Source organism: Streptomyces xanthochromogenes (assembly GCF_014650455.1).
Classification (GTDB): Bacteria; Actinomycetota; Actinomycetes; order Streptomycetales; family Streptomycetaceae; genus Streptomyces; species Streptomyces xanthochromogenes.
This window is the reverse complement of record NZ_BMUZ01000002.1, coordinates 532595-760343: the sequence shown is the minus strand read 5'-3', so window position 1 is coordinate 760343 and position 227749 is coordinate 532595. Positions and strand designations below refer to the sequence as shown.

At 71.5% G+C, this 227749-nt stretch carries 201 protein-coding genes, 1 tRNA gene, 2 pseudogenes and 1 riboswitch (1 of these 205 only partly in view); of the genes and pseudogenes, 95 read left to right on the top strand and 109 right to left on the bottom strand.

Features of this window, described 5'->3' with window-relative positions; translation table 11 throughout:
* A protein-coding gene (locus tag IE267_RS07260; protein WP_189762462.1) for a sterol desaturase family protein crosses the window boundary here: on the bottom strand, positions 1 to 721 show its 5' portion. The gene continues 191 nt to the left of window position 1, outside the view; the window shows 721 of its 912 coding nt (coding positions 1-721); its start codon is at positions 719 to 721; its stop codon lies off the left edge, out of view.
* A 169-nt stretch (positions 722 to 890) separates the two neighbouring features.
* On the opposite strand from IE267_RS07260, the gene IE267_RS07255 reads away from it, so the two are divergent.
* Positions 891 to 1067: a hypothetical protein gene (locus IE267_RS07255; protein WP_189762461.1), complete on the top strand. Its 177-nt coding sequence runs from the start codon at positions 891 to 893 to the stop codon at positions 1065 to 1067.
* A 373-nt stretch (positions 1068 to 1440) separates the two neighbouring features.
* On the opposite strand, the gene IE267_RS07250 is transcribed toward IE267_RS07255, so the two are convergent.
* Genes IE267_RS07250 through IE267_RS07230 form a run of 5 tightly spaced genes read right to left on the bottom strand, consistent with a single transcriptional unit; the run spans position 1441 to position 6504 of the window.
* Positions 1441 to 2154 carry a VIT1/CCC1 transporter family protein gene (locus tag IE267_RS07250; protein ID WP_189762460.1) on the bottom strand — a complete coding sequence of 238 codons (714 nt, stop codon included), beginning with the start codon at positions 2152 to 2154 and terminating at the stop codon, positions 1441 to 1443.
* Positions 2155 to 2179: 25 nt separating this feature from the next.
* Positions 2180 to 3406 (bottom strand): amidohydrolase family protein, encoded by a 1227-nt coding sequence (locus tag IE267_RS07245; RefSeq protein ID WP_189762459.1) that lies wholly within the window; start codon positions 3404 to 3406, stop codon positions 2180 to 2182.
* Positions 3403 to 4806: an amidohydrolase family protein gene (locus IE267_RS07240; RefSeq protein ID WP_229860794.1), complete on the bottom strand. Its 1404-nt coding sequence runs from the start codon at positions 4804 to 4806 to the stop codon at positions 3403 to 3405. The genes IE267_RS07245 and IE267_RS07240 overlap by 4 nt, the downstream gene beginning before the upstream one ends.
* Before the next feature lie 13 nt (positions 4807 to 4819).
* A complete protein-coding gene (locus IE267_RS07235; protein ID WP_161250475.1) occupies positions 4820 to 5704 on the bottom strand; it encodes an SDR family NAD(P)-dependent oxidoreductase in 885 nt (294 codons plus the stop codon).
* Positions 5705 to 5706: 2 nt separating this feature from the next.
* Positions 5707 to 6504 (bottom strand): acetoacetate decarboxylase family protein, encoded by a 798-nt coding sequence (locus IE267_RS07230; protein WP_161250473.1) that lies wholly within the window; start codon positions 6502 to 6504, stop codon positions 5707 to 5709.
* A gap of 111 nt (positions 6505 to 6615) precedes the next feature.
* On the opposite strand from IE267_RS07230, the gene IE267_RS07225 reads away from it, so the two are divergent.
* From IE267_RS07225 to IE267_RS07200, 6 genes are all read left to right on the top strand, one after another.
* Positions 6616 to 7284: a TetR/AcrR family transcriptional regulator gene (locus IE267_RS07225; protein ID WP_189762458.1), complete on the top strand. Its 669-nt coding sequence runs from the start codon at positions 6616 to 6618 to the stop codon at positions 7282 to 7284.
* 284 nt (positions 7285 to 7568) lie between these two features.
* Positions 7569 to 8549 (top strand): DEDDh family exonuclease, encoded by a 981-nt coding sequence (locus IE267_RS07220; protein ID WP_189762457.1) that lies wholly within the window; start codon positions 7569 to 7571, stop codon positions 8547 to 8549.
* A 54-nt stretch (positions 8550 to 8603) separates the two neighbouring features.
* Entirely contained in the window at positions 8604 to 8837 is a 234-nt protein-coding gene (locus IE267_RS07215; RefSeq protein WP_114036065.1) for a metallothionein, read from the top strand.
* A gap of 118 nt (positions 8838 to 8955) precedes the next feature.
* Positions 8956 to 9750 (top strand): SURF1 family cytochrome oxidase biogenesis protein, encoded by a 795-nt coding sequence (locus IE267_RS07210; protein ID WP_189762456.1) that lies wholly within the window; start codon positions 8956 to 8958, stop codon positions 9748 to 9750.
* A 111-nt stretch (positions 9751 to 9861) separates the two neighbouring features.
* Positions 9862 to 11670, top strand: coding sequence for a glycoside hydrolase family 15 protein (locus tag IE267_RS07205; protein WP_189762455.1), 1809 nt, complete (start codon positions 9862 to 9864; stop codon positions 11668 to 11670).
* 5 nt (positions 11671 to 11675) lie between these two features.
* Entirely contained in the window at positions 11676 to 12431 is a 756-nt protein-coding gene (locus IE267_RS07200; protein WP_189762454.1) for an SDR family oxidoreductase, read from the top strand.
* A gap of 297 nt (positions 12432 to 12728) precedes the next feature.
* Here the strand turns inward: IE267_RS07200 and amaP are convergent, their stop codons facing one another.
* From amaP to IE267_RS07175, 5 genes are all read right to left on the bottom strand, one after another.
* Complete coding sequence (gene amaP, locus IE267_RS07195; protein WP_189762453.1) at positions 12729 to 13307, bottom strand: alkaline shock response membrane anchor protein AmaP; 579 nt, start codon at positions 13305 to 13307, stop codon at positions 12729 to 12731.
* A 3-nt stretch (positions 13308 to 13310) separates the two neighbouring features.
* Entirely contained in the window at positions 13311 to 14003 is a 693-nt protein-coding gene (locus IE267_RS07190) for a DUF6286 domain-containing protein (RefSeq protein ID WP_167154171.1), read from the bottom strand.
* On the bottom strand, positions 14000 to 14344 hold the full coding sequence (locus IE267_RS07185) for an iron-sulfur cluster assembly protein (protein ID WP_161250457.1): 345 nt from the start codon (positions 14342 to 14344) through the stop codon (positions 14000 to 14002). The genes IE267_RS07190 and IE267_RS07185 overlap by 4 nt, the downstream gene beginning before the upstream one ends.
* 3 nt (positions 14345 to 14347) lie before the next feature.
* Positions 14348 to 14539: a hypothetical protein gene (locus IE267_RS07180; protein WP_100574682.1), complete on the bottom strand. Its 192-nt coding sequence runs from the start codon at positions 14537 to 14539 to the stop codon at positions 14348 to 14350.
* Positions 14540 to 14767: 228 nt separating this feature from the next.
* On the bottom strand, positions 14768 to 15265 hold the full coding sequence (locus tag IE267_RS07175; protein ID WP_161250455.1) for an Asp23/Gls24 family envelope stress response protein: 498 nt from the start codon (positions 15263 to 15265) through the stop codon (positions 14768 to 14770).
* 88 nt (positions 15266 to 15353) lie between these two features.
* Here IE267_RS07175 and IE267_RS07170 point away from each other — a divergent pair, with 88 nt between their 5' ends.
* Positions 15354 to 16019, top strand: a complete 666-nt coding sequence (locus IE267_RS07170) for a hypothetical protein (RefSeq protein WP_167154169.1) — start codon at positions 15354 to 15356, stop codon at positions 16017 to 16019.
* 119 nt (positions 16020 to 16138) lie between these two features.
* Here IE267_RS07170 and IE267_RS07165 read toward each other — a convergent pair whose 3' ends face one another.
* The 4 genes from IE267_RS07165 to IE267_RS07150 all read right to left on the bottom strand — a co-directional run bounded on the left by IE267_RS07165 (position 16139) and on the right by IE267_RS07150 (position 20140).
* On the bottom strand, positions 16139 to 16939 hold the full coding sequence (locus IE267_RS07165) for an enoyl-CoA hydratase/isomerase family protein (protein ID WP_167154167.1): 801 nt from the start codon (positions 16937 to 16939) through the stop codon (positions 16139 to 16141).
* Positions 16940 to 17087: 148 nt separating this feature from the next.
* Entirely contained in the window at positions 17088 to 17309 is a 222-nt protein-coding gene (locus IE267_RS07160; protein WP_030163146.1) for a helix-turn-helix domain-containing protein, read from the bottom strand.
* Between the two features lie 387 nt (positions 17310 to 17696).
* Positions 17697 to 19295, bottom strand: coding sequence for an ABC-F family ATP-binding cassette domain-containing protein (locus IE267_RS07155; RefSeq protein ID WP_100574354.1), 1599 nt, complete (start codon positions 19293 to 19295; stop codon positions 17697 to 17699).
* A 146-nt stretch (positions 19296 to 19441) separates the two neighbouring features.
* Positions 19442 to 20140: a hypothetical protein gene (locus tag IE267_RS07150; RefSeq protein WP_167154165.1), complete on the bottom strand. Its 699-nt coding sequence runs from the start codon at positions 20138 to 20140 to the stop codon at positions 19442 to 19444.
* Between the two features lie 145 nt (positions 20141 to 20285).
* Here IE267_RS07150 and ypfJ point away from each other — a divergent pair, with 145 nt between their 5' ends.
* Positions 20286 to 21182: a KPN_02809 family neutral zinc metallopeptidase gene (ypfJ, locus tag IE267_RS07145; RefSeq protein WP_167154163.1), complete on the top strand. Its 897-nt coding sequence runs from the start codon at positions 20286 to 20288 to the stop codon at positions 21180 to 21182.
* Positions 21183 to 21317: 135 nt separating this feature from the next.
* Entirely contained in the window at positions 21318 to 21707 is a 390-nt protein-coding gene (locus tag IE267_RS07140) for a VOC family protein (RefSeq protein WP_167154161.1), read from the top strand.
* Positions 21708 to 21809: 102 nt separating this feature from the next.
* Here IE267_RS07140 and IE267_RS07135 read toward each other — a convergent pair whose 3' ends face one another.
* The 3 genes from IE267_RS07135 to IE267_RS07125 all read right to left on the bottom strand — a co-directional run bounded on the left by IE267_RS07135 (position 21810) and on the right by IE267_RS07125 (position 25387).
* Complete coding sequence (locus IE267_RS07135) at positions 21810 to 23153, bottom strand: hypothetical protein (RefSeq protein ID WP_167154159.1); 1344 nt, start codon at positions 23151 to 23153, stop codon at positions 21810 to 21812.
* 354 nt (positions 23154 to 23507) lie between these two features.
* A complete protein-coding gene (locus IE267_RS07130) occupies positions 23508 to 24635 on the bottom strand; it encodes an alpha/beta hydrolase (RefSeq protein WP_189762452.1) in 1128 nt (375 codons plus the stop codon).
* 98 nt (positions 24636 to 24733) lie between these two features.
* Positions 24734 to 25387 carry a class II aldolase/adducin family protein gene (locus IE267_RS07125; RefSeq protein WP_167154155.1) on the bottom strand — a complete coding sequence of 218 codons (654 nt, stop codon included), beginning with the start codon at positions 25385 to 25387 and terminating at the stop codon, positions 24734 to 24736.
* A gap of 105 nt (positions 25388 to 25492) precedes the next feature.
* Between IE267_RS07125 and IE267_RS07120 the strand changes: the two genes are divergently transcribed.
* The 8 genes from IE267_RS07120 (at position 25493) to IE267_RS07085 (ending at position 34876) form a co-directional block, all read left to right on the top strand.
* The gene (locus IE267_RS07120; protein WP_167154153.1) at positions 25493 to 26281 is read left to right on the top strand and encodes a GH25 family lysozyme; all 789 of its coding nucleotides are present in this window, start codon (positions 25493 to 25495) and stop codon (positions 26279 to 26281) included.
* Positions 26282 to 26411: 130 nt separating this feature from the next.
* Entirely contained in the window at positions 26412 to 27680 is a 1269-nt protein-coding gene (locus tag IE267_RS07115) for an inorganic phosphate transporter (protein WP_189762451.1), read from the top strand.
* Positions 27681 to 27712: 32 nt separating this feature from the next.
* Positions 27713 to 27937 carry a hypothetical protein gene (locus IE267_RS07110; RefSeq protein WP_100574363.1) on the top strand — a complete coding sequence of 75 codons (225 nt, stop codon included), beginning with the start codon at positions 27713 to 27715 and terminating at the stop codon, positions 27935 to 27937.
* Positions 27938 to 28060: 123 nt separating this feature from the next.
* Positions 28061 to 28200: riboswitch (cobalamin riboswitch) on the top strand.
* A 96-nt stretch (positions 28201 to 28296) separates the two neighbouring features.
* Positions 28297 to 29253, top strand: coding sequence for a cobalamin biosynthesis protein (locus IE267_RS07105; protein WP_189762517.1), 957 nt, complete (start codon positions 28297 to 28299; stop codon positions 29251 to 29253).
* Positions 29235 to 30779, top strand: a complete 1545-nt coding sequence (locus tag IE267_RS07100) for a cobyric acid synthase (protein WP_189762450.1) — start codon at positions 29235 to 29237, stop codon at positions 30777 to 30779. The genes IE267_RS07105 and IE267_RS07100 overlap by 19 nt, the downstream gene beginning before the upstream one ends.
* Positions 30780 to 30867: 88 nt before the next feature.
* On the top strand, positions 30868 to 32910 hold the full coding sequence (locus IE267_RS07095; protein ID WP_189762449.1) for a putative cobaltochelatase: 2043 nt from the start codon (positions 30868 to 30870) through the stop codon (positions 32908 to 32910).
* Positions 32910 to 33518, top strand: a complete 609-nt coding sequence (gene cobO / locus IE267_RS07090; protein ID WP_100574366.1) for a cob(I)yrinic acid a,c-diamide adenosyltransferase — start codon at positions 32910 to 32912, stop codon at positions 33516 to 33518. The genes IE267_RS07095 and cobO overlap by 1 nt, the downstream gene beginning before the upstream one ends.
* The gene (locus tag IE267_RS07085; RefSeq protein WP_167154143.1) at positions 33512 to 34876 is read left to right on the top strand and encodes a cobyrinic acid a,c-diamide synthase CobB; all 1365 of its coding nucleotides are present in this window, start codon (positions 33512 to 33514) and stop codon (positions 34874 to 34876) included. Before cobO ends, IE267_RS07085 begins: the two co-directional genes overlap by 7 nt.
* Before the next feature lie 5 nt (positions 34877 to 34881).
* On the opposite strand, the gene IE267_RS07080 is transcribed toward IE267_RS07085, so the two are convergent.
* Entirely contained in the window at positions 34882 to 35604 is a 723-nt protein-coding gene (locus tag IE267_RS07080; RefSeq protein ID WP_189762448.1) for a ZIP family metal transporter, read from the bottom strand.
* Between the two features lie 88 nt (positions 35605 to 35692).
* Between IE267_RS07080 and cobC the strand changes: the two genes are divergently transcribed.
* On the top strand, positions 35693 to 37228 hold the full coding sequence (gene cobC / locus IE267_RS07075) for an Rv2231c family histidinol phosphate aminotransferase CobC (protein WP_189762447.1): 1536 nt from the start codon (positions 35693 to 35695) through the stop codon (positions 37226 to 37228).
* Between the two features lie 267 nt (positions 37229 to 37495).
* Here the strand turns inward: cobC and IE267_RS07070 are convergent, their stop codons facing one another.
* The gene (locus IE267_RS07070; RefSeq protein ID WP_189762446.1) at positions 37496 to 38455 is read right to left on the bottom strand and encodes an SCO1860 family LAETG-anchored protein; all 960 of its coding nucleotides are present in this window, start codon (positions 38453 to 38455) and stop codon (positions 37496 to 37498) included.
* 371 nt (positions 38456 to 38826) lie between these two features.
* A complete protein-coding gene (locus IE267_RS07065; protein ID WP_189762445.1) occupies positions 38827 to 39912 on the bottom strand; it encodes an amidohydrolase family protein in 1086 nt (361 codons plus the stop codon).
* A 116-nt stretch (positions 39913 to 40028) separates the two neighbouring features.
* On the opposite strand from IE267_RS07065, the gene IE267_RS07060 reads away from it, so the two are divergent.
* From IE267_RS07060 to IE267_RS07035, 6 genes are all read left to right on the top strand, one after another.
* Entirely contained in the window at positions 40029 to 41126 is a 1098-nt protein-coding gene (locus tag IE267_RS07060) for a pyridoxal-phosphate-dependent aminotransferase family protein (protein WP_167154133.1), read from the top strand.
* A gap of 322 nt (positions 41127 to 41448) precedes the next feature.
* Positions 41449 to 41970 carry a diaminobutyrate acetyltransferase gene (gene ectA / locus IE267_RS07055; RefSeq protein ID WP_161247033.1) on the top strand — a complete coding sequence of 174 codons (522 nt, stop codon included), beginning with the start codon at positions 41449 to 41451 and terminating at the stop codon, positions 41968 to 41970.
* Positions 41967 to 43238 (top strand): diaminobutyrate--2-oxoglutarate transaminase, encoded by a 1272-nt coding sequence (ectB, locus tag IE267_RS07050; protein WP_167154131.1) that lies wholly within the window; start codon positions 41967 to 41969, stop codon positions 43236 to 43238. Before ectA ends, ectB begins: the two co-directional genes overlap by 4 nt.
* 69 nt (positions 43239 to 43307) lie before the next feature.
* Entirely contained in the window at positions 43308 to 43712 is a 405-nt protein-coding gene (locus tag IE267_RS07045) for an ectoine synthase (RefSeq protein ID WP_100574374.1), read from the top strand.
* A 2-nt stretch (positions 43713 to 43714) separates the two neighbouring features.
* Positions 43715 to 44575, top strand: coding sequence for an ectoine hydroxylase (thpD, locus tag IE267_RS07040; RefSeq protein WP_167154129.1), 861 nt, complete (start codon positions 43715 to 43717; stop codon positions 44573 to 44575).
* 195 nt (positions 44576 to 44770) lie between these two features.
* On the top strand, positions 44771 to 45439 hold the full coding sequence (locus IE267_RS07035) for a hypothetical protein (protein WP_189762444.1): 669 nt from the start codon (positions 44771 to 44773) through the stop codon (positions 45437 to 45439).
* Here the strand turns inward: IE267_RS07035 and IE267_RS07030 are convergent.
* Positions 45414 to 46121: a hypothetical protein gene (locus IE267_RS07030; protein ID WP_189762443.1), complete on the bottom strand. Its 708-nt coding sequence runs from the start codon at positions 46119 to 46121 to the stop codon at positions 45414 to 45416. The two genes, IE267_RS07035 and IE267_RS07030, sit on opposite strands and share 26 nt — an antisense overlap.
* A 43-nt stretch (positions 46122 to 46164) precedes the next feature.
* Positions 46165 to 47256, bottom strand: coding sequence for an alkene reductase (locus tag IE267_RS07025; RefSeq protein WP_189762442.1), 1092 nt, complete (start codon positions 47254 to 47256; stop codon positions 46165 to 46167).
* Positions 47257 to 47379: 123 nt separating this feature from the next.
* Here IE267_RS07025 and IE267_RS07020 point away from each other — a divergent pair, with 123 nt between their 5' ends.
* Entirely contained in the window at positions 47380 to 47916 is a 537-nt protein-coding gene (locus IE267_RS07020; RefSeq protein ID WP_167154123.1) for a MarR family winged helix-turn-helix transcriptional regulator, read from the top strand.
* Between the two features lie 110 nt (positions 47917 to 48026).
* Here the strand turns inward: IE267_RS07020 and IE267_RS07015 are convergent, their stop codons facing one another.
* The 3 genes from IE267_RS07015 to IE267_RS07005 all read right to left on the bottom strand — a co-directional run bounded on the left by IE267_RS07015 (position 48027) and on the right by IE267_RS07005 (position 50944).
* Complete coding sequence (locus IE267_RS07015; RefSeq protein ID WP_189762441.1) at positions 48027 to 49076, bottom strand: aminotransferase class V-fold PLP-dependent enzyme; 1050 nt, start codon at positions 49074 to 49076, stop codon at positions 48027 to 48029.
* Positions 49077 to 49183: 107 nt separating this feature from the next.
* On the bottom strand, positions 49184 to 49897 hold the full coding sequence (locus IE267_RS07010; RefSeq protein WP_189762440.1) for a DsbA family oxidoreductase: 714 nt from the start codon (positions 49895 to 49897) through the stop codon (positions 49184 to 49186).
* Positions 49898 to 49984: 87 nt separating this feature from the next.
* Positions 49985 to 50944: a GlxA family transcriptional regulator gene (locus IE267_RS07005; RefSeq protein WP_189762439.1), complete on the bottom strand. Its 960-nt coding sequence runs from the start codon at positions 50942 to 50944 to the stop codon at positions 49985 to 49987.
* Positions 50945 to 51014: 70 nt separating this feature from the next.
* Between IE267_RS07005 and IE267_RS07000 the strand changes: the two genes are divergently transcribed.
* Complete coding sequence (locus IE267_RS07000) at positions 51015 to 52406, top strand: MFS transporter (RefSeq protein WP_229860792.1); 1392 nt, start codon at positions 51015 to 51017, stop codon at positions 52404 to 52406.
* Between the two features lie 244 nt (positions 52407 to 52650).
* Here IE267_RS07000 and IE267_RS06995 read toward each other — a convergent pair whose 3' ends face one another.
* Both IE267_RS06995 and IE267_RS06990 read right to left on the bottom strand, forming a co-directional pair.
* Positions 52651 to 53262, bottom strand: a complete 612-nt coding sequence (locus IE267_RS06995; protein ID WP_167154113.1) for a DUF1349 domain-containing protein — start codon at positions 53260 to 53262, stop codon at positions 52651 to 52653.
* Entirely contained in the window at positions 53259 to 54788 is a 1530-nt protein-coding gene (locus IE267_RS06990; protein ID WP_189762437.1) for an aldehyde dehydrogenase (NADP(+)), read from the bottom strand. The genes IE267_RS06995 and IE267_RS06990 overlap by 4 nt, the downstream gene beginning before the upstream one ends.
* 167 nt (positions 54789 to 54955) lie before the next feature.
* Between IE267_RS06990 and IE267_RS06985 the strand changes: the two genes are divergently transcribed.
* The 5 genes from IE267_RS06985 to IE267_RS06965 all read left to right on the top strand — a co-directional run bounded on the left by IE267_RS06985 (position 54956) and on the right by IE267_RS06965 (position 60355).
* Positions 54956 to 55726 (top strand): IclR family transcriptional regulator, encoded by a 771-nt coding sequence (locus IE267_RS06985; protein ID WP_161244169.1) that lies wholly within the window; start codon positions 54956 to 54958, stop codon positions 55724 to 55726.
* Between the two features lie 205 nt (positions 55727 to 55931).
* Positions 55932 to 56894 carry a hypothetical protein gene (locus tag IE267_RS06980; RefSeq protein ID WP_189762436.1) on the top strand — a complete coding sequence of 321 codons (963 nt, stop codon included), beginning with the start codon at positions 55932 to 55934 and terminating at the stop codon, positions 56892 to 56894.
* Positions 56894 to 58129 carry a sensor histidine kinase gene (locus IE267_RS06975; RefSeq protein WP_189762516.1) on the top strand — a complete coding sequence of 412 codons (1236 nt, stop codon included), beginning with the start codon at positions 56894 to 56896 and terminating at the stop codon, positions 58127 to 58129. Before IE267_RS06980 ends, IE267_RS06975 begins: the two co-directional genes overlap by 1 nt.
* Complete coding sequence (locus IE267_RS06970) at positions 58126 to 58782, top strand: response regulator transcription factor (RefSeq protein ID WP_161244171.1); 657 nt, start codon at positions 58126 to 58128, stop codon at positions 58780 to 58782. Before IE267_RS06975 ends, IE267_RS06970 begins: the two co-directional genes overlap by 4 nt.
* A gap of 112 nt (positions 58783 to 58894) precedes the next feature.
* Positions 58895 to 60355, top strand: coding sequence for a peptidoglycan D,D-transpeptidase FtsI family protein (locus tag IE267_RS06965; protein ID WP_167154105.1), 1461 nt, complete (start codon positions 58895 to 58897; stop codon positions 60353 to 60355).
* 70 nt (positions 60356 to 60425) lie between these two features.
* On the opposite strand, the gene IE267_RS06960 is transcribed toward IE267_RS06965, so the two are convergent.
* The 3 genes from IE267_RS06960 to IE267_RS06950 form a co-directional block, all read right to left on the bottom strand.
* Positions 60426 to 61214, bottom strand: coding sequence for an HAD family acid phosphatase (locus IE267_RS06960; protein ID WP_189762435.1), 789 nt, complete (start codon positions 61212 to 61214; stop codon positions 60426 to 60428).
* A gap of 222 nt (positions 61215 to 61436) precedes the next feature.
* Positions 61437 to 62585, bottom strand: coding sequence for a hypothetical protein (locus IE267_RS06955; RefSeq protein ID WP_189762434.1), 1149 nt, complete (start codon positions 62583 to 62585; stop codon positions 61437 to 61439).
* Positions 62582 to 63583 (bottom strand): 5-dehydro-4-deoxyglucarate dehydratase, encoded by a 1002-nt coding sequence (locus tag IE267_RS06950; protein WP_189762433.1) that lies wholly within the window; start codon positions 63581 to 63583, stop codon positions 62582 to 62584. Before IE267_RS06950 ends, IE267_RS06955 begins: the two co-directional genes overlap by 4 nt.
* A 360-nt stretch (positions 63584 to 63943) precedes the next feature.
* On the opposite strand from IE267_RS06950, the gene IE267_RS06945 reads away from it, so the two are divergent.
* The 4 genes from IE267_RS06945 (at position 63944) to IE267_RS06930 (ending at position 68205) form a co-directional block, all read left to right on the top strand.
* Positions 63944 to 64753, top strand: a complete 810-nt coding sequence (locus IE267_RS06945) for an NAD-dependent epimerase/dehydratase family protein (RefSeq protein WP_189762432.1) — start codon at positions 63944 to 63946, stop codon at positions 64751 to 64753.
* Between the two features lie 202 nt (positions 64754 to 64955).
* Positions 64956 to 66161 carry a TerD family protein gene (locus IE267_RS06940; RefSeq protein ID WP_189762431.1) on the top strand — a complete coding sequence of 402 codons (1206 nt, stop codon included), beginning with the start codon at positions 64956 to 64958 and terminating at the stop codon, positions 66159 to 66161.
* A gap of 88 nt (positions 66162 to 66249) precedes the next feature.
* On the top strand, positions 66250 to 66795 hold the full coding sequence (locus tag IE267_RS06935) for a flavoprotein (RefSeq protein WP_189762430.1): 546 nt from the start codon (positions 66250 to 66252) through the stop codon (positions 66793 to 66795).
* Between the two features lie 192 nt (positions 66796 to 66987).
* The gene (locus tag IE267_RS06930; RefSeq protein WP_189762429.1) at positions 66988 to 68205 is read left to right on the top strand and encodes a beta-ketoacyl-[acyl-carrier-protein] synthase family protein; all 1218 of its coding nucleotides are present in this window, start codon (positions 66988 to 66990) and stop codon (positions 68203 to 68205) included.
* 177 nt (positions 68206 to 68382) lie between these two features.
* Here IE267_RS06930 and IE267_RS06925 read toward each other — a convergent pair whose 3' ends face one another.
* On the bottom strand, positions 68383 to 69840 hold the full coding sequence (locus IE267_RS06925) for a hypothetical protein (protein WP_189762428.1): 1458 nt from the start codon (positions 69838 to 69840) through the stop codon (positions 68383 to 68385).
* A 310-nt stretch (positions 69841 to 70150) separates the two neighbouring features.
* On the opposite strand from IE267_RS06925, the gene IE267_RS06920 reads away from it, so the two are divergent.
* Together IE267_RS06920 and IE267_RS06915 are read left to right on the top strand one after the other, a co-directional pair.
* Complete coding sequence (locus tag IE267_RS06920; protein ID WP_189762427.1) at positions 70151 to 71986, top strand: DUF8508 domain-containing protein; 1836 nt, start codon at positions 70151 to 70153, stop codon at positions 71984 to 71986.
* Between the two features lie 108 nt (positions 71987 to 72094).
* A complete protein-coding gene (locus IE267_RS06915; protein WP_167154088.1) occupies positions 72095 to 72508 on the top strand; it encodes a PPOX class F420-dependent oxidoreductase in 414 nt (137 codons plus the stop codon).
* 19 nt (positions 72509 to 72527) lie between these two features.
* On the opposite strand, the gene IE267_RS06910 is transcribed toward IE267_RS06915, so the two are convergent.
* A complete protein-coding gene (locus IE267_RS06910; protein WP_189762426.1) occupies positions 72528 to 73262 on the bottom strand; it encodes an SDR family NAD(P)-dependent oxidoreductase in 735 nt (244 codons plus the stop codon).
* Positions 73263 to 73396: 134 nt separating this feature from the next.
* Here IE267_RS06910 and IE267_RS06905 point away from each other — a divergent pair, with 134 nt between their 5' ends.
* Positions 73397 to 74941, top strand: coding sequence for a N,N-dimethylformamidase beta subunit family domain-containing protein (locus IE267_RS06905; protein WP_229860789.1), 1545 nt, complete (start codon positions 73397 to 73399; stop codon positions 74939 to 74941).
* A 75-nt stretch (positions 74942 to 75016) separates the two neighbouring features.
* Positions 75017 to 75907, top strand: coding sequence for a 4-hydroxy-tetrahydrodipicolinate synthase (gene dapA / locus IE267_RS06900; RefSeq protein WP_189762424.1), 891 nt, complete (start codon positions 75017 to 75019; stop codon positions 75905 to 75907).
* A gap of 245 nt (positions 75908 to 76152) precedes the next feature.
* On the opposite strand, the gene dapD is transcribed toward dapA, so the two are convergent.
* Together dapD and IE267_RS06890 are read right to left on the bottom strand one after the other, a co-directional pair.
* Complete coding sequence (gene dapD / locus IE267_RS06895; protein WP_189762423.1) at positions 76153 to 77148, bottom strand: 2,3,4,5-tetrahydropyridine-2,6-dicarboxylate N-succinyltransferase; 996 nt, start codon at positions 77146 to 77148, stop codon at positions 76153 to 76155.
* 10 nt (positions 77149 to 77158) lie between these two features.
* Positions 77159 to 78394: an MFS transporter gene (locus tag IE267_RS06890; protein ID WP_189762422.1), complete on the bottom strand. Its 1236-nt coding sequence runs from the start codon at positions 78392 to 78394 to the stop codon at positions 77159 to 77161.
* Between the two features lie 203 nt (positions 78395 to 78597).
* Between IE267_RS06890 and IE267_RS06885 the strand changes: the two genes are divergently transcribed.
* The gene (locus IE267_RS06885; RefSeq protein ID WP_189762421.1) at positions 78598 to 79479 is read left to right on the top strand and encodes a winged helix-turn-helix transcriptional regulator; all 882 of its coding nucleotides are present in this window, start codon (positions 78598 to 78600) and stop codon (positions 79477 to 79479) included.
* Positions 79480 to 79614: 135 nt separating this feature from the next.
* Here the strand turns inward: IE267_RS06885 and IE267_RS06880 are convergent, their stop codons facing one another.
* The 12 genes from IE267_RS06880 to IE267_RS06825 all read right to left on the bottom strand — a co-directional run bounded on the left by IE267_RS06880 (position 79615) and on the right by IE267_RS06825 (position 89347).
* A complete protein-coding gene (locus IE267_RS06880) occupies positions 79615 to 79938 on the bottom strand; it encodes a DMT family transporter (protein WP_161247507.1) in 324 nt (107 codons plus the stop codon).
* Between the two features lie 130 nt (positions 79939 to 80068).
* Positions 80069 to 80605: a TetR/AcrR family transcriptional regulator gene (locus IE267_RS06875; RefSeq protein ID WP_189762420.1), complete on the bottom strand. Its 537-nt coding sequence runs from the start codon at positions 80603 to 80605 to the stop codon at positions 80069 to 80071.
* 112 nt (positions 80606 to 80717) lie between these two features.
* Positions 80718 to 82073: a DUF3616 domain-containing protein gene (locus tag IE267_RS06870; RefSeq protein ID WP_189762419.1), complete on the bottom strand. Its 1356-nt coding sequence runs from the start codon at positions 82071 to 82073 to the stop codon at positions 80718 to 80720.
* Positions 82074 to 82203: 130 nt separating this feature from the next.
* Positions 82204 to 82569, bottom strand: coding sequence for a VOC family protein (locus IE267_RS06865; RefSeq protein WP_189762418.1), 366 nt, complete (start codon positions 82567 to 82569; stop codon positions 82204 to 82206).
* Positions 82570 to 82764: 195 nt separating this feature from the next.
* The gene (locus IE267_RS06860; protein WP_114035888.1) at positions 82765 to 83103 is read right to left on the bottom strand and encodes a metal-sulfur cluster assembly factor; all 339 of its coding nucleotides are present in this window, start codon (positions 83101 to 83103) and stop codon (positions 82765 to 82767) included.
* A complete protein-coding gene (gene sufU, locus IE267_RS06855) occupies positions 83100 to 83564 on the bottom strand; it encodes a Fe-S cluster assembly sulfur transfer protein SufU (RefSeq protein ID WP_167154069.1) in 465 nt (154 codons plus the stop codon). The genes IE267_RS06860 and sufU overlap by 4 nt, the downstream gene beginning before the upstream one ends.
* Positions 83565 to 83575: 11 nt before the next feature.
* Positions 83576 to 84847 (bottom strand): cysteine desulfurase, encoded by a 1272-nt coding sequence (locus tag IE267_RS06850; RefSeq protein WP_161247499.1) that lies wholly within the window; start codon positions 84845 to 84847, stop codon positions 83576 to 83578.
* Positions 84844 to 85608 (bottom strand): Fe-S cluster assembly ATPase SufC, encoded by a 765-nt coding sequence (sufC, locus tag IE267_RS06845; protein ID WP_161247497.1) that lies wholly within the window; start codon positions 85606 to 85608, stop codon positions 84844 to 84846. Before sufC ends, IE267_RS06850 begins: the two co-directional genes overlap by 4 nt.
* Positions 85609 to 85615: 7 nt before the next feature.
* On the bottom strand, positions 85616 to 85933 hold the full coding sequence (locus IE267_RS06840; protein WP_100574415.1) for a bifunctional 3-phenylpropionate/cinnamic acid dioxygenase ferredoxin subunit: 318 nt from the start codon (positions 85931 to 85933) through the stop codon (positions 85616 to 85618).
* On the bottom strand, positions 85933 to 87114 hold the full coding sequence (sufD, locus tag IE267_RS06835) for a Fe-S cluster assembly protein SufD (protein WP_189762417.1): 1182 nt from the start codon (positions 87112 to 87114) through the stop codon (positions 85933 to 85935). The genes IE267_RS06840 and sufD overlap by 1 nt, the downstream gene beginning before the upstream one ends.
* 62 nt (positions 87115 to 87176) lie before the next feature.
* Positions 87177 to 88598, bottom strand: a complete 1422-nt coding sequence (sufB, locus tag IE267_RS06830) for a Fe-S cluster assembly protein SufB (protein WP_161247493.1) — start codon at positions 88596 to 88598, stop codon at positions 87177 to 87179.
* The gene (locus tag IE267_RS06825; protein ID WP_161247491.1) at positions 88595 to 89347 is read right to left on the bottom strand and encodes a helix-turn-helix transcriptional regulator; all 753 of its coding nucleotides are present in this window, start codon (positions 89345 to 89347) and stop codon (positions 88595 to 88597) included. Before IE267_RS06825 ends, sufB begins: the two co-directional genes overlap by 4 nt.
* Positions 89348 to 89529: 182 nt before the next feature.
* Between IE267_RS06825 and IE267_RS06820 the strand changes: the two genes are divergently transcribed.
* Positions 89530 to 90339 carry an AAC(3) family N-acetyltransferase gene (locus IE267_RS06820; RefSeq protein WP_189762416.1) on the top strand — a complete coding sequence of 270 codons (810 nt, stop codon included), beginning with the start codon at positions 89530 to 89532 and terminating at the stop codon, positions 90337 to 90339.
* A 101-nt stretch (positions 90340 to 90440) separates the two neighbouring features.
* On the opposite strand, the gene IE267_RS06815 is transcribed toward IE267_RS06820, so the two are convergent.
* Entirely contained in the window at positions 90441 to 91211 is a 771-nt protein-coding gene (locus IE267_RS06815) for a formate/nitrite transporter family protein (RefSeq protein WP_189762415.1), read from the bottom strand.
* A gap of 111 nt (positions 91212 to 91322) precedes the next feature.
* On the opposite strand from IE267_RS06815, the gene IE267_RS06810 reads away from it, so the two are divergent.
* The 3 genes from IE267_RS06810 (at position 91323) to IE267_RS06800 (ending at position 94354) form a co-directional block, all read left to right on the top strand.
* Positions 91323 to 92303, top strand: a complete 981-nt coding sequence (locus IE267_RS06810) for an ABC transporter ATP-binding protein (RefSeq protein ID WP_189762414.1) — start codon at positions 91323 to 91325, stop codon at positions 92301 to 92303.
* Between the two features lie 192 nt (positions 92304 to 92495).
* Positions 92496 to 93263, top strand: a complete 768-nt coding sequence (locus IE267_RS06805) for an ABC transporter permease (protein ID WP_189762413.1) — start codon at positions 92496 to 92498, stop codon at positions 93261 to 93263.
* Between the two features lie 95 nt (positions 93264 to 93358).
* Entirely contained in the window at positions 93359 to 94354 is a 996-nt protein-coding gene (locus tag IE267_RS06800) for a COX15/CtaA family protein (protein ID WP_373304478.1), read from the top strand.
* Here IE267_RS06800 and IE267_RS06795 read toward each other — a convergent pair.
* The 3 genes from IE267_RS06795 to IE267_RS06785 form a co-directional block, all read right to left on the bottom strand.
* Entirely contained in the window at positions 94340 to 95422 is a 1083-nt protein-coding gene (locus IE267_RS06795; protein WP_189762412.1) for an amidohydrolase family protein, read from the bottom strand. The two genes, IE267_RS06800 and IE267_RS06795, sit on opposite strands and share 15 nt — an antisense overlap.
* A 76-nt stretch (positions 95423 to 95498) precedes the next feature.
* On the bottom strand, positions 95499 to 95858 hold the full coding sequence (locus tag IE267_RS06790) for a hypothetical protein (RefSeq protein ID WP_189762411.1): 360 nt from the start codon (positions 95856 to 95858) through the stop codon (positions 95499 to 95501).
* Between the two features lie 89 nt (positions 95859 to 95947).
* The gene (locus IE267_RS06785) at positions 95948 to 96901 is read right to left on the bottom strand and encodes a heme o synthase (RefSeq protein ID WP_161247480.1); all 954 of its coding nucleotides are present in this window, start codon (positions 96899 to 96901) and stop codon (positions 95948 to 95950) included.
* Positions 96902 to 97211: 310 nt separating this feature from the next.
* Between IE267_RS06785 and tkt the strand changes: the two genes are divergently transcribed.
* Genes tkt through pgl form a run of 5 tightly spaced genes read left to right on the top strand, consistent with a single transcriptional unit; the run spans position 97212 to position 103814 of the window.
* Complete coding sequence (tkt, locus tag IE267_RS06780; RefSeq protein ID WP_189762409.1) at positions 97212 to 99314, top strand: transketolase; 2103 nt, start codon at positions 97212 to 97214, stop codon at positions 99312 to 99314.
* Positions 99315 to 99349: 35 nt separating this feature from the next.
* Positions 99350 to 100468, top strand: coding sequence for a transaldolase (tal, locus tag IE267_RS06775; protein WP_161247476.1), 1119 nt, complete (start codon positions 99350 to 99352; stop codon positions 100466 to 100468).
* Between the two features lie 3 nt (positions 100469 to 100471).
* The gene (gene zwf, locus IE267_RS06770) at positions 100472 to 101995 is read left to right on the top strand and encodes a glucose-6-phosphate dehydrogenase (RefSeq protein ID WP_161247474.1); all 1524 of its coding nucleotides are present in this window, start codon (positions 100472 to 100474) and stop codon (positions 101993 to 101995) included.
* Positions 101992 to 103035 carry a glucose-6-phosphate dehydrogenase assembly protein OpcA gene (gene opcA, locus IE267_RS06765; protein ID WP_161247472.1) on the top strand — a complete coding sequence of 348 codons (1044 nt, stop codon included), beginning with the start codon at positions 101992 to 101994 and terminating at the stop codon, positions 103033 to 103035. Before zwf ends, opcA begins: the two co-directional genes overlap by 4 nt.
* Positions 103032 to 103814: a 6-phosphogluconolactonase gene (pgl, locus tag IE267_RS06760; protein ID WP_167154052.1), complete on the top strand. Its 783-nt coding sequence runs from the start codon at positions 103032 to 103034 to the stop codon at positions 103812 to 103814. The genes opcA and pgl overlap by 4 nt, the downstream gene beginning before the upstream one ends.
* Positions 103815 to 103937: 123 nt before the next feature.
* Here pgl and pgi read toward each other — a convergent pair whose 3' ends face one another.
* The 13 genes from pgi to IE267_RS06695 form a co-directional block, all read right to left on the bottom strand.
* On the bottom strand, positions 103938 to 105590 hold the full coding sequence (gene pgi / locus IE267_RS06755) for a glucose-6-phosphate isomerase (protein WP_189762514.1): 1653 nt from the start codon (positions 105588 to 105590) through the stop codon (positions 103938 to 103940).
* A 355-nt stretch (positions 105591 to 105945) separates the two neighbouring features.
* Complete coding sequence (locus IE267_RS06750; protein ID WP_003976875.1) at positions 105946 to 106281, bottom strand: RNA polymerase-binding protein RbpA; 336 nt, start codon at positions 106279 to 106281, stop codon at positions 105946 to 105948.
* A 113-nt stretch (positions 106282 to 106394) separates the two neighbouring features.
* Positions 106395 to 106628 carry a preprotein translocase subunit SecG gene (gene secG, locus IE267_RS06745; protein WP_161247466.1) on the bottom strand — a complete coding sequence of 78 codons (234 nt, stop codon included), beginning with the start codon at positions 106626 to 106628 and terminating at the stop codon, positions 106395 to 106397.
* 108 nt (positions 106629 to 106736) lie between these two features.
* The gene (gene tpiA / locus IE267_RS06740; RefSeq protein WP_167154050.1) at positions 106737 to 107513 is read right to left on the bottom strand and encodes a triose-phosphate isomerase; all 777 of its coding nucleotides are present in this window, start codon (positions 107511 to 107513) and stop codon (positions 106737 to 106739) included.
* Positions 107514 to 107519: 6 nt separating this feature from the next.
* Entirely contained in the window at positions 107520 to 108731 is a 1212-nt protein-coding gene (locus tag IE267_RS06735; protein WP_167154048.1) for a phosphoglycerate kinase, read from the bottom strand.
* A 121-nt stretch (positions 108732 to 108852) separates the two neighbouring features.
* Positions 108853 to 109863, bottom strand: a complete 1011-nt coding sequence (gap, locus tag IE267_RS06730; RefSeq protein WP_100574434.1) for a type I glyceraldehyde-3-phosphate dehydrogenase — start codon at positions 109861 to 109863, stop codon at positions 108853 to 108855.
* 211 nt (positions 109864 to 110074) lie between these two features.
* Positions 110075 to 113023, bottom strand: a complete 2949-nt coding sequence (locus tag IE267_RS06725) for a M14 family metallopeptidase (protein WP_189762408.1) — start codon at positions 113021 to 113023, stop codon at positions 110075 to 110077.
* 174 nt (positions 113024 to 113197) lie between these two features.
* Positions 113198 to 114187, bottom strand: coding sequence for a DNA-binding protein WhiA (gene whiA, locus IE267_RS06720; protein WP_161247460.1), 990 nt, complete (start codon positions 114185 to 114187; stop codon positions 113198 to 113200).
* Positions 114178 to 115200, bottom strand: coding sequence for a gluconeogenesis factor YvcK family protein (locus IE267_RS06715; RefSeq protein ID WP_161247458.1), 1023 nt, complete (start codon positions 115198 to 115200; stop codon positions 114178 to 114180). The genes whiA and IE267_RS06715 overlap by 10 nt, the downstream gene beginning before the upstream one ends.
* Entirely contained in the window at positions 115197 to 116141 is a 945-nt protein-coding gene (gene rapZ, locus IE267_RS06710; RefSeq protein WP_189762407.1) for an RNase adapter RapZ, read from the bottom strand. Before rapZ ends, IE267_RS06715 begins: the two co-directional genes overlap by 4 nt.
* Positions 116138 to 118225: an excinuclease ABC subunit UvrC gene (gene uvrC, locus IE267_RS06705; RefSeq protein ID WP_167154043.1), complete on the bottom strand. Its 2088-nt coding sequence runs from the start codon at positions 118223 to 118225 to the stop codon at positions 116138 to 116140. The genes rapZ and uvrC overlap by 4 nt, the downstream gene beginning before the upstream one ends.
* A gap of 229 nt (positions 118226 to 118454) precedes the next feature.
* A complete protein-coding gene (locus IE267_RS06700; RefSeq protein ID WP_373304487.1) occupies positions 118455 to 119330 on the bottom strand; it encodes a hypothetical protein in 876 nt (291 codons plus the stop codon).
* 5 nt (positions 119331 to 119335) lie between these two features.
* The gene (locus IE267_RS06695; protein WP_161244426.1) at positions 119336 to 119944 is read right to left on the bottom strand and encodes a papain-like cysteine protease family protein; all 609 of its coding nucleotides are present in this window, start codon (positions 119942 to 119944) and stop codon (positions 119336 to 119338) included.
* Between the two features lie 238 nt (positions 119945 to 120182).
* Here IE267_RS06695 and IE267_RS06690 point away from each other — a divergent pair, with 238 nt between their 5' ends.
* Positions 120183 to 121106 carry a hypothetical protein gene (locus IE267_RS06690; RefSeq protein WP_161244425.1) on the top strand — a complete coding sequence of 308 codons (924 nt, stop codon included), beginning with the start codon at positions 120183 to 120185 and terminating at the stop codon, positions 121104 to 121106.
* A 21-nt stretch (positions 121107 to 121127) separates the two neighbouring features.
* Here the strand turns inward: IE267_RS06690 and IE267_RS06685 are convergent, their stop codons facing one another.
* On the bottom strand, positions 121128 to 121556 hold the full coding sequence (locus tag IE267_RS06685; RefSeq protein WP_161244424.1) for a Rieske (2Fe-2S) protein: 429 nt from the start codon (positions 121554 to 121556) through the stop codon (positions 121128 to 121130).
* 180 nt (positions 121557 to 121736) lie between these two features.
* Here IE267_RS06685 and IE267_RS06680 point away from each other — a divergent pair, with 180 nt between their 5' ends.
* Positions 121737 to 122630, top strand: a complete 894-nt coding sequence (locus tag IE267_RS06680; RefSeq protein WP_189762406.1) for a carbohydrate kinase family protein — start codon at positions 121737 to 121739, stop codon at positions 122628 to 122630.
* A gap of 552 nt (positions 122631 to 123182) precedes the next feature.
* On the opposite strand, the gene uvrA is transcribed toward IE267_RS06680, so the two are convergent.
* Positions 123183 to 126197, bottom strand: a complete 3015-nt coding sequence (gene uvrA, locus IE267_RS06675) for an excinuclease ABC subunit UvrA (RefSeq protein ID WP_167154039.1) — start codon at positions 126195 to 126197, stop codon at positions 123183 to 123185.
* A 216-nt stretch (positions 126198 to 126413) separates the two neighbouring features.
* Here uvrA and IE267_RS06670 point away from each other — a divergent pair, with 216 nt between their 5' ends.
* The 3 genes from IE267_RS06670 (at position 126414) to IE267_RS06660 (ending at position 129302) form a co-directional block, all read left to right on the top strand.
* Positions 126414 to 127103: a maleylpyruvate isomerase family mycothiol-dependent enzyme gene (locus tag IE267_RS06670; protein WP_189762405.1), complete on the top strand. Its 690-nt coding sequence runs from the start codon at positions 126414 to 126416 to the stop codon at positions 127101 to 127103.
* Between the two features lie 21 nt (positions 127104 to 127124).
* Positions 127125 to 127781, top strand: a complete 657-nt coding sequence (locus IE267_RS06665; protein WP_161244845.1) for an MBL fold metallo-hydrolase — start codon at positions 127125 to 127127, stop codon at positions 127779 to 127781.
* Positions 127782 to 128015: 234 nt separating this feature from the next.
* Positions 128016 to 129302: an MFS transporter gene (locus IE267_RS06660; protein WP_167156347.1), complete on the top strand. Its 1287-nt coding sequence runs from the start codon at positions 128016 to 128018 to the stop codon at positions 129300 to 129302.
* A gap of 20 nt (positions 129303 to 129322) precedes the next feature.
* Here IE267_RS06660 and IE267_RS06655 read toward each other — a convergent pair whose 3' ends face one another.
* The 5 genes from IE267_RS06655 to IE267_RS06635 all read right to left on the bottom strand — a co-directional run bounded on the left by IE267_RS06655 (position 129323) and on the right by IE267_RS06635 (position 136440).
* Complete coding sequence (locus IE267_RS06655; protein WP_161244846.1) at positions 129323 to 130303, bottom strand: TerC family protein; 981 nt, start codon at positions 130301 to 130303, stop codon at positions 129323 to 129325.
* Between the two features lie 279 nt (positions 130304 to 130582).
* On the bottom strand, positions 130583 to 132502 hold the full coding sequence (locus IE267_RS06650; RefSeq protein WP_189762404.1) for a TerD family protein: 1920 nt from the start codon (positions 132500 to 132502) through the stop codon (positions 130583 to 130585).
* Positions 132503 to 132657: 155 nt separating this feature from the next.
* Positions 132658 to 133236, bottom strand: a complete 579-nt coding sequence (locus IE267_RS06645) for a TerD family protein (RefSeq protein WP_100574447.1) — start codon at positions 133234 to 133236, stop codon at positions 132658 to 132660.
* 153 nt (positions 133237 to 133389) lie between these two features.
* Positions 133390 to 135522 carry an excinuclease ABC subunit UvrB gene (gene uvrB / locus IE267_RS06640; RefSeq protein WP_167154030.1) on the bottom strand — a complete coding sequence of 711 codons (2133 nt, stop codon included), beginning with the start codon at positions 135520 to 135522 and terminating at the stop codon, positions 133390 to 133392.
* A gap of 51 nt (positions 135523 to 135573) precedes the next feature.
* On the bottom strand, positions 135574 to 136440 hold the full coding sequence (locus IE267_RS06635; protein ID WP_167154028.1) for an MHYT domain-containing protein: 867 nt from the start codon (positions 136438 to 136440) through the stop codon (positions 135574 to 135576).
* A gap of 237 nt (positions 136441 to 136677) precedes the next feature.
* Here IE267_RS06635 and IE267_RS06630 point away from each other — a divergent pair, with 237 nt between their 5' ends.
* Both IE267_RS06630 and IE267_RS06625 read left to right on the top strand, forming a co-directional pair.
* The gene (locus IE267_RS06630; RefSeq protein ID WP_189762403.1) at positions 136678 to 137229 is read left to right on the top strand and encodes a methylated-DNA--[protein]-cysteine S-methyltransferase; all 552 of its coding nucleotides are present in this window, start codon (positions 136678 to 136680) and stop codon (positions 137227 to 137229) included.
* Between the two features lie 166 nt (positions 137230 to 137395).
* Positions 137396 to 138598: an MFS transporter gene (locus IE267_RS06625; protein ID WP_373304485.1), complete on the top strand. Its 1203-nt coding sequence runs from the start codon at positions 137396 to 137398 to the stop codon at positions 138596 to 138598.
* A 174-nt stretch (positions 138599 to 138772) separates the two neighbouring features.
* Here the strand turns inward: IE267_RS06625 and IE267_RS06620 are convergent, their stop codons facing one another.
* Positions 138773 to 139186, bottom strand: a complete 414-nt coding sequence (locus IE267_RS06620; RefSeq protein WP_167154024.1) for a cupin domain-containing protein — start codon at positions 139184 to 139186, stop codon at positions 138773 to 138775.
* A 216-nt stretch (positions 139187 to 139402) separates the two neighbouring features.
* On the opposite strand from IE267_RS06620, the gene IE267_RS06615 reads away from it, so the two are divergent.
* A complete protein-coding gene (locus IE267_RS06615; protein ID WP_189762401.1) occupies positions 139403 to 140317 on the top strand; it encodes a pseudouridine-5'-phosphate glycosidase in 915 nt (304 codons plus the stop codon).
* Positions 140318 to 140355: 38 nt separating this feature from the next.
* Positions 140356 to 141270 (top strand): carbohydrate kinase family protein, encoded by a 915-nt coding sequence (locus IE267_RS06610; protein WP_189762400.1) that lies wholly within the window; start codon positions 140356 to 140358, stop codon positions 141268 to 141270.
* A gap of 126 nt (positions 141271 to 141396) precedes the next feature.
* Here the strand turns inward: IE267_RS06610 and IE267_RS06605 are convergent, their stop codons facing one another.
* Both IE267_RS06605 and IE267_RS06600 read right to left on the bottom strand, forming a co-directional pair.
* Positions 141397 to 142032 (bottom strand): nucleoside/nucleotide kinase family protein, encoded by a 636-nt coding sequence (locus IE267_RS06605; protein WP_189762399.1) that lies wholly within the window; start codon positions 142030 to 142032, stop codon positions 141397 to 141399.
* 562 nt (positions 142033 to 142594) lie between these two features.
* Positions 142595 to 143326, bottom strand: a complete 732-nt coding sequence (locus IE267_RS06600; RefSeq protein ID WP_167154018.1) for a DUF7873 family protein — start codon at positions 143324 to 143326, stop codon at positions 142595 to 142597.
* Between the two features lie 106 nt (positions 143327 to 143432).
* On the opposite strand from IE267_RS06600, the pseudogene IE267_RS06595 reads away from it, so the two are divergent.
* From IE267_RS06595 to IE267_RS06580, 4 genes and pseudogenes are all read left to right on the top strand, one after another.
* Positions 143433 to 144071, top strand: a pseudogene (locus IE267_RS06595) (DUF2293 domain-containing protein); the annotation flags it as partial.
* A 356-nt stretch (positions 144072 to 144427) separates the two neighbouring features.
* The gene (locus tag IE267_RS06590; protein WP_167154013.1) at positions 144428 to 145774 is read left to right on the top strand and encodes an MFS transporter; all 1347 of its coding nucleotides are present in this window, start codon (positions 144428 to 144430) and stop codon (positions 145772 to 145774) included.
* 208 nt (positions 145775 to 145982) lie between these two features.
* Entirely contained in the window at positions 145983 to 146525 is a 543-nt protein-coding gene (locus IE267_RS06585) for a hypothetical protein (protein WP_167154011.1), read from the top strand.
* A gap of 188 nt (positions 146526 to 146713) precedes the next feature.
* Positions 146714 to 148825 carry a TerD family protein gene (locus IE267_RS06580; protein WP_373304477.1) on the top strand — a complete coding sequence of 704 codons (2112 nt, stop codon included), beginning with the start codon at positions 146714 to 146716 and terminating at the stop codon, positions 148823 to 148825.
* 43 nt (positions 148826 to 148868) lie between these two features.
* On the opposite strand, the gene IE267_RS06575 is transcribed toward IE267_RS06580, so the two are convergent.
* The 5 genes from IE267_RS06575 to IE267_RS06555 all read right to left on the bottom strand — a co-directional run bounded on the left by IE267_RS06575 (position 148869) and on the right by IE267_RS06555 (position 157087).
* On the bottom strand, positions 148869 to 150113 hold the full coding sequence (locus IE267_RS06575) for an SWIM zinc finger family protein (RefSeq protein WP_189762397.1): 1245 nt from the start codon (positions 150111 to 150113) through the stop codon (positions 148869 to 148871).
* The gene (locus tag IE267_RS06570; protein WP_189762511.1) at positions 150110 to 153124 is read right to left on the bottom strand and encodes an SCO1167/SCO6262 family helicase; all 3015 of its coding nucleotides are present in this window, start codon (positions 153122 to 153124) and stop codon (positions 150110 to 150112) included. Before IE267_RS06570 ends, IE267_RS06575 begins: the two co-directional genes overlap by 4 nt.
* A gap of 117 nt (positions 153125 to 153241) precedes the next feature.
* Complete coding sequence (locus tag IE267_RS06565) at positions 153242 to 154696, bottom strand: carboxylesterase/lipase family protein (RefSeq protein WP_189762396.1); 1455 nt, start codon at positions 154694 to 154696, stop codon at positions 153242 to 153244.
* A complete protein-coding gene (locus IE267_RS06560) occupies positions 154696 to 155751 on the bottom strand; it encodes an alpha/beta fold hydrolase (RefSeq protein ID WP_189762395.1) in 1056 nt (351 codons plus the stop codon). Before IE267_RS06560 ends, IE267_RS06565 begins: the two co-directional genes overlap by 1 nt.
* Positions 155752 to 155761: 10 nt before the next feature.
* Complete coding sequence (locus IE267_RS06555; RefSeq protein WP_205380385.1) at positions 155762 to 157087, bottom strand: esterase/lipase family protein; 1326 nt, start codon at positions 157085 to 157087, stop codon at positions 155762 to 155764.
* Between the two features lie 275 nt (positions 157088 to 157362).
* Between IE267_RS06555 and IE267_RS06550 the strand changes: the two genes are divergently transcribed.
* On the top strand, positions 157363 to 157734 hold the full coding sequence (locus tag IE267_RS06550; protein WP_167154005.1) for a hypothetical protein: 372 nt from the start codon (positions 157363 to 157365) through the stop codon (positions 157732 to 157734).
* 65 nt (positions 157735 to 157799) lie between these two features.
* On the opposite strand, the gene IE267_RS06545 is transcribed toward IE267_RS06550, so the two are convergent.
* From IE267_RS06545 to rpsA, 7 genes are all read right to left on the bottom strand, one after another.
* A complete protein-coding gene (locus IE267_RS06545; protein ID WP_189762394.1) occupies positions 157800 to 158699 on the bottom strand; it encodes an acyltransferase domain-containing protein in 900 nt (299 codons plus the stop codon).
* A 203-nt stretch (positions 158700 to 158902) separates the two neighbouring features.
* A complete protein-coding gene (locus IE267_RS06540) occupies positions 158903 to 159172 on the bottom strand; it encodes a DUF6343 family protein (RefSeq protein ID WP_161246423.1) in 270 nt (89 codons plus the stop codon).
* Positions 159173 to 159271: 99 nt separating this feature from the next.
* The gene (locus IE267_RS06535; RefSeq protein WP_161246421.1) at positions 159272 to 159697 is read right to left on the bottom strand and encodes a tetratricopeptide repeat protein; all 426 of its coding nucleotides are present in this window, start codon (positions 159695 to 159697) and stop codon (positions 159272 to 159274) included.
* A gap of 185 nt (positions 159698 to 159882) precedes the next feature.
* Positions 159883 to 160269: a DUF3592 domain-containing protein gene (locus tag IE267_RS06530; protein WP_161246419.1), complete on the bottom strand. Its 387-nt coding sequence runs from the start codon at positions 160267 to 160269 to the stop codon at positions 159883 to 159885.
* A 140-nt stretch (positions 160270 to 160409) separates the two neighbouring features.
* The gene (coaE, locus tag IE267_RS06525; RefSeq protein ID WP_189762393.1) at positions 160410 to 161009 is read right to left on the bottom strand and encodes a dephospho-CoA kinase; all 600 of its coding nucleotides are present in this window, start codon (positions 161007 to 161009) and stop codon (positions 160410 to 160412) included.
* A gap of 84 nt (positions 161010 to 161093) precedes the next feature.
* Positions 161094 to 162032: a PAC2 family protein gene (locus IE267_RS06520; RefSeq protein ID WP_161246415.1), complete on the bottom strand. Its 939-nt coding sequence runs from the start codon at positions 162030 to 162032 to the stop codon at positions 161094 to 161096.
* 259 nt (positions 162033 to 162291) lie between these two features.
* On the bottom strand, positions 162292 to 163791 hold the full coding sequence (rpsA, locus tag IE267_RS06515) for a 30S ribosomal protein S1 (protein WP_100574468.1): 1500 nt from the start codon (positions 163789 to 163791) through the stop codon (positions 162292 to 162294).
* Positions 163792 to 164164: 373 nt separating this feature from the next.
* On the opposite strand from rpsA, the gene IE267_RS06510 reads away from it, so the two are divergent.
* Together IE267_RS06510 and hrpB are read left to right on the top strand one after the other, a co-directional pair.
* Complete coding sequence (locus tag IE267_RS06510; protein ID WP_189762392.1) at positions 164165 to 165004, top strand: class I SAM-dependent methyltransferase; 840 nt, start codon at positions 164165 to 164167, stop codon at positions 165002 to 165004.
* A 299-nt stretch (positions 165005 to 165303) separates the two neighbouring features.
* On the top strand, positions 165304 to 167796 hold the full coding sequence (gene hrpB, locus IE267_RS06505; RefSeq protein WP_189762391.1) for an ATP-dependent helicase HrpB: 2493 nt from the start codon (positions 165304 to 165306) through the stop codon (positions 167794 to 167796).
* Positions 167797 to 167898: 102 nt separating this feature from the next.
* On the opposite strand, the gene pgfA is transcribed toward hrpB, so the two are convergent.
* The 4 genes from pgfA to polA form a co-directional block, all read right to left on the bottom strand.
* Positions 167899 to 168894, bottom strand: coding sequence for a cell envelope lipid trafficking protein PgfA (gene pgfA / locus IE267_RS06500; RefSeq protein WP_189762390.1), 996 nt, complete (start codon positions 168892 to 168894; stop codon positions 167899 to 167901).
* A gap of 146 nt (positions 168895 to 169040) precedes the next feature.
* Positions 169041 to 169196 (bottom strand): SPW_0924 family protein, encoded by a 156-nt coding sequence (locus IE267_RS06495; RefSeq protein WP_107488360.1) that lies wholly within the window; start codon positions 169194 to 169196, stop codon positions 169041 to 169043.
* A gap of 136 nt (positions 169197 to 169332) precedes the next feature.
* Positions 169333 to 171048 carry a lytic transglycosylase domain-containing protein gene (locus tag IE267_RS06490; protein ID WP_189762389.1) on the bottom strand — a complete coding sequence of 572 codons (1716 nt, stop codon included), beginning with the start codon at positions 171046 to 171048 and terminating at the stop codon, positions 169333 to 169335.
* A gap of 402 nt (positions 171049 to 171450) precedes the next feature.
* Complete coding sequence (gene polA, locus IE267_RS06485; RefSeq protein WP_167153990.1) at positions 171451 to 174165, bottom strand: DNA polymerase I; 2715 nt, start codon at positions 174163 to 174165, stop codon at positions 171451 to 171453.
* Between the two features lie 245 nt (positions 174166 to 174410).
* Here polA and IE267_RS06480 point away from each other — a divergent pair, with 245 nt between their 5' ends.
* The 8 genes from IE267_RS06480 (at position 174411) to IE267_RS06445 (ending at position 183895) form a co-directional block, all read left to right on the top strand.
* A complete protein-coding gene (locus IE267_RS06480) occupies positions 174411 to 176702 on the top strand; it encodes an FdhF/YdeP family oxidoreductase (protein ID WP_167153988.1) in 2292 nt (763 codons plus the stop codon).
* 100 nt (positions 176703 to 176802) lie between these two features.
* Positions 176803 to 177270: a PaaI family thioesterase gene (locus tag IE267_RS06475; RefSeq protein WP_189762388.1), complete on the top strand. Its 468-nt coding sequence runs from the start codon at positions 176803 to 176805 to the stop codon at positions 177268 to 177270.
* Between the two features lie 128 nt (positions 177271 to 177398).
* Positions 177399 to 177860 (top strand): hypothetical protein, encoded by a 462-nt coding sequence (locus tag IE267_RS06470; RefSeq protein WP_189762387.1) that lies wholly within the window; start codon positions 177399 to 177401, stop codon positions 177858 to 177860.
* Between the two features lie 411 nt (positions 177861 to 178271).
* Positions 178272 to 179489 (top strand): branched-chain amino acid ABC transporter substrate-binding protein, encoded by a 1218-nt coding sequence (locus IE267_RS06465; protein WP_189762510.1) that lies wholly within the window; start codon positions 178272 to 178274, stop codon positions 179487 to 179489.
* A gap of 98 nt (positions 179490 to 179587) precedes the next feature.
* Positions 179588 to 180517 carry a branched-chain amino acid ABC transporter permease gene (locus tag IE267_RS06460; RefSeq protein ID WP_167153982.1) on the top strand — a complete coding sequence of 310 codons (930 nt, stop codon included), beginning with the start codon at positions 179588 to 179590 and terminating at the stop codon, positions 180515 to 180517.
* A gap of 5 nt (positions 180518 to 180522) precedes the next feature.
* The gene (locus tag IE267_RS06455) at positions 180523 to 182316 is read left to right on the top strand and encodes a branched-chain amino acid ABC transporter permease (protein WP_189762386.1); all 1794 of its coding nucleotides are present in this window, start codon (positions 180523 to 180525) and stop codon (positions 182314 to 182316) included.
* Complete coding sequence (locus tag IE267_RS06450; RefSeq protein WP_100574478.1) at positions 182313 to 183182, top strand: ABC transporter ATP-binding protein; 870 nt, start codon at positions 182313 to 182315, stop codon at positions 183180 to 183182. Before IE267_RS06455 ends, IE267_RS06450 begins: the two co-directional genes overlap by 4 nt.
* On the top strand, positions 183179 to 183895 hold the full coding sequence (locus tag IE267_RS06445; protein ID WP_189762385.1) for an ABC transporter ATP-binding protein: 717 nt from the start codon (positions 183179 to 183181) through the stop codon (positions 183893 to 183895). The genes IE267_RS06450 and IE267_RS06445 overlap by 4 nt, the downstream gene beginning before the upstream one ends.
* A 90-nt stretch (positions 183896 to 183985) precedes the next feature.
* On the opposite strand, the gene IE267_RS06440 is transcribed toward IE267_RS06445, so the two are convergent.
* Positions 183986 to 184639 (bottom strand): ANTAR domain-containing response regulator, encoded by a 654-nt coding sequence (locus tag IE267_RS06440; protein ID WP_189762384.1) that lies wholly within the window; start codon positions 184637 to 184639, stop codon positions 183986 to 183988.
* Positions 184640 to 184738: 99 nt separating this feature from the next.
* On the opposite strand from IE267_RS06440, the gene IE267_RS06435 reads away from it, so the two are divergent.
* A tRNA-Leu gene (locus IE267_RS06435) sits at positions 184739 to 184813 on the top strand.
* Positions 184814 to 184923: 110 nt separating this feature from the next.
* On the top strand, positions 184924 to 185709 hold the full coding sequence (locus IE267_RS06430) for a transcriptional regulator (RefSeq protein ID WP_189762509.1): 786 nt from the start codon (positions 184924 to 184926) through the stop codon (positions 185707 to 185709).
* Between the two features lie 69 nt (positions 185710 to 185778).
* Here IE267_RS06430 and pyk read toward each other — a convergent pair whose 3' ends face one another.
* Positions 185779 to 187215, bottom strand: a complete 1437-nt coding sequence (gene pyk / locus IE267_RS06425) for a pyruvate kinase (RefSeq protein WP_189762383.1) — start codon at positions 187213 to 187215, stop codon at positions 185779 to 185781.
* Positions 187216 to 187369: 154 nt separating this feature from the next.
* A complete protein-coding gene (locus tag IE267_RS06420) occupies positions 187370 to 188062 on the bottom strand; it encodes an SIMPL domain-containing protein (RefSeq protein ID WP_189762382.1) in 693 nt (230 codons plus the stop codon).
* Positions 188063 to 188241: 179 nt separating this feature from the next.
* Here IE267_RS06420 and IE267_RS06415 point away from each other — a divergent pair, with 179 nt between their 5' ends.
* Positions 188242 to 190062, top strand: a complete 1821-nt coding sequence (locus tag IE267_RS06415; protein WP_189762381.1) for a bifunctional metallophosphatase/5'-nucleotidase — start codon at positions 188242 to 188244, stop codon at positions 190060 to 190062.
* Between the two features lie 63 nt (positions 190063 to 190125).
* Here IE267_RS06415 and IE267_RS06410 read toward each other — a convergent pair whose 3' ends face one another.
* From IE267_RS06410 to IE267_RS06390, 5 genes are all read right to left on the bottom strand, one after another.
* Positions 190126 to 191535, bottom strand: a complete 1410-nt coding sequence (locus tag IE267_RS06410; protein WP_189762380.1) for a lysine N(6)-hydroxylase/L-ornithine N(5)-oxygenase family protein — start codon at positions 191533 to 191535, stop codon at positions 190126 to 190128.
* Positions 191532 to 193043, bottom strand: a complete 1512-nt coding sequence (locus tag IE267_RS06405) for a pyridoxal phosphate-dependent decarboxylase family protein (RefSeq protein ID WP_189762379.1) — start codon at positions 193041 to 193043, stop codon at positions 191532 to 191534. The genes IE267_RS06410 and IE267_RS06405 overlap by 4 nt, the downstream gene beginning before the upstream one ends.
* A 212-nt stretch (positions 193044 to 193255) precedes the next feature.
* The gene (pepN, locus tag IE267_RS06400; RefSeq protein WP_189762378.1) at positions 193256 to 195778 is read right to left on the bottom strand and encodes an aminopeptidase N; all 2523 of its coding nucleotides are present in this window, start codon (positions 195776 to 195778) and stop codon (positions 193256 to 193258) included.
* A 334-nt stretch (positions 195779 to 196112) separates the two neighbouring features.
* Positions 196113 to 196421 (bottom strand): chorismate mutase, encoded by a 309-nt coding sequence (locus tag IE267_RS06395; protein WP_167153972.1) that lies wholly within the window; start codon positions 196419 to 196421, stop codon positions 196113 to 196115.
* Positions 196422 to 196426: 5 nt separating this feature from the next.
* Positions 196427 to 197314, bottom strand: a complete 888-nt coding sequence (locus IE267_RS06390; RefSeq protein ID WP_189762508.1) for a helix-turn-helix domain-containing protein — start codon at positions 197312 to 197314, stop codon at positions 196427 to 196429.
* 126 nt (positions 197315 to 197440) lie between these two features.
* Between IE267_RS06390 and IE267_RS06385 the strand changes: the two genes are divergently transcribed.
* Together IE267_RS06385 and IE267_RS06380 are read left to right on the top strand one after the other, a co-directional pair.
* The gene (locus IE267_RS06385) at positions 197441 to 199201 is read left to right on the top strand and encodes a glycoside hydrolase family 35 protein (protein ID WP_189762377.1); all 1761 of its coding nucleotides are present in this window, start codon (positions 197441 to 197443) and stop codon (positions 199199 to 199201) included.
* A gap of 286 nt (positions 199202 to 199487) precedes the next feature.
* Positions 199488 to 199916: pseudogene (locus IE267_RS06380) on the top strand (recombinase family protein); the annotation flags it as partial.
* 53 nt (positions 199917 to 199969) lie between these two features.
* On the opposite strand, the gene IE267_RS06375 reads toward IE267_RS06380, so the two are convergent.
* Together IE267_RS06375 and IE267_RS06365 are read right to left on the bottom strand one after the other, a co-directional pair.
* Positions 199970 to 200335, bottom strand: coding sequence for a hypothetical protein (locus tag IE267_RS06375; RefSeq protein WP_189762376.1), 366 nt, complete (start codon positions 200333 to 200335; stop codon positions 199970 to 199972).
* A 1414-nt stretch (positions 200336 to 201749) separates the two neighbouring features.
* Positions 201750 to 202085, bottom strand: coding sequence for a hypothetical protein (locus tag IE267_RS06365; RefSeq protein ID WP_189762375.1), 336 nt, complete (start codon positions 202083 to 202085; stop codon positions 201750 to 201752).
* A gap of 50 nt (positions 202086 to 202135) precedes the next feature.
* Here IE267_RS06365 and IE267_RS40365 point away from each other — a divergent pair, with 50 nt between their 5' ends.
* Positions 202136 to 202252: an HNH endonuclease gene (locus IE267_RS40365; protein ID WP_373304476.1), complete on the top strand. Its 117-nt coding sequence runs from the start codon at positions 202136 to 202138 to the stop codon at positions 202250 to 202252.
* Between the two features lie 27 nt (positions 202253 to 202279).
* On the opposite strand, the gene IE267_RS06355 is transcribed toward IE267_RS40365, so the two are convergent.
* Positions 202280 to 202825, bottom strand: a complete 546-nt coding sequence (locus IE267_RS06355) for an Hsp70 family protein (RefSeq protein ID WP_229860780.1) — start codon at positions 202823 to 202825, stop codon at positions 202280 to 202282.
* 146 nt (positions 202826 to 202971) lie between these two features.
* On the opposite strand from IE267_RS06355, the gene IE267_RS06350 reads away from it, so the two are divergent.
* Positions 202972 to 203358: a hypothetical protein gene (locus IE267_RS06350; RefSeq protein ID WP_189762373.1), complete on the top strand. Its 387-nt coding sequence runs from the start codon at positions 202972 to 202974 to the stop codon at positions 203356 to 203358.
* A gap of 697 nt (positions 203359 to 204055) precedes the next feature.
* On the opposite strand, the gene IE267_RS06340 is transcribed toward IE267_RS06350, so the two are convergent.
* Positions 204056 to 207148 (bottom strand): endo-alpha-N-acetylgalactosaminidase family protein, encoded by a 3093-nt coding sequence (locus IE267_RS06340; protein WP_229860778.1) that lies wholly within the window; start codon positions 207146 to 207148, stop codon positions 204056 to 204058.
* 1241 nt (positions 207149 to 208389) lie between these two features.
* Between IE267_RS06340 and IE267_RS06335 the strand changes: the two genes are divergently transcribed.
* The 6 genes from IE267_RS06335 to IE267_RS06310 all read left to right on the top strand — a co-directional run bounded on the left by IE267_RS06335 (position 208390) and on the right by IE267_RS06310 (position 214058).
* On the top strand, positions 208390 to 209985 hold the full coding sequence (locus tag IE267_RS06335; protein WP_189762370.1) for a pyridoxal phosphate-dependent decarboxylase family protein: 1596 nt from the start codon (positions 208390 to 208392) through the stop codon (positions 209983 to 209985).
* Positions 209986 to 210026: 41 nt separating this feature from the next.
* Positions 210027 to 211583 (top strand): phenylacetate--CoA ligase family protein, encoded by a 1557-nt coding sequence (locus IE267_RS06330; protein WP_189762369.1) that lies wholly within the window; start codon positions 210027 to 210029, stop codon positions 211581 to 211583.
* 75 nt (positions 211584 to 211658) lie between these two features.
* On the top strand, positions 211659 to 212165 hold the full coding sequence (locus IE267_RS06325; RefSeq protein ID WP_189762368.1) for a DUF8788 domain-containing protein: 507 nt from the start codon (positions 211659 to 211661) through the stop codon (positions 212163 to 212165).
* A 43-nt stretch (positions 212166 to 212208) separates the two neighbouring features.
* Positions 212209 to 213009: a DUF8788 domain-containing protein gene (locus tag IE267_RS06320; RefSeq protein WP_189762367.1), complete on the top strand. Its 801-nt coding sequence runs from the start codon at positions 212209 to 212211 to the stop codon at positions 213007 to 213009.
* 33 nt (positions 213010 to 213042) lie between these two features.
* On the top strand, positions 213043 to 213480 hold the full coding sequence (locus tag IE267_RS06315) for a DUF8788 domain-containing protein (protein WP_167153947.1): 438 nt from the start codon (positions 213043 to 213045) through the stop codon (positions 213478 to 213480).
* A gap of 23 nt (positions 213481 to 213503) precedes the next feature.
* Entirely contained in the window at positions 213504 to 214058 is a 555-nt protein-coding gene (locus IE267_RS06310) for a DUF8788 domain-containing protein (RefSeq protein ID WP_167153945.1), read from the top strand.
* Positions 214059 to 214151: 93 nt separating this feature from the next.
* On the opposite strand, the gene IE267_RS06305 is transcribed toward IE267_RS06310, so the two are convergent.
* Both IE267_RS06305 and IE267_RS06300 read right to left on the bottom strand, forming a co-directional pair.
* A complete protein-coding gene (locus tag IE267_RS06305; RefSeq protein WP_167153943.1) occupies positions 214152 to 215312 on the bottom strand; it encodes a sensor histidine kinase in 1161 nt (386 codons plus the stop codon).
* Positions 215313 to 215319: 7 nt separating this feature from the next.
* Positions 215320 to 215973 (bottom strand): response regulator, encoded by a 654-nt coding sequence (locus IE267_RS06300; RefSeq protein ID WP_189762366.1) that lies wholly within the window; start codon positions 215971 to 215973, stop codon positions 215320 to 215322.
* Positions 215974 to 216129: 156 nt separating this feature from the next.
* Between IE267_RS06300 and IE267_RS06295 the strand changes: the two genes are divergently transcribed.
* From IE267_RS06295 to IE267_RS06265, 7 genes are all read left to right on the top strand, one after another.
* Positions 216130 to 217026, top strand: coding sequence for a hypothetical protein (locus IE267_RS06295; protein ID WP_189762365.1), 897 nt, complete (start codon positions 216130 to 216132; stop codon positions 217024 to 217026).
* Between the two features lie 393 nt (positions 217027 to 217419).
* On the top strand, positions 217420 to 218631 hold the full coding sequence (locus IE267_RS06290) for an ABC transporter substrate-binding protein (protein ID WP_189762364.1): 1212 nt from the start codon (positions 217420 to 217422) through the stop codon (positions 218629 to 218631).
* A gap of 10 nt (positions 218632 to 218641) precedes the next feature.
* Positions 218642 to 219535, top strand: a complete 894-nt coding sequence (locus IE267_RS06285) for an ABC transporter permease (RefSeq protein WP_161246091.1) — start codon at positions 218642 to 218644, stop codon at positions 219533 to 219535.
* Positions 219523 to 220392: an ABC transporter permease gene (locus IE267_RS06280; protein ID WP_167153934.1), complete on the top strand. Its 870-nt coding sequence runs from the start codon at positions 219523 to 219525 to the stop codon at positions 220390 to 220392. The genes IE267_RS06285 and IE267_RS06280 overlap by 13 nt, the downstream gene beginning before the upstream one ends.
* On the top strand, positions 220392 to 221441 hold the full coding sequence (locus tag IE267_RS06275; RefSeq protein WP_189762363.1) for an ABC transporter ATP-binding protein: 1050 nt from the start codon (positions 220392 to 220394) through the stop codon (positions 221439 to 221441). Before IE267_RS06280 ends, IE267_RS06275 begins: the two co-directional genes overlap by 1 nt.
* Entirely contained in the window at positions 221438 to 222085 is a 648-nt protein-coding gene (locus IE267_RS06270) for an HAD family hydrolase (RefSeq protein WP_167153930.1), read from the top strand. Before IE267_RS06275 ends, IE267_RS06270 begins: the two co-directional genes overlap by 4 nt.
* Positions 222086 to 222095: 10 nt before the next feature.
* Positions 222096 to 222848 (top strand): GntR family transcriptional regulator, encoded by a 753-nt coding sequence (locus IE267_RS06265; protein ID WP_167153928.1) that lies wholly within the window; start codon positions 222096 to 222098, stop codon positions 222846 to 222848.
* A gap of 37 nt (positions 222849 to 222885) precedes the next feature.
* Here IE267_RS06265 and IE267_RS39430 read toward each other — a convergent pair whose 3' ends face one another.
* The 5 genes from IE267_RS39430 to IE267_RS06245 all read right to left on the bottom strand — a co-directional run bounded on the left by IE267_RS39430 (position 222886) and on the right by IE267_RS06245 (position 226975).
* The gene (locus IE267_RS39430) at positions 222886 to 223449 is read right to left on the bottom strand and encodes a phosphonate degradation HD-domain oxygenase (protein WP_229860774.1); all 564 of its coding nucleotides are present in this window, start codon (positions 223447 to 223449) and stop codon (positions 222886 to 222888) included.
* Complete coding sequence (gene tmpA, locus IE267_RS06260) at positions 223446 to 224516, bottom strand: 2-trimethylaminoethylphosphonate dioxygenase (protein WP_229860771.1); 1071 nt, start codon at positions 224514 to 224516, stop codon at positions 223446 to 223448. The genes IE267_RS39430 and tmpA overlap by 4 nt, the downstream gene beginning before the upstream one ends.
* A 159-nt stretch (positions 224517 to 224675) precedes the next feature.
* The gene (locus tag IE267_RS06255) at positions 224676 to 225101 is read right to left on the bottom strand and encodes a guanyl-specific ribonuclease (RefSeq protein ID WP_189762362.1); all 426 of its coding nucleotides are present in this window, start codon (positions 225099 to 225101) and stop codon (positions 224676 to 224678) included.
* Between the two features lie 173 nt (positions 225102 to 225274).
* On the bottom strand, positions 225275 to 226189 hold the full coding sequence (locus IE267_RS06250; RefSeq protein ID WP_189762361.1) for an SDR family oxidoreductase: 915 nt from the start codon (positions 226187 to 226189) through the stop codon (positions 225275 to 225277).
* A 12-nt stretch (positions 226190 to 226201) separates the two neighbouring features.
* Positions 226202 to 226975 carry an SDR family oxidoreductase gene (locus IE267_RS06245; RefSeq protein ID WP_189762360.1) on the bottom strand — a complete coding sequence of 258 codons (774 nt, stop codon included), beginning with the start codon at positions 226973 to 226975 and terminating at the stop codon, positions 226202 to 226204.
* Between the two features lie 56 nt (positions 226976 to 227031).
* Between IE267_RS06245 and IE267_RS06240 the strand changes: the two genes are divergently transcribed.
* A partial coding sequence (locus IE267_RS06240; protein WP_189762359.1) for an enoyl-CoA hydratase family protein occupies positions 227032 to 227749 on the top strand: 718 nt, incomplete at its 3' end.

The window sequence follows — 227749 nt, the reverse complement described above, 5'->3', positions numbered from 1 at the left end:
GCGGGTTGTGGGTGGCGATGTTCTTGGTGAGCCCGAACACGGGCCGCTCGGTCTCGGCGGTGAACGAGCCGAACATCCGGTCCCAGACGATCAGGATGCCGCCGAAGTTGCGGTCGAGGTAGCCGCCCTGCGAGGCGTGGTGCACCCGGTGGTGGGAGGGCGTGTTGAGGACGAACTCGAAGGGGCGGGGCAGCTTGCCGACCCGCTCGGTGTGCACCCAGAACTGGTAGACGAGGTTCGCCGAGGAACAGAACGCGAGCACCGCCGGGTGCACGCCGAGCGCGATGAGCGGCACGTAGAACGGCCACACGGTCCAGGACGTCCAGGGCTGGCGCAGCGCGGTGGTGAGGTTGAACTTGCGGCTGGAGTGGTGCACCACGTGGCAGGCCCACAGGATGCGGATCACATGGTGGCCGCGGTGCGACCAGTAGTAGAAGAAGTCCTGCCCGAGCAGCATCAGCGGCACGGTCCACCACAGGACCGGGATCGCGAGCGGGGTGAGGGCGTAGACCGCCGTGTAGAGGGCGACGATCGGAATCTTCCACAACGCGTCGAAGACCAGACTGCCGAGCCCCATGCCGACGCTGGTGGCGGCGTCCTTCGTCTCGTACCCGGCGGCGTCCTCGTCCGGATGGAGCCGGTAGCTCACCATCTCCACGACGGTGAGCAGCACGAAGGCGGGTATCGACCACAGCACGACATCGGGCAGGTTCGGCGACATGCCTGCACCGTAGGGGCGGGGCGGCGGCCCCGGCTAGATGTTGTTACCGACAAGTATGCGAGACGCGTTGTCAGCAGGCTTTGGTGAGTTCCGCCAATCGGAGTGAGCGGGCGCGGCGTACGATCGCTGGCACCGGTGCGCTCTGGTGGAGGCAACTGCGGTGCCAGGCATGGAAGTTGTGGTCGCGCGTCTCGCGAGCACGGTGGTCTCCACGGTCGCGAAGTCGCTCCTGGCCCCCCGGCCGGGCGCCGGCCTGGTCGCCGGGCCGCTGCGCCCCTCGCCCGGACCCGCCTCCCCGGACCGCCTGGCGAAGGCCCTCGGCCACCGCCCCCGCGAGGCGGGGTGAGCCCTCGGGCGCTCCGCGAGCGAATGGCCGCTCGACAAGGCGTACATCAGCCTGGCCGTCAGCGGCGAGCCCCGTCAGGCGATGGGGCTGCCCGCCCCCGGGGCGGCGACGGTCAGTGTCGAGCAGGCACTGGCCGGTACCGACCGGCTGCACCTGCGCGGCCCGGCGGGCTCGGGCAAGTCCACGCTGGTGCGGTGGCCGGCCCTGAACGCCGCCCGCGGGACCCTCAGCCCCGAACTGGGCGACTGGAACAGGTGCGTTCCCTTCCGAGCGGTGTCGCCGCCCTGGAGGAACTCGGCATCGGATGCCTGGCCATCGAGGTCCAGGGTGCCGAACACATCCCGCCCGAACGCCTGCAACGAGTCTGAGCCCCCTACACCCCCACCGCCCCCAGCAGCACCCCCGCCCCATAGGTGACCCCCATGGCCACCGCGCCCCCACCCACGTTCCGCCAGATCGCGCGGCCCGCCGGGGCGGAGCCGAGGCGGGCGCTGCCCCAGCCCGTCAGGGCGAGCGCGGCCAGGACCGAGCCGACCGTCACGTAGAGGCGGACCGGGGCCGGTGGCAGCACGATGGCGAGGAGGGGGAGCAGCGCGCCCGCCGTGAAGGCGAGGAAGCTGGCCCAGGCCGCGTGCCAGGGGTTGGTGAGTTCATCGGGGTCGATGCCGAGCTCGACACTGGCGTGCGCGCGCAGCGCGTCGCGTTCGGTGAGCTGGAGGGCGGCCTCGCGGGCCACATCATCGCTGAGGCCCCGGTCCGCCAACAGGCCGGCCAGCTCGGCGAGTTCGGCCTCGGGCGAGTCCTTCAGCTCGCGCCGCTCCTGCGCGAGCGCGGCCTTCTCGGAGTCGCGCTGGGTGGAGACGGAGACGTACTCGCCGGCCGCCATGGACATGGAACCGGCGAGCAGTCCGGCCAGGCCCGCCGTCAGGAGGGCCGAGCGGGAGTCCGTCGCCCCGGCCACGCCGACGACGAGACCGGCGGTGGAGACGATGCCGTCGTTGGCGCCGAGGACCGCGGCCCGCAGCCAGTTGAGCCGCGAGCCGAGCGCCCCGTGGTGCGCCTCGTCGTGCTGGTCGGTTGCACTCATGCGGGGCAGGTTCTCACCCCGCCCCTCACCACACGCGCACCGACCCGCCCCGGGCGAACGCCGGGCTGGAGGCCTCGGCGGGGATCTTTTCGAGCGGCTCGGCGATCTCCGCCACCGTCGGGCCGACCCGGGCCGCGATCCCGTCCAGGAAGGGGAGGTCGAAGCCGTAGACGCGGGCCGCGTTGCCGCCGGCCATCGCCGCGACCTCGTCGCGGGGCAGGCCCGCGTAGGCGATCCGCAGGCCCTCCCGGGAGAACGGCGTGGTGCCCTCGTCGTGCGGGTAGTCGCTGCCCCACATGATCTTGTCGAGGCCGATCCGGTCCCGCAGCGGCACCTCGTGCGGCCGCATGAAGCTCGCGCCGACGAAGCAGTTGTCCCGCCACACCTGGGAGGGACCCTTGCCCATGGACCGGGCGAGGCCCGCGCCGAACTTGGACTCCGCCGTGGACGCCTTCGTCGCGGCCGCCACCAGACGCCCGTGGTAGTAGTCCAGCATGTCCAGAACGCCGGGAATCCAGCCCGAACCCTGCTCGGTGAGGACGAGTTCGAGGGACGGGTGCCGGTTGAAGGCGCCGCCGAAGATCAGGTGCCACAGCGCCCGGTGCGAGAACCAGGTCGTCTCCACCATGAACACCGCCCGCGCCGCCGGCTCCTCCCCCAGCGGCGGGGATGCGGACCCGCCGTGGTGGTTGACCGGCACGTCGAGTTCCGCGCACACCGCCCAGATCGGGTCGTACACGTCGGAGTAGAGCTCGGGGACCCCCGAGCCGGGCGGGGCGCCCGGCAGCAGGATGCCGCCGGTCAGGCCCGCCTCCTTGACCCGGCGGATCTCGCGGACCGCCTCCTCGACGTCGTTCAGGAGGATCTGGGCGACGCCCGCCCGGCGCCCCGGCGCCTCGGCACAGAAGTCGGCGAGCCAGCGGTTGTGGGCGCGCAGGCCCGCCCAGCGCTGCTCGAACTCCTCCCGGGTGGGCGCCGGTGCCATGAGGGAGGCGGAGGGGAAGAACGGCGGGATCGTGTTGGGGAAGACGACCTCCGCGACGATGCCGTCCTCCTCCAGCTCCGCCAGCCGACGGGCCGAGTTCCAGTTGCGGTCGGCGGTGTCGGCCATCAGGTCCTCGTACGGGTTGACGTACGTGGCCGCCCACGCGTCGAAGGCGTCGTGGTGCTTCGACTCCAGATAGGGCCGGTAGTCCAGGAGGTCGGCTCCGGCGTGGCAGTCCGCCGAGATGACGGTGTAGCGCTCGGTCACCGGTCCACCCCCAGGACGGGGAAGTCGTGTTCGGTCAGCCAGTGCCGGCCCACCTCGCGCGAGCGCGCCCAGGACGCCTCGACGGCCAACTGGTCGTCGGGCTGCCCCAGTTCGGCCGGGGTCGGCCCGATCCGGCGGGCGATCGGTGCCAGCTTCGCGGTGTCGAAGCCGAAGACCTCGGCCGCCGCGAGGCCGAGCATCCGCCGGGTCTCGTTCACCGGGATGTCGTGGAAGGTGTTCTTCAGCCACTCACGCGTGTTCGGCCACGTCCCTTCCGGATGCGGGAAGTCGGAGCCCCACAGGATGTTGTCGACGCCGATCTCGTAGCGCTGGGCCAGCTCGCGGCGCTTGGTGTTGGTGGCGCAGACGAAGAGCTGCCGGTCGAGGTACTCGCTCGGCGGCCGCTTCAGCTCGGCGAAGGGCGAGAGCTTCTTGCCGCCGTGGGCGCCGAGGTAGAGGCGGTCCATGAACCAGAGCAGGTTCGGCAGCCACCAGCAACCGGACTCCGCCACACCGAACTTGAGTCCGGGGTGGCGCTCGAAGACGCCCGACCACAGCAGGAACCACAGGGGGCGGGCGGGCCACCACGTCACCTCGGACACATAGATGCCCAGGTGTTCGCCGTATTCGTGGCGCGGGGCCGCACCCGAGTGGGTCACCAGCGGCATCGCGGTCTCGGCGGCCGCCGCCCAGACGGGGTCGTAGCGGCGGTCGTGGTAGGGAGCCCGGTCCACCCACATGGACGGGATCATCAGCGCGCCGAGCCCGGACTCCTTGGCCCGGTGGATCTCGGCGACCACCCGGTCGACCTCGCCCGTGACGGGCAACAGGGCGACCCCGCAGTGCCGTTCGGGGTTCTGGCCGACGAACTCGGCGAGCCAGCGGTTGTGCGCCTGCGCGCCCGCCATGCCGAGGTCGGGGTCCTGGTCGCCGGAGAGGCCGAGGCCCACGCCGAAGGGGGCGGCGGTGCGGCTGTCGACGGCGTCCGCGTCGGGGAAGACGACCTCGCCGGCCACGCCGTCGCCGTCGAGCTCCTTGAGGCGCTGCACCGCGTCCCAACCGCCGCGCAGGCCCTGCTCGTTGTCGCTGAACCAGCGGTCGGCGAAGGCCTCGTTGCGTACGCCGAGCCGGGTCATCTCCGCGCGGCGGCGGTCGCGCCCCGCGAGGAACTCGTCGAACTCCCGGTGGAAACGGGAGTCCAGGTAGGGCCGGTACTCCTCGGTGGGCAGACCGGCGTGGCAGTCGGAGGAGATGATCAGGTACGGGTCGTTCTGCTCGTTCGGCGCCGCCGTCAGGCGCTGTGCCGCCGTCACGCTCGATGCTGTCGTCTCGTTCTGTGCTGTCGTCTCGTTCTGTGCTGTCGTCTCGTTCTGTGCTGTCGTCTCGTTCTGTGCTGTCATCGCACGTCCCTCGTCAGTCCAGGATGAAGCTTTCCAGGTACGCCGGGTTCGCCCGGTCGAGCATCGACCGCGAACGGGCTCTGATCTGCCGGTCGCTGTGCTCGCTCGCGGGCAGCATCCAGAACCGGTCGGCGCGGATTCCGTCGACGACCTCCGCCGCGACGGCCTCGACCGGCGTGAACTCGATCTCGTGGCCGGCCTCCTTCATGGCCGACTCCCACTGGTCGAGGCTGCGGTAGGGGGTCTTGCGCGGCCGCTCCTTGGCGAAGCGCTCGGGCCGGTTGCGGTGCGACTCCCACAGGCCGGTGCGCAGCATGTGCGGCCCGGGGAAGAGCACCGACGCGCCGATCGGAACGCCCTCGGCCTTCAGGTGCGCGTACAGGGACTCGGTCATCGTGACGACCGCCGACTTGGTGACGGCGTACACGGACGCGGTCGGCAGCGGGGCGATTCCGCCGTCGCCGGATGAGGTGTTGACGATCCGGCCGGGCCCGCCGCCCGCGATCATCCGGGGCACGAAGGCCTGGATGCCGTGGAAGACGCCCCACACGTTGACCGCGAAGGCCCACTTCCAGTCGTTGACCTCGTGCTCCCACATCCGGCCCTCGGCACCCGAGCCGACCCCGGCGTTGTTGCACAGCACGTGCACCGCCCCGAAGCGCTCGTACGCGGCGTCCGCGAGGGCGAGCACCGAGTCCCGCTCGCTGACGTCGACGGTTCTGGCCAGCACCTCGGCCCCGTCCTCGCGCAGCTGCCCGGCCGCCTTCTCCAGGGCACCCTCCTCGACGTCGGCGAGGACGACCTTCAGCCCCTCGGCGGCGAACCGCCGGGCCATCGCGAGCCCGATTCCGCTCGCCGCGCCGGTGACGACGGCGACCTGCCCCTGCCCGAGCTCCATGGTCAGACGCTCCCCTCGGGCGGCCCGTCCAGGATCTGCTGGGGGTCGTCGTAGCGCTGGTGGATGTACGGCAACAGGGCCTGGGCGCTGACGCGTTCGGCCACGGTGCCCTTCTGGTCGGTGGTCTTCTCGCCGATGGTGATCTCGACGACGCGGCGCACCGGCAGGTCGGCGACGGGGTCGTACATCGACTCGCGCAGCACCACGTCGCCCGTGATCTTCTCCAGCTTGCGCACCTTCTCGTTGCGTACGCAGTGGACGAGGACGGGGTCGGCGTCGAAGCCCTCGCCGTCGACGGCCGGCAGGAACTTGAAGTAGAAGTCGGTCTTGCGCGTCGGCTCGGGCAGCGGCAGCGGCCCGTCGACGGCGCCCCGCACCTCGACGAACGCGATCCCGTGCCGGGCGAGCGAGGCCCGCACGACCAGGCCGTCGCGCTCGACGTCCACCTCGCCGAGCTTCTTCGGCTCGCCGAACACCTCGCGGCCGCCGATCAGGGCCCGCTCGTGGGTCATCGGCATGACGAGCGGATACCAGCCCTCCTGCCCGTCGTGGACGGCGGCGACCGCGACCGATCCGGCACCGAGCGGATAGCCGGGCAGGTCGACCTTGCTGATGTTGGCCCGCACCAGCGGGCGTTCGGCGGGCTTGAGCGGCGGCGGCAGGACGGCCGCGACCGCGTCGGGGTCGCTCTCCCAGACCGCCACCACGCCGGTCGACCAGATGTCGGGGAGCTTGGCGCTCGCGGTGCGCGCGGCCTGGATCTCGGCCTCGGTGCGTGCCCCGTACCGTACGCGTGCCATGTCGTACCACCCTTCGCAGGCTGTCTCTTCCGGGGGTCTGTAACACAGTTACACCGACCGCGATGAAGGGTAAAGAGCCGTGCACCGACGTGAATTGATGGAGCATCAGATATGGCGCGTACGTCGCTCACCCGCGAGGAGATCCTGGCCGCGGCCGGGTCCCTGGTCAGACAGCACGGGCCGGCGGCCCTGACCATGCGCAAACTCGCCGCCGAGCTCGGCACCGCGGTCACCTCGATCTACTGGCACGTCGGCAACCGCGAGTCGCTCCTGGACGCCCTGGTCGAGCGGACCGTCGAGGAGCTGGGCGAGATCCGGCCGCGCGGGCGCACCCCGGCCGCGCGCGTGCTCTCGGTCGCCCGCGCCCTGCGCCGCGAGCTGCGCGCCCGCCCGCACCTGATCGCCATGGTCCACGAACGCGGCCTGACCGACCGGATGTTCCTGCCCGCCCAGCAGGCCCTGGTCCACGAGGTGCACGCGGCGGGCCTGCGCGGCGCCCGCGCGGCGCGGGCGGTACGGGCCGTCCAGTTCCAGGTGGTCGGCCATGTCCTGATCGAGCGCAACCGGGAGCGCGCCCCCGTCCAGAGCCCGGCGGAGGAGGAACTGTGGCACCCCTCGACGGCCGAACACGACCCGGCCCTCGCACGGGCGCTGGCGGGGGCGGTGGACCAGGACCGGCTGTTCACCGACTCGGTACGGGCGCTCGTGGCGGGACTGTTCGCGGACCCGGGAGCGCAGGAAGCGGACCCGGGAGGACGGGATACGGACCCGGATGCGTAGGGAGCGCACCGGGTGGGGAGCGGGAAGCGGCCGTGGAAGGACGGGGTGCCGACTCGGGGACCGGGGGACTCGGGGACGCGGGAGGCGGACGCCCGGACCGGCCCGGCCGTGTGGCTCATTCCTCACCCGCTGCCCCGCGGGGGCGGCACCCGCATGCCCCGGCAGGGGCCCATGTCGCCTGCCGGGAGGCTCAGTTGAGGGACCGAAAGCGGCCGGAACCCTTCGGAGTCCGGGGGCCGGGGCCCGGGCCGGGCCCGCGCTGTCAGTCCGGCCCCGTATTCTCTGTGACCATGCTCGACGACCTGACGACAGCAGCGACGTGGCCGGCCGCCTACCCGCAGGGGTACGCGGTCGTCGACGTGGAGACCACCGGACTCGCCCGCGACGACCGGATAATCTCGGCTGCCGTCTACCGGCTCGACGCCCAGGGCAATGTCGAGGACCACTGGTACACGCTGGTCAATCCCGAGCGCGACCCCGGCCCGGTGTGGATCCACGGGCTGAGCAGCGACGTGCTCGAAGGCGCCCCGCTCTTCCCGGAGATCGCCGAGGAGTTCGCGGCGCGGCTCGACGGGCGGGTCCTGGTCGCGCACAACGCGATCTTCGACTGGCAGATGATCGCGCGCGAGTACGCACGGGCCCGGAGCACCGCGCCGGTCCGGCAGCGGCTGTGCACCATCGCCCTTTCGAAGGAACTGGCGCTGCCCCTGCCCAACCACAAACTGGAGTCGCTCGCCGCTCACTACGGCGTGGTGCAGCAGCGGGCCCACCACGCGCTCGACGACGCACGCGTGCTCGCCGAGGCGTTCCGGCCGAGCCTGCACGCGGCGGCGGCCGGCGGGGTGCGCCTCCCCCTGCTCGAATGCCGGCCGCTCACCGAGTGGACGGACTCCCCGGTCACCCCCCGCATCGGTTACCAGGCCTCCTACCGCAGCGGCTCGGGGACATGGCGGGCCTCGCGCAAGCGCCCGGCCTGCCCGTACCCCAACCCGGGGCGCTACGCGCCGGACCGGCCCCTGAAGCAGGGCATGCGGGTGGCGTTCTCCGGGGACACCTCCGTCGACCGCGAGCTCCTGGAGGACCGGGCCGTCGAGGCGGGCCTGCACGTGGCGACGAGCGTGTCGCGGCTCACGAGCCTGCTCGTCACCAACGACCCGGATTCGGCCACGTCCAAGACCGTCAAGGCGAAGTCGTTCGGCACCCCGGTCGTCGACGAGGCCGCCTTCACCCAGCTGCTCCGGGACGTGACACCGGCAGACGGGTGAGTTCCGGGGCGCGGCGCCCACCCCGTGCGCCGGTCAACCCCCACCCTGTGGCGCATGGCACGTTGCGAGGTCTGCGGAAACGACTACGGGATGTCCTTCGAGGTGCACGCGCAGGGCGCGGTGCACGTCTTCGACTGCTTCTCGTGCGCCATCCACCGCATGGCGCCCATCTGTGAACACTGCCGGGTCCAGATCATCGGCCAAGGGGTCGAGGTCGAGGGCGCCTGGTACTGCGGAGCGCACTGCGCCCGCGCGGAGGGAAAGGCGGGCATCGTCGACAAGGTCTGACCCTCCCCCGTCCGACCCCTCTCCCCGTCCGACCCTCTCCCCGGTCTCCCCCAATCTCCCCGGTGGTTCCCGCCACCCCACCCGGCGCACCCCATGACCCGAGTTGTACGGTCATGGGGTGTACCGCTTCCTGTTGTCCCGGCAGTGGGTGCTCGTCACCCTTCTGGCCCTCGCTCTCATCCCCACGATGATCGAGCTGGGTTTCTGGCAGCTGCACCGGCACGAGCACAAGGTCGCCCAGAACTCGCTGATCGCCGACAACCTGAAGGCCGAGCCGGTCCCGGTGACCGACCTCACCTCGCCCGGCCACACCGTCCCGCGCGCGGACTACTGGCGCCGGGTCACCGCGACCGGCAGCTACGACACCGCGCACGAGGTCGTCGTACGGCGCAGGACCGCGGCCGACGGGCGGGTCGGCTACCACGTGCTCACCCCGTTCGTCCTCGCCGGCGGCGGTCCCACCGTGATGGTCAACCGGGGCTGGATCGCCGACAACGGCAACCAGACGGACTTCCCGAAGATCCCCGCGCCGCCCGCCGGCAAGGTCACCGTGACCGGCCGTCTGATGGCCGACCAGACGACCGCGGCCAGCGGCATCAAGGACGTCAAGGGCCTCCCGCCCCGCCAGGTGATGCTGATCAACAGCGCCGAACAGGCCAAGGCGCTCGGCCGCACGGTGCTCGGTGGCTACATCGAACAGACCGCGCCCGAGTCGCCCGGCGACTCCCCCGAGCTGATCCCGGCCCCCGACGACAGCTCGATCGGCCCGCACATGGCGTACGCCGTCCAGTGGTGGCTGTTCTCGGCCGCGGTGCCGGTCGGCTGGTTCATCCTCGTACGGCGCGAGAAGCAGGACCGCGAGGCCGCCGCGGCCGAACCCGCCGCCGCGCCCGAGCCCGTGACCGCCGCCTAGCGGCCTGCGGCTGCCCGTCGGCCCTGGCGCCTCCGGTTGCTCGACGATCTCCCGCTACCGGGACGATCTCCGGCTGCTTAGCAATTTGTCCGACCGGGAACACGCCTTGGCGTGACCCAACGTACTCAACGCATCGAGGACTACGCCCTCATCGGCGATCTGCAGACCGCCGCCCTGGTCGGCCTCGACGGCTCCATCGACTGGCTCTGCCTGCCCCGCTTCGACTCCGCCGCGTGCTTCGCGGCGATGCTCGGCGACGAGAACAACGGCCACTGGCGGATCGCGCCGGCCGAGGCGGGCCACTCGGGCCGGTGCGACCGGCGCGCCTATCTGGATGATTCGCTCGTCCTGGAGACCTACTGGGAGACCAGCACCGGCACGGTGAAGGTCATCGACTTCATGCCGCAGCGCGACAGGGCCCCGGATGTCACCCGCATCGTGGAGGGCGTCAGCGGCACCGTCGAGATGGGCTCGGTGCTCAGGCTGCGCTTCGACTACGGCCACGTGGTGCCCTGGATGCGGCGCTCGGACGGGCACCGGGTCGCGATCGCGGGCCCGGACTCGGTGTGGCTGCGCAGCGAACCCGAGGTCAAGACGTGGGGCCAGGACATGAGCACCCGTTCCTCGTTCACGGTCCACGAGGGCGAGAAGGTCGCCTTCGTCCTCACCTGGCACCCCTCGCACGAACCCCGCCCCGACCTCATCGACCCGTACGAGGCGCTGGAGCAGTCCCTCACCGACTGGCGGGAGTGGTCCGCCCGTTGCCAGTACGAGGGGCCCTACCGGGACGCCGTGATCCGTTCCCTGATCACGCTCAAGGCGCTCACCTTCGCCCCCACCGGCGGCATCGTGGCGGCCCCCACCACCTCACTGCCCGAGGAGCTCGGCGGCATCCGCAACTGGGACTACCGGTACTGCTGGCTGCGCGACTCCACCCTCACCCTCGAAGCGCTGCTCTCGGCCGGCTACCTGGAGGAGGCCGCGCACTGGCGGAACTGGCTGCTGAGGGCCGTCGCCGGTGACCCGGCCGACCTCCAGATCATGTACGGCCTGTCCGGCGAGCGCCGCCTGCCCGAAGTCGAACTCCCTTGGCTGAAGGGCCACTTGGAGTCCGCGCCGGTACGGATCGGCAACGCGGCGGTCGAGCAGCTCCAGCTCGATGTGTACGGGGAAGTCATCGACTCGCTCTATCTGGCGCGCGAGGCGGGCCTCAAGAGCGAGACGCACGCCTGGAACCTCCAGCTGAGTCTGCTCGACTTCCTGGAGGCGCGCTGGCGCGAGCCGGACGAGGGCCTGTGGGAGGTGCGCGGGCCGCGCCGGCACTTCGTGCACTCCAAGGTGATGGCGTGGGTGGCCGCGGACCGCGCGGTGCGCACCCTGGAGTCCGACCCGGAGCTGCGCGGGGACGCCGGGCGCTGGCGCAGGATGCGCGACGCGGTGCACAAGGAGGTGTGCGAGAAGGGCTTCGACCCGGTCCGCAACACCTTCACCCAGGCGTACGGCTCCGACGAACTGGACGCGGCAACCCTCCTCATCCCCCGCGTCGGCTTCCTGCCACCGGACGATCCCCGGGTGATCGGTACGGTCGACGCGATCCACGCCGAGCTCGGCGGCAGTGGTTTCGTACGCCGCTACACAACCGACGCCACGACGGTGGACGGGCTGCCCGGCGCCGAGGGCACGTTCCTGGTGTGCTCGTTCTGGATGGCGGACGCGCTGCGTCTGACCGGCCGGGTGAAGGAGGCCCGGGAACTCTTCGAGCGGCTCCTGGCGCTCCGCAACGACGTGGGTCTGCTCGCCGAGGAGTACGACCCCGCGGCCGACCGCCAGCTCGGCAACTTCCCGCAGGCCTTCAGCCACATCGGCCTGGTCGCCACCGCCTGCGCACTGGAGCCGGGCTGTGGGGAAGAGGCAGGATAGGCAGCATGGATCTTGGACTGAAGGACCGTGTGTACGTCGTCACCGGGGCCTCGCGGGGCCTCGGCCTCGCGTCCGCCCGAGCGCTCGTCGAGGACGGCGCGAAGGCCGTCATCGCCGGCCGCGACGAGAAGACGCTGGGCGACGCCGCCGCCGAACTGGGCCCCGGTGCGCTCCCGGTGGCCTCCGACAACGCCGACCCGGAAGCGGCGGCCCGCCTGATCAACGCCGCCCGCGAGCACTTCGGGCGCTTCGACGGCGTGCTGATCAGCGTGGGTGGCCCGGCGCCGGGCTTCGTCGCGGACAACACCGACGAGCAGTGGCAGTCGGCCTTCGAGTCGGTGTTCCTCGGCGCGGTGCGCCTCGCCCGGGCGGCGGCCGAAGAGCTCGACGAGGGCGGGGTCATCGGCTTCGTCCTGTCCGGCTCCGTACACGAGCCGATCCCGGGCCTGACCATCTCCAACGGCCTGCGCCCGGGCCTCGCGGGCTTCGCCAAGTCACTGGCCGACGAGCTCGGGCCGCGCGGCATCCGCGTGGTGGGCCTGCTGCCGTCCCGCATCGACACGGACCGGGTGCGCCAGCTCGACGAGCTGTCCGGCGACGCGGAGGCAACGCGCACGGCCAACGAGGCCCGCATCCCGCTGCGGCGCTACGGCACGCCGGAGGAGTTCGGCCGCGCGGCCGCGTTCCTGCTGTCGCCGGCGGCCTCGTACCTCACGGGCGTAATGCTGCCGGTGGACGGCGGCGCCCGCCACGGCTTCTGACCCCGCCCCCGGGGCGCACCCCGCCCCGGGGCCCGCCCCAACCCCCTTACCGCAGCACCCCGTTGGTCCCGCACGCGCAGTTCCCCGCGCCCCTCAGAAGCCCGATCGCTGCCCCCTGAGCCGTCCCTGGCACTACTGGGGCGGGCCGCACCGGGCATGTCAGCCCGTCCGGCGTTTGAGGACGAGCGCCCTCAAGGCGCGAACGGGGTCTGGGGCGGAGCCCCAGCAGCGGGCCGGGAGCCGGGCCGCACCCCCGGAGGGTTGCGGGAAGGGGCGGGGTGGGGGAAGCCCCCCGGCTCACGTCACACGGTGGGCCCGGTGCTTCACCGCACGGAGACGAACCTCCGCGGGCAGCGAGGAAAGACCCGCCGAGTCCCGGGCATGCGCCAGGGACTCGGACTCCAGCCGCTCCAACGCGCCCGCGGGCTGCGCGTGCGGCTCCAGAAGAAGGGCGACCCGGGCCGCGGGCGCGGCGCGGCGCCCGGTCAGGGCGACCTGCGCCTGGGCCACCCCCTCCGCGCCCTCCGCCTCGCTCGCCAGCACGGACTCCAGCGCCCGCCCCCGCAGCAACGCGCCTTCCCCGTCCCCCGAATCCACCAGGATCTCGGCGAGCCGCGCCCGGCGCAGCTGGGCGAGCAGCCACCACAGGGCGAGCAGCACGATCAGCGCGAGGGCGGCGATGACCGCCGGCCACCACCAGCCCTGGTCGTGCCAGTGGAGGCGGCGGGACCGGCTCAGCAGGACGTCGTGCTTGGTGCCCCAGGGCCACCAGGACGGCACGTCGAGGCCGAGCCCGACGGCCAGCACCGCCCCGCCCGCGAGGAGCAGCACGAGCCCCACAAGACCCAGGACCACCCGGTTGACCGTCCTCAGCATGGCTCAGCCCTTCCGTACCGAGCGGCTCACGTGGACCGCGAGCCCGGGCGGCCTGGCAAGGCCGAGTTCCCGGATTCCCGCACCCAGCGCCGCGTCCAAGTCGGCCCGTACGTCGTCGAGTTCACGGAAGTGCGACAGGGCCCGCACCACCACGCGCCGCCGGCTCAGACGGACCCGCGCCGACTGGATGCCGGACACTTCCATCGCCCGGTCGCGCAGCACGAGCGCCGCCGCGGCCCGGTCGAGCCCGGCGCGCACGGCCGTCGAGCGGCGCCGCATCGGCAGGATGCCGCGCAGGCCGGGGGTGAGCGCGAGCACGATCAGCCAGAGGCCGAGCAGCGCGACGGCCCCGGCACCCGCGAGCACCGCCACGTCGTCGACGGCGTGCTCCGCGACCCAGTCGGCGAGCCCGGACCGCCAGCGCATGGCCGAGCGGTGGGCGCGTACGGCGGCGACGTCGTAGAGGAAGAGGCCGGACGCGGCCAGGATCAGGAGCGCGCACAGCCCCGCGGGCACCCGGCGCACCGCCCAGAAGCGCCCCGCCTTGCCGCCCTCACCCTCGGCGAGGACCGGCACGGAGTCGTAGTCGGCGGCCGAGGCCGACTGGTCGAGCCCGGGGTCGGCGGTCGCGCCGGGGCCCTGCTCGATCACGGGAAGCCGCTGGGTGCTGTGCTCGCCTTCGTACGGCCCGCTCATCGGATCCTCCCCCGGTCCCCCGGACCCTCGGCGTGCAGACGCTCGATCTGCACGGCCACCTCGGGCACCTCCATGCCCGCCAACGCCCTTACCCGCTCGGCGACTTGGCGACGCACCGCGCCGCACTGGCCGCCGAGGTCACCGGGGTAGCCGAGTTCGAGACTGACTCGTACGCGGGCGGAGTCCTGGTGGACGGTGACGGTCGCGCGGGGCGGGGCACCGCCTTCGGGGAGCCGATCGAGGGCCTCCCTGGCCGCCTGTGCGGCGATCTTCGCGACGACCCGGTCGGCGATCCGGGTGGCACCGCGCTGGGCGGGCTCGATCTGTTCGGCCACCGCCATCGGTCAGCGCCGCCGGTCGCCGCGGTCACGGGGGCGGAAGAAGTCGCCCGGTTCCAGGTCGCCGTCCACGAACCGGCCGACCACGAAGCCGATCGCACCGAGTGCTGCCACCAGCAGGAACGCCCCGAAGCCACCGAAGTATCCGGCGAAACCGAGTGCCATGCCGGCCATCAGGCCCACCACCGCCATGCTCATGCCGAACTCCTCGGTCCGATGAGTCGAGATCAGTGCCACGTCGAGATCAGTGCCACGTCGGGATCAATGCCGGTCGGCGTCGGTACCGATGGGCATCCGTACTGGTCATCGCGTACTTGTCGTCCGTGCCGGTCGGCATCCGTACCGGTCGGCATCCGTACCGGTCGGCATCCGCGCCGACCGGGATCGGTGCGTACCGCTCCGAACAGCCCGGTACCCTCCGTGCCGCTACTGGAGCCTGGACTCCGGTTCGTCGTCCTCCTCGTCGGGCAGCTTCACGTCGCTGACCGCGATGTTGACCTCGACGACCTCAAGCCCGGTCATCCGCTCCACCGCGGAGATCACGTTCTCGCGCACGTCGCGGGCGACATCGGCGATGGACACGCCGTAGTCGACGACGATTTCGAGGTCGAGCGCGGTCTGCACCTCGCCCACCTCGGCCTTCACTCCGCGCGAAACGGCGGGCTTGCCGCCGGGTACCCGGTCTCTCACCGCGCCGAACGTGCGGGACAGGCCACTGCCCATGGCGTGCACGCCGATGACGTCACGGGCCGCGAGGCCCGCGATCTTCTCGACCACGCCGTCGGCGATCGTGGTGCGGCCGCGGCCGCCCGCGTCTCCGCCGCGCTTGGTGATGGCCGTCTTCCTGGCCTGCTCGGCGGGTTCGCCGACCGAATCGTTCCCGGGTGCACCGGGCCGGTTGCGCTGTGCGCTGGTGTCGCTCATGACCGTTCGTCCCTTCGCCCTTGAACTCCATTGCCCACATTAAGTGCGCTTGCCCCGACTCGCGCCCGGGATGCGGCAGGCTGGGAGCATGACGGGTGACGCATGGAGTGCCGCGGTACGCCGCCGGCTGGGTCTGGGCCGACTGCTCGCCCTGGGCGGTCCGCAGGACGGGGCATGGATCACTGAACGGGCCGCGGTCGCGGTGCTCCGGGCCGCGGCGGCCGGGCTGCCGGGGCTCGCGCTGACGTCCCTCAGGCTGGGCCCGGCGGACCCGGACGACCGGGCGCGGCCGCTGGTTCCGGCCCCGCCGAGCGCGCTGGACCCGGTTCCGCTGCGCGTGTCGGCCGGGCTCGCGGCGCTCGGCGGGCTCCCGTTGCCGGAGCTGACGGCGGCTCTTCGGGAGGTGCTGTTCAGCACGGCGGACGAACGGCTCGGCCTGGACGTCTCGGACGTCGACCTCCAGGTGGCGGACCTGCTCGACGCGCTGCCGGAACCCCCGGATGGCGGTCCCCCGATCGGCCCAGCCGAGCCGCCCGCGACGGCGGCGGCCGCCGCCGCCCTCGCCACGCCCGGGGTAGCCCATCTGACGTCCGAGCTGGGCGCGCCGGTGCACGAGGCGGACGGCCACGTCCGCGTGGAGCTGGCGACGACGGGCCATCCCCTGGAGGTGGCCCGGGCGGTGCGCGCGGCGGTGGCCAGGGCGGTACCGGAAGCGGATTCGGTGGGCGTGCTCGTCACATGGGCCGGCCCCTAGGCCGGCCGGTTTCCGCTGCGGGACGCGGGAGCGGGGCGGGCCCACGACGAGTCCGCCCCGCGGTCACCCCAAGTCCGCCCCGGGGCCGCCCGATTCACGCCGCCCGATTCACGCAGGGGTCAGTCGGAGATGCCGGCCAGGTCGCGCAGGCGGCGGGCCTGCGCGGCGCGCTCGGCGCGGCGCTGCTCCTCGTAGTCCCGTCCTGCTGCACCCCGCAGCAGGGCCTTCGTCTCGACCACGGCGTCACGCGGCGCGGCAAGGAGCGCCCCCGCCAAGTCCCGTACGGCTGAGTCGAGTTCATCGGCGGGCACGGCGAGGTTGGCCAGGCCGATGCGCTCGGCCTCGTCGGCTCCCACGAACCGTCCCGTCGCGCAGATTTCGAGCGCGCGGGCGTATCCGACGAGCCCGACCAGCGGGTGCGTACCCGTGAGGTCGGGGACGAGTCCGAGGCTGGTCTCGCGCATGGCGAACTGCACGTCCTGCGCGACGACCCGGAGGTCGCAGGCGAGGGCGAGCTGGAAGCCGGCGCCGATCGCGTGCCCCTGGACGGCCGCGATCGACACGATGTCGTTGCGGCGCCACCAGGTGAACGCCTCCTGGTACTCGGCGATGACCCCGTCGAGCTCCTCGTCGGAGCCGCGCGCGAGGTCCAGGAAGGAGGGCTCGCCGTCGAAGCCTTCAGGGGTGAAGGCCTGGCGGTCGAGGCCGGCGGAGAAGGACTTGCCCTCGCCGCGCAGCACAACGACGCGAACGCTGCCCGGGATTGACCGTCCGGCCGTTGCCAACGCCCGCCACAGAGCGGGAGACTGGGCGTTGCGCTTGGCCGGATTGGTCAGGGTCACCGTGGCGACCGCGTCGTCGACGGAGAGCCGTACGCCGTCCTTGTCGAATACCTCATGTACGGATACGGGCGTAGCCATGGGGCGCCTCCGGGTCAGTGGCCGTCATCGAACGACCGCCTCGGCGGTCGCTAAGTGACTGCACAGTAACCACCCGGTCGACCGCACGGCCGACCGGGTGGCCACCACCGGACCCGGGGGGCCACAGATGCCGTCCGGAACGCCTCGGTCAGGCCGAGGCGGCCTTCTTGCCCCGTGTCGCTCCGCCGCGTCCACGGAGAATGACCCCGGACTCGCTGAGCATCCGGTGGACGAATCCGTAGGACCGGCCGGTTTCCTCGGCCAGCGCCCGGATGCTCGCACCGGAGTCGTACTTCTTCTTCAGGTCTGCCGCGAGCTTGTCGCGCGCGGCGCCGGTAACCCGGCTGCCCTTCTTCAGAGTCTCGGCCACCCGTGCCTCCTCATGGGAAGTGCGCTCTGGACTTCTCATGATCACCCCTCCCGGGCTTCCTGGCCACCCATTCGGCAAGGTCCGTGCAACAACCTTGGGCGCACGAGGCGTGAAAAGGCGGGCCGGAATGTCACATTCCGGCTGGCCTCGGACATATCCCGGCCCGAAAGTCGAGACGAAGCGCCAGGTCAGCGCTGTGTTCCGGGTCACACATGGGAAAAGGCCCGTCCCGCGAAGGACGGACCTTGATCCCGCGCCCGACACACCGGGGTACGAGACGCACTCACTCAGATTGAGGATCACGCGTAAGCCGAATGATCCAGAGGCAGTGGATCAACGGATGGATCATGCACCGTTGACGCCCGGGACGTCCGCCGGCGCGGCCGGTCAGGCGAGGGCGACCAGGTCCGCGTAGTCCGGGCCCCACAGGTCCTCGACGCCGTCCGGCAGCAGGATGATCCGCTCAGGCTGGAGCGCCTCGACGGCGCCCTCGTCGTGGGTGACCAGGACGACCGCGCCCTTGTAGGTACGCAGCGCGCCGAGGATCTCCTCGCGGCTCGCCGGGTCCAGGTTGTTGGTGGGCTCGTCGAGCAGCAGCACGTTGGCGGACGACACGACGAGCGTGGCGAGCGCGAGACGGGTCTTCTCGCCGCCGGACAGGACCCCGGCGGGCTTGTCGACGTCGTCGCCGGAGAACAGGAACGAGCCGAGCGTCTTGCGCACCTCGACGAGGTCGAGGTCCGGCGCGGACGAACGCATGTTCTCCAGGACCGTGCGGTCCGGGTCGAGCGTCTCGTGCTCCTGCGCGTAGTAGCCCATCTTCAGACCGTGCCCCGGGGTGACCTCGCCGGTGTCCGGCTTCTCGGCCCCGGCGAGCAGCCGGAGCAGGGTCGTCTTGCCGGCGCCGTTGAGGCCGAGGATGACGACGCGCGAGCCCTTGTCGATGGCCAGGTCCACATCGGTGAAGATCTCGAGCGAGCCGTACGACTTCGACAGACCCTCGGCGGTCAGCGGCGTCTTGCCGCAGGGCGCGGGCTCGGGGAAGCGCAGCTTGGCGACCTTGTCGGAGACGCGGACCGCCTCAAGACCGGAGAGCAGGCGTTCGGCGCGCTTGGCCATGTTCTGCGCGGCGACGGTCTTGGTGGCCTTGGCGCGCATCTTGTCGGCCTGCGAGTTGAGGGCCGCGGCCTTCTTCTCGGCGTTCTGACGCTCGCGCTTGCGGCGCTTCTCGTCCGCCTCGCGCTGCTGCTGGTAGAGCTTCCAGCCCATGTTGTAGACGTCGATGTGCGAGCGGTTGGCGTCCAGGTAGAACACCTTGTTGACGACCGTCTCGACCAGGTCGACGTCGTGGGAGATCACGATGAAGCCGCCGCGGTACGTCTTGAGGTAGTCCCGCAGCCACACGATCGAGTCGGCGTCGAGGTGGTTGGTCGGCTCGTCGAGGAGCAGGGTGTCGGCGTCCGAGAACAGGATGCGGGCGAGCTCGATGCGGCGGCGCTGGCCACCGGAGAGCGTGTGCAGCGGCTGGCCGAGCACCCGGTCGGGCAGGCCGAGCGCGGCGGCGATGGTGGCGGCCTCGGCCTCGGCGGCGTACCCGCCCTTGGTGAGGAACTCGGTCTCCAGGCGCTCGTACTTCTTCATCGCCTTCTCGCGTGTGGCGCCCTTGCCGTTCGCCATGCGGTCCTCGTTCTCGCGCATCTTGCGCAGCACCTCGTCGAGGCCGCGGGCGGAGAGGATGCGGTCGCGGGCGAGCACGTCGAGGTCGCCGGTGCGCGGGTCCTGCGGCAGATAGCCGACCTCGCCCGAGCGCGTGATGGTGCCGGCGGCCGGGATGCCCTCGCCGGCCAGGCACTTGGTGAGGGTGGTCTTGCCCGCTCCGTTGCGGCCGACCAGGCCGATGCGGTCGCCCTTGGCGACGCGGAAGGATGCGGACTCGATGAGGACTCGGGCGCCGGCGCGCAGCTCGATGCCGGTGGCGGTGATCACGGAAAGACTCCAGGCGGTGTGGACGGCGGACGGGACGTCAAGTGGCGCCGCGCGAAGCGCGTCCTTGGAAGGGCGGTGGCGGGCGACGGATGGGCGCGGAGGTCGACGCCGCCTAATGCACAAGGAGAATTGCCATGGGGCCAATTCTAACTGGGCCGCGCAACCACAATTCCGCCGCGGTCCACGGGCCCCTCACCTGGGAGGTCGTTGCCCAGCGGGGTGCGCCCCGGGGTGATCTTCCCGAGGCCGTCGACGGCGGCCAGTTCCCGGCTCCAGGAGTCCCCGTCCCGGCAGGGCTGTGCGAGCAGCAGCACCCCGGCCCGGTGCGCGGTGCGCGCCGGGTCGAAGGCGCAGCCCTTCTTCGCGGGCAGCAGCCAGCGCAGGTCGCCGTCGGCGGCGCGGAAGGCGCTGACGCGGTCGGGAGTGACGACGGCGAGCATGCGGCCGCCCGCGTCGAGCGGCTGGAGCACCCCGGCGGCGCGGTCGCCCCGCCCGGCCAGCCAGGCGTCGAGGCCGGGCACCGCCCGGTGCCAGCGGACCCGGCGCGGGCCGGTGTCGGTGACCATGCCGTCGCTCCACAGGGCGAAGGCGTGGCCGGGCGCGCGGTACAGGGCGAGCGGCCGGCTGCCGCGTCTGCCGTACGTCCAGCGCCGGGCGCCGGTGTCGCTGTCGTACGCCTCGACGGCCGCGCCGCGCAGGCGCACCGAGGCCGGGGCTGAGGCGGGTGCGGCGAAGCGGGCGAAGTGGTCGCCGTACCGGGTCCGGTCGGCGTGCTGGGCCGCGGTGACCAGCGGGAGAGCGAGTACGGCGGCGACGGCGGTCAGCGCGAGACGGGTCCGGTCCATGACGCGCCGAGCGTATCGGCCGACGTAACAAAACGGGCGTAGCGCAATGAACCGATTGATACTCGGGGTGACTTTGCCGATACTCGGGGTCACCTTGAGCGGGCCGCTCCCTGTCGGCCCGGGCGGAACAGAGGGTGGTGGGGCCATGCAGTTCGACGACGACGCCGATCTGGACACGTCCGAGGTCAAGGATGTGCGCAGCAGCCGGATTCCGGGCGGGCGGGCCACCGTCGGCGGCGGCATCGTCGGCGTCATCGCGCTGCTCCTCGGCCTGTTCTTCGGGGTGGGCCCCGAGCAGCTCGGCCTCTCCTCGGGCGACACCACACCGGGCGCGGCCTCGTCGTCGCAGGCGCAGGTGAACCAGAGCTGTCGCACCGGCTCGGACGCCAACACCAAGGAGGACTGCCGGATCGTCGCGGTGGTCAACAGCGTGCAGGACTACTGGAGCCAGGAGTTCCCTCGGCGCGGCGGCAGGTACTCCCCCGCCTCGACGGTCTTCTTCACCGGTCGCGTCAACACCGCCTGCGGGACGGCCACTTCGGCGGTCGGGCCCTTCTACTGCCCGGGCGACCGGCAGGTCTACCTCGACCTCGGGTTCTTCAACGAGCTGCGCACCAAGTTCGGCTCCAGCGGCGGCCCCTTCGCGCAGGCCTACGTGGTGGCGCACGAGTACGGCCACCACATCCAGAACCTGATGGGCACCCTGCAGAAGTCGCAGGACGGGCGGCAGGGTGCCGGCAGCAACGCAGTGAAGGTGGAGCTGCAGGCCGACTGCTACGCCGGGGTGTGGGCGCACCACGCGACGACGACCCCGGACAAGGCGACCGGGCGGCCGCTCATCTCGAAGCTCACCGACCAGGACATCAAGGACGGCCTCGACGCGGCGGCCGCGGTCGGCGACGACCGGATCCAGGAGAAGTTCCAGGGCAGGGTCACCCCGGAGACCTGGACGCACGGCTCGGCGCAGCAGCGCCAGCAGTGGTTCTACACCGGCTACCAGACCGGTGACATGGCCCGCTGCAACACCTTCGCGTCCCGCTGAGTAGGCGCGCCGCGGCGCGCTGCCGGGCCGGGTGCGCCCTGAGCGCAGGGTGCGCTGTCAGTGCCGGGTGCGACACTGAGATCCAGGTCACAGTCAGCGGCTCGGCCCGGGGGCGGCCCGGAAGGAGTGATCGGCATGAGCATGTATCCGACGGTCCTGTACGACGATGCGAAGGCGGCGATCCGCCGGCTGGAGGACGCCTTCGGCTTCACCGAGGTGTGCGTCTACGAGGACGAGCACGGCAGCGTGACGCATGCCGAACTGTCCTACGGCACGGGTCTGGTGATGGTCGGCTCCAAGGGGCGCGAGGGCGTCTTCGCCGAGGCCATGGCGGAGAGCGGCCCGGTGGGGGTCTACGTCGTGGTCGGCGATGTGGACGCGCACCACGCCCGCGCCGCCGAGCAGGGCATGGAGATCCTCATGGCGCCCGCGGACCAGGACTACGGCTCGCGGAACTACACGGCGCGGGACGCCGAGGGCAACGTGTGGAGCTTCGGCACCTATGCGCCCGGCGGCGGGGAATGACCGGCTGAGGCGCCTGACGCCTCAACAGGCGCTCCGCGGACGGGAGTCGACGCCGTAGGACGTCCCGCCCCGGGGCGGGCGGGGCGGTCGCTACGCGCGTCGCTACACGGACCCGGTGTGGACCTGGAAGGCCGCACGGCGGACCGCCTTGGCCAGGGCCGGGTCGGGGTGGGCCGCGGCCAGGGCCACCAGGACCTGGACCGTGCGCGGATGCCCGACCGCCCGCACCTCGTCGAGCAGCGCCGGGACCGTGCCCTGCACCGCCGAGTCGAGGTGGCGCACCAGGAGTTCGCTCTCGCCGTGGTCGGCCACGGCGGCGGCCGTGTCGACCCACAGCCAGGTCGACTCCTCCCGGGTGAGCACGCCGAGCACGTCCTCGGGGTCGCCGCCGTCGTACTCGGCGAGCCAGAGCAGCGCATAGGGGCGCAGACACGTTTCCGACGTGGCGGCGCGCACTCCGGCCTCGGCGGGCGATCCCACGACCCGCAGCGCCTCGAAGGCGAGCCCGCGCAGCAGCGCGTCGTCGCCCCGGGCCACGTCGAGGAGTTCGGTGACGGCACTGCCGACGGTGCGCGCGGCGGTCCACGCGCGGTACTCGGCGCGCGCGGGGCCGGGGGTGAGGCCCGCGCAGCCGCGCAACATGTCCTCGGCGGGCTGCTCGATGTTGCCGGCCGGGCTCTGCGCGGCGACGCAGATCTGCTCCAGCTTGACCCAGACCGCCCAGTTGCCGAGCGGCGTCAAGGTCGCCTGGTCCTCGCCGAGGACGAGCGCGCCGACGGCGGCGAGCCCGGCCAGGGCCCAGTCCAGGAGGTGCGGCAGCAGGGGCGGCAGCGAGACGGGGTCGGTCGTGGGCCCGTAGGGCACCTCACAGCGCTCCTCGCGCAGCTCGGCCACCCGCTGTTCGAGCAGGTCGAGCAGGGCCGGCACGAGGACCGGCCCGTTGGAGAGCTGGAGGAGGGAGAGCACCTGGGGGACGGCCTCGACGACCTCGGCGACCGCGGTGGGGGCGATGTCGTCGGGGGCGGGGTGGACGAGGGACCACGCGTCGAACAGGGCGACCCAGCCGCGCAGCACGGCCGCGTCGTCGCGGTCCCAGGCGCGCAGCCGCCAGCCGGGCCGCACCGTGGCGCCGTGCAGTTCGACGAGCCCCGCGAGCCGGGCCCGGTCCCAGCCGGCCCGCACCTGAGCGGGCGTCAGGCCCAGTGCGGCGGCCGCCCGCTCGGTGACCGGCACGGGCAGCGGCCCGGGCCGGCCGGGGCCGGGGGCGGCACCGCGGGCGCGCTCGGCGTCGGTCCAGCGGGCGACGCGCACGGCGTCGGCGAGCACCGCCCTGGCCTGGCGGGCCAGTTCGGCCGCGGCCGGGGTGCCCGCGGGCGGCCGCGGGGCCGGCCGGGTACGCCGGTCGGTCGCGGCCCTGCGGGCGGCGGCAAGGGGTCGGGCTTGCATCGGGTGCGGAGCGCGGACAAGCCGCAGTCTGGAGTCGCGCGGCAACTTCTCTTCAGGCTTCCGGGACGTCACGCATGCAGTCTTCCCGGTCACTGCCCGAAAGCCCAAACGGAACCGGCCGCCGAAGATGCGCCAGGGACGCCCGGGGCGGCCGGGGATCGGGGTGCCGCTCCCCCGCAGAGCGGGGCCCGCCCTCCGTCGGAGCGGGCAACCGGAATCGGCCGGGCCCGGCCGGAGCGGGCGGCCGGGACCGACGGGCGGCCGGGAGCCGCCCCGCGGGACGAACACGGCCCGGTGACCGTCCGAATGCGCAAGCGGAATCCGCTCCACCCCATCGCGAGACCTGACGGCCTGTCACATGAGCGGGGTGAGGAAGCGGCGCAGGGTTTCTTCGTAGCCGGCCGGGTCCGCGTTCCACATCGAGGCGTGCGGGGCGCCCGGGACCGGGTGCAGGGTGATCAGTTCCGGCCGCCGGTCGGCCAGTTCGCGCGAGGGGCCCCAGGGGGCGAGGGTGTCGTCCGGGCCGTGGAAGAGCAGGGTCGGCACCCGCAGCGCCCTGGGGTCGACGGCTTCCCGGAGGCGGTCGCCGTGGATGCCGGTACGGCCCTGGGCCGCCCGGACCGCGAGCGGCAGCAGGGGCCCCGGGGTGCGATGGGCGGAGGCGAGGGCCCTGAGCGTGAACTCCCAGTCCAGGACCGGGGAGTCGAGCACGATCCCGGCGATCCGCTCGCGCAGCGCGGAGCGGGTGGCGGCATGCAGGGCCATCGTGGCGCCGGTGGACCAGCCGTGCAGGATGACGCGCCGGGCCCCGGAGCGCAGGGCGTGGCGGATCGCGGCGTCCAGGTCGCGCCACTCGGAGTCCCCGAGGTGGCCGAGCCCGTCCGGCGAACGGGGCGCGCCCTCGTCGCCGCGGTAGGCGGGGACGAGGACCGGCAGGCGCTGGCCGCGCAGGAACTCCATGATGTTGAGGGCGTGCTCGCGGGTGGTGCCGAGCCCGTGCACGGCGATCACCCAGGTGGAGCGCTCGCCGGTCACCAACCAGGCGGGCAGTGGCCCGAGTTCGGCCGGGATCTCGACGTCCCGGTGCTGGATGCCGAGGGCGGTGTTCGGGGTGCCCCGGTGCGTCTGCGGGGTGAGCCGCAGCCGGTCCCCCGGCGTGAGGGCGCCGTGGGTGACCCGCTCCAGGCGGCGCACCACCGTGTCCGCGGTGTGCGGGGCGTCGTCGAGGACGGGGCCGACCACGGCGTGGACGCCGTCGCCCGTGAGGCCGTAGGTGCCCGGCCGCAGCGCGGCGAGCGAACGGGTCAGGGTGACCCGGCCGGGCGCCAGGGCGTGCACGGTCAGCGGGGGGTCGGTGGGCAGCGGGGTGCCCGGCGCCGCCTTGAGCGCGGCGTCGCTGGCGATGCGTCCGGCGACGACCGCTGCCGCCCCGACGCCGAGGAGTGTGGTGACGGCCGCTGCCGTCTTCGTTGCGGGGCGCACGCGTTCAGTCTCGGGGCGGGGCGACCGGGATGCCAGTGGGCATGGCCCATCGGGGCGGCGGGCCGGGGCTCCCGGGGCCCCGCCGCGGGACGGGACCGCTACGGCTGTCCGTAGCCGCGGAGCTTCTCGCCCACCTCGTCGAGCTGGCCCCGGGTGAGCAGCGAGGGGGTGCGGCCGGGCAGTGCGGCGGCCGTGAGCCACACCCGGCACATCCACTCCAGCTGGGCGGTGCGGTCGTAGGCCTGGGCCAGGGAGGTGCCGTGGGCGACGGTTCCGTGATTCTGCAGCAGGCATCCGGTGCGGCCGTCCAGGGCGCGCAGCATGTTCCCGGCCAACTCCTCGCTGCCGTACAGGGCGTACGGGGCGACCCGGACCGGGCCGCCGAGCGCGGCCGCCATGTAGTGGATCAGCGGCAGCTCGGTGACCAGGGTGGAGACGGCCGTGGCGTGCACCGCGTGGGTGTGGACGACGGCCCGGGCGTCGGTGCTCCGGTACACGGCGAGGTGCATCGGGATCTCGCTGGTGGGGCGCAGGGTGCCGAGGACCTGGCGGCCGTCGAGGTCGACGGCGACCGTGTCGGCGGGGCCGAGCCGGTCGTAGGGCACGCCGGTGGGGGTGACCAGGATCAGCTCGCCGACGCGTACCGACACATTGCCGGATGTGCCGACGACCAGTCCCTCCGCGGCAGTTCGCCGTGCGGTGTCGATCAGTTCGGCCCAAGCCGCGGCCGTCGCCGCCTCGTCGTCGCTCATGCGGGCGATCCTGCCAGCCGGAGGCGGCCGGACGGCGGATCGGGCGGTGATCTTGGACTAGCCTCTGGGTGCTTTGTTCCGTACACCGGATTTTCTGGGGAATGCATGGCTAGCGGCCGTAATCCACTGCTTCGTCGGGTCCGGTCACGGGCCGCGCTCACGGCCTCCCTGGCCGCCCTGGTCCTCGGCTGCACGGCGCTCGCCGCCCAGCCGGGAGCCGCGGCCGAGACCCGGCCCGCCGGCCACGACGTCTCCTCGCACCAGGGGCGCGTCGACTGGGCGGCGGCCAGGAGCCGGGGCGCCTCCTTCGTCTATGTGAAGGCGACCGAGGGGACGTCGTACCGCAACCCCTACTTCGGGCAGCAGTACGACGGCGCGCGGAAGGCGGGACTGGTCCGGGGCGCCTACCACTTCGCGGTTCCCGGCCAGTCCTCGGGCCGGGACCAGGCCGACTACTTCGTGGGCAACGGCGGCGGCTGGTCGGGCGACGGCTGGACGCTGCCGCCCGCGGTGGACCTGGAGCACAATCCCTACTCCAAGGACGTCAAGGACACCAAGGGCGGCAGCAGTGCCAGGTGCTACGGCCTGAGCCCGGCCGCGATGACCGAGTGGATCGCGGGCTTCAGCGACGAGGTGCGGGCGCGCACCGGCCGCCGGCCGGTGATCTACACGACCGCGGCCTGGTGGAACGACTGCACCGGCCGCAGCCGCGCCTTCGGCCCGACCCACGCCCTGTGGCTGGCCCGGTACGCCACCACCCCGGGCGCACTGCCCGCGGGCTGGTCGTACTGGACGCTCTGGCAGTACGCGAACGGCAGCGGGAACCTGCCGGGTGACCAGAATCTCTTCAATGGGACTTTTGCGCAGTTGAAGCGGTTCGCGGCCGGGCGCTGAACGGGCCCCGGTCGCCGACGAGGAGCGAGAAGCGGCCACGGTCACCGCTGCGCCCGCCCCAGTTCACCTTCCGTTCACTCAGGTTACTTACGTTCGTCCCGCCACTGACGTCGAACGATTGCCTGGGTAAATGGAACACATCACGCTGCTGCTCGCGATTGTGGTCGTGACAGCTCTCGTGTTCGATTTCACGAACGGTTTCCATGACACCGCCAACGCGATGGCCACCACCATCTCGACCGGCGCCCTGAAGCCCAAGACGGCGGTCGCCATGTCCGCCGCGCTCAACCTGGTCGGCGCGTTCCTGTCAGTGGAGGTCGCCAAGACGATCTCCGGCGGGATCATCGACGAAAAGGGCATCAGAACCGAGGTCATCTTCGCGGCCCTGGTCGGTGCCATCCTCTGGAACCTCCTGACCTGGCTGCTCGGGCTGCCCTCCAGCTCTTCGCACGCCCTGTTCGGCGGCCTCATCGGTGCCGCGGTCATGTCGGCCGGCTGGGGCTCGGTCAACGGCTCCACCGTCGTCACCAAGGTGCTGCTCCCCGCCGTCGCCGCCCCGATCGTCGCGGGTCTCGCCGCGATGCTGGCCACCAGGCTCACGTACCGGATCAATCGGAACGCCGACCCGAAGGCCACCGCGAAGGGCTACCGGGCCGGCCAGATCGCCTCGGCCGGTCTCGTCTCGCTCGCCCACGGCACCAACGACGCCCAGAAGACGATGGGCATCATCACCCTCGCCCTGGTCACCGGCGGTGTCCTGCACCCGGGCGCGAACCCCCCGCTGTGGGTCATCGTCTCGGCCGGTCTGGCCATCGCGATGGGCACCTACCTCGGCGGCTGGCGCATCATCCGCACCATGGGCAAGGGCCTGACCGAGCTGCGCCCGCCGCAGGGCTTCGCCGCCCAGACCGGTGCCGCCACCGTCATCCTGGCCTCCTCGCACATCGGCTTCTCGCTCTCCACCACCCAGGTCTGCTCCGGCTCCGTCATGGGCGCGGGCCTCGGCCGCAAGGGCGGGGTGGTCCGCTGGTCCACCGCGAGCCGCATGGCCGTCGCCTGGATCCTGACGCTTCCGGCGGCAGGACTGGTCGGCGCGGGCGCGGAGTTCCTCACCAAGCAGGGCACCTGGGGCATCGCCGCCGTCGCGATCCTCCTGATCGCCGGCTCGGGCGTCATCTGGAAGCTGTCGCGCCGCCAGCCGGTCGACCACCACAACGTCACCGCCGACGCGATCGACGAGACGCCCGTGGCCGAGCCCGCCGGTGTCATCACCACCGCGATCGCCGCCGTCACCCCGCCCCCGACCGGCCTCGCCGCGGCGGCCGCCGACCTCAAGGCCACGATCCAGTCCCCGGCCCCGGTGGCCCCCGTCGACCCGCCCACCCCGGCGACGGTCTGACCCCGCTGCTCCGGCTCAGCTAAGGAATCCTCATGCACATCGACTGGGCAGCTCTCGGCTCCGTCTTCGGCGTCAGCCTCGCGGTGACCGTCGGCCTGGTGGGCCTGTTCACCCTCGGCATCGTCGGCCTCACCAAGCGGGAGGCCGCGGCGTCGGGCACCGCGGGCAACGTGGCGATGGCCCGCACCGGCGCCTACGCCTGCTTCGCACTCTGCGCGGCGGCCGTGGCGTACGGGATCTACCTGATCGTCGCCTGACCCCGCGCACCGCGCCGCCCGCCCCACACGCACCACCCGGACCGCCCCGTGGCCCCCGCCGCGGGGCGGTCCGGCGTGATGCCGGGCACTCTCTCGCGCCGCAGGTCAACAGCAAGTTGACGGGTGTTCTCGCAGCGTGGTGGACTGCACCGGCCAGCTACGGCGGCAGCAGAGGAAGCCGGTGCGAATCCGGCGCGGTCCCGCCACTGTCACCGGGGAGTGATCCCCGCGAAGCCAGGAACTCTCACCGCCGGTCACGTCGTACCAGGGCGCGGACACCCTGAGTGAGGACACACCGCCATGCGCCCCTGCCCGTCGAGATCTTCCGGCCCCTTCCGCGACGCCCCGGCGCGCTGACCATGCGGGCCGATCGCACCTTCGCCTACGGCGCCACCGCCGGGCTCATCGGCGACCTCCTGCTCGGCGACCCCCGCCGCGGCCATCCGGTCGCCGCCTTCGGCCGTGCCGCCGCCGCCGTCGAACGCGCCCTGTGGCGCGACGACCGCGGCCGGGGCGCGCTGCACACCCTGGTGTGCGCGGGCGGCGCCGCCACTGCCGCCGCCCTCGCCTCCCGTGCCGTACGCAGCCGCCCCGCCGCATCCGTCGCGCTGACCGCGGCCGCCACCTGGACAGTGATCGGCGGCACTTCGCTGGGCCGCGAGGCGCGCGCGATCGGCGGGGCGCTGGCCGCGGGCGACGTCGAGGCGGCCCGGGAGCGCCTGCCCCATCTGTGCGGGCGCGACCCGCAGTCCCTGGACGCCGACGGCATCGCCCGCGCGGTCGTCGAGTCGGTCGCCGAGAACACCTCGGACGCGGTCGTCGGCGCCCTGGTGTGGGGCGCGCTCGGGGGCGTGCCCGGGCTCGTGGGCTTCCGGGCGGTCAACACCCTGGACGCGATGGTCGGGCACAAGTCGGCCAGGTACCGCCGCTACGGCTGGGCCTCGGCGCGGCTGGACGACGTGATGGGCTGGCCCGGCGCCCGCCTCACCGCCGTCCTCGCCGCCCTTGCGGGCCCTGACACCAAGGGCGCGGCACGGGCCTGGCGGGCCGACGCCGCCCGGCACCCGAGCCCCAACGCGGGCCCGGTGGAGGCCGCGTTCGCGGGAGCGCTCGGCGTACGGCTCGGCGGCACGCTCTCGTACGCGGGGCGCGTCGAGCACCGGCCGGTCCTGAACGCGCCGGGCCGGGCCGTCGAGGTCGCGGACATCGAACGGGCGGTACGGCTCTCGCGCACGGTGGGCCTGCTGACGCTGGCCGGCGCCGTGGCGGCGCGGGCCGCTGTGAGGAAGGGACGTACATGGGTGGCGGGCTGCTGATCGCGGGCACGACATCGGACGCCGGCAAGAGCGTCGTCACGGCCGGGATCTGCCGCTGGCTGGTGCGCCGGGGCGTCAAGGTCGCGCCCTTCAAGGGCCAGAACATGTCGCTGAACTCGTTCGTGACGCGCGAGGGCGCGGAGATCGGCCGGGCACAGGCGATGCAGGCACAGGCCGCCCGGGTGGAGCCGACCGCGCTCATGAACCCGGTGCTGCTCAAGCCCGGCAGCGACCGCTCCAGCCAGGTCGTCCTCATGGGCAAGCCGGTCGGTGAGCTGAGCGCCCGCGGGTTCTTCGGCGCGGCCGACGGGCCGGCCGCCGGGCAGCCACTGGCCGGCGGGCGTCGAGAGGCGCTCCTCGGTCCGGTCCTCGACTGCCTCGCGGAACTCCGCGGTACGTACGACGCCGTGATCTGCGAGGGTGCGGGCAGCCCGGCCGAGATCAATCTGCGCCGCACCGACATCGTCAACATGGGCATCGCCCGGGCCGCCCGGCTGCCCGTGGTCGTGGTCGGCGACATCGACCGGGGCGGGGTCTTCGCCTCGTTCTTCGGGACGACGGCGCTGCTGAGCCCCGAGGACCAGGCGCTGGTCGCGGGGTACGTCGTCAACAAGTTCCGGGGCGATGTGACGCTCCTGGAGCCCGGCATCGAGATGCTGCGCGGCCTCACCGGGCGGCACACGTACGGCATCCTGCCGTACGCCCACGGCCTCGGCATCGACGAGGAGGACGGCCTGCGCGTCTCGATGCGCGGGACCGTGCGGGAGTCGGTGGTGGCGCCGCCGGTCGGCGAGGACGTGCTGCGGGTCGCCGTCTGCGCGGTGCCGCTGATGTCCAACTTCACCGACGTGGACGCGCTCGCGGCCGAGCCCGGTGTGGTCGTGCGGTTCGTGGACCGGCCCGAGGAACTCACCGACGCCGACCTCGTGGTGGTGCCCGGGACGCGCGGCACGGTCCGCGCGCTGGAGTGGCTGCGCGAACGCGGCCTCGCGGCGGAACTGGGGAGACGGGCCGCCCAGGGCCGCCCGGTGCTCGGCATCTGCGGCGGGTTCCAGCTGCTCGGCGAGCACATCGAGGACGACGTCGAGTCGAAGGCGGGCTCGGTGGCGGGCCTCGGGCTGCTGCCCGTACGGGTGCGGTTCGCCGCCGGGAAGACCCTGGCACGGCCGGTCGGCGAGGCCCTCGGCGAGCGCGTCGAGGGGTACGAGATCCACCACGGGGTGGCCGAAGTCCTGGGCGGGGACACCTTCTTGGACGGGTGCCGGGTGGGCTCGGTGTGGGGGACGCACTGGCACGGCTCCCTGGAGAGCGACGGGTTCCGGCGCCGCTTCCTCGAACGGGTCGCGCGCGACGCGGGCCGCCGGTTCGTGCCCGCGCCGGACACCTCGTTCGGGGTGCTGCGCGAGGAGCAGCTCGACCGGCTCGGCGACCTGATCGAGGAACACGCCGACACCGACGCCCTGTTGCGGCTGATCGAGCAGGGCCCGCCCGCCGGGCTGCCCTTCATTCCGCCGGGGGCGCCGTGACCCGGGCCGCCCTTCACCACCTCGTGGACGCCCCGGCCACCGCCGCGGGCCCCCGGCGCACAGCACTACTCGAAGGAGAGACCAGCACATGAGCACCCGGTATCCGTTCACCGCCGTCGTCGGCATGGACGACCTGCGCCTCGCGCTGCTCCTGAACGCCGTCAGCCCGGCGGTGGGCGGGGTCCTCGTCCGGGGCGAGAAGGGCACCGCCAAGAGCACCGCCGTACGGGCGCTCGCGGACCTGCTGCCCGAGGTGGCGGTCGTCGCGGGCTGCCGCTTCAGCTGCGACCCGGCCGCACCGGACCCCGAGTGCCCCGACGGCCCGCACGAGAGCGGTCCCGGCACGGCCCGCGCCGCGCGCATGGTCGAGCTTCCCGTCGGCGCGTCCGAGGACCGCCTGGTGGGCGCCCTCGACATCGAACGGGCGCTGGGCGAGGGCGTGAAGTCCTTCGAGCCGGGGCTGCTCGCGGACGCCCACCGCGGCATCCTGTACGTCGACGAGGTCAACCTGCTGCACGACCACCTCATCGACCTCCTGCTCGACGCCGCCGCCATGGGTTCGTCCTACGTCGAGCGCGAGGGCGTCTCGGTACGGCACGCGGCCCGCTTCCTGCTCGTCGGCACGATGAACCCCGAAGAGGGCGAGCTGCGGCCGCAGTTGCTCGACCGGTTCGGCCTGACCGTCGAGGTCGCGGCCTCGCGCGAGCCCGAACAGCGGGTCGAGGTGGTGCGCCGCCGCCTCGCCTACGACGACGACCCGGCCGGCTTCGCCGCGCGCTGGGCCGATGACGAGGGCGCGTTGCGCCAACGGATCGTCGCCGCACGGGAGTTGCTGCCGTCCGTCGGGCTCGGGGACGCGGTCCTGCTCCAGATCGCCGCGACCTGTGCCGCGTTCGAGGTCGACGGCATGCGCGCCGACATCGTGATGGCCCGTACCGCGACCGCGCTCGCCGCGTGGGCCGGGCGCACCGAGGTGACCAGCGAGGACGTCCGCCAGGCCGCGCTGCTCGCGCTGCCGCACCGGCGCCGGCGCAACCCGTTCGACGCGCCGGGCCTGGACCAGGACAAGCTCGACGAGACGCTTGAGCAGTTCAAGGACGAGGACGACGATCCCGACCCGGGCCCAGAGGGCCCCGGCGGCGGTGGGGGCGGCGGGGTGCCGCCGCAGGGCGACTCCCCCGAGGACCCCGCCGAATCGCCCGAATCGCCCGACGCACCCGAGTCATCGGACGCGTCCGATTCCTCCGAGTCCATGGAGCCGCCCGCGTCCCCTGCCCCGAGCGGCCCCGGTGAGCGGGCCGCGGTGAAGGCAGCCGAGCCGTTCCGTACGAAGATGCTGAGCGTGCCCGGACTCGGCGAGGGCGCGGCGGGCCGGCGCTCGCGGGCCCGTACCGACCACGGCCGCACGACCGGTTCACGGCGGCCCCAAGGGGCGCTCACCAAGCTGCACTTGGCGGCGACCGTGCAGGCGGCCGCCCCGCACCAGCGGGCGCGCGGCCGCTCCGGCCGGGGCCTCGTGGTGCGCCGGGACGATCTGCGCCAGGCCACCCGCGAGGGCCGCGAGGGCAACCTCGTCCTGTTCGTGGTGGACGCGTCCGGGTCGATGGCGGCACGGCAGCGGATGAGCGCGGTCAAGGGCGCCGTACTCTCGCTGCTGCTCGACGCCTACCAGCGGCGCGACAAGGTCGGCCTGATCACCTTCCGCGGCAAGGACGCCGAGCTCGCGCTGCCGCCCACCTCGTCGGTGGACGCGGCCGCGGCCCGGCTCGAATCGCTGCCGACCGGCGGGCGCACCCCGCTCGCGGCCGGGCTGCTCAAGGCCCATGACGTGCTGCGCGTGGAGCGGCTGCGCGATCCCTCGCGGCGCCCGCTGCTCGTGGTGGTCACCGACGGCCGGGCCACCGGCGGCCCCGAGCCCGTGGCGCTCGGCGCCCGCGCGGCCCGGCTGCACGCCGGTGAGGGCACCGCGTCGGTGGTCGTGGACTGCGAGTCGGGGATGGTCCGGCTCGGGCTCGCCGGGGAGCTCGCACGCGAACTCGGCGGCACCGCCGTCACGTTGGACGAGCTGCGGGCGGATTCCATCGCCGGGCTCGTCAAGGACGCAACTGGAACTTCGAGGAGGGCCGCTTAATGCCGCAGGGACAGGTCAGTGTCGTACCCGAGGACGGTCTGACGACCCGTCAGCGTCGTAACAGGCACCTGGTCATGGTGCACACGGGCGTCGGCAAGGGGAAGTCGACGGCCGCGTTCGGCATGGCACTGCGCGCCTGGAACCAGGGCTGGCCGGTCGGGGTGTTCCAGTTCGTGAAGTCGGCGAAGTGGAAGGTCGGCGAGGAGAACGCGCTGAAGGTGCTCGGGGCCTCCGGCGAGGGCGGCCCGGTGGACTGGCACAAGATGGGCGAGGGCTGGTCCTGGATCCAGCGCGAGACCGCCGAGGGCGAGCCCACGCACGAGGAGAAGGCCCGCGAGGGCTGGGAGCAGGTCAAGCGCGACCTGGCCGCCGAGACCTACAAGTTCTACGTGCTCGACGAGTTCGCGTATCTGCTGCACTGGGGCTGGGTCGACGTCGAGGAGGTCGTCGCGGTCCTGCGCGACCGGCCCGGCACCCAGCACGTGGTCATCACCGGCCGCAACGCCCCCGAGCAGCTGGTGGAGTTCGCGGATCTGGTCACCGACATGTCCAAGGTCAAGCACCCGATGGACGCCGGTCAGAAGGGCCAGCGGGGCATCGAGTGGTAGCACGTCTCGTCATCGCGGCCCCGGCATCGGGCAGCGGCAAGACCACCGTGGCGACGGGCCTGATGGCCGCGTTCGCGCGGTCCGGGCTCACCGTGTCCCCGCACAAGGTGGGGCCCGACTACATCGACCCCGGCTACCACGCGCTCGCGACCGGACGGCCGGGCCGCAACCTCGACGCGTACATGTGCGGGCCCGAGCTCGTGGCCCCGCTGTTCGCGCACGGGGCGCGCGGCTGCGACCTCGCGGTCGTCGAGGGCGTGATGGGTCTGTACGACGGGGCGAGCGGCCTGGGCGAACTCGCCTCCACCGCCCAGGTGTCCAAGCTGCTGCGAGCCCCGGTCGTGCTCGTCGTGGACGCCTCCTCGCAGTCGCGGTCGGTGGCCGCCCTGGTGCACGGCTTCGCTTCGTGGGACCCCGGGGTGCGGATCGGCGGGGTGATCCTCAACAAGGTCGGCTCGGACCGGCACGAGGCGCTGCTCCGGGAGGCCATGGAGGACGTGGGCGTCCCGGTCCTCGGCGCCCTGCGCCGCGCACCGCAGGTCGACACGCCCTCCCGCCACCTGGGCCTGGTCCCGGTCGCGGAACGCCGCCCGGACGCGGTGGACGCGGTCGCGGCGATGGCCGCCCAGGTCCGGTCGGGCTGCGATCTGGAGGGCCTGCTCGCCCTGGCCCGCACGGCCCCGCCGCTGGGGGCCGAGCCGTGGGACCCGGCGGACGGCTTGTCGGCCGCGGACCGGACGGGCCGGGGCTCCGCGCGGCGGCCCGTCATCGCCGTCGCCGGGGGCTCCGCGTTCACCTTCTCCTACGCCGAGCACCCCGAACTACTCACCGCCGCCGGCGCGGAGACCGTCACTTTCGATCCGCTCAAGGACGAGCAACTCCCTCCCGGCACCGACGGATTGGTCATAGGCGGCGGCTTCCCCGAGGTGTACGCGGCCGAGCTGTCGGCCAACGAGCGGCTCCGCAAGGCCGTCGCCGAGCTCGCCCGCTCGGGGGCACCCGTCGCCGCCGAGTGCGCGGGGCTGCTGTACCTGGCGCGCTCGCTCGACGGGCAGCCCATGTGCGGGGTGCTCGACGCCGACGCGCGGATGTCGGGCCGCCTCACCCTCGGCTACCGCGAGGCCGTCGCGGTGCGGGACAACAGCCTGGCCGTCGCCGGGACGCGGCTGCGCGGCCACGAGTTCCACCGCACCGTGATCGAGCCGGGCGCGGGCGCCGACCCGGCGTGGGGCGTGGTGCACCCGGAGCGCCGCGTCGAGGGCTTCGTACAGCAGGGTGTGCACGCCAGCTATCTGCACACGCACTGGGCGGCCCGCCCCGAGGTGGCCCGCCGGTTCGCCGAGGGCTGCGCCCGATGACGTACTCAGCCGGCGATGCCCACCACCAGCCAGATGAACCCCACGCCCGCGACGGTGCAGAGCAGCGTCGACAGGGCGGGGTGCTCGTGGTGGGCCTCGGGGAGGATCTCGGCGGCGGCCAGATAGAGGAGCACGCCGCCGAAGAACCCCAGATAGCTGCCGAGCAGCTGCTCCGGAAGGGTGAACAGCAGGGTCGAGGCGGCACCCACCATGGGGGCGAGCGCGTCGGCGAACAGCATCGCGAGCGCCTTGCGCTTCTCGTTCCCGTACAGGCTCGTGATCGTGTACGTGTTGAAGCCGTCGGCGAAGTCGTGGGTGATGACGGCGAGCGCCACCGCGAGGCCCATCCCGGCGCCCACCTGGAAGGCCGCGCCGATCGCGATGCCATCCATCAGGCTGTGCCCGACCATCGCGGACGCCACGGTGACGCCGACCTGCGGGGCCCGGTGCTCGCCCGCGCCGTGGGCGGCCTGGCGCACCGCGAGCACGCGCTCGACGACGTGCGCGAAGAGGAAGCCGCCCACGAACAGGAGCAGCGCCCGGGGCACCCCGAAGAGGTCCTCGCCGGCCGCGTCCAGGGCCTCCGGCAGCAGGTCGAGCCCGACCACGCCGAGCATCAGCCCGCCGGCGAGCCCGAGCACCAGATGGCGCCGGTCGGTGACCCGCTGGGCGGTCCAGCCGCCGACCAGGGTCATCAGGAACGCGCCGAGCGCGACGAATACCGCCATGCGCCCCTGCTTACCGACGCGGCCCGCACTCCGCACGTCCGCACCGGGGCCCGTCGCCGCCCCCGGGCGGCCTGAGAGGGACCCCGCCATGGCCGACGAGACCGCCCGGGCCGCCGCGGCACCCCTGGTCGTGGGCGTCGGCGCCTCGAAGGGCGTCCCGACGGACGAGGTGCTCGCCCTGATCGGGGCCGCCCTCGCGGACGCGGGCCTCGACCCCCGTGCCGTCGTCGAGCTGGCCACCGTGCGCGGCAAGGCGCACGAGCCCGGGCTCGTCGGGGCGGCGACCGCACTCGGGGTGCCGCTCGTCGGGTACGCGGCCGGGGAACTGGCCGCCGTGGAGGTGCCGCACGGCTCGGGCGTGGTACTCGCCGCGGTCGGCACCCCTTCCGTCGCGGAGGCCGCCGCCCTGGCCGGGGGCGGTCAACTGCTCGTCCCCAAGCGGAAGTCGAGCCCCGCGGACCGCGCCGCCATGGCGACGTGTGCGATCGTACGTCGGCCCCGCCTCCGGCCGATCGCCGAAGGCGGGGACGGACCCCCCACAAGGAGCGAGGAAGCCATGCCCATCCCCACCACCGAGGCCCCGCACGATCTGCGCCACCACGGTGACGCCGAGGTCCGTGACGACGGCGGCGCGCTGATCGATCTCGCGGTCAACGTCCGCACCCACACTCCCCCGGCCTGGCTGCGCGAGCGGATCGCCGACTCGCTGACCGGGCTCGCCGCCTATCCGGACGGCCGCTCGGCGCGCGCCGCGGTGGCGGCGCGGCACGGACTCCCGGCGGAGCGGGTGCTCCTGACGGCGGGCGCGGCGGAGGCGTTCGTACTGCTCGCCAGAGGCCTGACGTTCCGTCACCCGGTTGTGGTGCACCCGCAGTTCACCGCCCCCGAGGCCGCCCTGCGCGATGCGGGGCACGAGGTGCGGCGGGTGCTGCTGCGGGCCGAGGACGACTTCCGGCTCGATCCCGCGGCCGTCCCCGAGGACGCGGACCTGGTGGTGGTCGGCAACCCGACCAACCCCACCTCCGTACTGCACCCGGCCGACACGCTCGCCCAACTCGCCCGTCCCGGGCGGACGTTGGTGGTGGACGAGGCCTTCATGGACGCGGTGCCGGGCGAACGCGAGGCACTGGCGGGCCGCACCGACCTGCCAGGCCTGGTCGTGCTGCGCAGCCTGACCAAGACCTGGGGCCTGGCGGGGCTGCGGATCGGCTATGTGCTGGCCGAGCCGGAGACGCTCGCCGCCCTCCAGCGGGCCCAGCCGCTGTGGCCGGTGTCGACACCGGCCCTGGTCGCGGCGGGCGCCTGCATGGAGCCCCGGGCCCTCGCGGAGGCCGCGGAGGCCGCCGTACGGGTGGCCGCGGACCGGGCCCATCTCCTGGCGGGGCTGGCCGAGTTCGAGGAGGTGCGCGCGGTGGAGCCGGCCGAGGGGCCCTTCGTCCTGATACGGATCGACGGCGCGACGCAGGTCCGCGAACGGCTGCGCACGCTCGGCTTCGCGGCCCGGCGGGGTGACACGTTCCCCGGCCTTGGCGCCGACTGGCTGCGCCTCGCGGTACGGGACCGCCCCACCACCAACCGCTTCCTCCAGGCCCTCGACCAGGCCCTGACCCTGACCCACCCCTAACGGCACCCGGACCCCGTTCGCGCCTGAACGGCGCTCGTCCTCAAACGCCGGACAGGCTCGAACGCTCCGATGCGGGCCGGAGCCAGTACCGCCAGGGGCGCGGGGAACTGCGCGAGCAACCACGCACGATCCGCACCGTACGAACTCACCCCCGGAGGGTCTCGGGAAGGGGCGGGGCGGGGATGCCCCCCGCCCCGCGACCTGCCACCCACGGCGGAGCCGAAAAGGGGGCCGGGGCCCAGCCCGAGAGACAGGGGGCCCGGGGCGTCAGCCCCGGTTGCCCCGCGCTCGCATCCGGGTCAGAACGAGCGCCCCCGCACCCCCCACGAGCAGCACCGCGGCACCCCCCGCCAGATAGGGCGTGGCCGAACTCCCGCCCGTCTCGGCCAGTTCGGTGTCGGCGACGTTCTGCGTCTTCACCGCCGTTTCGACGGGCTTCTTGTCCGGGTCGGCCGGGGCGCTCGCCTGCGGCTTGGCGGGCGGTGCCTTGGGCGTCCGGCAGGTCGCCTCGGCGAGGGTGACCTCGCCCTTCACGTCGGCGACGTTGAGGTGGAGCGGGTTGACCGAGATCTTCAGCTGAAGGGCGACGGCCGCGGCGGTGCGCGAGGTGGTGGTGGCCCGGGACAGGTCCAGGGACACCTCGCCGACCCCGGGCACGTCGACCCGCGTGGTGCCGCCCGCCGACAGCGTGATCTTCCGGCCGAGCACGGTGACCGCGCCCAGCACATTGGACTTGGCGACCGGCGCGCGGCCCGCCTCGCAGACGGCGCTGGACGTCACCTCCCCCACCTCGATCAGGGAGAGCAGCGGAAGCCCCGGCAGGTGCAGCCGGGCATTGACCAAACGGGTCGAGCCTTCCGCGCGCTTCTCGTCGACGCTCGCCTTCGCCGTGGCCACGTCCGCCTTCAGGACGTTGACGGGCTGTCCGCCGGCCACCCCGTCCAGCTTCACGGTCAGTGCGGTCTTCTCGGCGCCGGCCGGCGCCTGCACCTCGTTGAGCGTGGCCCTCAGCGGTACGTCGATCGCCTTGTTGAGCAGGGACACATCGAGCCCGGTCCGCAGCACGACGGCACTCGCCCGGCCCCCGCCGTCGCCCTCGACGCCGGTGGCGTGCGCGGGCGCGGCCAGCAGCAGCGGCCCGGCGACGAGCGCCGTGCAGGCCGCGATCGCGGCGGAGCGCCGGCCGGCCGGGACGTTCGCGGGCAGGCGGAAGTTGTTGCTGTTCAAAATGGTGGAACCCCCACAGGAGACATGGCAGTCCGGGCGCCCGCCACGGGGACTCGTGGGACTCCTGCGAATCGTGGGGCGCGCCGGCGACTTGGGACACCGAATCTTTACGCACTGAGAGTGAACTGACCGTCACACGGCGCCAGTTCACCCCAACGGGTGGTTTCCGTCCCCATATTCGATTTGCCCGCCCCCAGGGCCCTCCTCCGTCACCCCCGCACCGCCCCCGCACCCCGTACGCCGCCGCACCGCCCCGGCGTACGCATGAAGACCTACAACGACCTGACCGCGCCGGGCGTCACGCCCGGTCAACCCGGTGATGCGCCGAGGGCTTCAGGGAACTGCCGCTCCCGCAGGCCGGGTCGACCGCCTCAGCCCACGATCCGCCCGTTGAGCACGATGCGGCTCGGCGCGGCCAGGACGCGGACGTCCGCGCGGGGGTCCTGGTCGTAGATGACCAGGTCGGCCGGCGCGCCCTCCTCAAGGGCGGGGCGGCCGAGCCAGGCGCGGGCGCCCCAGGCCGTCGCCGAGAGCGCGTCGAGGGCGGGGATGCCCGCCTTGACGAGTTCGGCGACCTCGGCGGCCACCAGGCCGTGGGCGAGCGAGCCGCCCGCGTCCGTACCGACGAAGACGGGCACCCCGGCGTCGTAGGCCGAGCGCACCGTGTCGTAGCGGCGCTCGTACAACCGCCGCATGTGGGCGGCCCAGTCGGGGAACTTCGCCTCGCCGCCGTCGGCCATGTGCGGGAACGTGGCGATGTTGACCAGCGTCGGCACGATCGCCACACCGCGCTCGGCGAACAGCGGGACGGTGTCGTCGGTCAGGCCGGTGGCGTGCTCGATGCAGTCGATGCCCGCCTCGACGAGGTCCCGCAGCGAGTCCTCGGCGAAGCAGTGCGCGGTGACGCGGGCGCCGAGCCGGTGGGCCTCGGCGATCGCGGCCTCCACCTCGCCGCGCGGCCAGCAGGCGGCCAGGTCGCCGGCGTCCCGGTCGATCCAGTCGCCGACCAGTTTCACCCAGCCGTCCCCGCGCCGCGCCTCGCGCGCGACGTAGGCGACCAGGTCGCCGGGATCGATCTCGTGCGCGTAGTTGCGGATGTAGCGGCGGGTGCGGGCGATGTGCCGGCCCGCCCGGATGATCTTCGGCAGGTCTTCGCGGGCGTCGATCCAGCGGGTGTCGGAGGGCGAGCCCGCGTCACGCACCAGCAGCGTGCCGGCGTCCCGGTCGGTCAGGGCCTGCTTCTCGCTCACCTCGTCGGACACCGGCCCGTGCTGGTCGAGGCCCACGTGGCAGTGCGCGTCGACCAGTCCCGGCAGCGCCCAGCCGCTGACAGTGAGCGCCTCGCCCGGCGGCCGCTCGTAGGTGATCCGCCCGTCGACCGCCCACAGTTCGTCCCGTACGTCCTCGGGTCCCGCGAGGACGCGCCCCTTCACATGCAGCACCGTGCGATCGCTCATGGTCAGCACTGTACGAGGCGCTGGGTAGTCTCCATCCGGAGGATCGAACACCCGACCCGATCCCCTGCGTGACCTCCGATACACGACCTTTGACCCGACCCGAAGAAGGCATCGCCGTGACACACCCGCTCCTGGACCTGGCCCCGCTCACCGCCGACCACTTCGCGGCGATCGAGCGACGGGTGGCCGCCCTGCTCGCCACCGAGCAGGACGTGGTGATCATGCAGGGCGAGGCGCTGCTCCCCCTGGAGGGCTGCATCCGGGGCGCGGCCCGCCCCGGCTCCACCGCGCTCAACGTGGTGACCGGCCCCTACGGGCAGACCTTCGGCAACTGGCTGCGCGACTGCGGGGCTGAGGTCGTCGACCTGGAGGTGCCGTTCCACGCGGCGGTGACCGCGGAGCAGATCGACCGGGCGCTCACGGACCGCCCGGAGATCGATTTCGTCTCGCTCGTGCACGCGGAGGCGGCGACCGGCAACACGAACCCGGTCGCGGAGATCGGCGACGTGGTGCGCCGGCACGGCGCCCTGTTCATGCTGGACGCGGTGGCCTCGGTGGCCGCCGAGCCGCTGCTCCCGGACGCCTGGGGCGTGGACCTGTGCGTGATCGGCGCGCAGAAGGCGATGGGCGGCCCGGCCGGCGTCTCGGCCGTCTCGGTCAGCGCCCGCGCCTGGGAGCGGATCGCGGCCAACCCGAGCGCCCCGCGCCGCTCCTACCTCTCGCTCCTGGACTGGAAGCAGCGCTGGATCGACGGCGGCCGCAAGGCCCTGCTGCACGCGCCCGCCCAGCTGGAGATGCTGGCCCTGGAGGCGTGCGTGGAACGCATCGAGTCCGAGGGCCTGGACGCCGTGATGGCCCGGCACGCCTCGGCCGCCGCGGCGACCCGCGCGGGCGCCCTGGGGCTGGGCGGCGGTCTCGTCCCGTACGTGCACGAGGCTGCCGACGCCGCCCCGGTGGCCACGACCCTGCGCACTCCCGAGGGCGTGGACGCCTCCGAGCTGGTGGCCAGGGCGCTCGCCGCGGACCCCTCGCTGCCGCTGATCGCCGGGGGCGGGGCGCTGGCCTCGACCATGGTCCGGGTCAACCACTACGGCGTCGACGCCACGCGGGGTGTCGTGCAGTCCTCGCTCGCGGCACTGGGCGCGGCACTCGGCGAGTACGGCATCGCCGTGGACCTGGAAGCCGCCCGCAAGGCCGTTTCCACCACGTGGTGACACTCCCCCCGCGTTCCTCCGGCGTAATGCACAACTGAATTCCGCAAAACATTCCACAGAAGTTCCACAGAACGGGAAGCTGCTTATTCACCGCAGCTTCCCGTTTTCTTATGCCCCGCCTTTCCGGGCTCAAACGCAAAGGTTTCAACAAGGTTCCGAGCCTGTCACAACGGTGTGATCGACTCCACAACCCCGCCCTTTTGTCCGGTAATTACCGGACAAACCGGTTCGCGTGCATGCTCGCGTGATAACACAAACAAGCTCCGAGCACACCCCCGGACGGGAATGCGATTTCAATTTCTGGTCGGTAAATTTCCTCGGCATGACCGCCGCGCAAACAGCAGTCCGAATCGAAAGCCCACGAGTGGAGGACGGAGCCGCGATCTGGCGCATTGCCCGTGACTCCGAGGTGCTCGACCTCAACTCCTCGTACAGCTATCTGCTCTGGTGCCGCGACTTCGCCAGGACCTCCGCGGTGGCCCGGGACGACGACGGCACGCCCATCGCGTTCATCACCGGCTACGTACGGCCCGACCGCCCGGGCACGCTGGTGGTCTGGCAGGTCGCCGTCGACCACGCCCACCGCGGCCACGGGCTCGCGGGGCTGCTGCTCGAAGCGCTGACGGCGAGGGTGTCCGCCTCGCACGGGACGACCTGTCTCGAGACGACGGTCTCGCCGGACAACACCCCGTCCGACCGGCTCTTCACCTCGTTCGCCAAGCGCCGCGGCGCCGCCCTCGACCGAGAACTCCTCTTCGACGCGGGTCTTTTCCCCGACGACGGGCACCAGCCCGAAGTCCTCTACCGCATCGGCCCCCTCCACCCCCAGGGAGAAACGCTGTGACCATCACCCCGCCCGCCCTGAGTGTCTTCGAATCCCTTGAGTCGGAGGTGCGCAGCTACTGCCGCGGCTGGCCCGCCGTGTTCGACCGCGCGCAGGGTGCCCGCATCACCGACGAGGACGGCCACAGCTATCTCGACTTCTTCGCCGGAGCCGGCTCACTCAACTACGGGCACAACAACCCGGTACTGAAACGGGCGCTGCTCGACTACATCGAGCGGGACGGCATCACCCACGGCCTCGACATGGCGACGACCGCGAAACGAGCGTTCCTGGAGACGTTCCAGAACGTGATCCTGCGCCCGCGCGACCTGCCGTACAAGGTGATGTTCCCGGGCCCGACGGGCACCAACGCCGTCGAGGCCGCGCTGAAGCTGGCCCGCAAGGTGAAGGGCCGCGAGTCGATCGTCTCCTTCACCAACGCCTTCCACGGCATGTCGCTCGGCTCGCTCGCCGTCACCGGCAACGCCTTCAAGCGGGCCGGGGCCGGCATCCCGCTGGTGCACGGCACCCCGATGCCGTTCGACAACTACCTCGACGGCCGGGTGCCCGACTTCCTGTGGTTCGAGCGGCTCCTGGAGGACCAGGGCTCGGGCCTCAACAAGCCGGCCGCCGTGATCGTGGAGACCGTGCAGGGCGAGGGCGGCATCAACGTGGCCCGGCCCGAGTGGCTGCGCGCGCTCGCCGATCTGTGCCGCCGCCGCGACATGCTGCTCATCGTCGACGACATCCAGATGGGCTGCGGCCGCACCGGCGCCTTCTTCTCCTTCGAGGAGGCGGGCATCGTGCCGGACATCGTCACCCTCTCCAAGTCGATCAGCGGCTACGGACTCCCGATGTCGCTCTGCTTGTTCAAGGGCGAGCTCGACGTGTGGGAGCCCGGCGAGCACAACGGCACCTTCCGCGGCAACAACCCCGCGTTCGTCACCGCGACCGCCGCGCTGGAGGCGTACTGGGCCGACGCCGGCCAGATGGAGAAGCACACCCTGGCGCGCGGCGAGCAGATCGAGCAGGCCCTGCTCGCGCTGTGCACCGAGCACAGCCGGCTCGGCGCCAGCTACCGCGGCCGCGGCCTGGTGTGGGGTCTGGAGTTCGCCGACCCGGCCCGCGCCTCCGAGGTCTGCGCACGCGCCTTCGAACTGGGGCTGCTCCTGGAGACCTCCGGCCCCAAGAGCGAGGTGGTCAAGCTGCTGCCGTCGCTGACCATCACGCACGAGGAGCTGGACGAGGGGCTGCGGTCGCTGGCCCGCGCGGTCGCCGCGACCGTCTGACCCGCTCGACCGGCAGCGACCGGCCGTCGACCGGCGTACAAGAGATACACAGAAAGGGAGCAAGTCACCGTGATTGTCCGCTCGTTCAAGGACATCGAGAACACCGACCGCCATGTGAAGGCCGCCTCCGGCACCTGGGAGAGCAAGCGGATCGTCCTCGCGAAGGAAAAGGTCGGCTTCTCGCTGCACGAGACCGTCCTGTACGCGGGCACCGAGACCTCCATGTGGTACGCCAACCACATCGAGGCGGTCCTGTGCACCGAGGGCGAGGCCGAGCTCACCAACGAGGAGACCGGCGAGACCCACTGGATCGAGCCGGGCACGATGTATCTCCTGAACGGTCACGAGCGCCACACCTTGCGCCCCAAGACCGACTTCCGCTGTGTCTGCGTCTTCAACCCGCCCGTCACCGGACGGGAGGACCACGACGAGAACGGCGTCTACCCGCTGCTGACCGAACCCGAGGAGGGCTGACCATGACCGCCCAGGATCTCTACCCCACCCGTGGCTCGGCCGAGGTGGTCACACCCCGCCAGGACCCGGTCGTCTGGGGTCCGTCCGCCGGGCTCGAATCGTTCGAGCAGGACGGCTTCCTCGCGATCGAGGACCTGCTCTCGGACGACGAGGTGGCGCTCTACCGCTCGGAGCTGGAGCGGCTGATCGCCGACCCCGCCGTGCGTGCCGATGAGCGGTCGATCATCGAACCGCAGTCGCAGTCCGTGCGTTCGGTCTTCGAGGTGCACCGGATCAGCGAGATCTTCGCTCGTCTGGTGCGCGACGAGCGGGTCGTGGGCACGGCACGCCGCATCCTCGGCTCGGACGTGTACGTCCACCAGTCGCGGATCAACGTGAAGCCGGGCTTCGGCGCCTCGGGCTTCTACTGGCACTCGGACTTCGAGACCTGGCACGCCGAGGACGGTCTGCCGCGGATGCGGACGGTGTCGGTCTCGATCGCGCTGACCGAGAACCACGACACCAACGGCGGCCTGATGATCATGCCCGGCTCGCACCGGGACTTCCTCGGCTGCGAGGGCGCCACCCCGAAGGACAACTACAAGAAGTCCCTCCAGATGCAGGACGCGGGCACCCCCTCCGACGAGGCGCTCACCAAGATGGCCGACCGGCACGGCATCAAGCTGTTCACCGGCCGGGCGGGCTCGGCGACCTGGTTCGACTGCAATGCGATGCACGGCTCCGGGGACAACATCACCCCGTTCCCGCGCAGCAACGTGTTCATCGTCTTCAACAGCGTGGAGAACGCGGCCGAGGACCCCTTCGCGGCCCCGATCCGCCGCCCGGAGTTCATCGGGGCGCGGGACTTCACGCCGGTGCGGTAGAGCCCCTCCGGCCGGGGGTCCGGGGGTCGCCCCCGGAAGAACACAGCATCGGGGCGCGGGACTTCACGCCGGTGCGGTAGCCGCAGGACTGCGCGCAGGAGCACGCGCGAAGGCAAAGGCCCGGGGGCTCCCCCACTGCTCCCGGGCCAGGGACCGTACCAACGCCTCCACAGAGATCGTTGGTACGGTCCCTCCATGTCCATGGTCGATGAACCTTCCCGAACTCCCGTCACCGCCGCCGATGTCGAGCACGCGGTGCGGCTGTCCGTCACCGCGCTGCGCGCCGGGCTCGCCGCGGACTGGAGCGCGCCGGCCGGCACGCTGGAGTGGGACTGCTGGGAGACCGTCGAACACCTCTCGGACGACCTCTTCGCCTACGCCGTGCAGATCGGCCCGGCCCAGCCCCCGCTGGACGGCGAGGTCCCCTATCTCTGGGAGGCCAGGCGTCCCGGCGGTCCGCGCAACGCGGTACACGCGGACCGTGCCGCGGGCCCGGCCGGGCTCCTGCAGACCCTGGAGGCGAGCGGCGCCCTGCTGACCGCGATGGTGCGCACCGCCTCGCCCGAGGTACGGGCGTACCACGGTTTCGGCGTCTCGGACCCGGAGGGGTTCGGTGCGATGGGCATCGTCGAGACGCTGCTGCACACCCACGACGTGGCCGAGGGACTCGGCCTGGCCTGGACTCCGCCGACCGGCCTGTGCGACCGGGTGCTGGCCCGGCTGTTCCGGGACGTGCCGGAGGACCCGGACCGCTGGCGGGTGCTGCTGTGGGCCACCGGCCGCGCGGACCTGGCGGGGCGGACCCGCCCGGACAAGTGGCGCTGGTACGGCGAGCCGCTCAGTTCGGGCGCAGCCACACCCTGAGCGGCCCGGCCGGGGCGAAGCCCGCGCGCAGTGCGGCGGCCAGGTCGTCGCCGCTCTCGTAGCCGACGACCTCTCGGCCCGGCCACAGTCGGGCGACGGTGGCGAGGCAGCCCGCCCAGGCCGCGTCCTGGTCGCCGTCGACGGCGTACAGGTTGGAGATGCCCACGACGTCCCCGCTCCGGCTGGCGACGGCTCCCGCGGTCGCCTCTCCCCGCTCGTCGCGCTCCACCAGGAAGGAGTGGCCGGGTTCGGCGAGCAGCGCGGGCGGGAAGAGCCCTTCGCTCCCGCCGTCGGACCACGCCCGCTCCCAGGCGGCCAACTCGCCCTCGCCGTGCACGAGTTGCCAGCCCTTGCCGGTGATACCGGGAGCCGCCCGATGGATCCACTGCGCCTCGAAGAGGACCTCGAAGCCGTCGTCGCTCAGGTCGAGGACGGCAAAGCTGTCCTTCACGGACGCGCCGGGTGCGGTCAGGTCGATGGAGCCGAGGACGTCACCGGGCGAGGCCTCGGGGGTGAGCGTCACCGCGTCCGGATAGTAGAGCGGGGTGCGGCGCGGGCTGGTCCAGGCGTACGGCCCCTCGCGCCCCGTGATGCCGTGTGCGCGGCAGAGCGCGGCGCACCAGTCGGCGTTGTTGCGGGCGGCTTCGCGCGCCTGCCCGGTCGTGTCGCTCTTCGTGGTCACGGCCCGATCCTGCCTTGCCGGGCCGGGCCGTGACCAGCGGATTTCAGGCGCCCAGCGGGGCGGCCGCGTCGAGCGCCGGGTAGTCGGTGTAGCCGCGGTCGTCGCCGCCGAAGAAGGTCGACGGGTCGGGGGCGTTGAACGGACCGCCCGCCCGCAGCCGGGCCGGCAGGTCCGGGTTGGCGAGGAAGAGCGCGCCGTAGGAGATGAGGTCGGCGGTGCCGTCCTCGATCAGGGTGAGCGCGTCCGGCCCGGTGGGCCCTTCGGTGGCCGCGTTGAGGATGAACACGCCGGAGAACGACTTGCGCAGCCGGAGCGTCAACTCCCGGCTCTCCGGAACGACTTCGAGAACGTGGAGGTAGGCGAGGCCGAGCGGCTCAAGGGCGGCCACGAGCGCGGTGTAGACCGGGTCGGGCTCGGGCTCCACGATGCCGTTGTACGGGTTGCCGGGCGAGAGGCGGATGGCGGTGCGCTCGGCGCCGATCTCGGCCGCCACGGCCTTGGTCACCTCGACGGCGAATCGGATGTGGCCCTCGACCGAACCGCCCCAACCATCGGTGCGCACATTGGAGTTGGGCGCGAGGAACTGGTGGATGAGGTAACCGTTGGCGCCGTGCAGCTCGACGCCGTCGAAGCCGGCCTCGATCGCATTGCGCGCGGCGGCCGCGAAGTCGCCGATGGTGACCAGGATCTGGTCCTCGCTGAGCGCCTGCGGGGTGATGAAGGGCTTGGGGCCCTCGTGCGTGAAGACCTGCCCGTCGGCGGCCACGGCGGACGGGCCCACGTTGATCAGGTCGCCGGGCAGCAGATCGGGGTGGCCGATCCGGCCCGCGTGCATGAGCTGGGCGAAGATCCGGCCGCCCTTGGCGTGCACGGCATCGGTGACCTTGCGCCAGGCCGCGATCTGCTCGTCGCTGTGCAGCCCCGGGGTGTCGGGGTAGCCCTGGCCGACCGGGGAGGGCTGGACACCCTCGGTGATGAGGAGCCCGGCCGAGGCGCGCTGGGCGTAGTACTCGGCGGTCGACGCGGTCGGCGAGTTGCCCGGCCCGGTGGCGCGGCTGCGGGTCATGGGTGCCAGGGCGATGCGGTTGGCGAGCGGGGTGCCGGCCAGGTCGATCGGATCGAAAGCGGTGGTCACAGCGGCCTCCAGGGAGACAAGGGAGAGTATGCGGCCGACCCCGAAGGTTTATGTGGTCGGCCAAGTATCGGTGCCGAAAGCCACTGTAGCGCATTACTTGGCCGACCAAGGTAATCTTGTCGCATGACCTCCGACGAGCCCGTCTGTACCGATTTCCCCCACCTGCCGAGCGCGGCCCGCGGCGGCCCGTTCAGCCATGCGGTCTCACGGGTGGCCCGGCTGCACCGCATCGCCGCGGGCCGTCAGCTGCGCTCCATCGGGCTCTACCCGGGGCAGGAGCTCCTGATGATGCACCTGTGGGACGCGGGGGCGGCCCGTCAGTCCGAGCTGATCAAGCTGCTTGAGCTCGACCCGTCGACGGTCACCAAGATGCTCCAGCGCCTGGAGCAGGCCGGCTATGTCCGGCGCAGCCCCGACCCGAAGGACCGGCGCGCCGCGCTGGTCGAGGCGACCGACGACGGCTGCGTCCTGCACGAGCGCGTGCAGCAGGCCTGGACGGACCTGGAGGAGCAGACCCTGGCGGGCCTGGACGCGGCCGAACGGGCCGAGCTGGCAAGGCTGTTGGGGAAGGTGGAGGCCAACCTGTGCCGCTCGGCGGGCGCCGCGGCCGACTGCGAGGCCGAACCGTCCTGCCCGAGCGAGGCGGGCTGCGGGGAGTGAGGCGACCCGCGGGGAGCCGGGCGACTCCCGGGGGGTGAGCCCGGCCGGGGTGTCAACTCCCCCGGCCGGACGGGAACTTCCGCGGACGGGCGCTTCAGCGGGCGGGCACGTCAGCGAGCGGGCAGCAGCTCCAGGAGGCGGTCCACGTCCGCGGCCGAGCTGTACAGATGGAAGGCCGCGCGCAGATTGCCCGCGCGGTTGGAGAGTTCGACCCCCGCACGGCTCAGCTCCTCCTGGTGGTGACCGAGGCCCGGGACCGCCACGATCGCCGAGCCGGGCGCGGCCACCGGCTCGTGGCCGAGCGGGGCGAGGCCGGCGCGGAAGCGGTCGGCGAGCGCCGTGTTGTGCGCGTGGATGCGCTCGATGCCCACCTCCTCGACGAGGGCCAGCGAATGCCGGGCCCCGGTGTACGAGAACAGCGCCGGGCTCTCGTCGAACCGCCGCGCGGAGTGCGCCAGTTCGTCGATGGGGCCGTAGCAGGCGTCCCAGGGGTGCTCGCCCGCCACCCAGCCCGCGAAGATCGGGTTCAGGTCGCCGAGGTCGTCGGGGACGGTCAGGAAGGCGACCCCGCGCGGGGCGGCCAGCCATTTGAAGCCGACCGTCACGGTGTAGTCGTATGCCCCGGCGTCGACCGGGTACCAGCCCGCGCCCTGGGACACGTCGACCAGGGTCCGGGCGCCGTGGGCGCGGGCGGCCTCGCGGATCGCGGCGAGGTCGGCGATGCGGCCGTCCGCGGACTGGACCGCGCTGACCGCGACCAGGGCGGTGCCCGGCCGCACCGACTCGGCCAGCCGCTCCAGGGGCGCGGTGCGCACCTTCAGGTCCCGGCGCATGTGGAACGGGTTCACCACGGAGCTGAAGTCGGCCTCGGCGACGAGGACTTCGGCGCCCTCGGGCAGGGATGCGGCGACGAGCCCGGTGTAGACGGCGACGGAGGCGCCGGTCGCCACCTGCCGCACGGGGACGCCGACGAGGCGGGCGTAGGTGGCGCGGGCCGCCTCCACATCGCCGAACATGTCGGTCGGCCGGCCCGCCGCCGAGGCGGCCACGGCTTCACCCATGGCCGCCACGGTCCGGGCCGGCAGCAGCCCGGTGCTCGCGGTGTTGAGGTAGGTGGTCTGCGGCGCGAACTCGCCGCGCGCGAGGGAGTCCAGTTCCATGACTCCACCCTGAATCCCCGACAACCCCAAGTCAATTGGGCAAAATCACCGGATACCCCTAAGCAATGCTTATGAACACGACTCGGGGGCCGAGCCGGCGGCACGGATCAGCGCGGAACCTCGCACCCTTCCGGCCCGCAGGCTTCCGCGTCACCCTGGACGGACTTCAGGGCCGGTGCCGGGGTGCGCTCCTGCCACGCCTGCTCAAGGGCCTGGGTGAAGACCTCGGCGGGCTGGCCGCCGGAGATCCCGTACTTCCGGTCGAGCACGAAGAAGGGGACGGCGTTGGCGCCGAGCTCGGCCGCCTCGCGCTCGTCGGCCCGCACCTCGTCGGCATAGGCGCTCTCGTCGGCGAGCACCGTACGGACCTCGGCCTCCGCCAGACCCGCCTCGACCGCGACCGCGACCAGGACCTCGGCGTCGAAAACGGAGCGCTCCTCGGCGAAGTTGGCCCGGTAGGCGAGGTCGAGCAGCTCGCTCTGACGCCCGCGCGCCTTGGCCAGGTGCAGGACGCGGTGGATGTCGAAGGTGTTGCCGTGGTCACGGCCGTCGGCGAGGTAGCCGAGCCCCTCGGCGTGCGCGTTGGACGCCACGTTGGCCTCCATGGCGCGGGCCTCCTCCAGGGTGCGGCCGTACTTCTCGGCCAGCATCGGGATCACCGGGGCGATGTCGCCCTTGGGCCGGTTCGGGTCGAGCTCGAAGGAGCGGTGGACCACCTCGATGTCGTCCCCGTGGGCGAACTCCGCCAGGCCCTTCTCGAAGCGGGCCTTGCCGATGTAGCACCACGGGCAGGCGATGTCGCTCCAGATCTCGACGCGCATGTCACTTCTCTCAGTTTGTTGAAGGTCGTACGTCCCCCGTCAACGCGCGCGTCCCCCACCCCATTCCCGCGCCGCCCACCGCAGGGATCAGGCCGCCGTCGTGATCCTGCTGAAGGTGGTGCGGTAGGCGCTCGGGGTCAGGCCGGTGCGGCGGACCAAGTGGGCGCGCAGCGAGTCCGCGCTGCCCAGGCCGCTGGCCGCGGCGACCCGCTCCATGGGCAGGCCGGTGGTCTCCAGGAGCTCCTTGGCCCGCTCGATGCGCTGGTGGAGCAGCCACTGCAGCGGGCTCACCCCGCTCTCGGCGTGGAAGCGGCGGGTCAGGGTGCGCACGCTGACGCCCGCGTGCCGGGCCAGGTCGGTCAGGGTGAGCGGCCTGTCGAGGTGGCGCATCGCCCAGCCCCGGGTGTCCGCGCAGACCTCCCCGCGCTCGGCGGGCAGCGGGGTCTGGGTGAACTGGGTCTGGCCACCGGGCCGCACCGGCGCGACCAGCGCACGGCGGGCCACCGCGTTGGCGACGGCGGCGCCGTAGTCGGTGCGGATGATGTGCAGGCACAGGTCGATCCCGGCGGCGTACCCGGAGGAGGTCATGACGTTGCCGTCCTGCACGTACAGGACGTCGCCCTTGAGGTCGAGCGCCGGATAGCGCCTGCGCAGCTCCTCGGCCAGCTCCCAGTACGTGGTGGCGCTGCGCCCGTCGAGCAGTCCGGCCTCGGCCAGGACGAAAGCGCCGCTGCAGATGGACGCGACGCGTACGCCCGCCGTGGCAGCGCGGCCGACCGCGGCCACCGTGCGCGGGTCGGGCTCGTAACGCTCCCCGGTGCCCGCGACCAGGACCGTGTCCGCGCCCTCGACCGCGTCCAGACCCCGGCCCACGTACAGGTCGAGCCCGCCCGTCGTGGCGATCGGGCCGGGCTCGGGGGTGCAGACGACCACCTCGTACCCGGGCCCGCCGTCCACCTCGACCTTGCCGAACAGCAGCTCCGGGATGGCGAGGTTGAACATCGAGACGGGCGAGGGCGCGACGACGGCGACCCGGTGCAGCGGCATGGCCAGAACCTCCGGACGTATGGCATTCGAGCCACTACTGTATGCGGCGCGTCCTCGCCAGGCTGGGGGCATGTCACCGAACGCCGCACCCCGAACCGCGCTCGCCGAAAGCCGGTTGACCCCGAAGCCGCCGGGCGGCTCCTCCCCCGCCCTGACCCTGACCGCCGCCCTGCTCGGCTTCGCCCTGATCACCCTGGACGCCTCCGTGGTGAACGTCGCGCTGCCCGCGATCGGCGGCGACCTCGGCGGCGGCATGTCCGGGCTCCAGTGGGTGGTGGACGCCTACACGCTCGCGTTCGCCGCGCTGATGCTGTCGACCGGCGCCTTCGCCGACCGGATCGGCTCGGCGAAGGCGTACACGCTCGGCACGGTCGTCTTCACCCTGGCCTCGGCGGCCTGCGGCCTGGCACCCGGCCTCGGCGTGCTGATCGGCGCCCGGGTCGTGCAGGGCGTCGCGGCCGCGGTGGTGCTGCCCGCCTCGCTCGCCCTGGTGCGCCAGGCCCACCCGGACCCCGAGCGCCGGGCCAGGGCGGTGGCGCTGTGGGCGGCCGGGGGTTCGGTGGCGGTCGCGCTCGGCCCGGTCGCGGGAGGCGCGCTGACCACCGTCTGGGACTGGCGCGGCATCTTCTTCATCAACCTTCCCCTCGGCCTCGTGGCCCTCGCCCTGACCACCCGTGCCCCGCGCGCCGCACGCCGCCCCGCGCCGCTCGACCTCCCGGGTCAGCTGGCGGCCGTCGTGGCCCTCGCCGCGCTCGCCTTCGCGGTGATCGAGCAGGGCGCGGTACGGGTCGTGGCGGGCGTGCTCGCGGCGACCGCGGGGCTCGCGTTCTGGATCGTCGAACGCCGCGCGGCCCATCCGGTGGTGCCGCTCGGCCTCTTCCGCAGCCGGACGGTGGGCGTCGCGATCGGCGCGGGCGCGGCGGCCAGCGTCGCGTTCTACGGGGTGGTCTTCGTCTTCAGTCTGTACTTCCAGCGGGTGCGGGGCGAGTCCGCACTCACGGCGGGGCTGATGTTCCTGCCGATGACGGTGCTGATCCCGGTCATGAACGTGCTCTCCGGCAAGCTCTCGAACCGCTTCGGCCCACGCGTTCCCCTGCTGACGGGTCAACTCCTCGCCCTCATGGGCCTGTTGGTGCTGCTGCTCGTCGACGAGCACACGCCGACGCTGCTCGCCGCGTTCCTGATGGTGCCGCTCGCCCTCGGCTGCGGCATCTCGGTGCCCGCACTGACCGCCGCCATGATGGAGGCGTTGCCGCGGGAGCGGGCGGGGCTGGCGGCGGGAGTGCTCAACGCCGGCCGGCAGGTCGCGGGGGCGCTCAGCATCGCGGTGTTCGGCTCCCTGATCGCGGGCCCCGCGGGCTTCGTCCCCGGTCTGCGGATCAGCCTGCTGCTGGCGGCGGCCCTGTTCGCGGTGGCGGCGGTGGGCACGGCGCGGCTTCCCCGTGGGGGCTCGGGGGATTGAGGCGCCCCGGGGCTCCGCCCCAGACCCCGTTCGCGCCTCAAGGGCGCTCGTCCTCAAACTCCCCCAATGCCTCAAGGGCCAGGGGGACCCCCATTGACGGGCTGAAGATGCCCCCGCACCCGGCGCTTTAGGGGCGCGAGGAACTGCGCGACCAGCCACGCACTGCCCGCAGCCGAATCACTCCACCCCCGGAGGCCACGCGGCGGAGCCGCAGAGTGTCACAGCGGGACGGGGCGGGGTGGGGTCAACTGCCGTCCCGCAAATCGTCCGGCGCGTACCCCCGGAACTCGACGGAGTCGAAGGCCACCGAGCACCCCCCGCCCGTGGGCGACTGCGCGAGGAACCCCACCCGGGCCACCTCGCTCTCCTGCGCCGTCCCGAGCGCGAAGACCCGCACGAACACCCAGCGTTCACCGTCCAGGGACGCGTGGAAGGCGAACGCCTTGCCGGTCCGGGTGATCCGGAGCCAGACGCTGTCCCCCTCCACCTCCCAGGAGTTCGCGTCGTCCGAGAGTCCCCGCGTGACGACCGTGCAGATCGTCGGCCGCCGCGGCGAGAGCTCCAGGCAGAGCTTGGCCCACTGCCGCTCCCCCACGTGCACGTAGAGGACACCGGCGTCGAAGGGCGCCTCGAAGCCGACGGTGGCCCGCGCGATCAGCTGGAAGTCCCCGGCGGGCGCGACCCCGAGCAGCCGGGGTGCGTCGGAGGCGGGCTCCAGGCTTTCCCCGGCCGGCGGCACGAACCGGTCCTGGCGGGCGCCGGCCCGTACCGAGAGGACACCGTCGTCGTACGTCCAGGCCGCCTCCGGCCCGTACGGCTCCAGCGGGAAGGGCAGTTCGGGCAGGCGCACGGTCATGCCGGGGTTCCGTTCACTCGGCGGGGCAGGCCCAGCGGGTTGTCGTCGCGCAGCTCCGGCGGCAGCAGGGCCCCGGGAGTGCTCTGGTACGTGACCGGCCGCAGCCAGCGCTCGATGGCGGTGGCGCCGACCGAGGTGGAGGTGGAGGTGGCCGCCGGGTAGGGGCCGCCGTGGTGCTGGGCGGGGGCGACCGCGACTCCGGTGGGCCAGCCGCCGACCAGGACCCGGCCCGCCAACTGGGTCAGTTCCAGGAGGAGTTGGGCGCCCGCCCCTTCGCCCTCCGCTTCCGCCGAGGAGAGCTGGAGGGTGGCGGTGAGGTTGCCCGGCAGCCGGGAGAGCACCGCGCCGACCTCGGACTCGTCGGCGTACCGGGCGACGACGGTGACCGGCCCGAAGCACTCCTCCAGGAGCAGGTCGTGCGCGCCCCGCGCCGCGAGAGAGGCGGCCGGCACGGTCAAGTAGCCGCCGCTGACGGTGTGTTCGCCGCCCGCCCCGGCCGTCACCGGCGCCTCGACGCCGGGCAGCGCGGCCCGCTCGGCGACCCCGGCGACGAACGCGTCCCGCATCCGGTGGTCGAGCATGACCCCGGCGTCGGTGTCGCAGACGGCCGTCGTGAGGGCCTTGAGCAGCGCGTCGCCCGCCGCGCCCGCCGGAACCAGGACGAAGCCGGGCTTCGTGCAGAACTGGCCCACGCCCATGGTCATCGAGGCGCCGAGGCCGGCCCCGATCGCCTCGCCGCGCTCCTCGGCGGCGGCCCGGGTCACCACGACCGGGTTGAGCGAGCCCAGCTCGCCGTGGAAGGGGATGGGCACGGGCCGCGCGGCCGCCGCGTCGAACAGGGCCCGCCCGCCGCGCACGGACCCGGTGAACCCGGCGGCCGACACCAGCGGGTGGCGCACGAGCTCGACGCCCGCGGCGAAGCCGTGCACCAGGACCACGACGTCCTCGGGCAGCCCGGCCCGGACGGCGGCGCGGCGCAGCAGCGAGACGCAGAGCTCGGAGGTCGCCGGATGGTCGGGATGCGCCTTGACGACGACCGGGCAGCCGGCCGCCAGTGCGCTCGCGGTGTCGCCGCCGGGCACGGAGAAGGCGAGCGGGAAGTTGGAGGCCGCGTAGACGGCGACGACACCGAGCGGGATCTTGACGCGGCGCAGGTCCGGCCAGGGCGGGGTGCGGGACGGGTCGGCGTGGTCGATCCGTATGTCGAGGAAGGAGCCCTCCTCGACCGCCTCCGCGAATGCCCTCAACTGGGCCGTCGTGCGGGCCAGTTCACCGGTGAGGCGGACCGGGCCGAGTGCCGTCTCGGCGTCGGCGGCCTCCACGACGTGCTCGGCGGAGGCGTCCAGGAGGTCGGCCGCGGCCCGCAGGAACACGGCGCGTACCCTCCGATCGGCCAGCGCGTCCCGGGTGGCCCGGGCCGCCCGGACCGCCTGGTCGACCTCCTCGGGCGTGGCTTCGACCGCAACCTCTTCACGCGGCTTCCCCGTTCGGGGGTCGACACTCCAGACTGGTGCTGCTGCGCTCACCGCAAGTCCTTCCGCTGCCCGGTCCGCTGCTGCTCGGCCCGCTCCTGCCGCCCATCAGGACTTGTTCGGTATTCTGAACAGAGTTCCCGATGCTGAATATGCTGGGACTCTATTAACGGGTGTTCCGCCTTGGCAAGAAGCCTCGGCGAGAAGGAGCGGGGTGCGGGATGTCGGCTGCCGATTCAGGTGGAGCACAGGTCAAGTCCGCGGTGCGGACGGTCGAGTTGCTCGAATATTTCGCGGGGCGCCCCGGAATGCACTCCCTGGCCGCGGTCCAGGAGGCGGTGGGCTACCCCAAGTCCAGCCTGTACATGCTGCTCCGCACCCTGGTGGAGCTCGGCTGGGTGGAGACGGACGCGACGGGCACCCGGTACGGCATCGGCGTGCGCGCCCTGCTCGTGGGCACGTCCTACATCGACGGCGACGAGGTGGTGACGGCGGCCCGCCCCACCCTGGACCGCCTCTCGGACGACACGACCGAGACCATCCACCTCGCCCGGCTCGACGGCACGAACGTGGTCTACCTCGCCACCCGCCAGTCCCAGCACTATCTGCGCCCCTTCACCCGGGTCGGTCGGCGCCTGCCCGCACACTCCACCTCGCTCGGCAAGGCGCTGCTGGCCACCCACAGCGACGAGCAGGTGCGCAAGCTGCTCCCGGAGACGCTCCAGCAGCTGACCGAGCACACCATCACCGATCGCGAGAAGCTCATCGAGGAGCTGCACCTCGTCCGCGAGCAGGGCTATGCCGTGGACCGCGAGGAGAACACGCTGGGCCTGCGCTGCTTCGGCGTCGCGATCCCGTACCGCACCCCGGCCCGTGACGCGATCAGCTGCTCGGTGCCGGTGGCCCGCCTCACCCCCGCCCACGAACAGATGGTTAAGGACGCGCTGTTCGACGCGAGGGACCGCCTGACCCTGGCCACCCGCCGCCTCTGACCGCAGGGCCCCGCGATCCCGCCGGGGACACGAGGAACCGCGCCTTCCACCGCACGCGGCCCGCGGACGAGGGGCAACGGGGCCGGGGCGAAGCCCCGCCGGAGGGTACGCCGGGCGGAAACCCGGGCGCTCTCCCCCGCACGGCGGAGCCGGATCGTCGCCCGGCAGGACGCGTCCGGGCAACCGGAACGGGAGCGTGAGGGGCATGCCCCTCACCACCCCGCGCCGCGCGGCCCTCCGTACCGTGGCCATCACCGCCTGCCTTCCCTATCTCTGCCTCAAGGCCGCCTGGATCGGTGGCAGCCATCTCGGCATCCCGGAGCACAGCGGCCTGCGCGACCACTCCTCCGGGATGGCGGCAGCCAACACCGCCTCGATCCTCCTCGACTCATGCGTGATCGCCCTCGCGCTGCTGCTCACCCGCCCGTGGGGGCTGCGCGTGAAGACCTGGCTGCTCGCGCTCCCGATGTGGGTCGCCACCGGCCTGCTCGCCCCGGTCATGACGGGCTATCCCCTCCAACTCCTGCTCCACGCAAGCGGGTTGAGCGCCGGACCCGCCGCCCCCAGCAGCGCTCCGTTCCTCGACCCCTGGGTCTTCGCCGTCGTCTACGCCGGCTTCATCGTCCAGGGCCTGTCCCTCGGCACCCTGTTCACGCTGTACGCCCGGGACCGCTGGGGACACCTGCTGCGCGGCCGGACCGGCGAACTCCCGTCGAGCGGTGCCGCACCGCGCACGGCGGCCGTCGTCACTGCGGTGCTCTCGCTCCTTCCGGCCGCCGCACACCTCCTGTGGGCGACGGGCTCGGGACGCGGCCTGACCCCGGCCCTGGCCGCAGGGCGAACCACCGACGACTACGCGCTGGAAGCCGTGTTCGCGGTGTTCGCCCTGGTGGGCGCGGCGGGCGCGCTGATGACCGCCTTCGGGCTCGGCCGCGCACTGCCGCTGCGGCTGCCGCTGGCCCTCGCGTGGCTCGGCTCGGGCGCCACCGCCTGCTGGGGCGGGTGGCTCTGGCTCTCCGCACTGCTGGTCGCGGACCGTACCGCCGACGGGCCCACCGCCACGATGGGCCTCACCTACGCTGTGCAGATGGTCATCGGGACGCTGATCGTCGTCATGGGCATCCGCCTCTTCGCCGAGCGCGCCCACCAGGTGGGCCGCACTCCGTGATGCGCGCCCTCCTCGGCGCCCGGGCCCGGCACCGCTGGGTCCATCTGGTCATCGGCGGGGCCCTGTTGATGCCGTACTTCCTGGTCGGCTCGGTCGTCGTCGGCGGTGTCGCGGGCGGTGCCGGCTCCTTCGACTCCTTCCCGCGCGCACTCGTCACGTTCGCCCTCGCGCTGCCCCTGGCCACCGTGTCCGGCCTGGTGCCGATCGCCCGGCCGCTGCTCGTGTTCGGCGCCCGCGCGCTGTGCGGGGTGGCTCCGGCGGCGCTCGCCGACGGGCCCGCACGCTCCTGGAACGCCCGGCTGCGGACCTCGGCCTGGTACACCCTGCAGGTCGCGCTCGGCGGGGTCGTGAGCGGGGCGAGCCTGGCGCTGCCGCCGTTCACGGTGTTCCTGATCGCCCTGCCCGTCGTCCCGGGCCTGCGGCACAACGTCTACAGCACGGGCGGGCCGCTCGCCACCGGCTGGGGGGTCGCCCTCGCCCCGGCCGCCGGGATCGCGATGCTGCTCACCCTCGCGGCCTGCTCGGCGGCGGCCGGGGCGCTGCTCGCCCGGCTCGCGCCCGTACTGCTCGGCCCGTCCCCCGCCGACCGCCTGGCCGCCGCCGAACAGCGCGCCGTGGAACTCGCGGTACGCAACCGGCTCGCCCGCGAGCTCCACGACTCGGTGGGCCACGCGCTGAGCGCGGTGACCCTCCAGGCGAGCGCGGCCCGCCGGGTCCTGGACTCGGACCCCGCGTTCGTCCGCGAGGCCCTCGCCGCCATCGAGGAGACCACCCGCCGCACGGTGGACGAACTCGACTCCGTACTCGGCCTGTTGCGCCGGGACGACGGCGACCCCGGCGCCCCGGATCTCGCGACCCCGGGCCTCGCCGCCCTGGAGGGCCTGCTCTCGCGCACCGGCCTCGACGTCGCGTACACGTTGGAGGGCGATCCCTCCCGCGTACCCGAACTCGTCTCGCGCGAGGCGTACCGGATCGTGCAGGAGGGCCTGAGCAACGCCCTTCGCCACGGCGCACGTTCCCCCGTGACGCTGCATGTCGCGGTGAGCGAAAGGGAGTTGACGATGACGATGGAGAACTCCTGGTCCGGCGCGGCACCGGTGGTGCGTCCCGGCGGCGGACACGGGCTGCGCGGCATGGCGGAGCGGGCCGCACTGCTCGGCGGGCGCGCCTCGGCCGGCCCGGACGGCGGCGTCTGGCGCCTCGACGCACGACTGCCGACCGGCGGTGCGCGATGAGCGGCCCGATCCGGGTCGTGGTGGCCGACGACGAGCGGATGGTCCGCACGGCGCTGCGGGTGATCCTCGACGCCGAGTCCGGCATCGAGGTCGTCGGCGAGGCCACCACCGGCGCCGAAGCGGTCTCGGTCGTACGCGAGAGGCTGCCCGACGTCGTCCTGATGGACGTCCGGATGCCCGGGATCGACGGCATCCGCGCCACCGAGCAGATCCTGGCCACGCTCGCCGCGCCGCCGCGGGTCGTGGTGGTCACGACCTTCGAGAACGACAGCCACGTGTACGACGCGCTGCGTGCGGGTGCCGCCGGTTTCCTGCTCAAGCGGGCCGCGGCCGAGGAGCTGATCCAGGCCGTCCGGCTGGTCGCCCGCAGCGACTCGCTGCTCTTCCCCGCGCAGATCCGCGACCTGGCCGCCCGCCACGCGCCCGCCGGCGCCACGGCCCGCGCGTGGACGGCCCGGCTCACCGGGCGCGAGGCACAGGTGCTGCGCCTGATGGCGACGGGCCGCACCAACGCGGAGATCGCCGAGCGGATGGGCGTCGGGCCGGCCACGGTCAAGACGCATGTCGCCGCCGTCCTCGCCAAGACGGGCACCCGCGACCGCACCCAGGCGGTGATCGCGGCCTACGAGTCGGGCTTCGTACGGCCGCGGTGACGGTTCCGCACACGGCCGCGAGGACGGTTCCGCACACGGTCCCGATGAAGGTTCTCTGAGAAACCGGGGCAATCGGAACTCCGTACCCGGGCCCGTCCGTCCTGCATACGGGATGAACAAGACAATCAGGCGCGCCTCGGTCTTCTGTCTGCTGATGGTGCTCGCCCTCCTCGGTCGAGCCACCTATGTGCAGTTCTACAAAGGCCAGGCCCTCGCGGACGACAAACTGAACCGGCGGAACACCATCGCGGAGTACTCGCAGCCGCTCGGGGACATCATCGTGGCCGGATCACCGGTCACCGGCTCGGAAAGGACGAAGAGCGGCGACCTCTCCTACCAGCGCAGCTACCAGGACGGACCGATGTACGCGCCCGTCACCGGCTTCGCCTCGCAGGTGTTCGGATCGACGCAGCTGGAGGGGATCTACTCCAAGGTCCTCGACGGCAGCGACCCGCGCATGCAGAACCCCTTCGACGCGCTCACCCGACAGCGGGCGCCCGGCGGGGACGTCCTGACCACCATCGACCCCGCGGTGCAGAAGGCCGGATACCAGGCGCTCGGCAACAAGGAGGGCGCGGCCGTCGCGATGGACCCGAAGACCGGCCGCATCCTCGGCATGGTCTCCACACCGTCGTACGACCCCTCGAAGATCGCGGGTTCGTCCGCGGCGGACGGCGACGCGTGGAAGCAGCTGTCCGAGGACAAGAGCCAGCCGATGCTCAACCGGGCGCTGCGCCAGCCGCTGGCGCCGGGCTCCACCTTCAAGCTGGTGGTGGCGTCGGCGGCGCTCGAAAACGGCCTCTACCCGGACATCGACGCGAAGACGGACAGCCCCAACCCGTACCGGATGCCGGGCACGACGACGGATCTGCGCAACGAGTCGGCGTCCGCGCCCTGCGAGAACGCCTCGATCCGTACCGCGCTCGAATACTCCTGCAACAACGTGTTCGGCAAGATGGCCGTGGACCTGGGGCAGGACAAGGTGCGGGCGATGGCCGAGAAGTTCGGCTTCAACGACTCCGCGCTGGACGTACCGGTACGGGCCTCGGCGAGTGTGTACCCGAAGAACATGGACAAGTCGTCGACGGCGTTGTCCGGCATCGGCCAGTTCGATGTGACGGCGACCCCGATGCAGATGGCGATGGTCTCCGCGGCCATGGCGAACGACGGAGTGATGTCCTCGCCGCACATGGTGTCCAAGGTGACGGACTCCAAGGGGAGCACTCTGCAGTCCTACCCGGACTCGGACGGCAAGCGGATCATGTCTTCGAAGACGGCGCAGCAGATGCACGACGCGATGATCTCGGTGGTCACCGACGGCACCGGGTCCAACGCGAAGATCGGCGGCCTGGAGGTCGGCGCGAAGACGGGGACGGCCCAGCACGGAGTGGACAACTCCAAGACGCCGTACGCCTGGTTCACCTCGTTCGCCAAGGACCCGAAGACCGGCAAGGAGGTCGCGGTGGCCGTGGTCATCCAGGACTCCGACGCCGCGCGCTCCGAGGTCAGCGGCAACGGCCTGGCGGGCCCGGTCGCCCAGGCGATGATGAAGGCGGCGCTGGCGGCACGGTGACGCACGGCGGTGAGGGCCGCGGTGGCACGAGGGGCCCGGTCCGGGGCACGCGCCCCGGACCGGAGGGGGCCTAGGGCAGGAAGTACATCGGGTTCGGGATCTTGTACGTGTTGTCGGCGTAGCCGCCCGAGAGGTCGGTGTACTGGTCGCCGAGGTTGGCCACGATGTTGTAGCCGAGCGACTCGATGTGCTTGCGGGTGCCGGCCTTGTAGTCGACCGTCGAGCAGGTCCAGGTGGGCTTCGCGCAGCTCAGGTACGCCGGCGGGTTGGCCTTGTCCTTGAGGAAGAAGTGCGCGGGGTCGACCGGCACGTCGTAGCCGGCCTTGGTGAGGTTGACGGCGCTCGCGGTGCGCTGCGAGGCGTCGCGCCCGGTGAGGAAGAAGACGGTGACGCCGTTCTCGGCGGCGTAGTTGACCAGGTCGGGCATGCCGAACACGGCGATCGACTGCGCGCTCTGTACGTACGCGTCGAACGCGGCGGCGTTGTAGGCGAAGCCGTTCTTCTTCTCGTAGTCGTAGGTGAGCAGCGTGGTGTCGTCGACATCGAGCACGATGGCGGGCTTACGGCCGTCCCGCCCCGGGTGCTCGGCGGCGTGCTTGATCTGCCGCTTGGCGCGGGCCTCGATGCCCGCGACCTGCTTGGCGTAGTTGCTCTTGGGCGACGCCTGGAAGTTTCCGGAGGCGTCGGCCGTGCCGCCGTAGTACGCGTTGATCTTGTCCTCGACCTTGGTGACGTTGGGGATCTCGCGGTCGGACTTGGGCACGGAGTTGTCGGCGGAGGCCGTGCCGACGCCGTAGGCGGCGATGCCGGTGAGGGCGAGGGTGGCGGTGGTGGCGGCGGCTTTGGTGAGAATGCGCATGCGCGCTTGTCTACGCGCATCACACGCGTCCCGCCAGGGGCAATGCGGATTTCTTTGCCGCACCGTGTCCTACCCGGGGTAGCCCCGGGGCGGCCCGCGTCCCGCCCCCGCCTCCAGCTGCCAGACGTCCTTCCGCGCAGTTCCCGGCGCCCCCAACTCCCGCCTGGACGGCGGGCCGTGGGGGGGGGCCGCTCGGGTTCAACTCGGGTTCCAAAAGGGGGCCTATCCCGCCACCCCGGACCTCCGCACCGCCTCGAGATCCGCGTCCGACGCCAACCCCGCGTGGTAGAGCCGCAGTTCCGTCGCCCCCGACGCCACCACCCGGGCCACGTCGTCCGCCAGGGACAGGGGCCGGCCCCCCATCCCCGACACCACCGTGAGGTTCGCCGCGAGCACGGCCGCCGGACTCGGCGCGCCCACCGCCGCGAACGGCTCAAGCAACTCCGGCCCGCCCGAACAGGGCACGACCACCCCGTCGGCAACACCGAGAACGTGCTCCGCGTCCACCCCCACGTTCGCCCCGCACCGCGATGCCCGCGGATCGGCGTGCAGGAGCACCTGGAACCCCGCGCCGGCACGGGCCCGTACCGCCGTCACCACCGCCTCCTGGAGCGCCCGCGCCACACCCGTACGGAAACCCAGCGTCGCCGCGAGCAGTCCGGCGCCGGCCGTGCCGACCTCGCCGCCCCGCCACACCGGCTCCAGGGCCCGCCGCACCCGCGCCTTCAACTCCTCGGCGCCGAGCCCGAGTTCCTCGTAGCCCTGGCCGCACGAGGGACAGAAGCAGAGCGACATCAGGTACTGCGCGGTGTCGTCGAGGGCCACGCCCGCGACCTTGTCGTGGGCGTGCGGATGGGCGAGGCCGTACCAGCCGCACGACTCCAGCTCGGCGCCGAGCGCCCCCGGCCGCACCGCCGCCTCCGCCGCGAGCGCGACGAGGAACGCGCGCACCCGGGGCTGTGCGATGCAGGGCGCCCACGGGTAGCGGTCCCCGTAGGCGTTGACGACCGAGGTCCCGGGATGCTCCGCGCCGAGCCTGGAGTTGTGTGCCAGCACGACCCAGGAGTGGATGTCGAGCCCGGCCGCGGCGAGGGCCTCCGCGGCCCGCCCGAACGCGTCGCCCGGCGCCCAGGCCCCGGCCGCGTACGGTCTCAACTCGGCTCCGCGCCAGTGCAGTTCAGCCATCGGGTACAGCACCGCCGCATGGTCGGCGGTGACGATGCGATGGCCCGGGTGACGGGGTGTCAGGGCCCGGGTGGAGTGGTAGGCGGAGGCGAGCGTCACCTGACTGACGCCGAGGTCGGCGATCCGGGCCGGGGCGTCGGGGTCCCCGATCACGTCCCAGGGGTAGAGGAACGCGGAAGTCTTCACGCACCCACCCCGGCCGCACCGGTCCCGGCCGCACCGAACCCGGCCCCGCTCGCGTCCGCGTCGGCGTCCGCGGCAAGCAGCGCACGTCCCCGCTCGATCAGGACGGCCAGCTGCTCGACATGGCCGGGGTCGGGCTCGCTCAGCGGCGGGCGGACCTCGCCGACGTCCAGGCCGCCAAGGCGCACCCCTGCCTTGACCAGCGAGACGGCATACCCCCGCCCCTGGTTGCGCAGTTCGACGAGCGGCACGAAGAAGCCGTCGAGCAGACGGTTGGCCAGCGCGTCGTCGCCGGATGCGAGGGCCCGGTGGAAGGCGAGCGCGATGTCGGGAGCGAAGCAGAAGACGGCGGAGGAGTAGAGCGTGATGCCGATGCCCCGGTAGGCCGGGCCGGTGAGTTCGGCGGTGGGCAGCCCGTTGAAGTACAGCGTGTCCAGGCCCGCCGACCGTACGGCGCTGACGATCCGCTGCATCAGGTCCAGGTCGCCCAGCCCGTCCTTGAACCCGATGATCCCGTCGACGCGGGCGAGGGCGACGGCGGTCTCCGGGGTGAGCACCGCGTTGTCGCGCTGGTAGACGATGACGTCGAGCGAGCTGGCCGCGGCCAGCTCGGAGTAGTGGCGGAACAGGCCCGCCTGGTCGGCGACGACGAGGTAGGGCGGCATCGCGAGCAGCCCGTCCGCCCCGGCCTCCTCCGCGAGCCGGGCGTACTGGACGGCGAGCGCGGTCCCGTATCCGGCACCCGCGACCACGGGCACGCGGCCCGCGCACTCCTCGACCGCCGCGGCGACGCAGGCCCCGAACTCCTGCGGGGTCAGGGCGTGGAACTCTCCCGTGCCGCAGCAGGCGAACACGGCGGCCGCGCCGGCCTCGACGCCACCCCGCACATGTGCGCGGAAGACGTCGAGGTCGAGGCCGCCGCCCGGTCCGTACGCGGTCACCGGGAAGAACAGCGGCCCGCTGACGTGAGTGAGTCGGGCGGCGAGCGGGGCTGAGGTCACGGGCTGCTCCCTGGGCAAGGACCGTCGGGCTGAAAACCGTCGCGCATCGTCGTGCGGCGGTCGTGCGGTGCCGTCCGGCTGTCGCCCGGCACCTGTCCTCCGTCACACGATGTACACGATTCTGACTGTCGTCCACGTCTATGAACACCCCCACGCTAAGCCCGCGCCCTTGCGACGGTCAAGGTGAACAGCCGTGGCGCACAGGCCGATTGAGGACCGCGGTGCGACACTTGACTCGACACGGCCAGGCTCCTTAGCGTGTCCATGCATGTGAATGATGTCCATGGATGTATTACGCGGACGGTCGTGCCGCCACCGGCCCGAGCTCCGTCCGGACGGCCCCGCACCCGAGGAGAGCCCATGCCACGACCCCGCACCCTCCTGCTCACCGGCGCCGCCGGGGGGATGGGCACCCTGATGCGGGGGCTGCTCCCGGCGTACGGATACGAGCTGCGGCTCCTGGACGTACGGCCCGTCCCGGGCGAGCCGGGCGCGATCACCGCCGACCTCGCCGACAAGGACGCGCTGCGCGAGGCTGTTCGCGGGGTCGACGCGATCCTCCACCTGGCGGGGATCTCGCTGGAATCGTCCTTCGAGAAGATCCTCCGGGCCAACATCGAGGGCACGTACAACCTCTACGAGGCCGCGCGCGAGGAGGGCGTACGGCGGATCGTCTTCGCCTCGTCCAACCACGCGGTCGGCTTCACCCCCCGCCCCCAGGGCACGGACCCGCTGATTCCGGTCGCCGCCCCGCACCGCCCCGACACGTTCTACGGCCTGTCCAAGGCCTTCGGCGAGGATCTGGCCCAGTTCTACTGGGACAAGCACGGCCTGGAGACCGTATCGGCCCGCATCGGCTCCTGCTTCCAGGAGCCCACCTCCGTGCGCATGCTGTCGATCTGGCTGAGCCCGGGCGACGGGGCGCGCCTGTTCGACGCCGCGCTGACGGCCGAGGACGTCGGGCACACCGTGGTGTACGGGTCGTCCGCCAACACCCGTCTGTGGTGGGACCTTTCCCCGGCGCGGGCGCTGGGCTACGAGCCGCGCGACGACTCCGAGCAGTACGCCGGGAAGCTCCTCGCCGAGCAGGGCGAGCTCGACCCGGAGAAGCCGGAGGGTTCCCGGCTCGGCGGCGAGTTCACCACCGACCCGCCGATCTGGCCGCACTGACGCCGAGGGGCGCGAAGGGGCGGCGGCCGGGGCGGGGAGGGCGGCGCGGACCTCGAAACGGGGCGGGCCGCGAAACGGCGCGGGCAGCGAAAGGAGGGCGGGCATTCGATCGAGGCCCGTCGGACTTCCTCGCACCCGATGAGGTTCATCAGGTTCATCGAGGTTCAAGGAACCGTAAAGCGGCGTCGCTCGTTTCCGGGGCATGACCGCAATGACCCCTGGCTCGAACCTCCCGCTCCCGACCACCCGTGTGACGGTGGACGTGGCCGCCCCCGTACGGCTGGACGTCTCGGGCCTGCTGCTCACCGCAGACGGCAAGGTGCGCTCGGACGACGACTTCATCTTCTACAACCAGCCGCAGGGCCCCGGCGTGACCCACCGCTCGGGCGGCGGCACCGCGCCCGACGCGATCGTGGTGGACACCGCGGCCGTGCCGCCCGGCATCGAGAAGATCGTGGTGACCGCGAGTCCGGACGCGGCGGGCCAGACGTTCCAGGGCATCGAGCCCACGGCCACCCTGCGCAACGGGGACGACGGCGCGGTGATCGCCTCGTTCACGCCGCCCCGGCTGGGGACCGAGACGGCTCTGGTGGTCATGGAGATCTATCTGCGCGGCGGCGCCTGGAAGGCCCGCGCGGTGGGCCAGGGGTACGCCAACGGCCTCGCCGGGATCGCCACGGACTTCGGGGTCTCCGTCGAGGAGGAGCCCACGCCGGCCCCGGCCGCGCCCCCGATGCCGGCCACCCCGCCGGCCGACCCCCGTCTCACCGCCCCGGCCCCGGCGGCTCCGGCGCCCGTGGCACCTGCGGCCCCCGCCCCCGTCGGCACCGGAAAGATCAACCTGGACAAGGGCCGGGTCAACCTCCAGAAGAACCAGACGGTCTCCCTGGTCAAGGGCGGCCGTCCGTTGCTCTCCCAGGTCAAGATGGGCCTGGGCTGGGAGCCCGCCTTCCGCGGCAAGGACATCGACCTGGACGCCTCGGTGATCGCCTACGGCCCGCAGCGCAACCACCTGGACAGCTGCTACTTCGGCAAGCTCTCCATCCTGAACGGTGCGATCAAGCACTCCGGGGACAACCTGACGGGTGAGGGTGCGGGTGACGACGAGGTGATCGTGGTCGACCTCGGCCGCATCCCGGCGGAGGCCACGGGCCTGGTCTTCACCGTGAACTCGTTCTCCGGCCAGAAGTTCACGGAGGTCGCCAAGGCGTACTGCCGCCTGATCGACGCGACGAGCGGTGAGGAGCTGGTCCGCTTCGACCTGACGGGCGCGGAGCCGCAGACGGGCGTCATGATGGCCAAGTTGATCAAGCAGTTCTCCGGCGAGTGGGAGATGACCGCCCTGGGCTCCTTCGTGAAGTCGCGCACGGCGCGAGGCATGGTGAAGCCGGGGGCGGAGGCACTCTAGGCAGGGCGGCCGGGGGCTCCGGCCCCCGCTCCCCGAATCCCCTGAATCCCTTGATTTCGGGGCGAGTTGTATGTGATCCACTGGATGCATGACGACACCTCGCACCCTGTATCTGTTCTGCTCGGCCGCACCGCCGGTGTTCGATGTTGCCCGGGTCGTCGAGGAGGCCCAGGCCGACGGCTGGGACGTCTGCCTCGGGTTGACCCCCACCGCGGCGGAATGGCTGGCAGGCTCGCTCGACGGCCTGGCGGCGCTGACCGGTCACCCGGTGCGCAGCCGGTACAAGCTGCCCGGGGACCCCGACGTCTGGCCTCCCGCGGATGTGATCCTGTTCGCGCCGGCCACCTTCAACACCGTCAACTCCTGGGCTCTCGGGCTGACTTCGAACTTCGTCGTGGGGGTCGTCGCGGAAGGCCTCGGCAAAGGGATACCCGTGGTGACGATGCCGTGCGTGAACGCCGCGTACGTCCGGCATCCTCAGTTCGAGCAGTCCGTGGCGACGCTGCGCGGGGCCGGGGTGACCGTGCTGTACGGCGAGGGCGGCTTCGTCCCGCACGCGCCGGGCGGGCAGCGCCCGGAGGCCTATCCCTGGCGGCTCGCCCTGAACGCGGTGTCCATGCCAGGCACCCCCTGACAGCACCCCCTGACAGCACCCCCCGGCAGCACCCCTGACGGCTCGCCCCGGCCCGAGGTCGAATAGGAGGCCGGGCGAGGCAGGCTGCCCCCAGCACCTGACCCACACCTGTCGGAATCCCACAACACCCCCCGGACAAATCGCTGCCTCCACACCATCCCCGACCGCCCCCGCCCCTGACAGGGTCGAAGGATGAGCGATCTTGCAGAAGTACTCGTCACCGGCCTCGGCGCGATCACCCCGCTCGGCGCTGACACGGCCTCCACCTGGGCAGAGATGCTGGAGGGAACCTCGGGAGTGACGCAAATCGAGGAGGAGTGGGCGGCCGGGCTGCCGGTGCGGGTCGCGGCCGGTCTTGCCGTTGACCCGCTGTCGCTGCTCACCCGCGTCGAGGCCCGCAAGCTTGACCGTTGTGAACAAATCGCGATGATCGCCTCCCGCGAGGCCTGGCGGGACGCCGGCACCCCCGAGGTCGCGCCGGAGCGGCTCGCGGTGGTGATCGGCACCGGCACCGGCGGCGTACTGACCACGCTCGGCCAGGACGACACGTTCGAGCGGGGCGGCGCCCGGCGGCTCTCCCCCTACGCCGTGCCGATGCTGATGCCGAACGGACCCGCCGCCTGGGTGTCGATGGAGCTCGGCGCGCAGGGCGGGGCCCGTACGCCGGTCAGCGCCTGTGCGTCCGGGGCAGAGGCGATCGCGATGGGCCTGGACCTGATCCGTGCGGGACGGGCCGATGTGGTGGTGGCGGGCGGCACCGAGGCGTGCCTGCACCCCTTCACCATCGCCGCGTTCGCGCAGATGAAGGCCCTGTCCACCCAGGACGGCGACCCCGCCGCGGTGTCCCGGCCCTTCGACGCCGACCGCAGCGGATTCGTGATGGGCGAGGGCGCCGGCCTGGTCGTCCTGGAGCGGGCCGGGTTCGCGCGGGCGCGTGGGGCGCGCGTGTACGGGTCGGTGGCGGGCGCGGCCGTGACGTCCAGCGCGGACCACATCACGGCGTCGGACGTGGCCGGGCAGGTCCGGGCGATCGAATCGGCACTGAGGGACGCGCGGTTGGGCGCCTCGGACATCGGAGTGGTGCACGCGCACGCCACCTCCACGCCGTCGGGCGACCTCGCCGAGGCGGAGGCGGTGGCCAAGGCGATCGGCACGCATCCCGTGGTCACCGCGACCAAGTCGATGACCGGGCACATGCTGGGCGCGTCCGGCGCGGTGGGCGCGATCGCGGCGCTGCTCGCGCTGCGCGACGGCACCGTACCGGCCACCCGCAACCTGGAGCGCCTCGACCCCGCGGTCTCCCTCGACGTGGCCGCGGGCGAGAACCGCCGGGGCTCCTGGGACGCGGCGCTCGCCAACTCCTTCGGGTTCGGCGGGCACAACGTGAGCCTGGTGCTCGGCCGCGCCTGACACCCCACCCCGCCCCGCACGCGGCCCGGCCCCCGGACACGCCCCGGCCCCCTGACCGGAAGGATCAGGGGGCCGGGGGAAGCGGCCCGCACGCGAGGCGGGAGAGCCACACGTGCCCGGCCCCGAGTGACGCCTCACGTTGGACAGGGCTTCGCGGCATCCCGCACGCGGACGGGATCAGACGCGGGAGCGGGCCTTGAAGGCTGCCTTGCGCGCGTCCTTGGCCGTGGACTTGTCCGGGTGGAGGCGGCCCATCGCCTCCAGGACGTCCGCGGTGGCGGGGTGCTCCACCCGCCAGGCCGCGTCGAAGAACCCGCTGTGCTGGCCGACCAGGCCCTCGACGAGCTCCTGGAGCTCCTCCAGGTCGCCCTCCACGGCGAGTTGGGCGGCGATGGTGTCGATGGCCAGCCAGAAGATCATCGTCTCGGACGGCGGCGGCACGTCGAGGGCGCCGCGCTCGGCGAGCCACACGCGGGCCAGGCCGCCGAGTTCGGGGTCGGGCAGGACCTGGCGCACGGCCGGCTCGGCGGAGGCGCCGGTGAGGGCGAGCGCCTGCTGGCAGTGCAGCCGGCGCAACGGGCCACCCGCGTCATTGCCCCGGGCCGCGGCGAGCAACTCGCGCGCGGCGTCGGCCGGTTGGCGCCGGGCCAGCCACTGCTCGGTCTCGGCGCGGGCCGAGAGCTCGGGGAAGTAGGCGATGCCGTCGAGCAGCGCGTCGGCGCCCTTGTCGGCCAGGTCGCCGACCGCAGGGGCGTCCACCCCCGCCTCCAGCATCCGGGCGCGGACACCGTAGAGGCCGAGCGGAGTCAACCGGACCATGCCGTAGCGTGCGACGTCCTCGTCGTCGACGGGCGGCGCCGGCTCGTCGCCGACCTCGGCCATCAGGGCCTCGTCGACGGGCTCGTACTCGACCAGGCCGATCGGCTCCAGGAGCCGGAACTGGTCGTCGAGCCGCATCATCGCGTCGGAGACCTGCTCCAGGATGTCGTCGGTGGGCTCGCCCATGTCGTCGGGGACGATCATCGAGGCGGCGAGCGCGGGCAGCGGCACCGGGCCCTCGGGGGTGCCGCCCTCGCTGACGGTGAGCAGGTAGAGGTTGCCGAGGACGCCCTCCAGGAAGTCGGCCTCCTCCTCCGGGTCCCACTCCAGGCGCTCGAAGTCGATCTCGCCGTCCTCGCCGACCAGGTCGGCGAAGTCGTCGATCATCGGGGCGGTGGCGTCGGCGAAGACCACGTCGAAGGCGTCGAGCCAGATGGCGAGCACGTCGGAGGGCGAGCCGGCGGTGAGCACGCCGAGGTTCTCGCCGATGGAGGCGGTGCCCTCGCCGTCCTCGTCCTCGTCGCCGGAGGCCCCGGGGGCGTCCTGGACGTCGACGAGGCCGGTGTCGACCGCGACCCGCCAGGCCTCGCTCGCGTACGCCGGACCGTCCTGGTCGTCGCCCAGGCCGAGTTCGGTGGCGGCCGCGGGCAGCTGCTCCTCGACGAGTTCGCCGCCCGCGCCGACCCGGGTGTCGGGCCCGGCCCAGCGGGCGAGCCGCACGGCACGGGCGAGCAGCGGGGCGGACAGCGCGTCCCGGGCCAGCTCCGCCTCGGAGTTCAGCCGAACCGGCGGCAGGGTGGGGCGGTCTCCGGACATCTGGGGGTACTCCTCGGCCGTACGGTCTGGATGCTCTGGTCGCGCTGGGTCAGCGGTGGCGAGCGGCACCCAGCGTAGACGCATTTCACCGGGTTTCGTTGCGCCGGCCGTCCGCACCCGGCCCGCGCACCGCCGGGCCCGCCCCGGCCCCGCCCCTTCGCGGGCGCCTTCCCCAGGGGTTCATCTACCCGTCGGTAGTCGTCCACCCGGCACCTCTTGACAACTCCCCTTCCCAGACAAGAGATTGACGCGCGTAGAACCGCACCGCCGCATGTACGCCTGTTTCCCTCATCACCCTCGGAGTACCTGAATGCCCGTTCCCAGAACCGCCGCCGTGTCCGCCGTGGTCGCCGCCGCGCTCGCCGCCGGCCTGGTCTGTGCCGCCTCCTCGCAGGCCGCCCCCGCCGCCCCCGTGCCGGCGAAGATCCACGACATCCAGGGCACCACCCGGATATCCCCGCTGGCGGGCCAGCAGGTCACCGGCGTGACCGGGGTCGTCACCGGGGTGCGCACCTACGGTTCCTCCAAGGGCTTCTGGTTCCAGGACACCCGGCCCGACAAGAACCCCGCGACCAGCGAGGGCGTCTTCGTCTTCACGAGCTCCAACCCGACCGTCGCGGTCGGCGACGCGGTGGAGGTCTCGGCCACCGTCACCGAGTACGTGCCCGGCGGCCTCGCCTCGGGCAACCAGTCGGTGACCGAGCTGTCCAAGCCGACCGTCACGGTCGTCTCCTCGGGCAACGCGGTGCCCGCCCCGGTCGTCCTCGACGCCCGCTCGGTGCCCGACCGCTACACGCCGAACGGCGACCCGGCGGCCGGCAACAGCGTCAACGGCCTGACCCTCCGGCCGAAGAAGTACGCCACGGACTACTACGAGTCCCTGGAGGGCATGAACGTCCGCATCGGCACCTCGCGGGTGGTCGGCGCCACGGACCCGTACTCCGAGCTGTGGGTCACGGTGAAGCCGCAGGAGAACCGCACGGCGCGCGGCGGCTCGCTGTACTCCTCGTACCACGACCAGAACACCGGGCGCCTCCAGATCCAGAGCCTGATCCCGACGGCGCAGCAGCCCTTCCCCACCGCGAACGTCGGCGACACCCTGACCGGCAGCACCGAAGGCCCCCTGGACTTCAACCAGTTCGGCGGCTACACCCTCACCGCGCGCACCCTCGGCACGGTCAAGGACAACGGCCTCAAGCGGGAGGTGACCCGCAAGCAGCGCACCGGCGAGCTGGCGGTGGCCACGTACAACGTGGAGAACCTGGACCCGACCGACCCGCAGTCCAAGTTCGACGCGCTGGCGCAGGGCGTGGTGACCAACCTCGCCTCGCCGGACATCGTGGCCCTGGAGGAGATCCAGGACAACAACGGCGCGAAGAACGACGGCACGGTGGACGCCTCGGCGACCGTGAAGAAGTTCACGGACGCGATCGTCGCGGCGGGCGGCCCCGCATACCAGTGGCGTTCGATCGACCCGGAGAACAACAAGGACGGCGGCGAGCCCGGCGGCAACATCCGCCAGGGCTTCCTGTTCAACCCGGAGCGGGTCTCCTTCACCGACCGGTCCGGCGGGGACTACAAGACCGCCGTCGAGGTCACCGGCACCAAGGGCCACCCGGCCCTGACCCTCTCCCCCGGCCGGATCGACCCGGCCAACCCGGCCTGGGCGGACAGCCGCAAGCCGCTGGCCGGCGAGTTCGTGTTCAAGGGGAAGACGGTCTTCGTGATCGCCAACCACTTCGCGTCGAAGGGCGGCGACGAGAGCCTGGTCTCGCAGCACCAGCCGGTGCCGCGCTCCTCGGAGGCCAAGCGGCTCCAGCAGGCGCAGGCCGTCAACGCCTTCGTGAAGCAGCTGCTCGCGGTCGACAAGCACGCGGACGTCCTGGCCGTCGGTGACATCAACGACTTCGACTTCTCGGGCACGACCAAGGCCCTGGAGGACGGCGGCGCGCTCCGCTCGGCCTACCGCACGCTGCCCAAGAAGGAGCGCTACTCCTACGTCTACCAGGGCAACACGCAGGTCCTCGACCAGGTCCTGACCAGCCCCGCGATCCGTGGCTTCGACTACGACAGCGTGCACATCAACGCGGAGTTCGCGAACCAGACCAGCGACCACGACCCGCAGATCATCCGCTTCCACCCGTAGCGGTACGCGCTCGGGCGGGTGGCCGTCAGGCAGCACGGCGACCGCCCGCCCGAGCGGGAAGACGGCCAACTCCCGCCACCCGAGCGGACGTTGATAGCGTCCGGGTCCATGACGACCAAGATCCCGAACGACAGCGCCTCCGTGATCCCCGCCGACCACGAGGACCTGCTGACCCGTCCCCTCTTCGTGCACCTCGCGACCAGGGGCCCGAGCGGCTCCCCGCACGTGAACCCCGTCTGGCAGCTGTGGGACGGCGAGTTCCTGCGCTTCACGACGACGACCACGCGCCGCAAGTACAAGAACGTCGTCGCCGACCCCCAGGTCGCCGTCTCGGTCAACGACCCCGACCAGCCCTACCGCTATCTGGAGGTCCGGGGCACGGTCGAGCGGATCGAGCCCGACCCGACGGGTGCCTTCTTCGACGTCCTGGCCAAGCGGTACGGCCTGGAGTACGAGGGACCGCTGGACGACGCCGAGCGCCGGGTGGTCCTGGTCGTACGCCCGGAGCGCACCACCTCGTAGCCCTCCGGGCGGGCGGGGCTCACACCAGGTTGCCGCCGCCGTCCACGAACAGCACCTCGCCCGTGATGTACGAGGCGTCGAGCAGATGGACGATGGCGTCGGCCACGTCCTCGGCGCTGCCGGTGCGGCGCAGCGGGACGGAGTTCTCCACGTGCCGCTTGGTGTCGGCGGAGCCCTCGACGCCGTCGTACCAGGGCGTCTCGATGAAGCCGGGGGCCACCGCGTTGACGCGGATCTCCGGGCCGAGCGTCCTGGCGAGCAGCCGCGTCAGGTGGTTCACGGCCGCCTTGGAGACGGCGTACGGGATGGAGCTGCCGTTCGGCCGGACGCCGGCCTGCGAGGACACCGTGACGACGGCGCCCGCCCCGCTCGCCCTCAGGTGCGGGGCCGCGGCGGTGATCGTCTGCCGGACGCCGAGCACGTTGACGTCGAAGATGTCCCGCCAGACGTCCGGGCTCGCGGCCGCGAGGTCGTCGTGCGGGATGAAGCGGGTGGTGCCGGCGCTGTTGACCAGGATGTCGAGCCGTCCGCAGGCTTCGACCGTCTCCCGGACCAGGCGTTCGGCCTCGCCGTCGACCGAGACGTCGGCCTGGATGTGGACGGCGCCGGGCAGTTCGGCGGCAAGCTCCTCACCGGCCCGCGGCGAACGGGAGTTGATCACCACGCGGACTCCGGACGCGGCGAGCCGGCGGGCGGTGGCGGCGCCGATGCCCGAGGAGGAGCCGGTGACGAGGGCGACTCGTGCTTCGCTCATACTGCTGTTTTCCCTACGTGCGGTGTTCGGCCGCGCCCGCCGGAGATCATGCCACGGCCCGGCGCGGCTCCCCGGCACCGGCATCCCTCAGGGACCGAACGGCAGAGCGGAGTGGTGCGATGGACCGCGCGGCATTGAGTCGCAGGAGCTTCCTCGCGGCGGCCGGAGCGGCCGGCGCGGTCGCCGCGGCGGGAGCGGCGGGCTGCGCGCCCGGCGGGCATCCGGGCGGCGAAGGCGACGCCCGCTCGTCCGCCCCGAAGCCGCCGGTGCGGGAGAACGACCGCCCGGGCGACGCGAGTTGGCGTCTCACCCGCCGGGGAGCCGAGCACGAGGTGGAGGGCTACGCGGACCGCACCAGTGTCGCGTCCGGCGACCCCTTCCGCCTCCATGTGCACACCACCGCCGAGACGTTCCGCGCGGAGGCGTTCCGGATGGGCTGGTACGGCGGGACGCTGGCCCGCAAGGTGTGGGAGTCGGGTCCGCTGAAGGGCACGCGACAGCCGGCCGCGAAGGTCGAGCCGACGACGTACACGGTGTCGGCCGGCTGGCCGGCCACGACCGAAGTCCCCACCAGGGGCTGGCCCGAGGGCTCCTACCTGATCCGCCTCACCGCGGACAGCGGCGGCCAGCGCTACGTTCCGGTCACCGTCCGGTCGGCCACCACCAGGGGCCGGGTGGTGATCGTCAACGCGGTCGCGACCTGGCAGGCGTACAACGAGTGGGGCGGCCACAGCCTCTACAACGGGCCGACCGGCGACGACGCGGACCGCTCGCGCGCGGTGAGCTGCGACCGCCCCTACCACGAGGACGGCGACGGCCTGTTCCTCACGTACGAGCAGCCGGTGGTGGCGCTGGCGGAGAAGCTGGATCTGCCCCTGGCGTACGTGACGAACATGGACATCGACGCGGACCCGCACCTCCTCGACGGAGCAACTGCCGTGCTCTCCCTGGGACATGACGAATACTGGACGCAGGCGATGCGGGACCGGGTGACGGCGGTGCGCGACCGGGGCACGAACGTGGCCTTCCTCGGCGCGAACGCCTGTTTTCGCCGCATACGCCTGGAGGGGACCGCGCTCGGCGACCGGCGTCTGATCGTCTGCTACAAGAACGACTGGCCCAAGGACCCGGGCCGCCGCGAGGGTGAGCCGCCGACCACCAACTTCCGCGAGCCCCCGCACGCCCAGCCGGAGAACTCCCTGACCGGCACGCTGTACGAGTCGAACCCGACCACCGCGGACTACGTGGTCACCTCGCCCGGCCACTGGCTGTTCGAGGGCACGGGCGTACGACAGGGCTCGAAGTTCCCCGGGCTGGTGGGCACGGAGTACGACCGGGCGAACGGGATCGGCACGACCCCGCGCCCGATGGAGGTCATATCCCACTCGCCCCTGACCTGCCGCGGGGTCCGCTCCTTCGCCAACTCCGCTTATTACACGGTGAGTTCGGGCGCGGGCGTGTTCAACACGGGCACCATGCGATGGGTGCAGTCGACGGTGGGCCGGGGCGGGCACGGCATCGACGCGACGACGGCGAGGTTCACGTCGAGGGTGACCGAGAATCTGCTGCGCGCCTTCGCGGCGGGCCCCGCGGGGCGCACCCACCCGGCGAAGGACAACCTCGACGCGTTCCACCCGTACGCGGGAGATCCGACGTGGTCGAAGCGGAACCTGTGGTGACACTTCAGCAGAGCTAAGGCGACCCGGCAAACAATCTAAGTGGACGTTAACCGTCGAGGGCGGCAAGACTGCGGCATGACAACCTCACGCCCACCCTTCCCGCCGCCGCGCCCCTTCGGGCGCGCCCTGTGCGCCATGGTCACACCGTTCGATCCGGCGTACGGGCTCGACCTTCCGGCCGCACAGGCGCTGGCCGTGCACCTGGTGGACAACGGGTGCGACGGACTGGTCCTGAACGGCACGACCGGAGAGTCGCCGACGACCTCCGACGAGGAGAAGACGGCGCTGGTACGGGCCGTGGCGGAGGCGGTCGGCGACCGGGCCTCGGTCGTGGCGGGGGTGGGCAGCCCCTCCACCGCGCACACCGTCGCACTGGCCCGTGCGGCCGAACGGGCGGGCGCGGACGGCCTGTTGGTGGTGACCCCCTACTACAGCCGGCCCCCGCAGGCCGCCGTCGGGGCCCACTTCCGCACGGTGGCCGACGCGACGGGGCTGCCGGTGATGCTGTACGACATCCCCGGCCGTACGGGGACGCGCATCGAGGTGGAGACGATGCTGGGGCTCGCCGAGCACGAGCGGATCGTGGCGGTGAAGGACTGCGCGTACGACCTGCTGGGGTCGACGAAGGTCATGGGCCGTACGTCGCTCGCCTACTACTCGGGGTGCGAGGAGCTGAACCTTCCGTTGTACGCGGTGGGCGGCGCGGGGTATGTGAGCACGGTGGCGAACGTGGCGCCCCGGGCGATGTCGGCGGTCCTTGACGCGTTCGACGTGGGTGCGGTGGCCGAAGCGGCCCGCCTCAACCAACTCACCCTCCGCCTGGCCGAGTTGATGATGGCCTCGGGCCTGCCGGGCGCCGTCACGGCGAAGGCGGTCCTGGGCTTTCCGGTACGGGGGCCCTTGCAGGGGGCGGGCGAGGGGGTGGCGGCTCGGCTCCGGGCAGCGCGGGATGCCCTCACCGGGTGACCTCGTCGACTGCGGACCGTGGCCGGGCGGTCGCGCCCCGGTGCGGGGGCGCCTACAGCCCGTCATGGGGCCCCCTGGCCCTCAAGGCCTCGGGGGAGGTTGAGGACGAGCACCGGTCAGGCGCGAACGGGGTCCGGGGCGGAGCCCCGGGGGCCCGGAACCAACCAACGCCGGGCAGCCGACGGGCGAACCCCCCGGGGTCCGGGGCCGAGCCCCGGTGTCCCCGGGCTGCCGGGCGGCCCCGGCTAGTTGTGGGCGTGCAGAACCTCGTTCAGGCCACCCCACACCGCGTTGTTCGGCCGCGCCTCGACCGCGCCCGTGACCGAGTTCCGCCGGAACAGGATGTTGGACGCGCCCGACAGCTCGCGCGCCTTGACGATCTGCCCGTCGGGCATGGTGACCCGGGTCCCGGCGGTGACGTAGAGCCCCGCCTCCACGACGCACTCGTCGCCGAGCGCGATTCCCACGCCCGCCTCGGCCCCGACCAGGCACCGCTCTCCGATGACGATGCGGACGTTGCCGCCGCCGGACAGCGTGCCCATCGTGGAGGCGCCGCCGCCGATGTCGGAGCCGTTGCCGACCACGACACCGGCCGAGATGCGGCCCTCGACCATGGACGTGCCGAGCGTGCCCGCGTTGAAGTTGACGAAGCCCTCGTGCATCACGGTGGTGCCCTCGGCGAGGTGCGCCCCGAGGCGTACCCGGTCCGCGTCGGCGATGCGTACGCCCTTGGGCGCGACGTAGTCCGTCATGCGCGGGAACTTGTCGACGGACGTCACCTGGAGGTGCAGCCCCTCGGCGCGGGCGTTGAGGCGGACGGTCTCCAGGTCGTCGACGGCGACCGGACCGAGCGAGGTCCAGGCGACGTTCGCGAGCAGCCCGAAGAGGCCGTCCAGGTTCTGGCCGTGCGGCTTGACGAGCCGGTGCGAGAGCAGGTGCAGGCGCAGGTAGGCGTCGTGCGCGTCGAGCGGCTTGTCCTCCAGGGAGGCGATGACCGTACGGACGGCGATGACCTCGACCCCGCGGCGCTCGTCGACGCCGACGGCCTTGAGCGCGCCCGCGCCGAGCAGTTCGGCGGCGCGCTCGGCGGAGAGGCGCTCGGTGCCGGCCGGGCCGGGCTCGGCGACGGCCACGAGCTCGGGGGCGGGGAACCAGGTGTCCAGGATGGTGCCGTCGGCGGCGACGGTGGCGAGTCCGGCGGCCGCGGCGCCGGTCGTAGCAGTAGCAGTCGTGTCGGTCATGACCCAAAACCTAACCGGCCACCGCCCGCCGGAGCGAACCGGTCTCAAGTGACGGGCCCGTGTCCCGCCCGGCGACGCCGTCGGGCAGCCGCCGCGCCCACAGCACGGCCAGGCCCGCGAGCGCTGCGAGCACGGCGCACAGCGGCCAGAGCAGGCCGGGTGCGGCGGTGTAGAGGACGCCGCCGAGCGGTGGGGCGAGGACCTGGCCGCTGATGGACGCGCCCGCGTACAGGCTCTGGAAACGGCCCTGGGCATGGGCGGGCGCCCGGTCGGCCACGTACGCGGTGGCGGTGGTCTTGTAGAGGATCTCGCCGAGGGTCAGCGACACCATCAGGGCGATGGCCGTGCCGAGCGAGGCGCCGGGCACCAGGGCCAGATATCCGAGCCCGACCAGGAGCAGCCCGGCGCCGATCACCGACAGCGGGGCGCGCCTGCGCAGCGCGTGGGCGGCGGGCAGTTCGAGGCAGAGGATGACGCCGCCGTTGATGGCGATGAGCCAGCCGTACACCCGGGCGTCGAAGCCGTGGTCGCCGAGGAAGACCGGCAGGGTGGAGTACTGCTGGCGGTAGACGAGGTCGACGCAGACGATCGCGGCGAGCAGCACCAGGACGGCGGGCCGCGCCCGCAGTTCCGCGCGCAGCCGCGGCGACCGGGCGGCGCTCCGCGACCGGGCGGACCGGGCAGCGCCGTGGCCGGGCAGCACCCGCGCCGCGTACACCGCGAAGAGCAGGGTCGCGACGCCGTCGGCGACGAAGAGCCAGCCGTAGGAGAACCGGGCCGCGACGAGCGCCCCGAGGGGCGGCCCGACGGTGAACCCGGCGTTGCTCGCGAAGCGCATGACCGCGAAGCCCTGGCGGCGGCTGCCCTCGGCGACACCGACCGCGATCAGCGCGGAGTTGGCGGACCTGACCACGCCGGCCGCGTACTGGGCGAGCGGCAGCGCGACGTAGAGCGCGGCGACCGGCAGCAGCGCGACCACGCAGAGGATGCTGCCGCTCACCGCGGCGCCCGCGAGCAGCGCGCGCCGGTGGCCGTAGACGTCGCCGAACCAGCCGCCGGTGAAGTTGCCGGCCACCAGGCCGATGCCGCCGATGCCGCCGAGCAGCCCGGCTTGGGCCACGGTGAGTCCGCGCGGCCCCGTCAGCCAGACGAAGAGATAGATGAAGGTGAAGCTGACGACCGCGTTGAAGAAGATGCCGCAGCACAGCAGTCGCACGCTTCTTGGCACTGCGCGCAGTGTGTTCACTCCGCCCGCCCCCCGAGCTCCGTACCTGAACCGGCTTCGTGAGTCCTTCCACCGGAACCTCTGATGGGTCCCTCAGCCGGAATCCCTAGTGGGTTCCTTATGGGAACTGACTATGGCAGCATGGTCCCCGCAGGTCAACGGGGGTCACTTGGTGGGCCGGAGACGGCCCACCAAGTGCGGGCGGAAGAATGAAGAATGGGGACATGCCTCAACGCACCCGGCTCGACGACGAGCACTGCGCCATCGCCCAGTCCCTGGACGTGGTGGGCGACTGGTGGACCCTGCTGATCGTGCGCGACACGGCGCGCGGGGTGCACCGCTTCGACGCGCTCCAGCGGGAGCTGGGCATGTCCCGCAAGGTCCTCGCCGAACGCCTGAAGCTGCTCGTGGAGTGCGAGGTGCTGTCGCGCGTGCCGTACCAGGAGCGCCCGGTGCGGCACGAGTACCGGCTCACCCCGCGCGGTCGCGCCCTGCTGCCCGTGCTGATCGCACTCCAGGACTGGGGAGACACCTGGGTGCTGGGAGAGGGAGAGACCATGGCCACCTCGACGGAGGCGTCGGGCGAGACGGCGCGGGTGCGGGAGCTGGTGGGCACTCGGCTGCCGGAGCTCCAACTCGCAGATTTCAACGGGGAGTTGCGCGACCCGGTCGCGCCCTCGACGCCGTACACGGTCCTGTACTGCTTCCCCGGCGCCTACGCCCGCGCCGATGCCTACCCGCCGGGCTGGGCCGGTATCCCCGGTGCGCGCGGCTGCACCCTGGAGTCCTGCACCTACCGGGACCAGCTGGCCCGGTTCACGGAGGCGGGCGCGAGCGTGCACGGGGTGTCGACCCAACGCCCGGACGAACAGCGGGCGTTCGCCGACAAGGAGGCCCTGCGCTTCCCGCTGCTCTCGGACGCGGACCTCGGCCTCACGGCGGCGCTGCGCCTGCCGACCTTCCGCACGGCCGGGGTGAGCCGGCTCAAGCGGCTGACCCTGGTGGTCGACCGGGACCGTACGGTGATCGAGGCGATCTGTCCGATCACCGACATCGAGGAGAGCGTGGAGGCCGCCCTCGCCGCGGTGCTGCGGGCAGGCGCCTGAGCCCCGCGCCCAGGGGGCCTCGCCCCGTGGGCCGAACCCGGCGGACCGCGCCCGGTGGATCGAGCTCAGCCAACCCGACTCGGTGGACCGGGCTCAGTGGACCGGACTCGGTGGACCGGGCTCGCCGCGCCGAGCTCAGTGCGCCGCGCCGCCGAGGTTGAGCAGGACCACGCCCCCGATGATGAGCGCGATCCCGGCGAGCTTGGCGGCGGTCATCGCCTCCCCCATGAACACCATGCCGATGGCCGCGATGACGGCCGTGCCCACGCCGGACCAGATCGCGTACGCGGTGCCCACGGACATCGACCTCAGCGTCAGCGACAGCAGGTAGAAGGCGAGCAAATAGCCGGCGCCGGTGATCAGCGAGGGCCACAGCCGCGTGAAGCCCTCGCTGTACTTCAGCGCGGACGTGGCGACGATCTCCGAGCCGATGGCACAGGCGAGCAGGACGTAGGGCATGCGGCCAAGGATATCCGTCGATGCGTACGCCCGTACACAACGATCGGTCCGGGATCGCGGCGCCCTCACGCCGGCCCTCGGTGCCGCCCGAGCCCCGGCCCCGCGTGGGCCCGAAGTGCTGCCCGTCCGGCTACCGCAGCAGCCGGGCCAGCAGGTCGCGGGCCTGGGCCTCGTCGTACGCGCCGCCGGTGAGGAGGGCCTGCAGGCAGATGCCGTCCATCACGGCGACGAGCCCCCGCGCGGTGACCGGGTCGGTGTGCCGGGCGAGCAGTTCGGCGACGGAATCCGTCCACTCGGCGGCGACGGGCCGCAGCGCGGGGCGGCGCAGCGCGGCGAGGTAGAGCTCGTACTCCAGCTCGGCGCGGGCCCGGTCGCCGGTCAGCCACTCGCCCATCAGCCGGGCCAGTTCCACGGCCAGGTCGGCGCCGGGTCCGTCGAGCCGCGCGCAGTCGCGCACCGCCGTGGCGAAGCCCTCGTTGGCCTGGCGCAGCGCCGCCACGAGCAGTTCGTCGAGCGTCTTGAAGTGGTACGTCGTCGACCCGAGCGGCACGTCCGCCTCGGCCGCCGCCGTGCGGTGGCTGAGCCCCGCGATGCCGCGCTCGGCCACGACCCGGATCGCCGCGTCGATGATGCGCCGGCGCCGGTCGGGGTCGTAGCGGCGGCCCATCAGCGGCCTCCGGTGGTTCCGGCGGCGGCGGTCGGTCCGGCCTGGTCGGGGAGCATGCCTCGACCGTACCCGCCGGTGCCGACCGCCCCGGCATGCGCCCGGTGGCGAGGGTTCAGCCGGTCACGGTGAACCAGGTGGCCCGGGACTTCTTCCACTCGGCGTGGGAGAGGTCCTTGGCCTCGGTGCCGTCGCCGTAGAGGTCGGCGGAACCGTCGTCGGTGATGAACTGCGCCCGTGCGCCGGCCTGGCTCAGGTCCGGCACGTCCACCACGGCCTCCCAGCCGCCCGGGTCGCTGGTCGGCAGGTCGGCCCGCTTGACGGGGGCGTGCCCGGCGACGCCGTCCCAGGAGTAGACCGCGTACGGGTCGGAGTTGTCGTCCGCGGCCCACGACCCGGCGACGATCAGATACTGGTCGGCGGCGTTCTTGCGGATGTCGCGGATGCTGAGCCCGCCGAGGTCGAGCTGGACGGCGGCGCCGAACACCGGCTTGGCGCCGCTGCCCACCACCTTGTCGAAGTTGGTGACGGGCACGATCAGCGCCTTGCCGCCGTTCGCCGGCGGCACGAGCGGCGCCCGGAACCCGATGTAGGCGGTGCTGGTGGAGCCGGGGGCGAACTCCAGGCCCTCCACGTTGAACCCGTCGATCTGCTTGGGCACTTGGCCGTTCGCGGTCGCGGCGGTGAACCCGAAGCGGTCCCCGTTGGAGTGGTCCCAGGCCACGAGGTCGTCCCGCAGCTTCTTGTACGAGCCGCCGAGCGCGAGCTGGGTGGCGGCGCCCGACCCGGTGACGGTGGTGGTGAAGACGGTGTTGCGGTCGGCCTTGTACTCGCCGTCCTTGTTGTTGCCGAGCGAGCCGGTCCAGTAGATCGTGTTGCCGACGCGGGCGGCGCCCTCGATGTCGATCTCCTTGGAGACACCGAGCTTGGAGCTGAAGTCCCAGGTCTTCACGGGGGCACCGGAGGCCGAACGGTCGTACAGGCGCAGCGTGTTGGACTCGTCGTCGGCCACGACGACATACCCGCCGCCCACGTCCACGGCCGCCGAGGCGTCGCTGGAGCCGGTGAAGTAGCGGGTGTCGGCGGCGTTCTGCACGGCGGCCGATGCCGCGTAGTGCAGCGTCTTGGTGGCGGTCTTGCCGCCCAGCCCGGTGACCTTGATGGTGAGGTCGGTGTAGCCGCGGGCGTGCGCGGACACGGCCAACCGGCGGCTGCTCCCGGTGCCGGTCACCTGGACGTCCCCGGTCCCGGCCACCGAGCTCTTGCTGCTGGCGGACGCGGCCACGGTGAGCGCCGAGGCGTCGGCGCCACTCTGCGTGACGGTCACATCCACCACGGGGTCGCCGGTGGCCCCGACGGCCCCCGACAGGTAGGAGGCCGAGAGCGCGATGGTCGGCGTGCCATAACTCGCCGCGTGCGCAAGGGAGTTGGGGACCAGCACGGCCAGCGTGAGAGCGCCGGAGGCGGCCACGAGCGTCCTGGTACGGCGAAGCGTCGGGTGGTGCGGCACGGGGCTGGCCTCTCGTCGGCGGGGTGTCGCCGAGTAGGTTCCGGTCGCCCCGCCAATGGCGGACGTACGCCACGGGTACAGCGGGCGAACGTCAGTCGATCAGACTCCGCTTGGGCCGCAGCACGCAGAACTCGTTCCCCTCGGGGTCCGCGAGCACCGTGAAGGTCACGTCCTCCCCCTGCCCCACGTCCACCCGCCGCGCCCCGAGCCCGATGATCCGCTCGACCTCGGCGGCGTGGTCATCGGGGTTGAGGTCGATGTGCATCCGGTTCTTGACGGCCTTGCGCTCGGGCACCGGCAGAAAACACATCCCCGGGTACGCTGTCTCGTCAGCCCCGATGACGATCTCCTCCGGATCCTCGAACAGGACCTTCCAGTCGAGGACTTGACACCAGAAACGGGCGAGGGCGGGCAGATCGTGGGCATCGACGGCAAGGTGGTACAGGGAAACGGCCATACCCGCAGTCTGCCCCGCCCGATGACCGAGCGCACGCGCACTCCCCACGCCCTCTGGGACGAGGAACTGGCCCACGCGGCCGCCGCCAATCCGGCGCTCCCCGTGGCGACGGTCGTCCGCCTGGTCGGCGCCCTGTGACACGCAGAGGCCCCCGGCACCGATGGCGCCGGGGGCCTCTGTTCACGACGAGGGGGCTCAGACGTTGAAGCCCAGCGCGCGCAGCTGCTCGCGGCCGTCGTCCGTGATCTTGTCGGGGCCCCACGGCGGCATCCAGACCCAGTTGATCTTCAGCTCACTGGCGATGCCGTCGGTCGCGGACTTCGCCTGGTCCTCGATCACATCGGTCAGCGGGCAGGCCGCCGACGTCAGGGTCATGTCCAGCGTGACGACGTTGGAGTCGTCGATGTGGATGCCGTAGATCAGGCCGAGGTTGACGACGTCGATGCCCAGCTCGGGGTCGACGACGTCGTACAGCGCCTCGCGGATCTCTTCCTCGGTCGCCGGCTTGATCGCCGCCTCCGCGTTCTCGGTCATGCCGTCTTCCTTTCGGCGACGTCACCCAGAGCCTGGGCCGTCGCGTCCTTCCACGCCATCCAGCTCAGCAGAGCACACTTCACACGGGCGGGGTACTTGGAGACGCCGGCGAAGGCCACCGCGTCCTCCAGGACCTCCTCCATCGCGTCGTCGGGTTCCAGCTGGCCCTTCGACTGCATCAGCTCCAGGAAGGTCTCCTGGATCCGCTGCGCCTCGGCCAGGTCCTTGCCGACCAGGAGGTCGTTCAGGACCGAGGCGCTGGCCTGGCTGATGGAGCAGCCCTGACCCTCGTACGAGACGTCCTCGATGCGCGAGCCGTCGTACTTCACCCGGAGGGTGATCTCGTCGCCGCACGTGGGGTTCACGTGGTGCACCTCGGCGTCACCGTTCCGCAAGCCCCGGCCGTGCGGGTGCTTGTAGTGGTCCAGGATGACGTCCTGGTACATCGAATCAAGCTTCACGTCGGTAACCCCTAGCCGAAGAAGTTTCGTACGTGCTCCAGACCGTCCACCAGGGCGTCGACCTCGGCGGGCGTGGAGTACAGATAGAAAGACGCCCGCGTGGTCGCGGGAATTCCGTAGCGCAGGCAGACCGGTCGCGCGCAGTGGTGGCCGACGCGGACCGCGATGCCCTCCTCGTCGAGGACCTGACCCACGTCGTGCGGGTGGATGTCGCCGAGCGTGAAGGAGATCGCCGCCCCGCGGTCCTCGGCCGTGGTGGGGCCGATGATCCGCAGGTCGGGCACCTCCAGGAGGCGCTGGACCGCGTACTCCGTGATCGCGTGCTCATGCGCGGCGATCTTGTCCATGCCGATCGACGACAGGTAGTCCACGGCCGCGCCCAGGCCCACGGCCTGCGCGATCGGGGGCGTGCCCGCCTCGAACTTGTGCGGCGCCGGAGCGTAGGTGGAGGAGTGCATCGAGACCGTCTCGATCATCTCGCCGCCGCCCAGGAACGGCGGCAGGTCCTCCAGGAGCTCCTGGCGGCCCCACAGGACGCCGATGCCGGTCGGGCCGCACATCTTGTGGCCGGTGAAGGCCACGAAGTCGGCCTGCAGCGCCTGCACGTCCAGCGGCATGTGCGGGGCGGCCTGCGAGGCGTCGATGCAGACCAGCGCGCCGACCTGCTGCGCACGGCGGACGATCGCCTCGACCGGGTTGTGGGTGCCGAGCAGGTTGGAGACCAGCGTGAAGGAGACGATCTTCGTCTTCTCGGTGATGATCTCGTTGATGTTCGACAGGTCGAGCCGGCCGTCGTCGGTCAGGCCGAACCACTTCAGCTTCGCGCCGGTGCGCTGCGAGAGCAGCTGCCACGGCACGATGTTGGAGTGGTGCTCCATCTCCGTGATGACGATCTCGGTCTCGCTGTCCACGCGGTAGGGCTCGTCGGCCCAACCCAGCATGTTGGCAACGAGGTTGAGCGACTCCGAGGCGTTCTTGGTGAAGATGACCTCGTCGCGGCTCGGCGCGTTGATGAACCGGGCGACCTTGTCGCGGGCGCCCTCGTACAGCGCCGTGGCCTCCTCGGCGACCAGGTACACGCCGCGGTGCACATTGGCGTTGTGCTGCTCGTAGTACTCGTTGAGCGCGTCGAGCACCTGGCGCGGCTTCTGCGAAGTCGCGGCGCTGTCGAGGTAGACGATCTTCTTCCCGTCGTGGACCACACGGTCCAGCAAGGGGAAGTCCTTGCGGATCGCCTCGTCCAGGAGAGCGGACTCGGTGAGGAGGCCCGGCAGCTGTGTCACTCGGAAGCGCCACCCTTCGTGTACGACGCGTAGCCCTCGGACTCAAGCTTGTCGGCGAGCTCGGCGCCGCCGGACTCGACGATGCGGCCGGCCGAGAAGACGTGGACGTAGTCGGGCTTGATGTAGCGCAGGATGCGCGTGTAGTGGGTCACCAGGAGGGTGCCGACCTCGCCGTTCTCACGGACGCGGTTGATGCCCTCGGAGACCTGGCGCAGCGCGTCGACGTCGAGGCCGGAGTCGGTCTCGTCGAGGATCGCGATCTTCGGCTTGAGGAGCTCCAGCTGGAGGATCTCGTGGCGCTTCTTCTCACCGCCGGAGAAGCCCTCGTTGACGTTGCGCTCGGCGAAGGCCGGGTCCATCTGGAGCTGCTCCATCGCGGACTTGACCTCCTTCACCCAGGTGCGCAGCTTGGGCGCCTCGCCGCGGATCGCGGTGGCCGAGGTGCGCAGGAAGTTGGACACCGAGACACCGGGGACCTCGACCGGGTACTGCATGGCGAGGAACACGCCGGCGCGGGCGCGCTCGTCGACGGACATCTCCAGGACGTCCTCGCCGTCGAGCGTGACGGTGCCGCTGGTGATCGTGTACTTGGGGTGCCCGGCCAGCGAGTACGCCAGGGTGGACTTGCCGGAGCCGTTGGGGCCCATGATGGCGTGGGTCTCGCCCTGCTTCACGGTCAGGTCGACGCCCTTGAGGATCTCCTTCGTACCGTTCTCGGTGTCGACGGAGACGTGCAGGTCGCGGATTTCAAGCGTTGCCATGGGGAACTCAGGACTCCTGGGTGACGGAGACGAGCACATCGTCCCCTTGGATCTGTACGGGGTATACGGGCACGGGGCGCGTCGCGGGGAGGCCGGACGGCTTGCCGGTGCGGAGGTCGAAGCTGGAGCCGTGCAGCCAGCACTCGATGGCGCAGTCCTCGACCTCGCCCTCCGAGAGCGACACGTTCGCGTGCGAGCAGATGTCGTTGATCGCGAACACCTCGCCCTCGGTCTTGACGAGGGACACCGGCGTGCCGTCGATCTCCACCCGCTTGGGGGTGTCGCTCTCCAGCTCGCTCAGCGCACAGGCTTTGACGAAGGCCATCAGACGGAAGCCTCCAGCTCCGTCTCGATCTTGGCGAGCAGCCGCTCCTCGACGTCCGGCAGACCGATCTGCTGGACGAGCTCCGCGAAGAAGCCCCGGACGACCAGGCGCCGGGCCTCGGACGCCGGGATGCCGCGCGACATCAGGTAGAAGAGCTGCTCGTCGTCGAAGCGGCCGGTGGCGGACGCGTGACCGGCGCCGGCGATCTCGCCGGTCTCGATCTCCAGGTTCGGCACCGAGTCGACCCGGGCGCCGTCGGTCAGAACCAGGTTGCGGTTCATCTCGTAGGTGTCCGTGCCCTCGGCCGCGGCCTGGATGAGGACGTCACCGATCCACACGGCGTGCGCGTCGTCGCCCTGGAGGGCGCCCTTGTACACGGCGTTGGACTTGCAGTGCGGGGTGTTGTGGTCGACCAGGAGGCGGTGCTCCTGGTGCTGGCCCTTGTCGGTGAAGTACAGGCCGAAGAGCTCGGCCTCGCCGCCGGTGCCCGCGTAGGCGACCCGCGGGTGCAGCCGCACCAGGTCGCCGCCGAAGGTGACCACGAAGGACTTGAAGGTCGCGTCGCGGCCGATCAGCGCGTTGTGCTGGGCGACGTGGACGGCCTTGTCGTCCCAGTCCTGGACGGAGACGACGGTCAGCTTGGCGCCGTCACCGAGGAGGTAGTCGACGTTGGCGGCGAGCAGCGCGTCGCCGGTGTGGTCGATGACCACGACGGCCTCGGCGAACGCGCCGAGCTCGACGACCTGGTGGCCGTAGGCCACACCGCCCTCGCCGTGCACGGCGATCCGGATCGGCTCGGTGAGCACGGTGTCCTTGGGGACGGTCACGACGGAGGCCTTGTCGAAGGACGAGTACGCCTGGGCCGCGACGCGGTCCGCCGGCGTGCCGGCCCTGCCGAGCCGGGCGTCGTCGCGCCCGACGGTCTCGACGAGGACGCCCTCGGGCGCCTCGACGACGACCTTCACACCGTCACCGGTGGCGACCGCGGTGCCGTCGTGCAGCCCGCGCAGCCGCTCCAGCGGCGTGAACCGCCACTCCTCCTCGCGACCGTGCGGGACCGGGAAGTCACCGACGTCGAAGGACGGGGGGGCGCTCATGCGGGTGGCGACGGTCGACTCGGCGGCCACCGCGATGGATCCGGCCGTGGTCGAACCGACCGGGATGTTCTGGGCCTCAGCCATGGCTGTCGTAGTGCTCTCTTCCTGAATCAGAATCTGCTCAACTGCCGGACGGGGGACGGTCGTTATCCGACCGAGCCCTCCATCTGCAGCTCGATCAGCCGGTTGAGCTCAAGGGCGTACTCCATCGGGAGCTCCTTGGCGATCGGCTCGACGAAGCCGCGCACGATCATCGCCATCGCCTCGAACTCGGTCAGACCGCGGCTCATCAGGTAGAAGAGCTGGTCCTCGGAGACCTTGGAGACGGTCGCCTCGTGGCCCATGGACACGTCGTCCTCGCGGACGTCCACGTAGGGGTAGGTGTCCGAGCGGGAGATCGTGTCGACGAGCAGCGCGTCGCAGAGCACGTTCGACTTGGAGCCGTGGGCGCCCTCGCCGATCTCGACGAGACCGCGGTAGGAGGTGCGGCCGCCGCCTCGCGCCACCGACTTGGAGACGATGTTGGAGGAGGTGTTCGGCGCCATGTGGACCATCTTGGAGCCGGCGTCCTGGTGCTGGCCCTCGCCCGCGAAGGCGATGGAGAGTGTCTCGCCCTTGGCGTGCTCGCCCATCAGGTAGACGGCCGGGTACTTCATCGTCACCTTGGAGCCGATGTTGCCGTCGACCCACTCCATGGTCGCGCCCTCGTACGCCACGGCGCGCTTGGTGACCAGGTTGTAGACGTTGTTCGACCAGTTCTGGATGGTCGTGTAGCGGCAGCGGCCGCCCTTCTTGACGACGATCTCGACCACGGCGCTGTGCAGCGAGTCCGAGGAGTAGATCGGGGCGGTGCAGCCCTCGACGTAGTGGACGTACGCGTCCTCGTCGACGATGATCAGCGTCCGCTCGAACTGGCCCATGTTCTCCGTGTTGATGCGGAAGTAGGCCTGGAGCGGGATGTCGACGTGGACGCCCTTGGGTACGTAGATGAACGAACCGCCCGACCACACGGCCGAGTTGAGCGAAGCGAACTTGTTGTCGCCGACCGGGATGACGGTGCCGAAGTACTCCTGGAAGAGCTCGGGGTGCTCCTTCAGGGCGGTGTCGGTGTCGAGGAAGATGACGCCCTGCTCCTCCAGGTCCTCACGGATCTGGTGGTAGACGACCTCGGACTCGTACTGGGCCGCGACACCGGCCACCAGGCGCTGCTTCTCCGCTTCGGGGATGCCGAGCTTGTCGTACGTGTTCTTGATGTCCTCGGGCAGGTCCTCCCAGGACTCCGCCTGCTTCTCCGTGGAGCGCACGAAGTACTTGATGTTGTCGAAGTCGATGCCCGAGAGGTCCGAGCCCCAGTTCGGCATGGGCTTCTTGTCGAACAGGCGCAGGCCCTTGAGGCGCAGCTTCAGCATCCACTCCGGCTCGGACTTCTTCTGCGAGATGTCGCGAACGACAGCCTCGGAGAGACCGCGCTTGGCAGCGGCGCCGGCCGCGTCGGAGTCGGCCCAGCCGAATTCGTACGTACCCAGGCCCTCAAGTTCGGGGTGGGCAGTCTCCGTGGGGAGCGTCATGCGGGGTTCCTCCCGGCTGTGCTTGCAGATGCTTGCTGATGTGTGGTCTGTGGTGGCGCGCCGTGCGGGATGAACGTGGTGCAGACGCCGTCGCCGTGGGCGATCGTCGCCAGGCGCTGCACATGCGTTCCCAGGAGGCGGGAGAAGAACTCCGTCTCCGCCTCGCACAGCTGCGGGTACCGCTCGGCGGCGTGGGCGACCGGGCAGTGGTGCTGGCACAGCTGCTCGCCCCGCTGCGGCTGGGGCGCGCTGCGCGCCGTAGCAGCGTACCCGTCGGCGCTCAGGGCCTTGGCCAGGGCTTGGGCCCGCTCTTCAGGCTGTACGGCCTCGATCGCGTCCCGGTACGTCCCGGCTTGAGCTTCGATGCGGGCCCGCGCGAACGCGGCGACGGCCTCTTCGCCGGCCGCGCCGCCGCCCGCGGACTGCTCGATCCAGTGCAGGGCGTCGACGGCGAGCTTGTCGTAGGACTGCTCGAAGGCGTCCCGGCCGCAGTCGGTGAGCGCGAAGACCTTGGCCGGACGGCCCCGGGTGCGCGCCCCGTAGACGCGCTGTTCACGCGGCACGACGACCTCGTCGGCCACCAGCGCGTCGAGGTGGCGGCGGACGGCGGCCTGGGTGAGGCCGAGGCGGTTCGCCAGGTCCAGCGCGGTCGAGGGCCCGTGGTCCAGGATCGACCGCGCGACCCGGTTGCGGGTGGACCGCTCACCGGTCGCGAGTTCCTCCTGGGGAGCCTCGCCGATGTTTTTCACAACGCCATTGTTGCGTAATTCCTCAGAGCCTGACAACCCACGTAGCGATCAACGGCCGGTGCGGTGCATCACTTAGGCAAACCTAAGCTGACCTGCGGAAACGATCTTTGATCGATCAGAACGCCCTCGTCTTCCCGTAATGCGCTGGCCCCCTGAACGGGCCTCCGGCACACTCGTCTGCTATGCCCACACCCCCTGTGACCGGCCCTTTGTGCACCCGTGACTCGCTCGTCGTCGATCTTCGCGCGCTGGGGGTGCGGACCGGTGAGACGCTCCTCGTGCACTCTTCACTGAAGTCGCTCGGCTGGGTCCCCGGCGGGGCCGTCACGGTCGTCCAGGCTTTTCTCGACACATTGGGCGAAACGGGCACACTCGTGGTCCCCGCGCACTGCGGCGACAATTCCGACCCCGCGCGCTGGGGACGGCCCCCGGTGCCCGAGGAGTGGTGGGAGACGATCCGGGCCACGATCCCCGCGTACGACCCGCGGATCACGCCGAGCCGGGGCGTCGGGGTGATTCCCGAGACCGTGCGCACTTGGCCGGGGGCCCTGCGCAGCGCCCATCCGCAGACATCCTTCGCCGCGATCGGCCCGGGCGCGTCGCGGATCGCCGAGGGCCACGCCGTCGACTGCATGCTCGGCGAGCGCAGCCCCCTGGCCCGCTTGGAGGAGAGCGGGGCCCGCGTGCTGCTCCTCGGCGTGGGCTACGACTCCTGTACGTCCTTCCACCTCGCGGAGTACCGGGTGCCGGGGCCGGTGGCGGACGTGTCGTTCGCGATGAGCACCCCGCGGGGCCGGCAGTGGGTCACGGTGCGGGACACCGACGTCGACAGCGACCGCTTCGACGAGCTGGGCGCGGACTTCGAGCGGGACCGGGACAAGGTCGTCGTGCGCGGCACGGTCGGCGGGGCGCGCTGCCGCCTGTTCCCGGTGGCGGACGCGGTCGCCTACGCCGAGCGCTGGCTGCCCGTGCACCGGCCGTACGAGGAGTGAGCGGGCCGGGCCGGTACGAGCCGTACGAGGAGTGAGCGGGCCCGGTCCGTACGAGCAGTGGTGCCGGCCGGGCCCGTTGCGCGCGGTGGCGCCGGCCGGGCTCAGGCCCGGCGGGCCCCGCTGGTGAACCAGTACGTCCCGGCCACCAGCACCCCGCCCCCGACGATGTTGCCCGGCACGGTGAACGCCAGGTTCCGCAGCAGTTCCCCGAAGGAGGCGCTGCCCTCGAAGACGCCGAGGCTGAACAGGGCCATGTTCGCCACGCAGTGCTCGAAGCCCACCGCCACGAACACCAGCACCGGCAGCCACAGCACGAAGACCTTGGCGCCGTCGCCCCTGGCCCGCGAGAACATCCAGATGCCGAGGCAGACCAGCATGTTGCAGAGCACCGCCCGCCAGAAGAGCTGGCCGCCGTCCAGGGCGTTCTTCGCGTCCAGCATCTCGGTGAGCATCGCGCGGGCCGAGCCGGACGAGGTGACCCCGGAGGCGTGGACCATCGCTCCGAAGGCCAGCGCGCCGGCCAGGTTCCCGGCCAGGGAGAGGACCCAGCTCGCCACCAGGTCGCGCGGCCCGGTGCGCCCCGAGAGGGTGCCCATCAGCATCACCATCACATTGGACGTGAACAGCTGGGCCCCGGCGAACATCACGATCGTCAGGGCGATCGGGAAGACCGCCCCTTCGAGCAGCCTGGTCGCCGCCGAGTGCGCGGCGACGAACGGCGAGATCGCGACGAGCAGCAACACCTCGCCGACCCCGATATAGGCGCCGGCCAGCATCGCGGAGACGAAGTAGCGCGGCGGATTCCCCAGGTCGTGCGCCTTGTGGGCGGCCTGACCCGAGGTCTGTTCGACGTTCTCCGCGAGGGTTATCACCCTTCGACGCTACGGTCCTCGAACGGCCTCGACCGTCCGAAAAGGTCACCATCGCGAGGACCCGGGCCCCCGCGCCGGAGGGACCTTGGACCCGGCCTAGACTTGCCGGTCATGAAGAGCGAGCCCGCCCTCCCGTCTCCCGGCCACCGCCCCTCAGGGAGACCCAGCGGGTCGCATCCCGTCGTCGAGGTCAGCGGCCTGGTCAAGCGGTACGGGCCCAAAACCGCCGTGGACGGCCTCGACCTCACGGTCGGCGCAGGCACCGTGACGGCCGTCCTCGGACCCAACGGCGCCGGCAAGACCACCACCATCGAGACCTGCGAGGGCTACCGCCGGCCCGACGCGGGCACCGTCCGCGTCCTCGGCCTCGACCCGGTCGCCGACGCCGCGCGGCTCAAGCCCCGCATCGGCGTGATGCTGCAGTCCGGCGGCGTCTACTCCGGCGCCCGCGCCGACGAGATGCTGCGCCACATGGCGAAGCTGCACGCCCACCCGCTGGACGTGCCCGCCCTCATCGAGCGCCTGGGTCTCGGCAGTTGCGGGCGTACGACCTACCGCAGGCTCTCCGGCGGCCAGCAGCAGCGCCTCGCGCTCGCGATGGCCGTCGTCGGCCGGCCCGAACTGGTCTTCCTGGACGAGCCGACCGCCGGCCTCGACCCGCAGGCCCGCCGAGCCACCTGGGACCTGGTGCGCGAACTGCGCGCCGACGGCGTCTCGGTGGTCCTCACCACGCACTTCATGGACGAGGCCGAGGCCCTCGCGGACGACGTGGCCATCGTCGACGCCGGCAAGGTCGTCGCCCAGGGCTCCCCCGAGCAGCTGTGCAGGGGCGGCGCCGAGAACACCCTGCGCTTCACCGGACGTCCGGGACTCGACCTCGGCTCGCTCCTCAAGGCCCTGCCGGACGGCACCGCGGCGGCCGAACTGACCCCGGGCGCCTACCGCATCACCGGCACCATCGACCCCCAGCTGCTCGCCACGGTCACCACCTGGTGCGCCCAGCACGGCGTGATGCCGGACGGCATCTCGGTCGAACGCCACACGCTTGAGGACGTCTTTCTGGAGCTCACGGGCAAGGAGCTGCGCGCATGATCCGGGTCCACACCGACACCGCGACCGGCCGGGGGTCCGGGGGTTGTCCCCCGGGAGAACACGGCCTGGAGCTCACGGGCAGGGAGTTGCGCGCATGATCCGGGTCCACACCGACACCGCGACCGGCCGGGGGTCCGGGGGTTGTCCCCCGGGAGAACACAGCCTGGAACTCACGGGCAAGGAGCTGCGCGCATGAGCGCTGGTACGTACGCACCGAAGCCGGGGGCGGCCCCGCTCGGGCGGATGATCGGGGCGCAGACCGCCCTGGAGACGCGGATGCTGCTGCGCAACGGGGAGCAGCTGCTGCTCACCGTGATCATCCCGAGCCTGCTGCTCGTGCTGTTCTCCACCGTCGACATCATCGACACCGGCCGGGGGAAGTCCGTCGACTTCCTGGCGCCGGGCATCCTGGCGCTCGCCGTGATGTCGACCGCGTTCACCGGCCAGGCCATCGCGACCGGCTTCGAGCGGCGGTACGGGGTGCTCAAGCGGCTCGGGGCCTCGCCGCTGCCGCGCTGGGCGCTGATGACGTCCAAGACGCTGGCCGTGCTCGTCACCGAGGTGCTCCAGGTCGTCCTGCTCACCGTGATCGCCTTCGCGCTCGGCTGGTCCCCGCACGGCAACCCGTTCGCGGTGCTGCTCCTGCTCGTGCTGGGCACCGCCGCGTTCTCGGGGCTCGGGCTGCTCATGGCCGGCACCCTGAAGGCAGAGGCGACGCTGGCCGCGGCGAACCTGGTGTTCCTGCTGCTGCTCGTGGCCGGCGGGGTCATCGTGCCGATGGACAAGTTCCCCGGCGGCGTCCGGTCCGTACTGGACCTGCTGCCCATCTCGGCCCTCTCCGCGGGGCTGCGCGACGTGCTCCAGGACGGCGCTTCGATGCCGTGGGGCAACCTCGCGATCCTCGCGGTGTGGGCGGTGCTCGGCCTCGGCAGCGCGGCGAAGTTCTTCCGCTGGGAGTGAGCAGCGAGCCGGCCCGGGAGTGACCTTCGTCCCGGTCCGGCCGGGTAGGCCCCCCTCGTGAAAACATGCACAAACAGGCGCCTACGATAGGGCCCATGCCGAAATGGACCCGGGCCGATCTGGCCGAGGCGGCGCGCAATCCGCTCGCCTACATCGCCGAGCGCTGGACGCCCACGCAGCGGACCGTGGAACGCGCCGCGCTCATCGCCGTCGTCATGGCCGTCGTCATCGTGGTGACCGGCGGCGCCGTCCGGCTCACCGGCTCCGGGCTCGGCTGCCCGACCTGGCCCCGGTGCACCGACCAGAGCCTGACGCCGACCGACGCGATGGGCTTCCACGGCGTCATCGAATTCGGCAACCGCATGCTGACGTACGTGCTGTGCGCGGCGGTCGGCTGGGCGATCATCGCGGCCCGCGCCGCCAAGCCCATGCGGCGCTCGGTGACCCGGCTCGGCTGGGCCCAGTTCTGGATCGTCATGGGCAACGCGGTGCTCGGCGGCATCGTCGTCCTGGTCGGCCTCAACCCGTACACGGTGGCCGCGCACTTCCTGCTCTCCACCGCGCTGCTCGCGGTCGCGGTGCTGACCTGGCAGCGCGCCCGTGAGGGCGACGGCGCCCCAAGGCCCTTGGTGGGCAAGGCAGTTGTGCAGCTGACCTGGCTCCTGGTGGCCGCCGCGGGCACGCTGATCGCGGTCGGCACCGTCGTCACCGGCGCCGGCCGGCACGCGGGCGACACCAGCGAGGTCTACCGCATTCCGCTCGACTGGACGATGATCACGCAGCTGCACGCGGACCTCGCCTGGGTCGTGGTGGCCCTCGCCGTCGCGCTGTGGTTCGTCCTGAAGGCCGTCGACGCCCCGGCCGGGCCGCGCGCCCGCGCCCGTGACCTGTTCCTGGTCCTGATGGGCCAGGGCGTGATCGGCTACGTCCAGTACTTCACCAAGACGCCCGAGGTCCTGGTCGGCCTGCACATGTTCGGCTCGTGCCTGGTGTGGATCGCCGTGCTGCGCGTCCTGCTCGCGCTGCGCGAGCGCCCCGACGCCACCGCCGAGCTCCCGGCCCCGGCGGACTCCGCCCTAGCGAGCGCCTGACAGGCCGTAGACGCGGCGGGCGTTGCCCGCCGCGATCATCCCGGCGACCCGCTGCGCGTCCGCGCGCGACCAGGCGCCGTCCCCCACCCAGCCGCCGAGCACCCGGGCGAGCGCCTGCGAGAAGAGCCGCGCGCCCACCACGTGCAGCTCGGGCAGCCCGCGCGCCCCGCTGGAGTAGAGCAGCTTCCCGAACGGGGCCAGCTCCAGGATTTCGGCGAGCACGGCCGCGGCCCGCGCCCCCGTCCGCACCAGGGCTGGCCCCACGTCCGCGTACACATGCGGGTGGACGCTGGCCAGATGGGCGGTCTGGCGGTGGTACGGATAGCCGTGCAGCAGGACCAGATCGGTGCCGAGCCCGGCCGTCGCGGTCGCGAATCCGGCGAGCAGCATCGGGTCGGCCATCCCCACCTGGAGCTGGAGCGGCCGCCCGGCCGCGACCGCGCTCCACAGCAGATGGCGCAGGAGTACCGGGTCCTCGATGCGGCCGTGCTTGCGCCGGCCCGCCAGCCACCGCCCGGCCGCCCCGCGCACCTCCCCCGGCCCCGGCGGCTCCGGGTCGAGCCCCTCGCGCACGCCCGCCACCGAGGCGAAGGCGACGGCGGAGTGGGCCGCGGTGTGCACGGCCTCGGCGAGGTTGGCGAGAAAGGACTCGACGGTCCCCGAGGTGTCGGCGACCTGCTCGGCGAGGAGTTCGAGGCGGACGATCTCGTGGGCGTCGGCGGCGCCGGCCGCGGCGATCTCGTGCGGGGCGGTGAGGTCACCGGGCAGTCCGGTGTCCACCAGATAGGTGGAGATCCCGGAACCCCTCAACAGGCGCCTGCCCGACTCCAGTACGCCGAGTTCACGACGGCGGGCCAGATAGCGGGCCGGCGGGCAGTGCGGCTCCAGGCCGAGCAGCGGGGGGCACCAGCGGCGTACCGCGAAGCCGGTCTGGGTGTCGAAGAACGTGGTGCCGGGCGCGGGCAGGGTTCCGGTGCGGCCGAGCGCCGTCTCGAAGGTGCCGAGTCCGAGCTCGGTGCGCAGCACGCCGTGGCAGTACTGGTCCACCAGCATCGGGGTGTCGATCATCCGGGGCTCCCTGCGGTGGAGGTGCTGGTACCCCTCCTAACGGGTGAGCCCCGGATCGGTGTTGCTCGCCGGCCGCTCAGCTGTTCTTCGGACCGCCGAGCTGGATGCCGGCCATGCGGCTCCACTCGTACGGGCCGGTCTTCACCTTGGCCGCGAACTCCCCGTCGAACTCCTCGTGGACGGTGACCCCGGACTTCTCGACGGCGCTCGTGGCCACGGCGTGGCTCGGGGCCACCAGGTCGCCCCAGCCGCCGTCCTCGCCGACCAGGACGATCCGTGCGCCCTTCTCGCCGATGTACGCGATCTGGGCCTCCGCGCCGCCGTGCTCCTTGGCGAAGGAGCCGATCTGCCGGGCCAGCCGGTCCGCGCGCTTCCCGTCCCGGGCGGCCTGCTTCTCGTCGGCCTGGGTGTCTGCGTCAACCTGGGTGTCTGCCATGCCGCGATGCTACTAGCGGGTAGCCCCGGGAGCGACAAGAGGGGCCAGTGGCTTGCGCCACGGCCCCTCAGGGGTGCGATCGGCTGCGGTCAGCGCAGGAACGGGTCCACCGCGACGGCGACGAAGAGCAGCGACACATAGGTGATCGACCAGTGGAACAGCCGCATCTCCTTCAGCTTGGTGCCGGTCGCCTCGTGCTTGGCGCGGTTCTGCAGCGCATGCGCCTCCCACAGCCACCAGCCGCCGGAGACCAGGGCCACCGCGGTGTAGAACCAGCCGGTATAGCCGAGCGGGGTGAGCAGCAGCGAGACCGCGACCATCACCCAGCTGTAGAGGACGATCTGACGGGCCACGACCTTGTTGGAGGCGACCACCGGCAGCATCGGCACCCCGACCCGGGCGTAGTCCTCCTTGACCTTCATGGACAGCGGCCAGTAGTGCGGCGGCGTCCAGAAGAACATGACGAGGAACAGGATGATCGGCGCCCAGGACATCGAGTCGGTCACCGAGGACCAGCCGATGAGCACCGGCAGACAGCCCGCGATGCCGCCCCAGACGATGTTCTGCGAGGTCCGGCGCTTGAGGATCATCGTGTACACGACGACGTAGAAGAGCAGCGCACCGAGCGAGAGGGCCGCCGACAGCCAGTTGACCAGGAGGCCGAACCACAGCGTCGAGATCACGGCCAGCGAGATGCCGAACACCAGGCACTCGCGCGGCGACACCATGCCGGTCACCAGCGGGCGCTGCGACGTGCGGTCCATCAGCGCGTCGATGTCCCGGTCGATGAACATGTTCAGGGCGTTTGCGCCGCCCGCCGAGAGGTATCCGCCCAGTGTGGTCGCGAAGACCAGCCACAGCGGAGGAACGCCCTGCTCGGCCAGGAACATCACCGGAATGGTGGTGATGAGAAGCAGTTCGATGATTCGTGGCTTGGTCAGCGCCACAAAGGCCTTGACGCGGGCCCCGAATGGCCGATGGCCCCCCGGGCTGGGAGTCAAGACGACCCCTGCGGGTCGGGACTCGACGGCCGTCACGCACACCCCTGACAGAGAAAATTTCCCAGCAAGTCCCCGGTGATCCGGGCCGTTCCCGGACGTGAAGGCCCGGTAAAGACTTGCGCGTACCACGCCACTGTAGACGTTGCCCATACGCCGCCATCCCCGGGGGTGGGGTCGTGTTGGGGGTGGTTCGCCGGGAGGCGGATTTCGCCGGTCCCCGGCACCCTGGAGGTGTCCGTCTCAACGTGCAGTCAGTCGAAAAAATGAGCGTTCCGTCAGGGGTAGGCTCGACAGCGCCCGGTGCGCCCTCAGTCACCGGGATTCGACATGTGGAGAGGAGCCCTGACTCAGGGTGAGCACCAAGCCGACCACCACAGACCTCGAGTGGACCGAGCTGGACCAGCGGGCCGTTGACACCGGCCGTGTATTGGCCGCGGATGCCGTGCAGAAGGTCGGCAACGGCCATCCCGGTACGGCGATGAGCCTGTCCCCGGCCGCGTACACCCTCTTCCAGAAGGTGATGCGGCACGACCCGGCGGACGCCGACTGGGTCGGACGCGACCGTTTCGTCCTTTCCGCGGGCCACTCGTCACTGACCCTCTACATCCAGCTGTACCTGGCCGGTTTCGGCCTGGAGCTGGATGACCTCAAGGCCTTCCGCACCTGGGGCTCCAAGACCCCCGGCCACCCGGAGTACGGCCACACCACCGGCGTGGAGACGACGACCGGCCCGCTGGGCCAGGGTGTCGCCAACGCGGTGGGCATGGCGATGGCCGCCCGCTACGAGCGCGGCCTCTTCGACCCGGAGGCGGCCCCCGGCACCTCCCCGTTCGACCACTTCGTGTTCGCCATCGCCGGTGACGGCTGCCTCCAGGAGGGCATCTCCTCCGAGGCGTCCTCCCTCGCCGGCCACCAGAAGCTCGGCAACCTGGTCCTTTTGTGGGACGACAACCACATCTCGATCGAGGGCGACACCGAGACCGCGGTCTCCGAGGACACCCTCAAGCGCTACGAGGCGTACGGCTGGCACGTCCAGCGCGTGGCCCCGAAGCCGGACGGCGACCTGGACCCGGCGGGCCTGTACGACGCGATCGAGGCCGCGAAGGCGGTGACCGACAAGCCGTCGTTCATCGCGATGCGCTCGATCATCGCGTGGCCCGCGCCGAACGCCCAGAACACCGAGGCCGCGCACGGCTCGGCCCTCGGCGACGACGAGGTGGCCGCCACCAAGCGCGTCCTCGGCTTCGACCCGGAGAAGTCCTTCGAGGTCGCCGACGAGGTGCTCGCGCACACCCGCGAGGCCCTCGACCGCGGCCGTGAGGCCAAGGGCGAGTGGGAGAAGTCCTTCGCCGCCTGGCGCACCGCCAACCCGGAGCGCGCCGCCGACTTCGACCGCATCAGCGCGGGCGAGCTGCCCGAGGGCTGGGAGTCGCACCTCCCGGTCTTCGAGACGGGCAAGGCGGTCGCCACCCGTGCCGCGTCCGGCAAGGTCCTGCAGTCGCTCGGCGCGGTCATGCCCGAGCTGTGGGGCGGCTCCGCCGACCTCGCCGGCTCGAACAACACGACCATCGACAAGACGTCGTCGTTCCTGCCGGCGGGCAACCCGCTGCCCGAGGCCGACCCGTACGGCCGCACCGTGCACTACGGCATCCGCGAGCACTCCATGGCCGCGGAGATGAACGGCATCGCGCTGCACGGCCACACCCGCATCTACGGCGGCACCTTCCTGGTGTTCTCCGACTACATGCGCAACGCCGTGCGCCTGTCCGCCCTGATGCACCTGCCGGTCACGTACGTGTGGACGCACGACTCGGTCGGTCTCGGCGAGGACGGCCCGACCCACCAGCCGGTCGAGCACCTGGCCTCGCTGCGCGCGATCCCCGGCCTCAACGTGGTCCGCCCCGCGGACGCCAACGAGACCGCCATCGCCTGGCGCGAGGTCCTCAAGCGCTACACCAAGGTGTTCGGCAAGGGGGCCCCGCACGGCCTCGTGCTGACCCGCCAGGGCGTGCCGACCTACGACATCAACGAGGACGCCGCCAAGGGCGGTTACGTCCTCCTCGACGCCGAGGGGCCCTCCGGGCAGACCACGGACCCGCAGGTCGTGCTCATCGGCACCGGCTCCGAGGTCCAGCTCGCCGTCGGCGCGCGCGAGGAGCTCCAGGCCGCCGGCATCCCGACCCGCGTGGTCTCGATGCCGTGCGTGGAGTGGTTCGAGGAGCAGGACCAGGCGTACAAGGACAGCGTCCTTCCGCCGTCCGTCAAGGCGCGGGTCGCGGTCGAGGCCGGCATCGGTCTGACCTGGCACCGCTTCGTGGGGGATGCGGGCCGCATCGTCTCGCTCGAGCACTTCGGCGCTTCGGCGGACGGCAAGGTCCTCTTCAAGGAGTTCGGCTTCACCGCCGAGCACGTCGCCGCCGCCGCCCGGGAATCGATCGCGGCCGCAGCACGCTGACGCCGGTATACGAACTAGTAGGAGATGCATTTCTCATGACAGACGCACTCAAGCGCCTCTCCGACGAAGGCGTCGCGATCTGGCTCGACGACCTGTCGCGCAAGCGGATCACGTCCGGCAACCTGGCCGAGCTGATCGACCAGTCGCACGTGGTCGGTGTCACCACCAACCCGTCGATCTTCCAGAAGGCGATCAGCCAGGGTGACGGCTACGACACCCAGCTCACCGACCTCGCGGCCCGCAAGGTGACCGTCGAAGAGGCCATCCGCATGATCACGACGGCCGACGTGAGGGACGCCGCCGACATCCTGCGCCCGGTCTTCGACGCCACCGACGGCCAGGACGGCCGGGTCTCCATCGAGGTCGACCCGCGCCTGGCGCACAACACCCGGGCGACCGTCGCCGAGGCCAAGCAGCTGGCCTGGCTGGTGGACCGCCCCAACACGCTCATCAAGATCCCGGCCACCAAGGCGGGTCTGCCGGCGATCACCGAGACCATCGGCCTCGGCATCAGCGTCAACGTCACGCTGATCTTCTCGCTGGAGCGCTACCGCGAGGTCATGGACGCCTACCTCTCCGGCCTGGAGAAGGCCAAGGAGCGCGGCCTGGACCTCTCGAAGATCCACTCCGTGGCGTCCTTCTTCGTGTCCCGCGTGGACACCGAGATCGACAAGCGCATCGACGCGCTCGGCACCGACGAGGCCAAGGCCGCCCGCGGCAAGGCCGGTCTGGCCAACGCGCGGCTCGCCTACGAGGCGTACGAGGAGGTCTTCTCCTCCGACCGCTGGAACGCCCTGGACAAGGCGCACGCCAACAAGCAGCGCCCGCTGTGGGCCTCGACCGGCGTCAAGGACAAGGCGTACAAGGACACCCTGTACGTGGACGACCTGGTCGCGCCCAACACGGTGAACACCATGCCGGAGGCCACCCTGGAGGCCACCGCCGACCACGGACAGATCACCGGTGACACGGTGACCGGCACCTACGAGCAGGCCCGCGCCGACCTCGACGCCGTCGAGAAGCTCGGGATCTCCTACGACGAGGTCGTACAGCTGCTCGAGGACGAGGGCGTCGAGAAGTTCGAAGGCGCCTGGAACGACCTGCTCAAGTCCACCGAGGCGGAGCTCAAGCGCCTCGCACCCTCGGAGGCGTAAACCTTGTCAAGCAGCAATCCGCTGCGTGACGCCGCAGACCGACGGCTCCCGCGCATCGCGGGGCCGTCGGGCCTGGTGATCTTTGGCGTCACGGGCGATTTGTCCCGTAAAAAGTTGATGCCCGCCGTCTATGACCTCGCCAACCGTGGTCTGCTGCCGCCGGGCTTCTCCCTGATCGGCTTCGCCCGCCGCGAGTGGCAGGACGAGGACTTCGCCCAGGAGGTCCACGACGCGGTCAAGGCGCACGCCCGTACGCCGTTCCGCGAAGAGGTCTGGCAGCAGCTCATCCAGGGGATGCGCTTCGTCCAGGGCGACTTCGACGACGACGACGCGTTCGAGACGCTGAAGTCGACGATCGAGGAGCTCGACAAGGCACAGGGCACGGGGGGCAACTTCGCCTTCTACCTGTCGGTGCCGCCGAAGTTCTTCCCCAAGGTCGTCCAGCAGCTCAAGAAGCACGGGCTCGCCGACCAGAAGGAGGGCTCCTGGCGCCGCGCGGTCATCGAGAAGCCCTTCGGCCACGACCTGGTCTCCGCGGAGGAGCTCAACCAGGTCGTGCACGAGGTGTTCCCGCCCAACGAGGTCTTCCGGATCGACCACTACCTGGGCAAGGAGACCGTTCAGAACATCCTGGCCCTGCGGTTCGCGAACACCATGTTCGAGCCGCTGTGGAACCGCTCCTACGTCGACCACGTCCAGATCACGATGGCCGAGGACATCGGCATCGGCGGCCGGGCCGGCTACTACGACGGCATCGGCGCGGCCCGTGACGTCATCCAGAACCACCTGCTCCAGCTGCTCGCGCTGACCGCGATGGAGGAGCCCGCCTCCTTCGACGCGGACGCGCTCGCGGCCGAGAAGACCAAGGTGCTGGGCGCCGTGCGGCTGCCCAAGGACCTCGGCAAGGACACGGTCCGCGCCCAGTACGCGGCCGGGTGGCAGGGCGGCGAGAAGGCCGTCGGCTACCTCCAGGAAGACGGCATCGACCCCAAGTCGAAGACCGACACCTACGCCGCGATCAAGCTGGGGATCGACAACCGCCGCTGGGCGGGCGTCCCGTTCTACCTGCGCACCGGAAAGCGGCTCGGCCGGCGTGTCACGGAGATCGCGGTCGTCTTCCAGCGCGCCCCGCACTCCCCCTTCGACCACACCGCGACGGAGGAGCTGGGCCAGAACGCCCTGGTCATCCGGGTGCAGCCGGACGAGGGCGTGACCGTGCGCTTCGGCTCCAAGGTGCCGGGCACCTCGATGGAGGTCCGGGACGTCTCCATGGACTTCGCCTATGGCGAGTCGTTCACGGAGTCGAGCCCCGAGGCCTATGAGCGCCTCATCCTGGACGTCCTGCTCGGCGACTCCAACCTCTTCCCGCGCGTGGAGGAGGTCGAGCTGTCCTGGAAGATCCTCGACCCGATCGAGCAGTACTGGGACAAGCACGGCAAGCCCGCCCAGTACCCCTCGGGGACCTGGGGACCTGCCGAGGCGGACGAAATGCTCGCACGAGACGGACGGAGCTGGCGTCGGCCATGAAGATCGACCTTACGGACACCACTGCCAGCAAGATCAACAAGGCGCTCGTGCAGGGCCGCCGCGCGGTCGGCACGCCGGCCGTCGGCATGGTGCTCACCCTCGTCATCGTCACCGACGAGGAGAACGCCTACGACGCCCTGCGCGCCGCCGGCGACGCCTCGCGCGAGCACCCCTCGCGCACGCTCGTCGTCATCAAGCGCGTCTCGCGCTCGCCCCGCGACCGCACGAGCTCGCGCCTCGACGCCGAGGTACGGGTCGGCGCGGACGCGGGCACCGGCGAGACGGTGATCCTCCGGCTGTACGGCGAGGTGCTCAACCACGCCCAGTCGGTGGTCCTGCCGCTGCTCCTGCCGGACGCCCCGGTCGTCGCCTGGTGGCCGGTGAACGCGCCGACCGACCCGGCGAAGGACCCCCTGGGCTCGCTGGCCCAGCGCCGGGTGACCGACACCTACGCGGCCGAGCAGCCCATCCAGGAGCTGACCGCCCGCGCCGAGGCCTACACCCCCGGCGACACCGACCTGTCGTGGACCCGCATCACGCCGTGGCGCTCGATGCTGGCCGCGGCCCTCGACCAGGTCGCCTGCAAGGTGACCGGCGTCGAGGTGGAGGGCGAGGAGTTCAACCCGAGCTGCGAACTGCTCGGGATGTGGCTCGCCGACCGGCTCGACGTGCCGGTCAAGCGCTCCCTCTCGTCGGGCCCGGGTCTGACGGCCGTACGCCTGGAGACGGACGGCGGCCCCATCGTCCTGGACCGCGCCGACGGCTCGCTCGCCACGCTGTCCATGCGGGGCCAGCCGGACCGCGCGGTGGCCCTGAAGCGCCGCGAGACCTCCGAGCTCATCGCGGAGGAGCTGCGCCGCCTCGACCCGGACGACACCTACGCGTCCGCGCTGAAGTACGGCGTCGACAAGCTCGGTGAGGGCGTCGAGGAGAAGACCGCGCCGAACGCCAAGGACGGCTCCGGGGACACCGACGGCGCGGAGGCCAAGCCGGCCCCCGCGAAGAAGGCGGCCCCGGCCAAGAAGGCAGCGGCCAAGTGAGCACGCCGCAGCTCGTGGTCCACCGCGACAAGGAGCTGATGGCCCAGGCCGCGGCGGCGCGGCTGATCACGAAGGTCGTCGACGCCCAGTCCGCCCGCGGGGTGGCGTCGGTGGTCCTCACCGGCGGCCGCAACGGCAACGGGCTGCTCGCGGCGCTGGCGTCCTCGCCGGCCCGGGACGCGATCGACTGGTCGCGCCTGGACCTGTGGTGGGGCGACGAGCGTTTCGTGCCCGAGGGCGACCCCGAGCGGAACTACACCCAGGCCCGCGAGGCGCTGCTCGACGCGGTGCCGCTCGATCCGAAGCGGGTGCACGCGATGCCCGCGTCGGGCGGATCCTACGGCAACGACGCGGACGCGGCGGCCGCCGCCTACGCGGCGGAGCTGGCGGAGGCGGCCGGTCCCGAGGACCACGGGCCGGTGCCGACGTTCGACGTGCTGATGCTGGGCGTCGGTCCGGACACCCATGTGGCGTCCCTGTTCCCGGAGCTGCCCGCGGTGCGGGAGACCGAGCGGACGGTCGTCGGGGTGCACGGCGCTCCGAAGCCGCCGCCCACCCGTGTCTCGCTCACCCTCCCGGCGATCCGGGCGGCCCGCGAGGTGTGGCTGCTCGCGGCCGGCGAGGACAAGGCGCACGCGGCGAAGATAGCCCTGTCGGGCGCGGGCGAGGTGCAGGCCCCGGCGGCCGGCGCCTACGGCCGGACCCGGACGCTGTGGCTCCTGGACGCGGCCGCCGCGGCCGAGCTGCCGCGCTCGCTGTATCCCCCGGCGTCCGCCTGACGCCACGAGAAGACCGGCCCGGTCCGCCCCTTCGGGGGTGGACCGGGCCGGTCTTCTCGTGCGTGCGCGGGTCTTCCCGTGCGTGCGCGGGCCCGCTTGGAGTGCGGGCCCGGCCTCAAGGCGTCAACGCCCGCGCAGGGTGCGGTACTTGGCGACGAGCGCCTTGCTCGACTCGTCCAGACCCGGCACGTCCGCGCCCTCGGTCAGGGCGGGCTCGACGCGCTTGGCGAGGACCTTGCCGAGCTCGACGCCCCACTGGTCGAAGGAGTCGATGTTCCAGATCGCGCCTTGGACGAACACCTTGTGCTCGTAAAGGGCGATCAGCTGGCCGAGGACCGAGGGGGTCAGCTCCTTGGCCAGGATCGTGGTGGTGGGGTGGTTGCCCTTGAACGTCTTGTGCGGCACGAGCTCCTCGGCCACGCCCTCGGCGCGCACCTCGTCGGGCGTCTTGCCGAAGGCCAGTGCTTGCGTCTGCGCGAAGAAGTTGGCCATCAGGAGGTCGTGCTGGGCGACCAGGCCCGGCTGGAGGTCGGCGACCGGCTCGGCGAAGCCGATGAAGTCGGCGGGGATGACCTTGGTGCCCTGGTGGATCAACTGGTAGTACGCGTGCTGCCCGTTGGTGCCCGGGGTGCCCCACACGACCGGGCCGGTCTGCCAGTCGACCGGGTTGCCGTCGCGGTCCACCGACTTGCCGTTGGACTCCATGTCGAGCTGCTGGAGGTAGGCGGTGAACTTGGACAGGTAGTGCGAGTACGGCAGCACCGCGTGCGACTGGGCGTCGAAGAACGCCCCGTACCAGACGCCCAACAGGCCGAGCAGGAAAGGCACGTTGGACTCGGTGGGCGTCGTGCGGAAGTGCTCGTCGACGAGGTGGAAGCCGTCCAGCATCTCGCGGAACCGGTCCGGCCCCACCGCGATCATCAGGGAGAGGCCGATGGCCGAGTCGAAGGAGTAGCGGCCGCCGACCCAGTCCCAGAAGCCGAACATGTTGGCCGTGTCGATGCCGAACTCGGCGACCTTGTCGGCATTGGTCGACAGGGCCACGAAGTGCTTGGCGACGGCGTCCTGATCGGCCTTCAGCTCGGTGAGCAGCCAGTTGCGCGCCGAGGTGGCGTTGGTGATGGTCTCGATGGTGGTGAACGTCTTGGACGCGATGATGAACAGCGTCTCGGCCGCGTCCAGGTCGCGGACGGCCTCGTGGAGGTCGGCGCCGTCCACGTTGGACACGAAGCGGACCGTCAACTCCCGGTCGGTGAACGACTTCAGGGCCTCGTACGCCATCGCCGGGCCGAGGTCGGAGCCGCCGATGCCGATGTTGACGACGTTCTTGATGGGCTTGCCCGTGTGCCCGGTCCACTCGCCCGAGCGGACCTTCTCGGAGAACCCGGCCATCTTGTCGAGCACCTCGTGGACGCCCGGCACCACGTTCTCGCCGTCGACCTCGATCACCGCGCCCCTGGGGGCGCGCAGCGCGGTGTGCAGGACCGCGCGGTCCTCGGTGACGTTGATCTTCTCGCCGCGGAACATGGCGTCCCGCAGCCCCGCGACATCGGCGGCCGCGGCCAGCTCGCGCAGGAGCGCGAGGGTCTCGTCGGTCACCAGGTGCTTGGAGTAGTCGAGGTAGAGATCGCCGACCTGCAGGGTGTATGCGGTGCCGCGACCGGGCTCGGCGGCGAACAGCTCACGCAGATGGGTGTCGCCCAACTGCTCCCGGTGCTTGCCCAGTGCGGTCCACTCGGGCATCTGGTTGAGCCTGGTACGGCTTCCTGCGTTCATCTCCGACATCAGCCCACTTCTCTCGTACTTGCGTACCTGCCCCGCTGCACCTCCAACCTAATTGATCAGGCGGCGCGGGCAGGAATCAGCGCGGCGAGTGTCCGGAACGCCTTGCCCGGAAGAGCGCCCCGCCATGGCGGCGGCCGTCACCCCCGAGCACGCGCACGCGGCGGAGGGCCGCTCCGCCCTGCTCCCCCCTGGCGGTCGGCTGCTGCGCAGGGTGGAGGGCACCACTGATCATCGCCGGCGACGTGGGCCTTCACCGCTCGGCGCGCATACGTGGCCGCGACACGGGTCCGGATACACCGAAGGGCCCTGTGGGGGAAGCGAGTTCACCCTGTGGGCCCTTCAACTGTCAGATCTCGCCGCGGAGCTTGGCGAGTGCCTCGGCGAGAATCGCCTCGCCGTCCGCATCGCTGCGCCGTTCGCGTACGTACGCGAGGTGCGTCTTGTACGGCTCGGTGCGCGGCGGGTCCGGCGGGTTGTCCCGGTCCTGTCCTGCGGGGAATCCGCAGCGCGGGCAGTCCCACGTCTCCGGAACCTGTGCGTCACTGGCGAAGCTCGGCTGCGTCTCGTGCCCGTTCGAGCACCAGAAGGAGATGCGGAGGCGCGGCGCGGACTCGCCCCGCTCGGCCTCCCCCATCGGCCCCGCTCCGACCCGGCTTCCCCGGATCGCGTTGCCACTTGCCACGGTCGTAACTCCCTGCGTGATGGTGCTCGAAGATGCCCCAGTCTACGTAAGGCCCAACGCGCGTCCAGTGATTGGAGTTACACCCCACCCCCGAAACGTCGAACGACGACGGCTTACTTGAGCTTCATCAGCAGACCAAGTACGACAATGCACGCGAACCACAACAGACCGACCACGATGGTGATGCGGTCGAGGTTGCGTTCGGCGACCGAGGAACCGCCGACGGAGGACTGCATGCCACCGCCGAACATGTCGGAGAGGCCGCCGCCCTTCCCCTTGTGCATCAGCACCAGCAGCATCATCAGCAGGCTGAAGACGATCAGGGCAATCGAGAACCCGACAATCACGGCTGGACCAACTTCCTAGGACTGATATGGCGACGGGGGCCGGGGGGACATTCCACAATCCCTGTCCCGGCCCCCGCAAGGGTACGACGGATCCGCGCTACCGCATACTTACTGGTCGCGGAAGCGGACGATCTTGACGAACTCCTCGGCGTCCAGCGCGGCACCGCCGACGAGGGCGCCGTCGACGTCCGGCTGGGCCATGATCGCGGCGACGTTCCCGGACTTCACCGAGCCGCCGTACTGGATGCGCACCTTGTCGGCGAGCTCCTGCGAGTACAGCTCGGCCAGGCGCGCGCGGATCGCTCCGCACACCTCCTGGGCGTCCTCGGGCGTGGCGACCTCGCCGGTGCCGATCGCCCATACGGGCTCGTACGCGATCACGATGGACTCGGCCTGCTCGGCCGGCACGTCCTTGAGGCCGCCGTCGAGCTGCGCGAGCGTGTACGGAACCTGCTCACCGGCCTTGCGGACGTCCAGGCCCTCGCCGATGCAGAGGATCGGGGTCAGGCCGTGCTGGTAGGCGGCCTTCACCTTGGCGTTGCAGATCTCGTCGGTCTCGGCGTGGTACTGCCGGCGCTCGGAGTGGCCCACGGCGACGTAGGCGCACTTCAGCTTGGCCAGCATCGGGCCCGAGATCTCACCGGTGTAGGCACCGGACTCGTGCGCCGAGATGTCCTGGGCGCCGTACTTGATCTTGAGCTTGTCGCCGTCGACGAGGGTCTGCACGGAGCGCAGGTCGACGAAGGGCGGCAGGACCGCGACCTCGACGGCCTCGTAGTCCTTGTCGGCGAGCGCGAAGGCGAGCTTCTGGACGTGCGCGATGGCCTCAAGGTGGTTGAGGTTCATCTTCCAGTTGCCCGCCATCAGCGGGGTACGGGTGCTCACGGGTGTTCAGTCCTCCAGTGCGGCGAGGCCGGGAAGCGTCTTGCCTTCGAGGTATTCGAGGCTGGCGCCGCCACCGGTCGAGATGTGGCCGAACTTCGACTCGTCGAAGCCCAGGTTGCGGACGGCGGCGGCGGAGTCGCCACCACCGACCACGGTGAAGCCCTTGCTGTCGAGCAGCGCCTGCGCGACGGCGCTGGTGCCGCCGGCGTAGTCGGGGTGCTCGGCGACGCCGACCGGTCCGTTCCAGAACACGGTCTCGGCGTCGGTGATCTTCGAGGCGAACAGCTCGCGGGACTTGGGGCCGATGTCCAGGCCCTCCTCGTCCGCGGGGATCTTGTCCGCGTCGACGGTCTGGAAGGTCGCCGGGGCCTTGGTCTTCAGGTCCGGGAAGTCCTTGGAGACCAGCACGTCGACCGGCAGGACCAGCTCGACGCCGCTCTTCTCGGCGCGCTCCATGTACTCCTTGACGACCGGGATCTGGTCCTCCTGGAGCAGCGAGATGCCGACCTCGTAGCCCTTGGCCTTCAGGAAGGTGTAGGCCATGCCGCCGCCGATGAGCAGGCGGTCGGCCTTGCCGAGCAGCTCGTCGATGACGGCGAGCTTGTCGGAGACCTTGGCGCCGCCGAGCACGACGGTGTAGGGGCGCTTGACGTCCTCGGTCAGCTTCTTGAGGACGCCGACCTCGGTGGCGATGAGGTAGCCGGCGTAGTGCGGGAGCCGCGCCGGGAGGTCGAAGACGGAGGCGTGCTTACGGTGCACGGCTCCGAAGCCGTCGCCCACGTACACGTCGGCGAGGGCCGCCAGCTGGTCGGCGAACTCGCCGCGCTCGGCGTCGTCCTTGGCCGTCTCACCGGCGTTGAAGCGCAGGTTCTCGATGACCGCGACCTGGCCGGGCTGGAGGCCGTTCACCGCGTCGTGGGCGGCGGGGCCGACGGTGTCCTGGGCGAACGCGACCGGGGCGCCCAGGAGTTCACCGAGCCGCTCGGCCGCGGGAAGCAGCGAGAACTGGGGGTCCGGGGCGCCCTTGGGGCGGCCCAGGTGCGAGGCCACGACGACCTTGGCGTCGGCGGCGACGAGCGCCTTGATGGTCGGCAGCACGGCGCGGATGCGGCCGTCGTCGGTGATGAGGCCTTCGGCCAGCGGCACGTTGAGGTCGGCGCGGACGAATACCCGCTTGCCCGCGACGCCTTCGGCGAGAAGTTCGTCGATCGTCTTCATGTGAGAGGTGACTCCTTGGGAGGTACGTGACGGACGGTCTGGACAGGCGACAGGGCCCGTACAGCGCGTCATTGCGCTGCCCGAGCCCTGTAGCTCACATCAGGTGCCTACCGGACCGAGGTCAGAGCTGGCCGCCGACGAAGACGGTCAGGTCGACGAGGCGGTTGGAGTAGCCCCACTCGTTGTCGTACCAGCCCAGGATCTTCACCGTCTTGCCCTCCTGGACCATGGTCAGGGAGGAGTCGAAGGTGCAGGAGGCCGGGTCGCCCACGATGTCCGAGGACACGATCGGGTCCTCGGTGTAGTAGAGGATGCCCTTGAGGTCGCCGTCACCGGCGGCCTTCTTGAACGCGGCGTTGACCTCGTCCTTGGTGACCTCGCGCTGCAGCTCCACGACCAGGTCGGTGGCCGAGCCCGTCGGGACCGGCACGCGCATCGCGATGCCGTCGAGCTTGCCCTTGAGCTGCGGCAGGACCAGAGCGGTCGCCTTGGCGGCACCGGTCGTGGTCGGGATGATGTTCTCGGCGGCGGCGCGGGCGCGGCGCAGGTCCGAGTGCGGGAAGTCCAGGATCCGCTGGTCGTTGGTGTACGCGTGCACCGTCGTCATCAGGCCCTTGACGATGCCGAAGTTCTCGTCCAGAACCTTGGCCATCGGCGCCACACAGTTGGTGGTGCAGGAGGCGTTGGAGATGACGTGGTGGTTGGCCGCGTCGTACTTGTCCTGGTTGACGCCCATCACGATCGTGATGTCCTCGTCCTTGGCCGGAGCCGAGATGAGGACCTTCTTGGCGCCACCGGCGATGTGCTTCTCGGCGTCGGCCTTCTTGGTGAAGATGCCGGTCGACTCGATGACGATGTCGACGCCCAGCTGGCCCCAGGGGATGTCGGCCGGGTTGCGCTCGGAGAGCACCTTGATGGTGTGCCCGTCGACGGTGATGGTGTCGGCGGTGTGGGTGACCTCGGCCTTGAGGCGACCCAGAATGGTGTCGTACTTCAGCAGGTGCGCAGTGGTCGCGGTGTCACCAAGGTCGTTGACAGCCACGATCTCGATGTCTGCACCCTGCTCAAGGAGCGCCCGGAAGTAGTTGCGCCCGATGCGGCCGAAGCCGTTGATGCCTACGCGGATCGTCACGAACCGATCTCCTCGTTAGGTACGCCGGGTTTCTCGACGCCGGCGAGTTGTATGGGATGTCCCCGACCGGTTACGACCCTACCTCCCCAGGGCCTCGGAAGTGACATCGAGCGCGTCCGGATGGTTCCGAAATGCCGCCCGCAACGGCCCGGTGGCCCGTACCTACCTGCGGGTACGGGCCACCGGGGACCTTCGGCCCCACTACCGGCTGTCAGCGGTGCAGTGCGCTGAGCGCCTTCCCCAGGACCTGCTTGCGGTCGGCGGCGGACGGCACGTTCTCCAGGCCGAAGCCGAGCAGGACGGTGTCCCGGGTGGCGACGGCGGCCGAGGAGTGGAACAGCGCCTGGGAGCGGGCCCAGTCGCCGCTGTTGCCGGGGCTGCCGGCCGGCGCTCCGGGCACGCTCCAGGGGCCGAGCGAGGTCTCGAAGCCCTCGGCCCCCGACGCGGTGCCGCCGACGACGAGCCGGGTGTCGTCGACGAACGCGCCGAGGCCTCCGGTGCCCGGGTCGGAGACGTAGGAGACGGCGATCTCGACCTGCTTGCCGGCGTAGGCGGCGAGGTCGAGCGAGACCTGCTGCCAGCCGTCGGACGAGCCGGTGAAGCGGTTCCAGGTGCCGCTGCTGCCGGTCGCCGTGCAGGCGGGCGACCCGAGCGTGAGGTAGTGCGTGAGGAAGGGGTGCTCCTGGAGGAGGTAGCCCTGTTCGCACTGGCTCGGCACGCTGGTGGTGCTGCCCCCGTTGGTGTCCGGCAGGGTGGTCCAGTCGTCCTGGCCGACCGTGTGGGCCTCGACGATCACCTGGTCGTAACCGGGCTCGGTGTCGTAGCTGAGCTGGAAGTCCAGGCTCGGCCGGTCGGCGGCCGTCGTCCGCGACAGGTCGACGGTGCGGGCGAGCCGCATGTAGGCGTCGTCGCGGTGCCGGGCCGCCGCGAACCAGGAGCCCTCGGCGGGTTCGAACGGGGTGCGGACCCCGGGGTAGTCGCCCGCGGAGGCGCTCGTGAACTGCGGGAACTGCTGGGGCTTGAGGGTGTCGGACGTGATGGTGTACGCCCCGGCCGCGGTCAGCGGACTGCCCGGGCCCGCGGCGAGCGAGGCCTTGGCGCCCGCGAGCTTGCCGGCCCCGGCGAAGGCGGGCGGCGACTTGAGCCCGGCCTTGTTGTAGGCGCCGAGGTAGTACTGCGAGAAGTCGTCGGACAGGGCGCCGCCGCCCAGATCGACGCTGCCGCCGGCCTGTTCACCGGCGTTGACGAGTTTGCCGCCCTCGTTGACGAAGTCCCGTACGGCGAACATCGTGGCGGCCTTCGGCTGGGCGCTGCCGGTGTACCAGACGACGTTCCTGAAGTGGCTGAGCACGCCGAGCGCGCTCGGGGTGCCCTGGGTCGCCACGTCCCAGACGGCCGCCTTCCTGCCGTTGTCGGCGAGCGCCTTGGTGTAGAGCGCGGCGTTCTTGGCCGCACCCGTGCCGCCCTCGTCGGCGAGCACCAGGGTGTCCCCCCTGGGCCGCTGGGCCACGGTGTACGTGAACGGGGTGCTGGACGTCTTCGCGCCCGCGGCGGTCCGCCCGGTGAACCACACCTGGACCCGGTCACCGGCGTGCGCGTCCTCGACCTCGGCGCGGTACTGGTCGAAGCGGATGTTGTCCTGTCCGCCGTAGACCTCGCCGCCCTTCCAGGGCTTCAGTTCCTCGGTCTGCGTACGGCCTTTGTTGATGCGGTAGTTGAGGGTCTTGTCGCGCACCGACTTGCGTACGGTGACGGCGACCTGCTGGTCGTCGTCCCGCGCGTAGGAGGTGGCGAAGGTGTCCGGCGTGAAGTCCGGGGCCGCGATGCCGACCGAGGAGGACGGCCGGTCGGGGTGGGCCGAGGTCTCGGCGACGGAGAGCGCGAACGGGATGTTCTTCTCGAACTCGCCCTGGATCAGCTTCTCGCTGTCGGGGAAGTTGAAGTCCGAGGGGCAGTCCGCCGCGTTCCACTGGTCGTTCGGGTCCAGGTTCGACGCGGTGGTGCAGGTCGACATCTCCGGGGTGAACATCATCGTGCCGTTGACGTTCGCCGCGTGCCCGTCGGCCTCGCCGTTGGTGGTGTACAGCGCGGAGGAGACCTCGGAGAGGTAGCCGGGGATGGCCGGCTTGTCGGGGGTGCCCGCGAGCGCCTTGTAGATGACGTCGTCCGGGGTCGGCGTGGCGACCTGCCAGCCCACTCCGTACAGCAACAGCTCCGCCGCGGAGTGGTAGTTGATCGCGTAGTTGAAGTGGACCCGCTTCTCGAAGGAGTCGAGCGCCTTGGTCTCGGGCTCGCTGCCCGCGCTCGGGCCGCGGTAGGTCTCGTTCGAGGGGTCCTCGGACGAACCCTCGTTGTCGTAGCCCCACTTGTAGGGGAAGTTGCGGTTCGGGTCGACGCCGTCGACGGAGGTGATCTTCCCGTCGCCGTTGTTGTCGCGGAGGTTCTTGCGCCACAGCCGGTTGCCCGGCGTGAAGGTGTAGTCGTAGCCGTCCGGGTTGGCGGAGAGCACGAACCACAGCTCGGTGGAGTCCACGATCTTGGTGATCCGCGGGTCCTTGCCGTAGTTGTCGAGGTAGTGGTGCATCAGCCGCCGGGTCATCTCCGGGGTGATCCACTCCCGGGCGTGCTGGTTGGACAGGTACAACGTGGCGGGCTTGGAGCCGTCCCTTGACTTGTTCGCGCCCTTGGTCAGCTTGAGGGCGAGGATGTCCTGGCCGTTCGTGGTCTTCCCGATCGACTCGACCTTGGTGAGGCCCGGGTTGGCCCTGCCGGTGTCGAGGATCTCCTGCTTCAGCCCGTTCGGGCCGCTGTACGGGCGGAACACCCCGTCACCCGCGGCCTTGAGCCGGTTCTGGGACTGCGCGGAGACCTTGCGCTCGGACAGGGTGACGCCCTTGCCGCGCAGGGCGGCGGCCTGGGACTTGGTGAGGTAGAGCTCGACTCCCGCCGCGCCCTTGGCCGGCAGTTCGGCGCCCAGCTCCTGCGCGTCGGCGCCGGCCTCCAGGAGCAGCGGCAGCTGTGCGCGGCTGACCTGGGCGTTCCAGACGACGATGCCCTCGCCGTCGGCTCCGCTCTGACTGGCCTGGGCGACGGGTGCCGCCACGAGCCCGGCCGTCAGCAGTGATGCAGCGGCGAGGATCGCTCTCGCTCTGCGTCTCATAAGCCCCCCTTGCTGTTGTCTGCCACGAAAGTGGACCGACGCCAGGCTCATGACACTTCATGATCATGTCAATACCGCGCCACCCCGGCTCCCTGTGCGAACGCCCCTGCGGGAAAGCGGAACCGGCGCCCACCAAGTGGGCGCCGGTTCAAGGGAGTTGGTGGCTATTGGGCCTCAGCCGACCAGGCCGTCCGCCATTTCCTCGGTCAGGTTGGACTCGGTGCCGGGGATGCCCAGGTCCTGCGCCCGCTTGTCGGCCATCGCGAGCAGTCGCCGGATGCGGCCCGCGACCGCGTCCTTGGTCAGCGGCGGGTCGGCGAGCGCGCCCAGCTCCTCCAAGGATGCCTGCTTGTGCTCCATGCGCAGCCGGCCGGCCGCCGCGAGGTGCTCGGGCACCTCCTCGGCGAGGATCTCCAGGGCGCGCTGGACACGGGCCCCGGCGGCGACCGCGGCCCGCGCCGAGCGGCGCAGGTTGGCGTCGTCGAAGTTGGCGAGGCGGTTGGCCGTGGCGCGGACCTCGCGGCGCATCCGCCGCTCCTCCCAGGCCAGCACCGACTCGTGCGCGCCGAGGCGGGTGAGCAGCGCGCCGATCGCGTCGCCGTCGCGGACGACCACCCGGTCCACACCGCGGACCTCGCGTGCCTTGGCCGCGATCTGAAGCCGGCGGGCGGCTCCGACCAGGGCGAGGGCCGCCTCCGGGCCCGGGCAGGTCACCTCAAGGGACGAGGAGCGGCCCGGCTCGGTCAGCGAGCCGTGCGCCAGGAACGCGCCGCGCCAGGCGGCCTCCGCGTCACAGGTGGCCCCCGAGACCACCTGGGGCGGCAGGCCTCGGATGGGGCGGCCCCGGCCGTCGACGAGACCGGTCTGGCGGGCGAGCTGGTCGCCGCCCGCCACGACCCGTACGACGAACCGCGACCCTCTGCGCAGGCCGCCCGGAGCCATCACGATCAGCTCGGAGCTGTGCCCGAAGATCTCCAGAATGTCCCGCTTGAGCCGACGTGCCGCCATCGCGGTGTCCAGCTCCGCCTCGATCACAATGCGGCCGCTCACCAGGTGCAGCCCGCCCGCGAATCGAAGAATCGCCGAGACCTCCGCCTTCCTGCAGCAGGTCCGGGTGACGGGCAGCCGGGAAATCTCGTCCTTCACCGCCGGCGTCATCGCCATGGGCCGATCCTTCCATGCATCCGAAAAATACGGTCGTACGCGGCGGCCAACAGCTCCGGATCGTGCTTCGGAGAACCATCGGGCCTGGCCACGGGCGCCAGCTCGACCTCGGCTCCGAGCCGTTTCGCGGCGTCGGTCAGGCTCCCCCGGTCGGGCACGGCGGCCTCATCGGCAAGCACCACGTCGAAGGCGAGTTTAGGGGCGTGTCGTCCCAAAACCTCCAAATGACGCTGCGGAGAGAAGCCATCGGTTTCACCCGGTTGTGGCGCGAGGTTCAGCGAGAGCACCTTGCGGGCCTTGGTCTCGATGAGCGCGTCGAGCAGTTCGGGCACCATCAGGTGCGGGATGACGGAGGAGAACCAGGACCCCGGACCGAGCACCACCCAGTCCGCGTCGAGGACCGCGGCGACCGCCTCGGGGACGGCCGGCGGGTCGTGCGGGACCAGCTGTACGGAGAGCACCTCACCGGGCGTGAGCGCCACCGTGGCCTGGCCGCGCACGGTGTCCACGTCGTCGGGACGCGCCGGGTCGTGACCCCGTACGAGGGCTTCCAGCTCCAGCGGCACGGCCGACATCGGCAGCACCCGGCCCTGGGCGCCGAGCAGCTTGCCGACCAGGTCGAGGGCCTGCACATGGTCGCCCAGCTGTTCCCACAGGGCCACGATCAGGAGGTTGCCCACCGCGTGCTCGTGCAGGTCGCCCTTGGACTGGAAGCGGTGCTGGATGACCCGGGACCACGTCTGGCCCCAGTCGTCGTCGCCGCACAGAGCGGCCAGCGCCTTGCGCAGGTCGCCCGGTGGCAGCACGCCCAGCTCGTCGCGGAGGCGGCCGCTGGAGCCGCCGTCGTCGGCCACCGTGACGACGGCCGTCAGGTCGCCGGTGATCCGGCGCAGCGCGGCGAGCGAGGCCGAAAGGCCCATGCCGCCGCCGAGCGCGACGACCTTGGGCTGGGCGCCCCGCTTGCGGCCGGTGCGCAGCACCGGTCCGGCGGTGCGCCGGCGGTACACCTTCACTCGCGCCCCATGTCCCGGTGTACGACGACGGTCTCGATCCCCTCGGAGGCGAGGCGGGCGGCGAGCTTCTCGGACATGGCGACCGAGCGGTGCTTGCCGCCCGTGCAGCCCACCGCGATGGTCACGTACCGCTTGCCCTCGCGGCGGTAGCCCGTCGCGATCAGCTGGAGCAGCTCGCTGTACTGGTCGAGGAACTCCTTGGCGCCCGGCTGGTTGAAGACATAGCCCGACACCTCCTCGTTCAGGCCGGTGAAGGGCCGCAGCTCCGGCACCCAGTGCGGGTTGGGCAGGAAGCGGCAGTCCACCACCAGGTCCGCGTCGACCGGCAGGCCGTACTTGTAGCCGAACGACATCACGGTGGCCCGCAGCTCCGGCTCCTCGTCGCCGGCGAACTGGGCGTCCATCTTGGCGCGCAGCTCGTGGACGTTGAGGCTGGAGGTGTCGATCACGAGGTCGGCGTCACCGCGCAGCTCGCGCAGCAGCTCGCGCTCGGCGGCGATGCCGTCGACGATCCGGCCGTCGCCCTGCAGCGGGTGCGGACGGCGCACCGACTCGAAGCGGCGCACCAGCGTGTCGTCGGAGGACTCCAGGAAAACGATCCGCCGGGTGACCTCCTTGGCGTCGAGGTCGGCGAGCGACTCGCGCAGGTTGTCGAAGAACCGGCGGCCGCGCACATCGACGACCACGGCGATGCGCGCCACATTGCCCTGGGAGCGGGCGCCGAGCTCCACCATGGTGGGGATCAGCGCGGGCGGCAGGTTGTCGACGACGAACCAGCCGAGGTCCTCCAGGCACTTGGCGGCGGTGCTTCGCCCGGCGCCCGACATTCCGGAGATGATCACCAGCTCGGGGATGGGCGCATCGGCCCCGCCGGCCTCGATCGTCGTGCCCGTACTCACGTGTACTCCTGCTTCTCGGTCTTCGTCGTGCTGCTCGGTCATGTCGTGCTGCCCCCGTCGTCCTCTTCCATGATCTCTCCTGTCGCCGTGTTGACGGCGGGTGCGGCCGGGACCGCTTCGGCGAGGGCCGCGGCAACGGTCTCGGCCGTCTTGCGGCCTATGCCGGGGACCTCGCAGATCTCGTCGATTGTCGCCGACCGGAGCTTCTTCACCGAGCCGAAATGCTTGATCAGGGCCTGCTTGCGGGTGTCGCCGAGGCCGGGCACGGCATCCAGCGGGCCCGCCTTGAAGCGCTTCGTCCGTTTGGCCCTCTGGTAGGTGATGGCGAAGCGGTGGGCCTCGTCACGCACCCGCTGGAGCAGATAGAGCCCCTCGCTGGACCGGGGCAGCACCACCGGGTCGTCCTCGTCGGGCACCCAGACCTCTTCGAGGCGCTTGGCGAGCCCGCACACTGCGATGTCGTCGATGCCCAGCTCGTCCAGGGCCCGCTTGGCCGCGGCGACCTGCGGCTGGCCGCCGTCGACGACGAGGAGCTGCGGGGGGTAGGCGAAGCGCTTGGGCCGCCCGTCCTCCTCCTGGAACGCGGACACCTCCCCGGACACCGGCCCGGACTGACCGTCGCTCCCCCGGCCGGGTACGAGCCCGGGTGCGGACGGCCCGGTGGGCTCCGGTCCGGGCGCTTCCCCGGGCTCCTGCCCCTCCTCCTCGCCCCACTCCCCCGTGCGCGCCTGCTCGGCGAGGTAGCGCTTGAAGCGGCGGCTGATGACCTCGTGCATGGACCGGACGTCGTCCTGGCCCTCGAAGCCCTTGATCTGGAAGCGCCGGTACTCGCTCTTGCGGGCCAGGCCGTCCTCGAAGACCACCATGGACGCCACCACGTCGTCGCCCTGGAGGTGGGAGATGTCGAAGCATTCGATGCGCAGCGGCGCACTGTCCAGCTCCAGGGCGACGGCGATCTCCTCCAGGGCCCGCGAGCGCGTCGTCAGGTCGGAGGCGCGCTTGGTCTTGTGCAGCGTCAGGGCCTGCTGGGCGTTGCGCGCGACCGTCACCATCAGGGCCTTCTTGTCGCCGCGCTGCGGAATGCGCAGCGAGACGTTCGAGCCGCGCCGGCTCGCCAGCCAGCCGCTCACCGCGTCCGCGTCCTCGGGCAGCGCCGGGACCAGGACCTCCTTCGGCACCGAGTCGCCCGTCTCCTCGCCGTACAGCTGCTGGAGCGCGTGCTCGACCAGGCCCGCGGTGTCGACCGCCTCGACCTTGTCGGTGACCCAGCCGCGCTGGCCGCGGACCCGTCCGCCGCGCACGTGGAAGATCTGGACGGCCGCCTCCAGCTCGTCCTCCGCGACCGCGATGAGGTCGGCGTCGGTGGCGTCGTTGAAGACGATCGCGTTCTTCTCCAGGGCCTTCTTGAGCGCCCCCAGGTCGTCGCGCAGCCGGGCCGCCCGCTCGTACTCCATGTCCTCGGCCGCGTCCATCATCTGCTGCTCGATGCGGCGCAGGTACGCGCCGGTGCGGCCGGCCATGAAGTCGCAGAAGTCCTCGGCGAGTTCGCGGTGCTCCTCGGGGGTGACGCGGGCCACGCAGGGGGCCGCGCACTTGCCGATGTAGCCGAGCAGACAGGGCCGCCCGATCTGGGCCGAGCGCTTGAACACGCCCGCGGAGCAGGTGCGTACCGGGAAGACGCGGAGCATCAGGTCGACCGTCTCGCGAATCGCCCAGGCGTGCCCGTACGGGCCGAAGTAGCGCACGCCCTTCTTCTTGGCGCCGCGCATGACCTGGACCCGCGGGAACTCCTCGTTCATCGTCACCGCGAGGTAGGGATAGCTCTTGTCGTCGCGGTACTTGACGTTGAAGCGGGGGTCGAACTCCTTGATCCAGGAGTATTCGAGCTGGAGCGCCTCGACCTCGGTGGCGACGACGGTCCACTCCACGGCCGCGGCCGTGGTGACCATCGTGGCCGTGCGCGGGTGCAGACTCGTCAACGGCTGGAAGTAGTTGGCGAGCCGCTGCCGCAGGGACTTCGCCTTCCCGACGTAGATCACCCGGCGGTGCTCGTCGCGGAATTTGTAGACCCCCGGCGAGTCGGGGATCTGTCCCGGCTTGGGGCGGTAGCTGGAGGGGTCTGCCATGGCCACCACCCTACTGGCGCCCACCGACAACCCCGCGTCCCCCGGATGAACCCTGGAGCTCCGCCGCGGTGGACGCGACCGGCAGGCCCGGGGGCACCCACAGGGGTGCGGGGAGCCGCGCGAGCGACCGGCCGCGGCCTCCCGGACGAAGGGCGGCCGGGAGGGCGAGCCGGTGCGCAGGGCGAGCCGGTGCGGGGGTACGCCGTCGGGCCCCCGCACCGGCGCGGGGCTAGCCCCGCTCTGCCGTGCGGCGCCGCCGCACGGCCGTCCCGGTGAGGCCGAGCGCGAGGAGCACACCCGCGCCCGCCACGGTGGCGGTCACCGTCGGGGAGCCGTCGTCGTTGCGGGCCGCGACGGCCGCGGCCTGGGCCGCCTGGGCCCGGGTTTCCGCCGCCGTCTCGGCGTAGCCGCCGGCCTTGCCCGAGCGGTCGTAGGCCGAGCCCGGCAGCTTGTCCCCGTACGCCGTGGCGACGCGCTTCCGGTAGGCGGCGAGCGTGGTGCCGTTCGCGCCGACCGCCTTGACGGCGTCCTCGTCGAGCGGCAGCACCTTGCTGCCCTTCTCCACGTACCAGGCGTTGATCTGCGGCTCCTGGAACACGGTGCCGCCGGGGAGCTTCGCGGCGCCGGCCGCCGCGTAACGGGTCTCGTCGTCGCCGGTGGCTATGTTGACCACCTGCCAGGACGAGCCCTCCTGGACCGTCCACAGCGAGGCCTTCTGGCCGTCCGAGGAGACGGCCGTGGAGGCGAGGTACTCCAGCTGCGCGACGGGGGCGCCCGCCTTCCCCGCGACGAAGCCCGGGGAGAGCGTGTAGACGGGTACGGCGTCGCCCTCGATGTGCGGGGCGGCGGCCTTGAGCGCGACCTTGCCGTCCCGCGCGAAGAAGCGGGAGAGCGTGTCGATCGTGGCGGGAGCGGACGCGGCCTGGCGGGCCGCGGCCCTGGACTCGGCGGACGCGAGCGGTGCCTGGTCGGCGAAGGCGCCCGGCGCCGCGAGGCCGACGAGAGCTGCTGCGACGACGGCCGGAACGACGAGCAGGGGCGCGAAGGCCTTGGGTGCGAGGGCCCTGGGCGCGAAGGCCTTGGGTGCGAGGCGGGTCAACTTCATCGTCGTCACGCCCCGATCCGGTACAGCGAGTGGGTCCAGGAGAAGGAATTGTTGTTGACGTACCAGTCGTGCGCAGCCCAGTTGTAGCGGGTGCTGGAGGGCCAGGGATCGCCCCAGTACACCCAGCTGCTGGCGTCGTCGTAGCCGTACAGGACGTGCATGTGACCGCCGCCGCTGGACCACTGGATGCGGGTCTCGATCGGGCGGTTGTTGTTGATCTCGGTCTGCACGGTCGAGTAGCGCAGCCAGCCGGTCACATAAGAGCCGGAGTTGATGCCCGCCCAGTTCAGGGCGTTCTGCACATTGCCCAGGTCTGCCTGCCAGTTGGGGCAGTCGTAACCCTGCGTCCGGCCGAAGGCCGCGTTGCAGAACTGGTTCTGGGTGTAGTTCCGGCCGAACCAGGTGGCGATGGTGTTTCCGCTGCCTGCCCAGCACCAGTTGTCCTTCTGCTGCGACTGCATGGTGATGTTGAGCCGCTTGGAGCTCGCCGCGGCGGCTGCGGCGGGCACCGGCTTGTCGCTGTGCGGGGCGGCGGTGGCCGTTGCCGTGGGGGCGGCAAACAGGGCCGCCACCACGAGGGTGAGGGCGGACAGCCGTCTCTTCTTGCTGCGCATCGCGTTCCTCCCATGGCGGGGTGGGGGGTTGGGGATGATGGAGGATCGCGTCCGGACGCTTGTGATCGAGCATCGGCCGTTGTCGAGAACAGGTCAACGCGCTTCAATGCGGGGTGAGACGCGGGTGTGAACGCGATGGCCGGAATGTGAACAACTCCCTTTCCGCCACCAGGTTTTCCCCGACCTGTCGCCGCCCGGCGTCCACCCCCCACCGTGAACGTTCACTGAGGAGTCCCCCATGCTCCACTCCGAGGCCGACCTGAAGCAGGCGCTGCACACCGGCCCCTTCCACCTGGCGCTGCGCGCCGCCCTTTCCGTACGGGGCCTGCCGCTCCAGCGCGTCCAGCACCATCTGGCCGGGCGCGGCATCAAAGTCGGTGTCACCAGCCTGAGTTACTGGCAGCAGGGCGCACGCCGGCCGCAGCGCCCGGAGTCGCTGCGCGCGGTGCGCGGCCTCGAAGAGGTGCTCGGCCTGCCCGCGAACTCACTGATCCGGCTGCTCGACGACGCCACGGTGGCCGATGCCGAGCGGCCCGCCGGGCGCTCGTACCGTTCGCTGGTCGAGGCGTCGGGAGTGGTCGAGCAGCTCATCACCGGCCTTGAGGTCCCGGTCGACGGCGGTCTGCACACCGTCGGCCACCACGAGCGCATCCGCATCGGCGCGGCCCGGGAACTGCGCGGCCGCGACTCGCAGCACGTCGTACGGGCCCATCGCGACGGCGTCGACCGCTATCTGGCCATCCACCGCGGGGACGCCGGCTGCGATCCGGCGCGCGTCGAGGTGCGCGCGGGCGAGAACTGCCGCACGGGCCGCGTCCGCTGGGACGCCACCACCGGGGTCCTGGTCGCCGAGCTGCTCTTCGACACCCGGCTGCGGGCCGGCGAGACGTATCTGTTCGGGTACGGCTTCGAGGACGGCACGGGCGGCCCGAGCCGGGAGTACGTCCGCGGCTTCGCCTTCGCCGGAGGGCAGTACGTCCTCCAGGTGCGCTTCGACGAACAGGCCCTGCCGGCCCGCTGCCACCGCTTCGCCCAGACCTCCACGGGCGCCGCCCGCTCAGGCCGCAGCGACCTCACCCTCAGCGGACGGCACCGCTCGGTGCACCTGGTGGAGCAGGGGGTGCGGCCGGGCATCCTGGGGATCGACTGGGACTGGGAGTGAGTGCCCGGCCCGAGGGGTGCGTCACGCGTCGGGGCCCGCCACCAGCTGGCCGTCCTTGAGCTTCACCGGCACCGAGGGCAGCGGCACGGTGGCCGGGCCCTGCACGGGCTTGCCGGTCATCACGTTGAAGCGGCTGCCGTGGCAGGGGCAGTTCGCGTGGCCGTCCTCGATCTTCTCCAGGAGGCAGCCGGCGTGCGTGCACTGGGCGCTGAACGCCTTGTACTCACCCTTCGCCGGGCAGCTCACCATGACGCGCTGCTCGCGGTAGAGCTTGGCGCCGCCGACGGGCACGGCGTCGGGCGTGCCGAGCGGCTCGGGGGCGGTGGGGGTGGGCGTCTCGGCGTGGCCGAGCTTGGAGTCGGTGGAGCAGGCGGCCACGCCGACCCCCGCGGCCCCCGCGAGGGCGGCGCCTTTCAGCACGGTGCGACGGGCGGCGGGCTGGCCGGTCATGGGCTGTCTCCACTGATCACTGGTCTTGTCCGGGCCTGCCGTCCGCACGGCCGACCCGGCCGCGGCAACCGACCCGGGTTGCGCCATCGACGATACCGGCGCAGATCGGCCACCCCGCGCCGGGGCTCACCCTGCGGCCGGGCCGCCCGCGCGGCTGCGGGATGGGCTACGTTCTTGGCCGTGATCGTCGTCGCCGGAGAGGCCCTCATCGACCTGGTGCCGCAGCGCCCCGAGGATCCGCTGGGGCCGCTGGTGCCACGGCCGGGCGGCGGCCCGTACAACACCGCGGTGGCCCTGGGCAGGCTCGGCTCGGGGGCCGCGTTCTGCTCGCGGATCTCCACGGACGGCTTCGGCGAGGCCCTGCTGGGCGGGCTGCGCGCGACCGGAGTGGACACGTCCCTGGTACAGCGCGGGCCGGAGCCCACGACGCTCGCCGTGGCGACGCTGGGGCCGGACGGCTCGGCGGGCTACGGCTTCTACGCGGACGGCACCGCGGACCGCCTCTTCGCCCTTCCGCCTCAACTCCCGCCCTCCGCGACGGCGTTGGCCCTCGGCACGTGTTCCCTGATCCTCGAACCGGGCGCGACGGCCTACGAGGCCCTGCTGCGCAGGGAGTCGGCGCGGGGCCTGCTCACCCTCCTGGACCCCAACATCCGGCCCGCCCTGATTCCCGACCCCGACGCCTATCGCACCCGCTTTCGCGGCTGGTTGCCGTACGTCTCCCTCCTGAAGCTCTCGGAGGAGGACGCGCAGTGGCTGGGCGGCACGCCCGATGAGTGGCTGGCGGCGGGCCCGGCGGCAGTGGTCCTGACGCGCGGCTCGTCGGGCCTGACGGTGTACACGGCGGACGGCGCGGTGCACTCGGTCGCCGCGGAACGGGTGGAGGTCGTGGACACGATCGGGGCGGGTGACACGGTCAACGCGGCGCTGCTGCACCACGTCCGGTCCGTGTCCGCCCTGGCAACGGCGGACTGGCCCCGCGTCCTGCGTTACGCGGCGCGGGCCGCGGCCCTGACCTGCGCGGCGGAGGGCGCCCAGCCGCCCACGTCTGCCCAGGTACGGCTGCCCTCCTGAACCTCCTCTGCCGGGGAGAGGCGGGCTTGGTACGGCCGCGGGCGGAGGCGGGCTTGGTGCGGCTGCGCTGACCGCGGGCGGAGGTGGGCTTGATGCGGGCGCGCCGGGCGCGGGCGGAGGCGGGCTTGATGCGGGCGCGCCGGGCGCGGGCGGAGGCGGGCTTGATGCGGGCGCGCCGGGCGCGGGCGGAGGCGGGCTTGATGCGGCCCCGCCGGCCGCGGGCGGAGGGTGGCTTGGTGCGGCCCCGCTGACCGCGGGCGGAGGTCGGGCTTGGGATGGCCCCGCTGACCGCGGGCGGAGGTCGGGCTTGGGATGGCCCCGATGACCGCGGGCGGAGGCGGGCTTGGTGCGGGCGCGCCGGGCGTTGTTGCGCGGTTCCCCGCGCCCCTTGTCGGGTTCCTTCTCGGGTGCCGGTTATACGTGGCTGATCGCGCAGTTCCCCGCGCCCCTCAGGGGGTGACCCCGGGCAGGGGGGCGGGGCCGGGGGGCGGGGCGGGGGCCGCCCCTTCCCGTGCCCGGAGGGTTGGGGGAAGGGGCGGGGTGAGGGACGGCTCAGGCCTTGCGGGCCCGGGTCGCCTTCTTCGCCGGGGCGGCCTTCTTCGTGGCGGCCGCCGAGGCCGCCTTCCGGGCGGCCGGCGCGGCCTTGGCCGCGGACGCCGCCTTCTTGGCCGGGGCAGCCCGCTTCGCGGACTTCCGCCCCGGCGAGGACGCCGCGTCACTGATCCGGTCCGCCCCCAGAATGTCCCGCAGGAACTTTCCGGTGTGGCTGGCCGGCTCGGAGGCGACCTCCTCGGGCGTGCCCTCCGCGATGACGAGGCCACCGCCGTTGCCGCCTTCGGGACCCATGTCGATCACCCAGTCCGCCGTCTTGATGACGTCCAGGTTGTGCTCGATGACGATCACCGAGTTGCCCTTGTCGACCAGGCCCGAAAGCACCTTGATCAGCTTCGAGATGTCCTCGAAGTGGAGCCCGGTGGTGGGCTCGTCGAGGACGTACACCGTGCGGCCCGTGGACCGCTTCTGCAGCTCGGAGGCCAGCTTGACGCGCTGCGCCTCACCACCCGACAGGGTCGGCGCGGACTGCCCGAGCCGGACGTAGCCGAGCCCGACCTCGTTCAGCGTCCGCAGGTGACGGGCGATCGTCGGAACGGCCTCGAAGAACTCCAGGCCCTCCTCGATCGGCATGTCCAGGACCTCGGCGATGGACTTGCCCTTGTAGTGGACCTCCAGGGTCTCCCGGTTGTAGCGCGCCCCGTGGCAGACCTCGCAGGGGACGTACACGTCCGGCAGGAAGTTCATCTCGATCTTGATCGTGCCGTCGCCCGAGCAGTTCTCGCAGCGGCCGCCCTTGACGTTGAAGGAGAAGCGGCCCGGCAGGTAACCCCGGACCTTCGCCTCCATCGTCTCGGCGAACAGCCTGCGGACGTGGTCGAAGACGCCGGTGTACGTCGCCGGGTTGGACCGCGGGGTGCGGCCGATCGGCGACTGGTCGACGTGCACGACCTTGTCGACCAGGTCGTCCCCGTCGACCCGGGTGTGCCGGCCCGGCACGCTGCGCGCCCCGTTCAGCTCGCGCGCCAGGTGCGTGTAGAGGATGTCGTTGACCAGCGTCGACTTGCCCGACCCGGAGACGCCCGTGACGGCGGTCAGCACACCGAGGGGGAACGAGACGTCGATGTCGCGGAGGTTGTTCTCCTTCGCGCCGTGCACGGTGAGCCGGCGCGCGGGGTCGACGGGACGGCGCACGTCGGGCAGCGGGATCGACCGTTTGCCCGCGAGGTACTGCCCCGTCATCGACTCCTTGTTGCTGAGCAGCTGCTTCAACGGACCGCTGTGGACGACCTTTCCGCCGTGCTCACCGGCGCCGGGGCCGATGTCGACGACCCAGTCGGCCACCTTGATGGTGTCCTCGTCGTGCTCGACGACGATCAGGGTGTTGCCCATGTCGCGCAGGCGGACCAGCGTCTCGATCAGACGGTGGTTGTCGCGCTGGTGCAGCCCGATCGAGGGCTCGTCCAGGACGTAGAGCACGCCGACCAGGCCGGAGCCGATCTGGGTGGCGAGCCGGATGCGCTGGGCCTCGCCGCCGGAGAGCGTGCCGGCCGCGCGGTTGAGCGAGAGGTAGTCGAGGCCGACGTCGACCAGGAACTTCAGCCGCTCGTTGACCTCCTTCAGGACCCGCTCGGCGATCTTCTTGTCGCGGCTGTTGAGCTTGAGCTTCGCCAGGAAGTCCGCGCAGTCGCTGATCGACATCGCGGCGACCTCGGCGATGGACCGCTCCATCACGGTGACCGCGAGCACCAGCGGCTTCAGGCGCGTGCCCTCACAGGTGGGGCAGGGCACCTCGCGCATGTAGCCCTCGAAGCGCTCGCGCGCGCCGTCGGTCTCCGCCTCGGAGTGGCGCCGCTTGACGAACGGCACCGCGCCCTCGAAGGCGGTGGTGTACGCGCGCTCGCGCCCGTACCGGTTGCGGTAGCGGACCTCGATCTGCGTCTTGTGGCCGTACAGGAGCGCCTTCTTGGCGCGCTGCGGAAGGCCGGCCCAGGGGATGTCGGTGCGGAAGCCCAGCTCACCGGCGAGCGCCCCCACCAGACGGGCGAAGTAGTCCTTGGTGTGGCCGAGCGACCACGGCGAGACCGCGCCCTCGTCCAGGGACTTGTCCTCGTCCGGGATGATCAGGTCGGGGTCGACCTCCATGCGCGTGCCGATGCCGGTGCAGTCGGGGCAGGCGCCGAACGGCGAGTTGAAGGAGAAGGAGCGGGGCTCCAGCTCCTCGAAGGAGAGGTCGTCGTACGGGCAGTACAGGTGCTCCGAGTACATCCGCTCGCGCTCGGGGTCGTCGGCCGCCAGGTCGACGAAGTCGAGCACGACCATGCCGCCGGACAGGCCGAGCGCGGTCTCCACCGAGTCGGTGAGGCGGCGCTTGGCGCCCTCTTTCACCGTGAGGCGGTCGATGACCACCTCGATGGTGTGCTTCTCCTGCTTCTTCAGCTTGGGCGGCTCGGCGAGCTGGATGGTCTCGCCGTCGACCCGGGCCCGGCTGTAGCCCTTGGTCTGGAGGTCGGCGAACAGGTCGACGAACTCGCCCTTGCGCTCACGGACCAGCGGTGAGAGCACCTGGAAGCGGCTGCCCTCGGGCAGTTCGAGCACCTTGTCGACGATGGCCTGGGGCGACTGGCGCGAGATGGGCCGGCGGCACTCGGGGCAGTGCGGCTTGCCGATGCGCGCGAACAGCAGACGCAGGTAGTCGTAGACCTCGGTGATGGTGCCGACCGTCGAGCGCGGGTTGCGCGAGGTCGACTTCTGGTCGATGGAGACGGCGGGCGACAGTCCTTCGATGAAGTCGACGTCCGGCTTGTCCATCTGGCCGAGGAACTGGCGGGCGTACGAGGACAGCGACTCGACGTACCGGCGCTGGCCCTCGGCGAAGATCGTGTCGAAGGCGAGCGAGGACTTGCCCGACCCGGAAAGACCCGTGAAGACGATGAGGGAATCGCGCGGCAGGTCGAGCGAGACGTTCTTGAGGTTGTGCTCGCGCGCGCCACGGACGATGAGACGGTCGGCCACGCCGGTCCGCACCTTTCATAGGGAGAGGGAGCTGCAGGACCCCCGATCAGGGTAGGGGGGCCGCCGCGGTGATGTCGTTGATTCCTGGATGAATCCGGACAGGGTCCCAACGCTTCTGAGCGAGAACCCATTCCCGAGCGTATAGCACGTGCATTCGATTTACGGACTCGTCCGGCCACCTTCACCCGGACGAGTGGCGGGGCTATCGTCGGCGCCATGATTGATCACGCGCGCGACCTGGCCTCTGTACGCGAAGCCACCGAGCGGCTGCTCACCGCAGCCGCCGCACTGGACAACGCCTCCGTCGCCGAGCCGTCACGGCTGCCCGGCTGGAGCCGGGGCCATGTGCTCGCCCATATCGCACGGAACGCGGACGCGCTCGTCAACGTACTGGCCGGGCGGCCCATGTATGCGAGCGCCGAGACCCGGGACGCGGACATCGACCGCGACGCGCCCCGCGCGCTGGACGTCCAGCGCGCGGACGTGCGCGACAGCGCGGCCGGCTTCCAGGCGGAGGGCGAGCGGCCCGCCGACTGGTCGCGCACGGTCGAGCTGCGCAACGGCGTGACGGACAGTGCGGCCCGCGTGCCCTTCCGGCGCCTCGTCGAGGTCGAGCTGCACCATGTGGACCTCGGAATCGGCTATGAACTCGAGGACCTCCCCGAGGACTTCGTCCGCCGCGAGACCGACTTCCTCGCCGATCGGTTCGCCGGCCACAAGGATGTGCCGCCGATCGCCCTGAGCGACGACGCCGGCCGCACCTGGACCACCGGCGGCGGCGCCGAGGGCGGGCCCGTCCAGGTGAGCGGCCCCGCCGCGGACCTCATGGGCTGGCTCGCCGGACGCCGCGACGGCGCCGCCCTGAAGGCGACCGGCGGGACGCTGCCCGCCCTGCCCCCGCTGTGACCCCGGCGCTAGGCTGAGCCCATGACCTACAGCGGAGCGGTGAAGGCCGGCGGCCCTGCCGATGTGCACGAGTTGACGGACCTGATGATCTCCAAGGTGGAGGTCGGCGCCATGGGCAACAACGCCTATCTGCTGCGCTGCCGCAACACCGGCGAGCAGCTGCTCATCGACGCGGCCGCCGCCCCCGCGACGCTGCTCACGCTGATCGGCGACGACGGCATCGCGTCCGTCGTCACCACGCACCGCCACGGCGACCACTGGCAGGCGCTCGCCGAGGTCGTCGCGGCGACCGGCGCGCGCACCTATGCGGGCCGTTTCGACGCCGAGGGCATCCCGGTGCCGACCGACGTGCCGGTCGAGGACGGCGACACCATCCGGGTCGGACGCGTCGAGCTCACCGCCCGCCACCTCGTCGGCCACACCCCGGGCTCGATCGCCCTCGTCTACGACGACCCGCACGGACACCCCCATGTGTTCACCGGCGACTGCCTCTTCCCCGGCGGCGTGGGCAACACCTGGAAGGACCCCGAGGCCTTCGCGAGCCTCATCCACGACGTCGAGACCAAGCTCTTCGACACCCTGCCGGACGAGACCTGGGTCTATCCCGGGCACGGCAACGACACGACCCTCGGCGACGAGCGCCCGCACCTGCCCGAGTGGCACGCGCGCGGCTGGTAGCCACCGGCCGGCGGCGGGCTCCGCCGCCGGTCCCGCCTGGGGAACCGGCCCGTTCGGTACGCCGAATTGGTCCATGCCCCGATGGTGGCACCCGGCACTGACAATCGGCCGTGCGCGCGTGCTCCCGCCCGCCGTCCACCGAGCCCCCGCGCGCCCCCGTAACGGATGATCACCCCGGGTAGTTGGCGCGACATGCGCACCACCACTCCCCCGCGGTCCCCCGCTCCCCCTTCGATGCTTCGCCTCGCCGCGGCCTCGCTCGCGGGCACCGCCATCGAGTTCTACGACTTCTTCGTCTACGGGACGGCGGCCGCCCTGGTCCTGGGCCCGCTGTTCTTCCCCACGTTCTCCGCGCTCGCGGGCACACTGGCCGCCTTCGGCACCTTCGGGGCCGGATTCCTGGCCCGTCCCCTCGGCTCGGTCGTCTTCGGGCACATCGGCGACCGCTACGGCCGCCGCCCGGTCATGTTCGCCTCGCTCGCGCTGACCGGCCTCGCGACCGTCGCGGTCGGCTGTGTGCCCTCGTACGCTTCGATCGGCATCACGGCGCCCGTACTGCTGCTGGTGCTTCGCTTCCTGCAAGGGCTCGGGCTCGGCGGCGAGTGGGGCGGCGCGGTGCTGCTCACGGCCGAGCACGCGCCCGCCCACCGGCGCGGCCTGTGGACGAGCTTTCCGCAGATCGGCCCCTCCCTCGGCTTCCTGCTGGCCAACGGGATCGTCCTCGCCCTGTCCGCCGGGCTGACCGACGCCCAGTTCCGCGACTGGGGGTGGCGGGTGCCGTTCTGGGGCGCGGGGCTGCTCGCGCTCGGCGGGCTGCTGCTGCGGACCTCGCTCGCCGAGACCCCGCAGTTCCACGAGATGGGCGAGCCGGTCAGGCTGCCGCTGCTCGAAGTGGTGCGCGGGCACTGGCGGTTGGTGCTGCTGACCGCGGGCGCCCTCGCGATCGGGTACGCCGTCTTCTACTCGGTGTCGACGTGGTCGCTCGCGTACGCGACCGAACGGCTCGGGGTCGACCGGACCGTGATGCTGACCTGCATCATGGCCGCCGTGGCGATCATGGGCGTCCTGACACCGCTGGCGGCGCTGCTGGGCGACCGGTACGGGCGCAGGCCGCTCTGCCTGACGGGCTGCGTCGCGACGGTGGTGTGGATGTTCCCGATGGTCGCGCTGCTCGGCACCGCCGAGCCCTTGCTGATGTTCGCCGGGTTCCTCGGCGCGATGCTGGCGTTCATCTCGATGTTCGCGGTGATCGCGGCGTACCTGCCCGAGCTGTACGAGCCGAGGGTCCGCTGCACGGGCGCCGCCGTCGGCTACAACCTCGGCGGGGTCGTGGGCGGCGCCCTCACCCCGATCGCGGCCACGGCGCTCTCGCGCGGCGAGGGGCCGCCGTGGGGCGTGGCCGGGTATCTGACCGGCATCGGGCTGCTGAGCCTGGCCTGTTTCGCCCTGCTCCCCGAGACCCGGCCCGCGCCGGTGGCGCAGCCGGGTCCCGGGGCGGAGCCGGAGGCGGCCCCCGTCTAGGGAGGCCGCCCCGCCGCCGGTCAGGCGCCGATGCTGTCCTTCTCGGGCTGCTCGGCCGCGGCCTGCTTCTTCGCGGCGATGAGGCTGGTGATGGTGGTGATGACCAGCACACCGCAGATGACGCCCAGCGAGACGGGGATGGAGATCTCCGGAACGTTCACCCCGTTCTCGTGCAGGGCGTGCAGCACCAGCTTCACGCCGATGAAGCCGAGGATCACCGACAGGCCGTAGCTGAGGTGGACCAGCTTCTTGAGCAGCCCGCCGATCAGGAAGTACAGCTGCCGCAGACCCATCAGGGCGAAGGCGTTGGCCGTGAAGACGATGTACGGGTCCTGGGTGAGGCCGAAGATCGCGGGGATCGAGTCCATCGCGAACAGCACATCGGTGGTGCCGATGGCGAGCATGACGACCATCAGCGGCGTCATGATCTTCTTGCCGTTGTTCCGCACGAACAGCTTGGTGCCGTGGTACTTGTCCGCGACGCCGAACTTCTTCTCGACGGACTTCAGCAGACGGTTCTCCTCGAACTCCTCCTCCTCGTCACCGGAGCGCGCCTCCTGAATGAGCTTCCAGGCGGTGTAGATGAGGAACGCGCCGAAGATGTAGAAGACCCAGGAGAAGTTGGCGATCACCGCGGCACCGGCCGCGATGAAGATCGCTCGCAGCACGAGGGCGATCAACACGCCGAAGAGCAGCACCCGTTGCTGCAGGTGCGAGGGCACCGAGAACTTCGCCATGATGAGGATGAAGACGAAGAGGTTGTCGACGCTGAGCGACTTCTCGGTGATGAAGCCCGCGAAGAACTCGCCCGACGCCTGGCTGTTGCCGAAGAACAACAGGCCGAGGCCGAAGAGCGCGGCCAGCACGATCCAGACCACGGTCCAGATGCCGGCTTCCTTGACCGACACGTCATGGGGCTTGCGCCCGATGAAGAAGTCGGCCGCGATCAGGGCACACAGACCAAGGATGGTCAGTACCCACAGGGTCATTGAAACGTCCACTGCGCCTCCGGCGTCGTACGGCTACTGATCAGCGTCGTCGCTGCCGGAGGTCTCTTCCACCCGGGCGCCTTCCCTCGCACCGCGGGCCGGCGCCCCGGGACCCGTCCCGTGGGTCCGTATTGACGGGAACGCCGCAGTCGGGAGTACTCCCCTCCGCTGGAAAGAAGCCTACCCGAATAACCAAGAGAAGGTAAAGAAATTGGTAAAGAAGGACCAAAAGGCCAGGTCGGGGGCGTCCGTTCTGGTCCTGATGGCCGAGCGGCCGGGGCAGGCCGGGCCTCAGTGCGGCCAGGTCGCGCGGGCCTCGCCGACCTGGCCGAGCACCTGCTCCAGGACGCGGCTGCCGGGCGGCGCGAGCGGTGGCTCGTACGTCCAGGCGTGCCCCACCCACGGGTCGGCGAGATGGTCGTCGGGGACCGGTGTCAGCCGCAGCAGCGAACGCCACAGCGGCTGCAGGACCGGGCCGTACTCGCTGGCGTCCTCGCGGTCGGCCACCATCAGCAGGTGCACCCCGACCGAGGGCCCCTCGTCGGCGAGGTAGCGCAGCTGGTTCAGCGCGCGGTCGTCGAAGCCGTGCGGAAAGTCGTTGACGATGAGCAGTTGCTCGCCGGTGTCCATACCGGGCGGCAGCGCGTCGGCGCCCGCTCCGGCGCGCACCGCCATCTGCACCAGGTCCACCCGCTCGGTGAGCCGGGCGAGCACCTCGGACACTCCGGCGGCGCCCGCCGCGGGCGGTGCGGAGAGCACCCCGGACCGGGTGAGCGGGGCCAGCCGGCCGGCGGCCGAGCCGGCCGGGTCGATGACGTGCACGGCGAACTCGTGGGCGGGATAGACCGCGAGCAGCCGGGCCGCGACCGCCACCGCCGTGTCCACCGCGAGGCCTTTGAGCCGATCGGGGTCCATGAAGGCGGCCTCGTCGGAACCGCCGCGCCCCGAGTCGATCCACAGACCTCGTTCGAGGGGCAGCCTGACCAGCATCGGAATGCGCAGCTCCGGCTGCTCGGGCAGCGTCAGATCGCCGATGCGCAGGGCCATCGGGAGCTCCATCGGCACCCGGTAGGCATGCCACACCGGGTTGTCCCAGCGGGCGTACGGGGGCGGAAGCGCGGGCTCGACGACCTCGGACTCGGCGGTCAGCTGGGCCAGATCGCGGTCGAGCGCCTCCCTGGCCCGCCCGACGAGGTCCTCCCGCTTGACGCGGGCCTCCTCGCGCGCCCGTTCCCCGGCGGAACCCATCCGGCCGCGCGGATCGGACAGGGCGCGGTCCAGCTCCTGCTCCATCCGCGAATCCGCGAAGTCGACGGCACTGCGGTAGGCGGCAACCGCCCTGGCCAGGTCCTCGAACATGCCCCACACCTGGTTGTAGAGCCGCTCGTCCATCGACCAGCCGCCGGCGTCGCCCGCGACGGGCGGCGCGGGCTCGCCGGGGGCCGCGGGCGGCGCGACCGGGGCGGGCGACGGAGGCGTGCCGGTCCGACGCCGGGGGTGCGCGTAGTTGATGGGACCGCCGTCGCCGACCGGCTGCTGGGGCACGGCGGCGGGCGGCTCGGCACCGGCCGGCGTGGGACCGACGGCGGCTCCGGGCCCGGGCGTACGCACCCGCGCGTCGTCGCTCGTACGGGGCGGGGGCGCCGCCACCGAGCGGGAGGCGCCGAGCGCGATCGCGTCCTGGATGGTGGCGGCGAGGCGCCCGGCCTCGGGCAGTCCCTGGTCGGCGAGGAGATCGGCCAGGCCGCCCGCGTACCCCTGGCCGATGGCGCGGATCTTCCAGGCGCCCTGGCGGCGGTAGAGCTCCAGGGCCACGACGGCCGACTCGGCGTCGAGGCCGGTGAGGGTGAAGCTGGCGATCTCGGTGCCGTCGAGCGCGGTGACGGCGACGAAGGGGGCGGCCACCGCGGCGAATCGGCTGGGCCCCGCGGTGCCGAGCGGCAGCGCGAGCAGCACATGGACCCGGTGCACGCCCTCGCCCAGGGCCTCCAGGTCCACCGCGAGGCGGTGGTCGGCCGCCGCCTGCCGGGACACTTCGAGGCCGGGCAGCGTCGGTGAGCCGGGGTGGGCGACCCGCTCCGCCCCGAGCACCCTGCCCTGCTCGTCGCCGAGGGTGGCGCCGGCCACGACCGGGGTGCCGGCCGACACCCGGATCTCCAGTCGCGTCCCGGGCAGGGGGTGGTTCTGTCCCCGTACCAGCTCGGCCGTCATCGCCTCTGTCCCCTCGTCGAGTTGATGGTGGTGCGTGTGCCGCGGACGCGGTTGTGGTGCAGCTCCCGGCGGCGTCGTGCCTCCGGGAGCTGCGGTGCTGCGGTGTTCGGTCCTGCGGGGTGTTCGGTACCGCGACGTGCGGTACCGCGGTGCGGTCAGAGGTGCGGCAGGATCGCGGGCATCAGGTCCTGGAAGGTGCGTCCGTTGGCCGCGTTGCCGATGGCGGTCATCTGCCAGCCGGCGCCGGCGCGGTGCACCTTGGCCATGATCTGCGCGGTGTACTGACCGCCGCCATCCAGCGTGTAACGGGCCAGCTCCTGGCCGTTGGTCTCGTCGACCAGACGGCAGAACGCGTTCTGCACCTCCTGGAACGTCTGGCCGGTGAACGAGTTCACCGTGAAGACGATCTGGTCGATGTGCACCGGCACGCGCGAGAGGTCGACCAGGATCGACTCGTCGTCACCGCCCTGACCCGCGCCGCCGACGAGGTTGTCACCGGTGTGCCGGACCGAGCCGTCGTCGCTGACGAGGTGGCGGAAGAAGACCACGTCGACGGGCTGCTTGTCGGCGAAGAGCACCGCCGAGGCGTCCAGGTCGATCTCCTGTGTCCGCTTGCCGAACAGGCCCCGGCGCGGAGCCGCCTGCCAGCCGAGCCCCATCCGCACCGCGGTCAGGGTGCCGCCACCCTGCTTCTCCAGGCTGATGGCCTGACCCTTGGACAGATTGACCGTCACGCGCTGTCCCCTCCCCATGTGTCGTTCTTGACATGCTTTGCGTTGTTGTACGTTCTCGCGCCCGACCCTACGCAGTCGCGCGGGCCGCGCGCTCGCGCAGGGGCCATTTTGTGGCGGTGTTGCAACACATCGCCACCGCCCCGCGCGGACACGTCAGGCGAGGCCCGCCTCCTTCATCTGGCGGAGCTCCTTCTTCAACTCCCCTACCTCGTCGCGCAACCGGGCCGCCACCTCGAACTGCAGATCCGCGGCGGCGGCCCGCATCCGGTCGGTCATCTCCTCGATGATTCCCGCCAGTTCGGCGGCCGGCCGATCCGTGAGCTCCTTCTTCGCGCCCTTGGCACCCTTGGCGGTCTTGGCCGCCTTGCCACCGAGCGAGGGCACCGGGGCCTTCGCCGCCTTGCCCTCCTTGCCCTGGCGGTATCCGGTGCCGAGCAGCTCCTCGGTGTCGACCTCCTCGCGCGCGATGCTCGCGGCGATGTCGCTGATCTTCTTGCGAAGGGGCTGCGGGTCGATCCCCTTCTCCTTGTTGTACGCGATCTGCTTCTCGCGGCGCCGGTTGGTCTCCTCGATGGCCTTCTCCATGGCCGGGGTGACCCGGTCGGCATACATGTGGACCTGGCCGGAGACGTTGCGCGCCGCACGGCCGATGGTCTGGATCAGGGAGGTCCCCGACCGCAGGAAGCCCTCCTTGTCGGCGTCGAGGATCGCCACCAGGGAGACCTCGGGCAGGTCGAGGCCCTCACGCAGCAGGTTGATGCCGACCAGGACGTCGTACTCGCCGGCCCGCAGTTCGCGCAGCAGCTCGATGCGGCGCAGGGTGTCGACGTCGCTGTGCAAGTACCGCACCTGGATGCCCAGTTCGAGGAAGTAGTCCGTCAGGTCCTCGGCCATCTTCTTGGTCAGGGTGGTGACCAGGACGCGTTCGTCCTTCTCGGTGCGCTGGCGGATCTCGTGCACCAGGTCGTCGATCTGGCCCTCGGTGGGCTTGACCACGACCTCCGGGTCGACCAGACCGGTCGGGCGGATGATCTGCTCCACGAAGCCGTCGCCGCGGGAGAGCTCGTACTTGCCGGGGGTGGCCGACAGATAGACGGTCTGGCCGATGCGGCCGAGGAACTCCTCCCACTTCAGCGGCCGGTTGTCCAGCGCGGACGGCAGCCGGAAGCCGTGGTCTACCAGGGTGCGCTTGCGCGATGCGTCGCCCTCGTACATCGCGCCGATCTGCGGCACCGTCACGTGCGACTCGTCGAGGACGAGCAGGAAGTCCTCGGGGAAGTAGTCGATCAGCGTGTTGGGCGCGGTGCCGGGGTCGCGGCCGTCGAAGTGCATCGAGTAGTTCTCGACGCCGGAGCAGCTGCCGATCTGGCGGAGCATCTCCAGGTCGTAGGTGGTGCGCATGCGCAGCCGCTGGGCCTCCAGGAGCTTGCCCTGCTTCTCCAGCTCCGCGAGGCGCTGCTCCAGCTCCTTCTCGATGCCGTTGACGGCCTTCTCCATGCGCTCCGGGCCCGCCACGTAGTGGCTCGCGGGGAAGACGTACAGCGACTGGTCCTCGCTGATGATCTCGCCGGTGATCGGGTGGAGGGTGGACAGGGCCTCGATCTCGTCCCCGAACATCTCGATGCGGACGGCCAGTTCCTCGTAGACCGGGAAGATCTCGATGGTGTCGCCGCGCACCCGGAAGGTGCCGCGGGCGAACGCCATGTCGTTGCGGGTGTACTGGATGTCGACGAAGCGGCGCAGCAGCTGGTCGCGGTCGATCTCCTCGCCGACCTTCAGCGGCACCATGCGGTCGACGTACTCCTGCGGCGTGCCCAGGCCGTAGATGCACGAGACGGAGGCGACCACGATCACGTCGCGCCGGGTCAGCAGCGAATTGGTCGCCGAGTGGCGCAGGCGCTCGACCTCCTCGTTGATCGAGGAGTCCTTCTCGATGTAGGTGTCCGACTGCGGGACGTACGCCTCGGGCTGGTAGTAGTCGTAGTACGACACGAAGTACTCGACGGCGTTGTTGGGCAGCAGCTCGCGGAACTCGTTGGCCAGCTGGGCGGCCAGCGTCTTGTTCGGCGCCATGACGAGCGTGGGGCGCTGGAGCTTCTCGATCATCCAGGCCGTCGTCGCCGACTTTCCGGTGCCGGTCGCGCCGAGCAGGACGACGTCCTTCTCCCCTGCGCGGATGCGCTTCTCCAGCTCGGCGATGGCCGCCGGCTGGTCACCGCTGGGCTGGTAGGGACTGACGACCTCGAAGGGCGCCACCGTACGTTCGATCTTGGAAACGGGCCGCATGCAACCACCGTACGACCCACCACTGACAACCGCGGTCCGATCGGGCTCCGCTCACCAGTCGTGCGGCGAGGCGGAGCCCTCGCGCGGGGGCTCGGACGCCGCCCAGCTGGTGCGCTCGGGGAAGGACGGGCGGTGCCGGGGCGCCGGGATCGCGCGCGGCGGACGCTTCTCCCAGTCCGGCTTGCCCATCACCACCAACGGGTCGAACATCACGACGACCCCGGCCAGGACCAGGAAGGCGACCGGCCCGATCAGCATGGGCGCGAGCAGCGCGGCGGACGACTCCCCGCCGGCCGGCGCCCCCACGGCGCCGCTGTGCAGCTGGACGCTGAGGGCGGCCATCCCGGTGTAGTGCATGCCGCCGACGGCGACGCCCATGACCAGACTGGCGCCCAGGCTGGCGAGGAAGCCGCGCACCGAGACGGCGGCCCACAGGGCGGTGGTGGCGGCCACCACCGCGATCACCACGGAGATGCTGACGACGACGGTGTTGTACTGGAACTCGCCGTTCATCCTGATCCCGGCCATGCCCAGGTAGTGCATGGTGGCGACGCCGAGCCCGGTGATGGTGCCGCCGGTGACCAGGGCCATGGGCGTGGCTCCCCGGTAGCCGACGATGAAGACCCCGATGCCCACCATCACGATCGCGACGGCCAGGCTGGCGAAGGTGATGCCGCGGTCGTAGCCGAACGGCACCTCGTGGACCGAGAAGCCCATCATCGCGATGAAGTGCATGGTCCAGATGCCCGACCCTATGGATGTGGCGCCCAGCGCCAGCCAGGCGGCCTTGAAGGAGCGACCGGCCCGCAGGGACCGGGCGGTGCAGCGCAGGCCCAGCGCTCCCCCGAGGCAGGCCATGATGAACGCCACCACCGGCGTCACCAGGCCGTAGCTGAATCCGTCGACCGTCCCGTGCATACTCGTGTGCCCTTCACCCCGTGCCGACTGAAGAGGCCCTACTCCTGTTGCGACCCTGGCTCGGGGCGACATTAGGGCTCGCTGGGCGACAGGCAAACATTTTCCGGGCAATTTATCGACTCCGGGTACGCGTGGCACTGCCATCTGAGCGGATTCGGTCGCATGGACACCCGCCACCGGACCGCCGGGTCCGCCGCGCGCACGGCGTTGTCAGTGGGCGGTCGTACGGTGGTCGGCATGAGCAGCACCGCGCAGTTCGTCGAGTGGACCGTAGTCGGGAGTGACATCGGCCCCCTGTTCCTGGCCGCGACCGGCCAGGGCCTGGTCAACGTGGTGTTCCACGCGGACGAGCCCGTGCGCGACCGGGCCGTGCGGGCCCTCGCCACCCGGTTCGGCACCGATCCGGCCCCGGCCGTGCCCGGCCGTCCGGGCCCCCTGGAGGAGCCCATACGCCAGGTGGAGGCCTACTTCGACGGCACGCTGCGCGCGTTCGCGCTGCCGCTGGACTGGTCGCTGTCGTCCGGGTTCAACCGTCAGGTGCTCCGCGAGCTCGCGGCGGGCGTGCCGTACGGGACGGTGGTCGGCTACGGCGACCTCGCCCACCGGGTCGGTCAGCCCGGGGCGGCGCAGGCGGTCGGCGCGGCCATGGGGTCGAATCCGCTGCCCGTGGTGGTTCCCTGCCACCGCGTGGTGGAGAGCCATGGCGGCCTCGGCGGGTTCGGCGGCGGCCTGGAGACCAAGCGGCAACTGCTCGCGCTGGAAGGGGTGCTCCCCCAGCCCCTGTTCTGAGCCGGGGCGCCCACCCGGCCCGGCCCGCTCCCGTACCGGTACGGGCTGGCACACTGCGCCGGTGACCCCACTCCCCGAACCCCCGGGTGCCGGCTCCGAGGCGCCCGGCGCGGCAGCGCTGCCCGCGCTACGACGCCGAATAACCACCGTGCTCATCGCGAGCCAGATGCTCGGCGGGCTCGCGAACGCCACCGGGATCGCGCTGGCCGCGGTACTGGCCGCCGAGATCAGCGGCAGCCAGGCCCTGTCGGGGCTCGCCTCCGCCGCCATGGTGGCCGGGCCCGCGCTCCTCGCGATGCCGCTGGCCGCGCTGATGACCCGGCGCGGGCGCCGGCCGGGTCTCGTGCTGGCCTATCTGCTCGGGGCGGCCGGCGCCGTGGTCGTGGTCACCGGGGCCGTGCTCGACAGCTTCCCTCTGCTGCTGTCCGGCATGGCCGTCTTCGGCGCGGGCTCCCTGGGCAATCTCCAGGCCCGGTACGCCGCCGCCGACCTCGCGCAGCCGGCACGGCGGGCCCGGGCGATCTCCACCGTGGTGTGGGCGACGACGATCGGCGCGGTGCTCGGCCCGAACATCGCCGCCCCCGCCGGCCACAGCGTCACCCGCTTCGGCATACCGGCGGCCGCGGGCCCGTTCGTCTGGGCGGCCGGAGTGTTCCTGCTCTCCGCCGCACTCGTCGGCGTGCTGCTGCGGCCCGACCCGCTGCTGACCGCCCGCGCGCTGGACGGCAGCGCGGCGCATTCCGCGACGGCCCGTTCACTGCGGGCCGGGGTGCGCGCGGTCCGGCAGTCGCCGAGGGCCCGCCTGGCGCTCGTCACGGTCGCCGTGTCCCACACCGCCATGGTGTCGATCATGTCGATGACGCCGGTCGCCCTCACTCGGCACGGCGCGGACATCCAGCTGATCGGGCTCGTCATCAGCGTCCACATCGCGGGGATGTACGCGTTCTCCCCCGTGATGGGATGGCTCGCCGACCGGCTGGGGCGGCTCTCGGTGATCGGCCTCGCGGCCGGACTGCTGTGCTGCGCGGCCCTGTTGGCGGGCACCGCGGGCACGAGCCACGGCCAGACCATGGCCGGGCTCTTCCTGCTCGGCCTCGGCTGGTCGGCGGGGCTGGTCTCCGGCTCGGCGCTGCTGACCGACTCGGTGCCGGGGCCCGCCCGCGCCGCCGTGCAGGGCCTGTGCGATCTGACCATGAACGTGGCGGCAGGCCTCGGCGGCCTCACCGCCGGCCTGATCGTGGCCCGCGCGGGCTACGGCTGGCTGAACGCGGCCGGGGCCTCGCTGCTGCTGCCGATGGCGGGCCTCGCCCTGTTCACGTCACGACGGCACGGCAGGGGGGAAACGCCACGGACGACCGCTACGGACTGATCGCCGCGAACCGACCGCCACCCGACCGTGAACCCGTTACGCCGGACCGACCCCTGCCCGCGCGCCCCTCGCCACGGCCCGGTCGCTGCGGGCCCGGCCCATGGGTCCCCTCCACGGTCTGCTGGCCGGAGGCTCGCTAGAGGCTCTAGAGGCTCCGGAGGCTCGCTAGAGGCTCTAGAGGCTGATGTGGTAGGCCTTGCGGAGCGTCTCGTGGACGGTCCAGGTGGTGCGGTCGCCCGCGCGCAGCACACAGGCGTCACCCGGGCCGACCTCCAGGGTGTCGCCGCCCGCCACGTCGATGGTGGCACGCCCGCTGACGACCACGAACAGCTCGTCCGCCTCGGTGTCGGTCACCACGCCCGGCGTGATCTGCCAGATGCCGCGGAGCTGCTTCCCGTCCGCGGACTCCCACAGCACCTTCCCGGTCACCTCCGGGGCACCTGACACGATCTGCTCCGGGTCGAGCGGCTCCGGCTCCAGCTCGGCGTCGGGGACGCGTACCGCGAAGGAGGCGGGTCCGAGCGGCCCCCCGTCCTGGGGTCCGGGGCTCGTGGGTGCGGCGGCAGAGGCTTGGTCCGTGGTGCTCATGACGGGTCAATCTAGCCGTGCCCGGCACCGTCTTTGACCGACAGGACGACCAGGTCCACGGGCCCGCGCACGACAGTCTGTCCAGTGCGCCCGCCCGTACGGCGCACGGCCGGTGGACCGCCGTCCGCCCGCGCGGGCCGCGGCCGGTGAACCCGCTTGCCAGGGCGTGGAGTTGAGGGACGTTTACCCGGCTTCCGGGTGTGCCAGGGATGGGGCATGCCCTTTGACGACGTACCTGATGAGACCACGGTGTCGGAAGAAGTACGGACGGCTCTCGACGAGGGGCGGCCGGTCGTCGCCCTGGAGTCGACGATCATTTCGCACGGCCTGCCACGACCGCGCAATCTGCGCGTCGCCCGCGAGCTGGAGCAGTTGGTACGCGACGGGGGCGCCGTTCCCGCGACCATCGCGGTCCTGGACGGGCGGCCCCTGATCGGCCTGGACAAGGCGCAGTTGGAGCGGGTGGCCAACGAGGAGCTGCGCAAGCTCGGGCACCGCGATCTGCCGATGGCGCTCGCCACCGGCGCGAGCGGCGCCACCACGGTCTCGGCCACCGCGTTCCTGGCCGCGCGGGCGGGGCTGCGCGTCTTCGCGACCGGCGGGCTCGGCGGTGTCCACCGGGAGTGGACCGAGACGCAGGACGAGTCCGCGGACCTGCGCCTGCTGGCGACGGCTCCCCTCGCGGTGGTGTGTGCCGGCGTGAAGTCGATCCTTGATGTACCGGCCACGTTGCAGCGCTTGGAGACGCTCGGGGTGTCGGTGGTCGGCTACGGCACGGAGCGGTTCCCCGGGTTCTATCTGTCCAGCTCCGGCGAGCCCGTCGACTGGACGGTGCGTACGCCCGAGGAGGCGGCCGGCGTCCTGCGGGCGCATCGCTCGCTCGGGCTCGAAGCGGCGGTGATCGTGGCCAACCCGGTCCCGGAGGCCGAGCAGCTCGATCCCCGGCTGCACGACGAGGTGCTTGCGTCCGGCCTTGCCGCCTGCCGCGCGGCGGGCATCACGGGCCAGGCCGTCACGCCGTTCCTCCTGAACCACCTGGTCGAGCACACGGACGGGGCCTCCCTCGAAGCGAACGTGGCGGCGGTACGCGGCAATGTCCGGCTCGCGGCGGACATCGCGGCGGCGCTGTGAGCGGAGCCGGGGGCGCCACGGACGGGGCCGGGGGCGCCATGGGTGGAGCCGGGGCCCCCGCGGGCGGGCTTCTGGTGGTCGGGGACGTGGTCACCGATGTGGTCGCCCGTCACCGCGGCCCGCTCACGCCCGCCACGGACACACCGGCCGACATCCGTACGGTGCCGGGCGGAGCGGGCGCCAACGCGGCCTGCTGGGCGGCCAGTTCGGGCTGTCCGGACGTACGGTTGCTCGCCCGGGTCGGCCGGGACGCGACCGCCTGGCACGACCGGAGGCTGCGCGGCTCCGGCGTACGCCCCCTGCTGATCCCGGACGCCGACGCGACCGCCGCGACGGTGATCTCCCTCGTCGACACGGCCACGGCGGAGCGCACCTTCCTGACCGACAGCGGCGCCGTCCACCGGATGAACCCCGCCGACTGGTCACCCGCCCTCCTCGACGGCATCGCCCATCTCCATCTCTCGGGCTACCTGTTCTTCGCCGAACCGTGTCGTCAACTGGCGCTCATGGCAAGGGAGTCGGCCCGGGCCGCCGGTGTCACCGTGAGCCTGGATCCGGCGTCGACCGGGTTCATCGGCGCTCTGGGCATCGAGACGTTCCTGGCCCTGACCGAGGGGATCGACGTACTCCTCCCCAACGCGGCCGAGGCGTCCTTCCTCACCGGCCTGCCCGAACCGGCGGACGCGGCAGTCAAGTTGAGCCGCCGGTTTCCCCTGGTGGCGGTCACGCTGGGCGCGGCCGGGGCCCTGGTGGCCGCGGGCGGGAAGGTCGTCGCAAGGGTGGCCGCGCCTCAGGTGCGGGCGGTGGACTCCACGGGCGCGGGCGATGCGTTCACCGGCGGCTTCCTCGCCGCCCGCCTGCGCGGCGCGTCCCCGGCGGAGGCCGCCGAAGCGGGGTGCCGGGCGGGGACGCTCGCGGTGGGGGTGGTGGGAGGGCGGCCGGGGGCGGGGTAGAGGGCCCGGGGTGCCGGGGCGGGGGATGTCCGTTGACGGATGTCAGAGATCAGAATCTGTCATCCACCGACTGTCGTTCCTCACCCCTCCCCATCACGCCTCGCCCCTCCCCTCCTGTCTCACGCCTCACGCCTCACGCCAAGCCGGATGCCGAGGGTCGTCGACCCGCACCACGACATCGGCCGCCTCGCTCGGCCGCACCTCCGACTCGTACCGCTCGAAGGCCGTCAGCGTCCAGCGCGCGCTCTCCTCGGTCCGGCGACGCAGGGCGGGCGGTGACAGCCGTAGGTGGACGGTGAGGTCGAAGGGGAACCAGCGCCCGAGGAGCAGCGGGCCGTGCACGAGCAGTACGCCGCCCTCCGGGAGGGCCTCGTACGGGCTCCGGGTGGCCCGGTCGGTCACGGGGTCCCAGAGGTCGGGCAGCACCCGGCCCGTACCACCCGGGTCCAGCGGCCCGAAGACCTCCCGCCACAGGGCGCCGGTGTCGAACCAGCCGTCGAAGTACGTGTCGGGGTCCTGGCGCCCGAATTCGAAGCGCAGCGACGCCGGCCGCAGGAAGCCTTCGGTGGAGAGGGCGAGGATCGGTCGGCCGCGCGTCCTGAGCTCTTCGGCGATGCGCCGGGACAGCTCTTCGGGGTGGGCGGCGGGCGCCCCGTCCACGCCGATGCGCAGCCAGGAGCCGTCGTCGGCCGGTTTGAGGTCCATGGCCCGTTCGGCGAGGGCGTCGGCCAGCCGTTCCCAGGTGATCGCTTCGAATCGCACGTCCCCATCATGCGCGGTGGCCGGGCGTACGGGTCGGGAGGAAGGCCCCCGGGAGCGGAGGCGAAGGCGGAGGCGAAGGCGGAAGCGAAGGCGGAAGCGGAAGCGGAAGCGGGGCCGCGGACAGGAGCGGGCCCGGAGGCGTAGCCGGCCCCCGGGCCCTGAGTGATGCCACCGCAACTGCACACGCCGGTCCGCTTGAGAACCCAGGTCAGTCTCAATCCGTCGCGTCCTGCCTTTGGACCACCGCGGATCGGTAGGGAATGCGAGTGGAGCTCCGCGGGCCGGACTCGAACCGGCAATTCGACGCACATGGGCCTGGGCCGGTTGGTTCCGGCGATCGGTGGCGCATGCTGAGTCTGGAGCGAGAGTCTGAGATTGATGGCGGATGCGTGATTCGCGCCCGCCCCGTCACGACAAGCTTCAGTTTCAGCTTTGCGCTCCTGGCGCACCCGGCCGTGCTGTGCCCGGCCGGGAGTTCTGGGTCATCGCGTACTCCCACGACAAGTCGTGGTCACGCGACAGGACGTGGTCACACGACAAGGCGTGCTCACACGACGGAGGTTCATCCGAAAAGGTAGCCGAATACGGCGTCGCCCACCCGCTGGTCGGTGACGTCGATGCCGTTGGCCTCCTCGCGGGCGAACTTCACCGCCTGCTGCAACTTCTCGACGCGGGCGACGAGTTCGTTGACGCGGCGGGCGGGCAGCGCGCCCGAGAACTTGACGGTCGTCCAGTAGCCGACCGGCACGTCCTCGTAGTACACCTCGACCTGGGCCGGGTGTTTGTCGGTGGCTTCCGCCTTGACGTGGTTGCGCGGCACCTTCTTCGTGCGCAGCGTGCGTACCGGTTCGGTCTTCCAGGAGTCCGTGGACGGGTCCTGCACCCACGCTTCGGCGGCGTCGAGCACGGGGAGGCGGCGCACGAAGGCGTTGATGTCCGTGAGCTGCTTCTCCAGGAAGAGCAGGTACGAGACGGGTGCGGCGGCCACGAGGGTCCGCCCGTCGACGGTGATGTCGGCGCGCGCCTCGCAGTTCGCCCAGTCCTTGGTAGCGGTCACGTCGAACAGGCGGGTCAGCGTGGCGGCGGTGTCCCGCAGGACGTCCTCGGACCTGACCTGCACCCGGGTGGACTCGGGCGGGAGCTGCTCACCCTCCTCGTCCTTGGGCTGATAGGTGCGGGAAATACCAGCCAGCAACGCGGGCTTCTGCAGCCCGTGCTGAGCGGCCGTCAGGTCCTGGTGGGACTTCGACTTGATTCCCTTTTCGACTGCGATGATCTGATTGAGTTTCGCCACGTGGGGAAACGTAGCAATCTCAATCCGCCTTGTTCCACTGGTTATTGCGCGGGGAATCAGAGAAGGGACGGACGAACAGGGAGACTTGGGCAAGGAGGGTGGTCCCATTCTCGTCATACAGCCCCGGCATCACCATCGCTGCGCCGGATGCGGTCGCGCCCCGCTGAGGCATCTCGTCCTTGAGTCGGGCTCGCCGCTCTGTCTGGACTGCGCGGATCTGGGCCATCTGGTGTTCCTGCCGCGCGGAGACACCGCGCTCACCCGCCGTGCCCGCTCGGGCAGTTCGCTCTCCGCCGTCGTGGTGCGCCGCGATCGGCGCCGGCGGCGCTATGAGCGGCAGGGCGTCTTCGTCGAGGAGGCCGCGCTCGCCGCGGCCGAGGCCGCCTGCCTGGCCGATGCCGAGGCGCGGGCCCGTCGGCGGGCCCGGGACGCCGGGCGACGGGCGGCCGAGGACGTCCGGTTCACGGCGGCCCTGACCGCCGAGATCCTGCGCCTGTTTCCGGGCTGTCCGGCCGAGCGGGCCCGTGACATCGCCGAGCACGCCTCGGTGCGGGGCAGCGGCCGGGTGGGCCGGTCGGCGGCGGGCCGTGCGCTGGACGCGGCGGCGGTGACGGCCGCGGTGCGCGCGTCCGTCCGCCATCTGGACACGGAGTACGACGCGCTGCTGATGGCGCGCGTCCCGCACAACAGGGCACGGGCACGGGTGGCCGCCGCGATCGACGCGGTCCTGGCGGCCTGGTCGGCGGGCGGAGCCGGCGAGCCCCGCAAGCCTTGCGGGCCTTGCGGGCCTTGCGGGTCGCCCGCGTCGGCGCCGGACAAGGCCGCCGAACCACTCGCTTCGGCGCCGCACGAGGCTGGCGAGCCACCCGTTTCGGCGCCGCACGAGGCCGCCGAACCACCCGCTTCGGCGCCGCACGAGGTAGCCTCCAGGGTCGCGGAAGGCCAGCCTCCTCTTGCGTAAGAATTCCATTCACTCACAGTTCTTCCGCATAGAACGATTCCCTTCCGGGGCTCCGGCAGGGCAGGATGGCTCCGCTCGACCCAAGCCGCCCGTTCCCCGCCACCCCAGGCGGGCCCATGCCCCAGGCGAGGTAACAGCCGATGCCGAAGCCGGCCACCGTGGAATCCGACCCACCCGAGCGACTCGCCCCGTCGCTCGACGAGGCCCCCCTGCGCCCGTTCCATCTGAGGGTGACGGCGACCACGTTCGGAGCGAACTTCTCCGACGGCTACGCGCTCGGCATGATCGGCGCGGTCCTCGCCACCCTCACCGACGCCCGCCACCTCTCGGGCGTCTGGCAGGGCCTGCTCGGCGCGTCGGCGCTGATCGGACTCTTCTTCGGCAGCATCGTGCTCGGCCGGGTCGGCGACATCATCGGCCGCCAGAAGCTGTACATCTACAACTTCGTCCTGATCACCGTCGCCTCCGCCCTCCAGCTCTGGGCGCGTGACCCGGCGCTGCTCTTCACCCTGCGCGTACTGATCGGCTTCGGGCTCGGCGCGGACTACGCCGTGGGTCCGACGATGCTGTCCGAGTTCGCACCCCGCAGGCTGCGGGGCGTACTCCTTGGCTCCCTCACCGTGATGTGGACCGTCGGTTATGTCATCGCGGGCATCCTCGGCACCTATCTCGGCAAGTCCGAGGGGGCGGCGTATCTGCTGCTCGCGTCCGGCGCCGTGCCCGCGCTCCTGGTGCTGCTCCTCCGCTTCGGCACGCCGGAGTCGCCGAGCTGGCTGATCAGTCAGGGCCGCGTCGCGGAGGCCCGGGCCATCGCCCGGAAGTACCTCAGGGCGGAGCTGGGCGCGGCCGAGGTCGCCCCGCCCGAGCGGCGCACCAGCACGGCGGGCGCCTACCGGGAGCTCTTCTCGCCGGGCCAGGCCAGGCGGACCTGGTTCGGCACGGTCTTCTACAGCGCGCAGGTACTGCCGTACTTCGCGATCTACACCTTCATGCCGACCATCCTGGCCGCCCTGCACGTCCCCGATCCGGACCTGCAGAACCTGCTCCTCAACCTCTTCCTGCTCGGCGGCGGTGTCCTAGGTCTCTGGTTCCTCCAGAAGTGCGGCCGTCGCCCCTTGACGATCGTCACGTTCGGCATCATGACGGCGGCGTTGACGTTGATGGGTGCCTTCGCCCATGCCTCCACGATCGCCCTCATGGTGCCGTTCCTCGTCTACACCTTCGTGATGGCCGGCGCCTCGAACCTCACCCAGGTGTATCCCGCCGAGCTCTACCCCACGCATCTGCGCGCCACCGGCGTCGGCTTCCTCAACGGCACGAGCCGCATCGCGTCGGCCGTCGGCACGTTCATCCTGCCGGTGAGCCTGGAGCACCTCGGCCTCAGCGGCTCGATGTACTGGCTGGCGGCCGTGCTGCTCGTCGGGATGCTGGTGTCGCTGGCGTGGGCCCCGGAGACCCGCGAGTCGGTGACGACGTCGGGCGGCTGAACCGGCGGGCCCCAGAGCGGCCCCCGCCCCACATGCCTTGCCATAGCTGAGGCGATGCCCTCCAGCAGCCCGGGCGGCACCACGGGCCCCGGGCCGCCCGGCCGCCACGGGCGTGGCCACGAGCCCCACCGCGAGCGGACCCCCGAACTCCGCAACTGCCCTTCCGTGCAAGGAACTTGAGCCCAACGCCATGGGGTATCCCTCCCTCATGACGACTGCGCCGGACCGCCCCCTGCTGCTCCTCGACGTGGACGGCCCCCTCAACCCCTACGCGGCCCGCCTGCCCCATCTGCGCGGCTACCGCACCCACCGGCTCCACCCCTCGGCCTGGCTCTCCCGCCAGACCCCGGGCTCGCGGCCGCACCGGCGCGGCCTGCGGGTCTACCTCAACCCGGCGCACGGCCCCCGGCTGCGTTCGCTGCCCTACGAACTGGCCTGGGCCACCACGTGGATGGACGAGGCCAACGAGATGATCGGCCCCGCCATCGGCCTCCCCGCGGACCTCCCCTTCATCGCCTGGCCCGAGCTCTTCGCCACCGACCCCGACGGCCTGTACTGGAAGACCAGACCCCTGCTGAAGTGGGCCGCGGGCCGACCGTTCGCCTGGGTCGACGACATGATCACCGACCTGGACGAGACATATGTGCGCGACCACCACGACGCCCGCGCACTGATGGTGCGCATCCACCCCCGACGGGGCCTGCGCGAGGCCGACTTCCAGCGCCTGACCCACTGGGCAAGCGGCTCATAGGGCGAGCGGCCCACAGGGCGCAGCCCGTGCCCTTCGACACCCCGGCACCTTTGCTCCTTTCCCCGGGCGACGGCCGCACATCGGCGAGTAGGCTGCATTCCGCGCTCTTGGGGAGAGCATTAACTTTCCGTGAACAGAGGGCAGTTCGGCCATGCCCGTACAGCCCTCCATCCCGTGGGGGGGATCTCATGCACGACATGGTCAAGGGTGCCAATGTGGGCCTGGCGGCGCTCAGCGAGAACGCCGACTCCGTCATCGTGAGTCTGAGCTGGAGCAGCCCGAACGGTGAGGGCGATGCCGATGTCTCCGTGCTGCTGCTGGGAGTCGACGGCAAGGTACGGGGCAACGGGGACTTCTACTTCTACAACAACCCGGCCGCTGCCGACGGCACGGTTCAACTCCTCGGCCCGGCCCCGACGGAGAACGGCAGCGAGGACAGAATTCGGCTCGACCTGACGGCCATTCCTGACGGGGTCGACCGCGTCGTCATCGCCGCCAGTCGTCATCAGCGGGCTCATTTCGGCGAGTTGGAGAACCTCAGGATCGGCCTGACGGACGGTTCGGGCGAGGAGATGCTGCGCTTCTCCATCACCGATGCCGAAACGGAGAGCGCCTTCGTCTTCGGTGAGATCTACCGTCGCGAGGACGCGTGGAAGTTCCGCGCCATCGGCCAGGGCTACGACTCCGGCCTCGCCGGTCTCGCCACCGACTACGGCATCGAGATCGATGAGGACGACGACCAGGACAGCGAGGCGGACCACCTTCAGGATCGAGCACCGGGCGCCACCGACGCCACGGACATGGGCGGCCGCACCGCTGCCGCCATCGAGACGGCCGTCTCGACCGGCGTGTCCGACACAGCGGTCGGGCACCGGACGGACGCCCGTGCCGCGGCTCTCGCCTCGGTGCCCGTACAGCGCTCGGCCGAACACGTCGCTGCCGAGCAGGCCACCACCCCGCCCGCACGCCGGCTCCGTACCGCCAAGAAGAAGGTCACCCTGCCGAAGGCGCCCAAGCCTTCGCTCGCCGAGAACGACGCGTGGCGCAGCGCCCGGTTGTTCCCCGCCTCCTCCCTCAAGAGCGACCGAGAGCGCGAGATGCGGGCCACGTCCGTGCTGCTCGCCGTGATGACCCAGGTACCGGAGTTCGGGCGGCGTCTCACCGCCGCCTTCGGCGCGCCCGCCGGGCGGATGGAGACCTTCACCGAGGTGTCGCTTCCGCACGGCGACAGCCCGAAGCGGCCCGACGGAGTCATCCGCGTGGAGCGCGCGGGGAAGCTGTGGACGGCCCTCGTCGAGACCAAGACCAACGGCAACGCCCTCAAGAGCGAGCAGATCCAGGCCTATATGGACATCGCCGCCCGTCGGGGCTACGAGGCGGTCATCACCCTCTCCAACGACGTTGCCCTGGAGGGAAGTTCACTGGTCGAGGTGAAGACCGACGGGCGGCGCAAGCACAAGGTAGCGCTGTGGCATCTGTCCTGGGCCGAAGTGACGCATCAGGCGCAGCTCCTCATCCGGCACGAGGGCGTACGCAACGAGGCGCACGCCTGGCTCCTCCAGGAGTTGCTGCACTATCTCCAGCACGACAACTCCGGCTGCCACGGCTTCCAGAACATGGGCCCCGCGTGGGTCCCGGTGCGCAACGGGATCGACGAGGAGACCCTGTCGCCGGGGGATCCGCGAACCGTGCAGGTCGTCGAGAGCTGGGAGCGGCTGATACGCCAGGTCTGCCTGCGACTCGGCGGGGAACTCGGCACGAAGGTGGTGCCGGTGCAGCGGGCCAAGCGCGGCACCGATCCGCAGTCGCGCCGGGCCGAACTGGCTGCTCGGCTCTGCGTGGACGGACAGCTGCGGGCCGAGATTCGCATCGAGGGAGCGCCCGGCATCGTGGGTGTCGTCGCCGATCTGCGGATGGGGAGGCTCAGGACATCCGTCGAGATCTCCGCACCCGAGCAGGGATACCCGCTGAGCTGGGCCAAGAAGCTGATGAAACAGCTGGGTGAGGCACCGGCCGATCTCCATGTGGAGACCCTCCTCGAAGGGGAGACGGTCGGTCCGCGCGGCACCCTGGAGAAGCTGCGCCCCGAGCCCGGCGATCTGTTGCCGAAGGGGGCCGAGCGGATCTCCGGGTTCCGGCTTTCGCTTTCCAAAGGCGTGGGCAGTACGCGCGGCAATGCCGAGACCGGTTTCATCCGCGGGGTGGACGCGGCCGTCGACCTCTTCCACTCCAGTGTGGTCACTCGGCTGGAGCCGCCACGTCCGGCGCAGCGCCCCAGGGCGGCCGGGGCTTCCGCCTGACGCGCCGGGGTCCGTCGAGGCTCCTCGGCTCCGGCTCTCGGCGTCACGCGCCCAGCCGGGCCGTGAGGGCGCCCACCGGGTCCGGGTCGGGGGTGCCGCGGGGCCACCAGTCGTCCCGGCCGGGGTCGGACTCGTAGCCGTACCAGAGGCCGTCGCGGCCGTAGCGGAGCTGGGTGGTGGGGGTGGAGAGGCGGTTGCGGCTGGGGCGGAAGTCAGGGAAGCCGGCGGCGGTCAGCGCGGGGCGGGCCCGGTCGAAGGGGCCGGCCGGGGGGTCCCAGGGGGCTTCGAGGACGGCGAGGGCCTCGATGCCGCCCTGGCGCCAGGCGGCCACCGCGCGTGCGAGGTCGCCGGGGGTGCGGTCGGTGGCCCGGCTCAGTGAGGTGTAGAGGGCGCGGGTGGCCGAGGTGAGGCCGGAGCCCGGGTGCGCGGCGGCGAGGCGGACCGCGTCCTGCCAGGTGGACAGGGGGGCGATCGGGTCCTCTGCGGTGACCAGGAGGGTGTGGGCGCGCAGGGCCGCCTCGGTGGCCAGGAGGTCGAGGGACAGCGGGTCGGGGCCGCCGTGGACCTCGGGGAAGGCGGGCGGATGGCCCGGCCGGGCCGGGGCGGGGAACGGTGGCGGCAGCGGGGGGAGGGTGCGCGGCTGGACCGCCGTGCGGGCCTGGACGGTGGGGAGTTGAGGTGGCGGGGCGGCCCGCTCCACAGCCATGCGGGTGGCGTTGCGCCGGGTGAGCGCGGCGAGGACTTCCTGCTCTCCCCGTCCGCGCATGAGGAGCAGCACGAACGGGTCCTCGTCGAGGAGGCGTGCGGTCTGGTAGCAGAGTGCCGCCGCGTGCTTGCAGGGGTAGCCGTCGTCGGGGCAGGAGCAGTCGGGGATCAGATCGCCGTAGGCGGGCAGCAGTGCCGCCTCGTCGGCCAGCGCGTGCGGCAGGTCCTTGTCGAGGAGGGCCGCGATGTGGGCGGGCTCCCGGGCGGCGGTGTCGAGGAAGTCCTCCCACGCCTGGTCGGGCAGGGTGCGCAGCCGTAGCTCGGTGCGGTAGGGGCGGGGGCGGGAGCCGTGTACGTAGGCGGTGATGCGGCCCGGGGTGACGGTGATCGCGTCGACCTGGCCGGCCTCGGCATAGGTACGTCCGCGCGCCAACCGGGCGGCGTCCAGGGCGAGTTCCTCCAGGGCTTCCACCCAGGCGTCGCCCCACCAGGTCCCGGTGCGCTCCGTGCGGGCGCCGAGCGCGGGGTAGGTGCGGCGGCGGTCGTCGTGGCGGGGGGTGCGCAGCGGCGGGCGGGAGTTCACGGGGCCCTCCGCAGGGAGATCAGGTCGGCCAGTTCGCGGTCGGTGAGTTCGGTCAGGGCACTCTCGCCGGAGCCGAGGACCGCCTCGGCCAGCCGGCGTTTCTGTTCCAGCATGTCGGCGATGCGGTCCTCGACGGTGCCTTCCGCGATGAGGCGGTGGACCTGGACCGGTTGGGTCTGGCCGATGCGGTAGGCGCGGTCGGTGGCCTGTTCCTCGACGGCCGGGTTCCACCAGCGGTCGTAGTGGATGACGTGGCCGGCGCGGGTGAGGTTGAGGCCGGTGCCGGCGGCCTTGAGGGACAGGATGAAGACGGGGACCTCGCCGCTCTGGAAGACGTCGACCAGGCGGTCCCGCTCGGCCACCGGGGTTCCGCCGTGCAGCAGTTGGGTGGGCACGCCGCGGGCGGTGAGGTGGCCGGAGAGCAGCCTGGCCATCGCGACGTACTGGGTGAACACCAGGACGGAGCCGCCCTCGCTGAGGATGGTGTCGACCAGTTCGTCGAGCAGGGCCAGCTTTCCCGAGCGGGCGGCCAGGCGCGGGGCGTCCTCCTTCAGGTACTGGGCGGGGTGGTTGCAGATCTGCTTCAGGGCGGTGAGCAGTTTCATGATCTGGGCGCGGCGGGCGATGCCTTCGGAAGCCTCGACGGCGGCCATGACCTCGCGGACCACGGCCTCGTACAGGGCGGCCTGTTCGCGGGTGAGCGGGACCGGGTGGTCGGTCTCGGTCTTCGGGGGCAGTTCGGGCACGATGCCCGGGTCGGACTTCTTCCTGCGCAGCAGGAAGGGGCGGACCAGCCGGGACAGGCGCTCGGCGGCGTCGTCGTCCTCGCCGTTCTCCACCAGGCGGGCGTGCCGGGCGCGGAACGCCTTGAGGGGGCCGAGCAGCCCGGGCGTCGTCCAGTCGAGCAGGGCCCACAGCTCGGAGAGGTTGTTCTCCACGGGGGTGCCGGTGAGCGCGATCCTGGCCGGGGCGGGGATGGTGCGCAGTGCCTTGGCGGTCGCCGAGAACGGGTTCTTGACGTGCTGCGCCTCGTCGGCGACCACCATGTTCCAGCGGTGGGCGGCCAGTTGGGGGGCGCTGCCGCGCATGGTGCCGTACGTGGTGAGGACGAAGCCGCCTTCGCTGCCTTCGAGGCTGCGGCTGCTTCCGTGGAAGCGGCGCACCGGGGTGCCCGGGGCGAACCGGGCGATCTCGCGCTGCCAGTTGCCGAGCAGGGAGGCCGGGCAGATCACGAGGGTCGGTTCGGTTCGGGCGCGGCGCAGGTGCAGGGCGATGACGGTGATCGTCTTGCCGAGGCCCATGTCGTCGGCGAGGCAGCCGCCGAGGCCCATCGACGTCATCATCTCCAGCCAGGCCAGGCCCCGGAGTTGGTAGTCGCGCAGCGTCGCGTGCAGGCCGGGCGGCTGCTCGGCCGCGGCGGGGCCTTCGAGGAGGCGGTCGCGGAGCAGCGCGAGGGCCCCGGCGGGGACCGCCTCGACGCTCTCGCCGTCGACCTCGGCGGTGCCGGTGAGGGCGACGGACAGCGCGTCCACGGGGTCGAGGAGCCCCAGGTCGCGCTTCCTGGCCTTGCGGACGAGCTCGGGGTCGGCCACCACCCACTGGTCGCGCAGCCGCACGATCGGGCGGTGGGATTCGGCGAGGACGTCCATCTCGGCGTTGGTGAGCGGCTCGTCGCCGAGCGCCAACTGCCAGTTGAAGGAGAGCAGTTCCCCGGCGTCGAAGAAGGAGGTGCCGTCGGTGGCCGAGCCGGGTGCCGGGCGCACGACGGCGGTGGCGCTGAGGGCGCGGGCCAGTTCGCGCGGCCAGTGGACGGTGACGCCCGCCGCGGCGAGCCGCGCCGACGCCTCGCCGAGCAGCTCGTACAGCTCGGTCTCGGTGAGCGGCAGCACATCGGGGACGGCGCGCTCCAGGAGCAGCCCGAGCGGCGCCCAGACGCGGGCGGCCCGGCGCAGGGCGAGCAGTGCGTCGATCCGGGCGCGCGGCCCGAATGCCTCGACTGCGGCCCGCGCACGGCCTGTTGACGCGCTCGCGCGGCTGGGTCCACGGCCTCGGGCGGACCCGGACGGGTCCTCCTCGGCGCCGTTGTCCGACCAGAGGCGGGCGGCGTCGACGACCAGCGTGGGGTCGGCCAGGCTGTGCACCTGGACGATCGCCGAGCCGGCCCGCCGGGCTTCGCCCTCCTCGTCGGACGCCGTGTCGAACAGCTCGAACCCGGACAGGTCCAGGCGCAGCGAGACCCGGACGCCCGCGTCCATCCCTGCGGCGGCCTCCGCTGCCCAGGCGCGGGCGGCCGGCAGGTGCTGGGCGGTGGCGGCGGCGAAGGGCGCCCCGGCGGCGGCCGCGGCGGCCGGGGTGCGCGGCAGGCTGTCCGCGACCGCGTCGAGGAAGGCCCTCACCAGGGCCTGGGGGTCCGGGAGTTGGAGGGCGCCGCGGCCGGGGACGGGCACCCCGTACGCCTCGTGGGGCATGGCCGCGGCGATGGCCCGCAGCTGGGCGATGTCGTCGGCGTCCAGCGGGCCGGCCCGCCAGGCGTCGTGGTCGGTGGAGGTCAGGCCGGGCAGCAGTCTGCCGCGCGCGACGAGGTGCAGGGCGTGCAGCGCGGCGGCGCCCCAGCAGGCGGCCGCCGGGTGTGCGGCGGGGTGGTGGCGGGCCCGCACCAGGGCGGGAAGGGCCTCGGTGACCGGCAGGACGAGGGCGGCGACCTTGCGGCTGCGGGCGCCTGCGCCATGGCGGCGCACCACGGTCAGTTCGGTCACCTCGGCGCCGGGCGGACCCTGGGGCGCGGGGCCCTGCTCCGGGTCCCAGAAGGCGACCCGGCCCTCGCGGGGCAGGCCGGCGGGCAGGAACACGGCGGCGGCGCTCACCGCGGGCCCCTGGGGCGCGGCGCCCGTTTCGTGCGCAGCCCCGCCCCTGCCGGGGCCGGGGGGCCGGTGGGTGCCGGGGAACGGTTCGCGACGGGCGGGCGCGGGGCCGCGCGGGGCCACCGGCGCCCGCTCCTCGGGGTGCCACATCGGTGTCGGCCGGTTCACCGCCGGTCACCTCCTTCGTCCGCACGGTCGTGGTCCGTCGCGTGGACCGCGACTGGTCTACGACCTTACGGGCGAGGTCTGACAACGGGCCCCACGGCCTCAGCGCACCCCCTCCCACAAGGCACGTTCTTCGCCGCGGGGATCGGCCTCGACGCCCGGCAACGTGTCGAAGACCCTCGTCGTGCGGGTCTCGCGTTCGTACGGCGCCCAGCCCGGCTCGCCCGTCTTCGCGAAGGCCACCCAGGCGCCGTGCATGGCGTCGGCGAGGGCCTGCGGGGGCTCCTCGCCGATGACCGGGGTGTAGGCCGGGTCGTCGAGCCGGTCGAAGACGTAGGCGAGCTCGGAGGCGTGGCAGGCCCCCAGCCGGCCGTCCAGGGCCGGGGAGCGGCGGGCGAACTCGTACACGTACGAGCCGGGCACGGCCTCGGCGAGGCGCAGCGCGGGAATCCGGTAGAACCAGTCGGTGGTGACCGCGTCGAAGAGTTCGCCGGGCACCGCGTCCGGGCGGCGCTCCGCGTACACGGGCAGTGCCTTGTCGGGGTCGAGTCCGTACGCGGCCGTGGCCTCGCGCAGCTTGGCCGCCGGCAGCACGTCGAGGCGCTGGGTCGGCACGAGGAACAGGCGGTACTCCTCGCGGTTGGTGCCGACGAGGATGTCCACGCCGCAGTCCGCCGAGGGCAGCGGCAGTGCGTCGAGGACGGGTTCGAACGGCATCATGTTGAGCGCGGCCTCGCCCCACAGCGCGGGGTCGGGGCGGGCCCCGACCTCGCCGCGCAGCTCGGCCTGGGCGGGCAGCAGCTCCTCCAGGGGGATTTCGGCGAACTCCTCCGCCGTCGCGCCGATGCCCAGCTTCTCGGCGAGCCGCCCGGTGATCAGCTCGGCGGAGGCGGGCCGCAGGAAGTGGTGGGCGGCGCCGCTCTGCAGGATCGCGCGCCGGAACAGGCCGCGGGCGCGGGGCATCGAGAGCAGCGCGCCGATGCTCATCGCACCCGCCGACTCGCCGAACACCGTCACCTGACCGGGGTCGCCGCCGAAGGCCTCGATGTTGTCGCGGACCCATTCCAGCGCGGCGATCTGGTCCAGCAGGCCGCGGTTGTCGGGCCGGTCGGGCAGCCGCAGGAAGCCGTCGGCGCCGAGCCGGTAGTTGATGCTGACGTACACCACGCCGTCGCGCGCGAAGGCGCTGCCGTCGTACGCGGACGCCGATCCGGAGCCGTTGGCGAAGGCTCCGCCGTGGATCCACACCATCACCGGCAGGCCGCCGCCGGGGGTGGGGTGCGGGGTCCAGATGTTGAGGTTGAGGCAGTCCTCGCCCTGGAGTCCTTCGTCCGGGATGAGCACGTCGAAGGGCGGCGCGTAGGGGGCCCTGGGCACGCTCGGCCCGGGGGTGAACGCGTCGCGCACCCCGTCCCAGGAGGCGGCGGGTCCCGGTGCGCGGAAGCGTGCCTCCCCGAAGGGGGGCGCGGCGAACGGGATGCCGAGGAAGGCGGCCACGTCGTCGGCGACGAGCTTGCCGCGCACCGCGCCGTGGCGGGTCGTACGGACGGGTTCCATCAGGTTCGTGCGCCTTCCGACAGGGTTTCGAGCAGTGCCGCGCCGAATTCCCGGGGACGTTCGACATGGACCGCGTGCCCGGCTCCGGGCACCGCAATCTCTCGTACCCTGCCGCCGGCCCGCGAGTAAAGGCCCAGTGCGTGTCGGGTCTGGGCGAGCATCGGCTGGGCCGGGGTGCCGTCCCAGCCGGGCAGGGCGCCGGTCGCGCCGAGGTGGGCGAGGTCGAACAGGGAGGTGTCGGAGACGATGACGTCGTCCTCTCCCCTGATCCACGTCACCGGTGGCAGCACGGGCAGCGTGTGCAGGTCGTCGACGCGGAAGTGTGTCGGGGCGAGGCAGTTGAGGACGCCTCGGCTGCCGGGGGCCACACCGGGCCAGGTGTCGCTCGCCGTGCTGTCTCCCGGATAGTGGTCGTCACCGACCCGGGTCGTCAGCATGGAGGCGACGAGCTCGTCCTCGCGGGCGGGGCGCGCCGGAGGCTTGACGTAGCAGGTCGCGAGGACCTGACGGGGCGAGAGCGGGGAGCCCTCGCCGCGGTCGCCCTCGCGCAGCAGCCGTACGAAGTCGGGGTTGGCCGTGCCGCCTCCGGAGCCGGCCCCGTCGGGCGCGTTGAGCAGGCCCTCCTCGCCGTGGGTGCCGCCGAAGCCGTACGGCGAGACCGGGTTGACGAGGGTGAGCGACGCGATGGCGGACGGCCGGTCCCGCAGGCACTGCAGCACCACGCCTCCGCCCATGGACCAGCCCACCAGATGTGCGCGGGCCACCCGGAGGGCGTCGAGGAGCGCCGCGAGGTCGTCCGCGTAGTCGCGAAGTCCCCGGGTGGCGTCCACCGGCAGCGGGTCGGTTCCGCCGAAGCCGCGCAGGTCGACCGCGATCGGCCGGTAGCGCTCGGGCAGCGCGAGCAGCGTGTCCTGCCAGAACACCGAGGACGAGACGTTGCCGTGGACGAACACGACGGCCTCGCGCGGTCCCTCAAAGCCGGGGCGGGGCCCGGCCTCCAGGATCTGCTGGGTGAGGCGGGCCGTGGCCACCCGGCGGGTGTGCAAGGTGCGCATCGATGGTTCCTCAGGGGAGTGCGAGCCAGGCCGCGACCTGGGCGGCGGACGTGCTGTTCCAGCCGAGTTCGAGGTGGTTGGCGGCCGCCACGGTGGCGGTGGCGCCGACGGTGGCGATGCCGGTGGTGTCGAGCGCGCTGGAGAGGAAGACCACTCCGTCGCTGGGGCCCCTGTTCTCGTTGACGATGCCGACGACGGTCGGGGAGGCTCCCGCCAGCAGGTAGGTGGTGACGGACGCGGGAACCCCGGCGCGCTGCAAAGGTGCCACGAGCGACCCGCTGTCAACCGCCTTCTGGATGCCGTCTCCCGCCGTGTAGAAGCCCTGGCCGCCGTAGTAGGTGGTGTACCAGTCCTGGGCGGACTGGTCGATGCCGTAGACCGAGTCCCAGCGGGCCAACATCTGGCGTTGCCCCGGATAGTCGTCGTATCCGCCGGCCGGCGTCATGGAGTACTCGGGGTGCGCGGTGTACGTGCCGTAGCAGGTCATCCTGGAGTGCGGGGAGGGCGCGTTGATCTTGCCGCCGCACTCGGGCCAGATGGAGAAGTCGTGCGCCCAGCCGTGCGCGTACGGGTAGTCGTAGCCGCCGTTGGGGCCGCCGAGGGTGATCAGCTTCCGTACGTCACCGGCGTACGCCCGCCCCCAGGAGGGCTTCAGGGACGACACGTAGGCACGGGCCGACATCTCGCCCTTGCTCCAGCCGACCAGGTCGACCTTGGTGACGCCCAGCTTGGCCTTGATGGCGGCGACCGCGTCACCGACGGCCTGCGCCTGCATGAGGTTGTCGCCCTGCTTGTGGGCGAAGCCGATGGCGAAGACGCGCTGTCCGCGCGCCGACAGGTACTGCATCAGGCCGGTGGAGGGGCAGGACAGGGCGCCGCAGCCGTAGCCGCCGGACTCCCCCGGGTTGGCCCAGGCCCGGTCCGCGGTGTCATTGGCGCCGTGCACGAGCAGCACGGGGACGGTCTTGGCGCCGGTGTTCCAGCCGGGTGCGGAGTACAGCAGGAAGCGGTCGGACGCCGGGCGCGCGATGCCGCCGAAGTACGTGACGCGGACGCCGTCCTGGTCACCGCGGCCGTCCGGCGGATAGCCCTCGGCGGCGCCCGCCGCGAACCCGGGGGTCGTGTCGCGGAAGCGCTCGACCTTCTCCCAGCCGTTGGTCACGGTGCCCGCCCCGTAGCTCGCCTCCAGCGAGAGGTGAGCGGGATACGCGGCGGGGCCTGCGGCGTTCGCGGTGGGCCCGGCCGCGTTCGCGGTGCCGCCCCCGCCGAGCAGCCCCGCCACCACCGCCACGACGGCGGCGACCACTCCCCACCCGGCACGCTGTCCCTGACCCACGATCTGGTCCCCCTCTGTCCGACTCTGTTCCGACCCTGTTCCGACGACAGTGCGTACCGCGAACGTCACGTCCCTGCCCGCGTAGACGCTAGGCACCGCGCGGCCCCAGCGGTGATGTGTGCGGACCACACAAGAACGTGGGGACGTGTGGGGTCCTGGCTGCCCGGTCGCCCGGGCGGGCTAGCCCGGCGCCGCACCGGATGCCGGAAGCCGGGGCACGGGGCAGGCTGGCGACACTGACCGCCGCAGTCATGCCGTACAGACGAGGACCGCTCATGTCCGTGCCCGCGTCCCAGTCCACCGCCCCGACCTCGCGCCGCCGACGCCAGAGGCGCCTGACGGCCGGGGCCGTGCTGCTCGTCCTCGCCACCACGGCCTGCTCCAGCCTCGGGCGGACGGCCGTCGGCACCGTCTCGTACGCGATCGGGCCCGAGACGGCGGTCACGCTGACCAGCCCGAAGGTGACCGGCTGCCACCGGCTTCCGCCGTCCGGCACGACCCAGGTCTACAACAACACGCTGGTCGACATGATCATGTACCGGACGCCCAACTGCACCGGCAAGGACACCGTCTACCTCGGCAGCAGGCTCGCCAACAACGTGGCCCCCAGGGCCCTGCCGTGGCGCAGCTACAGCTTCGTGCACTGATCCGCTCCCGCTCCGGTACGCCCCCGGCACGCGGATGACGGCGGGCCGGGACCGGCCCGCCGTTCCTACAGCTCGAACCACCCGTGGCCCACGTACCAGTGGCCGCCGTCCAGGAGGTGGCGGGTGACCGCGCGCTGCAGGCCGGTGTGCTGCGAAAGCTGCGCCACGGGCAGCTCCGGATCGCCGAAGACGAAGCCGACGGGCTCACCGTCGGCCGGCTCGTCATCCCGGTAGGCGGCATGGAACAAGCCCTGGAAGTGCACGATGTTGGAGCTCTCCGGAAGGTGGTCGCGCAACTGCTCGTCGAGCAGCCAGGAGTGGCAGGAGGCCACCCGGTAGGGCTCCTCGGGGAAGTGGCGCGCGAAGAACGTACGGGCCCGCCCGATGGACTCGGCACAGGCCTCGGGCGTCAACGGGCCCCGGTAGTCCGGGATGTGGAGCTGCAGACAGGGGTCGCCGGGCTGCGCGCGGAGGCCTGCCTCCCGCATGGCCAGGCTCATGCGCTCGCCCAGGATCGAGCGCTGGAACTGGAGCCGGCCGAGCTGGTAGAGCTCCCCCCGGAAGTGCAGCCGCAGCCAGCCCGGCACGACCAGCCCGCCCCTGCCGCGCCGCCGGTGGTGCAGCGCGATGTGCCGCCCGAGGTCGGCGAGCGTACGGCGGGCGATGTCCTCGGGGATGCCGCGCTCTCGGTGGTGGGCCCGGGTGTACGGGAGCGCGGCGACGGCCACGTACACCGGGAACCAGCGCTCCATGTCCGCCCCCAACCCCTCGGGCAGGGCCGGGAGTTCGGGCCGCATGCCGACAGCGCCGAGGTCCTGGACGAGCAGGCGCGCGGATCGCTCCAGGAGCTCGCCGAGCTCCCGATCGGCGGTGAACCGGGCGGCCAGCGCGGTCAGTTCGTTGATGTCCTCGTGCGGTACGGCGAGGTCGAGCAGCGTCTCGGGGAGGTCGTCGAGGAGCGGCATGCGCGCCACACTAGCCACCCCGCTCCCCGTACACCGCTCCTTTCCGGCCCTGCCCCTCGGCCGCGCGCTCCGGTCCCGGAGCTGCGACACGTCCCGGAGCCGCCTCGCGTCCCGGAGTGGCCTTGCGTCCCGGAGCGGCCTTGCGTCCCGGAGCGGCCTTGCGTCCCGGAGATGCGCCGCGCCGGCTCACGGCATGCGCGTGCTCACGGCATGCGCGTGCGGGGCGGCTCGTAGGGCGGGACGTCACGGCCCGGCTGGTAGTGGGGGCCCTGCCGGATGTGGCGGATGATCATGACGAGATCGACGACGATCACCGCCGAAAGCGCCGCGCAGGCCGCCATCCACCCCGGCCGCCCCTCCAGCGCGAAACCCACGGTGCCGCCGAGGGTCCAGACCAGACCCCAGATACTCAGCCAGAGCCGCATCCGCAGGGGGCTGCGGGCGGTGATCGGTTCGTTACCGGTACGCAGCATGATGATCGCCTCTACAGGGGATGTACCCGCTGAGCCGGACGTGAAAGCCCCGGGCGCCCCGGATCTGCGATGGGGGCCCGGGCGGTCCGTGAGCCCGCGCTACGCGTCCCGCGCGGTTCCCGTCTCGTCGTCGAACCGGGCCGCCGCGAGGTACTCCGGCTTCGGGTCCAGGGCCGCGGCCAGGCGGAAGTGGCGCTTGGCCTGATCGGGGCGGGCCTCGCGCTCGTAGGTGCGGGCCAGGGCGAAGTGCGCGAAGGCGTTGTCCGGCTCGCGCTCCAGGACCAGCTGGAACTCCAGCTCCGCGGAACGGAGTTGGGCCGCCGCGAAGAAGGCGCGGGCCCTCAGCAGACGCGCCGCCGTGTTCTCGGGGTGGGCCGCGATGACCGAGTCGAGGAGCTTCACGGCACCACGCGGGTCCCGGGCGGCCAGGAGTTGCTCGGCCGCGCGGTAGTCGATGACGTGTGTCTCGGGGGTGCTTTCGGCCACGTGCCTGTCCTTTCCCTCGCTGCGCGATGTCAACGCCATGCCCAGCTCCGGTATTCCGTACGCATGCGGGCGCGCTCGCGTGTGCACGCGTCCGCGTCCGGCGTGTACGCACATGTGCGGTCCGGCGTGCATGCACGTGTGCGTACACGCCGAGTAGGCACGGGCGCATGTCCGGCGTGTATTGCACGCGTCCACGTCCGGTCGTACGGCGGCCGCCCGGCCGTTCAGAGCGCGGCGGCCGCCAGGGTCAGGCCGAGCAGCACGATCGCCCCGCCCGCCGCCATGAACGCGCGGTCCAGGGCGGTGCGTTCACGGCCCAGGACGACGACGGTGCGCGGATCCGCCGGGTCGTAGGAAAGCCGTACGCTGCTGCCCGGCGGGAGCGGCTCGCGGCGACTGGGCGGGACCGGCGAGGGGAGTTCGAGCACCTGGCCATCGGCCGTCTCGAACTGCAGCAGGGGCCGCGCCGAGCCCTGCGGGGCGGGTTTCACCAGCGCCCACGCGTGCCCTCCGGCCCGCTCGGCACGCCGGGTCTCCCGCAGCCCGTACGCCCCGGCGAGCAGCGCCACCAGACCGCCGATCACCGTGAAACCCGCCAGTACGAAGAGCACGGTCGGATCGTAATCCGCGCCGGTCCCGGACGGCGGGCCAAGTCGGCAAAACCCAGCTTGATGAGGGAATCCCTACGGTTCGCTTACGCGTCGAGGGCCCCGAGGGCCGCCTTGCCGGCCAGCTGCGTGGCGGGTCCCCCCTACCGGCCCGCCCGCTCCACCAGCTCCGCCCACACCTTGCGGACCTGCGGTTCCAGGTCTTCCAAGGGGCCGTCGTTGTCGATGACGAGGTCGGCCACGGCGAGACGCCGGTCGCGGTCGGCCTGGGCGGCCATGCGGGCGTGTGCCTCCTGGGGTGTCATGCCGCGCAGACGCACGAGCCGGTCGAGCTGCGTCTCGGGGGCCGCGTCGACGACGACCACCAGGTCGTACAGCGCCGCCAGGCCGTTCTCCGTCAGGAGGGGGACGTCGTGGATGACCACGGAGTCGGGCCCCGCGGCGGCTTCGAGCTCCGCGGACCGCGCGCCGACCAGGGGGTGCACGATCTTGTTCAGGGTCGCCAACTTGTCCGGGTCGGAGAACACGATGGCGCCGAGCCCGGGGCGGTCGAGGGTGCCGTCCGCGGCGAGGACGGCGGGGCCGAACGCCTCGACCACCGCTGCCAGGCCCTGAGTTCCGGGCTCGACGACCTCGCGCGCGATCCGGTCCGCGTCGATCAGTACGGCTCCGTAGGAGACGAGCAGCCGTGACACTTCGCTCTTGCCGGCGCCGATACCGCCGGTCAGGCCCACCTTCAGCATGAGCGGAAGCTTAGGCGCCCACTACGTCCCGCCGCTCGCCGCCTCCGAAGGTGGCCGGGCCGCGTCCTTTCGCGGGTGGCGCACTCAGGCGTCGCCCTCGCGCTCCGCGAGGAAGCGCTCGAACTCGCGGCCCAGCTCCTCCGCGGAGGGCAGGTCGGCGGGTTCCGCGACCAGGTTGCCGCGGGATTCGGCGCCCGCCACCGCGTCGTACTGGTGCTCAAGGCCCTGTACCAGGCTGACCAGTTCCTCGTCGCCCTCGCCGATCTGGCGCTCGATCTCGGTCTGGGTGCGCTGTGCTTCCGTACGGAGACCGTGGGCAACGCTCGGCAGGACCAGGCCCGTTGCCGCGGTGACGGCCTCCAGGGCGGTCAGCGCCGCGTCCGGGTAGGCCGAGCGGGCCACGTAGTGCGGCACGTGTGCGGCGACGCCGAGGACGTCGTGCCCGGACTCCATGAGCCGGTACTCGATCAGGGACTCGGCGCTGCCGGGCACCTGCGCCTCGTCGAACGGCGAACGGTGGCCCGGCATCAGGTCCGTACGGTTGCCGTGCGGTGTGATGCCGACGGGGCGGGTGTGCGGCACTCCCATGGGAATGCCGTGGAAGTTGACCGAGAGGCGCACACCGAGGCGCTCGACGATCTGGCGGACGGCGAGCGCGAAGCGCTCCCATTCGACGTCCGGCTCGGGGCCGGACATCAGCAGGAAGGGCGCGCCCGTGGCGTCCTGCACCAGGCGCACTTCGAGGGCGGGCACCTCGAAGTCCGTCCAGCGGTCGCGCCGGAACGTCAGCAGGGGGCGGCGGGCGCGGTAGTCGACGAGCCTGTCGTGGTCGAAGCGGGCCACCACCTGGTGCGGCAGCGTGTCAAGCAGCTTCTCGACGATCTGCTCGCCGGTCTCACCCGCGTCGATGTAGCCGTCGAAGTGGTACAGCATGACCAGGCCGGCCGACTCCTGCGCGAGCGCCATGTCGACGACGGCGAGGCCCTTCGGCTCCCATTCGTACAAACTCTGCGGATCAAGCACGATTACCGCTCCTCCTCGTGTTCACCAGGAAGAACGACGGCCGGGACGCGTGCATTCCCGGCCACCCCGCTTTCACACGAAGCCGTGCCCCCAGCGCGCACAACCCCCGGCGCCACCAGCCCAGTTGGGGCGAGCGGTGACCAACGCCAAAGGGCCGCACCTCTGGGGAACGGCCCTTCACGCCACCACGAAGCAAGGCCCGCTCCCCCTGGGGGGAACGGGCCTTGCTTTCAGCTATCTACCGGCTGGGGTCGGAGCGTCAGCTCTGGCCGCCCGCCAGCTTCTCGCGCAGGGCAGCCAGCGCCTCGTCCGACGCCAGGGCGCCGGAGTTGTCGTCCGACTCCGAGGAGTACGAACCGCCGGAGACGCCCGCCGGGGCACCGGCCGGGGCGGCAGCGCCCTCGGCAGCGGCGGCCTCGTCGGCCTCGCGGGACTTGATGACCTGGGCCTGGTGCTGCTCGAAGCGCGACTGCGCCTCGGCGTACTGACCCTCCCACGCCTCGCGCTGGGTCTCGTAGCCCTCGAGCCAGTCGTTGGTCTCGGGGTCGAAGCCCTCGGGGTAGATGTAGTTGCCCTGGTCGTCGTAGGACGCGGCCATGCCGTACAGGGTCGGGTCGAACTCGACCGACGCCGGGTCGGCACCGAAGGACTCGTTGGCCTGCTTCAGGGACAGCGAGATCCGGCGACGCTCAAGGTCGATGTCGATCACCTTGACGAAGATCTCGTCGTTGACCTGGACGACCTGCTCCGGGATCTCCACGTGGCGCTCGGCCAGCTCGGAGATGTGGACCAGGCCCTCGATGCCCTCGTCGACGCGCACGAACGCACCGAACGGAACGAGCTTGGTGACCTTACCGGGAACGACCTGCCCGATCTGGTGCGTACGGGCGAACTGCTGCCACGGGTCTTCCTGGGTCGCCTTCAGCGACAGGGAGACGCGCTCGCGGTCCATGTCGACGTCGAGGACCTCGACGGTGACTTCCTGGCCGACCTCGACAACCTCGGACGGGTGGTCGATGTGCTTCCAGGACAGCTCGGAGACGTGGACGAGACCGTCGACGCCACCCAGGTCCACGAAGGCACCGAAGTTGACGATCGAGGAGACGACGCCGGAGCGGACCTGACCCTTCTGCAGGGTGGTGAGGAACGTCTGGCGAACCTCGGACTGGGTCTGCTCAAGCCAGGCGCGGCGGGACAGGACCACGTTGTTGCGGTTCTTGTCCAGCTCGATGATCTTCGCCTCGAGCTCCTTGCCCACGTAGGGCTGGAGGTCGCGGACGCGACGCATCTCGACGAGGGAGGCCGGCAGGAAGCCACGGAGGCCGATGTCGAGGATGAGACCACCCTTGACGACCTCGATGACGGTACCGGTGACGATGCCGTCTTCTTCCTTGATCTTCTCGATGGTGCCCCAGGCACGCTCGTACTGAGCGCGCTTCTTCGAGAGGATCAGGCGGCCTTCCTTGTCCTCCTTCTGGAGAACCAGGGCCTCGATCTCGTCGCCGACCTTGACGACCTCGTTCGGGTCGACGTCGTGCTTGATCGAGAGCTCGCGGCTCGGGATCACACCTTCGGTCTTGTAACCGATGTCGAGCAGGACCTCGTCCCGGTCGACCTTCACGATGACGCCGTCGACGATGTCGCCGTCGTTGAAGTACTTGATCGTCTCGTCGATCGCGGCGAGGAAGGCTTCCTCGTTACCGATGTCGTTGACCGCAACCTGCGGAGTGGTGGCGGTGGTCTCGGTGCTGCTCGTCATGTGGGAAAGGGCTCCGGTTACGGACAGAAAGTCGTAGGTACTGCCACGCCGAGAGCCCGTATCGCCTCTGCAGAAGCCGGACAGCCTGGGAAGCGCCGATCCGGGTCGGTCCGGATGGCGCCTCGACAACCGAGGGGACATACAACAGATGGAAGCGCGCCTGCTACGTCTGAGGTGCGCAGGCTCGCAGCGCAACTTGTAGCATACGGGGGCAGCCGGACACGGTCAATGCGCGAAGGCGCACACCCGGGGCGGATCCCCGCATTACCGGCACAACTAAGGTTCCCCGAGGCCACGATGGGCCCCGCAGACCTCTTTCGAGAAGCTTCGCGAAGCGAGGTCGCGTTCCGCGCAAACTACAACGACGGACACGATGAGCCAAGAGATCCAAGCGTACGAGTCCGAGGACGGGCCCGATTTCGAGCCGCAGGCGACCCGGCGTACCGCCGGGGACACGGAGAGCAGCCGAGCCAGTCGCAGCTGGTGGGACCGCAACGCCGACGAGTACCAGACCGATCACGGGGCGTTCCTCGGCGACGACCGGTTCGTGTGGGGCCCCGAGGGCCTGGACGAGGCGGATGCCCGCCTCCTCGGGCCGGCGGAGTCCCTGGCGGGTCTCGACGTCCTGGAGATCGGCGCGGGAGCGGCCCAGTGCTCGCGCTGGCTGGCCGCCCAGGGTGCCCGCCCGGTCGCCCTCGACCTCTCGCACCGCCAGCTCCAGCACGCGCTCCGTATCGACGGCGGCGCGTTCCCGCTGATCGAGGCGGACGCGAGCGCCCTGCCCTTCGCGGACGGGTCCTTCGACCTGGCGTGCTCGGCGTACGGGGCGGTCCCCTTCGTGGCGGACCCGGTGAAGGTGTTCCGCGAGGTGCGCCGGGTGCTGCGGCCCGGTGGCCGCTGGATCTTCTCGGTCACCCACCCCGTCCGCTGGGCGTTCCCGGACGAGCCGGGCCCCGAGGGCCTGTCCGTCGCGGCCTCCTATTTCGACCGCACGCCCTATGTCGAGCAGGACGACAACGGCAACGCGGTCTATGTGGAGCACCACCGCACGCTGGGCGACCGGGTGCGGGACGTGGTGGCGGGCGGGTTCCGCCTACAGGATCTGGTCGAGCCGGAGTGGCCGTCCTGGAACGCGCAGGAGTGGGGCGGCTGGTCCCCGCTGCGGGGCAATCTGATCCCCGGGACGGCGATCTTCGTGTGTGTACGGGACTGACCACGCCCGCACATCTCGTGGGTCGGCGGAAGCGCGTGCTGGCGGAAGTTCGGGTCCGGGCGGGACATCGGGCCCGGGCGGGACTTCGGTCGGGCATCGCGGCGGCGCCCCCGCGCGAGGGGCCGTGATGCGCGGCCCGCTGCGAGGCGGGGCCGACCGGGCCGGGCGCCCGCTGTCCGGAGTCGGCCCGGAGTCGGCCCGATCGGGCCGGTGCCCGTTACCCGGAGTTAGTCATACCACCACACCGTCCCTGTGGACGGAGCGGAACACGGCCCGCCGGGACGTACGACACTGAGCGCATGATCCGAACCGCCGCACTCGACGCCCTCCCCGTACGCGAGGCCGTGCCCGAGCTGCTCGACGCACTCGACGGCCACGGCACGGCCGTGCTGTGCGCCCCGCCCGGCACCGGCAAGACCACCCTCGTGCCCCTGGTGCTCGCGGGGCTGGTCGGGGCCGGCCCCGTGCGTCGGGTGATAGTCGCCGAGCCGCGCCGGATCGCGGCCCGGGCCGCCGCGCGCCGGATGGCGTGGCTGCTCGGCGAGCGGACGGGCGAGCGGGTCGGCTTCACCGTGCGCGGGGAGCGTTCCGTCGGCGCCGACACCGTCGTCGAGGTCGTCACCACCGGCGTGCTCCTCCAACGCCTGCAGCGCGACCAGGAGTTGAGCGGAGTCGACGTCGTGGTGCTCGACGAATGTCACGAGCGCCATCTCGACGCGGACACCGTCGCCGCCTTCCTCCTCGACGTGCGCGCGGCGCTGCGGCCGGAGCTGCGCCTGCTCGCCGCGTCGGCGACGACGGATGCCGAGGGCTGGGCCCGGCTGCTCGGGGACGCGCCGGTCGTCGAGGCGGCCGGGGTCGCCCACCCCGTGGAGGTGGTGTGGGCGCCGCCCGCGCAGCCCGTCCGGCCGCCCCACGGGATGCGGGTGGACCCGGCACTGCTCTCGCACGTGGCCACCACGGTGCGCCGCGCGCTGGCCGAGCGGGACGGCGATGTGCTGTGCTTCCTGCCCGGCGTGGGTGAAATCGCCCGCGTGGCAAGGCAGTTGGGAGATCTGTCGGGCGTCGAGGTGCTCCAGGTGCACGGCCGGGCGCCGGCCGCCGTGCAGGACGCGGTGCTCGCCGGGTCCGAAGGGCGGCGGGTGGTGCTCGCCACCGCGGTCGCCGAGTCCTCCCTGACGGTGCCCGGGGTGCGGGTGGTCGTGGACTGCGGCCTCGCCCGCGAGCCGCGGGTCGACCATGCCCGGGGTCTCGGCGCACTCACGACGGTACGGGCCTCCCGGGCGGCGGCCCGCCAGCGCGCGGGCCGGGCCGGGCGTGAGGCACCGGGCGCGGTGTACCGCTGCTGGACCGAGGCGGAGAACATCCGCCTGCCCCGCTTCCCGGCACCCGAGATCAAGGTCGCCGACCTGGCCGCCTTCGCCCTCCAGGCCGCCTGCTGGGGCGACCCGTCGGCGGACGGCCTCGCCCTGCTCGACGCGCCGCCGGCCGGCGCGATGGCCGCGGCCCGTTCGGTCCTGACGGCGATCGGCGCGGTGGACGACCAGGGCCGCGCCACCGACCGGGGCGACCGGATGGCCCGCGTCGGCCTGCACCCCCGGCTCGCCCGGGCCCTGCTCGACGGCGCCACGGAGGTGGGCGGTCGACGGGCCGCCGAGGTGGTGGCCCTGCTCAGCGAGGAGCCGCCGCGGGAGTACGGGGACGACCTGGCGGCGGCCTGGCGCACCGCGCGCCGGGGCGGCGACGGGTACGCGGCACGCTGGCTCCAGGAGGTGCGGCGACTGACCTCCGCCGCCGGAAGCCATCCCGAGCGCGGCTCCGCCGAGTCCGCCGCCGGGCTCGTCGCGGCCCTCGCGTTCCCGGAAAGGGTGGCACGTGCCCGCGGCGGCGGCTCCTTCCTGATGGCGTCCGGCACCGGCGCCGAGGTGACGCAGGGTTCGGGGCTCGCCACGGCGGACTGGCTGGCGGTCGCCGTCGCCGACCGCCCGGTGCAGGCGGCCTCGGCCCGGGTCCGGCTCGCCGCCGTCGTCGACGAACAGACCGCCCGTCTCGCCGCGGGGCACCTCCTGTCGGAGGGCGAGGAAGTGCGCTGGGAGGACGGGGACGTCGTCGCCCGCCGGGTGGCGCGGCTCGGCGCGGTCGAGCTGTCCGTACGCCCGCTGAAGAACGCGGATGCCGCGCTCGTGCGGGACGCGCTGCTCGACGGCCTGGCGCGGGACGGCCTCGGCCTGCTGCGCTGGACCCGTGACGCGCAGGGCCTGCGGGAGCGGCTCGCCTTTTTGCACCGGGTGCTCGGGGAGCCCTGGCCCGATGTCCGCGACGCGGCCCTGCTCGCCCGGCCCGACGCGTGGCTGGAACCCGAGCTGTCGCGGGCCCGGCGCCGAGCCGACCTCGGCCGGATCGAGGCGGGAGTCGCGCTCAACCGGCTGCTGCCGTGGGCGACCGGGGAGGCGGCCCGGCTGGACGAGCTGGCCCCCGAACGCATTCAGGTGCCCAGCGGTTCACGGATACGGGTGGAGTACGGGGGCGAACAGCCGGTCCTCGCCGTCAAGTTGCAGGAGATGTTCGGCCTGGACGGCACGCCGACGGTGGCGGGCGTGCCGGTGCTCGTCCATCTGCTCTCCCCCGCCGGGCGGCCCGCAGCGGTCACCGCGGACCTCGCGAACTTCTGGCGCGACGGCTATCGGGCGGTCCGCGCCGAGTTGCGCGGCCGCTACCCCAAGCACCCGTGGCCGGAGGATCCGACGGCGGCCGAACCGACACGCTTCACGAAGGCACGGCTCAAACAGTGAGGAGTGGTCCGGGCCAGGGGGCTGCTGCGGCGTGGAGCGGCTCGGGCAGCGGCGGCTCGGGCAGCGGCGGCTCGGGCAGAGCCGCACGGAACACGGCGCGGTTCAGGCAATGACGGGGTCGAGGCGCTCGGTGACCGTGGGCGGCGGGTCGCTGGGGCGGCGGCTGCGGGCCTCCAGCCAGAGCGAGAGGGCGAGCAGCACGAGGGCCAGGCCGAGGAATCCCCAGGGAAGGTAGGAGGTGAGCAGCAGGACCAGGACGCGGTTCTTCTTGACCAGGTCGACGGTGTGGTTGACGTAGTCGTCGCGCATCTTGACGTCGCCGGCGAACACGGTGACCTTGTCACGGCCCCCGAGCAGGGTGCCTCCGCGCATCTCCTCCTGGTTGACCTCCTCGCCGTTGACCGGGGCGCCGGTGACGGGGTCGATCCAGAACTTGCGGGTGGTGGTGTACCAGAGGGAGGTGCCGGTGGTCTTCTCCAGGGTGCTGGAGTCGATGCCCGGCAGCGGCATCTTCTTCGGGTACGGGACCTTGGTCCAGGGGACGGTCTGCTCGAAGTAGTACACGTCGAGGCCGTGGAACTTCTGGGTGCCCTTGTAGTGGATGGGCGCGGAGGTGCGGGCCTGGAAGTCGAAGTACTCGTAGTCCCGTTTCTCGGTCAGGAAGGGCCACTTGAACTCGATGCCCTTGCGCTGCACGGGGTCGCCGTCGACCATCTCGCCGGTGGCGTGCACGGGTGCCTGGCTGTGGGCGTCGAAGATGTAGCGCTCGGGGATCTGGGAGACCATCTTGCCGTCGGGGCCCTGGACGTAGGAGAGGGTGTCCCACACCACGACGTCCTTGCCGGCGCTCTTCTCGATCTCCTTGGCCGCTTCGACGTTGCCCTTGAGCGTCTGGACGACGGTCACCTTGGGGACCGTCTTGGACTGCATGGTGGCGTAGTCGATGAGGGTGGCGTTCTTCGCTTCGAGGACCGCCTCCTGGTACTGGCTGGGCGGAATCTTCGCCAGGCGCGGGAAGGCGTACCAGCGCAGCAGGGGTGACAGGGCGCCGAAGAACACGGCGAAGGCGAGCAGGACGAGACTGGCTTTGCGTCGCATGGAGCTGCTCTCCCTCTGTCTGTCTCTCGGTGTCGCGATCTCTGTGCCGACGGCTCTCGGTATCGACGCGCTCTTGGTGTCGACGGGCCGCTGTCCTCGTGCCGACGGGCCGCTGTCCGTGCCGACGGGCTCGGTGGGGCGCGGCTCTACTTGGTCTGGGTGATCTTCCCGGGGGCGCTGGGCACGGTGGTCAGCAGCGGCTTCGGCGAGGTCTTGCCCTCGGGAGCGCCGATGGCCGAGACCGTCAGGACGATGGCGAGGGCGGCGGCCAGCCCGATCGCGGCGGCTATCAGGGCACGCATGCTCGGCCTCCGGGAGCTGATGGGTCGTCAGGAGTGGGCACCGTAGCAACGCCGGGCCGAGATGAGAACACGTCGAACAGCCCCTCTGCCGTCGGACGGCAAAGGGGCTGCTGAGGAGCGCGGGACCGGTGGGCGCCTAGGAGGCGGCGGCCACCTTCAGTTCGACGGTGAGCGTGCCGCCGCCCTCGGTGGTGAGGCGGAGCAGGAACGTGCCGGTCTGGGCGTCCGCGTACATCTTCGGCAGGACCAGGACACCGTTGGCGTCGGTCTTCAGGTCCTTCAGTTCGCGGACCGGGTTGCCCTTGGCGTCCTTGAAGTAAGGGCCCTTGTCGTTGACCTTGGGCGCGGCCTTCGGGTCGGCGCCGGCGGCCGGGGTCACGATCATGGCCGCGGATGCCGCCACACCGGAGGCGACACCGTTCTTGTAGGTCGCCTTGACCGAGACCTGGTTGGCGAACTCGCCGGACGGCGTGGCCGTCAGCGCCTTGTCGTCGGCACGGACCAGCACGTCGGCCTGCCGGGCGACGACCGTCGCCTTCCACTCGATGGCGGACAGCGCGGAGCCGGCGAGGGTGGCCCGCACGGTGAAGGTGCCGGTCTTCTCGCCCGTCTTCAGGGCCGGTGCCGCGGCCGTGCCGTCGGCCGCGGTGGGCACGGTCACGGAAGTGGCGCCGCCGGCGAAGCGGGTGTCGGTGTCGCCGACGATCTCGAACTTCACCGAGACCTTCGCCATCGCCTTGCCGGACGCGTCCTTCACCCGGGCCGTCGGCTGCCCGCCGAAGGCGCCGCCGGCGAACGCGGTGAGCTCCTTGGCGCCGGTGTTCTCGAACGTCGTCGCCCGCGGCACGGTCGGCGGCAGGGTGGTGTCGCCGCCGGGCTTGGTGGGCGGCACGGGCGGCTTGACCGGCGGGACGGGCGGCTTCGGCTTGGTGACCGGAGGCTTGGGGGCCGGCTTGCCGCTGGGCGGCGTCGTCGGCGTGATCGGCGTCTGCCTGGCAGGGGTGTGGCTGCCGGACGTCCGGTCGCTGCGGTGGCTGGGCAGCGAACCCGTGCCGTCGGGGACCTCATGGGTGCCGCGTCGGTAGAAGTCGAACCAGGTGGTGACCGTGGTCAGGTACTCCTGCGACTGGTTGTAGCTCAGGATCGCCTTGTCCAGGTCGGCCTTCACCGCGACGTCGCGGCCGTTGCCGCACAGGTAGAACCCTGCGGCGAGCGCGGCGTCGTAGACGTTGTTGGGGTCCTTGACGCCGTCGCCGTTGCCGTCGCGGCCCGAGGACGCCCAGGTCGACGGGATGAACTGCATCGGCCCGACCGCACGGTCGTGCACCTTGTCGCCGTCGTAGGCGCCGCCGTCGGTGTCGGTGATGTTCGCGAACCCGGCCCCGTTGAGCACCGGCCCGAGGATCGGGGTGAGCGTGGTGCCGTTGACGTCGACACGGCCGCCGTTGGCGTGGCCCGACTCGACCTTGCCGATGCCGCCGAGGAGTTCCCAGGGCAGGTGGCAGTTCGGCCGGTCCGTCGCGAGGGTCGCCGCCGCCTTCTTGTACGCGTCGAGGACGGTGGCGGGTATGCCCTGCTGGTCACCGGTGGGCAGCGTGCCCGTCGACGCGTTCGGCGGCGGCGTCGGCGACACGAGCGGCGGAAGGTCGGTGTAGTACGGCGAGTTGCCGGAGGCCGGGGCTTCCGCGCTCGGAGTGGGGACCGGCGTCGCATCGGAGGCCGCCTGGTCGGTGGGGGTGCTCGCGTGCACGATCCCCGGCGCCTGCGACGCGGAAAGCGCCGCCACCGCCAGCGCGGCCACCGCCGTGGTGCCCGCTCCCTTGCGCAGTCGTCGGCCCATGTGCGGTGCCATACGTCAAGTCCCTCCCCGTACTCGGCTGTCCGCGCTCCCCAGCGCGAGACTCACGTGACACTACGGCAACCGATGGCGTCATGACACCGTGGGCTGACCGGTTTTCACTGATTCGCCACCTGTGCATCGCCGACGGATCGGGGAGGGGACGGGCTCCGAATACCGAACGCTTTTGATCGCCGACGAGCAAGTGCCGGACGTCGGCTGACAGTTGAAATCGGTCATCTGTCATCCCACACCCCCCGGCTAACGCACCGCTAACGACCACCCCGCCCCCACACGCGCCCCGCCCGGCATACACCCCGGCCCACACGCGCCCCGCCCGGCATACACCCCGGCCCGGGCACCTCCGTGCCCGGGCCGACAAGCGGTGTACGAGATCGACCCAGTGGGCCCGGCGGGCTAGTGGGCCGCCGACTCCCAGTCGTGGCCCGCGCCGACCGACACGTCCAGCGGGGCGCGCAGTTCCACCGCGCCCGCCATCTCGCGGCGGACCAGCGCCTCGACCTGCTCGCGCTCGCCCGGCGCGATCTCCAGGACGATTTCGTCGTGGACCTGGAGCAGGAGGCGTGAGGCGAGACCCGCTTCGGTCAGAGCACGGTCCACGTTCAGCATCGCGACCTTGACGATGTCGGCGGCGGTGCCCTGGATCGGGGCGTTGAGCGCCATCCGCTCGGCCATTTCGCGGCGCTGGCGGTTGTCGCTGTTGAGGTCCGGCAGATAGCGGCGCCGGCCGAGCATCGTCTCGGTGTAGCCGGTCGCACGGGCCTCTTCGACGGCGCGCTGCAGATAGTCCCGTACGCCGCCGAAGCGTTCGAAGAAGGTGTCCATCAGGCCGCGGGCCTCGCCCGCTTCGATGTTCAGCTGCTGCGAGAGGCCGAACGCGGACAGGCCGTAGGCCAGGCCGTACGACATCGCCTTGATCTTGCGGCGCATCTCCGGGTCGACCTGGGTCTTGTCGACGCCGAAGACCTGGGAGGCGACCGTGGTGTGCAGGTCCTCGCCGGAGGTGAACGCCTCGATGAGACCCGCGTCCTCGGACAGGTGGGCCATGACGCGCAGTTCGATCTGGCTGTAGTCGGCGGTGAGCAGCGACTCGTAGCCCTCGCCGACGACGAAGCCCCTGCGGATGGCGCGGCCTTCGTCGGTGCGTACCGGAATGTTCTGCAGGTTGGGGTCGGTGGAGGACAGGCGGCCGGTGGCGGCGACGGTCTGGTTGAACGTGGTGTGGATGCGGCCGTCCGTCGCGATGGTCTTGATCAGGCCTTCGACGGTGACGCGGAGTTTGGCCTGTTCGCGGTGGCGCAGCATGAGGACGGGCAGTTCGTGCTCGGTCTGGGCGGCGAGCCAGGCGAGTGCGTCGGCGTCCGTGGTGTAGCCGGTCTTGGTCTTCTTCGTCTTGGGCAGGGCCAGTTCGCCGAAGAGGACTTCCTGGAGCTGCTTGGGCGAGCCGAGGTTGAACTCGTGGCCGACCGAGGCGTGTGCCTCCTTGACGGCCTGCTGGACGGCGCCGGCGAACTGCTGCTCCATGGCCTCCAGGTGGGCGCGGTCGGCGGCGATGCCGTTGCGTTCCATGCGGGCGAGGAGGAGGGAGGTGGGGAGCTCGACGTCGGTCAGGAGCTGGGCGGCGCCGACTTCCTTGAGGCGTTCGGTGAAGGCGGCGCCGAGGTCGAGGACGGCCCGGGCCTGGGTCATGAGGGCGGCGGCTTCGGCTTCGTCGTCCGCTCCGAAGGCGAGCTGGCCGTCGGCGGCGCCGGCCGGGGCCAGTTCGCGGCCCAGATATTCGATGGACAGGGCGTCCAGGGCGAAGGAGCGGCGGCCGGGCTTGACGAGGTAGGCGGCGAGCGCGGTGTCCATGGTGACGCCGGCGATGGTCCAGCCGTGTTCGGGGAAGACCCGCATGGCGGCCTTGGCGTTGTGCATGACCTTGGGCCGCTCCGCGTCGGCGATCCAGGCGGCGAAGGCCCGCTCGTCGGCCTCGTCGATCTGGGCCGGGTCGAACCAGCCGGCCGCGCCGCCCGCAGTGGCCAGCGCGATCTCGGTGACGCTGCCGGAGCCGAGGGCCCAGGTGTCGACGGTGGCGACGCCGAGGACCTGTGTGGCGTGCTCGGCGAGCCAGGGGGCGAGCTCTCCGGCGCCGAGGACGGTGCCGTCGACTTCGACGCCGGCGGCGGGCGCGGGGGCGGTCTCGGCATCCGCGGCGCCCGGGTCGACGGCGAGCAGGCGCTCGCGCAGGGACGGGTTGCGGATCTCCAGGACGTCCAGGACGCCGGTCACGGCGCTGCGGTCGTAGGGGGCGCGCTCCAGCCCGGCCGGGCCCTTGGGGAGCTCGACGTCCTTGACCATCTCGGTGAGGCGGCGGTTGAGCTTCACCGCGTCGAGGTGGTCGCGGAAGTTCTGTCCGGCCTTGCCCTTGATCTCTTCGGCGCGCTCGACGAGCTCCGCGAACGAGCCGAACTGGTTGATCCACTTGGCGGCGGTCTTCTCGCCGACGCCGGGGATGCCGGGCAGGTTGTCCGACGGGTCGCCGCGCAGGGCCGCGAAGTCGGGGTACTGCTGCGGGGTGAGGCCGTACTTCTCCTCGACCTTTTCCGGGGTGAAGCGGGTCAGCTCGGAGACGCCCTTGGTGGGGTAGAGGACGGTGACGTTCTCGGAGACGAGCTGGAAGGAGTCGCGGTCGCCGGTGACGATGAGGACTTCGAAGCCGGCCGCCTCGGCCTGGGTGGCGAGGGTGGCGATGATGTCGTCGGCCTCGAAGCCGTCGGTGGCGAAGCGGTCGACGTGCATCGCGTCGAGGAGCTCGCCGATCAGCTCGACCTGGCCCTTGAACTCGTCGGGGGTCTTCGACCGGTTCGCCTTGTAGTCGGGGAACTCGGTGGAGCGCCAGGTCTTGCGGGAGACGTCGAACGCCACTGCGAAGTGGGTGGGCGCCTCGTCACGCAGGGTGTTCGCGAGCATGGACATGAAGCCGTAGACCGCGTTGGTGGGCTGGCCCGTCGCGGTGGTGAAGTTCTCCGCGGGCAGCGCGAAGAACGCCCGGTACGCCAGGGAGTGCCCGTCCATGAGGAGCAGGCGCGGTCGGTTGTCCGGGGTCTTCTTCGATGCTGTCTCAGCCATGCCCACGATCCTGCCACGCCCCACTGACAATCCTGGCCAGTCCCGGTCCCGGCCGCCCGTGCCCGACGCGATGCCACCTGCCCGGCGCGGCTGTCGGTGGCGCGTGGCAGGATCGGTGGTGTACGCATCCCGCGGCGCGACGCCTGACCGCGAGGTGCCCGCACCACAGGTCCGCACGCCGTGCTCGCCCGCAGTGCCCGATCGGCACAGCCGCACGTCGTGTTCGCTCGAAGGGGAGCAGCGCCATGGCCAGCAAGCCGCCCACAGGTGATCCGGTCCAGGACGCGCCGCAGGTCGAGGCGCCCAAGCACGCGGCGGCCGGGCTGCCCGCGATCGGGCACACGCTGCTGATGGCGCAGCAGCAGATGGGGGTGCGGCGCACGGCGCAGACCTTGTTGAAGGTCAACCAGAAGAACGGGTTCGACTGCCCGGGCTGCGCCTGGCCGGAGGGCGACAAGCGGCACACGGCGGAGTTCTGCGAGAACGGCGCGAAGGCGGTGGCGGAGGAGGCGACGCTGCGCCGGGTGACGCCTGAGTTCTTCGCGGCGCATCCGCTGTCCGACCTCGCCGCCCGCAGTGGGTACTGGCTGGGCCAGCAGGGCCGTATCACGCAGCCGATGTACCTGCCGGAGGGCGGCGACCGGTACGAGGCGGTCACCTGGGAGCGGGCCTTCGAGATCATCGCCGAGGAGCTGACCGCGCTCGACTCCCCCGACGAGGCCCTCTTCTACACGTCGGGGCGCACGAGCAACGAGGCGGCGTTCCTGCTGCAGCTCTTCGCCCGCGAGTTCGGCACGAACAATCTGCCCGACTGTTCCAACATGTGTCACGAGTCGTCGGGTTCGGCGCTGACGGAGACCATCGGCATCGGCAAGGGCAGTGTGTCCCTGGAGGATCTGCACCGGGCGGATCTGATCGTGATCGCCGGGCAGAATCCGGGGACCAACCATCCTCGGATGCTGTCGGCGCTGGAGAAGGCGAAGTCGGCCGGCGCGAAGATCATTTCGGTGAATCCGCTGCCGGAGGCGGGACTTGAGAAGTTCAAGAATCCGCAGACGCCGCAGGGCATGATCAAGGGCGCCGCTCTCACCGATCTGTTCCTGCAGATCCGCATCGGCGGCGATCAGGCGCTGTTCCGTCTCCTCAACAAGCTGATCGTCGAGACGGAGGGCGCCGTCGACGAGCTGTTCGTACGCGAACACACCCATGGATTCGAGGAGTTCGAGGCCGCGGCCAAGGAGGCGGACTGGGACGCGACGCTCGAAGCGACCGGCCTGACCCGTACCGAGATCGAGCGGGCGCTCGCGATGGTGCTGGCCTCGCGGCGCACCATCGTGTGCTGGGCCATGGGTCTGACCCAGCACAAGCACTCGGTGCCGACGATCCGTGAGGTCGTCAACTTCCTTCTGCTGCGCGGCAACATCGGCCGTCCCGGCGCCGGGGTGTGCCCGGTGCGCGGCCATTCCAATGTGCAGGGCGACCGCACGATGGGCATCTTCGAGCGTCCCGCGCCCGCCTTCCTGGACGCGCTGGAGAAGGAGTTCGGCTTCGCGCCGCCCCGCCACCACGGCTATGACGTCGTACGGTCCATCGAGGCGCTGCGCGACGGACGGGCGAAGGTGTTCTTCGCGATGGGCGGCAACTTCGTGGCGGCCACGCCCGACACGGAGGTCACCGAGGCCGCCATGCGCCGGGCCTCGCTCACCGTGCACGTCTCCACGAAGCTGAACCGTTCGCACGCGGTCACCGGCCGCCGGGCGCTGATCCTGCCGACCCTTGGCCGCACCGACAAGGACGTACAGCACAGCGGCCGCCAGTTCGTGACCGTCGAGGACTCGATGGGCATGGTGCACGCCTCGCGCGGCAACCTCGCCCCGGCCAGTCCTCATCTGCTGTCGGAGCCGGCCATCGTGGTGCGGATGGCGCGGGCCACGCTCGGCGCGAGGTCGGCCGTCGACTGGGCGGAGTTCGAGCGGGACTACGCCACCGTCCGCGACCGCATCGCGCGGGTGGTGCCGGGCTTCGAGGACTTCAACGCCAAGGTCGCCCGCCCGGGCGGCTTCCAGCTCCCGCACGCCCCGCGCGACGAGCGGCGCTTCCCGACGGCCACCGGCAAGGCCAACTTCACGGCCGCGCCGGTGGAGGTGCCCGAGCTGCCCGAGGGCCGGCTGCTGCTGCAGACGCTGCGCTCGCACGACCAGTACAACACCACGATCTACGGCCTCGACGACCGCTACCGCGGCATCAAGGGCGGCCGCCGGGTGGTCCTGGTCAACCCCGAGGACGCGCGTCAACTGGGCCTGGCGGACGGGTCGTACACGGATCTGGTGAGCGAGTGGAAGGACGGGGTGGAGCGGCGGGCGCCGGGCTTCCGCGTCGTGCACTATCCGACGGCGCGAGGCTGCGCCGCCGCCTACTACCCGGAGACCAATGTGCTGGTGCCGCTGGGTTCGACGGCCGATGTCAGCAACACTCCGGCCAGCAAGTCGGTGGTCGTGCGGTTCGAGGCGGCGCTCGCGGCGGGGAATGAGAGCTGAGTCCTAAGCGTTTGCTCAGTCATCTGGTATGACGGTGCGGACACAGCCATGACGGGTGTGGATCAAGCACAGTGACCGCAGATGAACGGAGCCGGGGCCCATGGGCGAGCAGCGCAGCGTGAAGTTTCCGCAGGAAGTCGTCGAGGAGTACGCGGCCCTCGGCGTCGATCTGCACGCCATGTTCTCCGCCGGGCACCTGGGCACCCGGATGGGCGTGCAGATCGTGGAGGCCTCCGCCGAGAAGGTCGTGGGCACGATGCCCGTCGAGGGCAACACCCAGCCGTACGGGCTGCTGCACGGCGGCGCCTCGGCGGTGCTCGCCGAGACGCTCGGCTCGGTCGGTTCGATGCTGCACGGCGGGATCTCCAAGGTCGCCGTCGGTGTCGACCTGAACTGCACCCACCACCGCGGGGCGCGCAGCGGCCTGGTCACCGGGGTCGCCACCCCCGTGCACCGGGGGCGCTCCACGGCCACGTACGAGATCGTCATCACCGACGAGCAGGACCGGCGGGTGTGCACGGCCCGGCTGACCTGCCTGCTGCGGGACGCGGAGGGCCTCAAGGGCTGAGCCCTCGCCGCCCGCGCCCCGGAGTGGTCAATTCCGTTAGCGGGCGGGCGAGTTGAGGACGGCATGGCCGGTGAGTCGGGGACCCACCGGCCATTGTCACGCCGGGGGGCGCGTTCTAACGTCGAGTCATGAGGACCCGAGCGCGACCTTGGGCACGCGTACGGATCGCGCTGGTGTGCGCGCTCGCCGCCGCGGGAGGCCTCGCGGGATGCTCGTCCTCCGACGACGCCACACCGCACGTCGCGCCCTCCCCCACCGCATCGACCCCCAACTCGCCGTCACCGCACGCCACTTCACCGGCCGAGCTGTGCACCCATCTGATCACGTACTGGGCGAAGCAGGAGCTGGACGAGGGGCAGGGCTCGGGGCTCGACTACCAGGAGAAGGGCCTGTCCGACGGGCAGAACGCGATCCTCCTGACGACACTGACCGCGGCCCGCGCCGAGCGCGCGGCCCACGGCGCGGCCGCCGGTGACCGGCTCATCGAGCAGCGGGCGCAGCAGGGTTGCGCCGAGCGCTATCGCAACGGGACGCCCACGACCGACCCTTGGGCGCAGACGAAGCTGCCCACCCCGTCCGGGTCGCCGTAACACAGCGTAACGATCATCGGGGGCGCGGCGGGCGGGAACCGGCCCCGGGACAGCGCTCTCCCGGCCAGTGCCCGACTTCCGGACGCACCCCGGCCTGTCAGCAGCATGATCCCCTCAAGCCCCTTAGCGGAACTGGGCGTTCTCATCATGCGAGAAATCCCGCCGCCCCGAAATGTGCACATTGCCCGCACTGCACCACCAAGGTTTGGCCTTGGCATAACAAGAAAGTCACATCCTGTCCCGGCTGCTCCCCACCCCCCTCGGCTGCGCTTAGAGTCACGGCCAGTCACCGCGCCGCCGGGTGCGACTGCTGCACGGCCCTTACCGATCAGTACGGCCCGGCGACCGACACGGCACCTCACTCACGAGGAGGCCGCGCCAGGGAAAGGACCCATCGTGCGACACCGTTCCTTGCTCATCCTCACTACAGTGCTCACCACAGGTGCACTCACACTCACCGCCTGTGGTTCGCGCGACAAAAGCGGCGGCGACGACAGCAGCGGCAAGAAGCAGACCGTCGTCATCGGCGTAGACGCACCCCTCACGGGTGACCTGTCCGCCCTCGGCCTCGGCATCAAGAACTCCGCCGACCTCGCCGCCCAGACGGCGAACAAGCAGAACCTCGTCCCCGGCGTCGAGTTCAAGACCCAGCCGCTCGACGACCAGGCCCAGCCGTCCGTCGGCCAGCAGAACGCCACCAAGTTCATCGGCGACAAGACCGTCGTCGGCGTCGTCGGCCCCCTGAACTCCAGCGTCTCGCAGTCCATGCAGAAGCCGCTGAACGACGCCGGGCTCACCCAGATATCCCCCGCCAACACCGGCACCGAACTGACCCAGGGCGACGGCTGGAAGACCGGCAACAAGGTCCGCCCCTACAAGACCTTCTTCCGCACCGCCACCACCGACCAGATCCAGGGCGCCTTCGCCGCCAACTACCTGTTCAAGAACGCCAAGATCGACACGGTCTACCTCATCGACGACCAGAAGACCTACGGCGCCGGCCTCGCCGCGTCCTTCAAGGACACCTTCACCAAACTCGGCGGCAAGATCGTCGGCTCCGACCACATCAACCCCGACGACCGCGACTTCAACGCCATCGTCGCCAAGGTCAAGACCACCGGAGCCAAGGCCCTCTACTACGGCGGCGAATACCCCGCAGCCGGCCCCCTGAGCCAGCAGCTCAAGGACAGCGGCACCAACATCCCGCTCATGGGCGGCGACGGCATCTACAGCGCCGACTTCATCAAGCTCAACAAGAAGGCCAACGGCGACCTCGCCACCTCCGTCGGCAAGCCCGTCGAACAGCTCGACTCCGCCAAGAGCTTCATCGCCAACTACAAGACGGCCGGCTACAAGGACGCCTACGAGGCCTACGGGGGCGGCACCTACGACGCCACCTGGGCCATCATCCAGGCCGTCAAGGACGTCGTCACCGCCAACAGCGGCAAGCTCCCCAGCGGCGACCTGCGCGCCAAGGTCCTCGACGCCGTCGGCAAGGTCAAGTTCGACGGCGTCACCGGCCCCGTCTCCTTCGACCAGTACGGCGACACCACCAACACCATGATGACCGCCTACAAGGTCACCGACGGCGCCTGGAAGCCCGAGCTCAGCGAGGCCTACAAGCCGTAACCCGGCGACATCCCGCCACACGCACACAAGGACCGCGCGGGAGCGCCACCAGCGCTCCCGCGCGGTGCCATATCCGATCACTTCACGGAGGCCCCGCGGTGCACGAACTGCCGCAACAGCTGGCCAATGGACTCATCCTCGGCGCGATGTACGGACTGATCGCGATCGGCTACACGATGGTCTACGGCATTGTCCAGCTCATCAACTTCGCCCACGGCGAGATATTCATGGTCGGGGGCTTCGGGGCTCTCACCGTCTTCCTCGCACTCCCCTCAGGCTTCTCCCTCCTCGCCGCCATCCCCCTCATGATCATCGGCGGCGTCATCGTCTCCGTACTCGTCGCCACCGCCGCCGAACGCTTCGCCTACCGGCCCCTGCGCAACGCGCCCCGCCTGGCCCCCCTCATCACCGCCATCGGCCTCTCCCTCGCCCTCCAGCAGGCCGTATGGAAGTGGTACCCCGACGCCAAGAAGGACCGCTCCTTCCCCCAGTTCGACGGTGCCCCCTTCCACGTCCTCGGCGCCAACATCCAGCGCGGCGACCTCTTCATCCTCATCGCCGCCCCCGTCTGCATGATCGCCCTCGGGTTCTACGTCACCAAGACCCGCACCGGCCGCGGCATGCAGGCCACCGCCCAGGACCCCGACACCGCCAAACTCATGGGCATCAACACCGACCGCATCATCGTCATGGCCTTCGCCATCGGCGCCGCGTTCGCCGCCATCGCCGCCGTCGGCTACGGCCTCCACAACGGCCAAGTCGGCTTCCGCATGGGCTTCATCATGGGCCTCAAAGCCTTCACCGCAGCCGTACTCGGCGGCATCGGCAACATCTACGGAGCCATGCTCGGCGGCATCGTCCTCGGCCTCGCCGAAGCCCTCGCCGTCGGCTACGTCGGCAACATCCCCAGCATGGAACTCTTCGGCGGCGGCGCCTGGAAGGACGTATGGGCCTTCGTCCTGCTCATCGTCGTCCTCCTCGTGCGACCCCAAGGGTTGCTCGGCGAACGCGTCGCGGACAGGGCGTGAACACCATGACCACCAACACCACCCACCGCGACAGCGGCACCCCGCTCATCCCGCTGCCCACCAGCCTCGCCCGGCACACCGTCACCGCCGGCGCCGCCATCGCCCTCATCGGCACCTTCATGGCCTGGACCTGGACCAGCGACTTCCCCGGCGACCTCACCGTCGACGGCTACCCCGGCGGCCTCCAACTCCTCACCCTCACCGCCGCCGCCCTCACCCTCCTCTTCGCCCTCTCCGCCTACGGCGTCCCAGGACTACGCTGGCTCACCCCCGCAGGCACCAACGCCCCCCTGCGCCTCCTCGCCCTCGCCACCTTCGGCACCACCGGCTACACCCTCGGCGCCATATCCGACGAACTCGGCGGCATCGTCAACCTCGAACCCGGCGCCTACATCTCCGGCATCGGCGCCCTCATCGCCCTCATCGCCGCCTTCGCCCTCCCCGGCGACACCCCCGGCACCGACACCACCGGCGACAACACCTGGCGACGCATCCGCCATACCCTCGCCGCCCCCAGCCCCCGCCCCGCCACAAACATCCCCGACTGGGCCGGCATCCTCATCATCGTCGCCGCCTTCGCCATCGGCCTCTACGTCTTCGCCTACGGCATCGACACCGCCTACACCGAACTGTTCATCGGCTTCCTCATCACCGCCGGCTTCACCTTCGCCGCCCTCACCCAAGCAGGCCTCCTCACCCGCCTCTCCGCACTCACCGCACAACACCGCACCGTCACCCTCAGCGCCGCCTTCGTCGCCGCGATCTGCTTCCCCTTCACCCAATCCAGCGACGAATACGCCCTCATCGGCGCCAACATCCTCATCTTCGCCACCGTCGCCCTCGGCCTCAACGTCGTCGTCGGCCTCGCCGGCCTCCTCGACCTCGGCTACGTCGCCTTCCTCGGCGTCGGCGCCTACGCCGCAGCCCTCGTCTCCGGCGCAAGCACCTCCAGCCTCGGCGTCCACTTCCCCTTCTGGGCCGCCATCCTCGTCGGCGCCGGCGCATCCCTCGTCTTCGGCGTCCTCATCGGCGCCCCCACCCTGCGCCTACGCGGCGACTACCTCGCCATCGTCACCCTCGGCTTCGGCGAGATCTTCCGCATCACCATGAACAACCTCAACGGGAACAGCGGACCCAACGTCACCAACGGCTCCCGCGGCATCCCCGCCATCCCCGACATCACCATCTTCGGATGGGACCTCGGCATCAGCCACGACATCGCCGGCTTCACCCTCGGCAAACCCGGCAACTACTACCTGCTGATGCTCGTCATCACCCTCGTCGTCGTCACCGTCTTCCGCCGCAGCGCCGACAGCCGCATCGGCCGCGCCTGGGTCGCCATCCGCGAAGACGAAACCGCCGCCACCGCCATGGGCATCAACGGCTTCCGCGTCAAACTCATCGCCTTCGCACTCGGCGCCACCCTCGCCGGACTCGCCGGCACCGTACAAGGCCACCTCACCAGCACCGTCACCCCCGAGCAGTACCAATTCGCCGGCTCCGTACCCCCCAACTCCGCCTTCCTCCTCGCCGCCGTCATCCTCGGCGGCATGGGAACCATGAGCGGACCCCTCATCGGCGCAGCCCTCCTCTACCTCATCCCGGCCAAACTCCAATTCATGCAGGACTACCAGCTCCTCCTCTTCGGAGTAGCCCTCATCGTCCTCATGCGCCTGCGCCCCGAAGGCATCATCGCCGACCGCAGGAAAAAGCTCGAATTCCACGAGACCGGCCAACTCGACACACCCGAAACAAGCCTCACCGACACACCCGTCGGCGTCACCAAGGCGGGGGCGTGACCAGCATGACCACCACACCCAACACCGTCCTCCACGCCAGCGGCGTCACCATGCGATTCGGCGGCCTCACCGCCGTACGAAACGTCGACCTCACCGTCAACAGCGGCGAAATCATCGGCCTCATCGGACCCAACGGCGCAGGCAAAACCACCTTCTTCAACTGCCTCACCGGCCTGTACGTCCCCACCGAAGGAAAAGTCACCTACAAAGGCACCGTCCTACCCCCCAAACCCCACCTCGTCACCCAAGCCGGCGTCGCCCGCACCTTCCAGAACATCCGCCTCTTCCCCAACATGACCGTCCTGGAAAACGTCCTCGTCGGCCGCCACACCCGCACCAAAGAAGGCCTCTGGTCCGCACTCCTGCGCCTCCCCGGATTCAAAAAAGCAGAAAACGCATCCCGCGAACGCGCCATGGAACTCCTGGAATTCACAGGACTCGCCGACAAAGCCGACCACCTCTCCCGCAACCTCCCCTACGGCGAACAACGCAAACTCGAAATCGCCCGAGCCCTCGCCAGCGAACCCGGACTCCTCCTCCTCGACGAGCCCACCGCCGGCATGAACCCCCAAGAAACCCGCGCCGCCGAAGAACTCATCTTCGCCATCCGCGACCAAGGCATCGCCGTCCTCGTCATCGAGCACGACATGCGCTTCATCATGAACCTCTGCGACCGCGTCTCCGTCCTCGTCCAAGGCGAAAAACTCGTCGAAGGCACCCCCGACATCGTCCAAGCCGACGAACGCGTCATCGCCGCCTACCTCGGCACCCCCTTCGAAGGCGCCCCCGGAGACGAAGAACTCGCCGAAGTAGAAGCCGCCGAAACGGCGCAGAGCACCACCAGCACCGAGGGAGACACCCAGTGACCGCACTCCTCGAAGTCGAGGACCTCCGGGTCGCCTACGGCAAAATCGAAGCCGTAAAAGGCATCTCCTTCAGCGTCGAAGCAGGACAAGTCGTCACCCTCATCGGCACCAACGGCGCCGGAAAAACCACCACCCTGCGCACCCTCTCCGGCCTCCTCGAACCCCTCGCCGGAACCATAAAATTCGACGGCAAACCCCTCAAAAACGTCCCCGCACACAAAATCGTCGCCCTCGGAATGGCCCACTCCCCCGAAGGCCGCCACATCTTCCCCCGCATGACCATCGAGGACAACCTCCGCCTCGGCGCCTACCTCCGCGACGACAAAACCGGCATCGAAAAAGACATCCAACGCGCCTACGACCTCTTCCCCATCCTCGGAGAACGCCGCAAACAAGCAGCCGGCACCCTCTCCGGCGGCGAACAACAAATGCTCGCCATGGGCCGCGCCCTCATGTCCCAGCCCAAACTCCTCATGCTCGACGAACCCTCCATGGGCCTCTCCCCGATCATGATGCAGAAAATCATGGCCACCATCACCGAACTCAAAGCCCAAGGCACCACCATCCTGCTCGTCGAACAGAACGCCCAAGCCGCGCTCTCCCTCGCCGACCAGGGCCACGTCATGGAAATCGGCAAAATCGTCCTCTCCGGCACCGGACAAGACCTCCTCCACGACGAATCAGTCCGCAAGGCCTACCTCGGCGAAGACTGAACCCCGCACCACACAAAAGCGGCCCGCACCCGGAACTGCCTCCGGATGCGGGCCCTTTGCGTGCGCGTCGAATTGCGTGCGCGTCGGGAACTACTCCCCCTTGGCCGCCTTCTTCTCCTCGGCGTCCTCAATAACCGCCTCGGCCACCTGCTGCATCGACATCCGACGATCCATCGACGTCTTCTGAATCCAACGGAACGCCGCCGGCTCCGACAACCCGTACTGCGTCTGCAACACCGACTTCGCCCGGTCCACCAGCTTGCGCGTCTCCAGACGCTGCGAAAGGTCCGCGACCTCCCGCTCCAGCGCCCTCAACTCCGTGAACCGCGACACCGCCATCTCGATCGCCGGCACCACATCACTCTTCGAGAACGGCTTCACCAGATACGCCATCGCACCGGCGTCCCGCGCCCGCTCCACCAGATCCCGCTGGCTGAACGCCGTCAGCATCAACACCGGAGCGATCGACTCCTTCGCGATCAACTCCGCCGCGGAGATCCCGTCCAACACCGGCATCTTCACATCCAGGATCACCAGATCCGGCTGGTGCTCCCGGGCCAGCTCGACGGCCTTCTGCCCGTCACCGGCCTCGCCGACGACCGCGTAGCCCTCTTCTTCGAGCATCTCCTTGAGGTCGAGACGAATGAGGGCCTCGTCCTCGGCGATGACGACGCGAGTCGTCATCGGCGGGACGTGCGTCGCGTCGTCGTCTGCGGTGGGCTGGGGCGACTCGGGGGCGGTCACGGGGGCTCCTCGTTTTAAGGCAAGTACTGCTTCCCCTGAGCGTACCTAGCTGCGGTATGGTGGGGGCACGCAGGGTCATCATGCACCTTGCTTTCCAAGGCCCCAGTACTCCAACTGGTCAGAGAGGCCGCTCTCAAACAGCGGACAGTGTGGGTTCGAATCCCACCTGGGGCACTTTTCCTTCCTTTCGAAGGTCACCGGCAAAAACGTGATCTTCACTCGCCCGTGTGAATTCACACCTTTCCGGGCGCTCAAATGGAGTGCACCTCGCCAAGCTCGTACGCATGTACGGAAGCGACGTCCGAAAGCGCGCCCTCGCCCTGGTGGCCAGCGGCTACAGCCTGAACTCCGTCAGCAAGCAGACCGGCATATCCCGCGCGGCGATCCGCGCCTGGCAGACCCGTATCGAGCCGCTCCCCCGCCTGCTGGGCAATGCCAACCCGTGCCCAAGATGCCGCCCTGACACGGGCGTTCCGGACGACGCTGCCGCGTATGCCTATCTCCTCGGTCTCTACCTCGGCGATGGCTGCATCAGCGCGCACCCGCGCGGCGTCGGCCACTACCTGCGCATCGCGTGCGCCGACGCGTGGCCGGGTCTCATCGAGGCGTGCCGGACCGCGATCAAGGCCGTACGACCGGAGAGCGGCGTGTACAAACTGCAGAGGCAGGGGTACGTGTCCGTGACCAGTTACGACCGCCACTGGCCCTGCCTGTTTCCTCAGCACGGCCCGGGCAAGAAGCACGAGCGGCGCATCGCCCTCGAACCCTGGCAGCAGGCCATGGTCAACGCTCACCCCTGGGATTTCATCCGCGGGCTCGTCCACTCCGACGGCTGCCGGATCGTCAACTGGACCGAGAAGCTCGTCGGCGGTGAACGGAAGCGCTACGAGTACCCGCGGTACTTCTTCACCAACACGTCCACCGACATCGTGAGCCTGTTCACCGGCGCCCTCGACCGTGCCGGTGTGGAGTGGCGGTCCGCGCGCCGGGGTGGAGGCGCCCAGAACATCTCCATCGCCCGTAAGGCATCCGTCGCCCTCATGGACCAGCACATAGGCCCCAAGTACTGAGCCACGTAAGAAGCCAAGGAAACCCAGGGGCCCCCTGCAAGGGGTGGGGCAAGGGGCCGTGGCCCAGGGTTACTTGGGGCTGTCGTCCTCGCCGATGTGGTGGACGCGGACCAGGTTCGTGGAGCCCGCGACGCCCGGCGGGGAGCCCGCCGTGATGACGACGACGTCGCCCTTCTGGCAGCGGCCGACCTTCAGGAGCATCTCGTCGACCTGCGCCACCATCTCGTCGGTGGATTCGACGTGCGGTCCGAGGAACGTCTCCACGCCCCAGGTGAGGTTGAGCTGGGAGCGGGTGGCCGGCACGGGGGTGAAGGCGAGGAGCGGGATCGGGGAGCGGTAGCGGGAGAGGCGTTTGACGGTGTCGCCGGACTGGGTGAAGGCGACGAGGAATTTGGCGCCGAGGAAGTCGCCCATTTCGGCGGCGGCTCGGGCGACGGCGCCGCCTTGGGTGCGGGGTTTGTTGCGGTCGGTGAGGGGCGGGAGTCCCTTGGCGAGGACGTCTTCTTCTGCTGCTTCGACGATGCGGCCCATCGTTTTGACGGTTTCGATGGGGTATTTGCCGACGCTGGTTTCGCCGGAGAGCATGACGGCGTCGGTGCCGTCGATGACGGCGTTGGCGACGTCGCTGGCTTCGGCCCTGGTGGGGCGGGAGTTGTCGATCATCGAGTCGAGCATTTGGGTGGCGACGATGACGGGTTTGGCGTTGCGCTTGGCGAGTTTGATGGCGCGTTTTTGGACGATGGGGACTTGTTCGAGGGGCATTTCGACGCCGAGGTCGCCGCGGGCGACCATGATGCCGTCGAAGGCGGCGACGATGTCGTCGATGTTGTCGACGGCTTGGGGTTTTTCGATTTTGGCGATGACGGGGAGGCGTCGGCCTTCTTCGTCCATGATGCGGTGGACGTCGTGGATGTCCTGGCCGCTGCGGACGAAGGAGAGGGCGATGATGTCGGCGCCGGTGCGCAGGGCCCAGCGGAGGTCTTCTTGGTCTTTGTCGGAGAGGGCGGGGACGGAGACGGCTACGCCGGGGAGGTTGAGGCCTTTGTGGTCGGAGACCATGCCTCCTTCGATGACGAGGGTGTGGACGTGGGGGCCGTCGACGCGGGTGACTTCGAGGGCGACTTTGCCGTCGTCGACGAGGATGCGTTCGCCGGTGGTGACGTCGGTGGCGAGGCCTTGGTAGGTGGTGCCGCAGTGGTGGCGGTCGCCTTGGGTGTCGGGTTCGACGGTGATGGTGAATTCGTCGCCGCGTTCAAGGAGTACGGGGCCTTCGGTGAAGCGGCCGAGGCGGATCTTCGGGCCTTGAAGGTCGGCGAGGATGCCGATGTTGTGGCCGGTGTCTTCGGCGGCTTGGCGGACGTGGTGGTAGCGCTGTTCGTGTTCGGCGTAGGTGCCGTGGCTGAGGTTGAAGCGGGCTACGTCCATTCCGGCTTCGACCAGGGCTTTGATCTGGTCGTATGTGTCGGTGGCGGGGCCCAGGGTGCAGACGATTTTGGCTCGGCGCATGGTTCGAGCCTAGGGCTTACCGGTGGGTAGGGATTTGGGCTTGGGTTACTGCTCAACAACCTTTGCGTGAAGGGTGGTTGACAAGTGTTGAATTGTGCGCGGGGGCGCTCCGATGAGCGTGTCGGGGCGCCCGGCGGGTGTTCGTGGTGGGGTCTCAGAGCTTGGGCGGGGTCATGATGAAGCGGGCGTTGACGCGGGCGTGGACGGATTGGCGTTGGGGTTCGAGGTCGAGGGTGGGGGCGGGTTCTGCGGCGCCGGGGGCGGCGGCGCGGAAGGCCATGCCGCCGGCGGCGGGGCGCCCGTAGGGGGTGGGGTGGTCGGCGCCGGGGTCGGAGAGTTCGACGAGGGCGGCGAGGGTGGCGCCGAGGGCGTCGGCGTATTCGCGGGCGCGTACGACGGCTTGTTGGACGGCGCGGCGGCGTACTTCGCTGTGGGCGGGTGAGTCGTGGCGCAGGGACCACCAGGGGCCGTCGACGCGGGTGAGTTCGAGGTCGGCGAGGCGGGTGGTGAGTTCGCCGAGGGTGGTGAAGTCGGTGAGTTCGGCGTTGATGTGGACGGTGCCGTGGTAGGTGCGGACGCGTTCGCCGCGGCCGTGGCGGGTGAGTTCGGGGGTGAGGGTGAAGGTGCCGGTTTCGAGTTTTTCGATGGTGTCTCCGTAGCTTTTGATGAGGTCGATGACGTGGGTGTTGCGGCGGGTGAGGTCGTCGAGGGTGGCGCGGCGGTCGGTGCCTCGGGTGGTGATGGTGATGGTGATGCCGGCGATTTCGGGGTCGACTTCGAGGTGGGCTTCGCCGTGGACGGCGAGGCGTGGCTGTTCGGGGGTGCCGTAGGGCTGGGTGTCGGTCATGGGTCCACTGTGGCATCGGTGGGCGTGGTCGGGTGGGGGCTTGCTGTCGGGGTCCGGTCATCAGATCGCAACCTGCGGGGGGTGTTGCGGGTGGCTGGTTCTGGGTCAGAATCCCTGGGTCTACGCGCGTCACGGTCCGCACAACTTCCGCGCGTGTCATACGACTTCAGGGAGAGAGCATGCCGTTGAACCGCAGGACGTTCTTGGGTACTACGGCCGCGGCCGGGGCCGGTGTGGCCGTGGCGGGGAGTGTGGTGTCGCCCGCCGAGGCGGCGCCCCGGACTCGGGATCTGGGCCACGGGCACGGGCGTGAGCCGAAGCGGTACGCGTTCTCGGTGATGGGCACGACGGATCTGCACGGTCATGTCTTCAACTGGGACTACTTCACGGACGCGGAGTACGACGACGCGGCGCACAACGACGTGGGTCTGGCGAAGATCTCGACGCTGGTGGATCAGGTCCGTAAGGAGAAGGGCCGTCACAACACGCTGTTGATCGATGCGGGTGACATCATCCAGGGCACGCAGCTGTCGTACTACTACGCGCGGGTCGAGCCGATCACGGGTTCGGGCGGCAAGCGGGGTCCCGAGCATCCGATGGCGCTGGCGATGAATCACATGCGCTATGACGCTGCGGCGCTCGGCAATCACGAGTTCAACTACGGGATTCCGACCCTGCGGGCGTTCCAGGACCAGTTGGACTTTCCGCTGCTGGGTGCGAACGCGCTGGACGCGAAGACGTTGAAGCCGGCGTTTCCTCCGTACACGGTGCGGCGGTTGAAGGTGCCGCACGGTCCGGATGTGAAGGTGGGCATCCTGGGGCTGACGAATCCGGGGATCGCGATCTGGGACAAGGCGAACGTGCAGGGGAAGATGACGTTCCCGGGTCTGGTGGAGCAGGCGAAGATCTATGTGCCGAAGTTGCGGGCGCTGGGTTGTGACGTGGTGATCTGTACGGATCACTCGGGTCTGGACGGGGGCACGTCGTACGGGGACGCGTTGCCGTATCCGGAGAACGCGTCGTCGTTGGTGGCGGAGCAGGTGCCGGGCATCGACGCGATCCTGGTGGGTCACACGCACAAGGAGGTGGCGTCGCGGACGGTGGTGAACAAGGAGACCGGCAGGTCCGTGGTGCTCTCCGAGCCGTACATGTGGGGCATGCGGCTGAGTGTCTTCGACTTCGCGCTGGAGTTCGTGCGGGGCCGCTGGCACGTGACGTCGGTGACGGCTGATGTGCGGAACGCGAACGCGGTGGCCGAGGACCCGGTGGTGAAGCGTCTGGTGAAGGCGGAGCACGACAAGGTCGTGGCGTATGTGAACCAGGTGGTGGGCACGAACGCGGCGGAGATGCGGTCGACGGAGGCCCCGTACAAGGACGTGCCGATCATCGATCTGATCAACCGTATTCAGGCGGACACGGTGAAGGCGGCGCTGGCGTCGTCGGAGTACGCCGCGTTGCCGGTGCTGTCGCAGGCGGCGTGTTTCTCGCGGACCGCGGTGATCCCTGCGGGGAAGGTCACGATCAAGGACGTCGCGGGTCTGTATGTGTACGAGAACACGTTGGAGGCGCGGCTTTTGACGGGGGCTCAGGTGCGGGCGTATCTGGAGTTCTCGGCGAACTACTACGTGCAGACGACGGGTGCGGTGGACCCCGCCAGGATCACCAACGCGAACAACACGCCGGACTACAACTATGACGTGGTGGGTGGTGTGTCGTACGAGGTCGACATCGCGCAGCCGGCCGGTTCGCGGGTGTCGAAGGTGATGTTCGACGGGAAGCCGTTGGACGACAAGGCGCAGTTCGTGCTGGCGGTGAACAATTACCGGGCCAATGGTGGCGGTAATTTCCCGGGGGTGGCCACCGCCAAGCAGCTGTGGGCGAACTCCGATGAGATCCGTAACACGATGATCGCGTGGGCGAAGGCGAAGGGTGTCATCGATCAGGCGGAGTTCGCTTCGGTGGACTGGAAGCTGACGCAGAACGGTGTGCCCGTGTTCTGAGCTGTGTTCTGGGCCGTGTTCCGAGCCGTGCCTGGGCCTTGCGGCCCCGGTTCTGACGGTTCGTCACGGCTGTTCGACGAGTGGGATCAGGCCCTCCGGTTGCTGTTTGACCGGGCGGGCCTGGTTCTTTTTGTCGAGGCCGAAGGTGGTGAAGGCGGTGCGGGCCGGCTGGGGGTAGGGCTCTTTGCCGGTGAGGGAGTTGAGGATGGTGGCGCTGCGCCAGGCGGCGAGGCCGAGGTCGGGTGCGCCGACGCCGTGGGTGTGCCGTTCGGCGTTCTGGACGTAGACGTTGCCGGTGACGGAGGCGTCGAGGACGAGTTTGAACTCGGCGTCGATGCGGGGGCGTTCGGCGTTGTCGTAGCGCATGTAGGGGTCGAGTCCGGCGAGCATGCGGCCGAGGGGGCGTTCGCGGTAGCCGGTGGCGAGGACGACGGCGTCGGTGGTGATGCGGTCGCGTACGCCTTGCTGGGTGTGTTCGAGGTGGAGTTCGACCTTGGTGGTGGCGACGCGGCCCGCGGTGCGTACCGAGACCCCGGGGGTCATGGTGATGTCGGGCCAGCCGCCGTGCTGGGTGCGGCGGTAGAGCTCGTCGTGGATGGCGGCCATGGTGTCGGCGTCGATGCCCTTGTGGAGCTGCCATTGGCGGGGCAGGAGCTGGTCGCGTACGGGTTCGGTGAGGGCGTGGAAGTAGCGGGTGTAGTCGGGGGTGAAGTGTTCGAGGCCGAGCTTGGAGTACTCCATGGGCGCGAACGCTTCGGTGCGGGTGAGCCAGGCGATCTTTTCGGCGCCCGCGGGGCGGTTGCGCAGGAGGTCGAGGAAGACTTCGGCGCCGGACTGGCCCGAGCCGATGACGGTGATGTGCTCGGCGGTGAGCAGTCGGGCGCGGTGGTCGAGGTAGTCGGCGGAGTGGATGACGGGGACGGTGGGGGCGTCGGCGAGGGGTTTGAGGGGTTCGGGGACGTGGGGCTGGGTGCCGACGCCGACGGCGAGGTGGCGGGCGTAGGAGCGGCCGAGTGCTTCGGCTTCGCCGTGGAGGTCGAGCTGGGTGAAGTCGATCTCGAACAGGGCGCGTTCGGGGTTCCAGCGGACGGCGTCGACTTGGTGGGAGAAGTGGAGGTCGGTGAGGTTTTCGCTGACCCAGCGGCAGTAGGCGTCGTATTCGGTGCGCTGGATGTGGAACTTTTCGGCGAAGTAGAACGGGAAGAGCCGTTCGCGGTGCTTGAGGTAGTTGAGGAAGGTCCAGGGGTTGGCGGGGTCGGCGAGGGTGACGAGGTCGGCGAGGAAGGGGACTTGGAGGGAGGCGCCTTCGATGAGGAGGCCGGGGTGCCAGTGGAAGGCGGGGCGTTGTTCGTAGAAGGCGGTGTCGAGTCCGCCGGGTACGCCCTGGGCGAGGGCGGCGAGGGAGAGGTTGAAGGGGCCGATGCCGATGCCGACGAGGTCGTGGGGTTGGTCTTCGGGGGTGGGGGTGGTCATCGGGGGCTGCCTTTCGTGGGGGGTGGGGTGGTGGCGCGGGGTGTGGTGGCGCTGAGGGTGGTGTCGAGGAGGGTGTGCAGGTCGTGGGGGGTGAGGTGGGGGTTGAGGAGGGTGGCTTTGAGCCAGAGGCGGCCGCGGGCGTGGGCGCGGCCGAGGACGGCGGTGCCGTTGGCGAGGAGGGTGCGGCGGATGTGGGCGACGGCGTGGTCGTCGGCGTCGCGGGGGCGGAAGAGGACGGTGGAGATGGTGGGGTGTTCGTAGAGCTCCAACTGGTGGTGCTGGTCGATGAGTTGGGCCAGCTGGGTGGCGTGGGCGCAGACGTGGTCGACGAGGTGGGCGAGGCCGTCGCGGCCGAGCGCCCGTAGGGTGACGGCGATTTTGAGGGCGTCGGGGCGGCGGGTGGTGCGCAGGGAGCGGCCGAGGAGGTCGGGCAGGCCCGCTTCGGTGTCGTCGTCGGCGTTGAGGTAGTCGGCGCGGTGTCCGAGCGGGGCGAGGCGGCTGGGGTCGGCGACGGCGAGGAGGCCGGCGGCGACGGGCTGCCAGCCGAGTTTGTGCAGGTCGAGGGTGACGGTGTGGGCGTGTTCCAGGCCGGCGAGCCGGGGCCGGTGGCGGTCGCTGAACAGGAGGGGCCCGCCGTAGGCGGCGTCGACGTGGAGCTCGGCGTGGTGGGTGGCGCACAGGTCGGCGATGGCGGGCAGCGGGTCGATGGCTCCGGTGTCGGTGGTGCCGGCGGTGGCGACGACGAGGGTGGGCCGTGACCGCTGGGCGGTGAGGGCGGCGTCGAGGGCGGCGAGGTCGGTGGTGCCGGTGGGGGCGGGCACGACGACGGGGTCGGGCAGGCCGAGGAGCCAGGCGGCGCGGTGGATGGAGTGGTGGGTGTGGGCGCCGCACACGATCTGGACGGGTCCGTGGTGTTCGCGGGCGAGGAGCAGGGCGAGCTGGTTGGACTCGGTGCCGCCGGTGGTGACGAGTGCGTCGCCGGTGGGGCCGGGGGTGCCGCTCGTGGTGGGCGCGCCGCCGCCGTGGGGCCAGATCTCCTGGGCGAGGCTCCGGGTGAGGAGCGCTTCGAGCGCGGAGGCGGCGGGTGCCTGGTCCCAGGAGTCCATGGAGGGGTTGAGGGCGCCGGCGGCGAGGTCGGCGGCGGTGGCGAGGGCGAGCGGCGGGGTGTGGAGGTGGGCCGCGCAGTGGGGTTCGGCGGGGTCGGCGGAGCCTTCGGCGAGGGTGCGTACGAGGGTGGTGAGGGCTTCTTCGGCGCCGGTGCCGTGGGCGGGGATGAGGGTGGCGGGGGGTTTTGGGCCGCCGGCGCCTTGGGCTGGGAACGGAGTGCCGGGGGTGGGGAACGTGGTGGCGGCGGCGTGGATGCGCTGGGCGACGGATTCGGGGCCGCCGGGGGGCAGGGGGCCGCCCCGGGACTTCGCCCCTTGGTGGAGGGCGTCGAGTACGACGTCGATCAGCGGGCGCAGGGCCGCGGGCCCTGCGGTGCCTCCGGCGAGGGGCGGCCTTTGCATGGGGTTCCTTCGGGGGTGCGGGCAGCGACTTCACCAGCGTGGTCCTGGTTCGGCCGGTGAAGCCGCCGTGCACAACGATCTCAACCCGAAAGTGGTACTGCCTTGCGGTGGGGGCGAGTTGGGGAGGGCGGTTGCTGGTATGGCCCGTGGCCCGTCTCCTCAACTCGTCACCGGTGCGGCCGAGTTCGGCCGGGTGTGCGGTTGTGGGCCGCTCAGTGGGTGGCGCGGCCCCGTACGGTCAGGGCGCGGCGCAGGTCGTCGACCTGGTCGGTGAGTTTGCGGCGCAGGGCGGGCAGCAGGTCGGTGCGGGCGAGGGCGGCCTCGCCGAGGTGCAGGGCTTCGGCGTCGACGGGGGTCGGGAAGGCGTGGCGGCCCGCGGCCTCGGCGATGACGGGGCCGCGCCGGTCGGCGAGCGGGGGCGCGTCCTGGTAGTAGCGGGTGGTGTAGGGCCGCAGGAGTTCTTCCTGTTCGGGCTGCCAGAAGCCCTGGGCGGTGGCGGTGAAGAGGTAGTTGGACAGGGTGTCGGCGTGGAACATGGCGTTCCAGGCGGCTTCCTTGGCGGCCGGGTTGGGCAGGGCGGCGCGGCAGCGGGCGGCGCCCTCCTCGCCGGTGGCGCTGGGGTCGGCGGTGAGGTGGGCGGTGATGTCCTGGTCGTCGGTGGCGCCGAGGACGGCGAGGCGGGTCAGGACGCGCCAGCGCAGTTCGGGGTCGAGGGCGGGCCCGCCGGGGACGTGTCCTTCGTCGAGCCAGCCGCGGATGGTGTCGGGCTGGGTGGCGGCGTCGATGAAGTGGCGTACGGCGATGAGGCGCAGGCCGGGGTTGGTGCCGTCCTCGGTGCGGCGGATGAGGTCGCGGGTGAGGTCGGTGAGCAGGGCGAGGGCGGCGGGGCGTTCGATGGGGGTGAGGTAGCGGTCGGTGATGTGGCCGGCGGCGAAGGCGAGGACGCCTTGGACGATGGCGAGGTCGGCTTCTTCGGTGAGGTGGGTGCGGGCGGTTTCGAGGTAGGCGGCGGGTGCGAGTTCGCCGTCGCGGACCATGTCGCGCAGGGAGTTCCACAGGACGGCGCGGGTGAGGGCGTCGGGGACGCCGGACAGGGCGCGCAGGGCGGTCTCGGTGGAGGTGTCGTCGAGGCGGACCTTGGCGTAGGTGAGGTCCTGGTCGTTGAGGACGAGGAGCGCGGGGCGGTGGCCGGGGCGTGCGGCGGGCTCGTCCTGGGGGACGTCGATGTCGGTGTGCTCGCGCAGGACGAGGGTGTTGCCGTGGCCGGCGTCGTAGGCGCCGACGGTGAGGCGGTGGGGGCGTTCGCCGTGCCGGGTGACGGTGAGGTGCCAGGCGCCGTCGGCTTCTTCGACGGTGGGGGTGAGGGTGTCGACTCCGGTGGTGCCCAGCCACTGCTCGGCCCAGGCGTGGACGTCGCGGTCGGTGGCGCGGGCGAGGGAGTCGATGAAGTCGGCGAGGGTGGCGTTGGCGAACTTGTGCCGGGCGAAGTGGGTGTTGATGCCGGTGAGGAAGTCCTTCTCGCCGAGCCAGGCGACGAGTTGGCGGAGCGCGGAGGCGCCCTTGGCGTAGGAGATGCCGTCGAAGTTGAGCATGGCGGACGCGGTGTCGGGGACGGCGTCGGGTGCGGGTGCGACGGGGTGGGTGGAGGGACGCTGGTCGGCGTCGTAGCCCCAGGATTTGCGGGTGATGCCGAAGTTGACCCAGGTGTCGGTGCTGCTCCAGGCGGGGAGCTGGCCCGAACTGGCGCTCTGGGCGGCCTCGTTGAGGGTCTGGTAGCCCATGTATTCGGCGAAGGACTCGTTCAGCCAGATGTCGTCCCACCATTGGAGGGTGACGAGGTCGCCGAACCACATGTGGGCCATTTCGTGGGCGATGACCATGGCGCGGGTCTGGCGTTCGGTGTCGGTGACGGCGGAGCGGTAGACGAACTCGTCGCGGAAGGTGACGAGTCCGGGGTTCTCCATGGCACCGGCGTTGAACTCGGGGACGAAGGCCTGGTCGTAGGAGTCGAAGGGGTAGGGCTCGTCGAACTTCTCGTGGTAGCGGTCGTAGCAGTGCCGGGTGACGTCGAAGAGTTCGTCGGCGTCGGCGTCGAGGTAGGGGGCGAGCGAGCGGCGGCAGTGCAGGCCGAAGGGGAGGCCGGCGTGTTCGGTGGTGACCGAGTGCCAGGGTCCCGCGGCGACGGCGACGAGATAGGTGGAGATGAGGGGGGTGGTGGCGGCTTTCCAGCGGCCGTCGTCCTGCTGTGCGGTGATGCCGTTGGCGAGGACGGTCCAGCCGTCGGGTGCCTGGACGGTGACGTCGAAGACGGCCTTGAGGTCGGGCTGGTCGAAGGCGGCGAAGACGCGCTGCACGTCGTCCATGAACAGCTGGGTGTAGGTGTAGGTCTCGCCGTCGACGGGGTCGGTGAAGCGGTGCAGGCCTTCGCCGGTGCGGGAGTACGTCATGTCGGCGTCGACGTGTAGTTCGTGCGGGCCCGCGGTGAGGCTGAGGGCGAGGCGGTTCTCGGTGAGGGCCTCGGGGTCCAGGGGCGTTCCGTCGAGGGTGACCGAGCGCAGCGCGGCGGGCTTGAGCTCGACGAAGGTGTCCCCGGCGGTGTGCGCGGTGAAGTGGATGGCGGTGCGGGAGGTGAAGGTGTCCTCGCCGCCGGTGGTGAGGTCGAGGTCGATCGCGTACCGCTGTACGGAGAGGAGCCGGGCTCGGGTCTGCGCTTCGTCGCGCGTCAGTACGGACATGGGGCCATGCTGCCCGATGTGCCGGGGGCGGCACAGTCCCGGAGGGGCGGGAGCCCCGGGGGCCCGGAGGGGGTGGGGGCCCCGAGTGCTGGGGGGCGCCCCCCAGCCCGCTGCGGCCTCGCACCGCGCGTGGTTGGTCGCGCAGTTCCCCGCGGCCCTCTAGGTGGACCGGAGCTCGTCTGTCGCGCCCACACGGCGGAGCCGCACATGTCACAGCCCCGCGCCCATAAAAACACTGGTGCTGGCCCGCACCGGGGCATTTCAGCCCGTCCGGCGTTTGAGGACGAGCGCCCTTAAGGCGCGAACGGGGTCTGGGGCGGAGCCCCAGGGGGCCTCAGGCGGACTTGGCGATCGTCTCGTGGTGCCTGATGACCTCGGCGATCACGAAATTGAGCAGCTTCTCGGCGAAGGCCGGGTCGAGCTTCGCGCTCTCGGCGAGGCGGCGCAGACGGGCGATCTGTTCGGCTTCGCGCGAGGGGTCGGCCGGGGGCAGTTTGTGTTCGGCCTTGAGGTGGCCGACTTGCTGGGTGCATTTGAAGCGCTCCGCGAGCATGTGCACGACGGCGGCGTCGATGTTGTCGATGCTGTCGCGGAGCCTGCCCAGCTCAGCCTGTACGGAGGGGTCGATCGTGGTCATGGTCATCGAGCTTACGTGGCATGGCCCGCGATGGTCGGGGGGTGTTCAGGATCCGGGATCCGGTGGCTCCAGCCGCCGGGTACGGCCCGGCCCTGCTGGGCGCGGAAGCGTACGGGAGCGGTGCCGACGCGGCGGGTGAACAGGCGGGAGAAGTAGGCGGGGTCGTCGTAGCCGACGCGGCGGGCTATGGCCGCGACCGGCAGTTCCGTGGCGGCGAGGAGTTCCTTGGCGCGGCCGAGGCGGATGCCGAGGAGGTAGTCCTTGGGGCTGCAGCCGGCGGCCCGGCGCACGGCGGTGCGCAGCTCGGCGGGGGTCATGCCGTGGCGGGCGGCGTGTTCGGCCACCGACAGGGGCTGGAAGGCGTCGCGTGCCAGGGCGTCGAGTACGGGGTCGCCGTCGGGGGCGACGTCGGCGCGGGCGCGGCGCAGTGCGACGAGGAGTTCGTGGACGGCGGCGGCGGTCTCGACCTCCAGGAGCGGGTTGCCGCGGCGGGCGGCCCTGGCGATGCGGCCGACGGCGGCGCGGGCGCCGACGGTGTCGCTGAGCGGCACGACGGGATGGTCGGGGTCGATGTAGCCGAGTTCGGTGTACGTGGTGGTGGCGGGCCCGTCGAAGTCGACGAACGACTCGTCCCAGCCGGTGGCGGGGTCGGGCCCGTAGTGGTGGGGGATGCCGGGGGTGAGCCAGATCAGGGCGGGCGCGGTGACGGTCTGCCTGCGGCCGTCGGCGCCGCGGAACCAGCCGCTTCCGGCGCCGATGACGACGGCCACGTGGTGGTCGAGGGTGCGGGGGCCGACGGTGGGCAGCAGGCCGTGCTGGAGCCCCACGCCGAGGCAGACCAGGCCGAGGCGGTGGTGGGCCGGGCTGGGGGTGAAATACCGCATCCAGGTGTGATACATGCCCATGTCCGTTCTGTGCCGTCCCCCTTGCGTCCAATCAGCGCCGATCTTTGTCCATGGACCGGCGGCGCGCCAGGGGCGAGAGTGGCCGGGCACAGTGACCGAGACAGATGGGCGGGGCGGCCGGTGGGCGACTTCACCGTGGGGGACGAGGACTTTCTGCTCGACGGGCGGCCGGTGCGCCTGCTCTCGGGGGCGTTGCACTACTTCCGGGTGCACGAGTCGCAGTGGGGGCACCGGCTGGCGATGCTGCGGGCGATGGGCCTGAACTGCGTCGAGACGTATGTGCCGTGGAACCTGCACGAGCCTCGGCCGGGGGTCTACGAGGACGTGGCGGCGCTCGGCCGGTTCCTGGACGCGGCGGACGCGGCCGGGCTGTGGGCGATCGTGCGGCCGGGGCCCTACATCTGTGCCGAGTGGGAGAACGGCGGGCTTCCGCACTGGCTGACGGGCCCGCTCGGCCGTCGGGCGCGCACGAACGACGCGGAGTATCTGGGCCACGTGGACCGCTGGTTCCGGGTGCTGCTCCCCCAGGTCGCCGAGCGCGAGATCGGCCGGGGCGGGCCGGTGCTCATGGTGCAGGTGGAGAACGAGTACGGCAGTTACGGCACCGACCAGGGTTATCTGGAGCACGTGGCGGGGCTGCTGCGCGACTGCGGCATCACGGTGCCGCTGTTCACGTCGGACGGGCCCGAGGACCACATGCTGACCGGCGGCTCGCTGCCCGGGGTGCTGGCCACGGCGAACTTCGGCAGTGGGGCGCGCGAGGGGTTCGAGGTGCTGCGCCGGCATCAGCCGTCGGGGCCGTTGATGTGCATGGAGTTCTGGTGCGGCTGGTTCGATCACTGGGGCGCGGAGCACGTGGTGCGGGACGCGGGGGACGCGGCGGCGACGCTGCGGGAGATCCTGGAGTGCGGGGCGTCGGTCAATCTCTACATGGCGCACGGCGGCACGAACTTCGCGGGCTGGTCCGGCGCGAACCGGGCGGGCGAGCTGCACGTGGGGGCGCTGGAGCCGACGGCCACGTCGTACGACTACGACGCGCCGATCGACGAGGCGGGGCGGCCGACGGAGAAGTTCTGGCGGTTCCGGGAGGTGCTCGCGCAGTACCAGGACGGTCGGGCTCTTCCCGAACTGCCGCCTCCGCCGGTGGAGTTGGGCGGCTCGCACGTGGTTGGTGCGGACGGGTGGGCGGCCTTGCCGGCGGTACTGGACGTGCTGGGGGGCGAGGAGTGCGAGCGGCCGGTGCCTCCTACGTTCGAGGAGATGGGTGTGGACCGGGGGGTGGTCCGCTACCGGGTCGACGTCCCCGGGCCGCGCCGGCCGTACCCGCTCGGGGTGCTGGGGCTGCGTGATCTGGCGACGGTGTACGTCGACGGCGTACGCGCCGGGGTGCTCGACACCGAGGACGCGACGCTGCCCGGGCCGGTGGCGGGGGGTGTCGCGGTGGAGCTGTGGGTCGAGTCCCTCGGCCGGGTCAACTACGGGCCGCGCGGCGGGGAGCCGAAGGGGATCACGGGTGGGGTGCTGCACGAGCGGCAGTACGTGCACGGGGTGCGGGCGCGGGGTCTGCGTCTGGACGCCTTCTCCGCCCCCGCGGTGGCGGAGGTGCCCTTCGGCCCGGCGGGGTCGGCGGGGGCCGTCGGCCTGCACCGGGGTGCCGTGGACCTGCCGTCCGCCGGGGCCTCGTTCGCGTGGCTTCGACTGCCCGGGTGGGGGCGGGGGTTCGTGTGGGTGAACGGGTTCTGCGTGGGGCGGTACTGGGGGGTCGGGCCGCAGCGGGCGTTGTACGTGCCGGGGGCGGTGCTGCGGGGCGGGGGCAATGAGGTGTGGGTGCTTGAGCTTGCGGGTGCGGAGGGGGCTGGGCCGGTCACCCTGGGCGCCTGACCCCTCCCGGCCCGGGGAGCGGGAGCGCCGCGGCTCCGCCCCGAACCCTGGGCCACCGCCGCCGGGGCTCCGCCCCGAACCCGCTCCTCAAACGCCGGAGGGGCTCAGCGCGTCGCCCTTCGGGCGCGGCCGGGGGTGGCAGTCCGCGCAGTTCCCCGCGCCCCTTGGCCATCCCCCACCCCGTCCCTTCCCGATCACTCCAGAGTCCTAGTTCTGGAGTGATCGGGTCGTGGCGACATCTGTGCAGGTCAGGCAGCCGAAGCAATCTCCGCTCCCCACACGGAGCATGCATGGAACATACGGAACCGCCGGAGTAGCCTCCGAGACCCTGCGTGGGGTTCGTCGCGTCCGATTGTCGGTGCGCACGGATGAGACGACCAGCCCCGAGCGGCAGCGCGAGGCCGACGACATAGCGGCGGCAGCCCTCGGCATCGACTTCGGCGAGGGCGAGGCACTGCGCGAAGCGGTGGACCTGGACGTGTCCGCGTCCGAGGTCGGCCCCTTCGACCGCCCCCAGCTCGGTATGTGCCTCAAGCAGCCGGACACCTTTGACGTGCTGGTGTGGTGGCGCTTCGACCGTGCCATCCGGTCCATGGGCGACATGCACGAGCTGGCGAAGTGGGCCAAGGAACACCGCAAGATGCTCGTCTTCGCCGAGGGCATCGGCGGGGGTCGGCTCGTCTTCGACTTCCGCAACCCCATGGACCCCACGAGTGTCCCCTCCAGGGGCGGACGGCCGGGAGTTGTTCGGACCCCGATCGGCTTCCGCTATTTGCGGCTGAGGGTTTGATGGTTCCCGTTGTCGGGATCTCCCACGCTGCGCCGCATTTGCGGATGCGCCTTTGAGCCGCCGAATTTCCACGGGTTGCCGTCGCAGACGGTGGTCCACAACGTCTCCGCTTCCTTGGCGTCGGGGTACACGCCCCACTCGCCGGTGCCGCTGCACTCCGACATCTTGTCGCCGTTGTCATTGATCTCGGCAAGGTTGGTTACGACGACGGTGCCATCGTCCTTGAAGAGCAGGGTTCCGGTATCGCCCTCGGTCCAGGTGCCTACGATGTCGGCCCGAGCCAGTGTCTGTTGCTGCCATATGCACCCCGTGGCCAGCGTCAACACCACGACCGCCAAGGCCACTCCGCGCAACCTTGCAGCGACTCGCCCTCGTTCATCACGCATGACTCCCCCTTGCGCACGTCACACCCTGGCTGCTTCGCACACCAGATCATCGAGCCCTCACGCTGCCACAGAAGTTGAACATGTTCAACTCCGCTCGATGTGCACTGGCCGCTCCGCTCCACACCGCATGGAGCGGAGCACCCTGGTCGCTCGCCGTAAGAAGCCACTTCTTTTCGTAATGCGGCGGTAGCAGATCAGAGTGCTGGCGATGCCGACGTTGGCGAGGAAGTGCTCTGGCTTGCGTTCCTAGTTGAGGTGCAGGCGCGTTACGGGACAAGCCTTAGCGGCCCGCCTGAAACCAGAGTGCACCCCGGTGATTCCTCACGATCGCCGGGGTTCCTCGGCGTCCCCAAACGGCGGATAGGCTCGCCGTATTCCGCACCACATGGGCGTGCGGGTCAGGGCTGGTGCATCACGGGTCCCAGAGCCCGGAAATGCAGTATGAACAGCCCGCACCACCCCGGTAGTCTCGCGGACCACCGGGGCTTTCCCGTGCCCGCACGCGGGCGCGTGGGCCCTGCCGGCTCGGCGCTACAGCGGGGCAGGGTGGTGTCAGAGTGACGGTTCCAACCCATTTTTTAGAACACGTAGAAAAAATAAGAGAGAAGAGAGACCGGGCCACTCTTCGGCACATCGCCACTTCCGCTCTCTGGGCAAGGCTCGCTCCCTATCAATACCGAGAGCGGGACTGCCGCGCACCCACCCAACGGGAGAATCCGGCGGACCGTGTGCCCGACTCTCGGAACCAGCGTTGCCCGTGCACCACGCGCCCCGCGTTACCGGGGTGGTCGCAGGGTCGTGAGGCAACGCGTGCGGGGACTGCACCGCCCACGAGTAACCGCCCCTGACCGGGGCGCCGAAAGGGGTCGTAAGCGCGTGCAGTCCCCCCGGTTGTCCCGCCTCGCCTGCGAGGACGACACAAGCCCGCTGACCCAACGGCAGAGGTGCGCCGTACCCAATCGGCAGAGTTCCCCGGTTCGAGTCCGGGGGCGGGCACTCCACACATCAACGAGCACCAGGCGGTGACTGATGACTCCCCGGCATTGAGTGCAGCGACCCGGCAACTCGGCGTGGACGCTGCCGAGTTCACGACCAAGCGCACCAGGAGTCCTACGGTTCGGGCTCGCCGTTCACGTGGTCGGCGGCGCGCGAAGCAGTTCGACGCTGCGGCACGGCTCCGCCGACGAGTGCAGGAACGAGGGTCCGCGTGGTGCGACTGGTGCCTAGCAGACTTCCCCGCGGACGGGGTGGACGTGGATCATGTGCGCCCGCTGTCCCTCGATGGCGAGGACATGGACAGCAACGTTCAGGTAGCTGTGCCACGGCCGCCATGGGCTGAAGGCGCGTACGGAGTCCGGGGCCGCAGGAGCCCTTAACCCTGTGCGTCCGTGTTGTCCACCCCGGCTGCATTGTTCTGGTTCACGTCTTCCACATTGCTGGGGCCGTGACTACCCGGCAGGTCTGCCCCGCCGCAGTGGTTGAGCGGGGTTTCGATGGGGAGTGCAGCTAGCAACCCTGCGGCGGTTCCACTGCCGTTCCTTGTGGCATCGCGACTCTGCGCAGCGTCGGTGTTGAAGCACGAATTGTCGTGCGACGGGGACGCGACGACGATGACTCCTCCCGCTACGGCGGGGCTTGCTGCGGCGAGTCCGGCGCCGATAGCTGCGGCGGCCACGGCGAGCGCGGTGGCGGTGCGGCGAGTGGTCATGCCGTGGGAACGATGGGGCTCGGCTTCGGTTACCACGGCACTACGTCGGCGTGGACCATGTGCGCCCACTGTCCCTCGGTGGCGAGGACGTAGACAGCCACGTTCAGGTGCTGTGCCACGGGTGCCATGGGCTGAAGACGCGTGCGGAGTCCGGGGCGCTCGCATGATTGGTGTCACAGGTTCGCCCGGATTGGCTATCGGCGTCGCTCCTCCTCCTCGCTTGGCATCTCGAACAATGCCAGAGGCGCGATGTTGTACTTGCCGCGGGCGGTGAACATTGCGCGCGGCTCACCGGAGTTGTCTACGACCGTCAGGCTCGCCGGAATGTACGCCCCGCCGCTGACGACAACGACGGGCTGGCCGTCGCGGTACTCGATGGACAGTGTGCCGATGGCCTCGGGCTTGACCTGGTCCGCCGGGATGATCCGGCTGGATTGTTGAACCAGGGGCATCCGGGTTTGGCCGCCGACCAAAATCACGTCGTTGATACTGCCAACGTCGAGTCCGAAGTCGCTAAGCCGCCGCTCTGGCACCGACACCGACTCGAAGGCACGCACGAGTTCAACAAGTGCAGCCGATGACCGGCCTTCGGACCGCTCCGTGACGAGCTCGGCTTCGCGAGCAATCGCCGCGAGCAGTGCGTTACGGGTCTCGGTGACGGCGCGGGGTTGAGTCACGGTGATCTGCGCCGAGATGGTGCTCCCGTCGGGTGCCTCGGAAATCGCCTGCTCGTAGGACACGTGTGTCCCCTCTCGAGTCGACGCCTTGCCGACCTGGCCCGAGGCTCTCAGTACGGAACGTGACTGGCCTACGACTCTCGGTGGAACGTCCGGTATCCGATGCATTGGCGCGAACTCTTCCCATGCCTGGAGGTGATCCCCCCCCCATGCCCGCACTCCGGGCGAAGATCGAGTCCGGCTTCCGGCGGCTCGGCGGTGCCGAACTCCTCTCGGCCGACATGGCCGGGAAGCGCACCGTCACGTGGAAGGGCATCCCGCTGCTTGACGCCGGTCAGAAGCTGGACGGCACCGACGTGCTTCCCATGACCATCGGAACCGGCGGCAAGCAGACCGGCGACATCTACGCCGTGCGCTTCGGCGCCACCGAGGCCGACGCCGGAGTAGGCGGACTGACCAACGGCGGCGTGCAGACCACCGACCTCGGCGAGTCCCACGACAAGCCCGTCTACCGCACCCGCATCGACTTCTACTGCGGCCTCGCCCTGTTCGGCGGCAAGGCCGCTGCACGGCTGACCAACGTCCTCGCCGGCTGACCCGCACCGCTAAGACCATGTCCTACATGGCGTAAGTGCTTGGCGCCGAGATCGCGACGGATGAGCCGAAGATCTTGTGACTCTCCGTAGCTGTGGGCGTTATCTACGCATGCCGATGAAAAGGATGACCGTAGCCGTGCTGCTCGCTGCGGCGGCTACAGGAGCAGGAGTGGTCACAGCAGTTCCTGCCAGTGCGGGAGGAGTAGGAGACTTCCTGTCCCCGGCCTTCGGGACCGACTGCGCCAACCTCAACACCGGTGCCCAAGCGGCAGGCCATACGACCCAAGGCAGCGGCGCCGCCGGCGGCAACCTGCTGGGCCTACCGATCGGCAGCCCCCTCAACCACTGCGGCGGTGCCGACCTGCCATTGCAACAAGTTCCGGTTGCCGGCGCTGCGAGTCAGGCACTAGACGGCGAGGCCGGGGTTGCACAGACCCCGCTGCCGCTGGGCTGAGCTTGTCCTGCATGGTCATGATCAGACGGGGACCAGCCCCGTTCGGCCACAGTGCCGGGCGGGGCTTTCTTGCGTCCTGACCAGGCCGTATCCTCCAAAACCCCTACTTACGAGCATCGGGGCCTCCCGAGACCCTCCGGGGGAGAGTTCGTAAGGTGCGGACCGTGCGGGGTTGCTCGCGCAGTTCCCCGCGCCCCCAACAGCACTGCGTGCGGGGGCAGCTTCGGCCGGTGCCCCAGGGGGCTACAGTTCGCGGGCCTCGAACGTGTCCAGTACGCATTCCGCCACCCCGTCGTCCCCCACCTTCCGCAACCCCACCCACGCCGCCCCCGCGTCCGGAGCCGTGAAGTCGTACGTGAACAGGGAGGGCTCCGAGACAGCGGCAAGCGCGACGCGGGTCAGTTCGCGGGGGGCCGGGGCGTCCACCCCGGTGATCCAGGCGTATTGGCCGTCCCGTTCGCACTCGTACCGGAAGGACACCCGGTACCGCCGGCCGGGCAGGAAGCGGACCGTGTGGTCGACCGTCCGGTACACGAGCCCTTCGTTCTCGCCCCGCGACTTCAGCGACTGCGTGCCGTCGACGACGTCGTCGATCGCCTTGCCGTTCCAGCCCCGCTGGGTGAACCGGGCGTGCCGCTGGGCGATGTGGGTGCGCGGGTCCGTGGAACCGCCCGCGTCGCCCTTGACGAAGACGCCCCAGCCGGACGGCACGTTCTGGAAGTCCTCGTAAGCGAACGCCCCCGGCTTCCCGGTCGGGCGTGACCGTACGACGCGGACGTTGTCGAAGCGGACCCGGGCCCGGCCCGCGTCGGCCCTCAGGGTGAGGGTGACGGGGCCGCCGCCGGGCGGGACGGTGAAGGGGACCGACATGCGCTGGAAGCGGGTGCCGTGCTTGCGGTCGGCGGCCACGTAGTTGCCGGCGGTGGAGGCGTCCGTCCAGTTCGTGGCGGTGACGCCGTCCGCGGTGCGCACGTCGAGGACGGCCCGGCGCCGCTCCCCCGCCGTCTCGCCGACCTCGACCTGCACGGAGGCGGAGTACGTGCCGGGAGCGAGGCGGGCCAGGCGCTGGCTGACGGCGGCCGCTCCCCCGGCGGGCAGGACGAGTTCGTAGTCGCCGAGGGCGCTGCGGACGACCTGGGCGGTGCCGTCGACCTGCCGGCCGTGCAGGGTGCCCGAGTTGAACCCGGGGTCGTGGAGGGGTGTGAACCGCCCCCAGCCGGGGTCGCCCTGGGGGCGGGTCCGCTCGCGGTAGATCACATACGGCTGTCCCGCCGCCGCGTCCGGGATGGTGATGCTGCCCGCGCGGACGGGCAGGTCGCCGACGTGGGCGCGGCCCTGGTCGGTCAGGCGGTAGAGGGAGGCCTTGCGCAGTCCGGACCAGCCGCGCGGCAGGCGCCAACTGGTGCTGCCTCCGGCCGGGTTGTAGTGGTAGAGCTTCTCGGGGTCGGTGGCGTTGCGGGGCTCCCAGGGCAGCAGGTAGGTGCCCGCGTCGTACACGAGACGGCCGTCGGTGGTGATGCGGCGTGCGCCGGAAGCGTCGGAGACCGAGGTGGGGACGGGCCCGGCGAAGGTGATCTCGTGCTCGCTCCAGCGGGCGATGGGCCGGGCCTGGAGGTATTTGGCGGGCAGCGACTCGGTCCAGATGAGGTCGTAGAACGCCTGCCAGTCCGTCTTGCCGGTCCAGCCCTCGAAGTTGCCCATGTGGGCGTGGCCGAGCAGGGTGGGCCACTTGTTGGCGAAGACGTCCTTCTGGTGGTGGCGGATGAAGCGGATGAGGCGGGAGTTGATGCCGCGCGAGGTGTCGGGGCCGTAGTCCGTCTCGTTGGCCCAGTGCGACCACAGCGAGGAGCGTTCCAGGCCGTGGCCCCATTCGGAGGCGACGAGCCAGCCCTGGTCGCGCAGGGCGCGCTGGAGGCGGTCGGAGGTCCAGCCGGATTCGCGGAACACGTCGAGGTAGATCGCGTTCAGGCCGCGGTCGGTGTCGCGACGCAGGTCGGCGAAGCGCTTGATGATGTCGCCGGAGACCAGGTCGCGGCGCTGGTCGATGCGGTAGGACTGGTCGAGCCAGTCCCACTGCCGGTTGGTCTTGTCGACGAGGGTCTCGGAGAAGGCGTTCGCGACCGGGTAGGACTCGGTGGCGTTCACGTGGACGGCGAAGTCGCTGTTCCACTTCTTTCCTTCGCGCACCAGGGCGTTGAGGTCGTCGAGGCCGCCGGCCCGCTGGTTGTAGTTTCCCGCGTAGTCGGGGTGGGCCGAGTCGTGGCCCTCCGACTGGTAGCCCTTGAGCAGGGTGTACTGGCGCAGCCCGTCGGTGGCGAGCGAGATCCGCTTGACGTTGTCGAGGGTGGTCAGGAACGGGTTGGTGGCCTGCGACGCGAAGTTGAACGGGATGTGTGCGACGACCCGCAGGTGCTGGTCGTCGGCGCCGAGCGGGGTCACCATGATGTCGCGGAACGCGATGGCCGCGTCCTGCCAGTCGATGGCGCCGTCGCCGTTGCGGTCGGCGGTGACGATGACGGTGGCGTACGGGAGGGGTTCGGTGGCGCCGGTGGGCGCGGTCGCGGCGCGGTGGGTCCATTGGCCGGGCGTCAGCTGCGCCTTGACGTAGCCGTCGCGTTTCAGGGTCTGGCGCCACAGCCGGCCGTTCTCCCAGGTGGCACCGGGGGTGGTGTCGGGCCTGTCGTAGACGGTGTTGGTCTCGATGGCGCCGCCGAGGCCGTGGTGGGCGAGGGCCGCGTAGGCGCAGCCGGTGGGTTTGGCGTCGGGGGCGGTGTCGGCGGTGGGGATGATCAGGGTGTCGCCGCTCTTGGCCTTGTCCAACTGGATCTGTGCGGCCAGGAGTTGGGCGCCGGGCTGGTCGCTGCGTACGGACAGCAGGGCGAGGCCGGGGATCTGCAGGGTGCCCACGCGCAGGGCGGCGGTGTCGTCGATGCGGGTGATGCGCCAGTCGACGCGGTGGCCGCTCACCCGGATCTCGGCGCCGATCTCGGTGCCGCCGTCGAAGGCGAGGGTGTAGGTGATGCGGTCGCGGTCCGGGCGTGAGGTCACCGTGGGGGTGTGCGGGGTGTTGTCGATGAGGACGTCGGTGACGGTGTCCTCCTGGCCGTGCAGGACGGCTCCGGTCTCGCGGTCGGTGTACGACACGATGCGGGGGAAGGCGCTGTCGACGCGGACGTCGAGCGCGGTGGAGCGCAGCACCGCCTCCCCGGCCGGCAGGGTGGCGGCGCGGGCCGCCGAGGGGATGCCCAGGGCGGCTCCGGCACCTGCGAGGGCGGTGGCCGCGACCACCGTCCTGCGGTTCGGCCCGTGCTGGTCCCCGTGCTGTTCGGCGTTCACGCTCGCTCCTTGTCGTGGCGGCTTCCGGTGCGGGCCACGATGTTCCGCTGGGTGCGGGTGGGCCCATGGACAAAGAGGAGGGAGATGTTGGACTAACGGGTCACGGTGGCGGGTGGGATCGGGCCCGTCCGGGGCGGGCCGACGCATACCGGCCGCACCGGTGGCGTCCGGCGGTCACACGGCACGGCGTAAAGGATCTGCCGTTGGCCTATGCCACCGGCGAACCGCCTGCTTCCCGCCTCGCACCCCGGACAATTGCGGATTCGGTGCCGTCCGTAATGCGTTGCGGGCATCATCGAGCGTCTTGCTCCTTTTCGGACAGACTCCCCGAAACGACACGGCTGGCGAATGCGAGCCCCTATTGTTGTTTCTGCGAAGCGCTGACCAGGGCAGGATCAGGGCGCGGTCGGACCACCGCACACCTGACCGAACAAGAATTCGGTAAACGGCCGTGGAGTACTTCGCCTTCGGCGAGCGCTAGGGGGTGGGAGCCGGTGGTACGGGTGAAACGGAAGGACACGAATGGGGGCGCCGCCCGGCAGGGCGCAAGGAGGCTCGGAGTTCGCGAACACCCCACGGGCAGATGTCGCACCACGGCACTGCGCGGTCCGGCCACCTGTAGGTGAGTGCGAGGACTTTCCACCTCATCAGGCCGTGATTTCCTCCGCAGCACGAGCAGTACGAGCAGCGCGACCCGGACGAACTACCTGACCTGCCCGGCCTGTCCGACCTGCCCGGCCTACCCGACCATTCGCGCCTGGACGCAACGCGCGCCCCGTGCGAACTGCACAGCGCCTACGAGCCGCACAGAATTCACCGGCATGTGGCCCGTCGCGGCATTGACACGTGACGGTCCGCCGGAGCGGACCGATCCTTCCTCTCCGGCGGACACCCGCCGGATTCCACGGATACCACGGATTCCACGGCGTCATTCACGCCGCCCTCCGACCCTCCGTTTCCGTTCGTTCTTCCGTTCCGTTCCCCCTCTCCCGCTCCTCCTCCCCTTCCTCCTTCCCTGCCCGCCGCTTTCCCTTTCCGTTTCACATTCCCACCGCGCCGTGCCGGCCGGCGGCCCCGCCTCGACCCCGCGGGCCCCGAGCATCGTCCCGCGAGCGCGTCTCGACCAGACGCGCCGGGACCTTCCGGCCCTTTCCCGCGATTCCTCGACGTTTCTCATTCGTCCCGTCAGCCTCTGGCCATCGCCATGCCCAAAAACGTCACCTTCTTCAGAGGAGATCCCGTTGACGGATTACCGGTCGGAGTACCCCTTCGGCGTGCGGCACGACGGCCCGGAGCCAGCCTCCGCGGCGGCGGAGCCCGGGTCCTCGCCACCGCGTGCGACGGGCACGCTCGAAAGCGGCCTGCCGCTCGACGCGTTCGACGCCCGGCTCTTTCGCGAGCAGTCCGAGACGGTCGTGGCCAAGCTGGAGAAGCATCTGTCCGACGTTTCGATCAGAGGGCTCGACCTGACCGACCCCGCGGCGCTCGCGGACGCGGCACGGGCGCTGATGACGACGGAGCGCACCGGGATCGCGCCGTTCGACGAGCGCAAACTCGCCGGGATCGTCGACCTGTACATCAGGACCGGCATCCAGGTGCACTCGCCCGGCTACATGGGGCGGCAGTTCTCGGGGGTCGTGCCGCTATCCGGGGTGATCGACTTCGTGAGCTCGGTCGTCAACCAGCCGTCCTCGTTCTACGAGGCCGCCCAACTCCCCAGCGTGGCCGAGCGGATCATGGCGGAGGAGCTGAACGCCTTCATCGGCTGGGAGCGGGACGGGTTCGCGATGGTGACCACGTCCGGGGGCTCGCTCGCCAATCTCACGGCGCTGCTCGCGGCCCGCAACCAGGCCTTCCCCGGGTTCTGGTCCGAGGGCGGCTCGGGTCTGGCGGGACAGCCGAGGCCCGCCGTCGCGGTCGGGGACGACGTCCACTACAGCGTGGCGCGGGCGGCCGGGGTGATGGGCATCGGCGACGCGCAGATCGTGCGGCTCCCCCTGAACGAACGGCACCAGATCTGTGTGGAGCGGGCGCGCGGAGTGCTGGACGCGGCCGCGCGGCGGGGCCTGAAGGTGTTCTGCCTCGTGGCGTCGTCGGGCACCACCGCGATGGGCGCCTTCGACCCGCTGGACGAGCTCGGCGACCTCGCCCGCGAGCGGGGCCTGTGGCTGCACGTGGACGGCGCGCACGGGGCGAGCCTGCTGGTGTCCGACGAACTGCGGCACAAACTGCGGGGGATCGAGAAGGCGGACTCCCTGACCTGGGACGCGCACAAGATGCTGTTCACGCCCGCGCCCTGCACGCTGCTGTTCTACCGGAACAAGGAGAACAGCCTCGGAGCGTTCCGCCAACGGGCGAGTTATGTGTTCGACGAGGAACCGGACATCTATACGGCACTGGACAGCGGCGAGAAGAACTTCGAATGCACCAAGCGTCCGATGATCATGCCGTTGTGGACGCTGTGGGCCGTGTACGGCAGGGCACTGTTCGCGCGGAAGATCGAGTATCTGTGCCGGCTGACGGCCGACGCCCATCGCATCCTCGTGCGGGAAAGCGACTTCGAGACGCTGCACTGCCCGGAGGCGAACATCCTGTGCTTCCGCTTTCGGCCCGCGGGGCTCGGCGACGAGGACGTGCACGACGTCCAGGTGGAGATCCGGAACCGGATCAAATCCGAGGGGAACTTCCTCATCTCGAAGGTCGACGTGCATGAAGTCGCCGCTCTGCGCGTCGTCATGATGAACCATCAGGTCACTTCCGAGCACTTCCGCATGCTGCTCGGCGAAATCCGCAGGGTCGGACGGGATCTGCTCCGTCAGAACCGGCCGTCCCGGTGAAGAGGAACGGAAAGGCACCCACGAAGAAGGAAGGGCCGTCCATGACGTCAGTTTTCGAGCCGCAGTCCCAGGTGGCGCCCGGAGATGCCACGGAGCTGGCGGACCGGCTCATACCGGACTGGGAAGTGAAGCCGGGGTCCGCGGCGGTCGTTCCGCATCTCGACTCGTTCGCCGGGAAGATCCGTGAATGCGAGCGGATCTGCCGGACCCCGTACAGCGAGCTCCCGCACGCCGTGCAGAACGCGTTGACGCTGCGCCGGCTGCAGCAGATGGTCAACACGTGTCGGCTGAATCCGCTGTGGCGGGACCGGCTCACCGAGGGCGGCATCACGGGCGCGCCGGCCACCTTCGAGGAATGGCAGCGCATTCCGCTGTCCGACAAGGACACCCAGCGCGACTTCTTCATGGGAGAGCGGCCCGGAATGGTGGTTCCGCTCGGCCACGGCGGATTCGAGGTCGTGGCGAGCGGCGGCACCAGTGGCGGACGTCCGCTGGAAATCGTCTACTCCTTGCGGGAGTTGCGCGACACCTATGAGATCGCCGGTCATTTCATGGGGACCTATCAGCTCGCCGCGTATCTGCGGGGCACCGACCCCAAGTGGCTGTACACGACGCTGGCCGATTACCAGATGTGGAGCAGCGGCACCATGGTGGGCGGTGTTCTGCAGAACGTGCCGGGCGTCAACTACATCGGGGCGGGACCGGTCTCCGCCGGGGTCCTTGAGCACATGTTCTCCTATCCGGGGCCCAAGGCCCTGATGGGCATCACCGCGGGCATCGCGATCCTCGGCGAACTGGGCGCGGGCCTGAGCCGCGAGGCCCGGGACAGCTTCCGGGTCGCCCTGTACGGGAGCGGGGTGCTGCCGCAGCGCAAGCGGGCCGAGCTCCAGGCGATGTATCCGAACCTGGCGATCCTCAGCTATTTCGCGGCCACCCAGGCCGAGACCATCGGGCTCCAACTGCACGCCGAATCACCGTACTTGGCGTCGGTCCCGGGGCTGCACCTGGTGGAGATCGTGGACGACGAGGGCCGCTGGGTGGGCGACGGCGAGGAGGGGGAGCTCGTCGTGACGCGGCTGCACGCCCATGAGGCGCCGCTCCTGCGGCTCAAGCTGGGCGACCGGATGATCCGCCGGCCCCGCCTGGACGGGCCGGGGCTCAAGACGTCGCAGTTCGAGTTCGCGGGGCGCACCGGTGACGTGCTGCACCTGGCCGACAGCCAGTACTCGGCGGCCCGCGCCTATGACGCGCTCCGCGAGGAACTGAGCGCGACGACCGGGGTCGACCTGGGCGAGGTGGCGCACGAGGTGCAGTTCGTCAACCACCGCGAGGAGCGGCTCATCACGCTGTTCGCCGCGGTGGACGACGTGCCGGGGCTGAGCTTCCGGTTCGACAGGGCGCTCGGACCGTACGGGCTCCAGCGCGTGTTCGTGAACGCGGTGCCGCGCGCGCTGTCCCTCTTCAACCAGGGCGAGGCGAACCCGCTGTCGGTCGAGCGGACCGGCTACCGCTTCCAGGTCGCGTTCGTCCCGCGCTCCTCCCCCGAGATCGAGCGGACGGCGGTCGGGAAGGTGCCGCTGGTGCGGGACCGGGGCTAGGGCACGACGCGCACGCAAGACGCACGACGCACGACGCACGGACGTATCGGCGGGACAACGAGAACAGGAGTGAGGATGAACCCGAAAGTCAACATCGTGGTGGTGGTGGACGTCATCGGGGCGCTCTCGGACGGCACCCTGCTCAACGGCAACCTCTGCATGATCGACGACGGTGAGCAGAGCACCGGCCAGGGGACGCCCGAGCTGTGCACGGTGGTCCGGCCCGGCCAGGTCGTCACCTGGTCGGCGCTCGCGGTCGACCTGCAGACCCCGGTCGAGATCAAGGGCATCACCTTCCTCGGCGCGGACGCGGAGGACGGGGACGCGGACGCGGAGGCCACGGACGCGGGCGCAGGTGCAGGTGCAGGCGCGGACGGACGGAACGGTCAGAGCGGGCAGAACGGTCGGGGCGGGCGGAACGGGCACGGCCCGGAGCGGCACAACCCCGAGCTGGAGGTGTGGAGCGGGGTGGTGCCCCAGCTGGCTCCCGGGGTGGCCCATCAGTACCGCCTGGAGGTGCAGATGTACGAGGGCGAGCACAGCACCCTGCACATCGCGTCGCCCGCGCTGATGTGTCAGTGACCGCACGGCAGACGAGCGCAAACCCAACGAGGAAGGTGGGCCCATGCCCCAGCAGTTAGCGGTCATCGTGCTCGTGGACGTCGGCAACGCGCTGGAGTCCCGGACGCTGGACGGCAACACGTACCTGTTCGACAACATGAAGTTGCAGGGCTCGGAGAACCAGGGCACCGGCGAACTGGTCACGGCGATCAGCGGCTCCTACTGGAGCGACGGTTCGCAGGCCAGTGAGCAGGTCCTCAACTGGCTTCCGTACAGCCTGGGTTCGATCCCGCCGACGGTGCCGCGCGGCTACGAGGCCGAGCGGGCCCGGCAGACCGACGAGCAGGCCCTGACCGAACTCGACCACTTGGCGGCCACGTCGGGCACGAGCGGCACGGACGCGGCGGCCGAGCTGAGCCGAATCCGGCAGAGCGCGGGCCGGCGCGTGAAGACGACCCGGCGCACCCGGGGCCGGCTCTCGGGCCAGAAGGTCCTGGACGTGACCGGCAAGGTGGTGTCCGACGGCGGTACGCAGGCGCACAGTTACCCGGCGCCGGTGATCACCGACATCTACGGGCAGGCCGTGGACGAGAAGGTCATCTATCCCGCCGAGTACGGCTCCCCGGATCTGGTGACCGACGGCTGGTACTGGTCGGCGACGGTCGACACCTCCCGGCCGGGCACCTACGCGTACACGATGCGTATCCAGCTCCACCAGCTGGTGGAGCAGGGCGGCGAGTCGCTGTGGGAGCCGGTGAACCTGACGTGCGAGTCGAAGATCAGGGTCACCACGGAGCCCAAGCGCAACGCCTTCACCAAGGCGGGCCTCGGACTGCTGCCCGTCCCGCCGCGCGCGTTCTCGTAGACATCCCTGACCGGCAAGGACGAGGAGGAGCAGATGACGACGAAACCGAAGCTGCGGGAGAGCCTGACCGCCGCCAGGCGGCCGATCTCCATCACCGCCGTGGTGGACTGCGTGGGGGCGCTGGCCTCCCACAGCGTGCACGGTCACCTGTATCTGTACGACACCAACAAGGCGGGCGGCTCGACCGGGTTCGGCACCGAGGAGCTGCGCACCAAGGTGCGCCGCGGTGACCAGCTGCTGTGGAACGTGCTGGCCCTGGAGTGCGAGGCGTTCGTCAGCATCGACGACATCGTGATCGACCGTGCGGTGGTCGAGCCGGAGCGCAGGACCTATCCGGGTACCGATGTCGCGTACTGGATCGGCACGGTGAAGCGGGACGACATCCTGGAGGCGCCGTACCGGATCAAGTTCCGCGTGGGCACGCGGACCGAGCCCGTCACGACCACGCTGTCGCCGGCCCTGTTCGGCTGAACGCCGTGTCCGAAGGAGGAGCGTTGAGCACCAGCACGCGCACCAGCGAGGTGGAGAAGCAGAACCCCGGTCAGCTGAACTCCGTACAGCTGAACATCGTGACGCTCGTGAACATGGGGCGGGCCGTGCGGACGGGTTCGCTGAAGGACTCCCTGTTCATGATGGACAACAGCGTGGGCGGCACCGGCCAGGGCACGCATCGGCTGGAGACGGTCTGCAAGCAGGGCCAGGTCCTGAACTGGATCATCCGGCCGGTCGACATGGAGAAGCGCCCCGACGGCACCTGGCCGCCGATGCCGAAGATCAGCAGCCTGGTCTTCCTCGACACCGAGAAGGGGGACGAGGAGGACGTCAGCGAGCGGAAGATCTGCACCGAGCTGAAGATCTACGGGATGCCGGACCGGATGCGCGACCCCTTCACCCCGGTCTACTACTACTGGGCCGGCACGGTCCTGAGCACCACACGGCCCGGGGTGTACCGCTACCGGCTCGTGGTGGAGCTGGAGCAGGACGGCAAGAAGGAGAAGCTGTATCTGAACACCGTCGAGCACCCTTCGATCCGCGTGCTCGCGGTCTGACCGGCCCCCTTCACGCCCCGGCCGCCCCCGCATCGGTGGCCGGGGTACGGGCGGGTCCGGCGGGTCCGGTCGCCCCGGCCCGCCGGGCCCGTCCTACAGCCGTGCGCGGGGGTCGTCGTCCAGCGGCAGGACGGCGGTGACCTGCCAGCCGCCCTCGGGTGCGGGGCCGGTGGCGAGCGCGCCGCCCATCGCGGTGACGCGTTCGGTCAGGCCGGCGAGGCCGAAGCCGCCGCCGCGGGCCTGTTCGGCGAGGGCGGCCGCGCTGGAGCCGTCGTCGGACACGCGCACTTCGAGGCCGCTGGGCGTGGTGCGGATGGCGATGCGTACGGCGGTGGCGTCGGCCGCGTGTTTGCGCACGTTGGTGAGGGCTTCGCGCACCACGCGGTGGGCGAGGGCCGCGGCGTCCCCGGGCAGCCGCTCCTCCAGGCCGGTCTCGATGGAGAGGACGGCCGGGGGGCCGGCTCGGGAGAAGCGGGCGGCGAGTTCGCGGACCTGGGTGATCCCGGCGACCGGTTCGGTCTCGGGGTCGCCCTCGCGCAGCACCCGCACCAGGCGGCGCATCGCGCCGAGCGCCTCGCCGCCGGCCTCCTCGATGCGGGCGAAGGACTCGGCGGCGCGCTCCCCGGAGACGGCGGTGAAGCGGGCGGCCTGCGCCTGGACGACGATGCCGGTGACGTGGTGGGCGATCAAGTCGTGCAGTTCCCGGGCGAGTTCGATGCGCTCGGCGGTCCGTACGGCCTCCAGGTCGCGGACGCGCTGGTCCGACTGGGCGCGCATGAGGAGCGAGAACGCGGTGACCACCACGGCGAGGACCGCGAAGAGCAGGGTGAACCGGCCGGGGTCGGCGTCGCGCACCGGGGCCGCCACGCAGCCGAGGCCGAGGACCGGGCCGAGGACGGCGGCGGTGCGGGCGGGCGCGTACAGCAGCACGGAGGAGAGCAGCACCAGCAGGGCGATCGCCTCGCCCATGCCCCAGACGGCTTCGGGCCGGTCGGCGAGGAGCAGGGCGGTGGCGGTCCAGCTGACGGCGGCCGCCGTCCAGGCGCGCGGGACCAGCGCGATCCTCGCCCACGGCACCGCGCACAGGCACACCACGATGCCGGCGCTCCACACGATGGCGTGCGGGCGGGTGGGCTGGCGGGCGAGCGCGACGCCTTCGTAGGTGACGAGGGCGACGAGGACGGCGGCGAGCAGCGGGCGGGCGCAGGCGGCGGCCCGGGGGTGGTGGCGCAGCCAGCTGCGTACGGGGCTCACGGGCGGCTCATGCGGCGCTCGTGGCGAGTCCGCTCTCCCAGGCCCAGGCGGCGATCTCGACGCGGTTGCGGGCGCCGAGCTTGCCCTGGACGTTGGCGAGGTGGGTCTTCACGGTGGACAGGGAGACGTACAGTTCGGCGGCGATCTCCGCGTTGGTGGCGCCGCGGGCCAGGCAGCGCACGACGTCGCGCTCGCGTTCGGTGAGCGGCTCGGCGGGTTTGCGCACGCCGTCGGCGGGGCGGGCGGAGGCGAGTTCCTTCAGGAGCCGCACGGTGATGGCGGGCGAGACGAGGGAGTCCCCGGCGGCCGCGGCACGTACCGCTTCGACGAGCATTTCGGGACTGGCGTCCTTCAGGAGGAAGCCGGAGGCGCCGCCGTGCAGGGCGGCGTGGACGTACTCGTCGAGGTCGAAGGTGGTGCAGATGACGATGCGGGGGCGGTCGCGGCCGGCCAGGCGGCGGGTGACTTCGAGGCCGTCGAGGCCGGGCATCCTGATGTCGAGGAGCAGCACGTCGGGCTGGAGGCGCTCGACGGCTTCCAGGGCGGCGTGCCCGTCGACGACGTCGGCGACCACCTCGATGTCGGACCTGCTCTCCAGGATCATGCGGAACCCGGTCCGGACCATTTCCTGGTCGTCCGCGATGACCACTGTGATCGACATGCCCCTATATGACCAGGTTCGGACGGAGGCCCGCAAATTCGGGACGCCCGGCCGGGCCGGGCCGGACGGCGGCCCGTCCCTCTGCGCGGGCGGTCCCCCGCACGGGCGGCCCCCTTACAGTGGAATCCGGTCCGCGGTCCGGAACGGGGTGGCAGCGTGGGCGTCGCGTCGAGCCCGGTGGTGCACGGCTATCCGCACCTGGCCACCGTGCGTGCGGCCATCACCGCGCTGCACAGACGGCTCTCCTACGACGGGCTGCACGGGTACGCGACGAGCGTGCTGCCGGCCGACGTGGCCTTCGCCGACCACGACGACCTGCACCTGGGCGCGCAGCGGGTGGCCCGTGCGCTGGTCCAGCACCTGCACCTGCCCAATGCCCGCATGATCGTGGGCTTTCGCGAGATGCAGCACGCGGCGAGCGTCGAACTGGCCGCGGGGCCCGAGTACTTCATCGAGCTGAACGACCGGTTCCGCAGCCACCGCCGTGACATCGGGGCCGCGCTGGCGCACGAGATCACGCATGTGCTGCTGCACCGCCTGGACCTGTCGTTCCCCGGGACCCGGGACAACGAGATCCTCACCGACACCGTGACGACGTATCTGGGGGCGGGCTGGCTGCTGCTCGACGCGTTCCGCGAGGACGCGGTGACCAGCCAGAAGCTGGGCTATCTGACCCCGGAGGAGTTCGGGTACGTCCTGGCCAAGCGGGCGGAGTTGTTCGGCGAGGACCCCTCGCCCTGGTTCACCAGCCCGCAGGCCTACCCCGCGTACACGGCGGGCGCGGCCCTGGCGCGCCGGGACGGGCAGCACCCGCCGCTGACCGCGGCGGGCTGGTCGGGCCGGCGGCGCTACGCCAAGGACCGCCGTCACGCCCAGGAGCACGGCGGCACCCGGGCGGACCCCGGCTCCCCCTACGCCTTCGAGCCCGGCCCGGACGGGCTGCGGGTCCGCTTCGCCTGCCCGACCTGCCACCAGCGCATCCGGGTCCCGGTGCGCGGCCGGGTCCGGGCCCGCTGCGGCCTGTGCCGCACGGTCCTGGAGTGCGACACGTAGTCCCTCGCGGGGTGCGGGGCCCTGCGGGGTGCGGGGCGGTACGGGGTGCGGGGCCCCTGCGGGGTGCGGGTCCGCCTATTTGCGCAGTTCGCCGCGCCCCCGGGCTTTCCCCCACCCCGCCCCTTCCCGCAACCCTCCGGGGGTGAGTGCGTCGGCTGCGGACCGTGCGTGGCTGGTCGCGCAGTTCCCCGCGCCCCTAAATGCCTGGTGCGGGCCAGCACCGGAGCATTTCAGCCCGTCCGGCGATTGAGGACGAGCGCCGTTCAGGCGCGAACGGGGTCTGGGGCTGAGCCCCAGGGGGTTGGAACCGGCCAAGTCGTGACCGGATCCGTCCGCCAACCGCATCGCCCCCGCCGCCCGGCGTTAACCGGCCAGACATCCACCCCCTTCGTAATGGAGTTGTCTGTACAACAGTTGTCCGTACAACTTGGAGCTCCCGTGATCGCCCCCCGTATACGCACCGCAGGCCTCGCCGTGACCCTGGCCGCCTCCGCGTTCGCCCTCGCCGCCTGCGGCGCCAAGTCCGGGGCGTCCAGCGCCGCGGCCGACTCCGGCAAGAGCGGCAAGAGCCTCGCGACCGCGGCCTCCCTCCAGGACGCGGGCGGCATGGACGCCCTGATCGCCGCCGCGAAGAAGGAGGGCACGCTGAACGCGATCGCCATCCCGCGCGACTGGGCCAACTACGGCGCGATCATCGACGGCTTCCAGAAGAAGTACGGCGTGAAGGTGTCCGTCGAGAACCCGGACGGGGCCAGCGCGGACGAGATCAACGCGGTCAAGACCCGCAAGGGCCAGGACCGCGCCCCCGACGTCCTCGACCTCGGCGCCTCCTTCGCGCAGTCCGCGGGCGAGCAGGGTCTGACCGCCCCGTACAAGGTCGCGGGCTTCGACAAGATCCCGGCGACCCAGAAGGACGCGCAGGGCCGGTGGTTCAACGACTACGGCGGCTACGTCTCCATCGGCTGCGACGCGGGCCGCGTCAAGGTGTGCCCGACGACCTTCGCCGATCTGCTCAAGCCCGAGTACAAGGGCCAGGTCGCGCTCAACGGCAACCCCACCAAGTCCGGTTCGGCCTTCGCCGGGGTGTACGCGGCGTCCCTCGCCAACGGCGGCTCGCTCGACGACATCCAGCCCGGCCTCGACTTCTTCGCCAAGCTGAAGAAGGCCGGGAACTACAACCCGGTGGAGTCCACCCCGGCCACGGTCGAGAAGGGCGAGACCCCGATCAGCATCGACTGGGACTACCTGAACGCCGGCTACGCCGACCAGTTCAGGAGCAAGGGCCTGAACTGGAAGACCGCGGTGCCCTCCGACGGCGTCTACGCCCAGTACTACTCGCAGGCCATCAACAAGGACGCCCCGCACCCGGCCGCCGCCCGCCTGTGGCAGGAATACCTGTACTCGGCCGAAGGCCAGAACCTGTGGCTGAAGGGATACGCCCGCCCGGCGCTCATGGCCGCCATGGACAAGGACGGCACGCTCGACAAGGCCGCCGCCGCCAAGCTTCCGCAGGTCTCCGGCACCCCCACCTTCCCCACCGAGGCGCAGAACACCAAGGCGAAGACCACCCTCGCCGGCGGCTGGGCCAAGGCGATCTCGGGCTGATCACTCCATCATGACCGTCGCCACCACCTCAACACCCGCCGCAGCGGCGGCAGTTGAGCGGCCCAAGGAACGCCGGGGCCGCAGGCGCCCCGGCGCCTGGCTCGCCGCGCTCCCGCTGCTCGCCTTCGTCGCGCTCGCCTTCGGGCTGCCGGCCCTCGCCATGCTGAACGGCGCGCTGTCCGTCGACGGCTCGTACGGGCTCGGCAATCTGAGCCAGTCCGTGCAGGGCGCCTACTGGACGGCGCTGCTCGGCAGCGTGAAGCTCGCGGCCACCACGGCGGCCATCGCCGCCGTGCTCGGGCTGCTGCTCGCACAGGCCGTCGTCACCTCGCGCGGCAAGGCGCTGCGCGAGGCCGTGCTCACCGCATCGGGCGTGCTCGCCAACTTCGGCGGGGTGCCGCTCGCCTTCGCGTTCGTCGCCACGCTCGGCAACGCGGGCGTCCTCACCACCAAGCTGGGCCTGGCCGATCACGGCTGGAGCCTCTACAGCTTCTGGGGACTGGCCCTGACCTATCTCTACTTCCTCATCCCGCTGATGGTGCTCACCGTGGCACCGGCCCTGGACGGGCTGCGCCCGCAGTGGCGCGAGGCCGCCCGGAGCAGCGGGGCGAGCGCCTGGCAGTACTGGCGTCACGTCGGCATCCCGGTGCTGCTGCCCACGCTGCTCGGCGGGTTCGTGCTGCTGTTCGGCAGCGCGTTCGCCGCGTACGCCACGGCCGCCTCGATGGTGGGCAGTTCGGTGCCGCTCGTCACCATGCAGATCGCGGACGCGCTGTCCGGGAACGTGCTGGTGGGCCAGGAGAACGTGGCGCTCGCACTCAGCCTCGACATGGTGATCGTCGCGCTCCTGGTGATGGCCGTCCATCTGCCCCTCCAGCGAAGGAGCGCCCGATGGCTCGCCTGACGCATCCGCTGCGCCCCTGGCGCGGCGCGGTCCTGCTGATCGCAGGTGCCTACTTCGCGGTGCCGCTGCTCGCCTCCCTGGTGTTCACGGTGGACGTGCCCGGGCAGGGCTTCACCCTGGACTCGTACACGCAGATCTTCGGCGCCGACGGGTTCACCGCGGCCCTGCTCAGGTCGCTCGGGCTCGCGCTGGCCACCGTGGCGCTCGCCCTGCTCCTGACACTGCCCGCCGCGCTCGCAGTGCGTCTTTCCGGCTCGGGGCGGCTGCGGGCAGTGCTCGAAGTGGTGTGCACCCTGCCGCTCGTGGTGCCGCCGGTCGCCCTGGTCGCGGGTCTTGGCACGGTCCTCAAGTGGGGGCCGGACCATCTGGCGACGACCCCGCTGTACGAGACGTTCGTGGCGATCCAGAACCCGTCGTTCCCGCTGGTCCTGGTCTTCGCGTACGTCGTGATGGCGCTGCCGTTCGTGTACCGCTCCCTGGAGGCGGGTTTGCGGGCGGTGGACGTGCGCACCCTGGTGGAGGCGGCCCGCGATCTGGGGGCGTCGTGGCCGCGGGCGCTGTTCACGGTCGTGCTGCCCAATCTGCGCACCGCGCTGCTCAACGCCTCGTTCCTGGCGCTCGCTCTGGTGCTCGGCGAGTTCACGGTGGCCTCGCTGCTCGGATTCCAGCCGTTCGCGGTGTGGATCGTGCAGGCCTCCGGCGCCAACGCCCAGCTGTCGGTGGCGGTTTCGCTGCTCAGCCTGCTGCTGACCTGGGGGCTGCTGCTCGTCCTGACCGGCCTCGCCCGCACCCGGGGCGGCCGTGGCGCCCGCACGACGGGTGCGACCCGCACGATTCGTAAGAAGGAAGCCGTCTGATGACCACCGCACCGCCGCGCACCGGCACCGCCCTCACGATCCGGGGCCTGCGCCGCACGTTCGGGCCGACCGTGGCCCTCGACGGGCTCGACCTCGACGTCGCGCCCGGTGAACTCCTGGCGCTGCTCGGCCCGTCCGGCTGCGGCAAGACCACCGCGCTCCGCGTCCTCGCGGGCTTCGAGCGGCCCGACGCGGGCGAGGTGCTGCTCGACGGGGAGGACATCGTGCCGGTGCCGGCCAACCGGCGCGACACCGGGATGGTCTTCCAGTCCTACAGCCTCTTCCCGCATCTGAGCGCGGCCGACAACGTGGCGTTCGGGATGCGGATGCGCAAGGTCCCCGCAGCCCAACGGCGCTCCCGGGCAGCCGAGTTGCTGGAGCTCGTCGGTCTGCCCGAACACGGCGGACGCTTTCCGCACCAGCTGTCCGGCGGGCAGCAGCAGCGCGTCGCGCTGGCCCGGGCGCTTGCCCTCCAGCCGAGGCTGCTGCTCCTGGACGAGCCGCTCTCCGCGCTCGACGCCAAGGTCCGCGTCCAGTTGCGCGAGGAGATCCGACGGCTCCAGCTGGAGCTCGGCATCACGACCGTGTTCGTCACCCACGACCAGGAGGAGGCCCTGTCGATGGCCGACAAGGTCGCGGTGATGCGCGGCGGCCGGCTCGAACAGTGCGCCGCCCCGGCCGAGTTGTACGACCGTCCGGCGACCGCGTTCGTGGCGTCCTTCATCGGGACGATGAACCGCATCCCCGGCGCGGTCGCCTCCGACGGCCTCGCCGAGGTGCTCGGCGTACGCCTGCCGGTGGACGGCCCGGCGACCGGGACGGTGTTCCTGCTGCGCCCGGAGGCCCTGGAGGTGACGGAGGGCGGCCCCGACACGGTGCTCAGCAGCGCCTTCCACGGCGCGAACACCCGCCTTTCGGTGCGCCTCGCGGACGGCACCGAGGTCAAGGCCGATCTGCCCTCCCACGCCGCCGGGTCCTTCGGTGCGGGTGCCCGCGTCACCGTCGTGCCCCAGCGGCGGCCCGTCCTCGCGGCCGGTGAGGCCGCATGAGCGGGCTGCGCGCGGTCCTGTTCGACATGGACGGCACCCTCGTCGACACGGAAGAGGCCTGGGTCGAGGTGGTCGAGCAGGTCGCGTCCCGCTACGGCCACGCGCTGGTCGGTGAGCGGCGCCGGTCGGTGTACGGGCGCTCGGTGGAGGACACCGCCGAGCTGCTGCACGCGTCCCTGTGCGCGCCGCGCGAGCGCCTGGCCGACGAGCTGGGGGCGGGTTTCACCGCGCGCCTCGCCGACGGCGCCGAGCCCCGGCCGGGCGCCCTCCGACTCCTGCGCGTGCTGCGGGAGTCGGGGGTCCTGACCGCGCTGGTGTCCGCGTCGCCGCGGGCGATCGTGCGCCGGGTGGCGACCTCGCTCGACGGCCACCGCTTCGACGCGGTGTACGGGGCCGAGGACACCGAGCGCACCAAGCCGGCGCCCGACCCGTATCTGGCGGCGGCCGCGGCGCTCGGCGCGGACCCGGCAAGCTGTGTGGCGGTGGAGGACACCGCGACGGGCGTCGCCTCGGCGGAGGCGGCGGGCTGCGTGGTCCTCGCGGTGCCGTCGGTGGAGCCCATCGCACCCGCCCGGGGGCGGACGGTGGTGACTAGTCTGGAGGAGGCGGACCTCACCTTGCTCCGCTCACTGATTGGCAGTTGAGGGGGCCGGGGTGTCCAGCAAGTCGCCGCTCTACCGGAAAGTGGCCGGGGATCTGCGGACCGCCATAGCGGCGGGCGAGTACGGTTCGGGCGCGCGGCTGCCCGCCGAGGACGAACTCGCCCGCCGCTACGGCGTGTCCCGGGGTACGGTCCGCCAGGCGCTCGCGGCGCTGCGCGCGGACGGCCTGGTGACCTCGCGGCGCGGCGCGCGGCGGGTGGTGCTCGGCGGGGCGGCCCGGCTGCAGAGCTTCGCGGAGCTCAGGTCGTTCTCGCGGTGGGCCCGTTCGTTGGGCGAGGAGCCCGGCGGGCGCACCGTGGCCGTCGACCCGGCGCGGGCCACCGAGGAGGAGGCGCACCACCTGCAAGTGGCCGAGGGGGCACGGGTGTTCAGGGTGCGGCGGGTGCGGACTCTGTCCGGCGCGCCGGTGATGGTGGAGCGCACCACCTACCCGGAGCGGATCGGCGAGCTGGTGGCCGCGCTGCCGGTGGACGCGGTGTCGCATTCCGAGCAACTGGAGCTGCACGGCGTCCTGTTCACCGATGCCCATCACACCATCGACGTGCTGCCCGCGGACCCGGACGACGCCGAGCTGCTCGGCTGCCCGCCCGGTCGGGCGCTGCTGCGCGAACGCCGGCGCTCCACCGACCCGGCGGGCACTCCGGTGGAGTGGTCCGAGGACCGCTATCTGCCGGGGACGGTGGCGTTCACGGTGCACAACTCGACGGCGACCAGCGCCCTTGGACGCCGGCTCGGCGAGGACTGAGCCCGCCGGGCCGGGTCGGCCTTCCCACCCCGGCCGCTCAGGCCGATGCGTGGTCCGGCTTCAGGAGGCCTTCGAGCAGCGGCCTGAAGTGCTCGAAGCCGGGCGTCGGGCGGTCCGGGTCCTTGGCCCGTTCGTCCCAGCGCCGCACCGCGACGGCGTCCCTGGCCCCCGGGTGCGCGGCGAACGCGCGGGCCTGCTCGGGCGACATGGGGCCGCCCTGTACCCGGAGGGTGTGCACGGAGGCCTCGGACAGCAGGGCGAAGTAGCCGGGTTCCACGGTGCACAGGTAGCGCTTGGCGGCGACGTGCAGCCGTACGGGTTCGGTGACCTCGGGTCCGAAGAACCTCCCGAGCCAGTCGGCGCCGGTGTGGCTGTGCCGGTTGTCGTGGCCGCCCTCCATCAGGTCGCGTCCGGTCACGGCGCCGTGGAAGTGTCCGACGTCGTGCAGCAGGGCCGCCGCCACCAGGTGCGCGGGTGCGCCCGCCTCCTCGGCGAGCGCCCCGGCCTGGAGCATGTGCTGGGCCTGGGTGACGGCCTCGCCGAGGTATTCGGCGCTGCCCTCGCCCGCGAAGAGGTCCGCGAGCCGGTCGAGCGGGTTCACGCGGCGGCCTCCTCGCGGCGCAGCACGGCGAGGGTCGAGGCGAGGCCGTCGAGGTCGGCGTAGGCGCCCTGGAGGTGGCGGCGTCCGGACTCCTCGAAGGCCGTACGGGCGTGCAGCAGCCGGGTGTTGTCGAAGACGAGGCAGTCGCCGGGGGCGAGGCGGAAGTCGAGCTGGAGCTCGGGCCGCAGCAGGATCTCGCCGAACCGGCGGTAGGCGGCGTAGAACGCGTCGAGCCGTTCCGGGCCGTAGGAGAGCGTGGCGATGGAACGGTTGTTGAAGCGGATCTCCCGGATGCGGCCGAGCGGGTCGGCGGCGATCAGCGGCCGGTCGGCGCGCAGCTCGGTGTGTGCGTCGGCGAACGTGAACGGGACCGGGGTGCGGGTCAGCACGTCGAAGTCGGCGGGCGACTCCTCGCGCAGCAGGGCCGCGGCCCGGAAGCCGTCGACGAGGCCCGAGTCGCCGCCGCGGGCGTCGTTGGCCAGGCAGTGCAGGAGCTGGAGGGTGGGTACCGGGTCGCGGTAGGGGTTGTCGGTGTGCGGGGTGATGCGGGCGCCGGTGAAGGCGAGGTTGTTGGGATCGGCCTCGACGCGGACCTCGAAGAGTTCGCCGTAGTTCGTCTCGCGCACGTAGCCGAACGTACGCGCCACGTCGAGGACTTGGCGGTCGTGCCGCGGTACGTCGCGCAGCAGCACGAAGCCGAGCCGCACGACCTGTTCCAGGGCGCGGGCCCGTACGCGGGGGTCGGCCGTGTAGGCGTCCCAGCCGGCCTCGGGGAGCCGGCCGTTCAGTTCGGCGGCGGCCCACAGCTCCTTGGCGTCCTCGGTGCGGCCGTCGCCGTCCGGCCCGGTGGGCTCGTCCAGCCAGGCCTGTGCGTACACCGAGACGTGCCCGTCCGGTGCCCAGACGATCTCGCGGGCCGGGGTTCCGTCGCTGCTGCGCACCGCGCGCTCGGAGGCGATGGCGAGTGCCGCCGGGAGCTCGGTGATCTGGAAGAGCTTCTGACCGTTGCGCGGGTCCCTGCAGCGCGTACAGGGGCAGTTGTCGCGCAGCCAGACGGGGTGGTGCATGGGTGGTCTCCTGCCGGATTCGGCAAAGTTGTCCAGACAACTTCGGACGCGCCCGAGCCTGGCAGCCGTGCATGGCCTGCCGGTTGCCGGCAGATGGACGAACGGAAACCCGCGCCCCCGGAGAGGGGGAGCGGGTTTCCGGTGTCGTGAAGTGCCGGGTCAGCAGCCGAAGTCGACCAGCCGGAAGGTGGCGTAGTGGTCGGCGGTGTAGTAGTCCTCCTGGGACTTCTCGCCCGTGATGATCCGGCGGGTGCCGCGCGTCGGCGCACCCGGCGTGATCACGGTGTACTCGTGGTAGTAGCCGCTGCTCTGCTGGGGCAGTACGCCCTCACGGTTCTGGAAGACGACACCGTCCTGCGAGTACGGGAACGGGCCGCCCTGGTCGATGAGGTTCAGGGTGTCGTGCGCCTGCGAGGGCAGGGCGGAGTAACAGACGCTGCCGACCGACTGCACGGACGCGGAGGCGGCGTTGGCGATGACGGCCGTGGGGGTGGCCGAAGCGGTGCCGGCGACGGGGCCGGCGAGGAGGGCTGCGGCGACGGCGACGGCCGCGCCGAGGGCTTTGAAGCGTGGGGGGATCGTCATGTCCGCCATGATGACGCGCGTAGAGCGGGGCCCGTCAACGCCAACTCGGCTGATTTTCCTCCCTGTTAACCCGATCCGCCGGACGCGTAACGGAGGGGCCACGAGGGGTTAAGGCGCTCGCAACCCAAGATCGTCCACCTCGGCCCACCGGGCCGCCCGGGACCTACCGGGGCCTACCGGGACCCGTACACCACCCCCGGACTCTCCGACTCCGCGAGGAGTTTCAGGGCCGCCTCGCCCGCCTCGCGCGGCGTCCAGCGGGCTCCCTTGTCGCTGGTCGGGCCCGGCCGCCAGCCCTCCATCACGGTGATGCGGCCCGCCTCCGCCTCGAAGACCCGGCCGGTGACGCCCTCGCTCGCGGCCGAGCCCAGCCAGACCACGAGGGGCGAGACGTTCTCCGGGGCCATCGCGTCGAAGGCCGCCGCGTCGTCCGGCGCGGCCATGGTCTCGGCGAACGTCCCCTCGGTCATTCGGGTGCGGGCCGCCGGGGCGATCGCGTTGACCTGGATGCCGTAGCGGCCCATCTCGGCCGCGGCCACCAGGGTGAGCCCCACGATCCCGGCCTTCGCGGCGCTGTAGTTGCCCTGCCCGACCGAGCCCAACAGGCCTGCTCCGGAGCTGGTGTTGACCACACGCGCGGCGATTTCGCGCCCCGCCTTCGCCTCGGCGCGCCAGTGGGCGGCGGCATGCCTGAGGGGCAGGAAGTGGCCCTTCAGGTGAACGCGCATCACCGCGTCCCAGTCGTCCTCGTCGAGGTTGACCAGCATCCGGTCCCGCAGGAACCCCGCGTTGTTGACCAGGGTGTGCAGCGCGCCGAAGGCCTCGACGGCCGTGGCGACGAGCGACGCCGCGCCCTCGGTCGTCGCGATGTCGCCCCCGTGCGCCACGGCCTCGCCGCCCGCGGCGCGGATCTCGTCCACCACCGCCCGCGCGGGCCCGCCACTGCCGCCCCCGCCGTCCGGGGCCACCCCCAGGTCGTTGACGACGACCCGCGCGCCCTGCTCAGCGAACGCCAGCGCATGCGCCCGGCCGAGCCCCCGCCCCGCGCCGGTCACGGCCACGACCCGGCCCTCGCACAATCCGCTCATCTTCCGTTCCCCTCAGCCTCGTTGATCGCTTCGGTCGACCCCGGCCGCGTCCAGGAAGGCGGGGCGTTCGCCGCCGCCGTGGACGAGCAGGGAGGCGCCGCTGATGTAGGCCGCGCCGGGCGACGCGAGGAAGACGGCGGCGGCGCCGACCTCCTCGGGCTCGGCGAGCCGGCCCAGCGGCACGGTCGTGCCGACCCGTGCGACGCCTTCCGCGTCGCCGTAGTGCAGTGCGCTCAGTTCGGTGCGGACCATCCCGAGCACGAGCGTGTTGACGCGCACCTCGGGCGCCCACTCGACCGCCATCGAGCGGGCGAGGCCTTCCAGGCCCGCCTTCGCGGCGCCATAGGCGGCCGTCCCCGGCGAGGGCCGCACCCCGCTGACGCTGCCGATCATCACGACCGACCCGTGCGCGGCCCGCAGGAACGGCCGGGCGGCCAGTGAGGCGGTGAGCGGAGCCACCAGATTCAGCTCGACGACCCGGGCGTGACGCTCGGCCTCGCCCTCGTCGAGCAGCCGGTAGGGCGTGCCGCCCGCGTTGTTGACCAGGACGTCCAGACGCCCGTGGTCGGCCGCGACGCCGGCGAAGAAGTCCCGTACGGCAGCGCCCTCGCGCAGGTCGAGCGGGCGGAACTCCGCCTGGCGGCCGTCCCGTTCGACCGGCTCGTCGGGTGGTCTGCGGGCGCAGACGACGACGTCGGCGCCCGCCCCGAGGAACGCCCTCGCGATCCCCGCGCCCACGCCCCGGGTGCCACCGGTGACGACGACTGCCTTCCCGGCCAGCTCCATCCGCTGCTACCTTCCTGACCTAACAAATGTTTGGTGGAAAGGTAGCTGATCCGCCCATGGGTGTCTCCACCGCAAGCACCGCGAAGGGCATTTGCCTCGTCACGGTCGACTTCCCACCCGTCAACGCCCTTCCCGTACAGGGCTGGTACGACCTCGCCGACGCGGTCCGCGCGGCCGGGCGCGACTCCGAGAACCGGTGCGTGGTGCTCGCCGCCGAAGGCCGGGGCTTCAATGCCGGGGTCGACATCAAGGAGATGCAGCGCGACCCCGGCCACACCGCCCTCATCGGCGCGAACCGTGGCTGCTACGAGGCCTTCGCCGCGGTGTACGAGTGCGAGGTGCCGGTCGTCGCCGCGGTCGGCGGGTTCTGCCTGGGCGGCGGCATCGGCCTGGTCGGCAACGCGGACGCGATCGTGGCGAGCGAGGACGCCGTCTTCGGCCTGCCCGAGCTGGACCGGGGCGCGCTCGGGGCCGCCACCCACCTCGCCCGCCTGGTCCCCCAGCACCTGATGCGGGCGCTCTACTACACCTCGCGGACCGTGACGGCCCAGGAACTGCACGCCCACGGCTCGGTGTGGCAGGTCGTCCCGCGCGCCCAACTGATGCACGCGGCAATGGAGTTGGCGGCCGAGATCGCACGCAAGGACGGCACCCTGATCCGCCTCGCCAAGGCCGCGATCAACGGCATCGACCCGGTGGACGTACGCCGCAGCTACCGCTTCGAGCAGGGCTTCACCTTCGAGGCGGGCCTCAGCGGTGTCGCCGACCGCGTCC

What these genes read in the sequence shown, in the direction of transcription:
- IE267_RS06585 (WP_167154011.1), top strand. Translation starts at nt 145,983, where the DNA reads ATGACGACTGCGCCGGACCGCCCCCTGCTGCTCCTCGACGTGGACGGC.
- IE267_RS06280 (WP_167153934.1), top strand. Translation starts at nt 219,523, where the DNA reads ATGGCTCGCCTGACGCATCCGCTGCGCCCCTGGCGCGGCGCGGTCCTG.
- IE267_RS06690 (WP_161244425.1), top strand. Translation starts at nt 120,183, where the DNA reads ATGCTCCACTCCGAGGCCGACCTGAAGCAGGCGCTGCACACCGGCCCC.
- IE267_RS06695 (WP_161244426.1), bottom strand. Translation starts at nt 119,944, where the DNA reads ATGCGCAGCAAGAAGAGACGGCTGTCCGCCCTCACCCTCGTGGTGGCG.
- cobO (WP_100574366.1), top strand. Translation starts at nt 32,910, where the DNA reads ATGCCGCAGGGACAGGTCAGTGTCGTACCCGAGGACGGTCTGACGACC.
- whiA (WP_161247460.1), bottom strand. Translation starts at nt 114,187, where the DNA reads ATGGCGATGACGCCGGCGGTGAAGGACGAGATTTCCCGGCTGCCCGTC.
- IE267_RS07035 (WP_189762444.1), top strand. Translation starts at nt 44,771, where the DNA reads ATGTCCATGGTCGATGAACCTTCCCGAACTCCCGTCACCGCCGCCGAT.
- IE267_RS06610 (WP_189762400.1), top strand. Translation starts at nt 140,356, where the DNA reads ATGGGTGGAGCCGGGGCCCCCGCGGGCGGGCTTCTGGTGGTCGGGGAC.
- IE267_RS07150 (WP_167154165.1), bottom strand. Translation starts at nt 20,140, where the DNA reads ATGGACCGGACCCGTCTCGCGCTGACCGCCGTCGCCGCCGTACTCGCT.
- uvrC (WP_167154043.1), bottom strand. Translation starts at nt 118,225, where the DNA reads ATGGCAGACCCCTCCAGCTACCGCCCCAAGCCGGGACAGATCCCCGAC.
- IE267_RS07170 (WP_167154169.1), top strand. Translation starts at nt 15,354, where the DNA reads ATGACGGGTGACGCATGGAGTGCCGCGGTACGCCGCCGGCTGGGTCTG.
- IE267_RS06800 (WP_373304478.1), top strand. Translation starts at nt 93,359, where the DNA reads ATGCCGAAATGGACCCGGGCCGATCTGGCCGAGGCGGCGCGCAATCCG.
- IE267_RS06410 (WP_189762380.1), bottom strand. Translation starts at nt 191,535, where the DNA reads ATGACCACCCCCACCCCCGAAGACCAACCCCACGACCTCGTCGGCATC.
- cobC (WP_189762447.1), top strand. Translation starts at nt 35,693, where the DNA reads ATGGCCGACGAGACCGCCCGGGCCGCCGCGGCACCCCTGGTCGTGGGC.
- IE267_RS06250 (WP_189762361.1), bottom strand. Translation starts at nt 226,189, where the DNA reads ATGAGCGGATTGTGCGAGGGCCGGGTCGTGGCCGTGACCGGCGCGGGG.
- sufB (WP_161247493.1), bottom strand. Translation starts at nt 88,598, where the DNA reads ATGACGCTCCCCACGGAGACTGCCCACCCCGAACTTGAGGGCCTGGGT.
- uvrB (WP_167154030.1), bottom strand. Translation starts at nt 135,522, where the DNA reads ATGCGGCCCGTTTCCAAGATCGAACGTACGGTGGCGCCCTTCGAGGTC.
- IE267_RS07000 (WP_229860792.1), top strand. Translation starts at nt 51,015, where the DNA reads ATGTCACCGAACGCCGCACCCCGAACCGCGCTCGCCGAAAGCCGGTTG.
- IE267_RS06430 (WP_189762509.1), top strand. Translation starts at nt 184,924, where the DNA reads ATGTACGGAAGCGACGTCCGAAAGCGCGCCCTCGCCCTGGTGGCCAGC.
- IE267_RS06285 (WP_161246091.1), top strand. Translation starts at nt 218,642, where the DNA reads ATGACCGTCGCCACCACCTCAACACCCGCCGCAGCGGCGGCAGTTGAG.
- IE267_RS06880 (WP_161247507.1), bottom strand. Translation starts at nt 79,938, where the DNA reads ATGCCCTACGTCCTGCTCGCCTGTGCCATCGGCTCGGAGATCGTCGCC.
- coaE (WP_189762393.1), bottom strand. Translation starts at nt 161,009, where the DNA reads ATGCTGAAGGTGGGCCTGACCGGCGGTATCGGCGCCGGCAAGAGCGAA.
- IE267_RS06810 (WP_189762414.1), top strand. Translation starts at nt 91,323, where the DNA reads ATGAAGAGCGAGCCCGCCCTCCCGTCTCCCGGCCACCGCCCCTCAGGG.
- dapA (WP_189762424.1), top strand. Translation starts at nt 75,017, where the DNA reads ATGACAACCTCACGCCCACCCTTCCCGCCGCCGCGCCCCTTCGGGCGC.
- IE267_RS07005 (WP_189762439.1), bottom strand. Translation starts at nt 50,944, where the DNA reads ATGCCGCTGCACCGGGTCGCCGTCGTCGCGCCCTCGCCCGTCTCGATG.
- thpD (WP_167154129.1), top strand. Translation starts at nt 43,715, where the DNA reads ATGACCGCCCAGGATCTCTACCCCACCCGTGGCTCGGCCGAGGTGGTC.
- IE267_RS06275 (WP_189762363.1), top strand. Translation starts at nt 220,392, where the DNA reads ATGACCACCGCACCGCCGCGCACCGGCACCGCCCTCACGATCCGGGGC.
- IE267_RS06540 (WP_161246423.1), bottom strand. Translation starts at nt 159,172, where the DNA reads ATGCTGCGTACCGGTAACGAACCGATCACCGCCCGCAGCCCCCTGCGG.
- IE267_RS06930 (WP_189762429.1), top strand. Translation starts at nt 66,988, where the DNA reads ATGAGCGATCTTGCAGAAGTACTCGTCACCGGCCTCGGCGCGATCACC.
- IE267_RS06320 (WP_189762367.1), top strand. Translation starts at nt 212,209, where the DNA reads ATGCCCCAGCAGTTAGCGGTCATCGTGCTCGTGGACGTCGGCAACGCG.
- IE267_RS06650 (WP_189762404.1), bottom strand. Translation starts at nt 132,502, where the DNA reads ATGACGGCCGAGCTGGTACGGGGACAGAACCACCCCCTGCCCGGGACG.
- IE267_RS06510 (WP_189762392.1), top strand. Translation starts at nt 164,165, where the DNA reads ATGAGCCAAGAGATCCAAGCGTACGAGTCCGAGGACGGGCCCGATTTC.
- IE267_RS07185 (WP_161250457.1), bottom strand. Translation starts at nt 14,344, where the DNA reads ATGGCGGTGGCCGAACAGATCGAGCCCGCCCAGCGCGGTGCCACCCGG.
- IE267_RS06560 (WP_189762395.1), bottom strand. Translation starts at nt 155,751, where the DNA reads ATGCGCACCTTGCACACCCGCCGGGTGGCCACGGCCCGCCTCACCCAG.
- IE267_RS07100 (WP_189762450.1), top strand. Translation starts at nt 29,235, where the DNA reads ATGGGTGGCGGGCTGCTGATCGCGGGCACGACATCGGACGCCGGCAAG.
- IE267_RS07015 (WP_189762441.1), bottom strand. Translation starts at nt 49,076, where the DNA reads ATGGAACTGGACTCCCTCGCGCGCGGCGAGTTCGCGCCGCAGACCACC.
- IE267_RS06790 (WP_189762411.1), bottom strand. Translation starts at nt 95,858, where the DNA reads ATGGCAGACACCCAGGTTGACGCAGACACCCAGGCCGACGAGAAGCAG.
- IE267_RS06350 (WP_189762373.1), top strand. Translation starts at nt 202,972, where the DNA reads ATGCCCGCACTCCGGGCGAAGATCGAGTCCGGCTTCCGGCGGCTCGGC.
- IE267_RS06495 (WP_107488360.1), bottom strand. Translation starts at nt 169,196, where the DNA reads ATGCGTGCCCTGATAGCCGCCGCGATCGGGCTGGCCGCCGCCCTCGCC.
- IE267_RS06865 (WP_189762418.1), bottom strand. Translation starts at nt 82,569, where the DNA reads ATGGCCGTTTCCCTGTACCACCTTGCCGTCGATGCCCACGATCTGCCC.
- IE267_RS06970 (WP_161244171.1), top strand. Translation starts at nt 58,126, where the DNA reads ATGAGCGGCCCGATCCGGGTCGTGGTGGCCGACGACGAGCGGATGGTC.
- IE267_RS06315 (WP_167153947.1), top strand. Translation starts at nt 213,043, where the DNA reads ATGACGACGAAACCGAAGCTGCGGGAGAGCCTGACCGCCGCCAGGCGG.
- pgi (WP_189762514.1), bottom strand. Translation starts at nt 105,590, where the DNA reads ATGAACGCAGGAAGCCGTACCAGGCTCAACCAGATGCCCGAGTGGACC.
- IE267_RS06545 (WP_189762394.1), bottom strand. Translation starts at nt 158,699, where the DNA reads ATGCCGCTCCTCGACGACCTCCCCGAGACGCTGCTCGACCTCGCCGTA.
- IE267_RS06980 (WP_189762436.1), top strand. Translation starts at nt 55,932, where the DNA reads ATGCCCCTCACCACCCCGCGCCGCGCGGCCCTCCGTACCGTGGCCATC.
- IE267_RS07010 (WP_189762440.1), bottom strand. Translation starts at nt 49,897, where the DNA reads ATGCGCGTCGAGATCTGGAGCGACATCGCCTGCCCGTGGTGCTACATC.
- IE267_RS06940 (WP_189762431.1), top strand. Translation starts at nt 64,956, where the DNA reads ATGACCGCAATGACCCCTGGCTCGAACCTCCCGCTCCCGACCACCCGT.
- IE267_RS06620 (WP_167154024.1), bottom strand. Translation starts at nt 139,186, where the DNA reads ATGAGCACCACGGACCAAGCCTCTGCCGCCGCACCCACGAGCCCCGGA.
- IE267_RS06985 (WP_161244169.1), top strand. Translation starts at nt 54,956, where the DNA reads ATGTCGGCTGCCGATTCAGGTGGAGCACAGGTCAAGTCCGCGGTGCGG.
- IE267_RS07215 (WP_114036065.1), top strand. Translation starts at nt 8,604, where the DNA reads ATGGCACGTTGCGAGGTCTGCGGAAACGACTACGGGATGTCCTTCGAG.
- IE267_RS07200 (WP_189762454.1), top strand. Translation starts at nt 11,676, where the DNA reads ATGGATCTTGGACTGAAGGACCGTGTGTACGTCGTCACCGGGGCCTCG.
- IE267_RS06550 (WP_167154005.1), top strand. Translation starts at nt 157,363, where the DNA reads ATGTCCGTGCCCGCGTCCCAGTCCACCGCCCCGACCTCGCGCCGCCGA.
- IE267_RS06660 (WP_167156347.1), top strand. Translation starts at nt 128,016, where the DNA reads ATGCTTCGCCTCGCCGCGGCCTCGCTCGCGGGCACCGCCATCGAGTTC.
- IE267_RS06625 (WP_373304485.1), top strand. Translation starts at nt 137,396, where the DNA reads ATGCTCGGCGGGCTCGCGAACGCCACCGGGATCGCGCTGGCCGCGGTA.
- IE267_RS07110 (WP_100574363.1), top strand. Translation starts at nt 27,713, where the DNA reads ATGCACATCGACTGGGCAGCTCTCGGCTCCGTCTTCGGCGTCAGCCTC.
- IE267_RS06255 (WP_189762362.1), bottom strand. Translation starts at nt 225,101, where the DNA reads ATGACGATCCCCCCACGCTTCAAAGCCCTCGGCGCGGCCGTCGCCGTC.
- IE267_RS06535 (WP_161246421.1), bottom strand. Translation starts at nt 159,697, where the DNA reads ATGGCGTTGACATCGCGCAGCGAGGGAAAGGACAGGCACGTGGCCGAA.
- IE267_RS07165 (WP_167154167.1), bottom strand. Translation starts at nt 16,939, where the DNA reads ATGGCTACGCCCGTATCCGTACATGAGGTATTCGACAAGGACGGCGTA.
- IE267_RS06580 (WP_373304477.1), top strand. Translation starts at nt 146,714, where the DNA reads ATGCACGACATGGTCAAGGGTGCCAATGTGGGCCTGGCGGCGCTCAGC.
- ypfJ (WP_167154163.1), top strand. Translation starts at nt 20,286, where the DNA reads ATGCAGTTCGACGACGACGCCGATCTGGACACGTCCGAGGTCAAGGAT.
- IE267_RS06415 (WP_189762381.1), top strand. Translation starts at nt 188,242, where the DNA reads ATGCCGTTGAACCGCAGGACGTTCTTGGGTACTACGGCCGCGGCCGGG.
- IE267_RS06475 (WP_189762388.1), top strand. Translation starts at nt 176,803, where the DNA reads ATGGGCGAGCAGCGCAGCGTGAAGTTTCCGCAGGAAGTCGTCGAGGAG.
- IE267_RS06915 (WP_167154088.1), top strand. Translation starts at nt 72,095, where the DNA reads ATGACGACCAAGATCCCGAACGACAGCGCCTCCGTGATCCCCGCCGAC.
- IE267_RS06590 (WP_167154013.1), top strand. Translation starts at nt 144,428, where the DNA reads ATGCCGAAGCCGGCCACCGTGGAATCCGACCCACCCGAGCGACTCGCC.
- IE267_RS07190 (WP_167154171.1), bottom strand. Translation starts at nt 14,003, where the DNA reads ATGAGCGGGCCGTACGAAGGCGAGCACAGCACCCAGCGGCTTCCCGTG.
- IE267_RS07235 (WP_161250475.1), bottom strand. Translation starts at nt 5,704, where the DNA reads ATGGAGCTCGGGCAGGGGCAGGTCGCCGTCGTCACCGGCGCGGCGAGC.
- rpsA (WP_100574468.1), bottom strand. Translation starts at nt 163,791, where the DNA reads ATGACGAGCAGCACCGAGACCACCGCCACCACTCCGCAGGTTGCGGTC.
- IE267_RS06910 (WP_189762426.1), bottom strand. Translation starts at nt 73,262, where the DNA reads ATGAGCGAAGCACGAGTCGCCCTCGTCACCGGCTCCTCCTCGGGCATC.
- IE267_RS06665 (WP_161244845.1), top strand. Translation starts at nt 127,125, where the DNA reads ATGACCTACAGCGGAGCGGTGAAGGCCGGCGGCCCTGCCGATGTGCAC.
- IE267_RS07095 (WP_189762449.1), top strand. Translation starts at nt 30,868, where the DNA reads ATGAGCACCCGGTATCCGTTCACCGCCGTCGTCGGCATGGACGACCTG.
- pyk (WP_189762383.1), bottom strand. Translation starts at nt 187,215, where the DNA reads ATGCGCCGAGCCAAAATCGTCTGCACCCTGGGCCCCGCCACCGACACA.
- IE267_RS06860 (WP_114035888.1), bottom strand. Translation starts at nt 83,103, where the DNA reads ATGACCGAGAACGCGGAGGCGGCGATCAAGCCGGCGACCGAGGAAGAG.
- dapD (WP_189762423.1), bottom strand. Translation starts at nt 77,148, where the DNA reads ATGACCGACACGACTGCTACTGCTACGACCGGCGCCGCGGCCGCCGGA.
- IE267_RS06840 (WP_100574415.1), bottom strand. Translation starts at nt 85,933, where the DNA reads ATGGCCTTCGTCAAAGCCTGTGCGCTGAGCGAGCTGGAGAGCGACACC.
- IE267_RS06700 (WP_373304487.1), bottom strand. Translation starts at nt 119,330, where the DNA reads ATGAAGTTGACCCGCCTCGCACCCAAGGCCTTCGCGCCCAGGGCCCTC.
- IE267_RS06725 (WP_189762408.1), bottom strand. Translation starts at nt 113,023, where the DNA reads ATGAGACGCAGAGCGAGAGCGATCCTCGCCGCTGCATCACTGCTGACG.
- ectA (WP_161247033.1), top strand. Translation starts at nt 41,449, where the DNA reads ATGACCGCCGCGCAAACAGCAGTCCGAATCGAAAGCCCACGAGTGGAG.
- IE267_RS07255 (WP_189762461.1), top strand. Translation starts at nt 891, where the DNA reads ATGGAAGTTGTGGTCGCGCGTCTCGCGAGCACGGTGGTCTCCACGGTC.
- IE267_RS06975 (WP_189762516.1), top strand. Translation starts at nt 56,894, where the DNA reads ATGCGCGCCCTCCTCGGCGCCCGGGCCCGGCACCGCTGGGTCCATCTG.
- tmpA (WP_229860771.1), bottom strand. Translation starts at nt 224,516, where the DNA reads ATGCACCACCCCGTCTGGCTGCGCGACAACTGCCCCTGTACGCGCTGC.
- rapZ (WP_189762407.1), bottom strand. Translation starts at nt 116,141, where the DNA reads ATGACCGAGCAGCACGACGAAGACCGAGAAGCAGGAGTACACGTGAGT.
- IE267_RS07225 (WP_189762458.1), top strand. Translation starts at nt 6,616, where the DNA reads ATGGCGCGTACGTCGCTCACCCGCGAGGAGATCCTGGCCGCGGCCGGG.
- IE267_RS06455 (WP_189762386.1), top strand. Translation starts at nt 180,523, where the DNA reads ATGACCACCAACACCACCCACCGCGACAGCGGCACCCCGCTCATCCCG.
- amaP (WP_189762453.1), bottom strand. Translation starts at nt 13,307, where the DNA reads ATGCTGAGGACGGTCAACCGGGTGGTCCTGGGTCTTGTGGGGCTCGTG.
- IE267_RS06470 (WP_189762387.1), top strand. Translation starts at nt 177,399, where the DNA reads ATGAGGACCCGAGCGCGACCTTGGGCACGCGTACGGATCGCGCTGGTG.
- IE267_RS06995 (WP_167154113.1), bottom strand. Translation starts at nt 53,262, where the DNA reads ATGACCGTGCGCCTGCCCGAACTGCCCTTCCCGCTGGAGCCGTACGGG.
- IE267_RS06670 (WP_189762405.1), top strand. Translation starts at nt 126,414, where the DNA reads ATGATTGATCACGCGCGCGACCTGGCCTCTGTACGCGAAGCCACCGAG.
- IE267_RS07175 (WP_161250455.1), bottom strand. Translation starts at nt 15,265, where the DNA reads ATGAGCGACACCAGCGCACAGCGCAACCGGCCCGGTGCACCCGGGAAC.
- IE267_RS06420 (WP_189762382.1), bottom strand. Translation starts at nt 188,062, where the DNA reads ATGACCGACACCCAGCCCTACGGCACCCCCGAACAGCCACGCCTCGCC.
- IE267_RS06365 (WP_189762375.1), bottom strand. Translation starts at nt 202,085, where the DNA reads ATGACCACTCGCCGCACCGCCACCGCGCTCGCCGTGGCCGCCGCAGCT.
- opcA (WP_161247472.1), top strand. Translation starts at nt 101,992, where the DNA reads ATGAAGATCGACCTTACGGACACCACTGCCAGCAAGATCAACAAGGCG.
- IE267_RS06390 (WP_189762508.1), bottom strand. Translation starts at nt 197,314, where the DNA reads ATGTATCACACCTGGATGCGGTATTTCACCCCCAGCCCGGCCCACCAC.
- IE267_RS06805 (WP_189762413.1), top strand. Translation starts at nt 92,496, where the DNA reads ATGAGCGCTGGTACGTACGCACCGAAGCCGGGGGCGGCCCCGCTCGGG.
- IE267_RS06325 (WP_189762368.1), top strand. Translation starts at nt 211,659, where the DNA reads ATGAACCCGAAAGTCAACATCGTGGTGGTGGTGGACGTCATCGGGGCG.
- IE267_RS06290 (WP_189762364.1), top strand. Translation starts at nt 217,420, where the DNA reads ATGGAGTTGTCTGTACAACAGTTGTCCGTACAACTTGGAGCTCCCGTG.
- IE267_RS06615 (WP_189762401.1), top strand. Translation starts at nt 139,403, where the DNA reads ATGCCCTTTGACGACGTACCTGATGAGACCACGGTGTCGGAAGAAGTA.
- pepN (WP_189762378.1), bottom strand. Translation starts at nt 195,778, where the DNA reads ATGTCCGTACTGACGCGCGACGAAGCGCAGACCCGAGCCCGGCTCCTC.
- IE267_RS06300 (WP_189762366.1), bottom strand. Translation starts at nt 215,973, where the DNA reads ATGTCGATCACAGTGGTCATCGCGGACGACCAGGAAATGGTCCGGACC.
- IE267_RS06245 (WP_189762360.1), bottom strand. Translation starts at nt 226,975, where the DNA reads ATGGAGCTGGCCGGGAAGGCAGTCGTCGTCACCGGTGGCACCCGGGGC.
- IE267_RS06635 (WP_167154028.1), bottom strand. Translation starts at nt 136,440, where the DNA reads ATGCACGGGACGGTCGACGGATTCAGCTACGGCCTGGTGACGCCGGTG.
- IE267_RS07240 (WP_229860794.1), bottom strand. Translation starts at nt 4,806, where the DNA reads ATGACAGCACAGAACGAGACGACAGCACAGAACGAGACGACAGCACAG.
- IE267_RS06685 (WP_161244424.1), bottom strand. Translation starts at nt 121,556, where the DNA reads ATGACCGGCCAGCCCGCCGCCCGTCGCACCGTGCTGAAAGGCGCCGCC.
- IE267_RS07250 (WP_189762460.1), bottom strand. Translation starts at nt 2,154, where the DNA reads ATGAGTGCAACCGACCAGCACGACGAGGCGCACCACGGGGCGCTCGGC.
- IE267_RS06925 (WP_189762428.1), bottom strand. Translation starts at nt 69,840, where the DNA reads ATGTCCGGAGACCGCCCCACCCTGCCGCCGGTTCGGCTGAACTCCGAG.
- tal (WP_161247476.1), top strand. Translation starts at nt 99,350, where the DNA reads ATGACAGACGCACTCAAGCGCCTCTCCGACGAAGGCGTCGCGATCTGG.
- IE267_RS06795 (WP_189762412.1), bottom strand. Translation starts at nt 95,422, where the DNA reads ATGATCGACACCCCGATGCTGGTGGACCAGTACTGCCACGGCGTGCTG.
- sufC (WP_161247497.1), bottom strand. Translation starts at nt 85,608, where the DNA reads ATGGCAACGCTTGAAATCCGCGACCTGCACGTCTCCGTCGACACCGAG.
- IE267_RS07180 (WP_100574682.1), bottom strand. Translation starts at nt 14,539, where the DNA reads ATGAGCATGGCGGTGGTGGGCCTGATGGCCGGCATGGCACTCGGTTTC.
- IE267_RS06920 (WP_189762427.1), top strand. Translation starts at nt 70,151, where the DNA reads ATGCCCGTTCCCAGAACCGCCGCCGTGTCCGCCGTGGTCGCCGCCGCG.
- IE267_RS07140 (WP_167154161.1), top strand. Translation starts at nt 21,318, where the DNA reads ATGAGCATGTATCCGACGGTCCTGTACGACGATGCGAAGGCGGCGATC.
- IE267_RS06480 (WP_167153988.1), top strand. Translation starts at nt 174,411, where the DNA reads ATGGCCAGCAAGCCGCCCACAGGTGATCCGGTCCAGGACGCGCCGCAG.
- IE267_RS06405 (WP_189762379.1), bottom strand. Translation starts at nt 193,043, where the DNA reads ATGCAAAGGCCGCCCCTCGCCGGAGGCACCGCAGGGCCCGCGGCCCTG.
- IE267_RS06565 (WP_189762396.1), bottom strand. Translation starts at nt 154,696, where the DNA reads ATGGAACCCGTCCGTACGACCCGCCACGGCGCGGTGCGCGGCAAGCTC.
- IE267_RS07230 (WP_161250473.1), bottom strand. Translation starts at nt 6,504, where the DNA reads ATGGCACGCGTACGGTACGGGGCACGCACCGAGGCCGAGATCCAGGCC.
- IE267_RS07135 (WP_167154159.1), bottom strand. Translation starts at nt 23,153, where the DNA reads ATGCAAGCCCGACCCCTTGCCGCCGCCCGCAGGGCCGCGACCGACCGG.
- IE267_RS06270 (WP_167153930.1), top strand. Translation starts at nt 221,438, where the DNA reads ATGAGCGGGCTGCGCGCGGTCCTGTTCGACATGGACGGCACCCTCGTC.
- IE267_RS06570 (WP_189762511.1), bottom strand. Translation starts at nt 153,124, where the DNA reads ATGTGGCACCCCGAGGAGCGGGCGCCGGTGGCCCCGCGCGGCCCCGCG.
- IE267_RS06875 (WP_189762420.1), bottom strand. Translation starts at nt 80,605, where the DNA reads ATGGGCCGCCGCTACGACCCCGACCGGCGCCGGCGCATCATCGACGCG.
- sufD (WP_189762417.1), bottom strand. Translation starts at nt 87,114, where the DNA reads ATGGCTGAGGCCCAGAACATCCCGGTCGGTTCGACCACGGCCGGATCC.
- IE267_RS07125 (WP_167154155.1), bottom strand. Translation starts at nt 25,387, where the DNA reads ATGAGCGACGACGAGGCGGCGACGGCCGCGGCTTGGGCCGAACTGATC.
- IE267_RS07065 (WP_189762445.1), bottom strand. Translation starts at nt 39,912, where the DNA reads ATGAGCGATCGCACGGTGCTGCATGTGAAGGGGCGCGTCCTCGCGGGA.
- IE267_RS07120 (WP_167154153.1), top strand. Translation starts at nt 25,493, where the DNA reads ATGGCTAGCGGCCGTAATCCACTGCTTCGTCGGGTCCGGTCACGGGCC.
- polA (WP_167153990.1), bottom strand. Translation starts at nt 174,165, where the DNA reads ATGGCTGAGACAGCATCGAAGAAGACCCCGGACAACCGACCGCGCCTG.
- IE267_RS06820 (WP_189762416.1), top strand. Translation starts at nt 89,530, where the DNA reads ATGCCCACACCCCCTGTGACCGGCCCTTTGTGCACCCGTGACTCGCTC.
- IE267_RS07020 (WP_167154123.1), top strand. Translation starts at nt 47,380, where the DNA reads ATGACCTCCGACGAGCCCGTCTGTACCGATTTCCCCCACCTGCCGAGC.
- IE267_RS06885 (WP_189762421.1), top strand. Translation starts at nt 78,598, where the DNA reads ATGCCTCAACGCACCCGGCTCGACGACGAGCACTGCGCCATCGCCCAG.
- pgfA (WP_189762390.1), bottom strand. Translation starts at nt 168,894, where the DNA reads ATGCGACGCAAAGCCAGTCTCGTCCTGCTCGCCTTCGCCGTGTTCTTC.
- IE267_RS06330 (WP_189762369.1), top strand. Translation starts at nt 210,027, where the DNA reads ATGACGTCAGTTTTCGAGCCGCAGTCCCAGGTGGCGCCCGGAGATGCC.
- IE267_RS06960 (WP_189762435.1), bottom strand. Translation starts at nt 61,214, where the DNA reads ATGCGCATTCTCACCAAAGCCGCCGCCACCACCGCCACCCTCGCCCTC.
- IE267_RS07105 (WP_189762517.1), top strand. Translation starts at nt 28,297, where the DNA reads ATGCGGGCCGATCGCACCTTCGCCTACGGCGCCACCGCCGGGCTCATC.
- IE267_RS06395 (WP_167153972.1), bottom strand. Translation starts at nt 196,421, where the DNA reads ATGACCATGACCACGATCGACCCCTCCGTACAGGCTGAGCTGGGCAGG.
- IE267_RS06935 (WP_189762430.1), top strand. Translation starts at nt 66,250, where the DNA reads ATGACGACACCTCGCACCCTGTATCTGTTCTGCTCGGCCGCACCGCCG.
- IE267_RS06965 (WP_167154105.1), top strand. Translation starts at nt 58,895, where the DNA reads ATGAACAAGACAATCAGGCGCGCCTCGGTCTTCTGTCTGCTGATGGTG.
- IE267_RS06945 (WP_189762432.1), top strand. Translation starts at nt 63,944, where the DNA reads ATGCCACGACCCCGCACCCTCCTGCTCACCGGCGCCGCCGGGGGGATG.
- IE267_RS06735 (WP_167154048.1), bottom strand. Translation starts at nt 108,731, where the DNA reads ATGAAGACGATCGACGAACTTCTCGCCGAAGGCGTCGCGGGCAAGCGG.
- IE267_RS07080 (WP_189762448.1), bottom strand. Translation starts at nt 35,604, where the DNA reads ATGGCGGTATTCGTCGCGCTCGGCGCGTTCCTGATGACCCTGGTCGGC.
- IE267_RS07115 (WP_189762451.1), top strand. Translation starts at nt 26,412, where the DNA reads ATGGAACACATCACGCTGCTGCTCGCGATTGTGGTCGTGACAGCTCTC.
- IE267_RS06490 (WP_189762389.1), bottom strand. Translation starts at nt 171,048, where the DNA reads ATGGCACCGCACATGGGCCGACGACTGCGCAAGGGAGCGGGCACCACG.
- IE267_RS06630 (WP_189762403.1), top strand. Translation starts at nt 136,678, where the DNA reads ATGAGCAGCACCGCGCAGTTCGTCGAGTGGACCGTAGTCGGGAGTGAC.
- hrpB (WP_189762391.1), top strand. Translation starts at nt 165,304, where the DNA reads ATGATCCGAACCGCCGCACTCGACGCCCTCCCCGTACGCGAGGCCGTG.